The sequence below is a fragment of the Streptomyces sp. NPDC054849 genome (genome assembly GCF_053610945.1).
Map to the genome: position 1 here is coordinate 1 of NZ_JBSGZI010000001.1, position 228,367 is coordinate 228,367.

Sequence of the window (228,367 nt, forward strand, 5' to 3'; positions counted from 1 at the left end):
GCCCACCGCAGCCCGCTCCACATCCCACCGCAACACCTCCTGCCACGCCGCCGCCCCCAACCCCCCCCCCCCCCCCCCCCAACCCCCCCCCCCCCCCCCCCCCCCCCCCCCCCCCCCCCGCCCCCCCCCCCCCGGGGGGGGGCGGGGCCGGCGGGGGCGGCGGGGGCGCCGGGCCGCCCGCCGCGGCGGGGGCGCCGGGGCGGCCGCCGGGGTGACTCTCGGGAGCCTGCGTCGGGGGCGGTCGTCGGGCAATCCGCCCCGCCCCCCCCTCAGCCCGCGGCCCGCGAGGGCCGGATCAGGCGGCGGACGGATTCGACCACCGTCTCGCGGTGGCGGGCCAGGCGTGCCGGGGACCAGGCGGCGCCCGGGCCGCCCGCCGCCGCGGCGCCCACCGCGCCCGTCCACGCCTGCGCGAGGCCCAGTACGAGCGTGAGCAGGTCCTCGGGATCCAGCTCCGGGTCGATCCCTCCCGCCCGCTGCGCCTGCTCCACCGCCGCGATCTTGCCCCGGTAGGACTCCGCCTCGGCGTCCGTGGTGCCCGGCCGCTCCAACTGCTTCCACTGGACCAGCCGCATCAGATCCGGCCGCTCGACCAGGTGGTCGAAGATGGCGCCCGCGTAGCCGGGCAGGTCGCGGGCGTCGAAGGGGACGGACTCCGAACCCGTCTCCAGTGCCTGCTGGAGCACGGCGTCGAAGAGCTGTTCCTTGTTGCCGTAGTAGACGTAGATGAGCCGCTTGTTCGCCTGGGCGGCCTCTGCGATGCGATCGACCCGCGCCCCGGCGATGCCGTACGCGGCGAATTCGGAGAACGCCGCGTCGAGCAGCCGTGCCTTCGTTGCGCTGGAATCCCGTGCCATGGCAGGCATCCTAGCAAGTAACTATCTAGTTATTGACATCGGGCGCGACCGTCCTGCAGACTCGAACTATCCGGTTAGTTACTCACTGACCCGTCACCCCACGGAGGACACCATGGAGATTCGCGCACTGGGCGGCCAAGGACTGAAGGTCGGAGCCGAGGGCCTCGGCCTCATGGGCATGAGCGCCCATTACGGAGCCACCGACGAGACCGAGTCCCTCGCCACCATCGACCGCGCCCTCGAACTGGGCGTGACCCTGCTCGACACCGCCGAGGGCTACGGCCCCTTCCTCAACGAGCAGCTCCTCGGCAAGGCCCTCACCGGCCGCCGCGACGCCGCGGTCATCGCCACGAAGACCGGCGTCGAGTTCACCGACGAGGGAGCGTTGCGCGGCCACAACGCCACCCCCGAGTACATCCGCCACTCCGCAGACCGCTCCCTGCGCCACCTCGGCACCGACCACATCGACCTCTACTACCTCCACCGCGTCGACCCGAACGTGCCGGTCGAGGAGAGCATCGGTGCCATGGCCGAGCTGGTCGCCGCCGGCAAGGTCGGCCACATCGGCATCTGCGAGGCCGCCGCGACCACCATCGCCCGCGCCCACGCCGTCCACCCGCTGGCTGCCGTACAGACCGAGTACAGCCTCTTCGAGCGCGGCATCGAGCACGACGGCGTCCTCGACACGCTGCGCGAACTGGGCATCGGGCTCGTCGCCTACTCCCCGCTCGGCCGCGGCTTCCTCTCCGGCGCCATCACCACCCCGGACGACTTCGCCGCCGACGACTTCCGCCGCACCGACCCCCGTTTCCAGGGCGAGAACTTCGACCGCAACCTGGCCGTGGTCGACCGGGTCCGCCACCTCGCCTCCGAGAAGGGGGTCACCCCCTCGCAGCTCGCGCTCGCCTGGACCCTGAGCAGGGGCGCGGTGCCGATCCCCGGCACCAAGCGCCGCCGCTACCTGGAGGAGAACGTCGCCGCGACCGCGGTCACCCTCACCGCCGCCGACCTGGCCTCCATCGACGCCGTCGCACCGCACGGCGTGGTCTCGGGGGACCGGTACGCGCCCGAGCTCATGACGTCACTGAACGGCTGAGCCTGCCGCCGCACCGCGGCCCATGCGGACGCATTCGATCAGGTAGTCGCCGTTGTCGGGATCCACGGTCACCCCGTGGGCCTCGCTGTGGAAGCCCGGGAAGGCCCGGTCGAAGGCCTCCAGGGCGCGCAGATACCGCAGCAGCGGCCCGTCCGGAGCGCCGGTGGACTCCCCGGGCATCAATACGGGGATCCCCGGCGGCGTGACGGTCACCATCGCCGCGGCCACCCGACCGGCCGCCTCGGCCAGTCGTACGCGCTCCGTACCGCCCCGGATCAGCAGCTGGTAGCAGTGGCGCGGCGGTGACACCGGTTCCGGGAGCTCCTGGAACGCCGAGTCGAGGGCGCCGATCAGCTCGGCACGGGTCAGGTGCTCGTGCATCTCGCGGCACAGGGCGCCGAGGGTGGTGCTTCCGTAGCGCCGCGGGAACCGCCCGACCAGCTCCGGCAGGACCCGGTCCAGCGGCGCGTCCGCGTCGTACAGGGCCTTGAAGTCCATGAGGGCGTCCATCAAGGTGCCCCACTTGCCCTTGGTGATGCCCATAGAGAAGAGGATCAGCGTGGTGTAGCTGTCGGTCTTCTCCACGACGATCCCGCGGGCCGCCAGGTAGGCGGTGAGGATCCGCGCGGGAATGCCCCAGTCGCCGGTCTCACCGGTGGCCGTCACGCCGGGGCAGGTGAGGGTGACCTTGACCGGGTCCAGCAGGCAGTAGCCCTCGCTCAGCCCGGCGAAGCCGTGCCAGCCGGCGTCCGGCTCCAAGTGCCAGCAGGACGGCTCGCGGCTCAGCAGGGACGGCGGCGCGTCCGCGAAGGTGATGCGTGCCCCGGTCGCCGGGTCGATGACCGACTCGGGCTGCCACACGCCGAAGAACCAGCCCGGCCGGTCCCCGGCGGCGGCGATGCGGCGCCCGGTGCGGACCATGGCCTGACGGAAGCGGATCGCCTCGGTCACCGCTTCGTCGATCAGCCACCGACCCTGCGGGCCGTCCATCATGGCGGTGGCCACGTCCAGGGAGGCGATCGCCGGATACAGCGGCGAGGTGGTGCCGTGCATCATGAACGCCTCGTTGAACCGGTCGTGTTCGACCGGGGCCCGCGGCGCCGACCTGACGTGGACCATCGCGCACTGGGAGAGGGCGGCCAGCAGCTTGTGTGTGGATTGGGTCGCGAAGACGGTGGGCCGCCCCGGTCGCGCACCGGCGGTCCCGGCCGGGACGGCCGTGTCGGTGTGGGCGCCGGTGTGGGCGGCGGCGGGGGTGTCGTCGTCGGCGGCGTCCGGGAAGGTGTCCGGGCCGACGGCCATGCCGTAGCGGCCCGCGTACAGCGGATGGAAACGGGCGTACGCGAACCAGGCCTCGTCGAAGTGCAGGCGCGGCGTGCTCGGCGCGAAGGCCCGGGCCGCCGCGAACGTGTCGTAACACAGGCCGTCGTAGGTGGAGTTGGTCACCACCGCGTACTGGGCTGCAGGGGAGAGCGCCCCGGCCGTGAGCGGGTTCGCGGCGATCCGCTCGGCCACCGCCGCCGGGTCGGTCACGGCGGGCGGCAGGGGGCCGGCGAGCCCGTAGCCGTTGCGCGTCGGTACCAGGTACACGGGGCGCGCCCCGGAGATCACGAGCCCGTGCAGCACCGACTTGTGGCAGTTGCGGTCCACGAGCGCGATCTCGTCGGTCGTCACGCTGTAGTGGCCGACCATCCGGTCCGCGGTGGAGTCGCCGTGCAGCACGAAATATGTGCGGTCGGAGCCGAAGACCCGGGCGGCGTTGCGCTCGGCTTCGCCGATCGGGCCGTTGTGCTCGAAGAGCGATCCGAGCTCCCCGACCGACACCGACAGGTCGGTGCGGAACAGCCGCTCCCCGTAGTAGTCGAAGAACGCCCGCCCGACGGGTGACTTGAGGAACGCGACCCCGCCGGAGTGGGCGGGCGTGTGCCAGGAGTACTCGTGGGAGTCGTCGAAGCGGCGCAATGCCCGGAAGAACGGGGGGAGCAGGTCCCGGTGGTAGCCGCGAGCCGCCGTCGCGACCCGGCCCGCGATGAAGGACGGCGTGTCCTCCAGCGGCCAGATGTAGCCGACCACCGTCTCCGAGACCCACAGCGGCAGGCGATCCAGGTCCTGGTCCGCGTCGTCCGCCATCACCAGGAAGACGGGCAGGTCCTTGAAGCGGCGCCCGATGTGCCGCAGGACCTCCGCGCCGCGGCCCTCCTCGACCGCGCCTCCTGACGAACGCGGCAGGTCCCAGGCGACCACGGCCGCCGCGAGGCCGGCCTCGGTCTGCAGGCCGGCCTGCGCGTCGCGCGCACTCGGCGCCCAGCGCAGCTCCAGGCCCTGATTCTCCAACTCCTTCCCGATGCGCCGAAGTTGCTCGGCGCTGACGCCGCCGCCCATCGGGTTCTCCCGCAGTGCCAGCAGGACCGTGCCGTTCGCCATGTCTTCCGCTCCCCGGGCCCAGGGGTACGGCTGCCCGTACCGGGGCCCCAGTGTCCCGGCCCTTCCGGTGGCCCCGCCGATCTTCGGCGGGGCTTCACCCGCAGGTGGGCGTGGCGGCGGGCGGGCGTGACGCGGCGCCCGCGGCTCGGGCGGCAGGACGGGACCGTACGTCCACCCGTCTCGGAGCTCCGGCTGCTGCTCTCGCCGTTTCTCGCTCCTCTCACCGCTCTCGCCGCGCGGTGCGGTACCCGGTATGCGGTCCCCCTGCGGGCGGCCGGCGTCCGGCCGCCCGCAGGGGCTCAGCTGTCGGCCGGGGCCAGCACCACGAAGTCCGCGTTCGCCGGGTCGAGGCAGACGGCCAGCCGGCCGATGCCTTCGGCGTCCTGCGGCCCCATTTGGACGCTGCCGCCGTTCTCGGTGACCTTGGCGACCGCGGCGTCGCAGTCGGTCACGGTGAAGACCGGGTGCCAGTAAGGCCGTCCGTTCGCCAGGGCGAGGTCGTCGGCGGACATCTCCATGACGCCGCCGTGCATGCGCTCCTCGGGCAGTCCGGCGGGGGTGATGAGGGCGTAGGCGCCCCCGCCGCCGGGCAGCTCCATGTCGCTGAACCGCCAGCCGAAGACGTCACCGTAGAAGTCCTTGGCGGCCGCCGCGTCGGTCGTGTACAGCTCCGTCCACGACAGGGAGCCCGGCTCGTCCACCAGCTCCGCGCCCTTGTTCGTACCCGGCTGCCACACGGCGAACTGGCCCCCCAGCGGGTCGCTGTACTGCGCCATCCGGCCCCATTCGTCGAGGTCCCGAGGTGCTATCCGTACGGCGCCGCCGGCGCGCTCGACGGCCTGGGTCGCGGCGTCGGCATCGGTGACGCCGAAGTAGATCATCCACGCCGAGCGTGCGCCCTCCTCGGTGAGCTTCCCGAGGCCGGCGACGATCTTGCCGTCCTTCCGGAACATCCCGCCTTCCATGTCCTCGCCCTCACCCATGGACTCGTACTCCCAGCCGAGTACGGCACTGTAGAACGCTGCGGCGGTGGGGACGTCGGGAGAACCGAGGTCGATCCAACAGGGGGAGCCGGGGTCGAAGTCAGTGGTGATCATGGTCGTTCCCTTCGCGCATCCTGTACGGCGACGGCCTCAGCCTTGCACCGCACTCGGGCGCGCGCCCCTCGGCGACGAGCCGTCGCCGGAGTCGGTCGGCGGTCTCCCCGAACGGCGTACGCGCTACTGCAGCTGGGACAGGTCGACCGAGTCGTCGGCCGCGGGGGGCTTCGCCACGACCGGCTCGCCGAAGTCGGAGAAGGTGGCTTCCACCCGCTCGCCGGACGCCTCGGCGCCCTGGATCCGCAGGAGGTACGGCTCGTCTTCGGTGGAGACCTGGTAGGTGCCCGTCTCGCCGTCCTGCCGGCCGTTCACGGTGATGGCCGGACGGCCGTCGACGGTGGTCCGCGAGCCCTTGCTCAGCTGCTCGTTCGGCGGTTTGGACGACAACTCCTTCTTGTAGAAGCCGAGGTCGCAGAATTCGGCGAAGTCACGCAAGAGGAAGCTGCTCGTAGTGCCGTGCACATAGCGGCCGTTGATGAGTTCGATCGCGTCATCGGCGGCACCGCCCGGGACCTGGGACCGCAGGAGGTCGTCGTCGAGCTTCATCCACACGTCGGTGCCGCGCTTGATGATGTCGGCCCTGCCCGAATCGCCGGGGGGCGTGACGGTGCCGATGCAGTTGCCCTGGTCGTCGAATCGGAGATCCAGAGCGGTGGTGCCCGACTTCTCGGTCGCCTTGGCCACCATGCGCATGGACGTGACCTCGGACATGGCCTCGCGGGTGGCGTCCGCGATGGCCTGGGCGCTCTTGTCGGCGATGCCGTTGTCATCGGCGACGGCGGTGCCCACGCCCGTGCCGGCGATCACGAGAAGACAGACGGTTCCGGCGGCCGCGCAGCGGGCCGCGCCTGCCCGGGGTGCAGACATCGGGCTCACCTCCCTCTGGCTGCCCCTCGACGCCGTCGAGCGTCTCTGTCGCCTCCGGCGCAGCCGGTCACCCGATCAGCGTAGGCCCGCGCAGCGCCGGGCGCAGTGCGGGTACCGATCGGCGCGGGGCCTGGTCCGCCTGCCCCGTGCGGCTCGGGAACAGCCGGCCGAGCGGCTGATCGGTGCGAGGAGGGGAGCGGGCCGGTCCCTCACGCCGCCTCCACCCAGGCCCGGGCCCTGGCCGCGCGGCGCAGTTCCACCAGGTCGGCGTACGAGTGGCCGGGCTCCGCCCAGTACGGGTGGGCGTAGAGCCGGCGCAGGTCCTCGATCAGCTGGTGCCGGAGGTCCGTCGTGTGGTCGCCGAGGGGCCGGGCGAGAGTGGCGTAGGTCCGGATCACCCGGGCCTGGGTCAGTAGAAGATCGTCGGGAAAGTCGGTGCGCGCCATGACTAGATTAGGCCACTTGTTCGATTTCCCGTGCAAGTCGTCCCCGCCCCGTCGTCGCCGCCTCGTGGCCTTCTCGTGTCCCTCGCCCCGTCCGCGCGTCCACCCTGCCGGGTCGGGTGTGGGTGCCTCAGACCGCAGCCGATTCCCCGGCCGGCGTGGGCCGCCCGCTCCGGGTGGCCCGCTCGTGCTGCGCCGGCGGCGCCGCCTGAGGGTGTCGGGCGGCCTCGGCGGCGGTGTACGAGGAGGTGAAGGTGAACGCGCGCGGTGACGGCCCGTGTGTACGCAGGTCCGCCAGCCGCTCCAAGGCCTCGCCGACGGTCGGGATGTGGCCGACGGGGATCCACCAGAGTGCCAGGTGTGCCTCGATGTGCCGTTCGAACCATTCGCGGCGCCGCCGCATCGCCTCGAGGTGACCGCTGCGGTAGGCGAAGTCCCAGAGGGCCTCCTGGGTCTCCCACACCGACAGGTTGACGATGACGTCCTCACCCGCCGGTCGCAGGCCGGTGGCATCGGCCGCCCCTTCCTCGACGAGCCGCCACACGAAGCCGGGTGCGCCGTCGGCGGCGGCGTTGACCGGATCGAGCATCTCGACGAAGGGCGCCACGCGCGGGTCGTCGAAGGGATGGCGGAGCGTGGCGACGTTGAGCTGGGCCAGGTGGGCGGCGTGTGCGGATGCGGTCATGGCCTCATCCCAGCATGGCCCCCTTTTCTATGTCAATCACTTTTGTTTTTAGAAGCCTCGATCACTACACAGCATTCCCCCGGCCGTGCGTCCATCCGAGCGCGGACCGGACCGTCCGCACCGAGCAGCCCTTCCAGCAGTGCGAGATTCATGCCGCAGACGAGCGGCGGGAAGCGTTCGGCGACGGCATGGAAGGGGCAGTTGCGCATGCGGACGACCTGCGCGGCCTCCCCGGCCGTTCCCGCCTGCCCTTCGGCGCCTGCGGGGGCGCGGACGCCCTCCGTACCCTCGACCCCCTCGGTACCCCCGGCCTGCTCGGTACCCCCGGCCTGCTCGGTACCCCCGACCCCCTCCAGGTGTGGTTCGTAGCCCCGGGCGGCCACCACTTCCATGGCCTCTTCGAGGCTGCCGCACGGCGCCGCCGAGCCGCGCAGGGCCTCGCCCCGGCGGCGTGCGGCCTCGAACAGCCCGGCGTCCAGCCCCGCCTGCTCGGCGGCCTCGGCGAGGAGCTCGGCGGCGGTGCGGTAGTCGCGTGCGGGCAGCGATACCGACCGCTCGGCGCGTGCCCGCGTGTACACCTTGGCGGGACGGCCGGCCCCCGGCCCCGAGCGCCCCGTCAGGCGACGGCTGCCGCTCTCCAGCAGCCCGGCCTCGGTCAGCCTGTCCAGGTGGTGCGCAGCGAGCGTGCGCGCCACCCCTGCCGCCTCGGCGGCCTCGTTGCGGCCGACCTCACGGCCCTGGGCCGCCACGTACTCGTACAGACGGCGTCGTACCGGATCCTGCAACGCCGCGATCGCATCGATGTCCTTCACCCGGCCATTCTAGGAACAACGCAGGTTGCACATAGAAAGGACGGGCGGGCAGAAGGACCGGATCATCCGGGCATCGGGGGCCGGCCATTCGCTCCGGCCCCGCGGGCCTCCTGCTCCGCCTCCTCGGCGTCGAGGGAGGCGAGGAGAGCCTGTACGGGAATCCGGCCGCTGGCCACCATTTGCGCACCGCTGCGCCTCAGGGCCCGGGCGAAGGGAGCGGCCCACAGGTTCTCGTACACCAGGATCGCGGCCGAGTTCCCCGGTTCCAGGGCGTGGCCCGCCTCGTCGAGGTCGTCCTGGCCGAGCAGGCCGGACGAGGCTCCTTCGAAGACGGAGAGAGCGAGTCCGTCCCCGTCGTCCAGTTGTGTGATCTCCAAGGCGGCGACGTTCCCGTCGCCGTCCTTCTGAACGAAGCGCAGGTCGAGGATGCGGACGATGCCCTTTTCGACCAAGTCGACCAGCAGGGGGAACGCCTCGCCCGTCATCCGGTTGCCCGGAAACTCGAGGACGAGGTAGTCGACGGGCCCCATGTCTTCGATGTCGTCGCTCATGAGCACTCCTCGCGCGGATGCGGATGCGGATGCGGATGCCTATGCCTATGCGGTGGCTGACCGTGTTCCCGGCCGGTGTCCTGCGCGGCCTCGGGCCGCCCGTGGGGACGACCTCGGCGTGGCCCGGGACCGTAGTCATTGCAGCATCCGCCGTGCGGCCCCGCACCTTCACACGCGCCTGCCTCCGCAGCCGTCCGCAGCCGTCCGAAGCCCTGCGGTGTTCATGCGGTGAGCTGGTAGAGGCTTCTGGCGACGAGCCACAGTCCCAGGGCGAGGCAGGTGACCACGATCGCCGGTTCCTTGTGGCGCTCGAGCCGTGCGCGCATGTTCCTCAAGGCGAGCTGGGCCTTCTCCGGCGAGAACACCACATACAGCTCCATGGTGAGCAGGGTGGAGGTGGCGAGGAGACAGAAAGCCATGAGTGCCACAAAGGACGCGGCGTGGGAGAGGTCGGCTTGCACGACGGTGGCGGCAGCGGCGCCGACCATCCCCCAGGGCTGAAGGAGCACGGCGAGCGCGGCCGCCGACCATCCGGTGGAGTCCTCCATCCGCGACGACAGCGACACGCCGGAATCCGTGGACGGCTCGGGCGCGGAGGGAACCGGAGCGGCAACCGTAGGTCGTCGGCGGCGGCGCCTGTGTTCGCTGTAGACGATCAGGCCCACACCGATGAACAGCGTGGCGGCAAGGGCCGCGACCGTGGGCGGCGAGCGGGGCGGTGGCGGCTGCCCGCCGGTCAGGAACAGCACTATGGCGATCACGGCCACGAGGCAGCCCAGCCAGGCGAGGATGAAGGCCAGCCCCTTCCGCGTGCCGCGGGGGGCGGACACCACCAGCACGAAGGCCATGATCGGCAAGGGGAAGAGCGTGATGACCAGGCCGATGACGAGCAGGTCAAGCACCATGGCTGCGCACCCCGCGCCCGTACGTCACCCCGGTCGGCAGGAGGGGCCGGGCCGTCAGCGGAGTCGCTCTCACGGACGTGAGGCTCATCTGTCCATCGTGGCCCGGCCGCGGACGGGAATGCAAAAGATGCGGCGCACCGGCTCGCCGCCCGACAGCGCGCGGCCGGCAATCCCCCGCCGGCTCGCGGGGGACATACGAGGCTGTGAAGGTGGTGGGAGAGCCGTGTTCCACGCCTGCTCAGGCGCAGTCGGACCGGCTGGAGGACGAAGCCTGGAGAGAGCAGGCATAGGGCTGGCCTTGGCCTGGTGGGGAGTCCCATCGGACGTGCACCCGACAGCCGGTCCTGCACCCAGCACGTCCCCGCACGTGTCTCGTCCTGACCCGTGTCCGGTCCTGACGCCTTCGGGAGGTCTCGTGTCGCACCCCTCCTCGTACGTCCTGCGCCGACTGCCCGCCGCAGCTGCAGCCCTCGCGTGTGGGGCATGTCTGGTCGTACTGGCGCCAGGTCCGGCCGGGGCGTTCAGCGGCGCCCAGCACGAGAAGATCACGCGGGCCGCCCTGAGCTGGCAGCCCAGATCGTTGTCGGCGATGGCCGATTCCCGCCAGGGGGCGATCGTGGCCAACGACCAGGGCGGCTACTTCGACCTCGGCGTCCTGCACTGTGACAACGCCGATTACCTCGCCGCGCGGTACGGGGCCGCGTACCCGCGAACCCGCGACGAGGCGACCACCGAACTGCTCGCCTGCATCCGTGGATCCGTCGCCCGCCTGCGGGCCGCCGTCCGGGCCGCCGACGGCCTGGTCGACGCCCAGGGAAGGATCATCCCGGGCCAGAGCAGCCTGGACTCGCCCTGTACGTGGAACGAGAGGCCGGAGCGCGCCAAGTGCACCGTCCTGGAACAGCTCGGCCGGGGCTGGCACGCCATCGAGGACTTCTACTCCCACAGCAACTGGTCCGACAGGGCCGATGAGGCCGGCCCGATCGACACCACCAATCCCCCCGGCCTCAACCGCACCACCGTCGCGCCGTTCCTCGACATACGTCGCTACAGCTCCATGAACGACGCCGACTGGACCGGGGAGGCCGCCGCCCTGATCCCCGAAGACCTGGCCACCGGTTGCTATCCGGACTTCGATTCAACCGGTTCCAAGCCCGCCGACTGCGCCGGACGCATCAAGCACAACGGCACCCTCAACAAGGACACCGAAGCCTCCGAACGTTCCGGCAACGGCAACTTCCAGCGGGCTTCCGACCTCGCCGCCCAGGACATCGCACGTCAGTGGAAGGACTTCAGGGCGGAGCTCGTCGAGACCTACCCCGACCACCGGCGCGGTGAGCAGATGATCTGCGCGCTCACCCACGACACCCCCGCGTCCAGCTGCCCCTGAACGGGACCCCCGGAAGATCCGGGCCAGGCCGAGCGAGGCACCATCGGAATGACGCCCGGGCGCCGGTCGTGGGGTGCCCCCGCACGCCTCCGGCTGCCCGGCGGGAATCGGCCTTACCGTGCGAGCAGTCCGTCCGGATACCGGACGACGTCCCACCACGTCGGCGTTCCCCCTGGAGGTCATGATGCCCAGTCCCCACCCGCCGTTCGGCACCGTCGTCAGCAACGTCGGCGTCAACCTGCGGAGGTATCCGAGTACGGACTCCTCCATCGTCGGCAACCTGAGCCACGGCAGTGAGGTCGGTCTGCGGAGCAAGGTGCACGCCCAGACCATCGACGGCAACAGCATCTGGTACCTGCTGCGCGACAAGGCCGTGTGGGTCGCCGCCCGGCACGTCGACAACACCGGAGAGGTGCCGCTGTCCAAGGACGTCGAACCGGCCGCCCCGCAGGGCTGACGGCCGCCCGGCCCTTCGGGGCCGTCCCAGTGGTCCTGGGGGCAGCCCCCGTGACTGTCCCCAGGACTGCGCCGGTTCCTCACGGACGTCGAAGCCGTCGCGCGCCGTCCAGGTGTGGTGCTCGATGGGGTCCACCCCTCCCGCCACGGCGCCGCGGTGCCCGCGGCGCCGTGGGCGTGCGCGGTGCCGTGGGCGTGCGCGGCGACAGGTAGGCCGAAGCGCCGCACCTCCGGCCCTCAGCCGCCGACGGCCTCGGCCCAGCCCCGGTTGACGGTCTCCCTCGCCTTCTCCGTCTGGGCCTTCGTCGGGAACGTCGGCGTGCCCTCGACCGTCGGCAGCTTCGCCGCCGCGGCCTTGTCGAGGGTGCCGTCCTCCTTCATGGCGTCCATGAGGACGGGGCGTGCGTAGGCGCCGAGCCGGATGTTCTGGCCTTCCGGGCTGAAGACGTACTCCTGCCACAGACGCGCCGCCGCGGGGTGCGGAGCGTCCTTGTTCACCCCGTTCGCGTAGTACTCGGCGAAGCTGCCGTCGAAGGGGATGGCGGTCCGCCAGTCGACGTCCGCGCCCCTCTTGCGGAAGTCGTCGGCGTATCCGAGGTTGAGGAAGTCCCAGTCGATGCTGATCGGGGTCCGGCCCGTCGCGATCGTGGCCGGTGAGGATTCGACCGGGATGAAGTTGCCGTTCTTCCTGAGCTCGGCGAAGAAGTCGATACCGGGCTGGATGTCGTCGAAGGAACCGCCGTTCGCGAGGGCGGCCGCATACACCCCGGCGAAGGCGGAGCCGGATCTGGTGGGGTCGCCGTTGAGGGCGACCTGGCCCCGGTACTCGGGCTTGCGCAGATCGGCGAAGGTCGAGGGGCAGGTCTCGACGCGCTTGGCGTCACAGCCGATCGAGACGTAGCCGCCGTAGTTGTTGTACCAGCGGGCCTTCGGATCCTTCTGTTCCTCGGGGATCTGGTCGAACGCGGCGACCTCGTACGGAGCGAGCAGGCCCTGCCTGGCCGCGGACTGCGCGAACGAACCCCCCACGTCGATCACGTCCGGGGCGCGGCCGTCGCCCCTGTGCTCCTTCAGGGCGTTGATCTCGTCCTGACTGGTGCCTTCCGGGTTCTCCACCGTGACCTTGATCCCGTACTTCTTCTCGAAGCCGTCGATCAGTGCGCCGTAGTTCGCCCAGTCGCGCGGGAGCGCGATCGTGTTGAGCGAGCCCTCCTTCCTCGCCGCTGCGGTCAGTGCCGCCATGCCGCCGGCGTCCGGGGCGGAGGTGGCCACCGCGGGTGCTCTGGGCGCGGCGGGGGGCTTGTCTCCGCAGGCGCCGAGGGGCGCCGCCGCGAGGGTCAGGAAGGCGGCGACGGAGGCTGTCCGGAGACGGGGTACGGGCACAAAGGCTCCATCACGGGCGGTCGCGTACTGATCGAGGCCAGCGTACGTTCGGCGGCCTCGGCAGCGCAGTCCCAGGCTGTGGTGTCCGGCGTCTTCCCTTCGGCTGCCGTACGGGCGCGTTCTCAGAACCCCTCGTCGTCCCACCCGGCCAGGAGCGCCTCCCCGAGATCCATCGCGGGCGGTCCTGCTCCGTCGTGAAGGGCCTGCTCACTCCAGATGATCTTGCCGCGGGCGGTGTAACGGGTGCCCCAGCGCTCGGCGAACTGCGCGACGAGGAACAGGCCGCGTCCGCCCTCGTCGGTGTCCGCGGCCCGGCGCAGGTGCGGGGAGGTGCTGGACCCGTCGGAGACCTCGCAGATCAGGCTGCGGTCGTACAGCAGCCGTACCCGGATGGGCTCGCTGCCGTAGCGGATGGCGTTGGTCAGCAGCTCGCTGAGGATGAGTTCCGTCGTGAACGCGATGTCCTCCAGGCCCCAGTCCGCCAGGCGGCGGGCGCAGGCGTTGCGGACCGGGGACACCGCCGCGGGGTCGGGGGTCACGTCCCACTCGGCGATCCGCTCGGGGTCCAGCCGGCGAGTGCGGGCCACCAGCAGCGCGACGTCGTCGCTGGGCCTGCCGGGCAGCATCGCGTCGATCACCGCGCTGCACGTCTCCTCCGGGGTGCGGGCGGGCCCGGCCAGTGCGGCGCTCAGCGCTGCCAGGCCCACGTCCGGATCGCGGTCGCGGCTCTCGATCAGCCCGTCGGTGAAGAGCGCCATCAAGGAGCCTTCGGGCAGGGTGACCGTCAGGGTCTCCATGGGCATACCCGCGCCCAGACCCAGCGGCGGGGAGACCGGCACCTCGGGAAAGGTCACGGTTCCGTCGGGGTGGACCAGGGCGGGTCCCGGATGCCCGGCGGTGGCAGCGGTCACCTGCCCCGAGCCGGGATCGTAGATGACGCACAGGCAGGTGGCTCCGGTGATCCCCTGCCACTCCTGCCCGTCGGCGTCGATGTGGGCCACCAGCTCGTCCAGGTGGCTCAGCAGTTCGTCCGGGGGCAGGTCGAGGGTGGAGAAGTTGTACACGGCGGTGCGCAGGCGGCCCATGGTGGCGGCGGCGTGGAGACCGTGGCCGACGACGTCGCCGACCACCAGGGCCACCCGCGCGCCGGGCAGCGGGATGGCGTCGAACCAGTCACCGCCCACCCCGGAGCGGGCCGCCAGATAGCGGTGCGCGACCTCGACGGCGGACTGCTCCGGTACACCCCGGGGCAGCAGGCTGCGCTGCAGGGTGACGGCCATGTTGTGCTCGCGGGTGTAGCGGCGGGCATTGTCGACGGACACGGCCGCCCGGGCGGTCAGCTCCTCGGCGAAGGACACGTCCTCCTCGTCGAACGGCGGGGAGTCCAGCCCCCGCCAGTAGCCGGCCATCCCCAGCACCACGCCCCGGGCCCGCAGGGGCACGACGATCAGGGAGTGGAGGCCGCGGTCCAGGATCTGCACGGCGTTGGCCTGGGCCTGGGCCCGCCAGTGGTGCGTGGCGCGCAGGTCCGCCTCCAGGACGGCATGGCCGCCGGCCAGCCCCACGGCCATGGGGCCGGTGGGGGCGAACCGGATCAGCTCGCCGACGGGGGAGAGCGGGTGGTCGCCCTGCAGGCCGACGACGGCGGTGCGCCGCATCTCGGTGTTCGACGGGGGCGGCTCCTCGCCGCGCAGCACCGGTTCCAGCAGATCGACCGTGACCACGTCGGCGAAACGCGGGACCGCCACCTCCGCCAGCTCCTCCGCGGTGCGCTCCACGTTCAGCGTGGTTCCGACCTGCACCCCCGCGTCGTACAGCAATTTCAGCCGCTCGCGAGCCACCTCGGCCCTGCCGGAGAGCGACCGCAGCTCGGTGGTGTCCCGCAGCGTGACGACGGTCCCGGCCTGCCCGTAGGGGGCGGTCGGCCGGATGTTCACCGCCAGCAGCCGATCGGCTGCCATGTGCAGCTCGTCGGTCGCGGAACGGCCCGATGCGATCGGCTCGGCGATCCCCTCCTCCAGCCCCAGGTCCGCGACGGGAAGCCCTTCCGCGCCCGCCGGCAGATCCAGCAACCGCCGCGCCTCGTCATTGGCCAACAGCAGCCGTCCGCCGCCGCCGATGATCAGCACGCCCTCCCGGACCGCGTGCAGCACCGCGTCGTGGTGCTCGTACATCCTCGTCATCTCGGCCGGTCCCAGGCCATGGGTCCGGCGCAGCAGCCGACGGCTCACCAGAGCGGTTCCGCCCGCGGACAGGGCGAGCACCAGGGCTGCGCTGCCGAGGACGACCGGCAGCTGCCGGTTCACCATGCTCTGGACGTTCTGGACCGTGACCGGGGAGGAGACGATGGCGATGACCTTGCCTTCGGGGTCCTTGACGGGGACCACCGAGACCACGGACTGTCCCAGGGACCCTTCGAACGTCTCAGTGAAGGACGTGCCGGCCGCAGCCTTGGAGAACGGGCCGACGACGTGCTTGCCGATCTGTTCCGGGTCGCTGTGGGTGAGGGTGACCCCGTCGAGGGCGTACACGTTGATGCCGTCGACCCCGGCGATCTTCCGGGCCGCCTCAGCGCTCGGCTGGAGCACCGCGCTGGGATCGGGGCTGCGCAGGGCCTCGACGATCCCCGGCGATTCCGCGAACGTCCCGGCGGCGGCGAGCGTACGGTGCCGGGCGTCCACCATGGCGGCGCTCCGGGCCTGCACCACGAGCGCCCCCACCGCGGCGGCGACGAGAAGCACCACGACCGCCAGCTGCAGGAGGAACACCTCGCCGGCCACGCTGCGCACGCTCAGCAGGGAGGACAGACGCTGCGGCTGCCGCGCCGTGTCCTCGGGGGACCGGGGCTGCTCCCGATGCTCCTGGTGGTGTCCTGGGCGGGGGCGTCGAGAAGAAGGGGAAGAGCTCGTGGCCGAGCCGAGCAGCCGACGCCGGACATGTCCAAGGAGGTCGGTCATACTCCATTTTCTAACCTCTGCGGCCCGTCGGCAGCGGGGAGCGCCTGCAGCCGAGGATGCGGGGACGGCCGACCGGAGAGGCCGCATCGCCGCAGGCTCCGGAGAATGCCCCTGACCTGCGACAAGCCGGCAAGGAGCAGACGAACCGGGAGTGGTCTCCTGCTGCGCACCTGTGCAAGCCCTGCGCACCTGTGCAAGCCCTGCGGGCCTGACGGCGGAAACAGCCCCCAACGGTCGCCCGACCGTCCCCCGAGGCCGCTGGAACTCTGGGCTGTCCCGGGCTCCCCGGGTCAGGCGCCGTGCCCGCGCTCGATGTGGTCGGCGGAGCCGGACGGCGTGATCACCGACCCGCACCGATCGCGTGGGCGTCCGCGTCCCTGAGCTCGCGCTTGAGGATCTTGCCGGTGGCATTGGTGGGCAGAACCTCGTGGAACTCGACGAGGCGGGGGTATTTGTATCCCGCCATCTCCTTCTTGCACCAGGCGATCAGCTCCTCCTCGGTCAGCGTCGCTCCCGGGGCCAGGACCACGCATGCCTTGATCTCCTCGCCGTGACGGTCGTGAGGCACGCCGATGACGGCCGCCATGCTCACGGAAGGATGGGTGAGCAGTACTTCCTCGATCTCCCGCGGATACACGTTGAAGCCACCGCGGAGGATCATGTCCTTGGCCCGGTCCACGATGTAGAACCATCCGTCGCAGTCGCGGCGGGCCAGGTCACCGGTGCGGAACCAGCCGTTGCGCATCACCTCGGCGGTCGCCTCGGGCCGGTTGTGGTAACCCTTCATGACGTTGTGTCCGCGGACGACGATCTCGCCGATCGCGTCGGCGCCCCGGACCGGGGCCCAGTCCTGGTCGACCAGGTCCACCTCCACGCCCCAGACCGGGCGTCCGATGGAGCCCGGACGCACCTCCTCCCCGCGCGGCGCGAAGGTGGCCGCCGGACTGGTCTCCGAGAGCCCGTACCCCTCCATGATGGTGACCCCGAAGCGCTCCTTGAACCGGCGGTGGATCTCGACCGGCAGTGCGGAGCCTCCCGACCCGGCCATCCGCAGGCTTCCGGCGATCCGCGACAGATCCACTTCGGGCGCCTCTGCTTCGAGGAGGGCCCAGTACATCGTGGGAACACCCGCGAAGAAGGTGACCCCATGATGCTGCATCAGGGACAGGGCGGCCTGGGCGTCGAAGCGTGGCAGCAATACCAGCGTCGCCTGCGAGGCGATGCCGGTGTTCATCTGCACGACCTGGCCGAAGGAATGGAAGAGCGGCAGGGTGATCAGGTGAACATCGTGCTCGACCTCACCGAACAGCTTGTGACAGGTCAGCACGTTGAGCATCACGTTGGAGTGGGTGAGCTCGGCGCCCTTGGGCCGGCCCGTCGTACCGGACGTGTACAGGATGACCGCGGTGTCTCCGGACTCCGTGGCCACCGTCTCGAAGTCCGCACTCCGACCGGCCAGCGCCGCCGTCAGGGTCTCGGCGCCCGCGATCGGGGAGTCCTCGGCGGGGGCGGCGGTCATCAGGAAGAAGTCCCCGCAGCCGGGGGTCTCACCGAAGCCGGACCAGCCCTCCTGCCCCATCGGGAGGTCCGCGCTGCCTTCGAAGCAGAAGTACGCCTTCGCCTCGGAGTCGGCGAGGTGGTAGGCGATCTCGCGGCTCTTGAGGAGCACGTTGAGCGGGACCACCACCGCGCCGGCCTTGAGGATGCCGTAGTAGACGATCGGGAACCAGGGGAGGTTGGGGCAGGACAGTGCGACCTTGTCACCGGGCTGGATGCCGCGCGAGTGCAGCAGATCGGCCACGCGGCGGGCGGCGGCGTCCAGCTCGGCGTAGGTCAGTCGCTGGGCGCCCAGCACGACTGCCGTGCGGTCGGGCACGGTACGGGCACTGTTCTCCAGCAAGGCGGCGAGATTGAGCATGAGGTCTCCGGAGGCGATGTTTCGGCGCGCGGTGCGGGCCTTGCGGATGCGGTGATGCGGTGATGCGGTGGATGCGCGGGGTGCTGAGCGCCGCAGGTCAGCCCCGCAGCGCAGCGGCGAAGAGAGCGGGCAGTCGCGTCAGGCTCGGCGCCGCCGTGAAGCGGGTGAGGCGCTCCACCGTGGTCAGCGCCGTGCGGTGGGTGACGAAGTACGGGGGGCGCGGGGACAGCGACGGGTCACCCGTGACCAGACCACGTGGTGCCGGTGTGAACGGGGCGCGCAGCACGGTCTTCTCGACCTCTTCGAGCATGAACGCGTTGTGCACGAAGCCGATGCCGCTGCCGATGTCCTGACGGGTATGGCCGGGGAAGGCACCCCACGGGGTGAAGCCGAGCAGAAAGCCGACGCCCGACCAGCAGTTGACGCCCAACGTGCCGTAGCGCAGATCGGCGATGGCCGTGCGCACGGCGTCCCGGTGGGCCTTTTCGGTCTTCGGGTGGACGATCAGGGTCGCGCCGAGGGTGCCGGGCAGGGTGTCGTTGGCGAAGTCGACGGCGTGGTGCAGGAATTCGGCCGGGTTCGAGCCGGGCAGGCGTACGGCGCCCAGGGCGCTGCCGAAGACCTCGTCGGTGATGAGGACGTCGTCGTGGTGGTCGCCGATGTCGGGGACGAGCAGCCGGCAGTCGTCGCCGTGCTTCTCCACCTGCGGGTGGGCCTCGCGTACCGCGGCGAGGCGGCCTGCGGCGCCGGGGTAGTAGTCGGTGCGCGGGGGAAGCTCGCCCAGCACTCGGCGGATCTCGTCGAGCAGCCGCTCGGTACCGTCCCAGTCGCGCGGCAGGACCACGATCTGGCTGGCGATGCAGTTGTGGCCGGAGTTGTTCATCTTGCTGGTGACGATGTGCTCGGCCTGGAAGCGGAAGTCGGCTTCGCTCCACGGCCCCGGAGCCACGATGCACGGGCTGACGCCGCCGAGTTCGCTGCTGAAGGGCTTGGCGATCAGCGGGAGGTCGTCGCGGCGGCGCTGGACGGCGTCCTCGTCGGTGCCCCACACGATGGCGTCGTGGGTGCGGTCGCTGCCGGTGACATGGATGGTGTCGACGCCTTCGTGGCGGGCGAGATAGCCGCCCTCGGCCGCGCCGCCGTCGACGAAGCGCACCCAGCCCCGTTCGGCGAACTCGGCGAAGACGTATTCGAAGTGAGGGCGCAGGTAGGCGTTGACCGGGTTCATCTTGGCGATGACGACCTGACCCTCGGCGTACAGCTTGTGCAGAATGTCGAGCGCGGTGATGGCGGCGACGTTGCCTGCGCCGAGTACGAGGGCCAGGGAGGGGTCGCCCGGCCTGCCCCGGTACTCGCCCGCGGCGCGCGCCCGCACCCGCTCCGCCGTGACGCCGGGGCGCATCCACACCTGCGCCCGGAACCCGTTGAGCAGCAGGGCGTCCCAGCCGGTGGCGGGGAAGACGTCCACCCGCGTGCGGCCGTCCTCCTCGTGCACCGACGTCCCGTCCAGCGGGTCCCTGCCTGCGGCGAGCCGTCGAAGGACGTGCAGAAACGCCGCAGCATTCTGGGCCAGGGCCCAGGGTCCGCCGATCCAGTCCTCGGCCGCCCAGCGGGAGTCCGGCCCGTACCCCTTCGCCCGGGCGCCCGCGCCTGCCATCTCGGCCGCACGTGAGATGACGCGCGGCTGCAGCCGCTCCAGGAGGGCGATGCGTTCCGCGAGCGGGGTGGTGGACCAGGACTCGGCCGTGCCGCGTACGTGGGCCACGGTGCGGTCGAGGAAGGAGGTGTCGAGGGCGCTGGTGTTCAACGTCGTCCCTTGCGGAAGGAGGGGAGTGGGAAGGGCGGGAAGGGCGGGTCCCGCTTGGCGCGCTGCGCGAAGAGCGGGCAGGCGCGAGTGGTCACGCGCGAGTGGTCACGCGGACAGCCGCCGGGCGTCGCGGTCCGGGTTGATCAACGTGAGGGCGGCGGCTCCGCTCAGCAGGAGCACAGCGCCCGTGATCAGGACCGCGTGCTGGTAACCCTCCGCACCGCGGGTGTCCACCAAATGCCCGATCAGGGTCGGGGCGATGAGACCGGCGGTGGTCACCACGGCGTTCATGATGCCCAGGGCCCCGCCGCGGCGATCGGGCGGAGCCAGCTCCGTGACCGTGGTCACGGCCACGCTGCTCATCGCTCCGGCGAGCCCGAACCCCGCGACCAGGAGCATGGCGGTCACGACACCGGCCGGGGCCGACGGCAGGGCGAGGCAGGCCGAGCCGCCGATGAGCAGGAGAACGCCGCCGACCCCGCCACGGGCCCACCGGCTCGCGGTCCCGCGGCGCAGCAGCCAACCCGTCAGGCCCGCCTGCCCGAGCACCACGACCCCGCCCAGGCCCCAGACCAGCATCAGCACCTGCGTGGCCCCGGCCGAGGTGTAGCCCAGCGCGTCGTGGAGGTAGGAGGGAAGCCAGACCAGGGCGAAGGCGATGACCCAGTACGTGCCGAAGTAGGCGGCCGTGGCACCGATCCAGGTACGGGTCGCGAGGATTCGCCGGTACGGCGTCTTGGCCGGGACCGAAGCGGGCCTGGCTTCCGCCACCGCCGCCTCATCGTCCAGGTCGCAGAAGCCGGCCGTCGTCGTGGTCCCGGACGCGGCCGCGTAGGGTCCCTCCCCGCCGAAGGGGATCCACAGCAACGCCCACACGACACCGACGAGCGCCACCGCGGCGACGGCCGAGCGCCAGCCGTGGTGCTGGATCACCCATGTCAGGACGGGAGCGGCGACCAGGACGCCCAGGGTGATTCCAAGGACGATCAAGGCTCCGGGCAGGTTCCGCCGGTGATTGGGAAACCAGGACAGGGTGGCCTGCTGGGCGACGGGGAAGGCGGGCCCCTCGGCAGCCCCGAGGAGAACGCGTGAGGTGATGAGCACCGCGAGCCCTCCGCCCACCGCCAGCGGGGCCTGGGAAACGGACCACAGGACGGCCATCGCGAGAAGCAGCCACTTCGGCCGTACGCGGTCGGCGAGCAGCCCGACCGCGGCACCGGAGATCGAGAACAGCAGGAAGAACGCGCTGCTGGCGAGCCCGAAGGCCGATGCCGACAGGCCGAGGTCCTGTCGGATCTCCTCCGCGGCCAGACCGAGCACGGACTTGTCGGCGAAATTGATCATCATGAAGACGACGAGCAGCGCCGTGACGATCCACGCGCGGCGTCTCGTTCTGCTCGGCGCCTTCGGGGGGCCGGCGGGCACAGCGGGTGCGACGTCGGTGTCGGTCACAAGGGCTCCGCGGAGACTGGATGGGGAGGGAGGAGGGGCCGGGAGCTGAGTCAGGAGAGCGGGATGCCGGCGATCGCGATGCGCTCCATGACGCGGCGCTGCGGGAAGTAGTCGCTGATCGCGTAGTGCTGGGTGGCGATGTTGTCCCAGACCGCGACCGAGCCCGGCTGCCAGCGGAAGCGCACCTGGTACTCGGGGATACGGGCCTGCAGGACGAGCTCGTCGAGCAGTTCACGGCTCTCCGGGTCCGGCAGACCGACGATCCGGGTGGTGAAGGGCTCGTTGACGTAGAGCAGCTTGCGGCCGGTCCGCGGGTGGTGGACGACCACCGGGTGCTCGACGGCCGGCAGGTTCTCTCGGTGGGCCGTGACCTGACTCTCCGTCATCAGCGAGCCCCAGCTCGGAACCCAGTCGTGCACGGCGGTGAGCCCCTCGATCCGGGCCTTCATGGACTCGGTGAGGTTGTCGTAGGCCGCCGCCATGTCCGCCCACACGGTGTCGCCGCCGGCGGAAGGGACTTCGACGGCGCGCAGGACGGAGCCGAGCGCCGGCGCGGCCATGAACGAGTGATCGCTGTGCCAGATGTTCTCGGTGCCGATGGCCATGGCGTCCTTGGCCAGGCGGGAGACGCCGACGGTGCTGCCCTTGGGGAAGAAGGGGTTCGGCTCCGGCTCGCCCCACAGTCCGGAGAAGGCGAGCTGGGACTGCGGGTCGAAGGCGTGCTGGTCGCGGAAGAAGAGCACCTTCCACTCCAGCAGGGCCTGCCTGATCTCCTCCGCGACGTCTTCGCCGATCGGGAGCGAGAGGTCGACGCCTTCGACCTCTGCGCCGATGTGCGGAGTGAGCGGGCAGACGTCCAGGAGCAGGTAGTCGGGCTGTTCCGCGCCGGGTGCGATGCGGTCGAGCGTGCGCTTCCCGTAGTGCATCAGCGGCTTGTCGAGCGCGGGAACGGGGGTGGCGACAGGGGTGGTGACGGCGCTGTTCATGAGACCTCCGTAACGAGGGCCAGAAAATCGTTACCGGAAGTATCGTTATTGAGGTGTGGGGAGACAAGGGGCCAGGCAGAACGAAAATGTGAAGCCGGAAGCCGGAAGCCGGAAGCCGGAAGCCGGAAGCCGTCAGTCGCCCGCGCTGACCGCCCGGGCGACGAGATCGACCAGCGCGTCCACGAAGCGGGCGTCGGGCATCTCCTGCTCACCGATGAGCCGGAAGAGCAGGGGTGCAGCCACCAGGGTGGCCGCCGCCCGGACATCGGTGCCCGGGTCCACGTCCCCGCGGGCGATGCCCCGCTCGAGGATGCGCCTCGTCTCGCTCGTGATCCGCTCGGTGTACTCCGCGTACTGGCCTCGGTGTGCGCCCCTCTCGGCTGCCGCGCCGATGAGGCCCGCGATCAGCCGGTCCGAACCCGGCAGGCGGTAGGCCTCCAGGCGGGCGTTGAGCACGAAGCGGATCTCCGCGCGGAAGTCACCCAGGTCGGGCACCGACAGGACGCCGATGCGCGTTTCCGCGGCGGCGATGATCAAATCCTGCTTGGTGGGCCACCGCCGGTAGATGGCGGGCTTGCTCACCCCGGCCCGTGCCACGACGGCGTCCATCGTGACCCCCTCGATGCCCTGCTCGGTGACCAGGTCCACGACCGCCTTGAGTACGGCGCCGGTGACCCGCTCCTCCCGCGGTCGTCCCGGCCCTCGCGTGGCCCCGTCCGGCTGTGTACCCACCATGCGCAGAGCCTACGGTCTCGCGCCGGCTCGGGCGGAACGCGGTGCCTCCGGCTCCGCTGCGCCGTGGAGCAAGGCCTTCGCCCTGTCCGCCAGTTCAAACGACTCGCCGTCCGAGATGCGAACGCAGGGCCGACGCGGAAGTGCTCCCCTCCCGCGCACTCCGATGTCGATCATTGGTTGATCATGGCTGGCTTCGGGATCGGGTTTGAGCCAAGTTGACCCAGAAGGATCGTTTCATTCCCCGCAAACCGGCTTTAATCGCGGGCCGAAGACGGCCACGCGGGGTTGCGGATTGGCCGGGGCGGGCGCACGTTTTGGAGCACCAACGGGGAACGGTTCGGCGTCGGTCCCCCGGCAGCAGCGGATCGTCAGCCCAAGTGCCGTCCCGGAGGGAGAAACCATGTCCCAGGAACTCACGTGCGCGATCCTCGTCCCGTCCCCGATCAAGGGGTGTGACCCGGACGCGCCGGAGACCCGCCGCGGGACCATCTCGCGCTCGTGACAGGGCGTCACCGGCTCGTATCACGCATCCCCACTGTGCAGCACGTTCACTTCCTCGCCCACTGCCCCGCCGGTTCTGCCGGCCCCTGTGACTGCACAGGGCACGCCGGAACCACACGCACCACCGATACGCGCCGAAAGGGAAGCAGGGATCTCATGACAGTGCAGGTCATCAAGCTGCCCATACTGCGGATGCCGTACCCGCTGCAGGTGAATCCGTACCTGCCGGCCCTGCGCGAGGAGAGCGAGACGTGGGCGCGGGAGATGGGCATGCTGGACAGCGGTGAAGCACCGTCGGGCCGCCGGGCGATCTGGACCCTCTCCCAGTTCCACGCCATGGCCGTCGACCAGCTGACCGCCTGGGCCCTTCCCGACGCCTCACTCCCCGACCTCAGGCTCAATCACCGGTTCAACCTCTGGGCTCTGGCCTGGGACGACTACTTCGCCTCCGCCTTCAAACGGACGGGCGACCTCACCGGCGCACAGGCCTTCACCGCGCGCCTCCATGCCTTCCTGCCGCCGGAGCCGGGCGCCCGTTTGCCGGAGCCGGCCAATGCCGTCGAAAGGGGCATGGCCGACCTCCAGCAACGGTTGTTCCCCCCGAGAAGGGCGCACTGGCAGCAGGGGCTCAACCGTGCCCTGGGACGGTACATCGACGCGGGAGTCCAGGAACTGGCCAACAGCCGCGCCGGCCGTGTCCCGGACCTCGTCGAGTATGCCCAGTTCCGCCGTGAAAGCTTTGCCGCCTATACCGCGCCCTACTCGGTCGAACTCTCCACCGGAGCAAGGGTCCCTGAGCGGATCCGTGACAGCCGACCCTTCTGCGCATTGCTGGACGCCTTCATGGACTACATGGGAATGGCGAACGACATCGCCTCCTACCAGCGGGAAGTCCATGACGAACACGACGTCAACAACCTCGTCGTAGTCCTCCAGACCTCCCTGCGCATGACCGTCCAGGAGGCGATGCATGCGGCCGCCGATCTCGTGAGCGCCCGACTGCGCCACTTCGAGCACCTCGTACGGACCGAGCTGCCCCCAGTCGTGCGGCGCGCCGGGTTGAACCACGGCGAACGGCTCGAGCTGGAGGCGTGGCTCCGGGGAGCCTGCAGTTTCCTGTCCGGCCTTCATGCGTGGTACACCGGTGCGCCCCGCTACGCTCCGGCAGATGAGGAGCACATGGTGGGTGCCCGCTGAGGACGGAGGAGACTGCCGAACCGCGCCGTCCGGCAGTCTCCTCGGCTGTGGTGCTCGGCTGTGGTGCTCGGCTCCGAGGCGAGCTGACGAGGCCTACGGCCTCCGCAGGAACCGCCTCACCCGTGCCCACCACGAGGTGCGGGTCTCGACCGGATGCGACGCTTCGCGTGGGGATGCCGGCCATGGGGGCGCCGCGGGAACGCCGCTGCTCGGCGGGGGCGCGGCCGGCAGAGGTGTCAGCACATCATGGGCTTCCGGACTGCGGGACGCGAACTTCACGGGCAGCGCCGTCAGATGCCGGGACCAGGTGGACGAGCGCCAGGTGAGCTCTTCCTCGGGCACCGCCAGACTGACGTCGGGAAGCCGGGTGAGCAGGATGTCGATGCCGGCATCGGCGATGACACGGCCGATGTCCTGGCCGGGGCACTCATGGGCGCCGGCGCTGAACGACAGGTGCGCGCGGTTGTGGTGCACACGGGTCGAGGGGTCCGGGCGGACCGTCTGGTCGACGTTCCCGGCGGCCAGGCCCAGCAGGAGCATGTCGCCGGCCTTGATCTCCTGCCCTCCCAGGGTGGTGTCACCGGTGGCCCAGCGGCCCGGACACACCATCAGCGGGGGCTCGTCCCAGAGCACTTGCTCCACCGCTTCCGGCAGGGTCATCTGTCCGCCGGCCAACGACCCGCGGAACCGCGGGTCGGTGACCACCATGCGCAGCACGTTGGACATGAGATTTGCGGTCGTCTCATAGCCCGCGAGCAGAATGAGGCGCAGGTGGTGCTGCACCTCCTCGTCCGTGAGGCCGGCCGGGTGGGCCATCAGCACGGATGCGATGTCCTGCCCGGGCAGGGCGCGCTTGTCGACGACGAGCTGCTCGAGGGTCTCCAGCACGTAGGCGTTGCTCGCGAGCGACGTTTCGGTGCCCTTGAAGAGGTCCCGGGCGGCGTGCACGAGCTTGGGACCGTACTCGTCCGGCATTCCGAGCAGGTGGGTGAGGACGAGCATGGGCAGGTGCTCGGTGAACTGACCGACCAGCTCCGCATGGCCCGTTTCGCAGAACTCGTCGACCAACTGGTGTGCGAAGCGGGTGATGTGGCGGCGGATTCCGCGTTGGTCGAACTGGTTCAGGCCGGCCGTGACCGCGCCGCGCAGGCGCTGGTGTTCCTCACCGTCCGCACACACGCAGTCGGGGCGCCAGCCGATCATCGGCACCAGCGGCGAGGTGGTGGCGTCGATCTCGCCACTCTTCCAGCCGTGCCAGGTGCGGGGGTCGCGGGAGAACTGGGTGGAGCGGCTGGCCACATCACGGTTCTCGAGGTACCCCAGGACGAGCCAGGCTCGTACGTCCCCGTCGAGCAGGACGGGCGCCACCGGACCGTGGGCGGCACGCAGCTTCTCGTACAGGCCCATGGGGTCGGTCTCGGCAGCGGCGCCCCAGAGCGGAGTCGCTGCGTCGAGTCCCGTGACGGTGTGGGCCGGGCAGCCAGGGGGCGGGGTGAGCCCCGTTTCCGTGGTGGTGTGGTCAGCGGGTGGGACGGTCATACGGACTCCTGAGCGGCGGCGAGGGTGCACAAGTAGCCCATCAGTGCGAGCAGCGCGTCGCGGCTGGACGACCGGTCGCGCGCGTCGCAGGTCACGATGGGCACCGAATCATTGAGTGCCAGAGCAGTGCGCAGGGCTGGTATCGGGTGCTGCGGTGCCTCGGGGAAGGTGTTGACGGCTACGACGAAGGGGACGCGGCGGTCTTCCAGACGCGTGATGATCTCGAAACAGACTTCGATCCTCCGGGTGTCGACGAGGACCACGGCACCGAGCGCGCCTTCGAAGATGCCGTTCCAGAGGAACCAGAAGCGCTCCTGTCCCGGCGTCCCGAAGAGATAGAGGATCAGCTCCTCGTTGATGCTGATGCGGCCGAAGTCCAGAGCGACGGTCGTGGTGTTCTTGCCTTCCGCACCGGGATTGTGATCGATCCCGACGCCGGCCTGCGTCATGGTTTCTTCGGTGGTCAGCGGCGGGATCTCGCTCACCGCCCCGACCATGGTCGTCTTGCCCACCCCGAAGCCGCCGACAATCACGACTTTGACACCTCTGGCGCTGTGCGGCAGCAGCACGGCCGAGCGGCGGGGGCCGCCGACGGCTGCGTCAGAGCCTGCGTAGTCCATGGATCACCGCCTCCAGAAGGCCAAGTTCGGGGACCGCCGCGACAGGAACGGGAGCAATGGCCTCAACTCGTTCGTGGTCCACGAGCTTGGAGAGCAGCACCGTGATGACGCTGAACGGCAGGCTTAAATACGCTGAAATCTCGGCCACCGACAGCGGGTATTGGCACATGGCGAGAATGGCCGCCTGCTCGGGCTGCATACCGGGTTCGGGTGTGGACCTGGATGCGATGAGGGTGACCAGGTTGAAGGCTTTGGCTGAGGAACCCGGCCCACCGGAGATGACGTAAAGCGGCACGGGACTGCCTTCGTCCCATGCACCCTGGTTGGGTGACGTCACATCGCCTGCCCGATGTCATCACGAGGCGGGCTGGTCATGTGCTGACCGATCCGGACCACCAGCGTACGCATGCGGTCGCCCAGCAACCCCGCGTCCACCTCCGCATCGGCCAGCACTGCGAGATAGGCCCCGGGTCCGGCCGCCATGAGGGAGAAGTATCCGCCGTCGACTTCGATCCCCACCATGTGGGTCGAGCCGTTTCCGTGCGGGAACTTCTGGGCGATGGCCTTCGCCAGGCTTTGGATGCCCGAGCAGGCGGCGGCGATCGCGTCAGCGGTGTCGGGCTCCGTGTTCGCTTGACCGATGCACAGGCCGTCTGATGACAACACGACCACGTGGCGCACGTACGGGACGCTGCCCGCGAGCTCCTTGAGCATCCAGTCCATGTTGGGCAGTGGCGGCACGGTTACTCACCCTCGTCTGATGGCTCGCTGGATTGGATGGAAGGGCCCGTAACCGGTCTGTTCTCGCCGCTGAACGCCTCCCACATCAGGCCCGGCTGCCGGGGGCCGCCGGCTGTCCCCGGGGTGGCGGGCGGAGCGGCGGGGGGAGCAGAGGTCGTGCGGACGACCGGGGTCGGGACGGGCGACTCGCGGCGCCGCTGCGGCAGTCCGTTGACGGTTTGTTTGACCTCGACGGAATCTGCTGCGGCATCGCGCGTCATCGTCGGCCTCGGCACGGTCGGTGCGCCCATGGGCCTCGGCGCGAACTGTTGGATTTTCGGGGCAGGCTGCTGAACCGTGGTGATCAGGCGCCGCGGAACGAGCACGACGGCCCGCACTCCTCCGTAGGCGGAGGTGCGCAGATCGACGTCCAGGCCGTTCTCGCGGGCCAGCCTGCTGACGACGGGCAGGCCGAGCTGCGTCGCCTCGCCCAGGTCCGCCAGACCGGTGCCGGACGACGCCTGAGCCATGACCCGGTCGATGCGCTGGCGGACCTCTTCGGTGAGCCCGACCCCGCGGTCCTCGATCTCGATCGCGATACCGGAGGGCACCTCGCTCGCGGTCACCTCGACCGGGGCGTGCGGCGGCGAGAAGGTCGTGGCGTTGTCGAGCAGCTCGGCGAGCAGGTGGATCAGCGGCTCGGCTCCCTGGCCGATCACAGCCACCTCGGTCACCGACTGCAACTTCACGCGGGGATAGTCCACGATGCGTGACATGGCCCCGCGCACGATGTCGTAGAGGGGGATCGCTTTCGACCACTGACGCCCAGGCCGAGCGTCACCCAGTACGGCGATGCTGGCCGCAAGGCGCCCGATCAGGGCATTGCGATGGTCGATGTCCTGCAGACCATGGGAGACCACTACATCCGTACCGTGCAGGATCTGCATGTCGCGCAGGTCCTTGGCGAGTTGATGGACGATGGCCTGGACCCGCCGGGCGATCGCCACCAGTGCCCGCTGGGACGAGTCCCGCGTGCGTTCCTCGGCGTCCACGGCTTCCAGGAGCGTCCGCAGAGCCGTCCGGAGCGCTTCGGCGAACTCGCTGTCGAGATGTTCCCCGAATGCGACGGACTGCAGGATCTCCGACGCGGGCTCACCCTGCTGCAGGCGGGCGACAGCCGCCGGGAGGAGCTCTTCGGCGAGCCATACGGTGGTGGCCCGCTGATCGGACAGGCGCGCGAACAGCGCGGTCTCGCGCTGTGCGTAGTACTGCTGTACCTCGGCGTTCGCCCGCGCGTAGCGGGCCACCTCCGCCGAGCGCACCCGGCGCGTCGTCGCAGCCGAGGTGACGGCCGTCAGGACGACCGCGACGAGGCCGCACCAGGCAACCGGCGTGCGTATCTGCGCGGATACATAGACAAGCGCCACAGCACAGGCCCCAGCCAGAACTCCAGGGGGGATGAGCCATGCCGGAGCCACTCCACGCGGCAGCGCTCCAGCGGTTGAACCTGCACGAAGCATCGAAGGGTTCCTCAACGGTCTGGAATGAGCGGACTGGGCGTGATGCGGTGCGCCGACAAGAACGGTCGCGACTTCGCTCGGCCGGGCAAAGAAGTTCCAATGAGTGCGTCCGACACGGCGGTTCGAGATCGCATCGGTGGTCACGCCTCTCTGCGGCCAGGCTTCGTCCGCGCGCAATACGGCGTTTGACGCGGTGAGTGCAGCGCAACACGCAAGGCGAGCATAGTCAGTTCGGGTTCCTCAGGTGGCCCTGACGGGAACGGAAAGCCACCTTGATCGATCTGAACCCATGGTTGATCGGTTATCGCCGTGACACGTACTGCAGATGCGTGAAATCGACCGCATCCCCCAGCTTGCTGCTCAGGGCTCCCCTCTCAGGCCTCGGTCGTCTCCAGGCCCGTGCGGGCACGGGGATCGCCGGAGCGGCGCCCGTGCGCCGCCCTGTCGGCATGAGTCCCGAAAAACCTGCGTAAAGCCGAACACGCGAATGGTTGCAATCTGCAGAGACCGCCCTTGACCTGCAGTGAGCAGGCAGGGAACAGATATGCGGGAGCTATTTCCTGCTTCGCACCGTGTTCAAGTCCTCCTTCTGACATATGGGCGTTTCTGCCGGCCAGTGGCATGCCGGGGGCTTTCGTCGGCAATCGGCCGGCATCGGCTCATCGGGTTCTTCACGGAGGCACACCAGTCGGCGGTCGCGCATGCTGCCGGCGCAGGGGGCTTGTCGGCGCGCCGTGACGGCCTCCGCCACGTGGAGCCCGATGTCCTTGGCTGCGACAGTCCTTCCGTATATCGCGACATCCTGTACGGAACAGGGGAGGCCTGGACGAGGGTGTGACGGCCCCGGTCAGTCGTCCTTTCCGCCGCTACCGGGCATGTAGGCGACGAGCGCGCCGACGAACACGGCCCAGGCCGCTGCGACGGGTCCGGCAGTTGCCCAGCCGATGATCCCGAGCAGGAGCGCGGTGAGGGCTCCGACAGCGAGGGCCCGTGGGTTGGTGAGGAACTTCCACTGGCTGCGTCCGCTGCCGGGTCGGCGGATTTCGGCGATCGCCGTCCGGATGACGAGGGCAGCCACCACCATGGCGATGGTGAGCAGGGTGATCGCCATGATGCCGTGCCTCCGATGTGGTCAGTTGTGCTGAGCGGCGGGCCGGTCTGCAGCGCCGCGCTGGTAGACGTCGGGGATACCGTCGGCATCCGCGTCGACGTTCTCTTCCTCGTACAGGCGCTTGTATACGGCGTTGCGGCGGCGCAGTAGTACGGCTGCCAGGACTGCGGCGGTGACGGAGGCGATCAGGACGGCTGCCTTGACGTGCTCGCCGACTGCTTGGCCGGGGAAGGCGAGTTCGCCGATGAGGAGGGCCACGGTGAAGCCGATGCCGGCGAGAACGGACAGGCCCAGGACATCGGCCCAGGCCAGATCGGGGTTGAGTTCGGCCTTGGTGCACCGGGCGGCCAGGTAGGTGCCGAGGAAGATCCCGATGACCTTGCCGACGACGAGGCCGACGACGACGCCGAGCGGTTCGGGGCTGGTGAACACCTGGGCCAGGGCGGGACCGGAGATGCCGACGCCGGCGGCGAAAAGGGCGAAGAGGGGGACCGCGACTCCGGCGGAGAAGGGGTGCAGCAGGTGCGAGACGCGAGCGGCGGGGGAGGCCTCCTCGGCCGTGTCGCGGGTGGTGCGCAAGATGAGGCCCATGGCGACGCCCGCGACGGTGGCGTGGACGCCGCCGTTGTACATGAGGGCCCAGATCGCGATGCCGAGGGGCGCGTACCACCACCAGCCGCGGACGCGGAGTCGCTGGAGGAGGGAGAAGAGGGCGAGCCCGGCGAAGGCTCCGCCGAGGGCCCAGGGGTTCAGGTCGCTGGTGAAGAAGAGCGCGATGATGAGGATGGCGCCGAGGTCGTCGACCACGGCGAGGGTGAGGAGGAAGGCGCGCAGCGCGGCGGGCAGGTGTGTGGAGATGACGGCGAGGACGCCCAGCGCGAAGGCGATGTCGGTGGCCATGGGGACGGCCCAGCCGTCGAGACTGCCGCCGCCGAGGCCTGCGGTGAGCGCGTACAGGGCGGCCGGTACCGCCATGCCGCACACTGCCGCGATGACCGGCAGGGCGGCGGTGGCGGGAGTGCGCAGCTCGCCGACGACGAGTTCCCGCTTCAGCTCGATGCCGGCGACGAGGAAGAAGACGGCAAGGAGGCCGTCGGCGGTCCAGTGCCCGACCGAGAGGTCCAGTCCGAGGGCGGGTATGCCGAAGTGGAAGTCGCGTACCGCCTCGTAGGCGCCGCTGAACGGAGTGTTGGCCCAGATCAGAGCGATCACGGCGGCGGCGAGGAGAACCAGCCCACCGACGGTTTCGGTCCGCAGCGCGGAGGCGATGGCCTGCCGCTCGGGCCACGGCATGAGGCCGAAGACGATGCGCGGGCGCTGGTTGCTCATGTCGGTGGCTTTCCGGGGCGTCGACTGAAAATGGGCATACGGCCCCTCGAACGCCGACCAGACTTCCCGGCACACCGCGCGTCCCAAGCGGCTCGACCGCCTCGTTGACGCGTTCCTTACACCCTATGGGAGATGTCCGGATCTCGCTAGAGGGCTCCTCACCTGCAAGAACGCATGCGAGCAGGCTCGTACACACCAAGGCGCGAGGTGTGTACGAGCCCGCTCAGGAGCCGCGCCGCGGGGCGGTCAGACGGTCGTCTTCACCAGGTTCGGTAACCCCATCGTCATCCGGGCCTGAGCTTCTGCTCAGCGTGTGCGGAGGGTGTCCACGTGACCGTCCGTGCACTGGCACCGGCCCGTGCCGGCGGTCAGCGAGTTCCGCCGATAGCCTGTGGACGGCCCTGGCAAGGCGTAGGTGCGGCGGCGGCCTCGCCGTCCGGGAGGACTCCATGAAGGTCGACGTACTGGCCGAAGCCGTGATCGCCGCCCCGTGCGGCCGCATCGCCGCCTACGCGGCCGACCCCACGAACGCATCCGAGTGGTACGCCGACATCACATCCGTCGACTGGCTGCCCCAGCCCCCGGTAGCGGTCGGTTCCAAGGTCGCGTTCGTCGCCCGCTTCCTCGGCAGGCGGCTGGCCTACACGTACGAGATCACCGCGTACGAGCCCGGGCCCCGGATGGTGATGCGTGCGGCGCAAGGTCCGTTCCCCATGGAGACGACCTACACCTGGGAGCCGTACGGGGAGGACGCGGACCGCACGCGCATGACCCTCCGCAACCGGGGAGAGCCCAGCGGGTTCGCCTCGATCGGCGCCGCCGTGATGGCGGCGGCCATGCGGCGTGCACAGCGGAAGGACTTGGCGGCCCTCAAGGCGCTCTTGGAGGCGCGCTGAGGACGGGCCTCATTCAGGGGGAAGCGTGGCGGCGAAGGCTGTGGCCGTCGTGATCCAGTGGTCCAGCACGGCATCCTCCGCAAGGGCGGGGCCGCTCACCGTCACCCAGCCCCGCATCGGGCGGCCTGTGAAGTCCATGGGACGCGCCTCGGCGCGGGCGAGGGCCTGCTCGGTTCCCTCCGGGCCCACGCGGGCGATCAGCTCGTCGCCGGTCACGCCCACCGTCATATTGCCGTGCAGCAGGAAGGTGAGGCCGCCGAACATCCGCTTCTCGGTGAGGCCGGGCCGCTCACCGAGCCGCTCGCGGATCCGCTGGGCCAGCCCTTCGTCGTACGTCACGGATTCACTGTCCTGCGCCGAGCGGTCGCCCGCACGCCGGGCCCGTCGCCGAAGTCAGTGCTGTCCGGAGAAGGGTGCTGTCCGGAGGTCGACACCGGCCCGCCGGAAGAGGGCCGGGGCATGGCGCGTCTCTTGTGACCCATGTCACATGCGATTCCTGTCAGCAATCGGGGCGCTGTTCCGCTCAAGTCACCGAGAGCCAAGCGAACCGACAGGAGCATCACATGAAGCACCGCATCGTCGTCCTCGGCGCCGGCTATGCCGGGGCCTACGTGGCCGGGACGCTGGCCCGCCGGCTTTCCCCGGTGGACACCGAGATCACCGTGGTCAACGCCGAGCCGGACTTCGTCCAGCGGCTGCGGCTGCACCAGCTCGCGGCCGGCCAGGAGATCGAGGCTCCGAAGCTCGCCGACGTCTTCGCAGGCACGGGGATACGGCTGCGCCTGGCCCGTGTCACCTCCGTCGACCCCGAGCGCCAGGTCGTCGAGATGATCGACGCCCCCCTGGGCGGCGGCGGTGAGCTCGGGTACGACACGCTTCTCTACGCGCTCGGCAGCCACGTCGCCGACCACGGCGTCCCCGGAGTCGCCGAGCACGCCTTCCACGTCACCAGCCGTCCGGCGGCGCTGCGCCTTCGCGAGCGCCTGGACGGTCTGAGCGGGCGGGACGAAGGTGGCAGTGTGCTGGTCGTCGGCGACGGGTTGACCGGCCTCGAGACCGCCACCGAGATCGCCGAATCCCGGCCCGGCCTGTCGGTGGCGCTGGTCGCCCGCGGAGAATTGGGCGCCCCACTCTCAGCCGGAGCCCGCGGTCACCTGCGCCGGGCCTGCGACCGGCTGGGCATCACCGTTCTGGAGCACACCGGCGTCGAAGCCGTCGAAGCGGCGCGGGTGCTGTGCGCCGACGGCACCGCCCTGGCGTCGGACGCGACCGTGTGGACGGCCGGGTTCGCGGTCGCCCCCATCGCCGCCGCAAGCGGGCTTGAGGTCACCGCGGACGGCCGGATCGTGGTCGATCGCACCATGCGGTCGCTCTCGCACCCGAACGTCTACGCCGTCGGCGACAGCGCCCACGCCATCGGTGACAACGGCCGACCGCTGCCGATGTCCTGCGCTTCGGCCGGTTTCACCGGCATGCAGGCCACGGCCGCGATCGTGGGACGCCTGACCGGCGGCAAGATCCCGAACACCAGGCTGGAGTACGTGGGCAACCACATCAGCCTCGGGCGGCGGGACGGCGTCCTGCAGATGGTCGACGGCGAAGGGCAGGCGAAGCGGAAGTACATGGGCGGCCGGAAGGCCGCGCGGATCAAGGCGGGCATCCTCAAGATGTCACTGTGGACCACCTCGCACCCGACCTTCGGCCTGCCCAAGCGCAAGCGCCACCTTGCCGCCGCGCAGGATGGGGCCGCCACAAAGGCGGCCGCGCAACCCGCCTAGGGTGATTCGCGTGGACAGCACCGCCATTGATCGCTTCGACACCAGTCGGTTCGAGGCCGGCCGCAACCGGCTGGCCTCGCTGGCGTACCGACTGCTGGGCTCCGCCGCCGACGCCGAAGACGTCGTGCAGGATGCGTTCTTGCACTGGCAGGCCGTCGACCGGAAGCGGATCAAGGTGCCGGAGGCATGGCTGACCAAGGTCGTCACCAACCTGTGCCTCGACCGGCTCCGCTCGGCACAAGCCCGCCACGAGCGCACCGTTGGCGCCTGGCTGCCCGAACTTCTCCTCGACGGAGACCCGATGCTCGGCCCGGCCGACACGTTCGAGCAGCGCGAATCAGTCTCCCTGGCCGTGCTGACTCTCATGGAACGTCTGTCACCCGTCGAGCGGGCCGTCTACATCCTGCGCGAGGCCTTCTCCTACAGCCATGCCGAAATCGCCGAGATCCTCGACATCACCGAGTCCGCAAGCCAGCAGCACCTCCACCGCGCCCGGCACCGCATCACCGCCGCACGCCGCAGCGGCGGCGAACTCGACCCGGCATCCGCGCGCAGGATCGTCGAGGAGTTCCTGACCGCTGCCACCTCGGGCCGCACCGAACGGCTGGTGGCGCTGCTCACCGACGACGTGATCGCGATCTCCGACGGTGCCGGCCTGGCCGCGAAGCTGCTGCGGTACGAGACTCCGCAGCGCGTCGCCGCCGTCATGCGGGGCGGCTTCAAGGCCACGCCGGCGAAACGGCGACGCGCCGGCGGCGCGCCCGCCATCCACTACGCGGTCGTCAACGGCGCCCCCGCCATCCTCTTCGTCGTCGGCGACCAGGTCCTGGGCGCTGTGGCGTTCGATGTCACCGAAGACAAGATCGCAACCCTGCGCGGCATCGCCGCCCCCACCCGCCTCGCCCGCCTCACCGAAGCCTGGCGTCAGCACGAACCGGATGCGCCGCTCATCGCCGAGTGGTGACCCGACGCCGGCCGGGGCGAGGCGCAGCACCCGGCGCTGTGATGATCCGTTCCCCGATTTCCCAAGCCGGGCGGCGTTCAAGCCGGGTGAGGATGCCGCGACGCCGTGGCCGGGGCCTCGGCCGCCCTCACCCTGGCTCGCCCCCGGACCGAGTCGGTGCTGGTCCGTGGGGGCCCAGCGGACCGGTCACCGTGACGGCGGATGGTTGTAGGGTGCCGGAGGTAGCCCTTGACCCGCGAAGAGTGGGCAGGGAGCAGACATATCGGGAGTTGTCTCATGCTTCGTACCATGTTCAAGTCCAAGATCCACCGGGCCACCGTGACCCAGGCCGACCTGCACTACGTCGGCTCCGTCACCGTCGACGCCGATCTGCTGGACGCGGCGGATCTGCTGCCCGGGGAGCTCGTCCACATCGTGGACATCACCAACGGGGCGCGGCTGGAGACCTACGTCATCGAGGGGGCGCGCGGGTCCGGGGTCATCGGGATCAACGGCGCCGCCGCGCATCTGGTGCACCCCGGGGACCTGGTCATCCTCATCAGCTACGCCCAGGTCGAGGACGCCGAGGCCCGGGTGCTGAAGCCCCGCGTCGTGCACGTCGACGGAGACAACCGGATCGTCGAACTGGGTGCGGATCCCTCCGCCCCGGTGCCGGGTACGGATCAGGAGCGCAGCCCCCACGCCGTGGCCGGCTGAGGGGGGACGGGAATCATGCCGCGGAGCCAGAGCGCGCCGGTCGAGTTCCAGGACGAGCGGAAGGCGGGGCGGCTGCTCGCCGTCGAGGACGGGGTGGCGGTCGGACACATCGCCTACTTCGTGCTCGTCGAGGCGCCCCACGCCTTGGTGGCGGTGCACACCGTCGTCGAGCAGGGGCACGAGGGCCGCGGGATCGCAGGGAGCCTGGTGGAGACCTTCTACGGGATCGCCGCCGCCGAGGGGGTGCCCGTGGTGCCGCTCTGCCCGTACGCGGCGAGCTGGGCGGCCCGGCACCCCGAGCGGGCGCCCGCGGCGCCGGCCGGGGCCGTGGCCGCGGCGAAGGCGCAGCTGGCCTCCGACTCCACCCTGCGGTGACCGCGCCGGGGCTGCTGCTGCTGCACACCTCGCCCGTGCACGTGCCGGTCTTCGACGCACTGCGCGACCGGCATCACCCGGGGGCGGTGCTGCGTCACCTGGTGGTGCCGGAACTCCTGGAGCGGGCCCGCGCCGAAGGGCCCGAGGCGGTGGCCCCGGACCTGTTGGGGCTGCTCGCCGAGGCCGGGCCGGCGCCCGCGCTGGTCACCTGCTCGACCATCGGGGCGACCGCGGAGTCCCTGGCTTCGGCGCTCGGCGCCCCCGTACTGCGGGTGGACCGGCCGATGGCCGCCGCGGCGGTGCGTACCGGCGCCGCGGCCGGCGGACGGATCGCCGTGCTGGCCGCCCTGGAGTCGACGCTCGCCCCGACCGCGGAGCTGCTGGCCGAGGAGGCGGGGGAGCGGCCCGTGTCGATCCGTACGCACCTGGTCGCCGGGGCCTGGGAGTGCTTCGAGGCGGGGGACGGCGCCGGCTGCCTCGCCCGTGTGGCCGCGGCCGCCGACGCCGTCGCCGACGCGGACGTCATCGTGCTGGCCCAGGTCTCCATGGCCGGCGCCGCGGAACTCGTCACGACCCGGATCCCCGTGCTGGCCAGCCCCGCCTCGGGCCTGGCCGCCGGTCTCGCGTCGGCGGCCGCGACCGGCTCATAGCGTGCCGCACCGGGCGTAGCCGGTGCAATCGCGGGAAAGTGCCCTACATGGTGCGAAAACTTGAAGACACGCAGCCGCCGGTCCCCGAGCCCGATCCGACTCCGGCGCCCGACCCGTTCCCCGACCCGGCGCCCATCCCGCGCCCGGTGCCGCCCGTGCCCGGCCCCGTCCCGGAACCGGACCCGGTACCGCCGCCGCCGGGGCCCGCGCCGATTCCGCAGCCCGGGCCCTGGAGCTGAGCCGCGTCAGTCGGTCCGGACCTCGGAGCGGTCGCCGCTCCAGAGGGTGTGGAACGAGCCCTCGCGGTCGGTCCGCCGGTAGGTGTGCGCCCCGAAGAAGTCCCGCTGCCCTTGGGTGAGGGCGGCGGGAAGCCGCTGCGTGCGCAGCGCGTCGTAGTACGCCAGAGAGGCCGCGAAGGCGGGTACGGGGATGCCCTGGCGCACCGCCGTCACGAGCACGGACCGCCAGTCCTCCTGCGCCGCCCCGATCTCCTCGGCGAAGTGCGCGTCCGCCAAGAGGCTCGGCAGGTCCGGCCGGGCGTCGTAAGCCGACCGGATCCGGTCGAGGAACGCGGCCCGGATGATGCAGCCGCCGCGCCAGAGCGCGGCCACCGCACCCAGGTCCACGTCCCAGCCGTACTCCTCGCTGCCGGCCCGGATCTGGTGGAAGCCCTGGGTGTACGAGACGATCTTCGACGCGTACAGCGCCTGCTCCACCTGGGCGGCGAAGGCCTCCGCCGCATCCGGCGAGAGCGCGGCGGCGGCCGGGCCCGCGAGCCCGCGAGCGGCCGTGCGAAGGTCCGCGTGGCCGGAGACCGCGCGGGCGAAGACGGCCTCGGCGATTCCCGACACCGGCACCCCCAGGTCCAGGGCGATCTGCACGGTCCAGCGGCCGGTGCCCTTCTGCTCGGCGGCGTCGGCCACGACGTCCACGTACGGGCGGCCGGTCGCGGCGTCCGTGTGCGCGAGCACCTCCGCCGTGATCTCGATCAGGTACGAGTCCAGGCGCCCCCGGTTCCAGCCCCGGAAGGTCTCCGCGATCTTCTCAGGGGAGTAGCCCGCCACCTCGCGCAGCAGGTGGTAGGCCTCGGCGATGAGCTGCATGTCGGCGTACTCGATGCCGTTGTGCACCATCTTGACGAAGTGCCCGGCGCCGTCGGGGCCCACGTGTGAGGTGCACGGCGTGCCGTCGGCGGCCTTCGCGGAGATCTTCTCCAGCAGCGGGCCGAGGGACTCGTACGACTCCGTCGAGCCGCCGGGCATGATGCTCGGGCCGAGCAGTGCGCCCTCCTCGCCGCCGGAGATGCCCACGCCCACGAAGTGGATTCCCCGCTCGCGCAGTTCCCGCTCGCGGCGCCGGGTGTCCTCGAAGTGCGCGTTGCCGCCGTCGATGATGACGTCGCCCTCCTCCAGGAGCGGGGCGAACTCGCGGATCACCGCGTCGGTCGGCTCCCCGGCCTTCACCATGATGACGAGGCGGCGGGGGCGCTCCAGCGCGTCGACGAACTCCTTCGCCGACCCGGCCGCCACGAAGGCGCCCTCGTGACCGAATTCCTCCACCAGTGCCGTGGTCTTCGCGGCGGTGCGGTTGTGGACGGCCACGGTGAATCCGTTGCGGGCGAAGTTGCGGGCGAGGTTGCTGCCCATGACTGCGAGTCCGGTGACGCCGATCTGGGCTGTGCTGGTGCTCATCGTTGCGCTCCTGCGTGCTTCGGTGTGCCTCGGTATGCCGGAAGCACCGACGCTACCCCGACGCGGGCCCGTACGGATCTCCGCTCCGCCGAGGCTCCGTCAAGTTCCCCTGGCATGCGCCCCGTTGCACCCCTTGTCATGCTCTGGTCGTGCCGTTAAGTTGTGCGGTTCCTGATGTCTTCGATGGGGGCTCCCATGGGTGTACGGGGCCGGCACCGCCGGTATCAGCCGAGCAGCATCAACCGGGCCTCGCTGGCCGTCACCGCCGGAGGCGCCGGGATCGCGCTCCCGTTCATCGGCGCCGGGGTCGCCGACGCCGCCTCCGTGGACACCTGGAACAAGGTCGCCGCCTGCGAGTCGACCAACAACTGGCGCATCAACACCGGCAACGGGTACTACGGCGGCCTGCAGTTCAGCCAGAGCACCTGGCGGGCCTTCGGCGGCACCGCCTACGCCCCGCGCGCCGACCTGGCCACCAGGGACCAGCAGATAGCGGTCGCGGAGAAGGTCCTCAAGGGCCAGGGGCCCGGAGCCTGGCCGCACTGCGGGAAGCAGGCCGGACTCACCCGCAGCGGTCCGGCGCCGGCCGTCACCCCGCAGAACACGGCGCAGCCCGCGGGACAGCCGTCCAAGGCGCAGACGCAGCCCCGGACGCAGACACAGCCCAGGGCGCAGGCACAGCCGCCGGCGCAGGTGGTGAAGACGGCTCCGGCGACGCAGGGCTCGGCGCCCCGCCCGACCGGGACCTCCGTCCTGCCGAACCCGTACGTCGTCGCGCCCGGCGACTCGCTCTCCGCGATCGCCACCGAGCAGCAGGTCGACGGCGGCTGGCAGGCGCTGTACGAGACCAACCGGGCGACCGTGGGAGGCAACCCGAACCTGATCTTCCCGGGCCAGCGGCTCACTCTGCGGGTCACCGCCGCCCCCGCGGCACCGCCGCCGCCCGCGCAGAATCCCGAGAAGCCGCCGCGCACCGCGGACCCGGTGAAGCCCGTGGAGCCCGCGGCCGAGAAGCCCGTGGAGAAGCCCGCCGGGAAGCCGGCGCCGAAACAGGAGAAGCCGCGGGAGAAGCCCGCCCAGAAGCCCGCCGAGCAGCCCGCGCCGCAGCCCGCCTCAGCGCAGCAGAAGCCGGGCGCGGGCGGATTCTCCGCTCCGGTCGACGCCGGCCTCGGCACCGCGTACCGCGTCTCGGGTTCCTCCTGGTCCAGCGGCTACCACACGGGCGTCGACTTCCCGGTGGCGACCGGCACCGCCGTCAAGTCCGTCGGACCCGGCCAGGTCGTCTCCGCCGGCTGGGCGGGGGCCTACGGCTACCAGATCGTCATCCGGCACACCGACGGCCGGTACTCCCAGTACGCCCACCTCTCGGCCCTGGGCGTCAAGGCCGGCCAGCAGGTCTCGGGAGGCCAGCGGATCGGCCGTTCCGGCTCGACCGGCAACAGCACCGGTCCGCACCTCCACTTCGAGATGCGCTCGGGCCCCGGTTACGGCTCCGACATCGATCCCCTCAAGTACCTCCGGAGTCACGGGGTGCGCATCTGACCCGCGCACGTGCGGCGGCACGGCGGTGAGCAGGATCAGGCCGGCCGCCGCCAGCATGGCGCTGGCCACCGCCGCCGTCGTGCCCGCCGCCCCGTACCGGAAGCCCTCGTCGAACAGCGAGATGCCGACCGTCGCCGCGACCACCGGATTGATCACCGTCACGGTGGCCAGCGGCGCGGTCAGCCCCGCGCCCCGGTAGGCCGCCTGCGACAGCAGCAGCCCGCCGGACGCCAGCACGGCGATCGCCGCCAGGTCGGGCCACAAGCCGTCCAGTGCGCCCGGACCGAAGTCCTCGGCCACCGACTTGGTGAACACCGAGGCCATGCCGAAGGCCGTACCGGCCGCAGCGGCCAGCAGCACGCTGTGCAGCACCGCCCGGTGCATCCGGTGCGCCGCCAGGAACAGCACCGCCACCGCCGCCGCGGTCACGGTCAGCAGCAGGCTCCGTTCGCCGCCGGCCAGCGACTGCTCCGCCCGCCCGTCACCGCCCGTCAGCGCCAGCAGTCCGGCGAGCCCGACCGTGGCCAGCACCGCGCCGCGCCAGGCCGCCGCGCCCGCCCGGCGCCGTACGAAGACGGCGGCCATCGGCAGGGCGAAGACGATGGTGAGCGCGCCGAGCGGCTGGACCAGGCTCAGCGGTCCGTACGCGAGTGCCACGACGTGCAGCAGCGCACCGAGGCCGTTCAGCCCCACCGCCACCCACCAGCCGCCCCGTCGCAGCGGTGCGTAGGGCCGGTCCGGCGTGCTCGCCGCGACCCGTTCCTGCACGATCGCGCCACCCGCGTACGCCAGGGCGGACACGAGGCACAGCAGGACCGACAGCGCCAGTGCACTCATAAGCTCCACAATGCCCGACCCCCCTGCGCTATTCCTCCGCCCACAGGTGGTGATCAGTCATACTCCGGACGTAGTACGGGAGTACGCAGCGTGCTCCCTCCGGCTGCGCAGAGCGACCGCAGCCGTACCGCAGCGTCACTGTTTCACCCCGTACGGCGACGGCGTGCTCGCAGTGTGTGAGGGGCGCGAAGCGGGTTTGGCTCCCGGTGCGTGCGATCCGTACAGTTCCCCTTTTGAGGACTTCCGCAGCAGGCGGATGCGGACGAGGGATCAAGGAACGCAGCGGCCATGACGGTGACCGAAGACAGCCAGGACCAGGGGCAGGCCTACGGGCCGGGCATCGACCCCGAGCGGCTGGCCCTCTGCCTCAGCGTGCTCGACGAGCTCGACAAGCTCGACGTCGACCACCCCGACGCGGTCACCGTACGCCGCGCCACCGCCGGCCTCTACCGCACGGTCAAGCAGCGCCGCCGCCAGGAGCGCCGCGCCGCCAAGACCGCCAACGACAAGGCCGTCACCGAGGCCACCGCGACCGGTTCCGCCGAGCGCATCGACGACGAGACCCAGGGCAACGCCCTGACCGCCGCCGCCAAGGGCCCGATCGCGGGGATACTCCAGCGCCCGCGCTCCTGCTACATCTGCAAGACCCGCTACGTCGAGGTCGACGCGTTCTACCACCAGCTCTGCCAGGACTGCGCCGCCTTCAACCACGCGCGCCGCGACGCCCGTACCGACCTGACCGGCCGCCGCGCCCTGCTCACCGGCGGCCGCGCCAAGATCGGCATGTACATCGCGCTGCGGCTGCTGCGCGACGGCGCGCACACCACGATCACCACTCGCTTCCCGAACGACGCGATCCGCCGCTTCAAGGCCATGCCCGACAGCTCCGAGTGGCTGCACCGCCTGAAGATCGTCGGCATCGACCTGCGCGACCCCGCCCAGGTCGTCGCGCTCGCCGACTCGGTGGCCGCCGAGGGCCCGCTCGACATCCTGATCAACAACGCCGCGCAGACCGTACGCCGCTCCCCGGGCGCGTACAGCGAGCTCGTCGCGGCCGAGAGCGCCCCGCTCCCGGCGGGTGAGCTGCCCTCCGCCGAGGTGATCGGCACCTTCGGCAGCGGCACCGTCGACCGTGTCGCCGCGCTGCCCTCCGGCAAGGGCGAGAAGCTCAGCGCCCAGGACGTCACCGAGCTGGCACTCGTCTCCGGCTCCGCCTCCCTGGAGCGGATCGCGGCCGGCACCGCCATCGACGCGGGTGGTCTCGTCCCGGACCTGCACGACACCAACAGCTGGATCCAGACGGTGTCCGAGGTGGACCCGATCGAGCTGCTCGAAGTGCAGCTGTGCAACTCCACCGCGCCGTTCATCCTGATCAGCAAGCTCCGCCCGGCGATGGCCGCGGCCGAGGCGGGCCGCAGGTACGTCGTCAACGTCTCCGCCATGGAGGGCGTGTTCAGCCGCGGCTACAAGGGCGCCGGCCACCCGCACACCAACATGGCCAAGGCCGCGCTGAACATGCTCACGCGCACCAGCGCCCAGGAGATGTTCCAGAAGGACCAGATCCTGATGACCGCCGTCGACACCGGCTGGATCACGGACGAGCGCCCGCACCCGGACAAGATCCGCCTGGCCGAGGAGGGCTTCCACGCCCCGCTCGACCTGGTCGACGGAGCGGCCCGGGTCTACGACCCGATCGTCCGCGGCGAGGCCGGCGAGGACCTGTTCGGCGTCTTCCTCAAGGACTACGCCCCGGCGAACTGGTAGTCCCCCAGGCCCGTCGTCTGCCGTGCTGCGGATCCCGCTCTACGGGAGGCCCGTGACCGCAGCCCGTGACCGCCCCCCTCGGTGAACCGAGGGGGGCGGTCACGTTTCGGTGTGCACCGGGGGGTGGGCCCGGGCCGCGACCAGTTCCAGCAGCGACCGCCAGTCCTCCGGCACGCCCGCGTCCAGACCGGACGCCCCGGCGGCGTCGCGGGCCTGTCGCAGGGCGGTCAACGCGTCGCCGTCGGCACGGCCGCCGTCGCGGACCTCGCCGGAACCGCCCGCAGGCGCCTGCAGGCGCACCAGCCGGGCCACCCGCTCGCCCAGCAGCGGACGCACCGCCTCGGCCGTCAGCAGGGCGTGTTCCGCCTCCTCACTCGGACGGAGCAGCCGGCCGAGGTCGTGCACCAGGCCCGCGAGCTGGAGTTCCTTGTCGGCGGGGTGGGAGCGGCGCAGCAGCGCCGCGGTCCGCAGACCATGATCGTCACGGGACCCGTGCAGCAGTTCCACCAACTCCAACACGCTTGTCACGTAAGGAACTTGAGCCTCCGGCTCCCAGGACCTCGCCACCGCCGCCCCCCTCCGTCACGCCGCGCACATCCCGGGTCGAGGAGACCACCCGCCACCGATCCGCCGACCTACGACTTGATGAACTCGGGACGAAACTAAGAGGGCGCAGCGGGTTTTGCCCTCCTATCGAGCGGAGGTCCGCTCATATGTGTACTCTGGGGCATCAAGACGGCCCCGATCCGGGCCGCGCTCCACCAAGGCGCCACCGCGTCCGGAAACCCTTTATCCCTTGGCCGGCACGCGGTCCGCGTGCCGGGTTACGCGAAGGAGTGCGCGGTGACAGAAAAGACGAAGCCCGAACCGACGTTTCTGGAGCGGACGGGATCGCGGGCGAAGCCGCGAACCGACGAGCTCGGAAGTCTCGAAGTCTGGGCACGATCCGCCCCGATCCGACTGGCGGGGTACGAGGACGACCTGGCGGAATCGCACATTCTGCCCGGCATCGACTGATCCCCGCCGCGGGTACCCGAGCGCCCCCGTGCCGATCGCATCGGGGGCGCTGCCCGGCCCGGCGGGTTCCCCATCCGCCTACGCCCTGAGCGTCATCGCTGTCGGCGATCACGACTTCCGCCGCCCCGCTCTCCCCGGCAGGCTGACGCACATGAAGCTGCTGATGCTGGGTGGTACCGAATTCGTCGGACGCGCGATCACCGAAGAGGCCCTCGGCCGGGGCTGGGAGGTGACCGTCTTCCACCGCGGACACCACGCGCCCCCGCCGGGCACCTCCGCCCTCCACGGGGACCGCACCGCACCCGGGGGCCTGGCCGCCCTCGCCGCGGGGGAGTGGGACCTCGTCGTCGACACCTGGAGCGGTGCCCCCACCGCCGTCCGCGACAGCGCCCGCCTGCTGCGCGAGCGGGCCGGACGGTACGCGTACGTCTCCAGTCGATCGGTCTACGCCTACCCCGCCCCCGCCGGGCTGGACGAGGACGGCCCCCTAGTCGAGGGCTCCCCGGACGCCGGGTCGACCGGCTACGCCGAGGACAAGCGGGGCGCCGAGATCGCCGCCCTCGACGCCTTCGGCGACCGCGCCCTCCTGGTGCGCGCCGGGCTGATCCTCGGTCCTTACGAGAACGTCGGCCGGCTGCCGTGGTGGTTGAACCGCACCGCCCGAGGCGGCCCCGTGCTCGCCCCCGGCCCGAGCGAACTCCCGATCCAGTACATCGACGTACGCGACCTCGCGCGCTGGACCCTGGACGCCGCCGAGGCCGGGCGCGACGGCGCCTACAACCTGGTCTCCCCGGTCGGCCACGCCACGATGGGCACCCTGCTCGACGCCTGCGTCGCCGCCACCGGCGGGGGCGCCGAACTGCGCTGGACCGACCCGGCCGTGCTCCAGGAGGCGGGAGTCGAACCCTGGACCGAACTCCCGATCTGGATCCCCGAGGGCGAGCCCTACGGTCACATGCACGGCGGGGACGTCTCCAAAGCACTGGCGGCAGGCCTGAAGTGCCGGCCGGTGGAGGAGACCGTGGCCGACACCTGGGCCTGGCTCCGCACACTCGGCGGAGTCGCCCCCCATCGGCCCGACCGGTCGGCCAAGGGCATCTCCGCGGAGCGGGAGGCCGCGCTACTCGGGCTCTGACGGCCACGCGTCCGCGAGGCGGGTCGGCGGGAGGTATTCGCGCACCAGTGTGCGGTGCCACCAGGCGCCCGTCTCGCGCAGCTCCCGCCAGGTGGTGAAGCGGTAGCGGTACAGCAGGGCCCGGACGTAGCGGGGCGGCGCGTCCGGGAACGGGTTGTGGCGCAGCAGTCGCAGCGTGTCGCGGTCGCCCGCGAGAAGCCGCTCCACGAACGGTCCGAACCAGTCCCGCGCATAGCCGGGGGAGATGGCCGCGAACCACATCAGCCAGTCCAGTCGCAGATGGTACGGGGCGAACTGGCGCGGGATCCGGCGCAGTTCGCCCGGCTTGCCCTTGAAGCCGTACTCCCGCCAGGCGCCGTCCGGATTCGGACTCCGGTCCGCGGTGCCCTCCACCGCCACCTCGAAACGGACCCGGCCGACCGAGCCGAAGGCCCCGTAGGTGTTGACCAGGTGCAGCGCGTCGAAGGAGCGGTTCATCACCTGTCGGCGCGAGATCATGTTGAGGGCCGGATGACGACTGAGGAACAGCACCAGGGCGGTCACCGCGCAGACCAGGACCACGAACCACACCGGAGCCGGCTGTGAGGCGGCGGCCGGGGGAGCGCCCGCGAGCCCGGTGAAGTCCACGGCCGACACGGCCAGCGTGATCGTCAGCCAGTTCAGCCAGGCGAAATTGCCCGACAGCACCAGCCACAGCTGCGTGGCGATGATCAGTCCGGCGGCGTACGAGGCCACCGGCTGCGGGGTGAAAAGCAGAACCGGGACCACCAGTTGGGTCACATGGTTCGCCGCGCACTCGACGCGGTGGAGCGGTTTCGGCAGGTGGTGGAAGAACCAGCTCAGCGGCCCCGCCATCGGCTGCGTCTCGTGGTGGAAGTACAGACACGTCAGTTTGCGCCAGCAGGAGTCCCCGCGCATCTTGATCAGCCCGGCCCCGAATTCCACGCGGAAGAGCACCCAGCGCAGCAGCCACAGCACCAGCACCGGCGGCCCGGCCCGCGCATTGCCGAGGAACACGGCGAGGAAGCCCACCTCCAGCAGCAGCGATTCCCAGCCGAAGGAGTACCAGGTCTGCCCCACATTCACGATGGAGAGGTAGAGCAGCCACAGAAGGGCCCACATCGCCATGGCCGCACCCAGCGGCACCTCGTCCCCGGCCCCGGCGGCGAGCGCGGCGGCCAGCGCCGCCCCGGTCCACGCACAGCCGGCGAAGAGCCGGTCGGAATAGCGCAGTTGGAACAGGCTCGGGGCGCGGCGGAAGGGCACGTACCGCACGTAGCGCGGCACGGGCAGCATGCCGTGCGCCCCGATCAGGGCGCGGAACTGCAGGGCCGCCCCGATGAAGGCGACGAGGTAGACACCGGCCAGGGCCCGCTGGAAGACCAGCCGGGCGAGCCAGTATCCGGGCGCGGTGAACCAGTCCATCTCCTCCAGTATCGGACCGGTCAGCGGGCGGTGGCCAGCGCGCGCAGACGGTGGCCCAGCCGGCGTGCGTAGCGCAGCTGGAGGAAGGGGACCACCGGGCCGGCGAGGCGGGTGTACCAGCTGTCCGGGAGGCTGAAGGCGGTCACCGTGAACCACACCGTGCCGTCGGGGTCGAGATCCACGATGAAGGACTCCTCCCCGCACTCGGGGTGGTTGGTCAGCGTTCCGTAGGCGAAACCGATGCGGGCGGGCTCGTACGCGGTCCAGATCACCTGGCACGGAGCGTCGATCCGCAGCGGCCCGAGGCCGATCCCCACGACCACGCGGCTCCCGGGCCGTACGGCGCAGGCGTCGGCCCGCACGCGCACGCCCGAGGCCCGGTGCGCGTGGAAGGTGGTCACTGCGGTGCCGGCCGCCTCGAAGACGGCCCGGCCGTGCCCGAGGCGGGTGCGGTGGTGGAGGTGGTTGTAGCCGGCGGGCAGCGGCCGGTGGGCCGTCGCACCCCGGTCGGGGTAGGTGAGGGTGTCCCGGCCGGCGCTGATCAGGCGGGTCATGGCGTGGTCTCCTGTCGGTCTGCGGTCGGTCTGTCGTCGGTCTGCGGTTGTCTGCGGTCGTCTGCGGTCTGTCGGCGCCAGGCCGGCACCGGGAACAGGGCGCATCCGAAAACGTGCGTGCCGGCACCCCGGGCTTCCTCCCCCGCTGCGGCCAAACGCCTTGAACGCGTTCAACTCACGGCGGTGAGCCTACGGCGTTCCTTGAACATGTTCAAGGAACGCTCCGGTTGCGGCTCTCGCGAGGATGCGGCAGACAAGAGGAAGCAACCGGGGCGAAAAGGGAGATTCACGTGCACGCACCGTCACTTCCGACACCTCGTCAGGCGTCGCGCCGTCACGGACCGGCCGGCGCGGCCCTCTTGGCGCTCCTCGGCCTGTTCGCCGCGGCGTGCGGTGGCTCGGACGAGCCGAAGGGCGCGGCCGGATCCGAGAGCCAGGAGGTCTACCTCCAGCCCGTGGCCGACGTCGGCCGCGACCCCTTCACCGCCTCCTCTGCCACCGCCGAGTCCGCCCCCGTACAGCCCCCGCTGCCCAACCCGACCGGACAGGGCATCCGCACCGTCAACGCGGCCACCCCCGGCCTGTACGGCGGCACCCAGCGGCTCGGCAGCTGCGATGTGGAACAGCAGGTCCGCTTCCTGACCGCCGACAACGCCAAGGCCCGCGCTTTCGCGCAGGCGACGGACATCGAACAGGCCACCATCCCCGGCTACCTGCGCGGCCTCACGCCCGTCGTCCTGCGCGCCGACACCAGGGTCACCAACCACGGCTTCCGCGACGGCCGCGCCGACAGCTTCCAATCCGTCCTCCAGGCCGGCACCGCGGTGCTCGTCGACGAGCACGGCATGCCGCGGGTCCGCTGCGGCTGCGGAAACCCGCTGGCCTCACCGCGCGCCGCCAAGGGTTCACCGGTGCACAAGGGCACCCCGTGGAACGGCTACCAGCCCAACCAGGTCGTCGTCATCGAACCCACCACCCACGTGATCAACAACCTGGTGATCGTCAACATCGCCGACAACACCTGGATCGAGCGCAAGCGGGGCGACGACGGCGCCCAGGACCGGGCCCCGCAGGTGGTGCCCCCGTACGACCCGGCCGACGGTATCCCGAACGGACCCGTCACCCCGCCCGGAGCCGGGTCGGGCGACCCGTGCCGGCGCCCGGACGAGAACGGCCGGCCCCCCGGCGTGCCGCCCACCGCGCCCACCGCGCCGTCCGCGCCGTCCGCGCCGTCAGCGGCGCCCGACGGCGGCCCGAGCGCGCCGGGCTCCAGGGCGACGGACTGCCCGACGAATCCGCCGGCCTCGCAGAGCGCCCCGGGCGAGAACAGGCTGCAGAGCCCGGGAGTCCCCTCGGATCCCGGGGCCACCCGGCCGCAGCAGCCGCCGTCCGAGCTCCCCTCGGAGGTGCCGGGCGAACCCTCCGACCTGCCCTCCGACGGCTTCTCCGACCTGCCCTCCGACGACCTCTCCGACATCCCTTCCGACGACTTCTCCGACATCCCGTCCGATGCCCCGTCCGACCTGACGACGCAGGATCCGGGCGACCCGGCCCTGCCCCTGGAACCGGACGGAACGACGTCGCAGCCGAGCGATCCGTACGACCCGTACGCCGACCCGGACCTGCAGCCGCAGCCCTCGGACGACGGCTACCCGCTGGAGAGCGCCTGACCGGCCCGTGTGTCATGGTGGATCGGTGCCGACCACCGTATCGCTGCCGGACGACTGGCCCGCACACCCGGACCGGTCGCTCTCGCTGAACCGCATGGGCAGTTTCGACTGGGACCTCGTCGCCGGTCTCATGCACATGGACGAAGCGGCCCTGGACGTCTTCGACACGGCCCCCGACGACTACGACGGCCGGCCCGGGTCACTCTCCTCGCGTGTCCCGCCCGTCGAGGCGGCCCGGCTCGACGCCCTCGTCTCCTCCGCGCTCAAGAGCGGCGTCGACAGCTACGGTGCCTACTTCCGCATCCGCTGCCACGACGGGCGCCTGCGCTGGACGCACACCCAGGGCCGTGTCATGCGCGGCCGGGACGGCCGGCCGTACCGGATCATCGGCATCGTCCGGGACGCGACCGAGGAGCTCAGCCATTCGGCGGAGCGGCTCGGCCTGGACGAGGAGCGGCGTCGCCAGACGTCGGTCGTCGAGAGCACCACCGCGGCGCTCGCGCACGCCCGCACCGTGCAGGACGTCATCGACGCGCTCGGCGACGCCCACGGCCTGGAGCGGCTCGGCTCGATGGGCATGGTGATGGGCCTCGTCGAAGCCGGCCGGATCCATCTGGTCGCCGAGGGCCCGGAGGGCAGCTTCGTCCCCGGCACCCGCTACACCCGCATCGACGAGCGGTACCCGATGAGCGAGGTCGTCCGCTCGCTCCAGCCGCGCTTCCTCGACTCGGCGCAGGAGTTCGCCGACGACTATCCCGCGCTCTGGGCGAAGATCTCGTCCATGCACATCTCGGCCGCCGCCTATCTGCCGCTCATCGCCCAGGCCCGCCCGATCGGCGCCATCGGCCTGCTCTACCAGGACAAGGACGGCTTCACCCAGGAGGAGCGCAACCTGCTCGTCGCGCTCGGCAGCAGCATCGCGCAGAGCCTCCAGCGCGCCATGCTGCTGGAGCAGGAGCACGACCTGGCCGAGGGACTGCAGCAGGCCATGCTGCCGCGGCGGATCCCGGAGGTGCCCGGCGGGGAGATCGCCGTACGCTACCGCTCCGCCCGGATGGGTCAGGACATCGGCGGCGACTGGTACGACGTCATCCCGCTGCCCGGCGGCCGGGTCGGCGCCGTCATCGGTGACGTCCAGGGCCACGACACGCACGCCGCGGCGGTCATGGGCCAGCTGCGGATCGTCCTGCGTGCGTACGCCGCCGAAGGGCACTCGCCCGGCACGGTCATGGCCCGCGCCTCCGTCTTCCTGCACGAGCTGGACACCGACCGCTTCGCCACGTGCACCTACGTGGAGGCAGACCTCTCGACGGGCGTGCTCCAGATGGTCCGGGCCGGCCACATCGACCCGCTCCTGCGCACCCGTGACGGGGACTGCCACCGGCTGCCGGTGGGGGGCGGGCTGCCGCTCGGCCTCTCGGCGGAGTTCGGGCGTCTGGAGTACCCGGTGACCACGGTGGAACTCGATCCTGGAGAAACGCTCCTGCTGTGCACCGACGGCCTGGTGGAACAACCCGGCGCCGACCTCGACGACGGGATCCACCTGCTGACCTCCCACATCCGCAGCGGACCGGCGGACCTGCAGCACCTGGCGGACCGGCTGTGCGAGATCGTCGACGAACGGGGCGGCGACGACGACATGGCGCTGCTCCTGCTGCGCCGCCGGGTGGTGCCCGCACCCCAGGGCGGCGGCCGCCTGCAGCAGCACGTGGCACCGGGCGACCCGGAGGCCCTGGTGGCGGCCCGCCACATGATCGGGACGGCGGTGCGCGCGTGGGGCGCGCGGGAACGGGCCGACGAGATCGAGCTGGTCGCGGACGAGCTGATCGTGAACGCCCTGATGCACACGGACGGCCCCGCCATCGTGACCCTGCGGGTCCTCGCGGGCCATCAGCGCAGACTGCGGGTGGAGGTCGAGGACCGGTCCAGTGCGCTGCCGCGGCGGCGCGAGGCGGGGGAGGCGGGGGTCTCCGGGCGGGGCCTGATGCTGGTCGACCGTTTGGCGGATGTGTGGGGCGTGGAGCCGCGGGGCGGCGGCAAATGCGTGTGGTGCGAGTTCGTCATGGGGTAGGGGTGGTGGTTCGGGCCGGAGCCCGGGGAACGGCGGAAGGGCGGAAGGGCGGAAGGGCGGAACGGCGGAACGGCGGAAGGGCGGAACGGCGGGGCGGGGAGCGGCTCCGCGCAGCGTCGACTCGCGCCCCGGCGGGGAAAGTCCGTTGCGGGGGGCCGCCCGGTCCGTGAGGATCAACGGCGATGACTATCGCCATTGATGACGTCCGCCGGCTGCTCAAGGCAGGGGATCTGCCCGGAGCCGTACGATCGCTCCGCCCCCGTGCGGAGACCCTCCCCGTCGCCGAACTCGCCCAAGCCACACGGGCCTTGGCCGAGACCGCCGGTTTCCAGGACCTCGCCGTCGCAGCGAAGACCGCCGCCAAGCGGTCCGGTGAACCGCAGGCCCTCTACGACTTCGGCTACGCCTGCGTCGAGCGCGGCGTCGCCTTCCTCGCCGTCGCCCCACTGCGCGAGGCACTCCGGCTGCTGCCCGACTCCCGGCCGCTCCTCGCCGAGCTGGTCTCCGCGCTGGAGGACGAGCACCGGCACGCCGAGGCCGCCGCCCTGCTCGCCGGCCGGGGAGACCGGCTGCCCGCCTGGCCCGAGACGTACCTCCTCGTCACCACACCCTGCTCGCCGGGGACCTGGACACCGCCGAGGGGCTGCTGCTCGGCCTCCCGGCCCCCGAGGACCCGCAGTGGTCGGACGCGCAGGCGCGCCAGGCCCGCCAAGTCCTGCGCAGTGGCCAGTCCCGCCGCTCCCAGCAGGCCGCCGGACACCTCGATCCGCTCGGCCGCGCCGATCTGCGCGGCTGGCACTACGGCCTCACCGGCGGCCTGCTCGGCACCCTCTCCCCGTACGGCTGGGACGCCGGGATGACCGGCCGGTACGCCTACCTCGGCGACAGCCACGAGCAGTGCCGCCACGGCCTGGCCCGCCTGGCGCTCGCCCTGGAGGCCGCCGGGCGCCGCCCCGCGACGGTCTCCCTGCTGCCCGGCCGGTCCGACCGGATCCTGGGGCTCGCCGCCGCCCGGGTGCTGGGGCTGCCCGCCGTACCGTACGAGCCCACCCGCACGGACACCCTCGTCGTCTCCTACGACCTGAACGCGGCCGACCAGGATCTCGTCCGCACGCTGCACGCGCGCGCCGAGGGCCAGATCCTGTCCGAGCACGCCACCTGCTGGACCGATCCGCCTGCCGTGAGCGCCGACTTCAGCGCGCTGCTGTGCCAGTACGTCTCCCCGCCGTGGAAGGACGACGACCGGCCCGAGGAGGAGATCGCCCGGGACATCGCCGCGGCGGACTCGCTCCCGGACGGCGGCGACGGCGCGACCCCGCCCGATCCGGACGAGGCCTTCCGCGCCTTCGCGGCCGGCGTCGGACCCGGCTGGCTCACGGCCCCGCGTGACCGGGTCGCGTCGCCCGGCCCCGTGCCCAGCTCGCGTTTCGCCTGAGGCGGCGGCAGGCTGGGAGCATGCCGGAACTGCCCGAGGTCGAGGCTCTGCGTGAATACCTCGACGAGCACCTCACCGGGCGGGTGGTCGAGCGCGTCCTCCCGCTCGCGGTGAGCGTGCTCAAGACGTACGACCCGCCGCTGACCGCCCTCGAAGGACGGCCGGCCGGGCCCACCGCCCGGTACGGCAAGTTCCTGGCCCTGCGGATCGGCGACCTCCACCTCGTCACCCACCTGGCCCGGGCCGGCTGGCTGCGCTGGCAGGACGCCCTGCCCTCGCAGCCGCCGCGCCCCGGCAGGGGTCCGCTCGCGCTGCGCGTCGTGCTCGAGGGCGGGGGCGGCTTCGACCTCACCGAGGCCGGGACCCAGAAGCGCCTCGCCGTGTACGTGGTGCACGACCCGCAGGAGGTGCCCGGCATCGCCCGCCTCGGCCCCGATCCGCTCGCCGAGGACTTCGGCCGGGACGCCTTCGCCGCGCTGCTCGCGGGGGAGAAGCGCCAGATCAAGGGCGTCCTGCGCGACCAGAGCGTCCTTGCGGGCATCGGCAACGCCTACAGTGACGAGATCCTGCACGTGGCGCGCGTCTCGCCGTTCAAACTCGCCGCGTCGTTCGACGAGGAGCAGCTCACCCGGCTCTACGAGGCCGTTCGGGACACCCTGCGCGAGGCTGTCGCCCGGGCCCACGGCTTGGCCGCGGGACAGCTCAAGGCCGAGAAGAAGAGCGGGCTGCGGGTGCACGGCCGGGCCGGGGAGCCGTGCCCGGTGTGCGGGGACACCGTTCGTTCGGTGTCCTTCGCCGACTCCTCGCTCGAATACTGCCCCACCTGTCAGACCGGCGGGAAGCCGCTCGCCGACCGGCGGCTCTCGCGCCTCCTCAAATAGCCGGACGCTGCGTAGACTCCGGCACCATGGCCGAGGAGCAGCAGCCGCCGGCGCCCCGGCGCGAGATCGTCACAGGGGTGCCCCGGGGCGCCCGCCGGAGGCCGCCCGCGCACACCCCCGCCCGCTCGGAGATCTCCGAGCAGACCAGCCTCGGCGCCACCTACGTACGGGCCCTCATGCGCAGCCAGCTGCGTGCCGGCCTCGGGGCGCTGGCCGCTCTGGTCCTGCTGGTCGGGACGCTGCCGCTGGTGTTCGCGCTGCCGCGTGCCGCTTCGGGGCCGCTGGTGTGGGTGGCGCTCGGCCTCCTGGTGTACCCGGTGATGTGGCTCATCGCCCGGTGGTACGTCACCCGGGCGGAGCGAAACGAGGCCGATTTCACCGGCCTGGTGATGGATCCGGCCGAGCGGTCCCCTTAGAACAGGTGCATCGCCAAGTGGCCGAGGGGCAGACCGAGCTGCCAGGCCGGGGTCCACACCCGCGCGTTCTCGTCCAGGCCCGTCGGGGCGCCGGCGTGGCCGTGCCGTCCGGGGTCGAGGTTCGTGGCGAGCAGTTCGGTGTGGTCCAGCCAGCGCCACGCCGCCCGGGCCAGTTCCAGGTCGGGTTCCTCGCCGCTGCCGCGCTCGCGGGCCTCCTCGCCCAGCGCGAGGAAGCGGGTGTGCACCCAGTCGCGCCAGGGGTGCCCGTAGGCCGTCAGTGACATCCATTCGTCGAGCTGCGAGACCACCCGGATCCCGGAGAGCTCGCCGGCGGCGTCCGAGAGGTAGATCGTCAGGGCGAGCGTGTCCCGTCCGGCCCGGAACTCCAGGGTGCTGACCGGGATCAGCCGGCCGGTGCGCAGCAGTTCGTCTGCGATGTACTCGGCGTAGAGCCAAGCCATGGGCACCGCGAGCCCGCCGTCACTGGTGCCGTTCATACCCTCGGGCTGCACCGTTCCACCTTCTCCCGCGCGTCGAGCGTCCCGTCGTCAGCCCCGAGCCTTCACCGAGCGGCTCACGGAGCGGGGGATGTTTACTCAACTTGGACGGTCTGATGTCGCATTCGATGCGTTTTATGTCCGATACGCATCCGTTCACGGCGTTCCCCGACCCTTCTCCCGTGCCGCGGGCTCAGGCGCCGAGGCCGTACCCGTACCCCTGGAGGCCCTTCTTGAGGGCGCGAAGGGCGTAGTACGTACGGGACTTGACCGTTCCGGCCGGGATACCGAGTTCGGCGGCGGCCTCGGCCACCGACCGGTCCCTGAAATAGACCTGCATCAGCACTTCGCGGTGCTCCGGGCCCAGGCACCCCACAGCCCGCCGGACGTCGATCGCCGTGACCGAGCCGTCCACCGCGTCCTCGGGCTCGGGCGCCTGCTCCAGCCCTTCGGGGTCCACCTCCAGGGGCCGTGACAGCCGGGCCCGCCGGGCGTCGATCGCGAGCCGCCGGGCCACCGTGAACAGCCAGGGCCGCATGGAGTCGTGCCCGCTCTCCAGGGCCTCGGGGTGCTGCCAGACCCGTACGAGGGTCTCCTGCACGAGGTCCTCCGCGCGCTGGGCGTCCCCGGCCGTGAGGCCGAGCAGGAATCCGAACAGGGCTCGCCCGTGGTCGCGCTGGAGTTCGGCCAGCGCCTCGGGGTCCGTGTGCGGGAGGGTGGGGGAGAGCGGCACGAGTGGCTCCTTCCGAGGTGTGTGGGGGGCCGTGGGGGAGGCGACGCGTCCACCCTGACCTGCGCGGAGCCACCCGGGAACCGTCCGGCCCCGCTGTTGCGCCCAAGCGCCCGGGGCCGTCCGCCGGGCGGCCGTGCCGGGCGGTGAACGGTCGAACGGCGCGGCGAACGGCAGGGGTGTCGTGGGGAGCGGCCGGAGGGTGGGCCGGGGGACGGGCGGAGGGGGCGGGCCGGGGGCGGGCCGGGGGCGGGCCCGGGGGAGCGGTCCGTGTCCGCCGTTGGGGTGGGTGTGGGTCCGGCAGGCGGATCCGACCCTCGACTTGCCGCGGCCAGGTGTATGTATGGATGGCAGGTGATCGGATATCAGGTAATCGCATTAATGAGGGAGCTGGGCAGATGACCAAGCGAACCCTGCCGCGGGCGGCCGCCCTCCTGTCGGCCCTCCTGGTGTCCGCCGCCGCCGGATGCTCGGCCGCCGGCGGCTCCGCACCGGCCCGCCTCGGGGACTCCGGTGGACCGGCCCCCTCCGGTGTCGCCGGATCCCCCGCCGCCCGGGGTTTCACCCTGGTGGCGAGCGGTGACGTACTGCCGCACACCTCCGTCATCCAGCGGGCGGCGAACGACGCGGAAGGCGACGGCTACGACTTCAGGCCGATGTTCTCGGGGGTCAAGCCCGTGGTCTCCGCGGCCGACCTGGCCCTCTGCCACATGGAGACCATCTACGGGGAGGAGGGCGGGCCGTTCTCCGGCTACCCCGCCTTCACGTCCCCGCCGGAGGTCGCCGACGGGCTGAAGGACGCCGGGTACGACGGCTGCTCCACGGCCTCGAACCACACCCTCGACGACGGGCGCGCAGGATTGCGCCGCACGCTGGACCGCTTCGACAAGGTCGGGCTCAAGCACGCCGGTTCGGCCCGTACGGCGGCCGAGGCGGCCACGGTGACCACGTACACGGCGGGCTCCGCCAAGGTGGCGCACCTCGCCTACACCTACGACACCAACGGCTACCCGCTGCCCGAGGGCCAGCCCTGGGCGGTCAACCTGATGAAGCAGGACAAGATCATCGCTGATGCGCGGGCCGCCCGGAAGGCAGGCGCGGACGTGGTGCTGGTCAGCGTGCACTGGGGAACGGAGTGGCAGACCGCGCCGGACGAGACCCAGCTCTCGCTGGGCAGGGCGCTGACCGCCTCGCAGACCGGCGGCCGGCCCGACATCGACCTGATCCTCGGCACGCACGCGCACATCCCGCAGCCCTACGAGAAGGTCAACGGGACCTGGATCGTCTACGGCATGGGCGACCAGGTCGCGGGCGAGATGTTCAACTACACGGGCGCACGCGACCTGCGCGGCAACTACGGTTCGATCGGCCGTTTCACCTTCGCCCCGCCGGCCGCCGACGGACAGCGCTGGCAGGTCGCCAAGGCCGAATTCGTGCCGCAGATGATGGACCTGTCCATCGGCAGGGTCGTCCACCTTCCCGACGCCCTCGCCAAGGACCCCGGCCGGGACGACTACGAGAGCGCCCGCGACGCCATCAGCGAGGCGGTCCTCAGCCGCGGCGCCGCCAAGGACGGCCTGACGACGGCCCGGTAGCGGACCGCCGCCAAGGACGGCCTGACGACGGCCCGGTAGCGGACCGTCGCCCGCACGTCTCCCGGAAGGCGCCCCGGCGACGGGGAAGGTGAGCCCCGGTACCGCCCACGGCGGCCCCGGCCGGCACCACCGGCTGGACGTACACCAGCGCCGGCAGCGCGTCCTGCCGACGGGCCGGCCGCGCCGCGTAGGCCGTAGCCCGTCCGGCTCGGCGCGCGCACCGGCGCCGCCCTCCCTACAGTGCGAACCATGAGTGCCACCGTGGAGCAGACGCGCGGTACCCGGAACCGCTTCCTGAACCGGGTGCCCGACGGGTTCGGCGCGTTCTTCGGAACGCTCGGCCTGCTGTGCGCGCTCCTTTCGCTCTCCCCGACGCTGCGGCGGATCCTGCGGCACGTCGTGCGGTTCCTCGACCTGATCGTCGTCCCGGTCAGCGCGAACCTCGCCTACGCCGTCTTCCTCTTCCTCCTCGCCGCGGCCCTCGGCACCCGCAAGAAGGTCGCCTGGTGGATCGTCATCACCTATCTGGCCCTGCTGATCGTCGACGACGTGCTGGACATCGCCGTCGGCGACTACTGGATCGGCGTCTCCTCCCTGATCCTCGCCGTCGCCGCCATGGCCCTGCTGATCGCGGCCCGCGACGAGTTCTACGCGGACTCCCGGCCCGGGGCCCTGTGGCACGCCCTGATCGTGCTCGGCCTCGGCCTGCTCGCCGCCGTCCTGGTGGGCTGGGGGCTCGTCGCCCTCTTCCCCGGCTCCCTGCCCAGGAGCCAGTGGCTGGACTGGGCGGCCAAGGAGGTCTTCGGCGGCCTCTTCTCCGCCCGGCAGTTCGACGGCCGCCCGCCCCGCCCGCTGTCCTTCCTGCTCGGCCTCTTCGGCGCCCTCGCCCTGCTGAACGCCGCCGTGACCCTCTTCCGCTCCCAGCGCCTGACCGCCGCCCTGCACGGGGACGAGGAGCCCCGCATCCGTGCCCTCCTCGGGGCCTACGGGCGCAACGACTCCCTCGGCTACTTCGCCACCCGCCGCGACAAGGCCGTCGTCTTCGCCCCCAACGGCAGGGGCGCCGTCACCTACCGCGTGGAGGCCGGCGTCTGCCTCGCCAGCGGCGACCCGGTGGGCGACCCCGCCGCCTGGACCCCCGCCATCGACGCCTGGCTGGCCGTGGCCCGCCGCTACGGCTGGGCACCCGCCGTCATGGGCGCCTCCGAGGACGGCGCCACCGCCTACGCCCGTTCCGGACTGAGCGCGCTCCAGCTCGGCGACGAGGCCATCCTGCACGTCGCCCACTTCGACCTCGACGGTCGCGACATGCGCGTCACCCGCCAGGCCGTCAACCGGGTCCGGCGGGCCGGTGCCACCACCCTCATCCGCCGCCACTCGGCCCTCTCCGAGGACGAGATGCAGACCATCGTCGACCGGGCCGACCGCTGGCGGGACACCGAGACCGAACGCGGCTTCTCCATGGCCCTGGACCGGCTCGGCGACCGCGCCGACGGGGACTGCCTGCTGGTCGAGGCCTTCGACGACAAGGGCGAGCTGATCGCCCTGCTCTCCTTCGTCCCCTGGGGCAAGGACGGCATCTCGCTCGACCTGATGCGCCGCGACCGCACGGCTCCCAACGGGGTCATGGAGTTCATGGTCGCCGAGCTGTGCGCCGCAGCCCCGGGCCTCGGCGTGCGCAGGATCTCCCTCAACTTCGCCGTCTTCCGCTCCGCCTTCGAGGAGGGCGGCCGGATCGGCGCCGGACCCGTCCTCAAGCTGTGGCGCAAGCTGCTGCTCTTCTTCTCCCGCTGGTGGCAGCTGGAGGCGCTGTACCGCTCGAACGTCAAGTACGGCCCCGAGTGGTATCCGCGATTCCTCTGCTACCAGGACGCCGGCTCGCTCGCCCGGGTCAGTCTCGCCTCCGGCATCGCCGAGGGCTTCGTCTCCGTACCCAGCCTGCGCACCCTGTGGGGCAACGGCCATCCCAAGGGCCTCACCGCCCCCGTCACCACCGAGGGGCTGCCCCCCATCGACGCGCTGGGCCTGGACGCCGTCGAAAGGGAGGGCGCGGGAGCCACGGCCGAACGGCTGCCCGAGCAGGTCCGCGTCCGCCACGCCAAGCTGGAGCGCATCCGGGCGGCCGGCACCGACCCCTACCCGGTGGGACTCCGCCCGCGCACCCACACGGTCGCCCAGCTGAAAGCCGCGCACCCCGGCCACCCGCCCGGCGCCCGGTCCGGCGAACATGCCACCCTCGCCGGACGGGTGATGATCGTGCGGGACCTCGGCGGCGTGGTCTTCGCCGTCCTGCGCGACTGGTCCGGGGACATACAGCTGATGCTCACCCGCGACGAGGCCGGGGCCGCCGTACTGGACTCCTTCACCTCCCAGGTCGACTTCGGCGACCACGTGCTCGTGACCGGCGAGGCCGGCGCCAGCAGGGCCGGCGAGCCGTCCCTCGTGGTCAGGTCCTGGCAGCTCACCGGCAAGTGCCTGCGCCCCCTCCCCGACAAGCGAAAGGGCCTCGCCGACCCGGAGGCCAGGGTCCGACGCCGCTACCTCGACCTCGTCGCGAGCCCCGGCGCACGCGACGTCGTACGGGCACGCTCCAGCGCCGTCCAGGCCCTGCGCCAGGGACTGCTCGACCGGGGCTACCTGGAGGTCGAGACCCCGATGCTCCAGCAGATCCACGGCGGCGCCAACGCCCGGCCCTTCCGCACCCACATCAACGCCTACGACCTCGACCTGTACCTGCGCATCGCACCCGAGCTGTACCTCAAGCGACTCTGCGTCGGCGGCATGGAGAAGGTCTTCGAGATGGGCCGCACCTTCCGCAACGAAGGCGTCTCCTACAAGCACAACCCCGAGTTCACGATGCTGGAGGCCTACCAGGCCTTCGCCGACTACGACGTGATGCTCGACCTCACGCGCGAACTGATCCAGGGCGCCGCCACCGCCGCCTTCGGATCGCCCGTCGCCCACAAGGCCGGACCGGACGGGAAGCTCGTGGTCCACGACATCTCCGGGCCCTGGCCGGTCAAGACCATGTACGGGGCGATCGGCGAGGCCCTCGGCGAGGAGGTCGACGCCGACACCGAGGAGCACGTGCTGCGCCGACTGTGCGACCGGGCGGGCGTCCCGCACGCCCCCGAGGACACCCGCGGCGACGTGGTCCTGGAGATGTACGAGCGGCTGGTGGAGGAGCGGACTCAGCTGCCCACCTTCTACAAGGACTTCCCCACCGACGTCTCCCCGCTCACCCGCCAGCACCGCGTGGACCCGAGGCTCGCCGAGCGCTGGGACCTGGTCGCCTTCGGCACCGAACTGGGCACCGCCTACTCGGAGCTGACCGACCCGGTCGAGCAGCGGCGCAGGCTCACCGCCCAGTCCCTGCTCGCGGCGGGCGGCGACCCTGAGGCCATGGAACTCGACAACGACTTCCTGGACGCCCTGGAGTACGCGATGCCGCCGACGGGCGGCCTGGGCATCGGCGTGGACCGCCTCGTCATGTTCCTCACGGGCCTGACGATCCGCGAGACCCTCCCGTTCCCCCTGGTACGGCGCGGCTGACCGGCCGGACGGCTGGTCCGAGCGGGTGACGGGCAGGGGGTGCGTCCGCGCCTCTCGACATCTGCGGCGATGTCGTTGATACGTAGTAATAATGAAAAATGACGAGCCGACAGTAGGGCGACGGGCGGTCCTGCGGACCGCCGTCCTCCTCGGAGTCGCAGCCGCCGGACTCATCACCTCGGGCCGTGAGGGCGGTATGCCCGCCGCGCCGGGGCCGGGTGGCCCCGCGGCCGGGCCGGGTCCGAACCCCGCCGCCGGAGCGCCGGGGGTGTCCGCCCAGAGGCTGTCCGAGAAGTCCTACCGGCTGCGCCCCATGACATCGGAGGTCCCCGCCCGGCCGGCCGCCGTCAAGCCGGCCGTTCGGACCCGGCCCATTCTGGGGCTCCCGGCCGACGAGTCCTCGGCGAGCGCCATGGTGCTCACCTTCGACGACGGGCCCGACCCCCGCTACACACCGGACATCCTCGACACCCTCGCCCGGTACGACGTACGCGCGATGTTCTTCGTCTGCGGGGAGATGGCCGCGGAGAACCTAGACCTGCTGCGCCGGATGACCGCCGAGGGGCACGTCATCGGCAACCACACCTGGACCCACCCGCTCATCCCCAAGCTCAGCCGTCCGGCCCTGGCCTCCGAGATCGGCCGGACGAGCGAGGTCGTACAACAGGCGGTGGGCGAGGCGCCGTTGTGGTTCAGGGCGCCGTACGGTGCGTGGAACCGGGCCGCCTTCGAGATCGGGGCCGAGCTGGGCATGGAGCCGCTCGCCTGGACCGTGGACACCCTGGACTGGAAGGAGCCCGGGACCGCCACGATCGTCTCCAGGGTCCTGGGCGGCGCCGGCCCCGGTGTGATCGTGCTGAACCACGACGCGGGCGGCAACCGCGCCCAGAGTGTCCGGGCGGTCTCCTCCTACCTGCCCCAACTCCTCGCGCGGGGCTACCGGATGACCCTGCCCGTCTTCCCGACGACGCCGCGCCGCTGACCTCGATCCCGGCGGCCGCGACCGCATCGGATGGCCGACCCTCGACGGCACGGACATCACCCCGTGGATCTGCTCCGCCGCCGGCCACGTGGACATGCCGTATCCCCCGGCCATGACGTGCACCGGACCGGAGCCGGGATCCCGGCCCCGGCCCCGGCCCAGCCCTCGATCTCGGCCTCGATCTCGGCCTCGCCGTCAGCGGGTCGCCACCATGCGGGCGAAGACGACCACGTTCCCGTCGTAGCCGCGGCCCTTGGAATACCCGCCTCCGCAGGTGATCACCCGGAGTTCCGCGTGCCCGGTGTCCCCGTACACCCGGGCCCCGGGGAACGCCTCCTTGGAGAACACCTCCACGCCGTACACCTCGAACACCGCCGTGCGCCCGTCGTACCGCTCGACCTCGACCTGGCTGCCCGGCTTGACCGAGCCCAGGCCGTAGAAGACCGTCGGGCCCTGCGCGTTGTCCACGTGACCCACGATCACCGCCGACCCCTGCTGGCCGGGGGAGATGCCGTTGAGGTACCAGCCGGCCAGATTGCGGTCCTGCGGAGGCGGGGCCTCGATCCAGCCCTCCTCGTCCAGGCCGACCGTCATCACCGGTGCGTCCACGCCGATCGTGGGAATCCGGATGCGCTGCACCGACGAGTGCTCCAGCACCGCCATGCCGGCCGGCGCCGTCGGCGGATTCGCCGGCAGCTGATCCGCCGTCACCGCCACGGCCGAGGCAGCGGTGGGCTGGGGCGGTCCGTCTTCGACTTCCACACCGTTGCGCACCATGGCGAGGCCGGTGAGCATGACCAGGGCGAGCACGCCCCACGGTGAGCGTTTGCGTGACTGCCCGGTCTCGTCCTCGCCCATCGTTCTCCCTTCCCGACGCGGGGGTCCCGACCCGCGTTCCCGTCCCGCCCCCGTACGCCCTACTTCACGCACGCTAAGGCCGAGTGGGCAGGACGGCGAGAGGGGGAGGGCGAACGGGTGGCCGCGGCCCCGGAAGGAGCCCGAGGGGGCCGGAAGGGATGCGCCCATTTAGGTAATCGTCACATAAATGCCTGACGGGTCGTGACCTGCGGATCCGTCAGCCTCGCCGTCCGTGCTTCGGCGTGTCGCTCAACCGGGCGGCCCAAAGCCGGAAATGCGGAGCTTGCGCGACGACCCGAGGGTTCGATGTGGGAGGCGTTCTCGTCGATCATCCGGGGCCGACGCTCCGGGGCGCTTCCCGCTGGAGGTTCCACCATGCGTGTCTTGCGCGCTCTTACCGTGACGGCGGCAGCCTGCGCCGCGATCGGCCTCAGTGCCCCGTTCGCCTCTGCGAACCCCCCGCAGGGTGGGAACGGCGGGCCCAGCAACATCTCGGTCAACCCGTACGCCGTGCACCAGGGATCAACGATGCAGGTGAGCGCGTCGGGCTGCGGACACGGCGGTACCGTCACCTCGCACGGTAACTTTCCGCCGGCCAACCTGTCCGCCGGGTCGATCGGCTTCGCCACCGTCCGCATCTTCAACCACGCCTCGCCGGGCACCCACACGCTGTCGGTCAAGTGCAACGACAGCAACCTGGTCGCCACGGCCCGCTTCAGGATCCTCGAGGGCAACCCCGCGCAGGGCGGCATCGGCGGATCCTTCGGCCCGTCCGCCGCCGAGACCGCCATCGGCGCGGGCCTCGTCGGCGCGGCGGCGCTCGGCGCGGGTGCACACGTGATGCGCCGTCGCCGCCCGCTCCGCGGCCGGACCTGACCGGCCGACCTCCCCGGTCAGGCAACCCCGCCACCGACGGTCGCCCCGAGTCCCCAGGCCAGGGCTCGGGGCGACCGGCGGTAGCGGGCGGTGACGGGCGGTGGCGTCCGGGAGTCGAGTCAGTGACCGCGGGCGGAACCACGGCGGCGCAGCGCGTACGCGGTACCGGCCGCGGCGGCCAGGAAGAGGCCGACGCCCGCGCCGAGTTCCAGCGGGTCCATGCCGGCCACGCTGCCGCCCAGACCGCCGCGGACACCGCGGGCGGAGGTCGGGGTCGTGAGCGGGGCGGTGCGGACGGGGCTGGCGGGGGCGGTGGCGACGGGGCTGGCGACAGGGCTGGCGACGGCTGGGGCGGTGGCCGTCGTCGTGGAGCTCGTGGTCGGTGTGGTCGTGCCGCCGGCGATCGTGAGGTCGGCGGAGCCCGTCTCCCCGTTGCAGGTGAACGAGACCGAGTAGAGGGCCCCGCGCCGGGCGTCCCGGTCCACCGTGACCCGTACGGTCTGGCCGCGCGCGATGCTCACGGTGTCGAAGACCCCTGAGGAGGCGGTGACGTAGGCGGCGTTGCAGCCGCTGACCGCGAGCACCACCTGGCCGCCGGGGGCGACGGTCGAGGGGGTGAGGGTGAAGCCGAACGAGGTGACCTGGGCATCGGCCGCGGTCGCGGCGGGCGCGCCGAGGGCGCCGAGCGCGAGTACGGCGCCCGTGGCGCCGGCGCTCAGCAGGGCGGTGGCGGAGGTACGTATCGCACCCATGGTTGATTCTCCGGATCCCCGAGGAGCAGCCGCGGAACGGTTTCCGCACGTGGGGGGTCGTGCGCCTCGATGTCCGCCACGCTAGGCGCGGGCACGGTGACCCGCGATCAGGAACGGGCGAATGGGGCATGACGTTGGGCCGAACCGGGGACAGGAGGCCCGTCCCCGGTTTACCGGGCGGCTGTCAGCCACCGAGGTCCAGGTGGGAGAACTGCGCGAGGAAGGGTTCGGCGGTGGCTGCGATGCCCCGCCCGAACGGCGCGTCGAAGTCCCAGATCAGGAACAGCAGGAATGCGATGAGCGCGCTGAACAGCCCGGCCAGCAGCAACTCCCGGAACGACCGCCTGATCTGCAGGGTGAAGATCAGGCCCACCGTCACCAGGGCTCCGGCGATCAGCCCGAACCACACCACGCCCGGCATGGTGGCCCCAGCGCTCTGGCCGCGCGCACTGCGGGCGTCGTCGGCCACGGCGACCTGGTCGACCAGCGGCTGGTACGCCTGTCCCTCGTGGTCGGTCTGCGGTTCGTAGTCCGTGACGTCCCGGCGGATACGTTCCAGCAGCTCCCCGCCGCGGTCCGTGAGCTCGCCGCGGTCGGCCATCACCCTCCATTCCGTGTCCACCACGTACGTCACGTACGCGTCGACGTCGGACCGGATCCTTTCGCGCACCTCGGCCGGGTAGACCTGGGAACGGACGCTGATCTCGTGCAGGGCCTGCGCCTCCTGGCGCACGTATTCCTGGGCGGCGCCGCGGCCCTCCCAGACGCCGGCGATCGCCAGGCCCAGCACGATCGCGTAGATCACTCCGATCATCATCGTCATGTACTCGATGACGTCCGGGGTTTCACTCGGATCGTCGTCCTCGCCGATCCTGCGGTGATTGAAGAAGGCGATGGACAGCACCACGGCACAGGCCGCGGCCATCGCGATGGACAGGACGAGCCATTCCGACAAGATGACTCCCGATCGATAACAGGTGGGGAACTAACGAGGGCGCAGGGCGACGATCGCGAGCACTGCGGGAGCCGCGGTCAGCAGGGTGAAGGTGACCGGCGAGATGTGGTGCTCGGCCGGTTTGCGGGCGGCTGCTCGGTATGCCGGGCGGGCCACCGGTTTCGGCGGCGGCGGGGTCACCACGGGGGCTGCCGCCGGCGGCGGCGGGGCGGGCGGTGGCGGTGGGGGCGCCTTGACCGCGCGCGGCGGTGCCGGCGCCGGCTTCGGTGGGGCCGGTTCGGGCCGGACGGGCTTCGGTACGGGTTTGGGTGCCGGTTTGGCCGCCGGCGGTGGCGGTGGCGGTGGCGGTGTCGGTGTCGGCTCCGGGGGAGGCGTGGGCTTGGGCGGTGGGGGCGTGGGGGGCGGCGGTGGCGGCGGCGTGGGTTTCGGTGTCGGTTCGGGCGGGCACGGCGGCGGAGGCGGGGGCGGTGGGCAGTGCGGGCGGCCGTGACGGCCTCCGCCATGGCTCCCGCCACGGCCTTTCCCGTGGTCGGAGCTGTGGTCGGAGCCGCGTTCGGACCCGCGGTCACCACCGTGATGTCCGCCACCCGGGCCGCCTCCGCGGCCGCCGGCGGCGGCCCCCGCGACCACGGCGGTGGCGGTCGTGCCGTCGCCGGATCCGGTCGTCGCGTAGGCGCGGCTATCAGCCACGGCCGGCGTGACGGACAAGGCCGCCCACAACAGGACCGGGACCGCCAGCAGGCGCCTGGTACAGGCTCTGTTCACCCGGGGAGCATGGGCCCGCGGCCGCCCGCGCACGCGGGCCTCGGCCCCGGTTCGCCTGAACGGGTGGAGCGGAGACCAGAGAGGTTTGAGCCACCTTCGATGAGAGCCTGTACCCGGTATGATCATCCACCGGTCAATTCTCAAAAGGGATGTGTCGGTAACGGTCAATCGCCCCGCCGGGTGCCGCGGGGGCCTTTGGTGTGTGACGAAGAACGGATCGCCAATTTCCGCTTTTGCTCGCCCTGTTGGGCAATGATCAGTACATTCGGCTCGGACAGGAGTCCGCCCCCGCACGGACCGCCGCAGGAACAACGCTTGGAGACCCCGATGGAGCGCCCCGCCTGGGCCCCGCCAGGCATCGACATATCGGTGCCGAGCGTGTCCCGCATCTACGATTACTACCTGGGCGGGTCCCACAATTTCGAGGTCGACCGCCAGGCGGCCCGCCGCGCCATGGAATTCATGCCGGGACTGCCCAAGATCATGCAGGCCAACCGGGCATTCATGCGCCGCGCCGTCCGGCACGCCGTCGCCGAGGGCGTCACGCAGTTCCTCGACATCGGCTCCGGCATCCCCACCTTCGGCAATGTCCACGAGATCGCCCGGGCCGCCAGCCCGGAGGCGCACGTGGTCTACGTCGACCACGACCCGGTGGCCGTCGCGCACAGCCACGCCGTCCTCGTCGGCGACGAGCGCACCGACATCGTCGCCGCCGACCTGCGCCGGCCGAAGGAGATCCTGGCCGCCCCCGAGGTCGGCCGGCTGATCGACTTCGACCGCCCGGTCGCTCTGTTGCTCGTCGCGGTCCTGCACTTCCTGGAGGACGCGGACGACCCGTACGCCGCCGTCGCCGAGCTGCGCGACGCGCTGGCCCCCGGCAGCCTGCTGATCCTCACGCACGCCTCGTTCGAGGGGATCCCGCTGACGCAGGAGGTCGCGGGCGAAGTCGTCGGCGTCTACCGGGACATCCGCAACCCCCTCGTCATGCGCACCAACGAGCAGATCCGCGGCTTCTTCGACGGGTTCGATCTGCTGGAGCCCGGCCTGGTCTCCATGCCCGACTGGCGGCCCGACCGGTCCGAGGACCCGGAGGACGGCGAGGCACCTGAGAACCCCTACGCCTTCTCGGGCTACGGCGGCGTGGGACGCAAGGCGTGAGACTTCCGGCACAGACGGCGGGCGCGCCGCACACCGCCGCGGCGCCCGCCGCCGCACCGGCCGCCGGCTCCGAGGCGGCTCTGAACGGCGGCATCGAGGACCGGATCGCCCGCTTCGCGACGATCTGGGGCCGGGCCATCTTCCCGGTCACGGCCACCTCGCTGACCCGGACCGAGTTCGAACGCCACCTCGTGCCGCTCACCCGGACGCTCACCGAGGCCCTGCGCGCCCGGCCGTTCGACGCGACCGTCGCCCAGCGGGTGGGGGCGGACCTCGTCGCCGTGCACTGCACCGACCCCGAGGCCCTGGCGGGCACCCTCGGCGTGGTCGAGTCGTACCTGGTGCTCTACTGCGGCCCGGACGGACCCGAGGGCTCCGGGGTGGAGGGCACCGAGGAGTACCGCTCCCGCTGCGCCCGGCTCCAGCACGGCATCGCGGCGGGATACGCCCGGGCCCTGCGCGAGCGCACCCTCGGCGAGCAGGAGGCCATCGCCCGCTCCGCGCTGACCGCCCGCACCGATGCCCAGCAGGCCCTGCACGCGAGCGAGGAGCGCTTCCGCGCGGTCTTCGAGGGCGCGGCCGTCGGCATCGGCATCGCCGACCTCGACGGGAACGTCCTGGAGGTCAACGACACGCTCCTGCAGATGTTCGGCGGCCTGGAGGGACACGTCCGCAGCCGCAACGTCAGCGAGTGGGGCCACCCCGACGACACGCCGCACGTCTGGCGGATGTACGGCGAGCTGGTGCGGGGCGAGCGCGAGAGCTACCGGGTGGAGAAGCCGTACTACCGGCACGACGGGACCGTGCTGTGGACCAACCTGACGGTGTCGCTGCTGCGCGACGCCGAGGGGAAGCCGCAGTACCAGCTGGCGCTCATGGAGGACACCACCGAACGCCGTCTGCTGAACCTGCGCCTGCGCTACGAGGCCACCCACGACGCCCTCACCGGGCTGCCCAACCGGACGCTGTTCTTCGAACGGCTGGAGAAGGCCCTCAGCGGGGCCGGCGGCAGCCGCTACGGCCTGTGCTACCTGGACCTCGACGGCTTCAAGACGGTCAACGACAGCCTCGGGCACTCGGCGGGGGACCGGCTGCTGGTGGAGGTGGCCGACCGGCTGCAGAGCTGCGCCACCGGCCCCGGCGAGGTGGTCGCCCGGCTCGGCGGCGACGAGTTCGTCGCCCTGACCACCGGCTCCGACACCGAGGAGAAGGTGACCGACCTCGCGGTGCGCATCCTGACCGCCCTCTCCACGCCCATCCGGCTGGAGGGCCGGGAACTGACGGTCCGGGGGAGCATCGGCATCGTCGAGGGCCGGGCCAAGGAACGCACCCCGGCGGAGGTGCTGCGCAGCGCCGACATCACGATGTACCGGGCCAAGGCGGCCGGCGGCAACCGCTTCGAATTCGCCGACGCCGAGGCCGACGCCCGCGCGATCACCCGCCACGGCCTGACCAACGCCCTGCCGGCGGCGCTGGAACGCGGCGAGTTCTTCATCGAGTACCAGCCGCTGGTCCACATGCGCGACGGCAGCGTGCACGGGGCCGAGGCACTCGTGCGCTGGTCGCACCCGCAGTACGGGGTGCTCGGCCCGGACCGCTTCATCCCGCTCGCCGAGCGGACCGGGCTGATCGTGCCGCTCGGCCGCTGGGTCCTGGAGGAGGCCGTCCGCCAGGCCCGCATCTGGCAGCGCCAGCACGGGGGCGCGGCCCTGCGGATCAACGTCAACCTCTCGCCGACCCAGCTGCACCACCCCGGCCTGGTGGCCGACACCGTGGCGGTGCTGGAGAAGTCCGGCCTCGCACCGGGCGCGCTCTGCCTGGAGGTCACCGAGTCGGCCCTGATAGGCGCAGACGACGAACTCCTGGAGCCGCTGCGCCGGCTGGCCGCCCTCGGCGTGGACATCGCCCTGGACGACTTCGGCACCGGCTACTCGAACCTGGCCAACCTGCGGCGCCTGCCGGTCAGCGTCCTGAAGCTCGACCGCTCCTTCACCCAGGGGATGCAGCAGCAGCCGGCCAACCCGGTCGACGTCAAGATCGTGGAGGGAATCGTCGCCCTGGCCCACAGCCTCGAACTCGCCGTCACCGTCGAAGGCGTGGAGACCGGGGTCCAGGCCGCCCAGCTGCGCGCCCTCGGCTGCGACACCGCCCAGGGCTGGTACTATGCCCGGCCAGGTGCCCCCGACCGCATCCACACCCTGTCCCTCTCGGACGCGGTGCCCACCGCGTCCTGACCCGGCTCCGCCGCCGCCCCCCGGCCCGTCCGCGAAGGCATGACCGGGGTCCTCCGGGGCGGCGGCGGGGGGGGCCGCGGGGTCGGTCAGCCCAGGCCCGCCTCCGTCCCGACGCCAGGCTCACGGACCGCAGCCAGCACCTGCTCCATCCGCCGCGAGGTGTCCGCCAGCAGCTCCGCCGCCACCGGCAGGCGCTCCGCCTCGTAGGCAACGAGTATGTGCTCATCGGCCGGCCCGGCGAGCGCTGCGGCCAGGGTGCGGCCGAGGGCGACCGCGTCCTGGATCCCGGTGTTCATGCCGAGCCCGCCGGCTATCGGGTGGACGTGCGCTGCGTCCCCGGCGAGGAACGCCCGGCCCTCCCGCAGCCGGGTGGCCATGCGGACGTTGACCCGCCAAGACGACAGCCACGTGGCCTGCGCCAGCCGGATCCCGGGCATCCTGGCGTGCCGGTCGAACAGCCTCTGGAAGCTTTCCAGCGAGGGCGGCAGCGGCTCGCCCCGCTCGTCCAGCTCCCGCGAGGCCTGCAGCTGGAAGCCGTCCGTCCCCGGTATCGGGCACAGCAGCACGCCACCGCCGTCCGAAGTGAACCACTGGTGCCAGAACTCCCGGCTCAGCCCCGGCGCCGTCACGTCCCCCAGCACCATGACCTCCTCTTGCGCCGTGCTCCCCTCGAAGGGGATCCCGAGGAGACCACGGACCGTGCTGCGGCCGCCGTCGCACCCGGCGAGATAGCGGCTGCGCACGGACCTGCCGTCCGCGAGCTGCGCGCTCACTCCCGCCGCGTCCTGGACGATCCCGGCCAGGCGGGCCCCGTACTCGACGTGCACGCCGAGCTCCGACAGCCGCTCGCGCAGCACCTGCTCGACCTGCCACTGGCCGACGACCAGGCCGCCGTCGACGGTGGTGTCGCCGATGTGTGCGCCGTCGAAGTACTTGCGGAGAGTCACCCCCGCCCGGCCGACGTCCGTCATGCGCTCCGCGACCCCCAGCGGCCCAAAGGCCTCGATGCTCTCGGGGGTGAGGCCCTTGCCGCGGGATTCGCGGTGCGGCTCCGCCCGCTGGTCGATGATGCGCACCGCGAGGCCACGATGGGCGAGGTCGCAGGCCAGGGTGAGGCCGGTGGGGCCGGAGCCCGCGATCAGTACGTCGGTCGGTCGGCCGGTCATCGGAGGTCCTCTCGTCGTCGTTGTTTCAAGAGAAGCGGCTTCCTCACGAAAAAGCAACCCGGTTAAAAAATTAACTCGGTCAATTATTCGTGCTACGCTGTGTGCATGGAGAACACGACGAACCTGCGCGAGAACAAGAAGCTCCGTACGCGTCGCCATCTGGCGGCCACGGCGCTGGAACTCTTCCTGGAACGAGGCTTCGACGCCGTGTCGGTGGCCGACGTCGCCGCCGCGGCGGAGGTTTCCAAACCCACCCTGTTCCGGTACTTCCCGAGCAAGGAGGACCTCGTGCTGGACCGCTTCGCCGACCACCAGGACGAAGCGGCCCGCATCGTGCGCGACCGGCCTGCCGGGCGGAGCCCCGTGCACGCGGTGCATGCGCACTTCCTGGCGGCCCTCGCCGAGCGCGACCCCATCACCGGCCTCTGCGACCACCCGAACGTCCTGGCGTTCCAGCGACTCCTCTACTCCACCGCGAGCCTGGAGTCCCGGCTCACCCACTACACGGCACGCGAAGTGGAACTGCTGGCCGCGGTGTTCGAGGCGGAGTCCGTACCGTCCCTCCCGGCGCGGCTGGCGGCCCTGCACCTGGTCACGGTGCGCCGGGAACTGGGTCGGGAGAACTGGCGCCGGATCGACGTCGGCCGGAGCGCGGACGAGGTGTATCCGGACGCCGTGGCCGACGCCGACCTTGCCTTCGGGATGCTCACGGGCGGCCTCGACCGGGAGTTGCCCATATCCCGCGCATGACGGCGCCGCGCCGGCGCAGGACCGGCCGGCCCGCGCCCGGCCGGGCGGAGTCTCAGCCCACCAGCATGCGCTTCAGCTCGCGGGCCGCGCGCGGGGGAGCCACGTCGGTGCGGTGGGCCAGGGCGATCGTGCGGCGCAGCGGGGAGCCGGCCAGCGAGGTCGCCCGCAGGCCGGGGCCGGCCCGGTCCACCACCATCGCCGGGACCACCGCGATGCCGAGCCCGGCCCTGACGAAGCCGAGGACCGCGTCCATCTCGCCGCCCTCCACCGTGAAGACCGGCTCGAAGCCCTCCGCGCGGCAGGCCGTCACGGTCAGCTCCCGCAGGTCGTAGCCGTGCCGGAACATCACCATCGGCTCGTCGCGCAGCCCCGGGATGGTCAGCTCACCGCCCCCGCCAGGCGGCGGGCGCTCCGTCGAGGAGACCACCACAAGGTCCTCCGTCAGCAGCTCCACCGTGGTCAGGGCCGGGGCCGACGGCGGCAGCGGCAGTGCGATCAGGGCGAGGTCCAGGGCCCCGCGCGCGAGCTCCCGTACGAGGTCGAGGGAACCGCTCTCCTCGATCATCAGCTCGATCCCCGGGTGCGCGGCGTGGTAGGTCCGCAATACGTCCGGCAGAAAACCCGTGCACACGCTGGGCGTGGCCCCCAGCCGGACCCGCCCCCGGCGCAGCTGCGCCAGTTCCTGCACCTCGAGCCGTGCGGTGTCCGCGTCCGCCAGGATCCGCCGGGCCAGCGGCAGCAGGGTCTCACCCGCGTCGGTGAGCGTGATGTTCCCGCGCGCCCGACTGAAGAGCTCGGCCCCCAACTCCCGTTCCAGCGCCTTGATCTGCTGAGAGAGCGAGGGCTGGGCCACGTGCACCCGTTCCGCTGCCCGGGTGAAGTGCCGGGTCTCGGCGACGGCCACGAAGTACTGGAGCTGCTGAAACTGCATAGGAGGTGTCTATCAAGATGACCGGCATCATGTCTTGGACCTTTCGGGTCCTTCGTCCCTACCGTCGGTTCCATGGCTTTGGCAACGCGTACTCGGGCAGGCGGCTCCGCCGCATCGGCCGTCTGGGACTCCACCATCGGCAAGAAGACCGTCATGGCGGTCTCCGGCCTGATCATGCTCGGCTACCTCGTCGTGCACATGCTCGGCAACCTCAAGATCTTTTTCGGGGCGGACGAGTTCAACGGCTACGCCCACTGGCTGCGCACCCTCGGCTCGCCCTTCCTCCACCACGAGTGGGCCCTGTGGATCGTCCGCGTGCTGCTGCTCGCCGCGGTCGTCGCCCACGCCGTGTCCGCGTACCAGCTCAGCCGCCGCGACATCAAGGCCCGCCCGGTGAAGTACGCCCACAGGCGCCGCCGCGCGAGCTACGCCACCCGCACCATGCGCTGGGGCGGCATCATCCTCGGCCTGTTCATCGTCTGGCACCTGCTCGACCTCACCACGCTCACGGTCAACGAGCGCGCCTGGGCCGGCCACCCCTACGAGAACGTCCTCGCCACCTTCTCCACCTGGTACGGGAACACGATCTACATCGTGGCGATGGCCGCCGTCGGCCTGCACGTCCGGCACGGCTTCTGGAGCGCGGCGCAGACCCTCGGCGCGGGCAACGCCCGACGCGACCGGACGCTGAAGTTCCTCGCCAACGGGCTGGCCCTCGTCCTCTTCGCCGGCTTCGTGTCCGTCCCCGTAGCCGTCATGACCGGAGTGGTGAACTGACCATGAGCGCACACCAGCAGCACGCCGACTACAGTCGCTACACCACCGGCGCGCCCCTTGCCGACACCAAGGCCCCCGAAGGACCGATCGCGGACCGCTGGGACCGCCGCCGCTTCGAGGCCCGGCTGGTCAACCCGGCCAACCGCCGCAAGCACACCGTCATCGTCGTCGGAACCGGCCTCGCGGGCGGAGCCGCAGGCGCGACCCTCGCCGAACAGGGCTACCACGTCGTCCAGTTCTGCTTCTCCGACTCCCCGCGCCGGGCCCACTCCATCGCCGCCCAGGGTGGCATCAACGCCGCCAAGAACTACCGCAACGACGGCGACTCCGTGCACCGCCTCTTCTACGACACCGTCAAGGGCGGCGACTTCCGCGCCCGCGAGTCCAACGTGCACCGTCTCGCCCAGATCTCCGTCGAGATCATCGACCAGTGCGTGGCCCAGGGCGTCCCCTTCGCCCGCGAGTACGGTGGCCTCCTCGACACCCGCTCCTTCGGCGGTGTGCAGGTCTCCCGCACCTTCTACGCCCGCGGCCAGACCGGTCAGCAGCTCCTCCTCGGCGCCTACCAGGCACTTTCCCGGCAGATAGCCGCGGGCAACGTCGAGATGCACGCCCGCACCGAGATGCTCGACCTGATCGTGGTCGACGGCGTGGCCCGCGGCATCGTGGCCCGCGACCTGATCACCGGCGGGATCTCCACGTACTACGCGGACGCGGTGGTGCTGGCGAGCGGCGGCTACGGCAACGTCTTCTACCTCTCCACCAACGCCATGAACTCCAACGCGACCGCCGTCTGGCGGGCGCACCGGCGCGGCGCGTACTTCGCCAACCCCTGCTTCACCCAGATCCACCCCACCTGCATCCCGCGCACCGGCGACCACCAGTCCAAGCTCACGCTGATGAGCGAGTCCCTGCGCAACGACGGCCGCATCTGGGTCCCCAAGGCCAAGGGCGACACCCGCCCCGCCGCCGAGATCCCGGAGGCGGAGCGCGACTACTACCTGGAGCGGATCTATCCCTCCTTCGGCAACCTCGTGCCCCGCGACATCGCCTCCCGCGCCGCCAAGAACGTCTGCGACGAGGGCCGCGGCGTCGGCCCCGGCGGCCAGGGCGTCTACCTCGACTTCGCCGACGCCATCCGCCGCATGGGCCGGGACCAGGTCGCCGAGAAGTACGGCAACCTCTTCGAGATGTACGAGCGGATCACCGCGGAGAACCCGTACGAGGTCCCCATGCGGATCTACCCCGCCGTGCACTACACGATGGGCGGCCTCTGGGTCGACTACGACCTGCAGACCACCGTCCCCGGCCTCTTCGCCGTCGGAGAGGCCAACTTCTCCGACCACGGCGCCAACCGCCTCGGCGCCTCCGCGCTGATGCAGGGCCTTGCCGACGGCTACTTCGTCCTGCCGTCCACGATCAACGACTACCTGGCGCGCCACCCGCACCGGGACACCGTGGACGACACCCACCCCGAGGCGGCGGCCGCCGTACACGAGACCCGCGGGCGGCTCGCGAAGCTGCTCGCCGTCGACGGCGACCGCACCCCCGACTCCTTCCACCGCGAAATCGGCGAACTCATGTGGGAGTACTGCGGTATGGCCCGTAGCGAGCAGGGACTGCGCAAGGCCCTCGACCGCCTGCCGGAGATCCGCGAGGAGTTCTGGCGCCGCATCAAGGTCCCCGGTCGGGGCGAGGAGTTCAACCAGTCGCTGGAGAAGGCCAACCGTATCGTCGACTACCTCGAACTCGCCGAGCTGATGTGCCTCGACGCGCTCCACCGTGCCGAATCCTGCGGCGGCCATTTCCGTGAGGAGTCCCAGACCCCCGACGGCGAGGCGGCCCGTCAGGACGACGCCTTCTCCTACGCCGCGGCCTGGGAGTTCACCGGTACGGGCGCCGCCCCCGTCCTGCACAAGGAAGACCTCGTCTTCGAGTACGTCCACCCCACCCAGCGGAGCTACGCATGAAGCTCACCCTGCGCGTCTGGCGCCAGCGCGGCGCCGACGCCCCCGGCCACATGGCCTCGTACGAGGTCGACGGGATCTCCGAGGACATGTCCTTCCTGGAGATGCTCGACACCCTCAACGAGGACCTCATCCTGCGCGGCGAGGACCCGGTCGCCTTCGACCACGACTGCCGCGAGGGCATCTGCGGCGCCTGCAGCCTCGTCATCAACGGCGACGCCCACGGCCCGGAGCGCACCACCACCTGCCAGCTCCACATGCGGTCCTTCACGGACGGCGACACCATCGACGTCGAGCCCTGGCGGGCCGCCGCCTTCCCGGTGGTCAAGGACCTCGTCGTCGACCGGGGCGCCTTCGACCGGATCATCCAGGCGGGCGGCTACATCACGGCCCCCACCGGGGCCGCCCCAGAGGCGCACGCCACCGCCGTGCCCAAGGCCGACGCCGACTTCGCCTTCGAGCACGCCGAGTGCATCGGCTGCGGGGCCTGCGTGGCGGCCTGCCCCAACGGCTCCGCGATGCTCTTCACCTCCGCCAAGGTCAACCACCTGAACGTGCTGCCACAGGGCTCCCCCGAGCGGGAGACCCGGGTGCTGGACATGGTGGCCCGGATGGACGAGGAGGGCTTCGGCGGCTGCACCCTCACCGGGGAGTGCGCGACGGCCTGCCCGAAGGGCATCCCGCTGCCGTCGATCGCCGCGATGAACAAGGAATGGCTGCGGGCGGTGCGCAAGGGTCCCCGCTGACTCGTCTCCCGCAGCGCCTCCCGCCCCGCTCAGCCTTGGGGGGCCGCGCTCCCGGGTCTCCGGGGCGCTGCGCCGGACTCCGTCCGACATCGTTCCGGCGCCCTGCTCGGGGGCCCGTCCCGGATGCCGGGCCCCCGCACCGGCTCCGCCGGCCGAGCCGGGTCCCCGCACCGGCTCCGCCGGCCGAGCCGGGTCCCCGCACCGGCTCCGCCGGCCGAGCCGGGTCCCCGCACCGGCTCCGCCGGCCGGCCCGTCGTCCCTGCCTGGGCTGATCGGCTGACCCGTTCGGCTGACCCGTTCCGCTGACCGGGCGCTCGTCGGAGCCGTACGCCGCGCCCTTCCCTGCGGGGCGCCGCGCATGGGCGACAGTGGGCGCCATGCCAGAAGCCCCCGCCGGGTCCGGCCCGCGCCGCCGAGCCGTACTGGCCGCCGCCCTCGCCCCGCTGGCCGTGGCCGGCTGCTCGGACGGGGAGCAGCCCCGTGCCCCGGCGCCCGGCCCGCAGGCCGGTCCCCAGGACGCCCTGATCATGGTGATCCGGCACGCGGAGAAGCCGTACGCCGGCGACTCCGGCTGGGACGAGGAGGGCGAGGACGACCCCGGCTCGCTGGCCGGCCGCGGCTGGCGCCGGGCCGAGGAGCTTCCGAAGCTCTTCCCGCCGGCCCGCGGCTCCACGCTGCCCCGCCCCGCCGCCGTCTTCGCGGCCGGCGGCAAGGCGGGCGCCGCCGCCCGCTGCAAACAGACCGTGACGGCGCTGGCCACCGCCCTGCACACCCCCGTCCGCACCGAATTCGGCCTCGGCGCCGAACCGGCCCTCGTGCGCGCCGCGCTGGCCGCCCCGATGCCCGTGCTCGTCTGCTGGGAGCACACCGGCGTCCCCCGCCTGGTCCGCGCACTCGGCGCCGACCGGGTGCTCGGGCTCCCCGCGACCTGGCCCGACCGCTACGACCTGGTCTGGATGTTCACCCGCCGCCGGGGGCAGTGGAGCTTCCGCGAACTGCCGCAGCAGCTGCTGCCGGGTGATGCCTGACCATCAGGGAACCCTGCTGCGGCTCATTGGGCCCTCACCGGGTCGATCGTCTCCGGCGCGGTCCCGCCCGCTTGCCCGCCGGCCGCTCGCTCACCGACTGCCCGCCCACCGTTGCCCGCCCACCGACTGCTCCGTGTTTTCCGCCCGTGCGAAGAGGTTCTTGTCCGCCGGCGGGGCAGGTCTCCCAGACGTTTCCAGAACGTCCGGGCACCCTAACCGTCCCCCGCCCGGCCGCCCGAGCCCAGGGTGCGCGCGAGATAGCCGGCCGTACGGCTGCCGGTGCTACGCGCCACCTCCGCCGGGGTGCCCGCCACCACGATGCGGCCGCCCGCCGCGCCGCCGCCCGGGCCCAGGTCGATAACCCAGTCCGCGCCCGCCACCACGTCCATGTCGTGCTCCACGACCACCACCGAGTGTCCGGTGTCCACCAGGCCGTGCAACTGCCGCAGCAGCACTCGCACATCGGCCGGATGCAATCCCGTCGTCGGTTCGTCCAGCAGGTACAGCGTGTGGTCCCGGCGCAGCCGCTGCAGCTCCGTGGCCAGCTTGATCCGCTGTGCCTCGCCGCCCGACAGCTCGGTGGCCGGCTGCCCCAGCCGCAGGTACCCCAGCCCGATGTCCTCCAGCGCGCGCAGGCTGCGCGCCGCCGCCGGCACCTGCGCGAAGAAGCCCGCCGCGGACTCCACCGTCAGCGCGAGCACCTCCGCGATGTCAAGGCCCGCGTACCGGACCTGCAGGGTCTCGGCGTTGTACCGCGCGCCGCCGCAGTCGGGGCACGGGGCGTACGTACTCGGCAGGAACAGCAGCTCCACCGAGACGAAGCCTTCGCCCTGGCAGGTCTCGCACCGGCCGCCCGCCACGTTGAAGGAGAACCGGCCCGCCTTCCAGCCGCGGGCCCGCGCCTCCTGGGTCGCGGTGAAGAGCCGGCGCACCACGTCGAACAGCCCGGTGTACGTGGCCAGGTTGGACCGCGGGGTCCGGCCGATCGGCTTCTGGTCCACCTCGACGAGCCGCCGTACGGGGAAGTCCGGATCCGTCAGCCGGCCGCCGACCTCCCGGGCCAGCGCCTGACCCACCAGCGTGGACTTCCCCGACCCCGACACCCCGGTCACGGCCGTGAACACCCCGAGCGGGAACCGCGCGTCCAGATCCCGCAGATTGTGCAGGTCCACGCCGCTCAGGCGCACCTCCCCGGTCGCCTCGCGCACCGGCCGGGGAGCCACGCCCTGCTCCCGCCCCGCGAACAGGTACCGGGCCGTCGCCGACTGCTCCACACCGGCCAGGGCCTCCGGCGGCCCGCTGTGGAGCACCTGCCCGCCGTGTTCCCCGGCCAGCGGCCCCACGTCCACCAGCCAGTCCGCGTGCCGCACCACGTCCAGCTGGTGTTCCACGACGAACACCGTGTTCCCGGCCTCCTTCAGCCGGTCCAGTACCCCGAGCAGCGCCTCGGTGTCGGCGGGGTGCAGCCCCGCCGAGGGTTCGTCCAGCACGTACACCACGCCGAACAGCCCCGACCGCAGCTGCGTCGCCAGCCGCAGCCGCTGCAGCTCGCCCGCGGACAGGGTCGGCGCGGTGCGGTCCAGGCTCAGATAGCCCAGCCCCAGCTCCGTGACGGGACCGATCCGCGAGCGCAGGTCCTCGGTGAGCACCCGCGCGGCCTCGCCGGCCGGAGGCGCTGCGGCCAGTACGCGGTCCAGGTCGGTCAGCGCCATCGCCGCCATCGCCGCGATCCCGTGACCGGCGAAGGTGACGGCCAGCGCGTCCGGTCGCAGCCTCCGTCCCTCGCACGCCGGACACGGAGCATCGGCGAGGAACTTCTCGGCGCGGGCCCGCAGCGTGGCGCTCTTGCTGTCGGCGAAGGTCCGCATCACGTAGCGGTGGGCGCTCATGTACGTGCCCTGGTACGGCCGCTGGATCCGTTCGGCGTCCCGCACCGGGTGCACGGTCACCACCGGCTGTTCCTCGGTGAACAGGATCCATTCGCGATCCTTCGCGGGCAGTTCCCGCCAGGGCCGGTCCACGTCGTGGCCGAGCGTCTCCAAAATGTCCCGCAGGTTCTTGCCCTGCCAGGCGCCCGGCCAGGCGGCGACAGCGCCTTGCCGGATCGACAGGCCCGGGTCCGGAACGAGGAGTTCCTCGCTGGTGTGGTGGATCCGGCCGATCCCGTGACACGAAGGGCAGGCGCCGGCTGCGGTGTTGGGGGAGAAGGCGTCGGAGTCGAGCCGTTCCGCGCCCGGCGGGTAGGTCCCGGCCCGGGAGAACAGCATCCGCAGGGAGTTGGACAGCAGGGTCACCGTGCCGACCGAGGAGCGCGAGCCGGGGGAGGAGCGGCGCTGCTCCAGCGAGACGGCCGGCGGCAGCCCGGTGACGGAGTCCACCTTCGGGGCGCCGATCTGGTGGATCAGACGGCGTGCGTACGGGGCCACCGACTCGAAGTACCGGCGCTGGGCCTCGGCGTAGAGCGTGCCGAAGGCGAGCGAGCTCTTCCCGGACCCTGAGACCCCGGTGAACACGGTCAGCGCGTCGCGCGGGATCTCGACGTCGACGCCGCGCAGGTTGTGCTCCCGGGCGCCCCGCACCCGTACGAACGGATCGAGAGGCGGGCGGGGAGGGGTGGGGGGATCGGCGGCCTGGTGCATTCGTCCTACTTTATAGACCCGCGATACGTGCCGGTCACGCACAGGAGGCCGGCAGCGCCGCCCGGTCGTACGGGGAGGTGGTGACCAGCAGCTCATCCGCGCCGGGGTCAGCTCGGTCGGGGAATCGCGGAATCGGGGAATCGGGGCAGGGAGGCAGCCCGTGCGGTGGTCGGCCGGTGGCCGTGGCCGGTCGGCGGGTCAGGCTGCCGGGGCGGTGGCGGTGGCCGTCTGGGGGTGGAGTGCGTCCTGACCGTAGAAGTCTTGCACCCAGTCGGCCTGGTAGACGGTTTCGAGGTAACGCTCGCCGAGGTCGGGCGCGATGGCGACCGCGGTCGCCTGCTGGTCCTGCCGGGCCAGCCATTGGGTGGCGCCGTTGACGACGGTGCCGGTGGAGCCGCCGAAGATGAAGCCGTGGCGGGCCAGTTGGTGGCACGTACGGATCGTCTCGGCTTCGTTGACGTGTACCACGTCGTCGACGTAGGAGGTGTCGAGGAGCGGGGGGCGGATGCCGGCGCCGAGGCCGGGGATCATGCGGCGACTGGGCGTCTGTCCGAAGGTGGCGGAGCCTTCCGTATCGATCGCGACGATGCGTACCGGGCGGTGCCAGGTGCGGAAGTAGCGGGCGCACCCCATGAGGGTCCCGGTGGTGCCGGCCCCGACGAAGAGGACATCAAGATCGGGGAAGGCGCGGGCGATGGCTGGGGCGGTGGTGCGGTAGTGAGCAGTGTGGTTGTTGGGGTTGGTGTATTGGTTGAGCCATACGTAGCGGTCGTCGGAGGCGCACAGGGCGCGGACGTGGTCGATGCGGGCGCCGAGCAGGCCGCCGGTGGGGGAGGGGTCGGTGACGACGTGGATCTCGCTGCCGAGGGCTTCCAGGAGCAGCCGGGTCGCGAGGTTGCAGCGTGAGTCGGTCACGCACACGAACCGGTAGCCCTTGCTGGCCGCGATCATGCCCAGCGCCACGCCGAGGTTGCCGGAGGAGGATTCCACCAGGATGGAGCCGGGGGTGAGGAGGCCGTCGCGTTCGGCGGCCTCGACCATGGCGGTCGCGGCTTTGAGCTTGATGGACCCCGCGAAGTTGAAGCCCTCGCATTTGAGGAACAGCCCATGCCCGGTGATCGCCTCGAGATCGACGTAGAGGTCGTCTTGGTTGAATGCCTGGGGAGTGGATATGACCGGCACGGTCACCTCCTTGTCCGCGCTCACAGCGGCGTCGGTGTGCCGCCTGCCTGTGTGCGGGGGCGGCTCGGGGAAGACGTCGCCTGCCGGCACGCCTTCGGGACTCCTCCAGTACGCGGGCTGACCGTGGCGCTGTCATGCCACCGGATGTCGGGGCTTGACACCGGCCACACCCACGGAGGAGCGCGGGCCGCCGTTGTCCTGCTGCGTGGCCGCGCGGTCACTTACCGCTGCTGATGCGTGGTGTCAAGTTACGACATCCAGCGGCATGACGGGTATGTGCCCGGCCGGGCCTACTGGAGGGGCGGCATCACAGAATCCGCCCTTGAAGGCCTGAGGCCTTCGCGGACGGAGGACGCCGCCCTCGCCCCGAACCCGACACGACCGAACCACAGCGCCTGCGGTTCGCGGGAGCGGCGGTGAGAACCGTGGCGGCGCGACGTCACCCGGATGCTGCGCTTCCCCCCCAGACCATCGATGCCGAAAGGGCATCTTCCCGACAGCGGCATACACGCATTGAGGTGGATTGCACATGTTTTCGTTGCTTGGCGACCCCATGAGGGCTCACGGTCACACAGCCTGGGGAGCGCTGACTCCCGCCCCAGGTTCAGTGCGTGGCCGGCGCGTGCCGGCCCCCACGGCCTGCGGCGCCCGGAACGCCGTCGAGGAGCAGCCATGGTAGGGAAATTCACCGATGCCTGGACGGCCGGCCCGCCCGGCACCTCAACGCTTTCCAGCAGCAGGCCCGAAGGCAGTTCTCATGGCGCATCCGTCGGCCCGGCGGCCGAGATCGCGCGGCTCCTTGCGGAGGTCCTGGCCGATGTCGTGGGTGTGGAGCAGGTGCCGGGCGACAGCAACTTCTTCGAAGATCTGGGTGCCGATTCGATGGTGATGGCGCGGTTTTGCGCCCGGGTCAGGAAGCGGGCGGACCTGCTGCCCGTATCGATGAAGGACGTCTACCGGCATCCCACCGTCGACAGCCTGGCCACCGCGCTCACCGAAGCCGCGCCCGCGGCCCCGGCGCCCGTACCCGCCGGCCCCGTGGCGACGGCACCGGCAGCGGCCGCGCCCGTGCCCGCGCCCGTCCAGTCATTGGCCCACCCGGCCGGCGCGGCATCGACGTCGGCATCAACACCAGCGTCTGCGCCGGCAACCGCTCGGGCGGCTGCTCCGGCGGCGGATCCGGAGCGCAGGATGGCGACGCGGGCCGGCACAGGGCAGTACCTGCTGTGCGGAACGCTGCAGTTCCTGGCGTTTCTCGGCTATTCCTACCTCGCCGCCCTGGCCGCGGTCCGAGGCTTCCAGTGGGTCGGAGCCGGCAGCGGAATGCTCGACGTCTACCTGCGATCCGTACTGGTGGGCAGCGCGGGCTTCGCCGGCCTGTGCATCGTGCCGATCGTGGCGAAATGGACCCTCATCGGTCGTTTCACGCCCCGCGAGTTCCCCGTGTGGAGCCTCGGCTACGTGCGGTGGTGGCTGGTCAAAACCTTGATCCGCACCAGCCCTGTCCGTTTGTTCACCGGGTCGCCGCTGTACGTGGCGTACCTCAGGGCGCTGGGCGCGAAGATCGGGCGCAACGTCGCGATCTTTTCCACGCATATCCCGGTCTGTGCCGATCTGATCACCATCGGTGACGGAGCGGTGATCCGCAAGGATGTGCTCTTCTCCTGCTACCGGGCACACGCCGGGCTCATCCAGACCGGCCCCGTCACGCTCGGCAGCAACGCCCTCGTCAGCGAACAGACCGTCCTCGACATCGACACCTCGATGGGCGCCCAGGCCCAGCTCGGGCATGCCTCCAGCCTGCACGCCGGTCAGAGCGTCCCCGCCGGCGAGCGCTGGCACGGGTCACCGGCCGAGCCCACCGGCACGAACTTCCGCACGGTCGGCGCCGTCGACTGCTCCACCGCCAGGAAAGTCCGCTACACCGCCGGGCAGCTGCTCGCCCTGCTGCTGGTGTATCTGCCCCTGGCCGCCGGCGGCGTCACCGTGCTGCTGGCCCCGCTGTCGCAGCTGAACACACCACTGCCTCAGGCAGGGACTGCGGCGTTCACCAGCGGAACGTTCTATCTGGGGGCGCTGGCCGCATCCTTCGTGCTGTTCTTCGGTGCCGCCTTCGCCGGGCTGGTCATCCAGGGCGTGGTGCCGCGCCTGCTCCATCTGGCGGTCAAACCGGACACGGTCTATCCGCTCTACGGCTTCCACTACGGACTGCAGCGGGCTATCGCGCTTCTGTCCAACAGCAAGTTCTTCACGGCGGTGTTCGGGGACAGCTCCGCGATCGTCCACTACCTGCGCTATCTCGGTTACGACCTGTCCCGTGTCTCACAGACCGGTTCGAACTTCGGTATCGAGGTGAAGCACGACAGCCCGTTCCTGAGCTCGGTGGGCAGCAAGACGATGGTCGCCGACGGCCTGTCCGTCATCAACGCGGAATTCTCCAACACGTCGTTCAGGCTGTCCCGGGTCTCGATCGGAGCCCACAATTTCCTCGGCAACCGCATCGCCTACCCGTCGCAGGCCAGAACCGGCGACAACTGTCTGCTGGCGACGAAGGTGATGGTCCCGGTCGACGGAGAGATACGGGAAAACGTGGGCCTGCTGGGCTCGCCCCCCTTCGCGATACCCCGCACGGTGATGCGGGACACCAGGTTCCAGGACCTGGAGAGCGGCAGCGAGCTGCACCGGCGCCTGACCGCCAAGAACCGGCACAATGCCGTCACGGCGGGGCTGTACCTGATGGCGCGGTGGATCCACATCTTCGCAGTAACCCTTCTCGCCCTGGGTGCCACAGCCCTCCACCCCTCGCTCGGTGCGTCGGCGTTCGCGCTGGCCGGTGTCCTCACCCTGCTGTTCACCGTCGTCTACTTCACGCTGATCGAACGGGCCACCACCGGATTCAAGGCCCAGACACCGCTGTACTGCTCGATCTACGAACCATCGTTCTGGCGGCATGAGCGTTTCTGGAAGATGGCGTCGGTCCACTACACGCAGGTCTTTGACGGGACCCCCTTCAAGAACGTCGTCTGGCGGCTGCTCGGCGCGCGGATCGGCAAGCGGGTCTTCGACGACGGCTGCTCCTTCCCGGAGCGGACCCTCGTCACCATCGGGGACGACTGCACGCTGAACGCGGGCACGGTGATCCAGTGCCATTCGCAGGAGGACGGCGCCTTCAAGTCCGACCGCACCACGGTCGGTGACGACTGCACCCTCGGTGTCGGCGCGTTCGTCCACTACGGCGTGACGCTCGCAGACCGCGTCCAGCTCGCCTGCGACTCCTTCCTCATGAAGGGCGAGCAGGTCCCGCAACGGGCCCGGTGGGCAGGAAACCCGGCCCGGCAGATGCCCGACCCCACCCCGCCCCCCGTAACGCTGCCGGCCCACCTGTCCGGCGCAGCGCCCCTGCACCCCGGCCCCCGTCTCGGCGGCGTCTGACACCCCACCCCCCCTCAGTACCAGCACTGGAGAGAACCCTCATGGCACTCAACGCAACCCCCGGCAAAGACTTCTGGCATGGCGTGCTGACCGCCGGCAGCGGCTTCACGTCCCTTCCCCGCTGGACCCCGGTGCCGGTCGCGGGCGTGGCCGAGCACGAGACGGCGGTCCCGGCCGGCCAGGCGACAGCGCTGCGCCGACTGGCAGGGGACCTGGCCGTGCCCATGAACCGTGTACTGCTGACAGCCCACGCGAAGGTGCTGGCCGCGTTGAGCGGCGAACAGGAGGTCACCACCGGTTACGTCGCGGTCGGCGGCGGTCGGCCGCTGCCGTGCAGGCTGACGATCGGCCCCGGCTCCTGGCGGAGCCTGCTGCAGCACACCCACCGCACCATTGCGGACCTGCTGGCGCACCAGGACTTCCCCGTCGACGACCTCAGGCGCGAACTCGGTCTGGCCGAGCCACCCTTCGATACCGTGCTCGATCTCACCGGCAGCAGAGGCGAGCTCCTCGACGCCGACGGTGACCCGACCCCGGACAGCAGCACCCCAGGCGCAGACACGGCGCTGTGGATGGACATCGCCCACCACGACGACGGACGGCTGATACTGCGCCTGCGCTACCGCACCGACGTCCTCGACGCGGACAGCGCTGCCCGGGTCGCCGGATACCACCTGACCGCGCTCGCCCTGATCACCGCCGACCCGGACGCCGATCACGCAGGTCAGAGCCTGCTCTCGGCCGAAGAGCTCCGCTTCCAGCTCCATGACCTGGCGGGGCCGCACCGAGACCTGCCCGAGCACCGAGTGCACGAGCTGTTCGAGCAGCGGGCACGGCGGCACCCGAACGCCGTCGCCGCCCAGCACGGGAACCGGACGTGGACCTACCAGCAGCTCAACGCCCGCGCCAACCGTCTGGCCCGCACCCTGCAGGCCCGAGGACTGCACCGTGAAGGGGTCGTCGCGGTGGCCATGGAGAGGAACCTGGACTGGCTGGCCGCCGTCCTGGCCGTCTTCAAAGCCGGCGGCGCGTACCTGCCCATCGAGCCGCACCTGCCGGCTGAACGCATCAACGCCATGCTGGCCCGTGCCGGATGCAGGCTCGTGATGACACAACCGGCCACCACCGCCGCCCTCCAGCCGGCCCTCGCCTCCCAGCCCGCCGTCCAGACGCTGCCCGTCGACACCGCCTGCGGCCAGGAGCATCCCGGGACTGATCTCGGCATCGATGTCGCACCCGACCAGCTGGCCTACATCTACTTCACCTCCGGCTCGACGGGCGAGCCCAAGGGCGCTATGTGCGAACACCAGGGCATGCTCAACCACCTCTACGCCAAAATCGACGACCTCGAGATCGGTGAAGGGCAGGTGGTCGCCCAGACCGCGCCCCAGTGTTTCGACATCTCGCTGTGGCAGCTGCTGGCCCCCCTGGTGGTCGGTGCCCGGACCCTGTTGATCGAGCAGGAAGCGATCCTCGACGCCTCACGGTTCGTCGACACCGTTGCCCGCGGCCGGGTCACCGTGCTGCAGGTCGTCCCCTCCTACCTCGACGTCGTCGTGTCCCATCTCGAACACCACCCCCGGACGCTGCCGGACCTGCGGTACGTGTCGGTCACGGGTGAGGCGCTGAAGAAGGAACTCGCCCAGCGCTGGTTCACCGCCCAGCCCCACATCAAGCTCGTCAACGCCTATGGGCTGACCGAGACCAGCGACGACACCAACCACGAGATCATGGACCGCGTACCCGACAACGACCGGGTCCCGCTGGGCCGGCCCGTCAACAACGTGCACCTCTACGTCGTCGACGAGCACCTCAGCCCCGTGCCGCTCGGAGCTCCCGGAGTCATCGCCTTCTCCGGGGTCTGCGTCGGCCGCGGATACGTCAACGACGACGAGCGCACCCGCCCGGCCTACCTCGCCGATCCCCACCGCGAGGGCAGGCGCCTGTACCGCAGCGGCGACATCGGCCGCTGGCGGTTCGACGGCAAGCTGGAATTCCTCGGCCGCCGCGACAACCAGGTCAAGATCCGCGGTTTCCGTATCGAGACCGGCGAGATCGAAAGCACCCTGCTGCGCGTACCCGGAGTCCGCGACAGCGCCGTGGTGGTCACCGAACGGCCCGACCACAGCACCCACCTGGTGGCCTTCTACACCGCCCCGCACCCGCTCGAAACCCACATGCTGCTGGACCGGCTGGGCACGTCACTGCCCGGCTACATGGTCCCCTCGGCCATCCACTGGCAGGAAAGCCTCCCGCTGACCGCCAACAGCAAAATCGACCGCAAAACCTTGACGGCCCTGGCCACGCAGCTTCACGCCGCCGAGGACGACATCCAGACGCCGGATACGCCCACCGAACAACGGCTGGCGGCCGCGTGGGCGAGCGTGCTCGGCATTCCGCAGGGACGGATCGACCGGCGCGACAACTTCTTCGACCAAGGCGGCACCTCCCTGTCGGCCGTGAAACTCGCCATCACCCTGGACCGCGCCCTGTCCCCGGGAGACATCACCCGCCACCCCGTCCTCACCGATCTGGCCCGGTCCCTGGACTCCGCATCCCACCGTCGCCCCACCGCACACGCGGCCTCCCCCGGACGGCCGGCGTCCCCCTGACCGCCGGCCTCTCCCCCCGACACCACCGAAAGGACAAAGACCATGTCATTCACCAGCCCCGCCCCGATCAGCCCCAGCCCTGCGTCCCCCTCCGCATCCGCGCCCCGCGTAGACCTGCACCCCGGCAAACCCCCGATACTGCACGTCACCACCCCCGCCACGGCCGATCTGCCGGCCTGGGCCGCCGAACACCGCCACACCCTGCGCGGCCTCGTCGCCGAACACGGCGCCGTACTCGTCCGCGGGCTCGGCCTGTGCGACACCGACCAGGCGGGCGCCCTCTTCGGCCGGTTGACCCCCACCCTGATGACCGACACCGAAGCCTTCGCCCCCCGTCAGACCTACACCCCCGGCGTGTACTCCTCAACGGCCTGGCCGGCCAACCAGCCCATGTGCATGCACCACGAACTCAGCTACACCCACAGCCCTCCCGGTCTGCTGATGCTCGCCTGCCTGACGGCACCCGCCACGGGCGGAGCCACCGCCCTCGCGGATGCCGCCACGATCCTGGACGCACTGCCGCCGAAACTCGTCCAGCGGTTCGAACAGGACGGCTGGCTGCTCACCCGCACGTACAACGACGACATCGGCGCCTCCTGGACCGAGGCGTTCGGCACCGACGACCGGGCAGCCGTCGAGCGCTACTGCCGCGCCAACGCCATCGCGTTCGCCTGGCAAGGCGACGGCGGCCTGCGCACCCGCCAGCGCCGCCCCGCGGTGGTGCGTCATCCGGCCACCGGCAGGCGCTGCTGGTTCAACCAGATCGCGTTCCTCAACGAGTGGACGCTGGCGCCCGAGGTACGGGAGTACCTCATCGACGTCTACGGCCCCGAAGCCCTGCCGTTCAACACCTTCTTCGGAGACGGCGACCGGATCGACGAGGACATCGTCCATCTGATCAATACGGTCTACGCAGAGCACACCGTCCGCGAGCCGTGGCAGTCCGGCGACCTGATGCTCATCGACAACATCCGCACCGCCCACAGCAGGGAACCGTTCGAACCACCGCGCAAGGTCCTCGTCGCCATGGCCGCACCTCAGCCCCCGGCCTCCTTCCCGACCTCCTTCCCGCCCACCCGGACCACGTCCCCCGAGGGGAGCACCCGATGACCACGTCCCGTCCCACCGCCGCGCAGTCCCCGATGTCCCACCCGAACGCAGCGCCACCGCCGATGGCAGTGCCCCCGTTCGCCGTGATCCCCGGAGCCCAGGTCCAGCACACTCTCCAGGGCCAGGAACACCAGATCATGGAGCTGATCGAGGCCACCTACCATCTCCACGCCGTGGGGGAGTCGGTGAACCCGCCGTCGTACTTCCTGCGCTTCCCCGACCGCCCGACCGCCCGCATCATCGCGCTGCCCGCATCGGTCGGCGGACCGGCGCGGGTGGACGGCCTCAAGTGGATCTCCAGCTTCCCCGGCAACGTGCAGGCCGGCATCCCCAGGGCCTCGGCGGTGCTGATCCTCAACGACCACGACACCGGCTACCCGTTCGCCTGCCTGGAAAGCTCCATCATCAGCGCCACGCGAACGGCCGCGATGGCCGCATCAGCGGCCCGGACGCTCAGCGAGAGCCGCGGTACACGACCGGCCCGCATCGGGTTCTTCGGAACGGGCCTCATCGCCCGCTACATCCATACCTTCCTGACCGCAACCGGCTGGTCCTTCGACGAAATCGGCGTGCATGACATCAGTGCCGACAGCGCAGCCGGCTTCCACAGCTACCTGCAAGCCACGCACCCGACCACGGGGATCACCGTGCACGACAGCCCCGAGGAGCTGATCCGCTCCAGCGACCTGCTCGTCTTCGCCACCGTCGCAGACCGGCCACACGTCACCGACCCGGCATGGTTCGACCACAACCCCCTGGTACTGCACGTGTCACTGCGCGACCTGGCGCCCGAAATCCTGCTCGCCTCGACCAACATCGTCGACGACGTCGAGCACTGCCTCAAAGCCGACACCTCGCCCCACTTGGCCGAACAGCTCACCGGGAGCCGCGACTTCCTCACCGGCACCTTGCACGACGTCACGACCGGCCGCGTGTCACTGCCGCACGACCGGCCGGTGGTGTTCTCACCCTTCGGCCTGGGCGTGCTCGACCTCGCCGTCGGCAAACACGTCTACGACGAGGCCGCCCGCAGCGGGCAACTGCAGGTCATCGACGGCTTCTTCCATGAACTGCGCCGATACGGATAAGCGGCCCGGCGGAGGGGCGGGCGCGGATGCCGGCGGACATCCGGAGCTGCACGACCCACCCCGCCCCGCCCTCCGGGCACAGCACGCCCCTGCTCGTGCAAGGCGGTCTGCTCGCTGCCGTGTGCCGTGTGCTGTGTGTCGCTGCCTGGTTCCCGTGATGCAGCTGGGGCCATACTGGTGGAGTGACGGACACCGATCGGCAGATGGACCGGCGATTGGAACGAGCCATCCTCGAGCTGCTGGAGCGTCGGGGCCCGGCCGCGACGATCTGCCCTTCCGACGCCGCGCGGGCCGTGTACGAAGGAGACGACGACGGCTGGCGCGCGTTCATGGAAGCGGCCCGCCGCGCGGCCCGGAGGCTGGTCGCGGCCGGCGAAGTGGAAATCACCCAGGCCGGCCACCCCGTCGAGCCGGCGACCGCCCGCGGCCCGATTCGTATCCGCCGCGCCCGCTGAAAATCCGTCCCCTCTGCTCGGCGAGGAGGGGCAGACCCACATAACGGAAGCGAAAGCGCCGGCCCGTGCCGCCTGTGGCGGGCAGGACCGTTTCGCGCACTTGGCGATGAGGGATGTACAGACGTTCCGTGGTGTCGACCGTCACCATGGGGCGCAGCCGCAGGTGGGCGGCCAGATATTCGGCGTCGTCGAAGCCGTGTTTCTTCGCGTATTCGTGGGCCGCCCAGAACGAGGCCAGGGCGACACGCGCCAACACGAGCGCGAACGCCAGCCGTTCCCGTGCCACCGGGTAGTCGGCGCCGGCGAGTCCGAAGACAGCACCCGGCTGTACAGGAGCAGCACGAGGCCTCCGCCCAGCAGCAGGGGCGTGTCCATCCGGTCTGTGTCGTCATGGCCGCCGCGGAACGGGCGGGCTTAGGAGTGAGGCCCTCGACAGCCTTCGAGGAAGAATCTGCCGATGTCATCGTGGGCCAGAACCGCCGTACGGGTAGCTTTCCACCGTTCCGACCGCGTGACGGATGCGGCACTGCACGTTGGCCTCGGCTGTCGTGAGCGTGTTCGCGCGACCGTTGAGGCGATATTGCCCGGCCCAGCAGAGACCGGCGCCTCCTGGGCGCTGCCTCGTGCCCTCTGGAGCAAGGCCCCAGACCCGCCTGCGGGGCGCCCGTTTCTGCCGCCTGCTGTCGATCGCAAACCGCACAGCCGGTAAAGCCTTGGCCTCTATGGAGTGAATCGCGCCAGAATCCCGTGACCCCTGCCCGGAACCCTCCATACGTTGGCCCCTCTTCGCTCATCACCACAACTGGGGGGCCGGTGCGCAACCACCGACTCGTAATGACCGCTGCCCTCGTGGCAGCCGGTCTCGGCATCATCCCGGGCACCGCGCAGGCGGTGGAGCCCGTACCCGTCGCGGCCGGCATGGCCGAGGCGATAGCCGAGGCATCCACGTCCGAGGGCTTCCACAGCCCGGCCGACCGCACGATCCGTACCGCCCTGCCCGCCGCCGCGGCCGCGGCCGAGGGGAACGACAGGACGAACGCCAAGACCGCCGCACCACAGACCGCACAGACCCCACAGACCGCGCAGGCCGCACTGGACGCGGGCGCCAACCCGGCTCTCGCGGTGGACGTCAGCGGCACCAGCTACACGGCGCACGGGATCGAGCTGACCGCCCTGATCACGAGCGCCGACTTCGCGCTCGACGTCGTCATCGACTGGGGCGACGGCAAGACCGACACCGTCACCGCCCAGGGCAACGCCGAGCTGCACCACTCGCACACGTACGACAAGTCCGGCGAGTACCAGGTGAAGGTGACGGTGACCGACACCGCCAACGCCGTGCAGGCCGCCAACGGAGGTGCCTTCCTCACCCCCGGCTCCGACTTCACCCCGCACACTCCGACCCGGCTCCTCGACACCCGCAACGGCACCGGCGCGCCCGCGGGCCAGGTCGCCGGGCTGGGCTCCGCCCGGGTGAAGGTGGCCGGCAACGCCGCCGTCCCGGCGGGCGTCACCGCGGTCGCCCTCAACGTCACGGTCACGGAGACCGTCGACAGCGGCTACGTGACTGCGTGGCCCGGCGCGGGCTACGACCGCCCGGGGACCTCGAACCTGAACTACACGGCCGGCCGGTCCGCCCCGAACCTGGTGATCGTGCCGGTCGGTGAGGACGGGTACGTGGAGCTCTACAACGGCGGCCCCCAGGCGGTCGACCTGATCGCCGACGTCACCGGCTACTTCACGCGGGCCTCGGCCGGCGGATACACCGCGATGACGCCCGCCCGGTTCGTGGACACCCGTGAGGGTATCGGCGCATCCCGGGGCAAGCTCGCCGCGCGCAGTGCGTTCGGGACCCGGATCAGCGGCCTGCACGCGGTGCCCCAGGGCATCACGGCCGTGGCTCTGAACGTCACGGTGACCGAACCCGAGGGGCCGGGCCACCTGACCGCCTTCTCCGGCGACGGACCGGTTCCGACGGCGTCGAACCTGAACTTCGAGCCCGGTCAGACGGTGGCCAACGCGGTGATCGTGCCGGTGGCCGCGGACGGGACGATCAAGGTCTTCAACGGGTCCTGGCTGCCGGCTCACGTGGTGGTCGACGTCGTCGGCTACTACAGCAAGGACAGCAAGGCCGCCTTCCTGCCCTTCACCCCGTTCCGGACGCTTGACACCCGCGAGGAGGCCTACGGCTGGCCCGGCGGCAGGTTCCGGGCCCGGGAGTACATCACGCACGGGTTCACGCCGGAGCCCGCGACGGGTGTCGAGGCCTACGTGCTGAACGCCACCGTCACCGAGACCGGCGGCACCGGATTCCTCTCGGTGGCGCCGAGCCCCTACCCGCTGCCGACGGAGGGTGGGGCCGCCGCGCCCCCCGGGCCACGCCCCGGCTCCTCCACCCTGAACTGGACGGCCGGCGCGACCGTCCCGAACCTGGTGCAGGCGAGCGACGGCGACCATGGCGTCATCACCTTCTGGAACCAGGGCCATCAGGACGCCGACCTGGTACTCGACGTCTTCGGCGTCTACCAGTCGAAGTGATACCCGGGGGAGGGGCGTGCACGGGCGGCTCGCCCCTCCCGCACGGGCACCGGCGCCTGAACACCGTGCCCGGGCATGACTGATCTGTCGGGTGCGGCCGCACCCCTGCGCGTCGCCTTCGAGGTCGATTACCTCACCGTCGAACACGCGGAAATCTATTTCGGCCGGAGTAGACATTGGGCGGTGGCGTGGCTATGGTTTCTCTCGTAGCACAGAGAGACCGCAGGGCCTGGCAGAGACGAACTGCCGGGCAGCAGTACCCGCAGTACCCGCAGTTGCAGTACCCAGGACGGTGCGGTGGCGGAGTTTCGAAGCCAGAGCGTTTGCAGGACGGCGACGGGACTGGCGACCGGACCGGGTGGCCCGCAGTGATCAGGGGCCGCCGCAAGCAGTACCGCAGTACGCAGTAGAGCAGTACCAGCAGTACGCAGTACCCGTTTGGCAAGTAGTTGATCACCGAGGGAAGAACGGAGGAGCGAGCGCCATCAGGATCGCCCGGGCGGATGTCTGAGTCCGGGTACCGCAGGACATCGATAGCGAGGTGGTCTCCGGTCAAGCAACCGCGATCCCCGCACCCCCGACCGCGTATCAGTCGGGCATGCGGAAACAAAAGGCCGGCGCAGTACCAGGGTCGGCAGATGGTGTAGCAGTTCCTTCGGGGCCCTGGTGCCATACGGCACCAGGGCCCCTCCACGTGTTCCACAGAGAGGTGCAAATGACAGCAGACGACTCGTTCGACCGTCTTGACGACGACGATTACCCCGCCTACACGATGGGCCGGGCCGCCGAGATGCTCGGCACCACCCAGGGTTTCCTGCGGGCCATAGGCGAGGCCCGCCTGATCACGCCGCTCCGCTCCGCGGGCGGTCACCGCCGTTACTCCCGCTACCAGCTGCGCATCGCCGCCCGGGCCAGGGAGCTCGTCGACCAGGGCACCCCCATCGAGGCGGCCTGCCGGATCGTCATCCTCGAAGACCAGCTTGAGGAAGCCCAGCGCATCAACGCCGAATACCGCCGCGCCGCCGGATCGGCGAACCCGACGACCGCGCACTGAGACGCCTGAGACCTGCAACTCCGCCAGGAGCTTCGCGGGTGTCAGAGCAAGCCGAGGTATGCCTTGGTGGGCCGGGCCTCGGTCAGCACGATCGCTGCGGCCGAGAGCACGAAGGCCGTGATGAAGCCCGCAAGCTGGTTCTGCGCCCCGCTGGTGGAGAAGTCCGCTTGAGCGACCATGGACCCGATCGCGACACCGGACAGGCTCGCCGGCACCACCAGGAGCTGGCTCAGCCGAGGGCCTGCCTCGGGCTCACCCGACAGCAGCCTGGCCCCGTTGCGCATCAGGGCGACACCGAACGGTATGACGAACGCACTGAGGAAGACCAACCACCCCACCTCGCCGAATGAGCTCAGCCCCCAGACCATCCCGGCCACTCCGGCGCACCCCACCACCAGCCCGTACGCGATACCGAGTGCCCCCGCGGCTGTAGCGGTGCCGGGGCGTCGCCGCGCAGGAGGACGGGAAGGGCCGTTGCGTCGCGGGGTGACGGGCGGATGTGACATGAAACAACCTCCTGTAGACGACCGGTATGTGATGTTCTTGGACCCGACGCCCTGGCACCGTCAGGTCCGTCTCGCGGCCTCCAGTGCGGTCGGCGTGCACTCCGGGGAGAGCACCGGACCCCCGCCCCAGCCCCAGCCCCCGCCCCCGAGGTCGCCGTCGACGGCGCCCTTTGGCCAGGGCGCGCAGGCGTTCAACGGCGCCACGCGGCCACCACGGTGAGCAGAATGATGGCTCCGGCCGCCAGCAGGCATCCATGACGCATGCCCGGGCCGCGCCTTCGGGTCTCGACCTGGCCTGCCGGTGAGGTGCCGGGGTGCTTGCGGGCGTAGTGCTCGATCTGCCGGCGCAGTCCCTCGGACGCGTCGACCCAGGGCGTCTTGAAGTTGCACTCTCCGCACCAGAAGCGGTTGGCCACGTCGGCTCCTTGCTTTGACGTCCGTAGGGGGGACCCACTCCGACGGTGACCTTGGTCATGATGGCTGTACAGGTCAGACACCCGGCCATTCGTGACCGGCGGCCACGGGTAGGCTCACCGCCGTTCACACTGGTGGATCAGGGGAGATGCTGGATGACAGAGGACCTCGGCACGTTGTTACGCAAGCTGCGCGATGAAGCGAACCTGACGCAGGAGCAGGTGGCCGAACGGTCCGGGGTCAGCGTGCGCACCATTCGCCGACTGGAGAGCGGCAGATCCACCAACCACCGGATGGGGACGGTGAATCTGCTCGCGGACGCGCTCGGCCTGGAAGAAGAAGACCGTCTGCGTCTGGCGGCTGCGCTCACCGGCTCATCCACGGCAACCCACGACGCCGGTACTGACCGCCCCGGCCCCGGTCCCGGACTACCGCCGGCACCCGCACCCGCACCCGCACCCGCCCCCACCCCGTCCGCCCCCACGACGCCACTCGGCCCGGGCCCCCTCGCCCCGGGCCCACCCGCCCGGTCGCCCGTCCCCGACACGCTCGCCGACGCCGCGCAAGAGCTGGCGACGGAGGTCCGGCGCCGCTGGCGCCGCGAGGAGGCGCAACGCCGCGTCCACGACCCGTTCCCCCTGCCCGTCCGGTGGAAGCCGGCGCCCGCCGTTCTGACCGACCGAGCGGAGAACATCCAGCGCCTCGGGCCCGGTGAGACTCCGCGTGAGGTGGATCTGGGCGGCGACCTGCGGACCATGGCCGAGGTCTACCTCAGGATCCCTTCCGGACGACTGGTGATCCTCGGCCGGGCCGGCTCGGGCAAATCCATCCTCACGATCAGGCTCGTCCTGGACCTACTGGGCCTCCTGGACCCCCTGGACACCCCGGCCCCGCACCGCCGCGTGCCGGTCATCTTCAGCATCGGCTCCTGGGACCCGTCGACCACCGCCCTGCGGGACTGGCTGATCGGCCGACTGCTGCGCGACCACCCCCATCTGGCCCGCCGCAGCTCCGGCGGGGCGACTCTGGCCGCCGTCCTGGTCGACGCCGACCTCATCCTGCCGGTCCTCGACGGGTTCGACGAGATCGCCGAAGGCCTACGGCGCGACGCCTTGGACGCGCTCAACGCGACCTCCACTCCGCTCGTCCTCACCAGTCGGCGCGACGAGTACGCCGAAGCGGTCCGGGCGGCGCACGCGCCGCTCGTCTGGGCGGGAGGCATCGAGCTCACCGACCTCACCCTCGAGGACCTCGCCGACTACCTGCCCCGCACCACCCGCACCGTCCCGTCCGACCCGAGCGCTGCCTGCAACACAGGCGCGCCCGGCTCGACATGGGACGCGGTCCTCACCGAACTGCGCACACGCAAGGGCCCGGCTCACGCGAACCTCGCCGCAGTACTGACCACCCCGCTCATGGTCATCCTCGCCCGCACCCTGTACAGCGAGACGCCCGGCCGGGAACCCGCCGAGCTCCTGGACGCCACCCGGTTCCCCTCAGTGAAAAGCCTGGAGGAACACCTGCTGGCGGGTTTTGTGCCTGCGGTCTACCGACGCCGCGCCCCGGAACGGGATGCGGCCGGCCGGCAGCCCGGGGCCCCGTACGCGGACCCCGCGCGGGCCGAACGACGGCTCGGCTACCTCGCCCATCACCTGGTCCGCCTCGACCGCGAGCGCCATGACCTCGCGTGGTGGCAGCTCGGCGATTCGCTGTCACGCTCGACGCGAACCATGGCCTTCGTTCTGGCCACCGCCATGAGCATCACTCTGACCGGCTGGCTGATCGGCCTCCTGCTCACGCCGCTCTCCATCGGTGAACTCCTCCTGCAGGGCAGCCTCATGGGACCCGCCGCAGGCCTCGCCTTCGGAGCCGTCTACGCGATGGTGGACAGGTCCGGCGGCGGAGCGGCTTTTGAACCGGCCCGCATCCGGCTGACACTGCGCGCCGCGCACGGGAGTCTCAGCCGCCGGCCCCTGCGCACCTTCACCGTTCGGTTCGGACAAGGTCTGATCGGCGGCACCGTCATGGGCATCGGATGCGCCTGCGCTCTCACCCTCGGACGTGCGCTGGCCGCGGGGACCTCCCTCACCGACCCGCGCATCGTCGAAGGCACCCTGATCAACATGCTGGTCCTCGGGCTGATCTTCGGGTCGGCCGCCGGTCTCGTCTTCGGGTTCATGGCGGCACTCGAAGTGCCCGTGGACGTCACCGCGGCGGCCACCCCGATCAGTCTGCTGTCCTCGAACCGTACGACGGCCGGCCGGCAATTCCTCATTCTGGCTCCGGCGTTCACCCTGGCCATCGCCTTCGGCGGGTACCTGATCGTGCACCTGCTCCAGGGCACGATGGGACCGCTCAACTGGGGAGTCCAGGACAGCCTGTACATCGGCACGGTCGGCGGCCTGGGCGGCGGGGCCTGCTATGTGCTCGCCTTCACGGCTTGGGGGCAGTGGATCGTGCTGGCACGTGTCTGGCTGCCCCTGACCGGGCGACTCCCCTGGGACCCCGCCGCGTTTCTGGACGATGCCTACCGACGAGGCGTGCTGCGCCAGACCGGAGCCGTGTACCAGTTCCGCCACGTCCGGCTGCAGCACCATCTCGGACGCACGTTCCGCGGTCGGCACCGGGACTTCGCACCGGCCACGTTCCCACCCCCTTCGACCAGCACCCCGTGACCACGAGAACATGACGGCGGGTGACCTCGGCACCCCGGGACCGGCACGGATCGCGGCCCCCGCGGGCCGCCCGAACGCCGGTCACGAATGGCCGGTGGCATGGCCTGTTGGCTGGGCGGTTCGGGACACCAACATCGGGATGTCCGGCTTCGCGGCAGCTCACCACGCCGCGAGCCTCCTCGACGAAGGGTTCCCGATGACATCCCTGCGCCTCACCTCGCTCGGCGCGGCACTCGCGCTCACCGCCTTGACGGGCGGCGCCGGCGCCGCCCAGTCCGCACACGCCGCACCGCCGGCCGCCGCGCCGGCGCTTATGGCCCCCTCCTCGGTTTCCGCCGCCGTTCCCGCCTTCAGCGACGGCTACGGTCTGTCCCTGATCCCCGAAGAGACGCAGGTACACAGCCCCACCGACTTCACCCTCACCGTCACCACCCGGCAGCTCTCCGGCAAGCACAAGATCCGCATCCTCCTCCCCGCCTCCTATGACACCGCCCCCGGCCGCCACTGGCCGGTCACGTACTTCCTGCACGGCGGTGGCGGCAACGTGAACGATGTCGCGGCCGCGCCGGCGCTGCACTCGGACTCGATGATCACCGTGGTGCCGGACGGGGGAATGAAGGGCTGGTACGCCGACTGGCTGATGCAGAACACCGCCGAAGGGAAGGCGAACTGGGAGACCTTCCACCTCACCCAGGTCGTCCCGTTCATCGACGCCAACCTCCGTACACGCGCCGACCGCGCCCATCGCGCCGTCGTCGGACTGTCCATGGGCGGCTACGGCTCCCTGCACTACGCCCAGGCCCGGCCCGACCTGTTCGGCCACGTGGCCGCCCTGTCGGGGGGCATCGACTTCGGCATGTGGGAGGTCCGCGGAGCCGTCCTGGCCACCGAGCTCAACCTCGCGGGCGCCTGGTGCGCGGCGAGCAGCTCGTCAGGCTCAGGTTCCGGCTCCGGCAACTGCCCGGGTCACGGCCCCTATGTGGACAGCGACGCGATCTTCGGCTCTCCGTACCCGGTCTTCAACGCCGACCGCGTGTGGAAGGCGGTCGATCCGGCCGCGCCGGTCAACCTCGCCAAACTCTCCCGTACCGGCATCACGCTCTACACCGGCAACAACGACCTCATCGACGTCCACACCGCTGCGGCGTCCCACACCGTCAAGACCCGTCTGGACCAGTTGGGTATTCCCAGCCGTCTCGTCAACTACGGCAACGGCGGGTCGCTGGCCCCGAGCTGCAACGGCGGCCACAACTACGGGTGCTGGGCCCCCGCCTTCGCCGACTATGTCCCGCGCCTCGAAGCCGCCTTCGCCGCGGCGGGCTGACCGGCCGGCAGAGCACCGGATCCGTAGTCTCGAACGGGAGAATGCAGTGAATCGATACGCGGGACCTCTGGTCGCGGGCATCCTCGGCGCGCTCATCATATTCGGCGGGTATGCCATCGAGTGGAACATCGGCGCCGACAAGTGTGACGGCGCGATGATGCAGGAGGGGGACCGCTGCATCGATCTGAACTCCGACGCGTCCTACGACTACGACGACATCACCGAGCGGAAGGCCGAAGAGCAGCACATCGGAGGACTGGTGGGCCTGGGACTCGGCGGCATGCTCGTCATCGGCGCTCTCGTGTCCGCCACCTCCGCCGCCCGCGACTCCGTGCAACGCCGGGCCGACGCCGCCGCTGCGGCGAGCGCGTGGCCCGAGCCGGAGAATCCCGGGGTTCAGGAAATGCACACTTCGTTCGCTTCCGGTGCCAGTGTCACCCTGTTCACGCACGCTCTGCGGTACGTCGACGAGAACCGTGTCGAGCGCTGGGCGAGTTGGACAGAGATCGACTCCTTGCGTACCAACAACTTCAGTCCGTCGGCAGGGCGAGTCCATTGCATCGTTCACGTCTCTGCCCGGGGCGGTGAAGCGTTCTCCATCTCGGGCTATGCGGACAACCAGAATTTTGTGCAGTCAATAAGACAGTCCATTACGCAGGCGAAAATGCAGCCCCCAGCCGCCCTGGAAGTTGCAGGCCGAGTGTGGACCCGTACGCACAGGGGACAGCGCACATGAGCCACGACCCGCAGCCGACTCCGACGAGGAAGGCGGGCCTGATCGTCACCGGAGTGATCGTCGCTCTCGCGGTGATCGCGGGCGGCGCGTACTTGGTGCTCGGCGCCGACGGTGACAGCGTGAGAAACCGTGAAATCACCGACAGCACCAAGGGCTACCAGCTTGTCGCCCCGGTCTCGGTCGACGCCTACAGGAAGTCCAGCCCGGGCAGCACGCCCGGCGAGCTGAACGCCGAGCAGAAGAAGGCGGCCGAGGGCCTGGGCGTGACCAACGCCCGGGCGGCCTCCGGCATTTACAACGCAGCGAGCACCGACACCAGCGACCCGGCGAAGGTGGGCGGCAGACGACTGAGCTTCGACGGCCTGTACGGCGAAATCGCCGACCCCGCCACAGCGCTCGACAACTACCTCGCCCACGTCGGCAAGAAGGGCCTCAAGGGCGACGGGAAGGCACGCGGGCTCGAAATACAGCGCGTCGGAAGCGCCAGGATCGTGAAGCCCGCCGGTTTCGAGGGCGCGCTGATGAAATGCCAGGACATGAAAGTCACCAGCGACAAGGGTGCTGGGGCCCCGAAGAGCGGTGCCACGGACTTCCAGTTCCCGGTCTGCGCCTGGTCGGACTACGCCACCCTCGGTGGCGCCCACGTCATCGACTTGGCGCAGCCGATGACCGGCGGCAAGGGCGCCTCGCAGGAGGAGGTCGCCGCGCTCACCGTCAAGCTCTACCAGACGGCCCGCCGCAAGGGCTGAGATGCAGGGGGGAAAGGAGCCCGGCCGAAGCGATCGGCCGGGCTCCTTTCGGCTGTGGCCGGCTTCCTTCGCGGCGTCCGGCTCGAACGGGACGGAGCCGGCCTCGTCCACGACGATGCGGTGGGATCCGGGCGCAGCGGGTGAGTTCGTCGGCGAGTGTGCGGCCCCGACGGGTCCGACCAGATCACCCGAGTGAAAGCCCTGCGGGTCACAGCACCAGGTCCGATCGCGGTGCTCGGAAACGCGTGGCGGCTGCTGCCGAGCCTCCGTGTACGCTGATCATTCTTTATTCCGATCGCGTTCAAAAACAGAAAAACGGGGGGGCCGGTGCGCAATCACCGAGTCGCAATCTCCGCTGCCTTCGTCGCAGCAGGTCTCACTTTCGTCCCGGGCACGGCTTCGGCGACCGCGGGGCCCGGGGCCAGGCCCGTCGCACCGAACCCGGCCGCGGATCAGACGCCGTCGGCCGGTACGCACGACGGTCCTGCCGGCCACACTGTTCCGGTCCGTGCCGACCTGCCCGTTGGCAAGGACGAGGACAAGGCCGACTCGGTGCAGGGCAGCTCCGCCGCGGGTAACCCGAATCTCGCGCTCCAGATCAGCGGTTCCACCCGCACCGCGCTCGGATACGAGATCAAGTCCGAGATCACGAGCGCGGACGTCGCTCTCGACGTCGTCGTCGACTGGGGCGACGGCACGACGGACAAGCAGACCACCAAGGGCTCCGGGGACGTGCGGAACAAGCACATCTACTCCGAGGTCGGCGAGTATCGGATCAAGGTGACGGTGACCGACGCCGCCAACGGCGTCCAGGCCGTCAAGGAGCTCACACACACCACCCTGGGCGCCGAGTTCACTCCGCACGCCCCGACCCGGCTGCTGGACACCCGTGACGGTACGGGCACGAAGGCGGGCAAGGTCGCGGGTCGCGGCACCACCCGAGTGAAGGTGGCCGGCGTCGCCGGTATTCCCGCTGACGTCGCGATGGTCGCCCTCAATGTGACCGTCACCAACACCACTGCCGGCGGTCACGTCACGGTGTGGGACGGCGACGACACCGGGGTCCCCCAGACGTCGAACCTCAACTACGACGCCGGTCAGTCCGTCCCCAACATGGTCATCGTGCCGGTGGGATCCGACGGCGCGGTGGACCTGTTCAACGGCGGCTGGAGCTCCGTCGACCTGATCGCCGACGTCACCGGCTACTTCACCCATTCGCCTGCGAGCGGCTACACCACGATGGACCCGACCCGTTTCGTCGACACCAGGGACGGCCTCGGTACCACCCGGGGCCGGCTCACCGGGCGCAAGACGTTCTCCACCGGGATCAGCGGTCTCAAGGGCATCCCCCAGGGCATCACCGCCGTGGCGCTGAATGTGACCGTCACCAACCCCGGGGAAGCGGGCCACCTGTCCGTCTTTCCCGGCGGCGGCCCGATCCCGACCGCGTCCAGCTTGAACTTCACCGCTGGCCAGACGGTTGCCAACTCGGTGATCGTGCCCGTCGGCGCCGACGGCACGATCAGCTTCTTCAACGGATCCTGGGCCCCAGCCGACGTAGTCGTCGACGTCGTCGGCTACTACAGCAAGGACAGCAAGGCCGCCTACTGCCTGCTCGGTTGGGACCGGATCATCGACACCCGTCAGAGCTGGTGGCGCGACGGCAAGCTGCCGGCCCGCGGCTACTTCTCGAAGTCGTTCGAGCGCGCGGGCGTCGAGGCGTACGTCATGAACGCCACCGTGACCAACACACCGGAGGCCGGGTTCTTGTCCGTGGCCCCGAGCCCGTTCCCGCGACAGAACGACGACCCCGGCGCCCCGGTACCGCCGCGCCCCGGTTCCTCCACCCTGAACTGGGCGGCGGGCCAGAGCACCTCGAACCTCGTACAGGCCAGCGACGGTGACCACGCCGTCATCAACTTTTGGAACCAGGGTTGGAAGGACGTCGACCTGATCGTCGATGTCTTCGGCGTCTACGAGACGAACTGATACACCGGGTCCGGGCGGGCAGGTGTGCGGTCCGAAGCCTGCCCGCCCCGCACCCGGGTGGCCCACGCCGGTGGGGCGGTAGCCGTAGTGCCACGTGCGGCAGACACCCCCTCGTCGCTGCTGCCTGAACAACCCGTCGAACCTCCGCGGTCACCGCATCTAAAACGGGCTCTGTCCTATACGGAAGCCATGATTCCGATAGGACTTCTCGGGACAGGCCTGCGCTCGTGAGAAGTGCCACCCCCCGTGCCCTCACAAGGAGTGATCCTCATGAAGCCTCCCGCCATCGCCCCGTGCCTGGGTGTGTCCGACACCCAGGCGACCGTCGACTTCTACGAGAAGCTCGGCTTCACCGCCCTGCCCGCCGGCAACGACCCGGACGACGACCTGCGCCTCCTGCTCTTCGACGGCGAGTTCGCCCTGATGGTCTACCGCGACGAGCACCTGCGCAGCTGGCTGCCCGTTCTCAAGAACACCCCGGTCGGCGCGTTCGGCATGTTCTACCTGGCCGTCGACGACTTCGACTCCTACGTCGAGCGCATCCGGCCCTTGGTCACCATCCAGAAGGACGTGATGGAGCACCACGGCGACAAGCTTTTCTACTTCACCGACCCCGACGGCTACGTCATCGGAGTCAACCAGAAGCAGACCCGTTGATCACCATGACGAAGAACATCGACCGTCTGCGGCGGGCATGATCGTCTCCTCGCTCTCTGCCGTGGGGCCCGCCCACCAGCCGGGCGGCAAGCACGGGACGGCGTTGCTCGACCCCTCCGGCCGGCCCATCTGCATCAGCGCCGCCGACCCCGAGCACTGACGTCATTCCTCATGCCTACCGGACATGCGAGAACGTCTGCTCAGCAGTGGGCACGCCCCGTTCGCAACTGGACGCGTCACTCCTCCCTCCACTCCTCTCTCCCTCCACCAAGGGCCGAAAGCTCCATGAGCGGAGCCACGAAAAGGGCAACGGGGCAGCGGCGGCGTGGTCTCCGTGCGCGCGGTATCCGCACAGGGCGCGTGTCCGGCAGGCCTGGCGGGTGTTCTCCTGCGAGGATCGTTCGGCTGGAGTCGGGCGGATCCGCTGCGAAGCGACTGCCCTGGCGGCTCCGCCCCGCATGCCCTCGGTCGGCGCCCCCGCCGGCCGGGGCCCGCCCCGGCCAGCCCACCCCCCCCGGCTGGCCGGGGCTCTTTCGTCGGACATTTCGCATGCTGCGAATGCGGTGGGGTAAAGCCGCGGAGCGGGGCGCGGGCCAGCGTGGCGGGACAGCGCGGGTCGGCCGGCTGTGTGCCACCCGCGTCGCGGCGCGGCCACCGGGAACGCCAAAGCGGTTGTGCCCGACCGGGTACGGATCGGGAGAACGCAGTGGGAGACGTGATCGGGCCGATGCTGCCTTCCGCTGTAGGCATTGCGATCAGTCCGATGCCGCTGATCGCCGTCATCCTGACCGGCGACCCCGCGTGGCCGTGCCAACGGTCTCGCGTTCTGGGCTCCAAGTACATCGGGGACGCACTGTCCGGCCTGTCCGGCTGACCTCCCGAGCTCCTGTTGTTCAAGCGCTCGGCGCCGGCCAGGTCGTAGGTGTCGCGCGTCGCCGACGCGCTGCCCTCGTACGTCCGCTCCACGCGGTACCACACGCCATCCCGACCCCCTCCCACGTGCTCCACCCGCCGGAGCGCTGTCCGACCCGGACCGTACCCTGACCGTCGTACGCCCCCTTCAGGAGGTACGCCCCATGGATTCCATGACCGCCCGCTTCATCGCGTCCGCCACGGCGCCGCCGCCCGACGCGCTCGCGGTGCTGTACGAGGCCTTCCCGGAGCGGTGGCCCCAAGGCGAGCGCGAAAGCCCGCGCCATGGCGGCACCCGGTGATCCGGGCTTCGCGAGGGCCCCTCAACGCGGACGATCCGATGAGCTTGCACACCTCGAACAGGTCCGTGAAGCGGAGGAGCACGCCATGAGCGGAGCGTCCGAAGAAGCGCGCAGCTACCGGCTGCTGCGCGGCGAGCGTGTCGCGCTGGAGATCCGCGGAGAGCCGGGGCTCCTGGTGAGCACCTCCGCCCCGCCGCCCCTGCCGGGACATCCCCCGGTGACGCATCCGTTCGCGACCGCCGGCTTCCGGCTGGCCGAAGCCGAAGGGGAGCTCGGTGCGCTGCTGCGCGAGTCGTGCGACCTCGACGCCTTCCTCGAGGCCGCCGAACGTGCGGGCTACCGCATCGAAGCGATCGAACCGGCAAGCACCCGGGTGCGCCGCCCGCCGCCGGAGGCAGCGGCCGCCGAGGGCGCGGCCGCTGTCACCGGTGGTACCGATCGGCTCGTCGCGGTGGGGCGCAGCCTGTTCGCCACGTTCACCACCGATCCGGTCCTGAACGTCGTGGAACTGCCGGACGGACTCGGCGTCTGCCTCGTCCACGCCGTGCGCGGCGGCGGCAAGATCTACGTGGCACCCGACGAGTCGGCGTTGTTCGTCGGCTCTGCCGTCGATTTCGACACCGGGCTCGACGCGTTCCGCGACGGCGTGCGCAACCCCGCTACATCGTCCACTCCCTAGCCCCCCTGCTGTTCAGGGGCGGCGGTCACGGATCGTGCCGATCGCCTCCAGGGTGCGTAAGGCTGCGCCCTTGAGCTGGGGCCGCTCTCTGACGAAGCGGCGGACAGCACGTGACGGCTCGCGGCTGAGCCAGTGGACGGCCGCCCCGGGCCTTGGCCGCAGGAGGGCGCCTTCGTGAACCATGAGCTCTCGTGTTTTGAGGGAATCCTTGTAGGCGGCGTCACCCCTGCCGAGGTCGAGCATTTCGATGCCCACGCCGGCGGCCGCCTCGATCATGCGGAGATGGAGAACGAGACCGGGGGAGAACTTGGCGAAGTTCCGGTCGTACGCGGGGAACCAGCACGACAGGACGGTGCGGGAACGCAGTCCGAAGTGCGCGGCGAGAGGCCTGTCACCCGCGTAGAGCACCGAGAGCACGCCGGAGCAGGCTGGTGTGGTGGTGTCGGCGAGAATGCGCACCAGGTGGTTGATCCAGGTCTGGGCGAACCGGTCGCGTCGGCCTGTTCGGCGGTACTGAGCGGATTTCCACGCCATCAGCGTCCGCAAGGCCTCCGGGTTTCGTTCGTCGAATACGAATTTCAGCGGTCCGACCTGCCGTGCCAGGCGACGATCCTGTGCCAGCGTCGACTTCAGGAACTTGCGGGAGCGAGTGCGGAGCAGGTTTTCGTAGGGGGCGTAGCCGCCGGGGACCTCGATGACGGGTGAGGTGAATCGCCCCGTTGCGAAGGGGAGGAACAGATCCTGTCCGCTTTCGAGATGGTTGAACTCCCAGACGCTCAGGGAACTGGCCCGCAGCAGCTCGTACGGATCCAGGTGCAGGTCAGGATGCAGGACAGCGCCTTGGCAGTCGGAGACCCCAAGGCCGATCGCGCGGCCACGGCCCCACCGGCCGCGCTCGAAGGGGAAGAAGCCGACCGGCTCGCCGTCTTGGCGCACCACCGCGACCCTGGCACCGGGCCGGACACGGCCGACCGCCTGGCAGAACTCGGGGCTCATGAAGGGATTGGCCACGGGTGCCGTCCTGGCGCGCAGTTCGCCCCACCGTTCTACGTCTGTCGGGCGCATGTCGACAGGATGGATCACGTCGATGCGTTGGGTGGTCACATGGGCTCCTGCTGCTCGGATCACTTACGGGGCCGTGACCGGTCTGCCACCACACGAGTGCTGGGTCACGGCCAGGCCGAGGACAACGGGCGCGCAGGCATGGCCCCGGCGTCGTCAGCGAGCCGGGAGGGGTTTCCCGTTTCCCCTCAGCCGCACCTGCTTGCCGGCGAAGCGGGGTCGGGATGCGTGGGCGCCTATGGCCTCACGACTGCCGACGCGTCCGGCAGCCACGGGCGACGACACCGAGGCGGGCCCCGGCGCACCACCGCGTCGGCCAGAAGGGCTTCATGAGGGGATGCGCCCTTCCGGCTGCTTCGAGGACCGGCGGACGGCCGTCGGTCCTGCGTATCGGCGGGAGCGATCCAGGGGACGAACAGAGCGCGAAGGCCTACGGCCAAGGAGCCCAGCTCCTCCTGCACCGCGCTCACAATCCACGAGCAGGCGGTGTCGGCGGCGTGAAGAGCCCAGCCGACAACGAGAGTCAGGGTCAGGTAGGACATGCCCCACGGACCGTCGTGGGAAGAGGCCGACGCGGACTCAGGGGCATCACCGAGGTGGGTGAACCACCAGCAGGTGACGGCCTGGGCGACGGCCATGGCACTCAGGTCGATGCTCAGCGATCCCGGCTTTCCGGCTCGAGGCAAGCCTGCGGCGAACAGTCCCAGTGCGGCCATCAGACATGAGTTCGGCGACGGAGTGCCGGCGAAGACCAGTTGGTGTCCTGCGGCCGCCAGCACCGTCGCCATGACGGCGAAGGCGGCAGCTCGCGTCACTCCTCTTACAGACGCCGTGGCGAAAGGAGGAAGGAGAGGTGAGGGGAAGAGGAAGGAGCAGGCGGTCATGACAGTACCCATCCTCGGCGAGAGAGTACGTGCGGCGCCGTGGAATGCGACGGCTGGTGTATTCGAACCTTCGGCCTATGCAGCCTCCTCACGAGTCCCCCGCGTGCAGGCGGCGGAACAGAACCGGGGAGGAACGAATGTCGGATCCGGCTGCGGCTGCGGCGGTGGTGGTTCTCCCGATACGCCGATGGCCGGCACTCCCGATCGGGGGTGCCGGCCGTCGCAGCTCGGGCTGGGCTCAGACTTCGGGAGAGTGGGTCGTGCCGACGAGTTCCTCGAGCAGGTCTTCCATGGTGACGAAGCCGATGACGGTGGAATCGGCGTGCGTCACGGCGGCGAGGTGGGTGCCGGCTGCGCGCATGGCGGTCATGGTGTCATCCAGCGGGGTGTCGTGGGTGACCTGGATGACGGGGCGCATCGCGGCGCGCGGGAACGGCCTCGTGCGGTCCGAGGCGGCCAGAGCGTCCTTGATGTGGAGGTAGCCGAGGATCTCCTGGCTGGATCCGGTTCCGCTTCCGGTTCCGGGTCCGGTGACGGGCAGGCGGGAGAAGCCGCGGTCCGCGGCTACGCGCTCCAGGGTTCGGGGGGTGATGTCGTGTCCGACGGTCGCCACCTGGCCGAGGGGGACCATCACCTCCCCGACGGGGCGCGTGCCGAGCTGGAGCGCGTCTCTGAGTCGTTCACCGCCCTCGGGCGCAAGGAAGCCTGCGGCGCTTGAGTCCTTCACGAGCCGGGCGAGTTCGTCGTCGGTGAAGACGGAGCCGACCTCGTCCTTCGGTTCCACCTTGAGCAGACGCAGCAGGGTGTTGGCGAGGGCGTTGATGCCGAACACGACGGGGCGCAGCGCCCGGGTGACGGCGACCAGCGGCGGCGCGAGCAGCAGCGCGGTCGGGGCGGGGGCGGCGAGCGCGATGTTCTTGGGCACCATCTCGCCGATGAGCATGTGCAGGTACGTCGCCAGGGTCAGGGCGATGAGGAACGCGATCGGGTGGATCAGCGCCTCGGGCACGCCGACCGCGTGGAACGCGGGTTCCAGCATGTGCGCGACGGCGGGTTCCGCGACCGCGCCGAGGACGAGCGAGGAGACGGTGATGCCGAGCTGGGCGGTGGCCATCATGGCGGAGAGGTGTTCCAGGGCCCACAGGGTGGTCTTCGCCCGCCGGTCGCCCTTGTCGGCGGCGGGTTCGATCTGGCTGCGGCGTACGGAGATCAGGGCGAACTCGGCGGCGACGAAGAAGGCGTTGGTGATCAGGGTGAAGGCGCCGATCAGCAGCTGGATGGCGGTCATAGGGTCCGCTCCCTGGAGACGGTGTTCTCGACGGCGGCGGGCGCGGTGATGGTCACACGGTCGGCGCGGTGGTGCTCTATGTCGAGCACGGCGAGCTCCCAGCCGTCCACGAGGACGGTGTCCCCTTCGACGGGAATGCGCTCCAGGCGGGTGGCGATCAGGCCGGCGAGCGTCTCGTACGGGCCTTCGGGCACGTCGAATCCGATCTCCTCCAGCTGGTCGACGCGGACGCTTCCATCAGCCTCCCAGACGGTGCGGCCGTCCAGCCCGGGGCCTTCGACGAGGTCGGGGACCTCGATCGGGTCGTGCTCGTCGCGGACCTCGCCGACGACCTCTTCGACGATGTCCTCGACGGTGGCCACGCCGGCGGTGCCGCCGTACTCATCGATGACCACGGCCATGGTGCGGGCCGCGCGCAGGCGGACCAGCAGGATGTCGACGGGCAGGGAGTGCGGCACCAGCAGGGCGGAGGTCATCAGATCGGCCACCGAGACCAGCAGGCGCCTCTCCTCGTCCAAGGCCAGGACGTCGCGGATGTGGACGGTGCCGACGACCTCGTCGAGGGTGTCGCGGAAGACGGGGAAGCGGGACAGGCCGGTCGCCAGGGTCATGTTCGCGGCGTCTGCCGCAGTGGCGCGGAGCTCCAGCGCCTGGACGTCGACCCGCGGCGTCATGACGTTCTCCGCGGTCAGCTCCGCCAGGTGCAGGGTCCGCACGAACAGTTCCGCGGAATCGGCCTCGATCGCGCCCTCGCGGGCGGAGTGCCGGGCCAGCGCGACCAGTTCCTCGGGGGTGCGGGCGGAGGCCAGCTCCTCGGCGGGTTCCAGGCCGAAGCGGCGCACGAGGCGGTTCGCGGTGTTGTTCAGGTGCCGGATCAGAGGTCCGAAGGCGGCGGTGAACGCACGCTGGGGGCCGGCGACGACCTTCGCGACGGCCAGCGGGCGGGAGATCGCCCAGTTCTTCGGCACCAGCTCGCCGACGACCATCAGCACCACGGTCGAGATCGCGACGCCGAGCAAGGTGGCGATGCTGGATACCGCGCCGGAGGGCAAACCTGCAGCCTCCAGGGGTCCTCGCAGCAGCGCGGAGACGGACGGCTCGGCGAGCATGCCGATCACGAGCGACGTCACGGTGATGCCGAGCTGGGCACCGGACAGCTGGAAGGTGAGCCGCTTGGCGGCCTTCAGGGCGCCTTCGGCGCCACGCTCACCTGCGGCAGTGGCACGCTCGAGCTCACTGCGCTCGACGGTGGTGAGCGAGAACTCGGCCGCGACGAACACCGCACACGCCAAGGTCAACGCCAGGGCGAGGAGCAGCAGCAGGACTTCGGTCACCGTGCCACCCCCGCTCCCGGCTCGAAGATCTGCGGGCAAGGCGTGGCACGGCATGGACTGGGAGGTTCACCCATTGCGGGTCTGCTGCTCCATTCCCTCTCGGCGGGCCTCGCGGCCCGGACTGCTGCTTGTAACGGACAGTATCGGTGCTCTGATGGTAAAGGATAAGTAAATTACCCGGTTGTCCGTGCCTTCGAAGGGGGCCTGCCGGAATTTCCGGTGGGCCCCCTTCGCTGTGGATTGACCCCGGCCAGGCAGCGCCGGCGTATCGGGCCCCGGACGGTGCCGCCGTGCAGCCGTCAAGCTCGAGTCGGCCTCACCGAAGGGCACCGGCCGGGTCGGCCACTTCTCCCTCTGCCCGGGACGCGGCGCGCGAGCCGGGCCCGAAGCCCCTGACGATCAGCCACCCGGCCAGCCCGAGCTCCCAGGCGAACACCGGGAGCGCGGCGGCCGCCCCCGCCGCGGAGAGCTGCGCGTAGGCCCCGAACATCACGGCGACGGCAGAGGCGCAGATCAGCGGCCCGCCGACCAGTCCGAGGACGGCGATGAAGCGCGGCACGAGCCGTGCGCGGTACGCCACGTAGGCAAGCAGGACGGTGTTCAGGCCGAGGGCGATGTTGGGTCCGAGCAGGAACGCCCACTCGTGCACGGCCGCCAGCGCGACGTCGGCGCCATCCGCCGCCCCCGCGTCCCGCCGCAGGGTGATGAGCGCCAGGACGGCGACCATCCCGATGGCGATGACGGCTGCTTCCAGCAGCCGGCCGAAGGCGTACCCGAGCGCGATCCCCTCTCCGTGGCGCCGCAGGACGGGGAACAGTGCCGCACCGGTACCGGTCACCGCCACCACCAGCACCACTTCGCAGAGCACCCCGAGCAGCGCCCGGGTGTCGGCGCCCTGCGCGAGCCGGCCGTCCGCCGCGCCGAGCAGGGGGCGGTACAGAACTGCTCCGGCTATCGCGGCAACCTCGGTCAGCAGGAACAGCGACCCGGCGGCCACCGCGGTTCTTCGGTCCGGACTCATCTTCTGGGTACCCCTCGCTTGATGGTGGTGTACGCCGTACACCTGACAGCGATCATAGGTGTACGTCGTACACTCGTCAAGGAGAGGGCAAGCTGTTCGAGGAGGGAAGGGGCCGACCGGAATGACCCGGCAGGAAGCCAAGGAAGCCAAGGAAGCCAAGGAAGCCAAGGAAGCCAAGGAAGCCAAGGAAGCCACGCACACGCACCGGATCCCTCTGAACAGGGAGCGCGTCCTGCGTGCCGCCGTCGCGCTCGCCGACGCCACCGGCATCGACGCGCTCAGCATGCGCAGGCTCGCGCAGGAGCTGGACGTCGTGCCGATGGCCCTCTACAAGCACGTGGCCAACAAGGAAGAGCTGCTCGACGGCATGGCCGACGCCGTCGTGGGCGAGATCGACCCGCCGGCCGCGGGCTCCGCCTGGCAGCGCGTGGTCCGCGGGCGGATCCTCTCGGCCCGGCGGGTCCTGCTGCGCCACCCCTGGGCGGCCCGGGTCATCGAGTCGCGGACCGGCCCCACCCCGGCCGTGCTGGCGTACCTGGACTCGATGGCCGGCAGCTTCCGGGAGGGCGGCCTCTCCGCCGACCTCACGCATCACGTCATGCACGCGATGGGCAGCCGCCTGCTCGGATTCAGCCAGGAACTGTTCGACACCTCGGGCCCCTCCGGCCCGCCGGACCCCGGGCTGGCGGCGCGCTACCCGCACATCGCGGAACTGGCCGCGACGGCCGCACATGACGGGGGTTCCACGGTCGGTGGCGGCTGCGACGACCAGTTCGAGTTCGAATTCGCCCTGGACCTCCTCCTGGACGGCTTCGAAGGCCTCCGCCGCCGGGGCTGGACGTCGGCGCGGAAGGTGTAGCGGGGGCCGGGGGCGGGGGGCCGGGGGCTGACGAGCGTCAGGTCCAGGACGGCTGCATGCGGGCAGCGAGCACGCTGCCCGTCACGCCTGCCCGGCGTCCGCTCCGGTTGCCTGGACGGCCGCTGCGGCGTCCTGTGTCAGGGCGCCGGCGCGGGCGGCGGCGAGCGTGATCCGCACGGCCTGGTCGGCGGTGCCCTCCTCGACCGGATCGGCACTGACCAGCAAGCGGAAGTAGACCGGCGCGGCCAGCGTTTTGAACAGCTCGACCGGATCCGTCCCCGCCGGGAGTTCGCCCCGCTCGATGGCGCGGGCGACGACGGGTTCGGCCCGCCGGAACCGGTCGGCGAAGACCCGCCGCCGCGCCTCGGCGATCTCCGGCAGCCGACCGGCATCGGAGAACATCGCGGTCTGAACCGCCCTGCCCACCGGGCCCGTCATGCTCTGCACGAGCGCCCGCGCGATCGCTTGCAGGTCGGTCTCGACGGCGCCGGTGTCCGGAATGGGGATGTCGGTGGCGAAGTGCTCGGCGAGCGCGTCGACGACCAGGCTCGCGCGATCCTTCCAACGCCGGTAGAGCGTCGTCTTGTGCACTCCGGCCCGCTGAGCCACGCCCTCGATGGTCAGCTCCGCATATCCGCGGTCCAGCAACTCGGCGAGGGTGGCGGCGCGTACCGCCTCCTGTGCCTTGCGGCCGCGCCCGACCGGGCGGGCGGGTCCGGAGGAACCCATCTCCATTGCAACTCCTAGTTGCGTTAGCGGCCTGTCGCGTGTCAGGCTCCAGCGTATCGCAACTAGAAGTTGCATTGAGAGGGTGCGTGCTCAGCTGTCGTGGACGCCCTCGACCTAGGAGAAGGAAGACCATGTCCAGCGCTTCCCGTCCGTGGACCCCCGCCTCCATCCCCGACCAATCCGGCCGCCTGGCGGTGGTCACCGGAGCCAACAGCGGCATCGGCCAGGTCACAGCCGAGGCGCTCGCCCGCCGGGGTGCGCATGTGGTGCTGGCCTGCCGCAGTGCTCAAAGGGGCCAGGCAGCGCTGGAGCGGCTGCTCGCCCAGGCACCCGGCGCCCATGCCGAGGTGCGCCTTCTCGACCTGGCCGATCTTGCCTCCGTACGCGCCTTCGCCGACGGCTGGGACCATGACCGCCTCGATCTGCTGGTCAACAACGCCGGGGTGGCTATGGTGCCGTTCGCCCGGACCGCCGATGGCTTCGAGTCGCAGTTCGGGATCAACCACCTGGGCACCTTCGCACTGACCGGGCTGATGCTGCCCCATCTGCTCGCCTCGCCCGATCCGCGGGTGGTCACCGTCAGCAGCGAAGGCCAGCGATTCGCCCGCTTCGACCTGGACAACCTCAACGCAGAACGCCGCTACCGCGCGATGTTCGCCTACCTGCAGTCCAAGCGCGCCAACCTCTACTTCGCCACCGAACTGCAACGCCGCGCCGACGCCTCCGGCCTGAGGCTGCGCAGCACGGCCGTCGCCCCCGGCCTCACCCGCACCAACGTTCTCACCGGCGGCGCCAACGGCAACCGCGGTCGACTCTACGGAGTGTCGACCCGCCTGCTCCTGCGCGTCGCCTTCCGCCCCACCCCCGAAGGCGCCAAGACCTCCCTGTACGCGGCGACCGTCCCGGACCTGCCGGGCGGAGCGTATGTCGTGCCCGGCGGGCCGCTGCAGCTACGCGGCGAGCCGGTCCTCCGCGACCGGGAGCGTGCCATCCGTGACACCACCACCGCCCGCCGACTGTGGGAGCTGTCCGAGGAGCTCACCGGTGTCCCCTTCGGGCTGTCCGACGATGCGGAAGGCCAATTGGACGAGTGCCAGCCGTAGGGCTCTCGGGTGGGACCGCCGTAAGCAGCCTGGTCGACGCCCCTCACTCGGCTTCACCGCGGGAGGCGTGCCGAAGTCGCCGTCGTAAGCAGGAGCACCGCCACCGTGACCGGCCCCGCCGGGCCCCCGGACGCCCCGACTCCAGGCTGCTTCCGGCTGACTACGTCACGTTCACGATCCTCGCGCCGATCAGCTCGCCATCCTGGATGTCCAGGACGCCGAGGGTGCCGTGCGGCTGACGGCGCCGGTCGGTGGGCGAGCCGGGATTGAAGATCCGGACGCCGTCACCGGTCTGGTCCAGCGGGATGTGCGAGTGCCCGAAGACGACGAGATCGGCCTCGGGGAACCGGTTGTGCATCCGGGCGGTCCGCCCGGTCTTCTGGCCGCTGTCGTGGATCATGCCGATACTCAGCCGGTTCAGGGTCAGCTGCAAGGCTTCCGGCGCGCCCCAGGCAGCGACGTCAGGCCCGTCGTTGTTGCCCATGACGACATGGACGGGCGCGTACTGGGCCAGTTCGTCGAGAACGTCCGCCGTGCAGACGTCGCCCGCGTGCAGGATCACCTCCGCCTCGCGCAGGTGTTCGGCAACCTGTGGCGGGCAGGACTTCCAGCGCCGGGGCGAGTGCGTATCGGACAGCACCACGACTCTCATGAGTGCGATCCTCCCGCGAATGCTGTGATCACGCTCGCGCAGCCTTGGTGAATTGCGCTGCGGCCTGCGCATCGGTCCCTTTGGTCCGGCTCCGCGCCATTCCACGACCACCGGGTCCCGGCAGGTCGAGGTCATCGCCGTCCGGCATCGGCGACGAAGCCCTGGTCGGTCATGCCTAGGTTCCCGATGGCACCGAACCGCCGCATGTATCGAGGGCTCGGCGCGGTATGGGGCCGTCGCCCGACGTGGTGGCGGTCCCGCTTGCGTTACCCAGGAGTGAAGCGGTGCCTCGTTCACGGGGCCGGCGACTCTTCCGGCTCCTGGGGGCGTGGCGGACTCTGACAGGTCACGTCCCTCGCGGGGAGCCGGCCCGTGGTGAGGTACGTGTTGACGAGGTCGTTGGCGCAGGAGGTGGGGTCGGTGAGGTACACGCCGTGCCCCTCCCCACCCATCGCCAACACCATCCGCGAGCCCTTCAGGGCGCGGTGCAGGCCCTGACCGCTGCTGAGCGGGGTCGTCGGATCCCACTCGTTCTGCACGGTCAGTGCCTTTGTCCGGTGCGTCATGGGCGTCGCGGCCTCCAATGGCCGCTGCCAGAAGGCGCAGGGCTTGATGTTCGACGCGAAGTCCCCGTACAGCGGGTACTTCGCCTTGTCCTGGACAGCGTCCCGCGCGTACTGCTCGGGGTCGCGCGGCCAGTTCTCCGTGTCCCCGCACACCACGGACCAGTAGACGGCGGTGGCGTTGTCAGAGGGGGCGGCCTGGGCGGCGGGACCGTCGCCCGGCGTGGAGGCGGCCGTGTCGATCCCGGGCACGGTGGCCGCCCGGCCGGCGGCCAGGAGCCTCTTCACGTCCGGCACCACGGCGTCCGCCGGCAGGGGTGTCCGCTCGGCCGAGGCTTTGAGGGACCTCGTGATGATCGAGGCCTCAACCGGGTTGAAGAACACTCCCGGGGACTCCCGGATGTCGTCACCCGTGACCTTCTGCCCGAAGTGGTCGATCGGTTCCCGGTCGGCGCGCGCCACCAATCCCCAGAACGTGTCGGACACCGCCTTGGGGGTCGCGCCGATGCCGTACTCGGCCGAGCGCTCCGCCGCCCACTGCGTCCACCGCTCGAAGGCCGGCTCGGCGCCGGTCGCCCACACCTGGATCATGCCGCGCCAGATGCTGTGCGGGTCCACTCCGCTGTCCAGTACGAAGCGGTCGGTCCGCTGCGGGAACATCTGGGAGTACACCGCGCCGAGGTAGGTCCCGTACGAGTAGCTCAGGTACGAGATCTTGCGCTCGCCCAGCGCGGCACGGATCACGTCCATGTCCCGGGCCGTGTTGCGGGTGGTGATGTACGGGAGTACGTCCCCGGCCTTCTCACGGCACTTGTCCGCGACATTGCGCGCCCACGCCACGTCCGAGGCGAAGCGCTCGGGCCGGTACGCCCCGCCGGTGCCCTTCTCGGTGCGGTCCAGCCCGCAGGTGACCGGGCTGCTGTCCCCGACGCCGCGCGGGTCGAAGCCGATGAGGTCGTAGCGGTCCCGTACGTCCTTGGGCATCTCCGCGCTCATCCGCAGCGGCCGGGGGAGTCCGCGGACGCCGGGTCCGCCCGGGTTGAGGAGCATGACGCCGTGCCGCTTGGCCGCATTCCCGCTCTTCACCCGGGATATCGCGAGGTCGATCATGGGGCCTTGGGGGCGCTTGTAGTCGAGCGGGACCTTGAGGGTCGCGCACTCATAGGTCGCCGGGCTGTCGGCACTGCAGCGGTGCCAGGCGGGTTTCTGGCGCATGTAGTCGGGGATGGGCTCGGCAGCGTATGCCTGGGGAACGGCCAGCTGGGGCAAGGCGGTTGCGATGAGTCCGGCGGTGGCGAAGAGCGGTGCGAGGCGCTTCATACGTGCGGTGTCCCTCTCTCGGAGATCGCTTGCCCGTTCAGCTTGTTGCATCGTGGGGCAGGGCGAATCCCTCGTAAGGGCCGTTCCTCGTACAACTCACGTACCACGCGATATCCGGACAGTTGGCCGACACGCGGAAGGCGGCGTGGGCCTGACGGCGCGTCGGTCTCACCGCGCCAGTCCGACGACGAAGACGCGGTGATGGATTCCTGAAGCGGTGACGGTCACGCTTCCGTGCGTTCGGGACGCCCGGGGCGATGCGCACGCCCTTGCAATGCGGATCGGGTCGCAAGGGTGGCCGGCCCGTGCGGAGGGCGGGCCGGCGGTCAGCGCGCGAGCGCCGGCCAGGCGCTCAGCCCCAGCTTGCCGGTGTCGCCCGCATCCGCGGGCTCGCTCAGCCGCAGCGTCAGCCGGGGCGCCCGGCTCGGGGGACGAGCTCCTGCACCCGACCCTCCGCGGTGGGCATGGCTGAGCCTGTGCCCATGTTGCGCGCCACAGCAGCCCCGTCGTGGCGGTTTGGCCCGGCCGGAGCGTGCCCGCAGGACGCAACGCCGGGGCGCCGTAACGATTCCCCGGGCCCGGACGGTCGGCAGGGCACGCCCTAGGGTGGCGGGATGAGCGAGAACACGACGCGGCCGCTGGCCGTCTTCGACATCGACAACACCCTGGCGGACACCGGCCACCGCCAGCACTTCCTGGAGCGCCGTCCCCGGGACTGGTCCGGCTTCTTCGGCGCCGCCCCCGCCGATCCGCCGCTCAAGCGCGGGGTCGCGATGGCGGTGGAGAGCGCGGCCGACTGCGAGGTCGTGTACCTGACCGGGCGCCCCGAACGGTGCCGGGCGGACACGGTCGACTGGCTCACCCGGCACGGCCTGCCCGAGGGGCGGCTGTGGATGCGCGGCAACCAGGACCGGCGGCCGGCCCGGGCGACCAAGCTGGAGGTGCTCAAGCGGATCGCCCGAGGCCGGGAGGTGCGGATGCTCGTGGACGACGACGAACTCGTCTGCCAGGCCGCGCGCGCCGCCGGTTTCCGGGTGGTGCCGGCCGACTGGGCGGCGGACGCGCCCGAACTCCGGTCGGCCCAGGAGGTCGAGGGCCGGACGTGAACGACGTGAACGCGCCGCCGGGGGCCGGGTCGGCGGCCGGGTGAGGGCCGTGCGGGGGCTCAGTCCTCGCCTTCGAGGCGGAAGCCGACCTTGAGCCCCACCTGGAAGTGGGCGATCTCCCCGTTCTCGATGTGACCGCGCACCTGGACCACCTCGAACCAGTCCAGGTTCCGCAGGTGCTGGCCCGCCCGGGCGATCCCGTTGCGGATGGCCTGATCGATGCCCTCGTGGGAGGTGCCGACGATCTCGGTCACCCGGTACGTGTGATTGGACATGGGGGTCTCCCGACAGTGGGTGGCTTTTGCCTGGTTCTACGGTGCCCCAGTAAGTCCGGCTTCGCGAACTTTGCGTGAACAATCCCAGGGGTAGAACACTTGACCGGCCCATTGGTCTATGCCAATTTCGAGCCATCTGAGATCGAGCCCCCAGAAGGTGAACCCTCTTGAAGATGCGCCTCCTCGCCGTGTGCACCGCCCTCGCGGCCGCGACCGCCCTCACGGCCTGCAGCCAATCGGCCGACCGGGCCGGGGGGTCGCAGAAGGTGACGCTCTGGCTGATGAAGGGCAGCGCCTCGGAGGACTTCATCGGCAAGTTCACCGCGGCGTTCGAGCAGGACCACCCCGGCGTCGACCTCGACGTCAAGATCCAGGAGTGGGCGGGCATCGGCGACAAGGTCAACGCCGTCCTCGACGGCACGAGCCAGGAGACCGCCGACGTCATCGAGGTCGGCAACACCCAGGTCGCCCAGTACATCGAGAACGGCGGCATCGAAGAACTCACCCTCGAAGGCCTGCGCGAGTGGGGCAGCAAGGACTGGCTCAAGGGTCTCGCCGACCCCGGAAGCATCAACGGCGCCCAGTACGGCGTCCCCTGGTACGCCGCCAACCGTGTGGTCATCTACCACAAGGACCTCTTCGCGAACGCCGGGATCAAGGCCCCGCCCAAGAACCGGCAGGAGTGGATCCAGGCCACCCAGAAGCTCGACAAGGGCGACCAGCAGGGCATCTACCTCGCGGGCCAGAACTGGTACGTCCTCGCCGGCTTCATATGGGACGAGGGCGGCGAACTCGCCGTCGAGACCAACGGCAAATGGGTCGGAACCCTCGACGACGACAAGGCCCTGGCCGGCATGGACTTCTACAAGCAGCTCCAGGCCCTCGGCGACGCCCCCCAGGACGCCGACGAGGAAACGCCCCCGCAGTCACAGGTCTTCGCCCGCGGCCAGGTCGCCCAGATCATCGCCCCGCCCGGCCAGGCCGCCGAGATCGAGGCGGCCAACCCCGCCCTGAAGGGCAAACTCGGCTTCTTCCCGATCCCCGGCAAGACCTCCGACAAGGCGGGCGCCGTCTTCACCGGCGGCTCCGACCTGATCATCCCGGAGAAGACAAGGCAGCGCAGGGGCGCCGTGGACGTCATCACGGCCCTCGTCAGCGAGAGATGGCAGACCGAACTCGCCCGCACGATGAGCTACGTGCCGAACAAGACCACCCTCGCACACGTCGTCGAGGGCAACGAGGGCGCCGCCAACATGGCCCCCGGCGCCGCCCAGGGCCGGGCCACCCCCACCTCCGCCCGCTGGGCCGAGGTCGAGGCGAAGAACCCGATCAAGCCCTTCATGACGGCGGTGCTCACCGGTCGGGACCCCAAGCAGGCGGCGCGGGCGGCCTCCGAGGAGATCGGCAAGGTGCTCAGCTCCGACCGCTGAGCGGGGCCACCGCCGAGTTCAGCGTCCGCACATCCGAGGGCCGCTGAGCGGTCATGTCGAATCCAGCCGGTCACGGAAGAAGTAAAGGAGCCAGGCAGCGCACCCGTCGGCCTGGCCCTCCGTGCCCGGATCAGGAGCCGCCATGACCATCGCACCCCTGTCCCCGTCCCCCCTGCCCTCCCCGTCCCCCCTCGTCCCGTCCCCCCTTCCCCCCACCGCGTCTCCCCTCGCCCCGTCCGTCCCCCTGCCCTCGCCGTCCGTCCCGCCCGCCGCCTCCCCGCTGCGCACCTCCGCCCGGGCCGGTGCCGCCGCCCAGGCCCCCGGCCCTCGCTACGCCGTACGGCTCGCCCGCGACGAGGACGAAGTACGCGCCGCCCAGCGCCTGCGCCACCAGGTCTTCGCCGGCGAGCTCGGCGCGCGCCTGGACGGGCCCGAGCCCGGCCTGGACACCGACGCCTTCGACGCGTACTGCGACCACCTCCTGGTCGTCGACGAGGAGACCGAGCAGGTCGTCGGCACCTACCGGCTGCTGCCCCCGGAGCGCGCCGCCGTCGCGGGCCGCCTCTACTCCGAGGGTGAGTTCGACCTCTGCGCCCTCGCCCCCATCCGCCCCGACCTGGTCGAGGTCGGACGCTCCTGCGTCCACCCCGACCACCGCAACGGCGCCGTCATCGCCCTCATCTGGGCGGGACTCGCCCACTACATGGACCGCTCGGGGCACAACTGGCTCGCCGGCTGCTGCTCGATACCGCTCGCCGACGGCGGCATCCTGGCCGCCGCCACCCGCGCGACCTCCCTGAGTCGCAGCCTCGCCCCCGAGGAGTACCGGGTCACCCCCCACCACCCCTGGAACCCCGAGGGCATCACCTTCCCCGACCGCATGGAGCTGCCCCCGCTGCTGCGCGGCTACCTGCGCCTCGGCGCCTGGGTATGCGGCGAACCCGCCCTCGACGCCGAGTTCGGCTGCGCCGACCTGTACGTGCTGCTCTCCCTGCGCCGGACCAACCCGCGCTACCTGAAGCACTTCCGCTCGCTCGTCCCGGGCGCATGAGCGTCTGGCTCCCCACCTCGCCCTGCACCCCCGAGGCCTGTGCCGGCCATGAGGGCAGCACGGCGAGCGTCCCGCGCGCGGTGCTCCGGCTGACCGCCGCCGTCGTCCTGATCCTCGGGGGGATCCTGGGCGCCCCGCCCGTCCGGCTGCTGCCGGACGGCCCCCGGCACGCGGTGGTACGAGTCTGGTCGGCCGCACTGGTACGGGCCTTCGGCATACGGATCACCGTGCACGGCAGCTCGGGCCCGGCCGGCGGCCGCCTCCTGGTCGCCAACCACATCTCCTGGCTGGACATCCCGCTCGTCGCCGCCGTCCTGCCCTGCCGGATGCTCGCCAAGAGCGACATCCGCGCCTGGCCGGTCCTCGGCCGCCTCGCCGGGCGGGCCGGAACCCTGTTCATCGAGCGCGACCGGATCCGCGTCCTGCCCGCCACCGTCGAGACCATGTCCCGCGCGCTGCTGGCCGGCGACCGGGTCACCGTCTTCCCCGAGGGCTCCACCTGGTGCGGCCGCGCCCGGGGGACCTTCCGCAGGGCCGCCTTCCAGTCGGCTCTGGACGCGCGGGCCCCCGTACAGCCCGTGCGGCTCGCGTACCTGCGAGGGGACGGGAACCCGGCCGGGGCTCCCGCCTTCGTCGGGGACGACCCGCTGACCGCCTCCCTGTGGCGGATCGCCCGGGCCCGCGGGGTGCGGGCGGAGGTCACGCTGCTGCCGCGGATCCCGCCGGGCCGGTACGCGGACCGGCGGGACCTCGCGGCGGCCGCTCAGGCGGCGATCGCCGCCTCGGGACCGGCCCCGCTACCCGGCATCCCGGCTCAGCCGACCGCGCCGTCGGCGACCGACAGGGACAGCGCGAACCGGCCCGACGCGTCCGTCCACCACTGGGTCAACTCCAGTCCCGCCGCCGCCAGCTCCTTGCGCACGCCCTCCTGACGGAACTTCGCGGAGACCTCCGTCAGGATCTCCTCACCCGCCGCGAACGGCACCACCAGGTCCAGCGCCCGGATCTTCACCACCACCTCCGACCGGGCCCGCAGTCGCATCTCGATCCACTCCTGCTCCCTGTCCCACACCGCCACATGGTCGAAGTCGGCGGTGTGGAAGTCCGCGTCCAGCTCGCGATTGACGACCGCCAGCACGTTCTTGTTGAACTCGGCCGTCACCCCGCGCGCGTCGTCGTACGCCGCCACCAGCACGGCCTCGTCCTTCACCAGGTCCGTTCCCATCAGCAGCGCGTCCCCGGGCGACAGCATCGCCCGTACGGACGCCAGGAACACCGCCCGCTCCGGCGGCAACAGGTTCCCGATCGTGCCGCCCAGGAACACCACCAGACGCGGCCCGGGGGAGTCCGGCAGCTGCAGAGCCCGGGTGAAATCGGCCAGCAGGGCGTGCACCCGCAGCCCCGGATGCTCCGCAAGCAGCGTCTCGGCCGCCCCCTTCAGCGCGCTCTCGCTCACGTCCACCGGGACGTAGGTGTCCAGCGCGGGCATCGCCTCGATCAGATGCCGGGTCTTCTCCGAGGACCCGGAGCCCAGCTCCACCAGGGTGCGGGCGCCGCTCACCGAGGCGATCTCCCGCGCCCGTTCCAGCAGGATCTCCCGCTCCGCGCGCGTGGGGTAGTACTCGGGCAACCGGGTGATCTCCTCGAAGAGCTCACTGCCCCGCGCGTCGTAGAACCACTTGGGCGGCAGCACCTTCGGGGAACGGGTCAGCCCGTGCAGCACGTCCGTACGCAGCGCGCTCTCCGCGGCGTGCTCGTCGAGGGTCCGGGTCAACTGAAAGCTGGTCACGGGGAGTTCTCCTTGAGCGGGGTCAGGTCGACCTGCGTACGGGTGGCGGTCAGCAGGGTCCGGTCGGGTACTTCGCACCACCGGGGGTCGTCGTCGTACGGCTCGGAGGCCACCACGGTGCGCCGCGCCCCCGGGTCGGCCAGATACCAGAGGGAATCGCCCCAGGCCGTCGCGGCGATGGCGGCGCCGTCCGTCAGCAGCAGGTTCAGCCGGGAGCCGGGCGCGGCCGAGGCCACTTCCCGGACCGGTTCGGCGAGCGCCGTGCCCAGGTCGTCCCCGGCCCGCAGGCGGTTCAGGACCAGCGCCCAGATCAGCGCCGAGTCCGTGCGCGCGGCCAGCTGGAGCAGCTCCACGGGCGGCAGCGCGGCCGCGAGCGGGGCCACCGCGTCCGGCCAGTCCCGGACCGCGCCGTTGTGGCTGAACAGCCACGGCCCTTCCGCGAACGGCGCAGCCGCCGCCTCGCCGTCGGCCCCGGGGCGCGTGGCGTCCCGTACGGCGGCCAGCGCGGCCCCGCTGCGCACGACCCGGGCCAGATCCGCGAAGGTCAGATCGCTCCAGACCGGCCCGGCCCCGCGGTAGCGGGCGGGCACCGGGTCGCCCTCCGCGTACCAGCCGATGCCGAAGCCGTCGGCGTTGACCGTGCCGGACACCTGCCGACGCGGCTCCCAGGACTGGCGTACCAGTGAGTACTCCGGCTCGATCAGCAGCCGCTCCAGCGCCACCGACTGGCCCAGATAAGCGAGATGACGGCACATCAGACATCCCTCGCGGTCCGGAAGCCGGAGAAGATCTGCCGCCGCACCGGAAGGTCCCAGTTGCGGAAGGTGCCGCGGCAGGCCACCGGGTCCACAGCGAAAGAGCCGCCGCGCAGCACCTTGTGCTCCGGGCCGAAGAACACCTCCGAGTACTCCCGGTAGGGAAACGCCCGGAATCCCGGGTACGGCAGAAAGTCGGAGGCGGTCCACTCCCACACGTCGCCGATCAGCTGGCGCACTCCGAGCGGGGAGGCCCCGGCCGGGTAGCTGCCCGCCCGGGCCGGCCGCAGATGGCGCTGCCCGAGATTCGCGTGTGCGGGCGTCGGGTCCGCGTCGCCCCACGGATAGCGGGCCGAGAGACCGGTCTCCGGATCGAACCGGGCCGCCTTCTCCCATTCCGCCTCCGTCGGCAGCCGCCGCCCCGCCCAGCGGGCGTACGCGTCCGCCTCGTACCAGCTGACGTGCAGCACCGGCTCGTCGTCCGGCACCGGTTCGGTCACCCCGAACCGGCGGCGCAGCCACTGGCTGGCCTCCTGGCGCCAGAAGAGCGGGGCCTCGATCTCGTGCGCGCGGATCTGGTCCCAGCCGGCCGCCGCCCACCAGCGTGGTTCGCGGTAGCCGCCATCGGCGATGAACGCGCGGTACGCGGCGTTGGTCACCGGGACCGTGTCGATCCAGAACGGCGCGGTGTCCCGGACATGGGCTGGCCGCTCGTTGTCCAGCGACCACGGCTCGGCGGAAGTGCCCATCGTGAACGGGCCTGCCGGGACGAGGAATTCGGCGGCGGCCGGCGGCTCGTACGGGGGATCCGGATCGGGGGCGGTCAGCACGGGCGCGCCGCGGCGGAGCTGATGGGTGATCAGCATCGTCTCGTCATGCTGCTGCTCGTGCTGGGCGATCATCCCGAAGACGTACCCGGAGTCCAGCAGCGCCGTTCCCTCCAGCGGGGTGCGTTCCAGCAGGTCGAAGACCCGGCCGCGCACCTCGGCCGCGTAGGTGCGGGCCTCCGCGGGTCCCAGCAGCGGCAGTTTCGGCCGCTCGGCGCGGGGATGCTCGAACGCGTCGTAGAGCGGGTCGATCTCGGGGCGCATGGCCTCGCGCCCCGCGACGTTGCGCAGGAGCCAGAGCTCCTCCATGTTCCCGATGTGCGCCAGGTCCCAGACCAGCGGGGACATCAGGGGCGAGTGCTGGGCCGTCAGGTCCGCATCGGTCACGGCGTCGGTGAGCGCGGCCGTACGCTCACGTGCGGCGGCCAGCGCGGCGGCGGCCCGCTCCCGCAGGGCTTCGGCGGAGGAAGCGGGTGTGGTCACCGTCGGGCCTCCTTCACCGCGAGCGGTCGAGGGAATCCGTCGTCGGCCGGACAGCGGCCGCGCAGGACGTAACGTTCCGTGAAGGTGCCCACCGTGTCCTGGACGTGCGTGCTCGCGCCCAGCCGGGGCAGGGCCTCGACGGCCGCCAGGAAACAGGCCGTCGCGGCCGTCCGCACGTCCGGATCGGCCAGGCCGTGCCGGGCGGCGGCCCACCAGAGCGGATTTCGGGGCGCGGGCTGCGGACCGTGCGCGTCGGCCAGCGCCTTGGTGACCCGGTACGCGGTCTCGGTGGCCTCCGGGTCGTCGAACAGCGCGTGCACGACGGCCACCGGGACCAGCCAGCCGTCGTCGCCGGGCTGCGCGTCGATCATCCGCAGCTCCAGGTGGCCGCGCGGCCGTACCGGTGGGAACAGCGTGGTCAGGTGATAGTCCAGGTCCTCGGCGGTGGGCGGCCGCAGCGCGGGGTGGCCGCCGCCCGTGCGCAGCCAGTCGCGGAAGGTCGTACCGCGCGGGATCTCCCACGGCTCCCCGTCGTACGCCCGTATGCACATCACCTCGGTGTCCAGCGCCCGCCGCGTCCAGCCGGCCCGCGGCGCGGCGTCCGGCGGCGGGGCGAGCGTGCGCCGGCTGTCCAGGTCACCCCAGATCCCCTGGCGGGCGCTGCGCCAGCCTGCGTACGGGCCCTCCTGCGCGGGGGAGTTGGCGAAGGCGGCCACCAGGACCGCGCCCAACAGGTGCGCGAGGCGCCAGCGCCGGCCGTGGCCGAGCGCGCCCGGCTCCTCGTACCCGGCGTCCACGCAGACCTGCACGGAGGCGGAGGCGCACATCATGGCGCGCCCGGCCGGGCCGGTGCGGTCGAAGTAGGTCTCCATGGCGTCGTAGCGCGGGCTGTGCAGGAGCCGGCGGTACGGGCGGCGGGGATCGCGGCCGAGGCCGGCTAGGACCACTCCCTGCGCCAGCAGGGCGGCGCGTACGGCGGTGAGGTCGGCCTGCAGGCCGTCCACGCATCCGGTGAGGGAGCCGGCGGGGTCGGAGCTGAGCTCCAGCTGCCCGCCCGGCTCGACGGTCAGCCGGGAGTGCAGGGGCAGGGCGCGGGCGGCGGCGTGCGCGGCCCTCAGCCGCTCGGGGGTCAACAACTGCCCGGGGCGCTCGGCGTCCAGGAGGATCCATTCGAGCTCGGCGCCTATGAGGCGGGGCGGGCCGGTCTTGAAACAGATCCCGTTGATCAGATGCTCCGCCTCGGTCTCGCTGATCGAGGGGGAGGGGTCGGGATCGGACGTGGGTGGGGGAGCGGGTGAGTCCTGGGGCATGACCGGGTCCTCGTCTCCTGTAGTCGGTCGTGACATCACCCGTGCCTACCCGTCCCTCGGTCGCAAAATCCTTTGCCGCCGGCTCATCGGGATGCGCAGGATGAAGGCGTGAGCAGCAGATTGCGCGAGATCGCGCGGGAGAACGCCGAGATCCTGGCGGCCGGCGGCTACCGGACGCGGTCGGGGCGGCAGGTCGCACTTGCCGCCGCCCTGGCGGAAGCCAAGGCGGGAACCAGGATATATGGACCAAACCGGGTCATTCCAGACGAAAATCCGGTCGGTGCGGGCAAGGGGACGGCCGTCGAGGTCACGGGGGAGAGCAGTACGGTCGCCGCCCGCAGGCTCGCGGCGGACCCCGCGGTCGGCCCCGACGGGGTCCGCGTGGCGGTGCTGAACTTCGCCTCGGCCCGGAACCCCGGGGGCGGTTACGTCCGCGGGGCCAAGGCCCAGGAGGAGGCGCTGTGCCGCGCGTCGGCGCTGTACGAGACCCTCCTGGAGGCCCCGGAGTACTACGAGATCCACCGCGCGGAGCGCAGCACCTTCTACACCGACCGGGTGATTCACTCGCCCGCGGTTCCCGTCTTCCGCGACGACCGCGGTGAACTGCTGGAGACCCCGTTTCGAGCCGGTTTCCTCACGTCGCCGGCGCCGAACGCGGGCACGATCCGCCGGCAGGAGCCGGAGCGGGTCGCCGAGATCCCGGGGGCGCTGGTCCGGCGCGCGGAGCTCGTCCTGGAGGTGGCGGCGCTGCACGGCTACCGGCGGCTGGTGCTGGGGGCGTGGGGCTGCGGGGTGTTCCAGAACGATCCGGCCGAGGTGGCGGAGGCCTTCCGGAGCCTGCTGGCGGGCCGGTTCGCCGGGGTGTTCGAGCGGGTGGTGTTCGGGGTGCTGGACCGCAAGCCCGAGACCCGCGAGGCCTTCGAGCGCGCCTTCGCGGGTTTCGGGACGTAGGAGCCTTCTACGGGTCTACGGGTCTACGGGTCCGCCGGGCCAAGGGTCCAGGGAGCCGCATCCCTGGACCCCTGGATCAGTTCTTGACGGCGTTGCGCCAGACCGTCACGTCCAGCGTCATGTACTTGCTGGGTGACCCCTCGGGGGAGAAGCCCTGCACCGTCACGAGCCCCATGTGCCCGGTACCCGTGGTGACGCAGATCTGGCGTCCCTTCGAGATCTTGTTCAGGTACAGGTTCTTCGTGAACCGCGTGTCGGCACGGCAGGCGGCGAGGGACCCCTGCTGGCCGGGGTCGAGCAGGACCAGGTTCCCGGTCGAGGTTTCCGCGTCGAGGTACCCACCGGTGTCGTAGGAGAGTTCGTACCCGCCGTCCTCGCCCTGCTGGGGCCGCAGGTCCTCGTCACCGAGGGTCAGGTGGTAGCCCGCCGTGAGGTTGATGGCCTTGTGGTCGGTGGGCGTCGGATCGGCCGTGGAGTTCTGCTTCGCGTCGCCCGACGCACCCCCGCCGGTCTTGTCCTGGCCCTGCGTCCCTCCGCTGCCCTGCGTCCGCTGCTCCTTGTCCTTGAGCACGCTGTACGCGGTGGCGCTGCCGACGAGGGCGAACACCACCGCGGCCACGATGGCGATCGCACTCTTCCGGCTCTGGTTCTTCGGGGGCTGGGCCACCGGATGCCCGGGCCATCCCGGGTACGGCTGGGGCCTCGGAGGCTGCATGACCTGCGGAGGCCGCATGGCCTGCGGCTGCGCCGGGAACTGGGTCGGGGCGTAGTGGTGCGCCTGTGCGGGCGACGGGGTGGGCGGGGGCGTCGAGTACGGCTGCTGGGGCTGTGTCCCGGGCTGGCCCGACGGCTGCGGCGGCCCGTACCCGGGGGGCGGGGTGGCCGGGGCCGCCGGGGTGGTGGGCGAGTACGCCGCCACGGCCGGGGCGGACGTGGGCGGCGGCGGGGTCTGGACCGGGGCGGGTGCGGCCGCACGTACGGTGATGTCCGCGGCGACCGGAGCCGGCAGCCAGTCCTCGGGGCGGCGCAGTACGGTCTCCGCGTTCGCCGCCTGGCACAGCGCGATGACCTCGGCGAGGGACGGCCGGGCCTCGGGATCCTTGGCGAGGCAACGGGTGACCAGTTCGGTCAGCCGCTCCGGGATCCCGCTGAGGTCGGGCTCCTCGTGGACGATCCGGTAGAGCACGCCGTGCGAGTGCCCTCGCCGAACGCCGGACTTCCGGTGCACGCGTACGCGGCGACCTGGCCGAGGGCGAAGATGTCGGTGGCCGGGGTCACCCTGCGTCCCGCGGCCTGTTCCGGGGCCATGAAGGAGGGCGTGCCGATGGTCACCCCGCTGCCGGTGAGCGAGGTCGCGTCGGCGGCGTAGGCGATGCCGAAGTCGATGACCCGGGGCCCGTCGGCGGCGAGCAGCACGTTCGACGGCTTGAGGTCGCGGTGCACGATGCCCGCGCCGTGGATGACGTGCAGGGCCTCGGCCATGCCCGCGATCAGCAACAGGACCGCGTCGACGGGCAGGGCCCCGTGGGCGACCACCGCGTCGGCCAGCGAGGGGCCCGGAACGTACGCGGTGGCCAGCCAGGGCTGCGCGCCGTCGGTGTCGGCGTCGATGACGGGAGCGGTGAACAGGCCCTGCACCCGCTGCGCGGACTGCACCTCCTGGGCGAACCGGCGGCGGAACTCGGCGTCCTCGCCGAATTCGGGGCGGATCACCTTGATGGCGACCGGTCGGCCGCCTGGGGTGTACGACAGGTACACCTTGCCCATGCCGCCCGCGCCGAGCTTGGCGGCCAGCCGGTACCCGGCGATGGTGGTCGGGTCGTCTCCCGCCAGTGGCTGGAAGACATGGGGGGAAGCGTCCCGGCCCGGCTGCTGACCACTCATCAACTCACGTCTCCCACGCAGATCTCCCCTGTCGACCGGCACCCTACCCAACGACGGGTCAGCGCCCCACAGGCGTCCCGCAGGGACCCGTCAGGCACGGCCGTCCTGGGGGCACCGTGCTACTGCCAGCCGTAGCGCTCGCGCAGCCGGTCGACCACCAGCCGGAAGCGCCCCCGGTCCAACGCGCAGGCCTCGCGCCGCATCCCCGACTCGTGGACCCGCAGCACCCGGTCGACGTCCACCCAGGACTCCCGGCCCGCGCTGTCCCAGGGGCCCGTCCCGATCGGCACCCACTCCCGGTCGTGGTCGTGCCGCTTGCTGGACAACTGTACGGCGAGCAGGGTCCGCCCACCCGCCTCTCGCGCCACGACCAGCACCGGACGGTCCTTGCCACGGCCGTCGTTCTCCTCGAAGGGGACCCAGGTCCACACGATCTCGCCGGGGTCGGGGTCCCCGTCGGGGTCGGGCGCGTACTCGGTCCGCACCGGCCCGATGTTGCGGGGCTCGGCCTCGGTGGTCGCGGTGGCGCCGTCGCGGCCGGGCTGGTCGGCGCGACTGTTGCTGTGGTGTGAAAGTGCCGTCATCCCGGCGAGATTAGTGGGTCGCACGCCGTGCTCGGGTGACCCTGTGCGCAAGAGCGTCCAGGGTGCGCAGTGTCGGGCGGGAAGTGCCTCCGGTCCCGGGGGAAGGACTTCCTGCGGTCGCCGAAGGAGCCGGCGGGGATTTCGTGCCCTGGGCGTGAACCCTCGTGGCGCCGTCAGTCCGTCGACGTCCCTCATCAACGGTGCGTTGCGTCTCTCTCATCGTCCCGGGCGTACGAACTCCCATCCCTCCGCCGCCTCCAGCTGCGCGGCGAGCCCCAGCAGCAGCGGCTCCGAGTCGGCCGGACCCAGCAGCTGGGCACCCATCGGCAGCCCGTCGTCCGTGAGGCCCGCCGGGACGTTCACCCCCGGCCAGCCGAGGACGTTCCACGTCCAGGCGTACGGGCAGGCGGCGATCATCGCCCGGTCCGTGGCCATCGCCCCCAGCCCGGCCAGCGCTCCGATCCGCAGCGGCGGTGTGGCCGTCGTCGGGGTCAGGACCACGTCGAAGCGGTCGAAGATCTCGCCGACCCGCCGGCGCAGGCCCGCCTCGGCCCGGCGTGAGACCCGCAGCGCCAGCCCGCCCAGGATGCGGCCCGTCCGCACGGCCTCGTGCGTGCGCGGATCCAGCAGTGCGGGATCCGGCACCCGCGCCGCCCAGTCCCGTACGCCGCTGGTCGCGCGGGGGACGAAGGTCAGGCCGATCGGGCCGTACCGCGGGTCCTCCGGGATCACCTCGTGGCCCAGCGACTCCAGCCGCCCGGCCAGTCGCTCCACCGCCGAACGGACCTCCGGATCGAGGGACTTGGGCGTTGCGGTGAAGGGCATCCCGAACGAGAGGGCGATCCGCAGCCGGCGGGGGGTGCGCCGGGCCGCCTCGACCGCCGAGATGTGTGCCGGGCGGTGCAGGTCCTCGGGGTGCGGGCCGCTCGCGGCGTCCAGCAGCAGCGCGGCGTCGGCGACGGTGCGGGCGAGGACGCCGTTGACCGTGAGCCCGTTGAAGGACTCGGGCTCCGGCCAGGTGGAGATGCGCCCGCGCTGCGGTTTCACGCCGACCAGGTGCGTCCAGGCGGCCGGGATCCGCACGGAGCCGGCGCCGTCCGAGCCCAGCGCCGCGGGAACCAGGCCCGCCGCCACGGCGGCGGCCGAACCGCCCGAGGAGCCGCCCGGCGTGTAGGACGGGTTCCACGGGTTGCGGGTCTCGCCGAAGGCCCCGCCCTCGGTGAACGGCCACTGTCCCAGTTCCGGCGTCTGGGTCTTGCCGACGATCACCGCACCGGCCGCGCGCAGCCTGCGTACCGCCTCACTGTCGGCGGTCTTCGGGGGGAAGTCCCCGGCGCAGCCGAAGGCGGTCGGCTCGCCGGTCACGTCCATGTCGTCCTTGACCGCGAGCGGCACGCCCAGCAGGGGCAGTCGCTCGCCCGCGGCCAGCCGCCGGTCCGCCGCGTCCGCCTCCGCGAGCGCGGCGTCGGCGCGCACGGTCCGGAAGGCGTTGAGTTCGGACTGCGCCGCCGCGATCCGGCGTAGCGCCGCCTCGGTCAACTGCCGTGCCGACACGCTGCCTTCGGCGAGTGCGGCGGCCATCTCCACCAGGCCGGGGGCCGCCGGGGCGGCCTCCGGGGCCGTTGTCGCCGAAGAAGCTGAAGAATCCGACATCGCGAACCACTCCCCATTACCGATCGGTAGGAAGACGGTAACGGGGAGCGGACGCGAGCGACCAGATCCAGTCCCCCAGACAGGTCGTGAACTCGTCGCAGTCGTCGCGGTGATGGTGTGTCCGGCCCCGCGACCGAACGCCTTTCGAAGCCGCGGCTCTTGAGCATCGGCGCCCGCCCGATCCTGGCTGATCAGAGTGCTCGGGTCGGCGAGCTGCACGAGCGAGGTGATCATCGGCGCGGCCGGCATCAGGTCGGCGCCGAGCAGCGGGGCGAGGTCCACCGCACGGGGTCCGGCAGGGGACCCGATGGTGATCCGACGGCGATCCGACGGCGATCGGACGGGGTTCGGCGGCTTGGGGCGAGAGGTGCACGCCGCCCCGTCGCGGCGGCGGGGGTGCGACGGAGCGCGACGGGGCGGCGGGCACGGCCGGACACGTGCGGTGTCACATCCGCCAAGGAGGATGTGACACCTTGATTACACGTGTCAATAACTCGTGTAGCACTGTGTAGCACGCGTTTCCGGCCATCCGCCAGCCCTCGGAGGCAATCGGTCTGGAAAGATGCCACGGCAATGTCTCAGTCATCGAAAGCGCCGAAGCCGCCGGCCCCGGCCCCGGCCCCGGCCCCGGCTCCGGCCTCCGGATCCTCCACGCCGCCGCCCCCCGTCCCGACCAGTGCGGACGTGGCCCGCCGCGCGGGCGTGTCGCGCGCGACGGTCTCATACGTGCTGAACAACACGGAAGCCGTACGCATCAGCGAGCCGACCCGCCGCAAGGTCCGCGAGGCCGCCGAGGAACTCGGCTACGTCCCGCACGCGGCCGCCCGCAGCCTGCGCGCCGGACACACCAGGATCGTGCTGCTGCCCACCCCGCACGTCCCGATCGGCCCGCTCTACAGCACCTTCCTCAACGAGCTCCAGTGGGCGCTGCGCCGCCTCGACTACACCGTGGTCCAGTACGGGAGCCTCGGGCTCAGCGGCGACGAAGCCGCACGGGCGTGGGCCGAACTGCGTCCGGTGGCGGTGATATCCCTCGGCGAGATCACGCTGTCCGCGCAGAACGTCGCGACGCTCAAACGGTCCGGGGCCCGCGCGGTGATCACCATGGGCCCGGTAGGCGTCCCCGGAGCGCACGCGCTGGTCATGGATCAGCAGGAGGTCGGCACCCGGGCCGCCGCCCATCTGGTCGAGCGCGGCCGACGGCGGATCGGTGTGATCGTCCCGGAGGAGGAGGGGCTGGAGCTGTTCTCGGCGCCCCGGCTGGCGGGGGCCCGCTCGGTGCCGGGCGCGGAGGTCGAGGCCCTCCCGATGGCCTACTCCGAGGAGTCGGCCGCGGCCCTCGCGGCCCGCTGGCGCGGGCTGCGGCTGGACGCGGTGTTCGCGTACAACGACGAGTACGCGATGGTGCTGATGCGGGCCTTCCAGGACGAGGGCCTGCGCATTCCCGAGGACGTGGCCGTCATCGGCGCCGACGACCTGCTCATCGGACGGCTGCTGCGGCCCAGGCTGAGCACGGTGCGGATCGCGATGCCGACCGGCGACCACCTGGCGTCGCTGGTGGACCACGCGGTGCGCGAGCCGTCGGAGGTCACGGAACGGCACGACCTGATGGCGGCCACCGCGATCCACCGGGAGTCGACCTGACGGCGCCGGAGCCCGGGCAGAGCCGTCAGAGCCCGCCAAAGCCTGGCAGAGCCCGGCAGAGCCCGGCAGAGTCCGGCAGAGCCCGGCAGAGTCCGGCAGAGCCCGGGGGCGCCGGTCGGTCCGTCGGGGCCGGGCCGGGCCGGAACCGACCCGGGCACGGCAGGGGCCCGGTCCGGACCGGGGCGTCGTAAGCCGGCCCGATTCGGCGGGCCCGGCCTCCGGGGAGCCGTTGACAGGCGGTGACGTGCGGAAGGAGACTGCGGGCGCGCCCCACCGGGCGTGCCCGGCGGCGTGTCCCGGTGCCCACACCGGCACCGACGCGCCACCGCCCGTACGGATCCGCCCAGGAGAGCCCCCATGAGCATCCGCACCGTCCGCGACGTGTACGTCGTCGACGCCGTCCGCACCCCGATCGGCAAGTTCGGCGGCGCCCTGGCCGGGGTCCGGCCCGACGACCTGGCCGCGCACGTGGTGCGCGCGCTGGTGGACCGTACGCCCGACCTCGATCCGGCCCGGATCGACGACGTCGTCTTCGGCGACGCCAACGGCGCGGGCGAGGACAACCGGGACGTGGCCCGCATGGCGGTGCTGCTGGCGGGGCTGCCGGTGAGCGTGCCCGGCGTGACCGTCAACCGGCTCTGCGGGTCCGGCCTCGAAGCCGTGATCCAGGCCGCCCGCGCCATCGCGCTGGGCGACGCGTCCGTGGCCATCGCCGGCGGGGTCGAGTCGATGAGCCGCGCCCCGTGGGTGGTGCAGAAGCCCGAACGTGCCTTTCCCGCCGGACACCAGCAGATGTGGTCTACCACCCTCGGCTGGCGGATGACCAACCCGCGGATGCCCGAGGAGTGGACCTGCTCGCTCGGCGAGGGCGCAGAACTCGTCGCCGACAAGCACGGCATCACCCGCGAGGCACAGGACGCCTTCGCCCTGGAGAGCCACCGCAAGGCGGCCGCAGCCTGGGCCGCCGGGCTGTACGACGACGAGGTCGTCCCCTATGCAGGCGTGGACCTGGTACGCGACGAGTGCATCCGGGAGGGCTCCACGCCCGAGGCGCTGGCCCGGCTGAAGCCCGCTTTCCGGACCGACGGCACCGGAACGGTCACCGCCGCCAACGCCTCCCCGCTCAACGACGGCGCCGCCGCACTGTTGCTGACCGACGAGGCGGGGCTGGCGGCCACCGGCCGGGAGCCGCTCGCCCGGATCAGCGCCTCCGCCGTCACCGGAATCGAACCCCAGCTCTTCGGCCTGGGCCCGGTGGACGCCGTACAGCGGGCGCTGACCAAGGCCGGCCGCGGGCTCGCCGACCTCACTTCATTCGAACTCAACGAGGCTTTCGCCGCACAGGCGTTGGGATGTCTGGCGGCCTGGCCGGAGCTGGACCCGGCCGTCGTCAACCCGCGCGGCGGCGCCATCGCGATCGGTCACCCCCTCGGTGCCTCGGGCGCCCGGCTGGCCGGCTCGGTCGCGCACCAGCTGGCGGCGGCCGGCTCCGGTACCGGCATGGCGGCCCTGTGCATCGGCGTCGGGCAGGGCATCGCACTCGTCCTGGAGCGCTGACCCCCGCCCCCATCCGCCGCCCCGCCCCCCTGGCACAGGACGTCGATCATTTCCGGTCACCGTCTCCCGTCAACTGCCTGATAACTGAACAGATGTGGCGCCTCCGGTCTGGCACGATGGCGCGTGCTGCCGCCCCCCGCCCCGCCCATCCGCACCCGGAGGCCCCGCGCCATGCCGCTCCTCGATCCGACGCTCTGGCAGGACGGACCCACCCTCACCGGCGCCGCCGCCCCGGTCGTCGAACCCGCCACCGGCCGCACCCTCGCCACCCTCGACCTCGCCGCGCCCGCCGACGTCGCGGAGGCCGCCGTACGGGCCCGGGCGGCGCAGCACGACTGGGCGCGCACCACCCACCCCGAGCGGGCGGCCGTGCTGCGCCGCGCCGGGGACCTGTTCACCGCACACGCAGACGAGCTGCGGGAATGGCTGGTCCGCGAGTCCGGCTCGATCCCCGGCAAGGCCGACTTCGAGCTGCACGTCGCCGCGCAGGAGTGTTACGAGGCGGCCGCGCTGGCCTCGCGCCCGGTCGGGCAGGTGCTGCCGAGCGAGGCGCCCCGGCTGTCCTTCACCCGCCGGGTCCCGGCCGGGGTGGTCGGTGTCGTGACGCCCTTCAACGCCCCGCTGATCCTGGCCATCCGCTCGGTCGCGCCGGCGCTGGCGCTCGGCAACGCGGTGCTGCTCAAGCCGGACCGCCGTACCGCCGTCTGCGGCGGCCTCGCCCTGGCCGCGGTCCTGACCGCCGCCGGACTGCCGGGCGAGCTGCTGCAGGTACTGCCCGGCGGGGCCGCGACGGGCGCAGCGGTGGTCGCCGACCCGCGGGTCCGCGTGGTGTCCTTCACCGGGTCCACCGCATCGGGCCGCTCCGTCGGTGAGCTGGCGGGTCGTCACCTCAAGCGTGCGCACCTGGAGTTGGGCGGCAACTCCGCCCTCGTCGTGCTGCGCGACGCCGACGTCGAGGCCGCCGTCGCCCAGGCCTCCTGGGGCTCCTTCTTCCACCAGGGCCAGATCTGCATGACCGCCGGCCGCCACCTCGTCCACGCCTCGCTCTACGACGAGTACGTCGAGCGGCTCGCCGCGCGCGCCGAGGAACTGGCCGTGGGGGACCCCTACCGCGAGCAGGTCCACCTGGGTCCGCTGATCGACCGAGCCCAGCTGGAGCGCGTACACGCCCTGGTGGAGGCCAGCACCGGACAGGGGGCCAAGCTCGTCGCCGGCGGCACGCACCGGGACCTCTTCTACCGGCCGACGGTGCTGGCGGGCGTCGCCGACGACACCCCCGCCTACGCAGAGGAGGTCTTCGGCCCGGTCGCGCCCGTACGGTCCTTCGCGACGGAGGAGGAGGCCGTGGCACTGGCCTCGGCCGGCCCGTACGGTCTGTCCCTCGGCATCGTGACCCGGGACGCGGCGCGGGGACTCGATCTCGCCGAGCGGATCCCGACCGGGATCGCGCACGTCAACGACCAGACGGTCAACGACGAGGCCGTCGCTCCGTTCGGCGGGGTCGGCGCCTCCGGCACCGGCGCCCGCTTCGGCGGCGAGGCGAACCTGGACGCCTTCACGGAACTGCGCTGGACCACGGCCCGCGCCCTCCCCGCAGGGCACCCCTTCTAGGGAGCGTCGTCAAGGTGGCGTCGGCCGCCCGAAGGACGGGGCCGGCGGGCGGGGCCGGCGGGCATCCGGCTGTGTGGAATGCCCGGGCCAGGTCGTTCGTTCAAGGAGCAGACGGCTCAATCAGGAGGTCTGGAAACCGTGGCTACAGTCGAGCTCACCAAGGACAACTTCGACCAGACGGTCAGCGAGAACCCGTTCGTGCTGATCGACTTCTGGGCGGGCTGGTGCCGGCCGTGCCTGCAGTTCGCGCCGGTCTACGAGAAGGCGTCTGAGGCCCACCCCGACCTGCTCTTCGCCAAGGTGGACACCGAGGCGCAGCAGGAGCTGGCCGGCGCCTTCCAGATCACCTCGATCCCGACCCTGATGATCGTCCGGGACCAGGTGGCCATCTTCTCCCAGCCCGGCGCACTGCCGGAGGCGGCGCTGAGCGACTTGATCGGGCAGGCCCGGGCGCTCGACATGGACGAGGTACGCGCCAAGATCGCGGCCTCGCAGCAGGACGGTCAGGGCGGTCAGGGCGGCGGCACCCGGGAACCCGGCACGCCGGAGGCCTGATTGACCGCCGCGGGAGCGGACAGCGGTGACACTGGCCCGTATGACGGAACCGGTGGAGTACGACGTCGTAGTGCTCGGCGGGGGTCCGGTCGGCGAGAACGTCGTCGACCGGACCCGCGCCGCCGGGCTGAGCACGGCGGTGGTGGAGAGCGAACTGGTGGGCGGCGAGTGCTCGTACTGGGCCTGCATCCCGAGCAAGGCGCTGCTGCGCCCGGTGCTGGCCCGGGCCGACGCCCGCAGGGTGCCGGGCCTGGCGGGGGCCGTCGAGGGGTCCCTGGACACGGCGGCGGTGTTCGCGCACCGCAACCACTGGACCGGTGACTGGAACGACCGGGGCCAGATCGACTGGCTCGACTCGATCGGCGCCCACGTGTACCGGGGCCACGGCCGGCTCTACGGGGTCCGCAAGGTCGCCGTGACCAGCCCCGAGGGTGAGCACCACGTGCTGTCGGCCCGGCACGCGGTGGTGGTGGCCACCGGCACCCGGGCCATGCTCCCCGACCTGCCCGGACTCGCCGGGGCCCGCCCGTGGACCAGCCGTGAGGCGACCTCCGCGCAGGAGGCCCCCGGCCGGCTGCTGATCGTGGGCGGCTCGGTGGTGGCCGCCGAGATGGCCACCGCCTGGCAGGGCCTCGGATCGCACGTCACCGTCCTCGTACGCGGCTCGCGACTACTGCCGCGGATGGAGCCCTTCGCGGGAGAACTGGTCGCCGACGCGCTGCGCGAGGCGGGGGCGGTGGTCCGTACGGGTGTCACCGTCGAGGCGGTCGTACGGGACGGCTCGACCGGCCCCGTCCGGGTGGTGCTGGAGGGCGGCGAGACGCTGGAGGGCGACGAACTGCTGATGGCCACGGGCCGCACCCCGCGCACCGAGGACATCGGGCTGGACACCGTGGGTCTGCCGGCGGGGGAGTGGATCCGGGTCGACGACAGCTGCCGGGTGCCCGGGCACGACTGGCTCTACGCCGTCGGTGACGTCAACCACCGTGCGCTCCTCACCCACCAGGGCAAGTACCAGGCCCGGATCGCGGGCGCCGTGATCGCCGCCCGCGCGGCCGGCACCCCGCTGGACACCGCGCCCTGGGGAGCACATACGGCGACCGCCGACAGCCGGGCCCTCCCTCAGGCGGTCTTCACCGACCCGGAGGCCGCAGCGGTGGGCCTGACCCTGGCCGACGCCGAACGGGCCGGGCACCGGGTGCGCGCGGTCGACTACGACCTGTCCGGGGTCTCGGGCGCCGGGCTCTATGCCGACGGATACCGCGGCCGGGCCCGGATGGTCGTCGACCTCGACCGCGAGATCCTCCTCGGCGTCACCTTCGTCGGCCCCGGCGCCGCCGAACTGCTCCAGGCGGCCACCATCGCGGTGGCGGGGGAGGTCCCGATCGACCGGCTGTGGCATGCGGTGCCGGCCTTCCCGACCATCGGGGAGGTCTGGCTGCGCCTGCTGGAGGCCTACCGGGGATGAGGCGGGGGCGCTGAGAGCGCCCTCATTCGGCGATCTCCGTGCGTTCCCACCACTCGTAGACGGGAAGGCGGCCCTCCGGGCCGTCCTGGTGCCGCGACGTCGCCTTGAAGTGCTCGTAGCCGCCGCGGTGCGGAATCTTCAGGTCTTCTCCGGGGGCGGTGATGCCGACGACCCGCTCCGGCAGATCGTCCGGCCCGCCCTCGAGTGCTGCCTTGTTCGCCATGGCCCCAGTGTTCCCACCCGCCGGTCCACTCGCATCACGAGAGCCGGCGCAGGCGCCCTCGCGGCGGCTCGTTCGGCGGAGCGGAGCACCGTGGCGGGCAGCCGCCCCATCGCCGTCTCCGCGGACGGCTCCACGCGGTAGGTCATCCCGGGTGCCGCGGGCTCCTCTCACGACCGACTCTCGGCCATCCTCGAGACCTCCCGGCGCGTGGTTGAGGCGGCCGGCCCGGCGAGGGATGGCCCCGCGCGTGCTGTCCGGGGAGGTTCGCGGCGGGCCGCCGGGTTACACGTCCGGAGCGCTCAGCGGCGCGGACGTGATGTGTGCCATGGGGGCACAGCGGACCTGATAGCGGCCGTTGGGGACGTGTTCGGCCGAGGCGAGCCGCACGGTGAGCAGCCCGGCCCATTCGTAACCCCTCGCCTCGCCGTGGCGTTCCAACCGGTCGGTCAGCTCCTGCCCCAGGACGGTGAGGTGCGGGCCGATCTCGGCGTACACGGGCGGAGGCAGTTCGACGGTGTACACGTTCGGCACCACCGTGCGGTGGGAGCTGCACACGACGGCCTGCTCGTCGCACGTTCGGAGCAGCGCCTCGACCACCTCCGCCTCCACCGCGTCACTGCCGAACAGCTTCTCCACCAGTGCCTGCTCGGCCTGCTCGATCGCCCGCTCCCAGCCCTTCAGTGTGTCCATGAACCGCACCTGCCCGGGTTCCGCGACGCCACGCGCCCGCGAAGGCGGCGGACACCCGGTATCGCGCGGCGGGCGTGTACGGCGGGATGCCCATGCGGTCGGCCCCTCGTGCGCGACGTCCGCAGGTCGACGAACGTCCCCTCGCAGTACTGCATGCCGTGCGTCGATCCGGCGTCTACTTCCCGCTGACGGCCCGGGTTCCCCTGCTGCATCGCAGCCGGGCGGTCTCGGTATCGCGGTCATGGCCGTGATCGTCGGCGGCGGAAGCGGCTGCGCTCGCCAAGGCGGGCGTGGCTGCTTGACCGGCCGCGCCCCCACCTGCAGAGTCGGGACGCGGCACGGCAGCAGCGCCGCCCGACTCCGCCGACCGGCCCGCCCGTCCACAGGCGGGGAGCCGGCCTTATCACCCGGGAGCAGCCGATCCGATGGTCCTCGACCTGATCGTGATCGGTACGGCCATCACCCTGGGGGCCTTTGCACAACAGTGCCTTCATCCTGCTGCTCTCCTCGCGGCGCGGCGTACGCCAGGGCCTGGCATTCCTGTTGTCGTGGCTGGCCAACCTGATTGCGGTGATCGCCTGCGTGGTGCTGCTGACCGGCGGTGACCCCCCGGCCCGTCACAGCGCGCCCTCGACAGCCGCGGTCGCTGCGAAACTTGGTTTCGGCCTGATCCTGGTGCTGTACGGCGCACACCGGCACCGCCGACCGCCCCGCCCGCACGGCCCACCACGCTGGACCGCCCGGATCGACGACGCCTCCCCGGCCACCGCAGCCGGCCTGGCATGGCTGCTGCAGCCCTGGGCACTGGTAGGCGCCGGCGCCGCGACCGCCGTCGACGCGAACCTCTCCACTCTCACCGCCTGGCTCGCGCTGACCGGCTACTGTCTCCTGGCCACAATCAGTCTCATCGTCATGGAGATGTACGCGCTCTGGTCACCCGCGGCCGCCAACGCCCGGCTGGACGCCCTGCGGAGCTGGCTGGAGCACCACCAGGAGCAGCTGATCGTCACCCTCTCCCTGCTCGCCGGCCTGTGGCTGATGTCCCGGAGCATCTACGAGCTGGTCGCCTGACACGAACGCCGACGGCACCGGGTTACGCGCCACCGCACCCGGCGGCGGCCCACCTCCACAGGGCAGTCGGCGGGAATACGCCCCAACTGGAATGACGCTCCCCGCCGACTGGGCCTCGGCCTGGACGGCGAAGCGCCGCGAGGCCTACGCCCACCACCTCGCGACCCCCATCGCAGATCGCGGTCACCGCGAAGTCCGATCCGGCCCAAGGCCGAGAGCATGGGACGGCGATGGTCGCACTGACGATGGAGGTGCTGTGATGAGACGCATCGCGACGATCGGCGTCTACGGCTTCACGGCCGGAGCCTTCCTGGAGAAGCTTGCCGGCGGGGGCGTGGGGCTGCTGCTCGACGTCCGCCAGCGCCGCGGCGTTCGGGGTCCCGACTACTCCTGGGCGAACTCGGCGCGGCTCCAGCGCGCGCTCGCCGCGGCGAACATCGGCTACCGGCATGTGAAGGAGCTGGCGCCGACGACGGAACTGCGCCGGCTCCAGTACCGCGAAGACGACCGCCAGGGCGTGGGCAAACGCAACCGCATCGCCCTGGCGCCCGAGTACATCGAGCGCTACACCCGTGAAATCCTCGACCCGTTCGACCTCGGCGCGCTCGTGGCCGAGCTTCCGAGCGGCTCGGTGACCGCCCTCTTCTGCGTCGAGCGCGATCCGCAGGCATGCCACCGCTCGCTTGTGGCCGAGCGCCTGCGCGCCGAGCACGGCCTGCCCGTCACGCACATCCGCCCGGGCTGACCCCTGCCCCTCACCGACGTTCGCGGGCCTGCGGACAGCCGACGTCACTGACGTCAGCCCCTGGCTTGGGGACGGCGAGAGGCTCGCCTGGCGCCTTCTTCTTGGCCGCTGCCATCGGGTCCCTGCGCTCGATGAGGCGGTTACGTCCTACAGCGGCACCCGGTCCGCCGGCGGCGCCGCGATTCCGGCTGCCGGCGCTGCTGCGCACGTGGTACGCCGCGCGGTGACCGCCCGCAGAGTGCGACCGCGCCAGAGCACGTATCCCCTGTGGTCAACGGGTGCGGCGGGAGCGGGCCAGAGCCCGCCCGCCCAGGGCGGTGCCCGCCAGCCCCAGCAGCAGGGCCACGTAGGCGCCGCCCAGCCCGTTGCCGGTGCCGAGACCCCCGTCCGCGGTGACCGCGAACAGCCCGCCGAGAGCCATGGCGATCAGCCCCGCTACCACGGCCGCCGTGGCCCCGAGCGACCCGTTGGCGGTGCCGAGACGACCGGCGGGCCGGTTCAGCGCCAGCACGGCGATGACGACGGCGGCCAGCCCCAGCAGCCCGCCGCTGGTGGCCCCGAGCCTGCCGAGGCTGAAGTCGGTGACACCGGCGGCGACCGGCTGGACCGAGGCGTGCGCCGCCGCTGGTGTGGCAAGACCGAGCCCGCCGAGCAAGGCGGTCGCGGAGGCGGCGAACAGGCGACGAGCGGTCATGAGGTGCTCCTTCTCTTTCCACGACTGGATGTGGTTCGAGCATGTCGGCCGGGCCCCCGGCCGGTCGTCCAGCAGGCGCAGGCACTTCGCCCTACCGCGGTCGCGGCAGGCGCCGCGGAGCTACTGCGGGCGCGGTAGTCGGGCGCTCGTCCGCGAGCGGGATTCGCCGGAGGCGGCTTCCGGCTACGGTGCGCGCATGGGCAAAGTACGGTTGCGCGTTCCGGCCGGTGTCAGAGACTGGCTGATCGCCGTCGGTGTGGCTGCGGCTCTGCTGGTCACCGGGCTGGTCGGGCAGCAGCCCGCCACCGGCCTCGACCTGCTCGGCTACACGTCGCTCGTGGTCGGTGGCCTGGCGCTGGCGGCCGGCCGCCGGGCTCCGGTTGCCGTCCTGGCCGTCACCGGGCTGTGCGCGGTGGGGTATCAGGCGGCCGGTTTCGACGTGGCCGCCGTCGCGTTCCTCTTCGCCGTGTACGCGGCCGTGCGGGCGGGACACCGCCTCGTCACGGTGGTGGCAAGCGTGGCCGTACTGGCCGCTCTCCCCCTCGCGGCCCTGGCCTCCGGCCTGCACGACACGGGCCAGGCGTTCGCACAGGCCCGCGGCGCCCTCGAGATCGCCTGGCTGATCGCCGCCGGGGCGGCCGGCGAAGCCCTGCGGCAGGCCGAGCGGCGCGCGGACGAAGCCGAGCGCACCCGGGAGGAGACCGCACGGCACCGCGCCGACGAGGAGCGGCTGCGTATCGCGCGGGAGCTGCACGATTCCCTCACCCACCAGATCTCGGTCATCAAGGTGCAGTCCGAAGTCGCCGTCCACGTGGCCCGCAAGCGCGGCGAACGGGTACCGGAGGCCCTGCTGGCGATCCGCGAGGCCGGCCGCGAGGCGGCCCGGGAGCTCCGGGCCACCCTGGAGGCCCTGCGTGACGACGACACGACCCCACCGCACGGTCTCGACCACCTGCCGGAACTGGTGGAGCGGGCCGGCGGGACGGGTCTGCAGGCCACGCTGACGATCGAGGGGCAGCGGCACGATGTCCCGGCCGCGGTGGGCCGTACCGTCTACCGGATCGTCCAGGAGTCCCTCACCAACATCGCCCGCCACGCGGACGCGACCAAGGCATCGGTGCGCATCGACTACCGCCCGGACGCCGTCGCCCTCCAGGTCGATGACGACGGCAAGGCCACGCCGGACGCCGCCCCGGTCCCCGGCATGGGGCTGCTCGGGATGCGTGAACGCGTCACCGCCCTCGGAGGCCGCCTCCGGGCGGCACCGCGCAGCGAGGGCGGCGGTTTCACCGTCCAGGCCGAACTCCCCGTGGAGCGCGCCTCGTGATCCGGGTTCTGCTGGTCGACGATCAACCGCTCATCCGCAGCGGGTTCCGTGCGCTCCTCGACCTGGAGGGGGACATCGAGGTGGTGGCCGAGGCCGCCAACGGCAACGAAGGGCTGGAACTCGCCAAGGAGCACGTGCCCGACATCGCACTCATCGACATCCAGATGCCGGTCATGGACGGCATCGAGGCGACCCGGCGCATCGCCGCCGAACCGGCCCTGGCCGGGGTGCACGTCGTCATCCTCACCAACTACGGACTGGACGAATACGTCTTCGACGCCCTGCGCGCCGGGGCCGCCGGATTCCTCGTCAAGGACATCGTGCCGGAGGACTTCCTGCACGCCGTACACGTAGCCGCACGCGGCGACGCCCTGCTCGCACCCTCGATCACCCGCAAGCTCATCCACCGGTACGTCAGCCGGCCCCTCCCCAGCACCACGGGGCCGGCGCTGGAAGAACTGACCCACCGCGAACGTGAAGCCGTGGTATTGGTCGCGCAGGGCCTGTCCAACGACGAGATCGCGGACCGCATGGTGATCAGCCCGCTGACCGCGAAAACCCACATCAACCGGGCCATGACCAAACTCCACGCCCGCGACCGCGCCCAGCTCGTGGTCCTCGCCTACGAATCCGGCCTGGTAACCCCACGCAACTCCTGACACCCACTCGCCGACACCCTGGACCGCAGCCGCCGACTGCCGTGGCCACGTAGCCGCGGGAGCCCGGCGGTCACGGTTCGCCGGGCGATACCCCTACGGCTTGTCATCGAGCAGTGTGAAGTCGCTCGCCTGCTTGAGGGCGAGCCGGCGACGGCGGCGGCCGGGCCGAGGCGAGTGCCTCGGGCGAGGGAGCGCAGGAGGACGCGCCGGTCAGAGATCCGGAGCAGGGGAACGGGCAGGTCGCCATCGAATTTGCTTCCTCCGGCGACCCGTAGGACGCTCAGCAGCCGGACCGCCCGTAGCCTCGACCGTTCGACTGGCACGCCGCAAGCGCTGTGGCTTCATCGCAGGGCCGCGTCGAGAGCGGGGCGTGACCGGGGAGGCGTGCGTAAGGCCGGCACGGGCCGCCGGCGCCGGCCGTGGTGGTGACCTGTTGGAGGAACACGTGGAAAAGGCTGAACCCCTACGGCGATCGCACTCTGCTGGGGTGGCTCCGGGTGAGGGCATGGACGGTCTGCGTGAGCGCGGATTCGCCCGCTACGGCGCTGAGCAGCTCGGTATCCTCCCGGCCGGCTCCGCTGCGGGGGACTTGGCCAGGATCCGCGAGGTCTTCGCGGCTCTGCCGCCCGACCCGTACGCTCCGGGGACGAATCGGTTCCGCCGGTATTCCCATGCCGTGTACCTGCCGTGGAAGGACGAACTGTCCTGGATTCCCGGAACCCCCGACCCCGTACACGGTACGGTCACCGACTTCTCCCAGGGCGAGGACGACCCTGAGTACCCGCGGACGCGGCGTGTGCTCCCCGACATCCCCGAGGCGCTGCGCGGCAACGCTCTGCTGCTGCGACTCCTGCGCTGGGACATCGAGCAGGTCCTGTCCCTGAAGAATCTGGGGAGACGGCCGCTGTGGGCTGGTGTCCACCTGATCAGGCTCGGCGTCGACCGTCCCGGCCAGGACGCCGTCTCCTCCCCGAACTGCCTGCACCAGGACGGAGGTTCGGCCAGCACGTTCACCTTCGCCCACCTGATCAGCCGTACCAACGTCACCGGCGGGCAGAACGTCATCGCCACACCGGGCAGCGCGGGCCTCCAGCCCGAGGACCCGTGGGCGGACATCCACGCCGGCTTCACCCTCACCGAACCACTGGACGGCTACGCCGTCCACGACCACAGAGTCAGCCACTACGTCGGCCCGGTCCGCGCGGGCTCCGAGCCAGGGCCGGGCGAACGGTCCATCCTGATCGTCGGCCTCGCCCCGTACGTCCCCCAGCTGTGACACCGGCACCACTCGACCGCCGAACACGCCAGTGCGCGGTGCCGTCCTCGATCAGCCACGCGGACGGCTCCTGCGGCGGCCGTCTGGACGCGGCGAGTACTTCCTGCTCGTCCGCAGCCGAGGCCGGACACGACTTCAGGCACCCGGCCGGCCCAAGGGCGCTCCCCGGGAGCGGGCCAGCACATGCGGACGGTGCGGTCTCGTCAGGCACCGCCGACATCATGGTGACGAGACCCGCGCAGCACCTTCGTTCCCCGGCCCGCCAGGCTCGCCGCGGCGAAGAGGGTGAGAGCAGATCGCCCCAATACGACGTCCGTCTCCTTGGTAAGTTCTCGAATGACGCCACAAGGTTGCCCGCAGTCCTTGCGCGTCAACCGTGACGGACGAAGTGCGGCGGCGTCTGCGGATTTGTCCTTGGCGACGTGGGCCAGGCGGGGGTCACGTCACCGGCCGGCAGCTCCTGGCTGCTCGGGCGGTGCAGAACCTCGATGGTCTCGTTCGGCCGCATGCTTCAAGGTTCTTCGTCTCAGCGCAGTTGCTCGGCCAGGCCGACGATGATGCCCTCCGGGCCGCGGAGGTAGCAGAGCAGATAGCTGTCCTCGAACCGGGCGATCTCGCCGACGAGTTCGGCGCCGTGAGGGCGCAGGCGGGCAACGGTGTCCTCGATGTCGTCGACGGCGAACATGACGCGGTGCGTGCCCAGAATGTTGTGCGGCCGCCTTCGCGGCCCGGCGCTGATCGCCGCGGGGCTGCGGTACTTCGCCAGCTCGATCCGGCTGTGACCGTCCGGGGTCCGGACCATCGCGATGTCACAGCGGACGCCCTCGAGGCCGGTGCACTGGTCGGCGACGAGGCCCTCGACCTCCGCCTTGCCCTCCAGCTCCATACCGAGTTCCACGAAGAACGCGATGGCGGCATCCATGTCCTCGACGACGATGCCGACGTTGTCCATCCGCTGAATCGCCATGCTGGTTTCTCCTTCTTCCTCGTGCGGCCGGTGGTGGCCGCTGACGTCCCCGGGACGGAGCCGGTGGCACGTTCTCGACATCCTCAGACCGCCGAACACCGAAAAATTCGGATCGCGCCTCAGCATCGCTACAGCACACCCGCGAGCCGGCGGCGGGTGGAGTTCCGTGCCGCCAATGGCCGATCGCTCGGACGGCTGGTTCGTGCAGACTGGGTTGGCGTGCTTGCCGAGCAAGGTGCAGCTCGCCCTCAGGGCAGGCTGTACACCGTGAGGAAGACGCCGACCACCCCGAAGCCCACCAGGAACAGGAGGGTCAGCACCGTGCGTACGGTGCCCCGGCCCGCTTCGACGAGGACTGCTCGTTCCGGGCTCCACGGGAGATAGCGGAGTCGCATCTGCGCGCCCAGTGGCTGTCGCCGGCCGGTGCCGATGTCGAGCCGGTACTCGCGCCCGTCGGCTGCACGAAAGCCCACGATGGCGTGCTGGAGGCCCGCCCGTCCCTGGTCTCCCGGTAGCACGTAGGCGTCCAGCACCCTGCCATCGGCAGGTAGCCCTTCGTCGAACGTTTTACGGATGAACAGCCACCGACTGCAGGTCCGCACCGCGAGCGCGACGGAGGCCGATATGGCGAGGAGCCCCACAGTACCCAGCAGCAGCCTGTGCCCGCCCTCACGCAAGAATTCCATGCCGCCCTTCCACGTCGAACTGCCGCAGGGCCACCGTTCCTGGCCCTGCCGGACGAAATCTACCGGCTCTTGCCGCCGCAAGCACCGGGCGACGGCACCAGGCGACGGCACCGGGCGACGGCACCGGGCGACGGCACCGCAATGGCACCGGGCAGCGCCACCGGCGACCGCGCTGTCGCTGCCGTCCAGCCCGGCCCCGGCTGCATTCCCGAGCCGTCCGCCCCGCTTTTCCGTGTGCATGGAACGGCCTGAAGGGGAAGGCGTGCCGGGGACCCGTACACCCGAGAAGGGACGGACACCATGGCACGACCGAGGATCGTGGTCGTCGGCGCGGGCTTCGCCGGCGTCTCCTGCGTACGCCGCCTGGAGCGGACGCTGTCACCCGGGGAGGCGGAGATCCTGCTGGTCACTCCGTTCTCCTACCAGCTCTACCTGCCCCTGCTGCCGCAGGTGGCCTCCGGGGTGCTCACCCCCCAGTCCGTGGCGGTGTCGCTGCGCCGCAGCCGCCGCCACCGGACCCTGATCGTCCCCGGCGGGGCCGTGGGCGTCGACACCCGGGCCAAGGTCTGCGTCATCCGGAAGATCACCGGGGAGCTGGTGGACCAGCCGTACGACCACCTGGTGCTCGCGCCGGGGAGTGTGACCCGCACCTTCGACATCCCAGGTCTGGCGGAGCACGGCCGCGGTATGAAGACGCTGGCCGAGGCGGCCCACCTGCGCGACCACGTGATCGCCCAGCTCGACCTGGCCGACGCCGCCGCACCGGGCTCCGCGGAACGGGCCTCACGGCTCGGTTTCGTCGTGGTGGGCGGCGGTTACGCGGGCACCGAGACGGCCGCCGCCCTGGAGCGGCTCACCACGAACGCCGTCGGCCGCTATCCCCGGCTGCACCGGAGCGAGATCAGCTGGCACCTCGTGGACGTGGCCTCGAAGCTGATGCCCGAGCTCGGCGACCGGCTGGGCCGGGCAGCCCTCGACGTGCTGCGCCGCCGCGGCATCGAGGTCTCGCTCGGCGCCTCCGTCGCCAAGGCGGGCCCCGAGGACGTCACCCTCACCGACGGGCGCGTGCTGCCCTGCCGCACCTTCATCTGGACCGCCGGCGTCGCCGCGAGCCCACTCATCGCCACGCTGGGCGCCGAGACCGCGAAGAGCGGCCGGCTCGTCGTCGCTCCGGACCTGCGGGTGCCGGGGGCGGACGGCGCGTTCGCGCTGGGTGATGCGGCCGCCGTGCCCGACCTGGCCGGCGGCGGGGACGGCACGGTGTGCCCGCCCACCGCGCAGCACGCCGAACGCCAGGGCAGGGTCGCCGCCGACAACGTCGTCGCCACGCTGCGGGGCACGCCGCTGCGTCGTTACGTCCACAAGGACCTCGGACTGGTCGTGGACCTCGGCGGCCGCGACGGCGTTTCCCGGCCACTCGGCATCGACCTGCGCGGGATGCCCGCCCAGGCCGTGGCCCGCGGCTACCACTGGGCGGCGCTGCGCACCGGGGCCGCGAAGACCCGGGTGATGACGAACTGGCTTCTGAACGCCGTGGCCGGCGACGACTTCGTCCGGACCGGCTTCCAGACGTACAAGCCGGGGACGTTGCGCGACTTCGAGTACACGGACCACTACCTCACCCCGGAGGAGGTACGGGCCCGCACGGCGGCGGGCGGAGGCTGACACTTCCGGCGCGGCCGTAATCCGGGGGCGCCCCGGGCGGGCGGGGTGCGAGCATGCCCCATGAGCAGCTTCCTTCCCACCCTCACCGAACGCCGGTCGCCCTGGGTCACCTTCACCTCCTCTGCCGACCCCTGGGTGGCCGCGGCCGCGGCCGAGCTGCGGGCCCGGGGTGGGATCGTCCTGCGCCTGGACGGCGAGGAGCTGCATGAGAAGGGCTGTCTGTACCGGGCGTTCGCCCGAGAACTGGGGTTCCCCGGCTACTTCGGGCACAACTGGGACGCCATGGTGGACTGCCTCGGCGACTGGCACGGGCCCGGGCACGGCAAGCAGGACGTCGCGGTGCTGATCGACGGCGCGGACCCGCTGCTGAACGCGGATTTCCTGGGCGATCTCGTGGGGACCCTGTGCGCGGGCGCTTGGCGGGCCAACTTCATGGTCGACGCCGACGGTGAGCCCCATTCGTACGGCTCACCCTTCGCCCTCCACTTCGTCTTCCTGCTCGACCGCGTCGCACCCGCTGATTTCGCCGAGGCCGCCGTCGACGACGAGGACGTGGCCGCAGCCGTGGTGGACGGGCGGCTGGTACTCACCCTGACCGCTGAGGACACGTGGGGCGGCGACCCCGTCTGGCCGCCGGCCGGATAGCAGCGAGGCTTGACGGGGTGTCCGGCCTCCCAGGCCGGGAGTACCCGCTGCCGAGCCACGGCTACCCGCGTGCGTGAACCGGACGGCGGTCGGGGCGGCTTGTCCGTGGGCCCCGGCACAATGGGCAGGATGGACTATCTGGCGGCGTTGCTGGCCGAGGGCTGGTGGTATCCCGTGGGGGTTGCGGCGATGGCGCTGGGGGCGTCGGCCCGTATGTACCGGTTGATGAGGAAGGCCCTGTCCCTTCCCGGCGGCCGCAGCCAGCCGTTCGGCTTCACCGAGGTGTTTGCCGTAGTGGTGCCGCTGCCGGCCGCCGTCCTGCTGCTGTACGCGCCCGTGCTGTACGGCTGGATGCTCGGGACGCCGGTGACCTTGGGCAGCGTGGGTACGGCCGTGGCGTGGGCGCTGGGAATCGTCGCGGCGGCGGGCATGTTCGCCGCCGGCACCCGCTTCCGCGACTGACGCGGCCCCTTCAGGTGGCCGCCTGCTCCAGAATTCTGGAACAGCGTCAGCCGTGCGACCTCGCTACATCGCCCAGTGCATGCCCAGCTCGGCGAGGGCGGCGAGCTGTGCCTGGTCGAGCCGGCCGCGGCGCTGGTGTTGGTTGGCCTGCCACCCCCAACGCGGCTGTGCTCGGCGGCTGTTGTCGCTGAGGCTGTGACTTGTCGCCTCCATGCGACAAACGGCCTGGCGGACGCCGTGCCGCATCTGCCCGAAGCCGCACCCGAAGCCGAAGCCGAAGCCGAAGCCGAGGTTCGATTCGTGGCGGCATGAGGCCGGCGGCGCGGTTTGCACAGGTCAGGGGGTGCGGGTGCGGGCGACCGCGGTGTGAGAGCTGGTTCGGCCGTGTGTTCAGGCGCCGAGGTGTGCGCCGTCGCCGGTGCCGAGGAGGGGGACGGTGAGCCGGCGTTCGACGGAGCTGGGCAGCGACCACAGTTCGCTGCGCCGCTTCCGGTCCTGCGCGCCTTGGCGGCCGGCGCGACGGATCCCGGGTATGGCGAGGGCCAGGGCGGTCAGGGAAGCGGCCAGCCCGGCGCCGAGGAGTACACCGGCGAGTACGGCCCCGCCCGCCAGGGCGAAAGGAAACGCGAACCCCAGACAGAGTGTGCCGAGGCCGCCGAGGATGGCCAGCATCCACCACAGCGGAGTGAGCGGGTGCTCGTCGCGCAGGTGGTCGATCAGCTGCCGGTCGGTGGGACGCCGCCGGCGGTGCCCTCCGGCGGCCGCGAACAGCTCGGTACGTCCCCGCAATGCCCAGACGGCACGAGCTCCCACCCATGCGACGGGCAGCACGAACAGCGTCACCAGCACCAGGCCCGCCTGGACCGTCCTCGACACCGGCACCCGGCCGGAGGCGTCGGCGACCACGGACGCCACGGCGGCTCCCGCGACCACGGCACTCGCCGCGCTCGTGGCCACGAGCCATCGCCAGGCCCGGCGCACCCGAGCGCTGAGAGGGAACTCGACCGCGTCCAACATCTTCTCCGTTCGATGACCGCAGGTACTCTACGCGGCCGGCCGAGGCGGCTGAGCAGCCATCCAGGCTGAGGATGGTGCCTCCCCCACTGTGACGACCCCGAGGCACGGTTCCCGTCGTTCGTCGCTTCTCCTCGGAGATGAGCGAGATCAACTCGACGAGGGAAACACTCGTCGGGTTGTTGCACTGGATGACGACTGGGATGTCCTCCGAGGCCACCGCCGCGACTGCGGCTCCGTTATCGAGTGCTGCGGTGCCGAGTGCGAGCACGATGACCGAGACGGTGCGGACGATGGAGACTGAAGGTTGCGGCTCCAGCCGCGCCAGGCAGCCGCCCGCCACAAAGGCGAGACAGCCGCCTGGCCGTTCCGGCTAATGGTCAGCCACGGCCCTTCGTCCAAGTGCCGGAGGAGCAGGCCATGAAGCGCCCCTTGAACGGCTGAGGCAGATCGGTGAGCTTGAGACGCTTGTACTGCGGCAAGTTGATCGTGTCAGCGTTCGCCAAGCACAGTGCGGCAGTGGGCTCCCACTTACAGGAGCGCGTGTTGTACTGGCAGTCGCGCGCGGACGCCTGTGAGGCGCCCATCATGCCCACGCCGGACGCCATGACAAGAGCGGCCATAACCATGGCTGCCTTGCGCTTCATACTTCCCCCAAGTTTGCTGTCATCGCACACTTTCGGTGCACTGCGGTCGGGAGCACTCTAGAAGGACCTGGAGGACCATTCCTATGAAGTTGATCAAGGTTTGAGGTAGCGGGTTGGCTCGTCACGAGTGCATGAGTGCCCCCGAGCACGAGTGCACGGGGCACAGGGTCGCTGGGAGATGGGGCGGCCGCCCGGCCACAGCGAGCAGGAACGGGCGAAGGCGTCGTGTGCCTGGTCGGCGTTCATGCGGTCGACACCGAGGTAGCGGGTGAGTACAGGGTGGTGGGTAAGGATCCAGGCGAAGGCCTCGTGATCGCCCGCGTGCAGTGCCCGCAGCTTCAGGTGCTCGCCTCGCCCCGGAGTTCGGGGACCCGGTTCACGCCGCGGCTGAGGGCGTCGGTCAACGCGGGGCTCAGCCGCCGCGTCGACGACGACGTCGAGGAGAAACCGGATGGTCTGGTCGCGGTCGAGCCCTCGTACGTCGGCAGCGGTCGTGGTGCCGACGCGGCCGTGGAAGAGCGGGCGGTCGGGTTCGAGGTCGAAGCGCTCGATGTCGAGCAGGCCGCGGTCGTTGGTGTCCATGTCGATGGATCTCGATGTCCAGATAGGGGTCCAGCCCGTACATGCGCCGAGCGCACAGCACGCTCTTCTCCACACCGAGTTCGGCGAGTCGAGCCGGACGTTACCGCCGGCCGGGACCGTGCCTACCAGAGCTCTACGTCGTCGCGGTCGAGCCGGCCGTTGCCGTCGGTGTCATAGAACGCGAACGGGCGATCGCCCTCGTCGTGGATGCCGTTGCAGCGGTGATCCCTGTACGCGTCCACCGCGGTGCGCGCCGCGGGGGGAACAACAGGTCCTGGGTGCTGGACGTCCTCCAGCCCGGCCTCGGTCCAGCCGTATGTCACTGCGTTGGAGGCTGCGAACCCTCTGGCCAAGGCGAGCAGGTGGACGCCGGACGCCTCCGTCGGCCGGATCCCAGGAGGGACCGGCCGGCGCGGAACGCGAAGCGCTCATCCGCCCACTGCGATGCTCAGGAACCACCGGGTGCGACCGAGCGCTCTACCTGGCCCGTCCGGCCAGGTAGAGCGCTCAGCAGCATGCCCAAGCGGGGGACCGTCCAGCCGGCGCGGTGCGGCTCGCGGGTTCAGGCGAGGGCGGTGACCATCAGGGCGAAGGCGGCGATGATGACGGCGACGCGGACGTAGTGGAAGCGGTCCCAGCGGTTCTTCTGCTCCTTCCAGTCGTCGGGCAGGTTCTCGGGGGTCCACGTCTTGCTCCGGTTGTTGATCGGGACGAGCAGCAGGAGCGACATGACCACGCTGAGGATCAGCAGCGCGCCGGCGGTGACGACGAGTGCGGTGCCTGGGTGGTGCCATCCGGCGACGGCCCAGATTGCGACGAGGACGAGCGAGCCGATGTACCAGACCGGCATGACGGCGCCGAGCATCCGGCCCCCGTGGGCGCGGCCGAGCACGCCGCTGTCGTCGGGGAGGGCGTTGAGGATCGGGTTGATGACGAAGGCGACGGAGAACTCCATCCCCACCATCAGGCCGACGATCACGGTGGTGACGATCTCAAGTGCGTTGAGCATGACTACCCCTCCTGGGCCTAGCGTTGCTAGCTGACGAGGCAACGCTAGTACTACTGCCGCTCGTATGTCTAGCGATGCTAGGATCGAATCATGTCGGTACAGGAACGCAAGGAACGCGAACGGGCGGTCCGCGAGCGCCTCATCGTGGCGACGGCCCGCGAACTCGCCGAGCAGCAGGGCTGGGACGCGGTCACCACTCGCCGGCTCGCCGAGCGCATCGAGTACAGCCAGCCCGTCCTCTACAGCCACTTCCGCGGCAAACGCGAGATCATCGGCGCCGTCGCCCTGGAGGGCGCCGCCGAGATGGCCGCGGCGGTGCGGGCCGCGGCCTGCGCCGCGGACGGCCCGCGCGCCCGGGTCACCGCTCTCGCCCGCGCCTACCTCGACTTCGCCGAGCGCAATCCGGCGGTCTACGACGCCATGTTCCAGCTCGACGGCGGCCTGGCGTTCGCCGCCGAGGAGACACCGGAGCCTCTGAAGGACGCCTTCGCCGCCCTGCTGGAGACTCTCGGTGATGTCTCCGGGGAAGGCGTCCACCCGGCACTCTTCACGGAGGTGTTCTGGGCGGCCCTGCACGGAGTGGCGACCCTGACCCGGGCAGGACGGCTGCCGCCGGGGGACGCCGAGCGGAGGGTAGAGCTGCTCGTGGACCGGCTCGCCATGGTCTGACCACCTGCCCGCCCACCCGAGCATCAGCCATGAAGGCAGCGAAGGCATCTCCCCGCGATGAGATCGGTGAGATGTCGGGCTGGAGGAAAGCACTCCCAGGTCAGGGGACGTGGCCGCCCTTTGTGCCTGTCGAGAGGACCTTCGGCTGGCTCATGAACCATCGGCGCCTCGCCCGCGACTGCGAAACCCACCCCCACCGCTCCGAAGCGATGATCTTCCTCGTGATGGTGGTGACGGCACCGGCGGGTCCTCGCGGGCCGGGCGGGGCTGGGTCTCAGCGCCAGTCGTCGATCACGTAGGCGTCGGGGTGGCTGTAGCCGGGTTCGTTGGGCCTGTGCATGGCCACGCCCTGCAACCAGGTGCGGAAACCGCGGTCGACCATGCGCCGGTAGGCATCCTGGCGGGCCAGGCTCATTCCGGCGTCCAGTTGCCCCAGGCCGCGCTCGGCGGCGAGCCGCTCGCACGCGGTGAGCAGTCGTTCGAACCGGTCGGCCGCCTCCGGGCCAGGACGTACGGCGCCGAATTTGACGAAACACACGTCTTCTCCGGCCTCCGACCCGGCTCCGCAGTGGCAGACGGCCAGGCCATCGAGCTCTGAGCCGTCCCCCTGGAGCAGGACGGTGTCACCGAGTCCCTGCGCGTGCGTGGCCACGATCTCGCGTTCCACGCTCAGGCCCTCGAAAACGGCCCCGGTCAGTGCGCGACAGAGGCTCAGGGCGTCGAGCCGCTCGGCGGCGGGAAGTTCGCCGTACAGCACTCGGCCGGGGACCGCGGCACTGCCTGTGACCTGCTTCTTCATGATGGCTGTGAGGAATCGGGGCCAGAAACCGTACCGGCGGTAGAGCTCAATGTGCTTGGGACTGTGCGAGAAGGTGAACAGGCCCAGGTGTCGGTTCCCCCAGGTCTCGAAGCAGTCCATGACCGGCTCCATGAGGCGCCTGCCGACGCCCTGGTCCCACAGGTCCGGACGTACGGTCAGCGGGCCGAAGTATCCGACGCTGCCCCAATTGGCGGCGAAATTCGATGCAACGACTTCGCCCTCGACCGTCGCTGCGAAGGCAGCCTCCGGATCGGCCGCCCAGCGAGTGCGGACGTAGTCGGCGGTCCCGAAGAATGTCTTCGGCTCGGGAGCTCCGAAGAACGTCCCGAAGGCGACCCTGAAGATCTCGTCGGCCTGATCCAGGTCCGCCTCACCCAGCGGGCGGACCGACACAGGGCCCGTGCCACTCTTGCGCTCCCCTGCCGGTGGGATCATCGCTCTCTCCTTCCCGACCCCCTGTTTCATCGCACCACGGGCGTGCGCCGCAAGCGAGGCGAAAGGTCCACCGATATCCAGGGGCCGAGGACCGGGCCGGTCTGCCTTGCCTGTCCGCCGGGGGAACTGCAGCAGTCGCGGGTACCGAGGCCCAGGAAGGCCACCCCTGCACGTGAGGGGACGGCCACGGGCCGGCGCGGCTCCGGAGAGCCTGAGCCCGAGAGCCGGGGGGAGGTGGTGCGGGGGAGGCTCACTCTCCATGCGTGACCTGATATGAGTTGATCATGAATTCTGACACTCTGGACCCGATGGAGCGTCTGCTCGCCGAGCGGGCCTGTGAGCGGCTGATCGTCGAGTTCGTCCACCGGCTCGACCTTGGAGACCCCGGGTCGGTGGCGGACCTGTTCACTCGGGACGGGATCTGGGAATGGCCCGCCGGCGATCGCCGCATCGCGGGTCATGACGCTCTGCGCACCTATTTCGGCGATCGGCCCGCAGACCGGCTGTCACGCCGTATATGCACCAACATCCTGGTCACTGTGGCCTCCGCGGACACGGCCTCCGCCACCACCTACTTCACCACGTACCGTGTCGACGGCTACACCGAAGGCCTCGTGCCGCCCCGGCCCCCGGTTCAGGTGGGGCACTACGAGGACACGTTCCGCAAGGTGGGCGACACCTGGCTGCTCACCACACGGACCCTGTTCCTCTCCTTCGCCGGGCCCACGGAACGCCTCGACGGACCTGGCCGGTCATGACCCTGGGGTGATCGGGGCGGCCGCAGCCACCGCTCGCTCGCCGTCGCAGGTATCCATTCAGTCCGCGGGGTCGGTGGGACGTTTGAGTGCGCCGCGGATCAATGCCTGCGGCAAGCGCGTGACTGCCCGCGCTCGGGCAGCCTCCCTCCGACAGGTGGCGCGCGCTCTCGGCCGCGGAGGCGGCTGCCCTTCCTGGCACGACTCGGCGGTTTCGACGTAGCGGGCGGCAAGGCCGCGCCACTGCTTCAAGGCGGGCACATGTCCGACCCGGCTGTTTCCATGGGTGGAGACGGGGCCCGGTCGGGCCCATAGGTGCGAGGGAGCCAGGCCATGGGTAATCCGCAGGTGACGGTGGAACGGCGGATCAATGCGTCCACGGAACGGGTCTGGCAGGGGTTGACGGATCTGGCGAACATGCCGGCTGTTCTGAGCGGCGTGGACAGCGTGGAGGTGCTCAGCGACGGACCATTCGCGGTGGGGACACGGTGGCGTGAGACACGGCGGATGTTCGGCAAGCAGGCGACCGAGGAGATGTGGATCACGGCCTGCACGGTCCACAAGCGCTATGTCGTCGAGGCCGAGTCTCACAACACGCACTACATCTCGGAGTTCACGCTGCGCGCGGAAGGTCCCGAAGTGACCGTCGTGCGCATGACGTTCTCGGCCCGGCCGCCCGGCGGGCTCGGCGGACTCCTGGCCAAGGTGTTCGGCGCGTTGGGCGCCAGGACCGTGGCCAGGGCCATCGCCCAGGACCTGAAGGACGTCGCGGCCTCGGTGGAAAGCGCTCCTTCTTCCTAAGCTTCACAACGAGGCTGCATGCGTCCGCCGACATCCGGGGCGGATCAGGTACGCCTCGATCGGGGGGTGGGAGGGAGGGGGCGACGGTGTGGCCGAGCTGCTGGGGCGTAGGCGACGGTGTGCGTCCGGTACCGCCGCAGTGCACGTTGTCGGTACGAGCGGCTAGGGTCGCTGCCTGGCCGCCGGGCATTCGGCCCACCGGCGGGTGACAACAGGGGGTACGGACGATGCCGACGGGCACGCTGCGGTTCCACGGTCGTGCGGCAGAACTGGCCGGGCTGGACCTGGAGATGTCCAAGGAGGCCGAGGCGGTACTGGACCGCTTCGAGTCCGTGCACGGCCATGTTGTGCCGGCGTCGGTGCGCGAGTGGTTCGCACTGGCACAGGGCGCCGCCGTGCTGAGGAAGTTCAGCAACGACGACATGGTGTACGACGCCGAACGGCTGGGCCGGGCAGAGGTCTACTACTGGCCCGAGGACGATGGTGACTGGCCCGACGACGTGGAAGAACAGGAAGAACGGCCCTTCGACCCGGTCGGCTCCCTGGGTCTGCTGCCGTTCATGGTCGAGAACCAGGGCGTGTGGGTGATGGCCGTGCGCCTCGACGGCTCCGAGGACCCGCCGGTGGTGATCTCCTTCGACGACGTGACGCCGTCCGCCGTATGGCAGCCCCATGCCGACCGCTTTTCGGACCTCGTCCACGCCCGGATCTGGGACGCGCCGGTCCACCTTCACGGCAAACAGCTCGATCTGACGGGGGAACCGGAGCCGTCGGCCCTGCTGGAGGTGCTCCGGCAGGACTTCACCCCCGGGCCGTCGACGGTCGACGGCACCCAGCGCCACTCCCGGGACGGCGACCGTCAACGGGTGCTGCTGGAACAGTGGCGCGGCCGATGGCACGCCACCGTGTGGGCGGCCGACGAGGCCGGACTGGCCGCGCTGACGTCAGCCATGGATCCCACTCAGGCTGGTGCCACGGTCGGTCTCCCCAAGTCCGGCGCAAACTTGGCGCCTTGATAGGTCCGGCCATCCAAGACCGCCGCCGTCTGGTCGGCCACCAGGCAGCGGGACCTGAGGGTGCCGTAGGCGATGTACCGGCACGACACACCCGAAGACCCGGCTCGCTGTGGCCGACCAGTACACCCGCCGCGCCCGCGTGCGCGTCCCCGAATCCACCGTCTACCAGTCCCAGGCCACCAGAACACCGCCCACTCCTCGCGTCCCCCGACCACAGGCCGGCCGCACCCGTCTGCGACCCTGCCCCGTCCGCGCAGCCACTCACCCGGGCGGCCCCAACAACCAGTGCAGGGGTACCGGGCCGAGCAACACAGCACTCGGTTGGGGGGTCTCCGGCGGAATGAAGGATCCCGACCAGAGGGGGAGTGGCCGGGGCCTGCGCCGGCCACCGGGGGGCTGGGCGGGGCATGAGGGGCGGAGCCGCAAGGGCCCGTCACTTCCCAGCGGATCCCCGACTCCAGCCGAACGATCTTTATGGCAAACACCCACCAGACCTGCCGGACACGCATCCTGGCGGATCCATGCGAGCGGACCGCGCCCGAGACGGTGAAGAGCGGGTGCTGTTCCAAAATGCTGGAACAGCACCCCGCCCCCACTCCACCCTTGAACCGACGGGCTGACCAAAAGTGGTTGCACCGCCGGGAGCCGGCAACGTTTGCTGGTCACCGCTGCTAACGCTCCGTCAACAACAAGAAAGTGTCGCTCAGTTGCCGGGCGCGCCGGTACTCGCAGCCGACCGTCTCGTGTGCATCGGCTGGGAGCAAGTGATCACGGTGCAGGACTCCTGATCTCTGACTCCAGACCCAACTGACTGCCGGGATAGGTCCGGAGCGCAGCGGGCGTATCTCCGTCGGCGAAGGCGCTGCCGCCTGCCTCGCCGTCCGCGAACCTCACCGTCACCGACTATTCGAGAGGACCCGCCACTGATGTCCATATGGCCTTCGATCGTTGCCGTACTCGGTACCCTCGCCGGTGCCCTGACCGCCGGACTTCTCCAGCACCGTTCGGCGCGCACCGCACGCGCCGAGCAGCGCGCCGACAGCCACCGCCAGGACCAGCTCAGCGCCGTCACCGACTTCGCGGCCGCCCTGGACGCGCACCGCTCGGCGATGTTCCATCGGGAGCGTCTGGCCCTGACCGAGGCAGGCACCGAGCACCAGCTGGAGGCCCAGACGAGGTCTCACGACACCCGGGCGGCAATCACCGCGCCCCACATCCGCCTTCAGGTCCTGGTCCCCGAGCTGGCCGGCCCCGCCCAGCAGACCGCAGATGCCACGTACGCGCTGCGCAAGGCCACCGACCGAGCCGAGCTGGACGCCCGCCGGCATGCAGCCAAGGAAGCATCCGTCGCCTTCATCGCCGCGGCCGCCACGCTGCTGAGCCCCGACAACCGCTGCTAACACGCCTACGGGGACCTCCCGCTGGGGGGGTGGGACGACCAGACACACACCGTGATCACCCGCGACGGGGCATGCAGCCGAGCCGGGGACACGACTACTTCATGGAGCAAATCGATGGCGAGTAGGGCAGCCACGGAATCAGAGAACTACTGGAGTCGCCTGTCCCAGGAGACCCGTGAGGGAGTCGCGAGATTTGATCAAGCGCAGCTCGAAGCCGAGAGGCTGCGCCTGGGAGCAGAAATCCGAAGCCGTATCGTCACCCCGGCGCACTCGCTGAGGAATCAGTTCCAAGCATGGGAACGCCTCATCGGGTTCCTGGAGGGCATGCGGCCTCCGGTCGACCAGTACCTCTTCAGCGAGTATGAGTACGATCTCGAGCACCGGGGTGTCCTGGAGCTCGCGCTCGCCGGCATGCCCGATGGGCCACGGCGGGAACTGTCGACCGTGCTGGATTCACTGGACGCTCGTTTCGAGGCGTGCACGATCCAGGACGTCACCGGGGAACTGGACCCCTGGCTGCGGCGCAGGCGCAAGGATGCCGATTCCGCGCACTGGTGGTGGCACCGCAAGCCGAAGACCACGCCGTGGTGACGGGGAACGCTACCGTGGTGGGTCGAGTTGACCGGTCCGGGTGATCAAACTCGCGGGCTCCCGCCCAGATCACCCTCGCACTGCGCAACGCAGCCACCAGCTGACCTACATGCTGTCGATCCTCTGACCGGCCGGGGGGATCGCGTGAGGCAGACCGCGCACCTGCTGCACACCGGCGAGTCAGTGCTACGGGATCGACCTCATGCAGCTCCGTTGATCTTGTGCGCGCCTGACGGAGCGTCGGCTGCGGTGTGGTGTGCTCAGTCTGTGAGGAAGGCGCCTTCGCGGCAAGCGCGGCAGACGAAGACGTAGCCCAGCTGACCGCCGAGGTTCATCGCGGTCTGCGCGGAGATCCCTTCCTCCAGATGCGCCGCGAATTCCATCGTGATGGTGCAGGAGGGGCACACGGGCAGTCGGTCGTCCTCAAGGTAGGAGGGACTGCCGCCGAGTGACCCGAGCACTTCGCGTTGCTTCCCGAATCGCTCTTCAGGTTCCCGCTTCCATCCCGAGCGGGCAAGGTCGTATGCGTCAGGCGCGAGTTCATCCGGGTCGTCGTTCTCTTCGGGGTCGAGCGTCACGACGTGGGTACGGATGGCTGAGGTGGCGGGCAGGAGCGTCACTCCCGTCTCGGGCACGCCTATCGGCTGCAGTTCCTCCCGGGGGAACAGGTAGACCCGGTTCGCTCCGGAAGCCGCGTCCCAGAACTCACACGCGCCGGGGTCCTTCTGGCACACGAAGACCGACAGGACGCCGTACTCGACGGGGAGATGGGCGAAGAACTGCAGCGGCCCTCCACAGTAGGAGCCGCACATGGGCCAGGTGAATCCTGCAGGGGCCAGCGGCACACCCCCGGTACGCGGGACATCGGAAGCGGCCGGTGCGGTGCCGTCGTAGATCATCAGAGTTGTCTGCATGGCGACAGGCTACGCGCGGCCTATGACATGGGAGCCTGCATGCCGTCCACTCCAGCGGTAGCCCTGGATGCTCGAGTGGCCTTGTTCATCGATGCCGGTCCGTGGCAGGGGGGCGCGGGTCTTTGCGCACCACCCGCGCGTTGCCGACGTACAGGAGCAGCGCGCCGTCCTCCGGGCATTTAGACCGACCGCTATCCTCCGCACCGTCGTGCCGTCCTCGACGAGGGACAGCGTGACGGACTGCCCTGCAATCACCCACGTGATCAGCCTGGGTCCGTCGCTCAGGTGGCCGCGCCGGGGATGCGGTGGATGATGCCGGCGAGGTCCAGGCCGGTGGGGAGCGTGCCGAATGCCAGGCCGCGGTCACCGGCGAGCCGGGAAGCGCAGAAGGCGTCGGCCACCGCGGTGGGTGCGTACCGGACCAGCAAAGAGCCCTGGAGCACCAGGGCCATGCGCTCGACCAGGTGGCGGGCGCGCAGTTCGATGTCCGCGGTGGGCACCAGCTGGTGCACTCCACAGGTCAAAGGGTCGCCGGGGCGGGGCGGGCGCCCGCGCAGCGCAGGGACATGGCGGTCAGTTCGGCGACCAGATGGTCGGCCGCGTCTTCGGCGGGCACGGACAGCGGGTCGACCAGCACCTCGCCGATCGCGCCGGTCAGGGCTGCGGCAGTGATCTGCGGGTCCTGGCCGGGCAGCAGCCCGGCCTCGACGCCTTCGCGGATCACAGCGGCGAACAGCTCGCGGTAACGGCGCCGGAACTCCAACCGCTCCGCGCCGACCGCCGGCTCGGCCGGGGCTGCCACCAGGGCATAGGCCAGGCCGCGCGCCTCGAGGGCGCGCCGCGCGAAGACGCCCACGCCCAGGGCCAGCCGCTCCACCGGATTGCCGTCACCCTGTCGCAGCACCTCACCGAGTACGTCCACCTCCCGCGCCGAGGCGCGACGGAAGACCTCGACGGCCAGTGCCGCCTTGGAGGGGAAGTGCTGGTACACCGACCCGGCCGACATCCCGGCTGCGGCGGCGACCGCGGTGATCGAGGCACCGGCCCAGCCCACATCGGCCACCACGCAGGTGGCCTGTTCCACCAAGCGTTCCCTGGCCGTGGCCAGGCGGTCGTGCACAGCAGGTGTCTTGCGGTAAGCCATGCAAGAAGTGAACCACTGTTCAGAGCTTCATGCCAGGCCTCATGGCCCATGTCGTACGTGTTGAACGCATGCAACCGCCATCGCGGTGCTGGTCAAGATGCGCGACCCTGGTCCCCTCGGCCGTCCCCGCACCCGGCCCTGCAGCCTGGCGGCGGAGGGCCGTCGGCGCACGGTTTGCCGACGGCCCGGCGGTGATCAGTCCGACGTCGGCCGCAGGACCAGGCAGAGGAAGCCGAAGCTGTCCCGGTAGCCGCGCAGCCACTGCGAACGCTGGGCGGTAGCCGTCTCCAGTACCTGTGCGCCGGCCGGTTCGTCGCGGTGGTCCAGCGCCCATGCGGCCAGGGAGCCCCAGCAGGCCCACTCGTAGGCGTCCAGCTCACTGCGGGTGCTGACATGGCCGTGGACGGGGGTCCATCCGTCGGCGACGACGTGGTCCACTGTGGTCGCCAGGTCGGCGAGGTCGCCGAATGCCTCGATGGCCGCGGGTGACGGGTCGCGGTCCCAGAACGATTCACCGATCAGAACGCGGCCTCCGGGAGCCAGGAGCCTGCGGGCCGCCGCGAGGGTGGGCAGAAGACCGCCGAAGGCATGGGTGGCACCGACGCTGATCACCAGGTCGAACGGCTGTGGGGAGACGAAGTCGGCGGCCTCCTGTCGGTGGAGGATCAGGCGCTCGTCGACCAGGAGTTCGCGCGCTGCCCGGCGGGCCTGCGTCAGGGCGGCTTCGGAGACGTCGACGCCCTCGGCGTGCAGGTGCGGGCGCGTTGTCAGGGCACGCAGAAGCCATTCCGCTGTGCCGCATCCGAGGTCGAGCACTCGCTCATCGCCTCGCGGGAGGCTGTATTCCAGCAGGCGGCTGACCGAGTCGTCGTCGAGTGGAGACTTTATCGGGTGGTCGGCATGGGCGATCATGGAGATCTGTTCGCGGCTCACCGGCACGGGCACGCCTGCGCCGAGGAGCAGCTTCGCGGCCACCGTCGAACCGTCGGTGCGGATGGTGGGTGCCAGGGTGGCTGCTCGTGCGCGGGTCTCGGGGGTCAGGGCCGTCTTGAGCGCGGCCGACAGGGACTCGGCGGTCAGCGACGGGCCGTCGTGTGCCACGCCGATACCCAGTTCGGCCACCCGGCGGGCCCAATAGGGCTGGTCCGCCATCTGGGGTAGGACGACCTGGGGTGCGCCGGCCCGAGCTGCCGTCGTCGTGGTGCCCGCCCCGCCGTGGTGCACGACGGCGGCCACCCGGCGGAAGAGCTCCTGCTGGTTGACCTCGCCGACGGCGAAGCAGTCGTCCTTGTCGTCGGCCGGCTCCAGGTCGGCCCAGCCGCGGGAAAGGAGTACACGGCGGCCCTGAGCGCGGACGGCCTCGATGGCCGCCCGGGTGACGCCCTGCGCGTCCCGCACGGGAATGCTGCCGAAGCCCACGTACACCGGTGGTGCACCCGCGTCCAGGAACGCCTCCAGCTCGGCCGGGAGCGGGCGTTCGTCCGGCCGGATCCACGCGCCGGTCTGCACCACTTCGAGGTCGGCAGGCTCCAGCCACGGACTCAAGACCGGGTCGGCTGCCAGCAGCGGCCGGTCGGTGAGGACGTGGTCGCGGACGTCGTGCACCGGAGGCAGACCGATCGATGCACGGTGCGTGTTGATCGCCTCGCCGAACAACACATTCAGGTTCTCCCTGTTCAGCTCCCACAACACCCGGTTGTCGGTGACCTCGGATGGGACCGGGCGGCCCGGCCACGCGAGCGGCGGGTGGTGCGGCGAAGGCAGGAAGGCCGGGTAATAGGCCACGGATGTGTAAGGGATGCCGAGCTGCTCGGCGACCGACCGTGTGGCGGCCATGGCCGGGATCAGGCCGGTCGCCACCACGGCGTCACAGCCCTCGGCGGCCGCGGCGACCGCGTCGTACGCGGAGGCGAGCAATGCGGCCGTGCGCTGGGCCAGGCCCTCCGCCGCTGTCGGCGCCGTTCCGGTGACCACGGCCTTCACGACTGGCCGCAACGGCAGGCCGATCGGCGCCAGCGGGAGGCCTACGGTCTGGAGCAGGTCCGCGAAGTCCGGCGGCGCGCACACGCGCACCTCCGCGCCGAGCGCTCGCAGACTCACTGCGAGTCCCACCATCGGCTCGACGTCTCCACGCGACCCGTACGCCATCAACAACACACGCATTGAGCGACTCTCATTTCCATGGATGCCGGCCGAGGCCGGTGATTGCGGGGCAAGACCGGAGCCTTGCAGAAGGCCACCTGGGGGCCACCTGGTGTCCGGAGTTGCGGCGACTACCGGGCCCAGGGCAGTTCACGGCTGCCCTCGGTGCCGGGTACGGAGGCGACCCCGTCGGAGCGCATCGAGACGTGGGCCTCGGCCTGCTCGCGCGCGTGGATCCGGCGGGTCCGGTCCGCCGGCAGGATCAGGGTCTGGCCGGCCGAGACCTCCTGGGTACGACCGTCGCACGTCACCTCCAGGACGCCCGCGGTGACCGTCCAGACCTGTTCGCGACTGATGGAGTGTTCGGGGCCGGTCGCACCGGCCTCCATCGTGACCGTCCAGGTGCTGAGTTCCACGCTGCCGCGACTGGGGGACGCCAGGCCGGTCATGGTGGCGTTCGGGGAGACGATGACGTTCTCGGCCGAGGGCGTGACCACGTGTGCGGCGGGGTCCTGGTCCCGGTCCGCGGGGTGGTCGGGGGCGACCCATTCGACGAGCTGGACGACGACTCCGTTGGGGTCGGTCATCTGGAACAGGCGCTCGCCCCAGGGCTCTTCGCGTAGCGGCATGGTGATGGGGGCGCCCGCCGCGCGCAGACGGGTCTCCTCCGCATCGAGATCGGTGACGGTGAGCGCGAGGATGAGGCCACCCGCCTCCTGGTCCCGTTGCTCAGGGGGGAGGACTTCGGTGCCCTTGCGGAGCAGGACGATGCCGACGGCGCCACCCTCGCGGGTCAGGGAGGCGAAGCCGTCTTGGGCCATGGCCACTTCGTAGCCGAGGTAGGTGCAAAGGAAGTCACGGGAGGCGTCCACATCGGCGACGGTCAGGGAGAGGGTGGAGGCAGAGACGATCACGGGGAGGCTCCTCGGAAGGTACGCGGTGCGATGGGCGGGTCGGTGGTGCCGGCGGTCCGGTCGGTGGGTTCCGCCCTTCTTGTGGCGGCATCACCTTCGAGAAGGTGACGGTCGGGCCGGATTCAAAGCCATACGAGCGCGGGGGTGTCACGCGGGCTTAGCCGGGCGGCCGGGCGGCCGGGCGGCGCCTGCGCACGTCGGTCCGTCGGCGCCGTCCGCCAGCCAGGCAGCAGCGTTGCGTTGCGGTCGATGCGCTCGCGAAGGGGCCGGCCGCTGAAGTGGCCCCCCTGCTCGGTGTCAGTACCCGCTGGATCTGAGGCAGCGCCGTTTCCTCTCGTGCTCCATGTGGCCGGTCAGAGACGAAACCAGCGGTATCGATCACGCAGAGCAGGGGACCTGCCTGCTCTTCCCCACGGTGCCGTCACGTTGCTTCGACGCTTGATTAGACATCTGTGGCGGCGGGCGCACTATGCCTGTCGTGCGGAGGGTCTTCGCATTCTGTGCAGACTGCCTGACCACGACCACCCATGGATACGGCCGTCGGTTCGTCTTCGGTGCCTCCCCCGACCGGCAGAGCCCGTCGGCGCCGTGAGCGGTACCGCGGACGGCTCCTCCACCGGCGTGCCGACCGCACCGGGTCCCGCCATTACTCCGGTGTTCCCGGAAACCCTTCGGCGCACTGCAGTCATTGGCGCCCTCGACCCACCGGGCGGGAGCCGCCATCGGTGACGCGCGAGAGTTCCTCCCGAGTCTCGAAGCCCAGATTGGATCATGAGATGATCCGGCCATCTGTGTGCTCTGGCATGACGCATATGTGGTGGGGGTTTTGTGGGTGGAGCGAGGGCATCGGCTGCGGTCGTGCCGCCAACAGACAGGTTCGAATGGTTTCTCGAAACCGTCTCCAACGAGGTCATGCCCCTGTCGCTGAGCAGTGACCGAAGGGACGACTTCCACGCAGACATCCAGGACGTGCCACTTGGCCCCGTGGCGTTGTCGGCGTTCGAGTTCTCCCCGATGCGGGCGTGGCGATCCGCAAGACACATCCGACAGGGCGATCCCGAGGGCTACCAACTCGTACTCGTGACCCAGGGCAGCTTCAGGGTTTCCCAGGAGGGCCGGGAAACGCTGGTGGCGGGTGACTTCGTCTTGACCGACACTTCCAGCCCCATGCTGACCGAGTGCCTCTCCGCCGGCGACCCGATTCACGCCCTGACGCTGCAGATACCGCGGTCCACCCTGCCGCTGTCCCCCCGCATGCTTGAACCACTCCTGGTGCATCGCCTGCCTGCCCAAAAGGGAGCGACCGCGATTCTCGCGGGGTTCCTGCGCACCCTCTGCGCCCAAGCAGCGCACTGCGGAACCGAGGCACTGCTTTCCATGGGGTCCGCCACGGTCGATCTGGTCACGGCGTGCCTTGCACAACACCTCCAATCCCTGGACGAGGCGCCGGTCGAGGCACGATCGCAGCTGGTGCTGCAGCGGATCCTGCATTTCATCGAACACAACCTCGGCGACCCCGACCTCTCACCCCGCACGATCGCCGAACGGCACAACATCTCTCTGCGCACGCTCTACACACTCTTCGACGGCGAGCCCGCCAGCATCGCGGGAGTCATCCGATGCCGACGCCTGGAACGCTGCCACAACGACCTCGCCCGCCCCGAGATGGACCACCGAACCGTCCAGGCGATCGCAGCCCGCTGGGGCTTCACCAACCCCGCCACCTTCAGCCGCAGCTTCCGCGACACCTACGGAATCACCCCCACCGAACACCGCGCCCACGCACGACAGCACCGCACGACAGACACAACCAAGCAAGCGCAGCCCTGACCCCTCCAAGCAGTACTGCTGGGACCTGAACGAGGGGCCTCGTCTCCGCCCGCGAAGCGGGCTCAGGGCCGGGGAGCGAAGCGGACCGAATCCTGCGCTTTGGGGTTGAGGTGCACCTGGTCGTCGCCGACGATCCCGGCGCCGTACGGGCCCTGGCACGCGAGCCGGTTCCGGACGTCGAGACCGACGTGCGCCTCCAACCGGCCCTGAAACGGCCTGGTTGCGACGCGACGCGGCTCAACCCAGGGTCCGGCGCGGAAGCGGAAGCGGAAGCGGAAGCCTCAGAGGTCGAAGCCCGCGCTGCGGGCCCCGGTCGCCCGGCGCGAAGCGTCGGCTTGACGCTCCGTCACCCGGCGGCGCAGCGGATGGCCGTCCCCCCAAGCGCGCAGCGCTGGGGGTCCCTCGGTGGCGGGCTGCTGGGCCTGTCCGCCAGGCCGGCTCGCATGGCCGTCCGGTCGACACCCGATTCGGGGAGGGGGAGGATGGATGGAGCGGCGCCTTTCCGATCAGTTGTGGCGCCGCAGCGGCGCCACAGCCGGACATCCGTTGTCGCGCTGTGGCTGACCACTCCCGGAGCGCCGGCGTGGCGACCTGCCCCCGTGTTTCCGCGGCGCACACCATCGAGAGGGAGGACACCTGTCATGGCTCGGCGCATCCGACGCAATGCCGTCGTCTCGCTCGTCGCCTCATCGTTCCTTCTAGGGGCCACGGCCGTTCCCACGCCTGCCGCCAGCGCGACACCCGCTCCGGGAACGTGGACGGTCAAGACCGAGGCCAACGGGATGCGGGCCCTGCTCAACGACGGTGCACTGCCTGACGCCAGGATCAGGCCGCGGACGGGCGACGGTCCGCTCGAGGCCACCAAGGAGGGGCAGAGCATCGTCATGCGCGTACCACTCGAAGGCGGCGGTCGGCTCGTAGTCGAACTGACCCCGGAAGAGGCTGACGCCCTCGCCGACGCACTCAACAATCCAGCGGAAGCCGAGCAACCCGAGCAACCGTAACGAAGCGGTCCGGAGCGAAGCCCTGCCCCCCCGGCCCGAACGGCTGGGCGGTGGCGCCGTACCTTCTTGCGGTCCAGCTGCCGCCGAGGCCGAGGGCGCTGAGGGACAGCCCGGTGGCGGTGGGGCCTCATACCGTTCCAGGACAGGACCCGACCAGCAAGATCACAACAGCTCGAGGGCCGGGCGGCCCGTTCCGCAACCTAGTGTCGCTATTCGGATACTTTGGGCTGACGCGGGTCGACCTCGGGGAGTGAGCGATATGGCGAGCGTACTGGTGACGGGCGCGACAGGGAACGTCGGTTCGAAGGTCGTCACGGAGCTGCGTGAGCGTGGCATTTCGGTCCGCGCCTTCGTCCGTGACCTGGATCGTGCGGCCGCCGTTCTCGGCGGCGACACCGAGATGGCGCACGGCGACTTCGCAGAGCCGGCGTCTGTCCGGCGGGCACTCGACGGTGTCGAGCGGATGTTCCTTCTCTGCGCCAACGACCCCAGGCAGGTGGAGTACGGGACGAACGCGATCGACGCGGCAGCGGCCGAGGGCATCCGGCAGGTGGTCATGCTGTCCACGATCGGGGCAGGGGCCGGTTCCTCGACGGTCTTCTTCGACCAGCACGGCCGCATTGAGGAACACCTGCGCGGCTCGGGCATCCCGGCGGTGGTGCTGCGCTCAAGCCACATGATGTCGAACATCCTCGGTTCTGCCACGACCATCCGGCAGGCCGGCCGCTTCTTCCTCCCGGCCGGTGACGCGCACATCGCAATGGTCGATCCGCATGACGTCGCCACCGCCGCTGCCGCGGTGCTGGTCACGTCCCGGCATGACGGCCGGACTCACGTCCTCACCGGCCCGGAGGCGATCACCTACGCCGAGGTCGCGCGGCTGCTGTCGAGCGCCCTGGGCCGCCCGATCGAGTACGTGGACGTCCCGGACGCCGCGGCGGTCGCGGGGATGGCCCAGGCCGGCCTGCCGCAGTGGCTCGCGGAGCAGGTGGTGGCCGTCTTCGAGGCACTGCGCGGCGGTGTGAACGCGTCCACCACCAGCTCGGTGCGGGAACTGACGGGCGGTGAGCCGCGCGACTTCGAGGAGTTCAGCCGCTGGGCGGCCCCGTTGCTGGTCGGCGAATAGCACCGCCTCAGCGCCGACAGGACGCCACGAGCCCGCGCCGGGGCCCTGCGCCGTGGCGTTGGTGCGCAGCCCGGGCGACGCTCGATACGCATCGCCCTGGCCATGACGTCTACGCGTTCACGGCGGCGGCTCCGACAACCGCCGCCGGAACCGGGCAGAGTTCACCAAAGACGCCGGTGTCAGCCGTATCGCCCGGCCGCGATCACCGTCACGTCCGCCGACGCCCCGACCCGGTGCGCGTTCGTGCTCACGGCGGCCGGCTGGCTGCTGGTCCGCCGCGCAGGGCCCGGCGGCCCGCTGAGGACCCGCTACCCCAGCGGCCGTGGCCCGCCGATAGCCCGGCCCCTTGCGTCACCTGCCGTACAGGAAGGCGCGGGCCGGGACGAAGACCTCGTGGCCGGTCGGGAAGCGGACACGTACTCCGGACTCCGTCCACGTGGTGGATTCGATTCCCTTCGCTCCCAGCACGGTGTCGATGTCCATCCAGTGTCCGTAGGACAAGCTGGAATCCCTGCCGATCACCATCCGGTAGGAGTGCCGTCCGGACAGGGTGTGTTGGTGGACCAGCCCCAGGAAGTGTGGTGACTGGTCGTCGTAGGCGACTGCCGAGGGAGCGCTGCTGCGATACGTCACGTCGGCCCGCGGCCACCAGAGAACCGTCAGGAACACGGCGGTCAGCAGGACACCAGCCACACCGCCCAGCAGTACCCTGCCGATTCCGGCCGACCGGCGGGGCCGCGCGGTCTGGTCGGGTCCGTCAGTGGTGATGGTGCCGATGACGACCCCCCAGGGTTGGCGTTGCTCCCGCACCAGTTGGCCGGAGACGGCTCTGCGAGAAGGACGCGGAACTCGGCCGCTTGGTTGTGTGGGGGAGGAGGGCCGATGAGAGGGGATACCGCCGTGGCCCTCGCCTGCTCGTCGTACGGGTTGCGTCGGCCGGCGTAGGGACTGCCGCCGCTATGGGCCACCTCGACGCGGCAGGTACCGGAGCCACAGGTAGGGTCGCTCGCCTGGCTTTCCAGGGATGGGGGAGTACCGGATGTCGAGTCTTCTGCGCGCCGTGGCAGCAGCCGTCACACTGGCGGTCTGTGGAGCGGCCCTGACGTCCTGCGAGTCCGAGGGGCGGCACCCGCTGCCCCGCACGGAGCCGCTCACGGAGGCCGAACTGGAGTCCGTACTGCCGTCCGGGAGGGCACTGCCCGGCTACGTCGCCACGCCCCGCGTGTCGCCGACCGTGGCGCCCCACGCGGGCACGGGCGGGGGTAGCGTGCTCCACCCGGGGAGTCCGCAGGCGTGCCAGGCTCTGGTCGACTTCCGGCTGGACCCCGTGCTGCACCGGCCGACAGCGGAGGTCCGGGCTGACGTGTCGCCGCTGGACGACACATCGGGGAAGCGCGACGTGGCGAAGTTCGACGTCCTCGTGCTGTCCAGTTACACCGTCCAGGAGGCGTCGGCGGTGATGGACTCGCTCAAGAAGGCCGTGCCGCTGTGCGGCACGTTCGTCGCGTACACCCTGGTCTACGGCGACCAAGAGGCACGGATCCGCGTCGGGAAGCGGCAGGCGCCTACGGCCGGGGACGACACCGTCGCCTTTGACTGGACTGTGCCGGACATCGCAATGAACGACACCGTGCCCGTCACGGTCGTGCGCACCGGTGGCGTGCTCGCCACCTATTACGGGGAAGTCCCGGCCAGGATCCCGCAGTTCCAGCACGAGAAGCTGCGCGCTTTCCTCTCCGGGGCCCGGACCTGACGGGCTGCGAACCCCGAGGTGGCCGTACGGGGCGGCATGTCGTACACAACGCCGTCCGGCGCGCTGCAATGTGGCTCTGGACCCTCCGTGGGACGTAGTTCGTCAACCTGTACTACGTTGCGCGGTACTACTGCCCCCTACTCCTGCTCCTCCCCCTACCACCCCCTAGTGAGATTGGCTGGCGAAATGAGTGAGGTCGTTGCTCCGTGAACGCTACGGAGTCCGGAATGCGCGGCCCGAAGAAGGTGCTCGTCGGTGCGGCGTGCGCCGTGGTATTCGCCCTGGTCGCCGGTGTGTTGTACGGGGGCGCCACGCTATGGATCGGCGCCGAGGGGCAGTGTGACGAGCCCGCGGGCGTGGATCGCCTGGCGCAGGTGGCGGCCGTCGCCGTTCCGCCGGCGCCGGCCGGGGCGGCCCCCGTACCGGGCGCGAGCGGAGCGGAGTGCCTGGACGACAGCGGCACTGAGGTCTGGTTGACCGCCGGAACGCACTACACCTGGGAGGGCGATCCCGACGAAGTGGTCGACCACTACTGGGCCGCAGCTCCGGCCGCGGGCTGGAAGGCCACCGGGTCCCGCCCGAAGATCACTCCCGGCTTCCTGCTCAAGGACATGTGCTTCCGCAAGGAAGTGAACGGGAAGCCGACGCTGCTCATGGTCTCGTACTCCGCGCAGAAGGAGTACTCCGTGTCCGTGAACGCGGTCCTCGACGGATCCCCACCGGTCTGCTGAACCGGTGAGGATGACTGCTCGAAACGGATTCCGCCCTGGCAGAGAGGGCTTTGTCATGGCGTGGACCGCATACGTGTCAGCGGGGTGCGCGGGCTCCCAAGCGGGCGGCGGCGAGTACAAGTTCCTCCGGCATCGTCGGTTTCTGCAGCAGGAGCGCGACGATCGGCCCTTCCTGGCCGTGAACGGTCACCTGGTCGTCCCCGTCGGCGGTCAGGTGCAGCTCACTCCAGGCCCTGCTCCACACAAGTGTCGTGTCCTGCCACAGGAGAAGCCGGCGATTGGTCACTCTCAGCTCGCATTGGTCCCAGACATCGGGCAGCGCGGGGTCGATGGGCGAAGGGTGCACCGGACAGAAGCTCAGAATGACTTCGCCCGGTGCGAGGCTGTCGGCCACCGTTTCTTCCAGCATGACGTCCGACCGACCGTCCCGGGCACCTGCCCACACCGCGAGCACGGCGACCACGGCGGGCAGCGGCACGGTGATCCACGCCGAGAAGCCGAGCTCCCAGCCCTGAATGACGAACACGAACCCGAGGACCAGGACGCTCAGCGGCCTTACCACCGCACCCCACACCACAGCACGGCGGATGCGCCGCTGACGTGCCACCGCGGCGCTATCCGGCCTGGCGACTTCCCTGTTGGTCATGCGTCCCCCTGAGCGTTCCCCCGCGACACGCTACTGGCGGCGGCCATGCCCCACCAGCCCAGTGCGTCACGCGGAGAACGCGCACGGAACATGACTCAGTCCCGCTCTGTGGGCCGCGAAAATCCGATGATTTCCGTCCAGGAGCATCGGCGCACCTCCGGCGGGGTACTGGATCTTCACGGCGGGAATCGCCACCCCTTTCTCCATGCCGGCCATCAGCCTCAGAGTTCTCGGGTCATCATCGCTGGCGGCATCCGGTCGCAAAGTGAATGTGCTGAGAAGCGACTCGACGCTGACTTCGATGACGGTGTTATAAGGCATCTCATTGTCGTGGAAGCCGGAAAGCGTCTCGAGTTTCTGCCCTGAGTTATTTATTCCCCACCCCATGGAGTAGTGGTAGGTGGTGTCACTGAGCGGGGTGTAGCTCCCCCTCAAGTTCGCCTGCAGAGAATGCTCGCCTTTCACGAATCGTGTATAGGTGGCCAGCTCCGCATCGTAGTCCACATACACAAACTCCTCATTGTCGTAGACAAGCCGACGGTCGGTTCCCAAAATGCGGAAGATTTCGACAAATTCGTCGGCGTGAAGTTTTTGCAGATCCACCTCCTCGATCAGCTGAAGTCCCGGGTAGACCGGATCTATGTGTGTGTGCTCCCCCTCATCTGTGTCGTCCTTCATTTCGGGCATCCTCTGCACCTGTGCCCCTTCGGATCCCGGTGACTTGGACGCCTTGCCCTCCGTATCACTCATCGATTCCGTTTGCTGAGCAGTCGATGGACCGGCCAACGCCCGTGTCGCGTTCGCTTCCGCTTCGAGCTCGAATCGGTCCGACGGGTCGGAGACTTTCAGCCCGTCTCCCGTGTCCGTTCCGGATACCGGTCCGTGGCGTTGCTGAATGACATGGGTCAGTTCATGGGCGAGCGTATGACGGTCGTCGCCACCCTCCCCGATGACGACATGACTGCCGGAGGTGTAGGCGCGGGCTCCGATTTCGGCGGCGGAGGCTTTGGCGGCGGCATCGTCATGGATGCGGACATCAGCGAAATCCGCGCCAAGCCGCGCCTCCATGTCGCTTCGGGTCGCCTCGTCCAAGGGTCGGCCGCTGGTGCGCAAGACGTCGTGGACGGTGGAGCGCTGCACCGGAGGCTGCGCCGTGTTCTGATGACCGCAGCCGGCGTCGTGCTGGTGCTGCTTCTGGGCCCAGGGGTGGCCTGCCTGGCGGAGCATCTGGACAACGGCTGCATTGCCGGCGCCGGCCTGTAGGGCAAGAAGTCCCTGGAGCGGCGTTCCGACGGTGGGTTTACGGGCGGGGGGCTGCGTCTTCGCGGCGTCGGTCGATCTGGCGTGGTCGTGTTCGCTCACCTGTGCTCCTCGGTCGCAGAGGCATCAAGTCTTCGCGAAGGGCGGCCTGCCGAGCCAGGCGCAAAAGGGCAGCCGCACATGTCCAGACGAGCAGAACTGCCGTGGCCGGCATCGCCGATCGGGCGGTAAGCGTGGGAGCGGAGCCTGCGCACCGCCTCCGGCGACCGGTCGTGAGGGCTTGGCCCGCCGGCCGGATCAGTACTCGTGGAGACCGAACATGTCGACCACCATGTCGGTGGGCTGCCCGGCTTGAGGTTGAGGTACTGGCCGGGTGTTCGGTCTGCCCCGCGGGCGTACGACTCGCGCGGGTGGTCGCCGGTGGCCGAGGTAGGCGGGCTTGCGCGAAGCGACGCAGATGCCACATCGGCGAGGCCATAACCTCTGCCTGTGACCAAGAACCGCAGGCAGACGGGAAAGCCTGGCCCCGGCGGACTACCGCACCACCGACAGCTCTTGGACGGGACGGATTGGGCATCGCTTGCCACGGCGTGTGGGACGGGCGAGTCCCTGCCGTCGGCATTGTCGCGCCTGCTCGACCCCGACCCGCCCGTCAGGGCGGACGCCGCGAAGCACGCGCTCGGAGCCGTGACCCACCAGAACACGCTCTACGAGGCGACCGCGCCCGTAGCTCTCTACGCCGCGGCGATCCTCCACCTGCCCCATGTCACAGCGGGGGACTTCGACCCCGGCCCCGACTCCGCCACGCCATCACATCGCCCGACCCTCGTGAGACTGCTGGACTGGCTCAGGGACACCGCCCGCGACGCGGACGACGAGTGCGTCGCCCTGGGCGTACTCCACTACGGGGAGCGGTTCCTCCACGACTACACGGAGATGCGCGCGTTCCGGGACCTGCGGCCGGCGATCTTCTCCGCTGTCCAGCCTCTTCTCGACCACGAGAGCGCGAACGCACGCGACGCGGCTCTCGCGGCCGCCATTCCCCTCGCAGAGCATCCCCTTCTCGCCGAGCACCGGGGCGAGCTGGTCCATCACGCCCGCCGTCTGCTGATGACCAGCAGTGATCGCTCTGATCGCCACAACCGAGACCGCGTCCTGGATGCGCTCAGGGCATGGGGGCACGACACCAGCGAGCTGGAGAACGCAGCCGACCGCGCTGCTCGTGCACGTTACGCCCGTCTCATGGCCGAGCGCGCTGGGTGGGGAGGCGACCGGACAGGTGGATACAGCGAGGACCCGCCGTTCTGACTCAGGGACCCGCAGTGGCCCGGCCATTCGCTGCTGCCCGTACCATCCGTTCTTCGTCCGGGGTCACTGCGGGGATGTGGGGAGATCGGCGTCGAAGGCCTTGAGGGTGTCCTCGCCGTCGGTCCACCAGACGCCGAGCCGTTGGCGGACCAGGAGCCAGCCGTCGGGTGTGCAGAGCCTCCTTGTCCTCCAGGTGCCGCAGCCTTCGGACCAGGCTGTCGTACGCGGCGGCCGTGGGCGGCCCGTCGGCGCCCTTCCTCCCGGGGCCGGTCACTGCGCGCTCGCGGCCGGGCGGACGACGATTTCGTTCACGTCGACGTGCGGAGGCTGGGCGATGGCATAGGCGATCGCCTCCGCGATGGCCGCGGCGGGCAGGGCGACGGCGCGGTAGGCCTTCATCGCCTTCATGGCCTCCGGGTCGGAGATGCCGTCGGCGAGTTCGGAGTCGGTGACACCCGGGGAGACGAGGGTCACCCGGACGTCTCCGGCGGACTCCTGGCGCAGCCCTTCGGAGATCGCACGGACGGCGAACTTGGTGGCGCAGTAGACGGCGGCGGTGGGCGAGACCTCGTAGGCGCCGACGGAGGCGATGTTCACGAAGTGCCCGCCGCCCTGTGTACGCATCACGGGCAGGGCGGCGGCGATGCCGTGCAGGACTCCCCGCACGTTCACGTCGATCATGCGGTCCCACTCAGCGGTTTTGAGCGATTCCAGTGGGGACAGGGGCATCACGCCCGCGTTGTTCACGAGGGCGTCGATCCGCCCGTACTCGCGGATCGCCGCATCGACGAACGCGTGCATGTCCGCCGCGTCCGTGACGTCCAGCGTCCGGAAGGCGGCGGTGCCGCCCTCCCCGGTGATCTCCTCGACCAGTTTCTCCAGCCGGCCGGTGCGGCGCGCGCCGAGCAGAACCCGGTGCCCGTCCGCCGCCAGACGGCGTGCCGTGGCCTCTCCGATGCCGCTGCTCGCGCCGGTGACGGCCACGGCCCTGGCGGTGTGCTTCATGTGTCGATTCCTCCTTGTGACGGCATGCGGCCGCCTCGTCCTCCGCAGTCTGGGCGGCGGTGCAAGGAGGGACCAGGACAGGCTGTACCTGGGTACGGCGCACCCGGGTACGCGGCGGGGGACCGGTCTAGCCTGGCGTCATGACAGGCAACGCCCTCGGGGACTTCCTTCGCGCGCACCGTGCACGGCTGCGGCCCGACGACGTGGGGCTGGCCTCCTACGGCCGTCGCCGGGTGGCCGGGCTGCGGCGGGAGGAGGTCGCCGTCCTGGCCGGCATGAACACCGACTACTACGCGCGCCTGGAACAGGGCCGCGAGCAGAGCCCGTCCCCTCAGATCCTCGACGCGATCAGCGCCGCCCTGTGCATGGACGACGAGGCACGTGACCACCTGTTCCGGCTGGCGGGCACCCTCCCGGACGGCCGCCGGGCCCGGCCGAGGGAGTACGTCAGCCCGATGCTGCGCCAACTGCTGGACGGATACACGGACACTCCGGCCTTCGTCCTCAACCCGGCACTCGACGTGCTGGCGGCCAACGGTCTGGCCGACGCGCTCTTCTCGCCGTTCGAGGAGGCGGACAACCTCGCCCGCATGACCTTCCTCGATCCCGCGGGCCGAGACTTCTACGCACAGTGGCATCGAGCGGCCGAGGCGGTCGTCGCCGCCCTGCGTCAGGCCACCGGCCTCGTACCGCACTACCCGCGCCTGCGTGAACTCGTGAACCTCCTCACCGGAACAAGCGAGGAATTCGCCGCTCTCTGGTCCTCGCACACGGTCTACGGAAAGACCCTCGACGCCAAGGCACTTGTGCACCCGGCGGTGGGGACCCTGTCACTCACCTACCAGTCCTTCGACGTGCGGGGCGCCCCCGGCCAGCAGGTCGTGATCTACCACGCGGAACCGGGGAGCCCGAGCTCCCACGCGCTCTCCCTGCTCGGCAGTCTGAGCGCAGCCGGCCCGCCCGGCACCGGAGTTCACCAGAGCCGGACGGGCGGGCCGCGTCGCGAGCGGGAGGCGGACCGGGGTCAGGGGCCGACGGTGATCTGCTGAGCCGGGTCGGTGGTGTCGGCGACCTTGTAGACCGCGTTGAAGACGGACGTGGTCGCGCTCGTCGGACAGCCGAAGCCGCCGGTGACCTTGACCGGTACGGAGGCGTTGGTGAAAGTCAGGCTCGACGGCGCGCCGTTGGCCCAGGTGCCGCCGACGCTCGCCGCTGCCGTGGGGGCGGCGGTGACCGTACAGGAGGCGAGCCCGGTCGTCTTGAGCACGAGTCCTCCGACGGGCACGGTCAGGGTGGCGGTGACGGGGGAGCCGTCCTGCATCGACACCGCCCAGGCGCCACTGGTGGTGACGGTGGGGGTCACTCCCGGCATGCTGGAGGTGCAGGAGCTGTACGTCGGCGGGGAGATCGGCGACGACACGGGCCCGGCGGGGTTGCTGTTGCCGGGGGCGGCCGGCACCGTGCCGGTGGCGACGGAGACCGTGCACGTCACGGTCACCGAACCGGCCTTGAAGGTGGCCTTCCCGCTGAGGGTGGCCTGGAAATCGTGCCCGGCCGGGGTGACGGTGGTCGGTCCGGCCACGGGTAAGGGCGCGGCGGAGGCGGTGACCGAGGCGAGTGCGAGGGCTCCGGCGGCGGCCGTCCCGAGGGTGAGCGCGGTGCGCGTACGGCTCATGGCTGTGCTCCTTGGGGATCGGGGTGCGGGGTGGGGGAAGGCGGCACGGGCGCGGGCGCGGGGGACTCCGCGTCCTCGGTGTGCCGGGTGCGTGGAGGGGGCTGGGTGCGCGGGGTGTGCTCGGCTTGTGGGGGGCGCCGGGTGGCGTGCGGCTGCCAGGCGAACATCAGGCCGCCGCCGAGAATGCCGAGCAGGGTGCCGATCAGGAACCCGCCCAGATTCGACAAGACCAGGGCGGCAGTGGCGATCAGAGTGGTGAGGACGCCTGCGAGACTGCGCTGCGGGGGAGAGAACCAGGCGGTGAGACCGAGCACGATCATCACGATGCCCATCAGGAAGGACGGGATCCCCGCCACCCCCTGCTGGAGCATGATCTTCAGCGGTGCCAGCGGCAGGACGCAGATCCACGCCCCGGCCAGGATCGCGAAGAGCCCGCCCCAGAAGGGCCTGCTGCGACGCCACCGACGCCACTGCCGAAACCCAAGCCTCTGGCGAAACCCAAGCTGCTGCCGTAACCCAAGCCTCTCCCGCAACCCACGCCACCGCCCCCACCGCGGACGGCGGCTCAGAAGCATTCCTTCTTGCCCTTGCTGACGTTCATGCTGAGCCCGGAGAGCTTGAAGGTGCCGGCGTTGGTCGCCCACGCCGTCTGCTGGAGATCGGAGATCCTGACTGTGTCCGCCTGCTGGGCGAAGAGGTCCTGCATGCCCTGCGCGTCGGCCGGCCCCTTGTCGAGGGTGGAGGCGTCGCGCCCGATCTCGATGTTGCTGAAGACGGCGTCCCCGGAGAGCTGGGTCGCGTCGACGAACAGATTGCTCGCCTCCACCGGGGACTTGCGGCCGGCGGTGAGGTGGAGCGAGATGTCGCCGACCACCGGGAGCGAGGTGACCACGGACTGGCAGAGGTTGTGGAGCTTGGCCTCCCGGATGGCGGTGACCGCCACCGGGATGAGCTCCTCACGGGCGTTGACGTCGACGCTGCCGTACTGGACGAAGCCCTCGCCCTCCAGACTGCTGGCCGACACCTTGAACTGCTGACCCGACACGGCGAACGAGGCGGCCAGCACACCCTGGGCGAGGGCGATGCCGAGGCCGGCGGTCACGGCGACGGCGGGGAGGGTCAGGACGGCGAACCGCCGCCAGCGGACGCGGCCCGAGTCGTTGTGATCGTCGGATAAATGGGGGGAGTCCGTCATGAGATCGTCCCTTATTTCGGCTGTGCACCGTTGTTACCGACGAGTTGAATGTAAGAGTGCCAATGACGGTTGGCAAGGTTGTGCGAGCGCACCTTTTGAGCCGACTCCTACTGCTCCGTACGGAGCAGTTCGGCGACCTCCGCGTCCACTCGCCGGGCCATCGCCCGCGCGAACTCCGTGGCCACCACCTCACCGGCCACCGGCCGCAGGGCCGTCACCGCCGCGGTGATGTGCTGGAGCTGCGTGGCCGAAAGGTGTTCCAGCCCGGCCGCACCCTCCTTACCGATCACATGCTGCCGGAACAGCCCGACGAACCGGTCCGCGAGCGCGGCGGCCTGAACCTGGACGAACTCCCCGGCGTCCAGAATCTCCGCGAGCGGCACGCCCTGGCGCACCAGCGCCAGCGTCGCGTCCAGCAGCAGGCGGCTCGGGTAGGTGACCCGGTCCCCGTCGATCGTCACGTACCCCAGCTCCGCCGCCCGCCGGGTGTCCTCGGCGGTCGCCCCCGGACCGAACAGCTTCCGCAGCTCCGCCCGGGTCATCGTCACCGGATCCTCCTGCACCCAGTCGCGGGTCATCTCCCGCTCCAGGCCCAGCAGTCGGGACAGGCCGCCGCCCTCCTCCCACGCGTGCAGCAGCTCGGCGATGCCGTTGACCGTGTAGCCGCGGCCCAGTAGATCGCTGATCAGGCGCAGCCGCGTCAGGTGGTCGTCGGAGTACCAGGCGATCCGGCCCTCCCGGCGCGGCGGCGGCAGCAGCCCGCGCTCCTGGTAGTAGCGCAGGTTGCGCACCTTGACGCCGGCCGCCCGGGCCACGTCCTCCCGGCGGTAGCGTCCGCCACCGCTCACGTCGTCCTGGCGGTAGTGTCCGTCACCGCTCACGTCGTCCTGGCGGTAGTGTCCGTCACCGCTCACGTCGTCCTGGCGGTAGCGTCCGTCACCGCTCATGTCGTCCCCCACCTGGCTGCTCACGCGCCAGAGTGTAGGACGGCCCCGGTTGCCGCCGGAGCTGTACTCGCAGGTCACATAGGGCGCGGACGATCCTGCTTGACCGCCCTCAGGACCACGAACTTCGGCTCGCTCGCGACGACTTCGCTGTTGCCGAAGAGCCGGCGCAGATGGGTGTGGTAGCCCATGTGCCGGTTGGCGACGATCCACAGCTCGCCCCCGGGCCGCAGCACCTTGCGCGACTGCGCGAACATCCGCAGCGCCGTCGCGTCCGTGGTGGCCTGGTGGGAGTGGAAGGGCGGATTGCTCAGCACCAGGTCCACGGAGGCGGGGGGCAGCATGGCGACCCCGTCGCCGACGAGGAACTCGGCGGTCCGCCGGCCCTCGCGGACGTTCGCCCGGTACGTGGCCTGCGCCGAGGCGACCGCCTGGTAGGACTCGTCGGTGAAGACGACCTCGGCGTCCGGGTCGTGGACCTGCACCGCCGTGCCGACGACGCCGTTGCCGCAGCCCAGGTCGACGACCCGGGCGCCGTCGGTGTTGGTCGGCAGGTTCTGCAGGAAGAAGCGGGTGCCGACGTCGAGCCGGTCGGCGCAGAAGATCCCGGCGTGGTTGACGACGGTCAGCCCGGAGGCGGATCCCGCGTCCTCGTCCACGGTGTACGTCAGCGGCCACGGCCCGGGGGTCGAGGGCCGGGTCGCCCCGGGGGTGCCGGGCGTGCAGAAGATCAGCCGGGCCTTCTTCTCCGCGAGCGAGGTCTTCGTGGGGCCGAGGATCTTCTCGAAGAGCCGCAGCGTGGAGGTGTGGATCTCCTTGACCATGCCGGCGCCGACCACGACGGTACCCGCGTGCACGTGCGGGGCCAGCCGGTACAGCTGGTCCTCCAGCAGCGCCAGGCTCTTGGGTACGCGCACCAGCAGGACGTCGATCCGCTCGGGCGGCGGATCCTGCGTGGTCAGCAGGGTCACCGTCGACTTCGACGTCCCGATCCCGGCCCGGTCGAGGTTCGCGGCGGTCGCGGAACGGGTCAGGACGGAGTCGGTGATCTGCGTCGGGCGGTACGCGGCGAGCGCCGTCGTGAGCGTCCCCCAGCGGTCCCCGAGCACGGTGATCTGACCGGCGGCGGCCAGGTCCACCGGTCCGCGCTCCCCGGTACCGGAGTCCAGGTGGCGCAGCAGGTACTCGTCGGCGGCGTCCCAGGCGCGGAGCCGGTCGCGCGGGTCCTCGGGGAAGCGAGTGAGCTCGTAGGAGCCGAAGGGTGTGGTCAGGCGGTTCATATGGGACCCAGGCTATCCGAGCCGGGGGCCCGACCCCGCACGCGCGGGGCCGGGCGGCCGCTACTCGGGGAACTCGCCCGCCATCGCCGCAGCCATCCGCAGGTACGGGCGGGCCTCGGTGGCCCGGCCCAGCCGCTCCAGGGTGCGGCCCAGCATCAGCTGGGCGTAGTCCTCCACCGGCCAGCGCTCCAGGATGGCGCGCAGCTCCTGCTCGGCGCGGGAGAGCTGGGCGGAGTGGTAGTAGGCGCGCGCCAGCAGCAGGCGGGGTGCGAGCTGCTCGGGCGTCTCCCCGGCCAGCGGGTCCAGGATGCGGGCGGCCGTCGCGTACTCCTTCGCGTCGAAGGAGAGGCGGGCACGCGCCCAGCGATCGGCTGCCGTCCCGTGCTCGAAGTACGCCGTCGGCGCGTTCATCGCGTCCCTTCCGCCGTCCAGGTGGTGTGTCCGGCGTCTCCAACGCGCCGCGACAGTGGAACATTCCGCCCTCCGGAGTCACCGCGTCGGGGCTAGGTTGTCCATATGAGCAATCTCGATCGCCAGCCCGCTCTCTCCGCCTGCGGCGGCCGCGGATTCGTCGTGGCCGAACCGGTACGCGAGCTCCTCAGCCCGCGCACGGTCAAGCTCGGGGAGTCCACGGAGGTACGCCGACTCCTGCCGAACCTGGGTCGCCGCATGGTGGGCGCCTGGTGCTTCGTGGACCACTACGGCCCGGACGACATCGCCGACGAGCCCGGCATGCAGGTCGCTCCCCACCCCCACTCGGGCCTGCAGACCGTGAGCTGGCTCCATGACGGCGAGGTCCTGCACCGCGACAGCGAGGGCAGCCTCGCCACGATCCGCCCGCGCGAGCTGGGCCTGATGACCTCCGGTCGCGGAATCAGCCACTCCGAGGAAAGCCCGCGCCCGCACGCCCGTTTCCTGCACGGCGCCCAGCTGTGGGTGGCGCTGCCGGACGCGCACCGGGACGTGGCCCCCCATTTCCAGCACCACGCCGAACTTCCGCAGATCACGGCCCCGGGCCTGACGGCGACGGTGATCCTGGGCACCCTGGACACGGCGACCTCGCCCGGCACGGCGTACAGCCCGATCGTGGGGGCGGACCTGACCCTCGCGGCCGGCACCGAAACCCGCCTCCCGCTCGACCCGGACTTCGAGTACGCGGTCCTGTCGATGTCGGGCGAAGCCCACGTCGACGGCGTCCCGGTCCTCCCGGGCTCGATGCTCTACCTCGGCTGCGGCCGCACGGACCTCCCGCTCCGGGCAACCTCGGACGCGAGCCTGATGCTGCTGGGCGGCGAGCCGTTCGAGGAGGAGATCGTGATGTTCTGGAACTGGATCGGACGGTCCCAAGAGGATATCGCACAGGCCCGCGAGGACTGGATGAACGGCACCCGCTACGGCGAGGTCAAGGGCTACGACGGCCCTCCGATTCCTTCCCCGGAACTTCCCCCAACTCGCTTGAAGCCTAGGGGAAGAGTGCGCTGAACTGCGCTGATATCGTCAGGGACGGGCCGGACGGAGGGGCTGTGATTTCGTTCCGCTTCCAGTGGTCTGGCGGCCGTCGGCGCGGTCTCTGGAGAGGCGTCTTGATCTTGGAGTCGGGTCTCACGTGGATCAGGCTGTGGTCAGGTCCAGTCGGACGAATGCTGACCCTTCGCTGACTCTATTGACGAGTAGTTGGATCCTGGGAGGGGGCATCGGACTTGTCGCCCGGCAGGCGAACGTCATGCCGAGGGGTCTGGTCCTGGAGTCTTCGGCTGCCGCGGGCGGCTCCAGGTGAGCTCTCCTCCGACGCTGCAGCCGGATGTCGGTCTGTCGCGGAGGTCGGCGCACGGCGTTGTGGACAGTCAACAAACGCGGTGTTGAAGCCACCGCTGTCGTTCGGTAGCGGGCCCATGCCTCACCGGGTGTCCAGTGGGTGCCCACCCCGTGGTCGTGTTGTCGTCGGTCCTGGAGGTAGGACCGGGCATGATGGGGCTGCCCAGGGTCGTGACCGTCCCTGACCGGCGCAACGCGTCCCACGGTGCCCCGCGGCGCGTAGCGCGCCACCGGAGTTGATGGCGCTTCCTGAACGCGGTCACCCGGTACTTGAGGGTGGCCCCGGACCTGCTCATTGGATCTTCCCAGCTACCCCTGCGGTCGGGCACCACAGCGGCGGGGCCGGCCTGTATGCCAGCCAGGTCCAGGGGGGTGGCGCCGTCCAGGCAGATCTGGCTACGGCACCGTCTGGATTCCTGCTGTCGACTGCCGACTAGTCATGATCAAGTAGTCACTCCGGGCCTCGCCCACTGCGAGGGCCGTACCTGGAACGGATGGCACCATCACGTCACCCTCGTCTCCGTCCCGCACGCCTTCTGCACCCTGCAACGACTGACCAGAGCCCCAAAGACACGGCGTCGGCCTGAGCCTCTACCGCATCGTCCGCGAGCTACAGACCCTCCTCGCGACATGGACCGGCGTCTGCCCCACCTGCCACCGCGGCATACCCACACCAGCCCCAACCCGACCAAGCCCTAATGGCAAGCGGTGGCGCCGAGCCGTACCCGCTGGGTGAAGTCCGCGGTGCCGCGGTCCCGGGACAGGCGGATCCAGGTGCCGCCGTCCGTGGAGGACCCCGGGGGCTCGGCAGCGGCAGCCGGTGCGGGTGCCGGTGCGGGTGCCGGTGCGGGTGTTGACATCGATGTCGGCACATCCGTGCGGGCGGTCTCCGGGCCGTCGGGTTCGAGCAGCCCGTGCCGGTGGGCGAGGTAGCCGAGCTGGAAGCGGCTCGTCGCGCCCAACTGGCGCATGATGGCGGAGACGTGACGCTGACAGGTGCGCACCGAGATGCCGAGGGCGCGGGCCGTGACGCGGTCGTCGTCGCCCCCCATCAGGTGCTGCAGTATGGAGCGTTTCGCCTGGTCGGCGACATCCTGGATGAAGGCCTTCTCGCGCGGTTTGCCGATGTGCTCGCCCGTCGCCCACAGCACGTTGAACATCTCGGCGACGAAGGCGACCAGTTCCGGGCTGCGAACGAGCAGCGCCCCGCCCGTCGGTTCCTGGAGGGGGAGTGCGAGCAGTGACCGGTCGAAGACCAGGCAGCCGGCCAGGCCGCCGGAGACCGTTCTGGCTTCGGCACCGAGAGCCGCCAGCTCCTCTTCGTACCGCACGGTCGGCGGGTCGAAGCGGGCCGAGTGCTGGTACAGCGTGCGCACGCGGACGCCCCGGGAGAGCAGGTCCCGGTCCCGGGCGCGGCGCAGCCCGGCCGTGGGCAGGGGGCCGCCCGGCTGCGCGCAGAGCACCTCCTGCGTGCATGCGGCGGACTGGCTGTCGAGCATGCGCTGGAGCTCCTCCGATGACTCGATGCGCTCCAGCGGCGGTCCCTCCAGGGTCCGTTGGCGTGAGGCGTGCACGATGGCCAGTTCCGCGAGCTGCCCCCGCATGCGCAGCAGGTCCAGCTGGGCTCCCTGTACGCGCTCCTCCCACCGTTTGAGCAATTGTGCCGATATGTCGGTGGGGTTGGTGGCCGCGAAGCAGTCGGGGCCGACCTGCTGGACGAGGCCGCTGGAGACGAGGACGTTGAGACTGCGGGACCGGGTGAGCACCTGGTCCGACTGGAGGGGGCCGTGTTCCGCGAACTCCCGGTAGAGGTCCATCTCTTCGGGCGTGAGCTCCCGGGGTCGGTCACGGTCCTGCGGGCGTGTCAACGCGGCTCGTGTCATGTGGCTGCCCTCTCGTTCGCGTCCGTCGCGATCGCGATGCTAGGAGACTCCGCCCCGGCCCGCCGCCCCGGGAACGTGTATCGGCCACGCTTCGGGTGTGCGGATACCGGCCGGAGAGTGGCTCAAGATCCTTGAACCACCGGGCATTTCGGTGAGCGGCATGCGGAGATCGGCCGGACTAGAGGACCGCTCGGGTATGGCCGGAACGTGCGCAGAGCTGCCTGAAACTTGCGGCAAGCTCTTGCTGTCGTCTTTCCGACAGTCGCCAAGACGACGGTCGTCCCCCATTGGCGGGGGGCTGCCCCGCCCCCGATGCTGAGCGGGACGCGCCGATCCCGGCTGCGCGCCGTGTAGCAGGAAGGGTGCGTTCAGATGATCCCCAGATGACCGGCCGGCCCCGCCCGTCGGAGCCGCCGGGGCGACTGCCGGGCTCAGTCCTCCGCCGGGTGGACCACCTCGACGCCCTGGTCACGCAGTACTTCGACCGCGGGGGAGTCCGCGGGGGCGTCCGTGACGACGAGGGCGATCTCCTCCATGGAACAGATGCGGCCCAGCGCCGCACGGCCGATCTTGTCGGCGGTCGCGACCAGGATCACGCGCTGCGCCGAGGCGACCGCCGCACGCTTCACCTGTACGTCGTCGAGGTTGTAGGCGGTCGCTCCCTGAACGGGGTCGACACCGCAGCAGCCCAGGATGAACGTGTCGAAGCACAGGTCCTTGAAGGTCTGCACGGGTGCGTGGCCGTAGAAGGACAGCTCCTCGGGGCGCACCTGCCCGCCGGGCATCACCAGTTGGATGCCCGGGAACGCGGACAGAGTGAAGGCCGCGTGCAGTGAGAGGGGTGCGACGGTGAACTGGCGGTCCGCCATTGCCTTTGCAATGGCGACGGCCGTCGTGCCCGTGTCCAGTGCGACGGTCTCGCCGTCGGTGAGCAGTTCGACCACGGCGCGCGCGAGGCGCTCCTTCGCCCGCGATCCGGACATGGCCCGGATCGCGTAGGGGGGCTCGACGCCGCCGGGCAGGCTGCTCACGGCGCCGCCGCGCACCCGGCGCAGGGCCCCCCGGGACTCGAGTACCTCCAGGTCCCGGCGGATGGTCATCTCGGACGCCCCGGTGGCCTGGGCCAGCTCGGCCACCGTCGCGCGGTTCTGCTGCATCAGCAGTCCCACGACGAACTTGTGCCTCTCCATCACGTTCATGTGTCTGCTTTTAGCACAGATGGCGCGGCGGGGCTTCTGGTGGGCGGTTCGCACACCCAAACTGTTGAAACGAACACTGTAGATGTGTAGCGTGATCGAAACGGTGTGAACTTCATGCTGTTGTGAACGTTGATCGCGTTCATTCGGCTATGACCGATGAGGAGAGCCATGACCGCCACCACTGAGGCCGCTCTGCCGGAAGGGGGGAAGCCCCTCCTCAGCACCGTCGCGATCGTCGCGTCGTGCATGGCATTCGTGGTGATCGGCGCCCTCCAGGCGCTCTACGGTCCGGCGATCCCCGCACTGCGGGACGAATTCGGCATCAGTCCGGCCGTGGCCGGGCTCAGCCTCAGCGCGCACTTCGTCGGCGCCCTCCTCGGAGTGCTGATCTATCACCTCCTCCGGGGCCGCCTGAACAACCGGGTGCTGCTCGGCGGCTCCTACGTACTCATGGCCGTAGGCGCGGCCGTCTTCGCCTTCTCCCCGAGCTGGACCCTCGCCCTCGCCGGCACGTTCGTCATCGGCCTGGGCTTCGGCGGCATCGACTACGGCCTCAACCAGCTCTTCGCCGTCGGGTTCGGCCACCGCAGCACCGCCATGCTCAACCTGCTGAACGGGCACTTCGGCATCGGCGCCATCGCCGGCCCCGCCCTGATCGGCTGGCTCGGGGCGGACAGCTACCCGGAGATTTTCGTCGGCACCGGCGTGGTCAGCCTGCTGATCCTCGTCACCCTCGGCGGGGTGGCCCTCCGGGAGCCCGCCCCCGCCCCGGCGGAAGGCGCCCCGGCGGGCGGCGCGCGGGTGCTTCCGATCATCGCGGTGTTCATCGGGATCTACGTCCTGCACGTCGCCATCGAGACCGGCGTCGGAGGCTGGGAGCCCACCCACCTCGAAGCCGTCGGATACGGCGCCGCCACCGCCGCGACCGCGACCTCCGCCTACTGGGCCGCCCTGACCATCGGCCGGTTCGTCGCCGCGCCGATCTGCCTGCGCTGGTCCGCGCCGTCGATCCTCACTGTCTGCTGCGCCGGCATGGCCGGCTTCCTGCTCCTGGCGACCGTCCCGGCCTTCGCCCCGTACGCCTACTTCGGCGTCGGCCTGATGATCGCGCCGATCTTCCCGACCTGCCTGCCCTGGCTGAACCGCGCCGTGCCCGGCGTGGCCGCCGCCGGCGCCTATGTGATCGCCGCCTCGATGATCGGCGGCGTGGCGTTCCCGCCCCTGCTGGGTGCCGTCATCGACACGATGGAGGTGAAGACGGTGCCGCTGCTGCTGTTCCTGCTTGCCGTCGTCTGCGGCGTGCTGAGCCTGTGGCTGCGCCGCAACGCCCCTGACCCCGGCGGCGTGTCCCGCCCACGGGACCCCGGGCGTGCGGAATCCGTCACCACACTCTGAAACCCGTACAACGCAACGTGAGGAACCGAAGGATGAAAGCCGTCCTCTTCGACATGTTCGGTGTCATCGCGCGTGTCCAGGCGCCCGAGTCCATGACCGTCCTGGAACGCACGGCCGGCGGCGACCCCGACCGCTTCTGGGCGGCGTACTGGTCACAGCGGCCCCCCTATGACCGCGGCGAGGTCACCGGGCCCGGCTACTGGCAGGCGGTCTTCGCGGACCTGGGCATCCCGCTCGACCGGCGGCTGACCGAGGAGCTGACCGCCGCTGACCTCGCCAGCTGGAGCGAGGTCGACCAGCGAGCCGTGGACCTCCTCGGCGTCCTCGACGACAGGGGGTTCGTGCTCGGCCTCCTCTCCAACATTCCCGAGGACCTGGCCGTCCGGTACGAGGCCACCCAGCCGTGGCTGGAGCGGTTCGCGGTCCGTGGACTGTCCTGCCGGATCGGCAGCGCCAAGCCCGAGCCCGCCGCCTACGAGTGGTGCGTCCGCGAGCTCGGACTGCCTCCCGAGGAGATCCTGTTCGTCGACGACCGGGCCGAGAACGTGCACGCCGCACGCAAACTGGGCCTCCAAGGCCATGTGTTCACCTCGCCCGAAGGGGTGCTGGACGCGCTGGAGGCGGCGTTGACGTGACGACGCCGGCGCAGTTCTACGCCCTGTGCGCCGCCGCGCACGGCAGCTTCCCGCCACCGCGCCGCGAGACCGAGACGGGCAGGGGCCTCGCCGGCGCGATGCTGCTCCAGGGCGCGCTGGCCGGCCGGCTGGACCTGTCCGGCGACCGGGTCCGGCCGACCGGGCGGGGCCGAAACGGCGACCCGGTGCTGGACGCGTTCCTGGCGCACATCGAGGCCTCCGGCCGGGACCGGGCGCCGTCCGACTGGGTGGAACGCCTGGGTCCCGCGGCGCTCGCCGCCCCCCGCCCGGGGAGGTATCCGGGCGGGGGGCAGTCGCCCGGCGGGCGGGCCGGCATTCGGCCCTCCGAAGCGCTGAGAAGGGTGCGGCGGTCGGTGGAGGAACCCGACCGCTCCGCACCGCACGCGGTGGCCGCGGGCGCCCTGATCGCGGCGTCCGGACTGCACAACCTGTGCTGGCCCGGCCTGACCCGGGACGAGGCGTCCCGGCGCACGCTGCGGGCCGTGGCCGCGCTGGGGCCCGCGGGGCTGCCCGCCGCCCGTGCGGCGACGGCGGTGTCCCATTCCCTGAGCGGCTCCGCCGGCGCTCTCGCATTTCCCGGATAGGGAATTGGAGAATCCGGATCGTAAAAGAGATTCACATCTCCAAAAGGTCGCTTGTCAGGGCGAGTTGGGATGTGATCTTATGAAAGAGAAGGCGCCGCCGTGAGATCCCCTGTCTGCATCGGGTGAAATATCCGGGCCGCCCCCCACCGGCAGCAAGCCGTATCCCAATTCTTTTCACTTGGACGCGAGTTGCATTCCGCCGTCCATGCCTCGACGTTCTCGAACGACCCGTGTGAGAGGGACCGATGGAAACCAAGGATGTCACCGAGCACATCTATTACCCCGTCAGCGACTACAAGATGGCGCGGGGTGAGGGTGTCTACCTCTACGACGAGGACGGGAAGAGCTACCTCGACTGCGCGTCGGCCACGTTCAACCTGAGCCTGGGATACTCCCACCCGGCCGTCGTCGCCGCGATGAAGGACCAGCTCGACAAGGTGGTCCACATCACCTCCTCCTACCAGAGTGAACCGGTCAACGGCCTGGTCCAGCGGCTGGTGGAGGTTTCCCCGGACAACCTGACGAAGGTGCACCCCAAGGTCTCGGGCGGCTCGGCCGCCAACGAGGGCGCCATCAAGATGGCCCAGATGGCCACCGGCAAGTCCGAGGTCATCACGCTGTTCCGCAGTCACGTGGGACAGACGATGATGATGACGTCGATGTCGGGCAACGCGTTCCGCCGCGAGCCGTTCCCCAACCTCTTTCCCGGTACCCTCCAGGTCCCCGACCCGTACTGCTTCCGCTGCTTCTACGGGCAGAAGGAGGGCTCTTGCGGGATGATGTGCGTGGACCGGCTCGACGACTTCGTCGAATACGCCAGCTCCGGCCGGGTCGCCGCCGTCCTCATCGAGCCGATATCCGGAAACGGCGGCAACATCGTCCCGCCGGACGGCTACATGCAGAAACTGCGCGCCTTCTGCGACGAGCAGAACATCGCCCTCATATTCGACGAGATCCAGACGGGCATCGGTCGTACCGGCCACATGTTCGCGGCCCAGTACTTCGACGTCGAACCCGATGCCATCACCACGGCCAAGGGCCTCGGCGGATCGGGCGCGCAGGTCGCCGCCATCATCACCAACGAGCGGCTCGCCGGCCTCCCCGCGAACCACCACTCGTTCACCTACGGCGCCAACCTGCTGGCCGCCGCGGCGGCCAACGCCACCCTCGACATCGTGCGGCAGCCCGAATTCCTGGCGAACGTCACCCGCACCGGTGGTTACATCATGGAACGCCTCCACGACATGAAGCGCCGTTACCCGGAGATCGTGGACGTCCGCGGCGTCGGACTGATGATCGGCTTCGAGATCGCCGAAGCCGACGGCAAGCCCGCCGTGAAGCTCACCAACCACCTGGCCACCAAGGCGATGGACCACGGCCTGATCCTGCGCACCTCGCGGTACGGCTACGGCAACGTCCTCAAGATCCGCCCGCCTCTGATCCTCACCATGGACCAGGCTGAGGAGATCTGCGACAAGCTGGAGAACCTCTTCCTCGCGGAGCTGGCCCGATGACCGCCGACAACCCGATGAAGCGGCTGCTCATCTCCCTCGGGCAGCACGTCCGCGCCGAACTCCTCGCCTACGAGGCCACCGGCCGCGAACGCAGCGTGCACGGCGACTCGCCCGGCGGCGACGCCCAGTTCGACGTCGACGAGGTGGCGGAGAAGGCCGTACTGGACTACCTGCGCGAACACGCCCACGTACCTGCGGCGCTCTACACCGAGGACGGCTCCTACGTCGAGCTCGCCCCCGACCCGCAGGTCCTCCTGGTCGTCGACCCCATCGACGGCACCCGTCCCACCTCGGCCGGTCTCGAAATGGGCATGGTGTCCATCGCGGCCGCCCCCTACGGGGACGGCAAGCCCACCCTCGCCGACGTCGACGCCGCCTGCCTGGTCGAGATCAAGAGCGGTGCGTGGCTGTACGGCGACGACACCGACGGCCTCGACAGCGGCGGATTCACCACCCCGGTCCCGCGGCTGAGCCGGAACACCGACCCGACCCACATGTTCTGGTCGATCGAGTTCAACGGCCACCCGATGGACCTGATGACCCGGGCGTACGGCCACCTCGTGGACAGTTCGGCCAACACCGGCGGCATCTTCGTCTTCAACAGCAGCACCTTCTCCATCTCCCGCATCATCACCGGGCAGCTCGACGCCTACGTCGACATCGGCAACCGCATCCTGCGCGACCACCCGGACACCGAAGAGGCGTTCCTGCGCGTCGGCCGCGGCTCGATCCTGCACCTCTTCCCCTACGACATCGCCGCCGTCGTCTACCTCGCCCGGCAGGCCGGCGTCGTCATCACGGACGCCTACGGCGACGACCTCGGCGACACCTCGCTGGTGGACCTCGGCCCGATGAACCAGAAATCCTGCATCGCCGCCGCCACCCCCGAGCTCCACAAGCAACTGCTCGACACCATCCGCTGGGACCTGGGCCGCGCCGCCGCCGCGCCCGTGACGGAGGAATCATGAAGGCGCTGACGCTGACCGCAGACCGCACGCTCGCCCTCGTCGACCACCCCAAGCCGGAACCCCTGGCCGCGGACGACATCGTCATCCGCGTCACCCAGAGCGGCATCTGCGGTACCGACCGCAGCGTCCTCGTCGGCAAGTTCCCCGCCGAGACCGGTGTCGTCATGGGCCACGAGGCCGTCGGCGTCGTCGACTCCACCGGCCCGGGCGTCACCCGCTTCGCCGTCGGCGACCGGGTCATCGTCAACCCCACCCTGTACTGCGGCAACTGCCCCACCTGCGTCGAAGGCCACTGGAACTTCTGCGGCCGCAAGGCCGGCACCGAGGTCGGCCTGGACTACGACGGCTCCTTCGCCGAGTTCATCCGCCTCCCCGAGCTCTTCTTCCACGCCATCCCCGAGGACATGGACTTCGACCGCGCCGTCGTCGTCGAACCGCTCGCCTGCGCACTCAACAACATCGAGGCCGGCCGCCTGGCGGCGGGCGAGACCGCCGTCGTCGTCGGTGGCGGCCCCATGGGCGTCGTCACCGCCATGGCCGCCCAGCGGTACGGCGCCACCGTCCTCCTCGTGGAGCCCGACCCCGTACGCGGCCGGCTCGGCCAGGAGATCTTCGACACCCCCGAGTTCGGAGGCCGCGTCACCGTCCACACCCCGGACGACCCCGCCCTCACCGAGCGAGGCGACCTCGTCGTCGACTCCGTGGGCAACCTCCTGGAGCAGAGCATCGGCTACGCCGCCGTTCGCGGCCGCGTCGTCGTCATGGGCTTCAACAGCAACGCCTCCGCCACCGTCCGGCCGCTCACCCTGCTCCAGCGCGGCCTGCAGATCATCGGCGCCGGCGACTACAACAGCATGATCTTCCCCAAGGCCGTCGAGCTGGCCCGGCAGCTGCCGCTGGAGCGCGTGGTGACCCACCGCTTCGCCCTCGCCGACCACGAAGAGGCGTTCAAGGCCCTCGCCGCCGTCCCCGGCGCCGAGTACACCGCCCTGAAGGTCGTCCTCGTACCTCCGCACGAAGGGGCGGACGCATGAGCCCCACGCCGCGCACCGCACTCGCCGAGGCGCTCGTCCCCGGCACCCGCCGGCCCGTCGTCGTCGGCGAGTACCCCTACTACCGGGCCGACCCCGCCAACTGGGCCGCCAACCTGCGCGAACTGCGCGCCCTGGGCGTCGACGTCGTGTCCTGCTACCTCCCCTGGCGCTTCCACGAGACCGGCGGGCCCCTCGGCGAGGGGGGTTCCTCCTTCGACTTCACCGGGAAGACCGACCCTCAGCGCGACGTCGTCGGACTGCTGGAGCTCGCCGCGGCCGCCGGACTGGGCGTCCTCCTCAAGCCCGGCCCCTTCATCCACGCCGAGGTCCAGCTGGGCGGGCTGCCCGACCGGCTCTGCGGCCCCGGACACACCCCCTATCAGGGGCTCGACGGCACCGTCCTCACCTCCCAGGGCAAGCCGCTGCCCAGCCTCCTCGACCCGGCCGTCCAGGCCGAGACGGAGACCTGGCTGAAGGCCGTCGCCGACGAGGTCGTCGCCGGGGCCACCGCCCCCGACGGCCCCGTCGTCGCCCTCCAGCTCGGCAACGAGGGCACCTGCGGAGACGCCCACCTCCCCGTGGACGCCCAGGACGCCTCGCAGGCCGCCCGCCGCGCCTTCGCCCACTGGCTCACCGGCCGCGGCCTGACCGACGAGGCCGCCCTCGCCGCCGAGGACGTCACCCGGTGGACCAGCGCCACGCGGCAGCTGTGGTCCCGGTGGTCCGGGCACGGCATCGTCGGCCTGTGGGACCGGATCTCCGCGCTCTTCCCCGAAGGCCCGGCCCGGCTGGCCAACGTCCCCCTGACCGGGGTCACCGCACCGCGCGCCGCCTTCGACGCCTGGGCAGCCCGGCAGCGCGCCATCCAGGGCTCCGGGTACTTCGTCGGCCACACCGAATGGATCGGCAATCCGGCGCGGGAGACCGCCGCCTTCGGGTCCCACCTGGCCGGGATCCTCCTCGGCGGCACCGACGTGGTCGAGGCGAACTGGGGGTTCACCTGGACCGACGAGTCCTTCGCCCGGCCGGCGACTCCCGTCTTCAACGCCCTGCTGGCCCTCCTGCTGGGCTCCACCACCGTCGGCGTCTACACCGCCTGCGCCACGGAGAACTGGGGCCCCCTGGTCGACATGGACCCCGACGGACTGCGCGCCGAAGGTGTCGATCCCGGCCTGCACGCACCGCCGTACACCCCGGGTGCGCCGCTAGCCGAGGCCGGCTCCCACCAGGCCAACGCCGAGGGCCTGCGACTGCTGGCCGCGTTCCTCGAACGCCACGGTGACCTGCTGACCGGCAGCGTCCTGGACCGCGACGCGGTGGTCCTCGTCGACCGGGCCCTGCCCGAGACCGGGGCCTGGCAGCGCACCGGCGGCACGGTCCTCGCAGAGCTCGCCGACGCCGTGCACCGTCAACTGGCCGACTCCGGGCGGCTGATCGGTCTCGGCTGGCTCGACGAGCAGCCCGCGCCCGCCGCCGACGGCACCCCCGTCCCCGTCGCCGTGCTGCGGGCCGGGCACCCCGAGGGCGACCTCCCCGGCGAACTGAGGTTCCCGGCCGACCAGCCCGCTGGGGGCGCGGTCGCCGCGTTCGTCGCCGCGTTCGCCGCCGCGCTCCCGGCCCCGGCCGGGCCGCGCTGGACCACGGCGCACGGCCGGGCCCGCGTCCTGAGCCGCTCCGGCCCCGGCGGCGTCCGCGTCATCGGCGCGTTCAACCCCACCGACGCGGACGACCGGGTCACCGGCAGTGGTTGGACGCTGGAGCTGCCCGCTGGCTCCGCCGCGGTCCTCGTCACCCAGGACGGCGCACTCACGGGCTGGCTCGCCACCCCCGTGGAACCTTCCACCACCCCCGTCGCCCTCATCTGGGCCGGCGAAGAGGCCGACGCGAAGCGCGTCACGGCCTCCTGACACCCCGGGCGGCGGGGGAGCGTACCTGACAGCGCGCTCCCCGTCGCCCGGTCCTGGCCGGCGGCAGTTCTGCCGACGGTGTGGAGTCCGGCGCCGTGTGTGTCGCGGTCTCCTGGGGCCGGGGCGGCGGGCAAGTGCACCTGACAGCGCGCCCCCGCCGCCCGGCCCTGCCCGGTGCCGGCCCGCTGATCGGCCTTCGCCCGGCCTCGGTACCGCCGGCCGCGCGCCGCGGCCGACCCCGCAACCGGTTCTGCAAAGAACACCGGGTCCCGCGGACACCCGCCGCCGGGATCCCTCCCACGAGCGAGATGGCGTCATGAACCCGAACCCCCAGGCCCCACCCGGCCCCGTGTCGCACCTGCGCCCGGCCGGCCCGCAGACCCTCGGCATCCTGGCCGACCTCATCGCGCAGGAACAGCCCGTCTTCGCCATGCCGTCCTGGTTCGTGACCGCCGAATCCGCGCAGGCCGGCCACCTCCTCAGCGAGTTCGTCCGGGAACTGGGCGGCCGCCCGGCCGGCACCCGCTACCGCAGTTTCTTCGCCAACTCCCGCTACGAGGCCCTGCACGGCGCCGTCAAACTGCTGCGCCACCGCGCCGCCGCGACCGCCGCCGTCCACCGAGGCCGGGTCCTGGTCCTCGACCCCGAAGGCACCCTCGCCCGCCGCGCCGACCCCCTCGCCGAAGGCCCCGACCTCGCCCTCGCCCCCGGCCTCCTCACCCACACCACCGTGGACGGCCTGCGCTCCGCCCTGCAGGGCACCGGCACCTCGGTGTGCGGGCTCGTCGTACGCGCCCCCGAACTCCTCGACGACAGCGCCCGGGCCGCCGTCGCCGAACTGGCCCGCACCGCGCGCGCCACCGGAGCCCGCATCGTCGTCGACCTCAGCGACATCGCCCCGGACAGCCCGGCGGACCCCGCCGTCACCGCGCTCCGCCCCGACCTCGTCGTCCTCGGTGAATCCCTCACCGGGCACGAGGTCCCGTTCGGCGCCTTCACCGGCACCCACGACACGTTCGAGCCGTGGACCACCCCGCAGACCGGATTCCTGCATTCCAACACCTACGGCGGCAACACCGTCGCCATGCGCGCCGTCATCGCCCGGCTGCTGCCCCGCTGGGACGCCGCCGCCCCGGTGCACCGCGTCCTCGCGGCGGCCGCCGCCGACCGGCAGGCCACCCTCGACCTGTACGCCCGCCACGTCAACCCGATGGCGGCGCGCATGCAGCGCAAGCTGCACGGCGCGCTGAACGTCGTCCGCGCCAAGGGCTCCCGGCTCACCGTCCGCCTCGACTCGGGCCGCGAACTGGACCTGGTCGACGGGCTCTGCGGAGCCGGGCTCGGCGTGGCCGGCCACAACCCCGCCGATGCCCTGACCGACGTCGTACGGGGCCACGACCCGGCCCGGGACCACGTCCGCGAGCTCGAAGAGGTCCTGGCCCGGGAAACCGGCCTGCCCCACACCTTCCCCGCCGTCAGCGGCGCGTCCGCGGTGGAGAGCGCCATCACCCTGGCCCGCCTCGCCCGCCCCCGGCAGCGGCGCATCGTCGTCTTCAAGCACAACTACGGCGGCAAGACCCTCGTCTCCCTGCTGGCCACCGCCGCCGGCCGCACCCGCGCGCCCTTCGGCCCCCTCTACGACGACATCCGCTACATCGACCCCTTCACCCCGCACGCCGTCGACGAGTTCCGCGAGGAGGCGGCAGGGGGCGACATCGGACTCGTGTGGATCGAACTGGTCCACGGCAGTTCCGACGCCTACGCCGCGATCCCCGGTCCCCTCCTCGACGCCGTCACCGAGGGCCGGGCCGAGCACGGCTACCTCGTCGGCGTCGACGAGGTCCTGACGTCCTACTACCGCTGCGGCACCCGCTTCGCCCACCACGGCCGGCTCCCCGACATCGACCTCATGAGCCTGTCCAAGGCACTGAGTTACGGCTGTTTCCCCACCGGCGCCGCCCTCGTATCCGACGAGGTCCACGAGGCCGCGCGCCGGGCCAACCCGCTGCTGGTCGAGGAACTGCGCACCCACCACGCCCACGGCCTGGGCGCCCACTTCGCCCTCCAGGCCATCGGCCAGGTCGACGCCCTGGGCCTGCCCGAACGCGTCGGGGCCCTGTCGGACCTGGTGCGCGCCGGGCTCGCGGCCATGGACGACGGGCCGCGCGGAGTGGTCGGCCGCCGCTTCGCCGAGGGCATGCTCGGCCGGTTCGAACCACGCGTACCCGGAGTCCTCGGCCGCTTCGTCGACCCCGAAGGCGAGTGGATGACGTACGCCCTCATCCTCTGGTGGATCAACCGCGCCCGCGCCTTCGTCGTCTACGACGTGTTCCTGCTGCCACTGACCGCCACCGAGCGGGAGATCCGCCAGGTCATGCGCAGCGCCCGCCGGCTCTCCCGCACCGGCCCGGTCCGGCTCCTCGCCCACGCCGCCCTGTTCCGGCTGGGCCAGCGCCTGTCCGGCCGGCCGAAGCGACGTACGCCGCGCACCCGCACCCCCGCCGATTCGAGGAGCAACGCATGAGCACGCAGAACGTGGAAGTGATCCGCAGCTTCTTCCGGTTGTTCGACGAGGGCCGCCTCGCCGACATCGAGCAGCTGCTCGCCCCCGACTTCGAATGGGTCTACCACGGCCCCGCCTCGCTGCCGTGGGCCGGCGTCTACCGCGGCGTCGAGGGCTTCCGCGAGTTCTTCGCCATCGTCCGCGAGCTGATCCGGGTCCAGGAGTGCGAGGCCTACGACTACCTCGACGCCGGGGACCGGATCGTGGTGCTGGGCGTGAGCCGCACCCTCGTCCTGGCCAACGAGGCGCGCTACGAGGCCCAGTGGATGAACGTGTTCACCGTCCGCGATGGACTGATCTCCCGCTACCTCGACCTCTTCGACACCGCCAGCGTCGTCGAGGCCCTCGAACGCGGCCCGCAGGAGGTGACCCCGGCTCCGTGAACACCACCACTGACACCGCCACCACCCTCGGCGTGGCCTTCACCGCCGTGGCCCGGGCCCACCCCCACCGCACCGCGCTGGTCCGCGGCGACCTCCGGATCGGCTATGGCGAACTCGCCGCCAGGGCCGAGGCGGCCGCCCGGCTCCTCGCGGGCCGCACCGCCCCCGGCGAGCCCGTCGGGATCTGTGCCCACCGCTCGCCCGGTACGATCGCCGCCCTGCTGGGGTCGGTCCTGGCCGGGGGCGCCTACCTGCCCCTGGACCCCGACGCGCCGGACGACCGGATCCGCTCCCTCGTCCTCGACAACCACCTGCGCACCGTCTTCGCCGCCGACCGGGACGTCCCGAGGCTGCGTGCCTTCCTGCCCGCCGAAGTAATGATCCTGCCGGTCAACGAGAACGCATCGGACCCGGCCCTCGGCGCGGCGCACGCCGCCGTCCCGGAGGCCGCTGCGGGGCCGGACTCCCCGGCCTACGTCATCCACACCTCCGGCAGCACCGGCGCCCCCAAGGGCGTCCAGGTCGCGCACCGTTCCGTCCTCGCGCTGGCGCACGCCCCCGAGGCCGGACTGACCGCCGCCGACACCGTCCTCCAGCTCGCCCCGCTCCACGTGGACCCCTCCGTCTTCGAGATCTGGGGCGCCCTGCTGAACGGCGCCCGGCTCGTGCTGCCGCAGTCCGACCGGCCCGGCGTGCACGACATCGGCCGGGAGTGCGCCCGCCACGGGGTGACCGTCCTGCGGCTGGCCGCCCCGCTGTTCCGGCTGGCGATGGAGCACATCACGGCGGACCTGCGCGGGCTGCGCCTGTGCGTCTCGGGCGGTGACCGGGCCGACGCGGACGCGGTGCGGACCGCGCTGCGCGAGCTGCCCGGCTGCCGGATCGTCAACGGCTACGGGCCCACCGAGACCACGGTCTACGCCTGCTGGCAGACCTTCGACACCCCGGACGACTGGGACAGCGGCTGGCGGGACGTGCCGATCGGCCGCCCCATCGCCGGGGCCACCGCCCACGTACTGCGCCCCGACCGCACCCCCGCCGCGCCGGGCGAGGAGGGCGAACTCTGCATCGGCGGCCCGGGCGTCGCCCGGGGCTACCGCGGCAGGCCGGAGCAGACCGCCGAGCGGTTCGTCCCCGAGCCCGGCCGGCCCGAACGCACCGCCTACCTGACGGGCGACCGGGTCCGCCGGCTCCCCGGCGGCGAACTGGCCTTCCTGGGGCGCTTCGACGATCAGGTCAAGATCCGCGGCCACCGCGTCGAACCGGCCGAGGTGGAACGCGCGCTGCTGGCCCACCCCGCGGTCCGCGAGGCCGCCGTGGTCCCGTACGGCCCCACGGCCACCCGCCGACTGGCCGCCTACGTCACCCTGACACCGGGGGCAGCCCCTGCGCCGGAGGCCCCGGCGGCCCTCAGGGCCCCGGCCCCGGCCTCCCCGGCGGTCCCCGAGGCCCCGGCCGATCCGGACGCCCGGCCCGACCTGAGCGTCCCGGATTTGGATTCCCGGGCCACCTTCGGCGTCCTGGCCGACCAGGATTCCCCTGCCGCCCTCACCGTCCTGGGCGACCTGGATGCCCCGGCCGCCTTCGGTGTCCCGGCCGACCCGGACTCCTCGGCCGACCTGAGCATCCCGGCTGACCTGGGCTCCCGGGCCGCCCTTGGCGTCGAGGCCGACCCCGATGCCCGGCCCGGCCTCGGTGTCCAGGCCGCCGTGCTTACCGCCCACGTCGCCCGGATCCTGCCCGAACCGGCGGTTCCGGCCGTCGTCTCCGTGTTGCCGGAGTTGCCGACCACTGCCAACGGCAAGGCCGACCGCCGTCTGCTCGCCGCCCTCGCCCACCGCGCGGCCGCGGCGGTCCCCGGACAGGCCGGCCGGGCCCCGGCAGGCGCTGGTGCGGAGGCCGACGTCCTGCGCGCCGTTTCCGGGCACTGGGAGGCCGTCCTCGGCCGAGTCGTCGGCCCGGACACAGACTTCTTCGCCGCCGGCGGCGACTCCCTGTCCGCGATGGCGATCCTGGCCCGGCTGGAACGCGACCAGGGCGTGGCCCTGACGATCGCCGACCTGTTCACCACCTCGACCGTCCGGGCCCTGGCGGCCCGCGTGGCCTCCGCCACCGCCACCGCGGCCGTACCGCCGGAGCCCGCCCCCGACGCGGACCCCGGCCGGCTGCCGCTGTCGCCCGCCCAGGAGGGGATCTGGTTCGAGCAGGAGGCCACCGGATCCACCGACCGGTACGTCATCGGACGCGGCTACGCCGTCGACGGCCCGCTCGACCTGCCCCGGCTGCGGAACGCCCTGACTTTGCTGGGCCGGCGCCAGGCCGCCCTGCGGACCGTCGTACGGCGCGACGCAGACGGCTGGTGGCAGAGTCTGACCGCCGACCCGGGCGCCGCGCTGCGCCATACGGACCTCACCGGCCTTCCGGCCGGAGAGCGCCGGGACCGGGCCCGCACCCTGGCTGCCGAGCACCGCGCGGCCGGGCCGGACGCCGACGGCACCCGGCTGCTGCGCACCCTGGTGCTCACCCTCGACGCCCGGTGCACCCTGATTCACTTCGCCGTCCACCACGCCATCGCCGACGACTGGTCCCTGGACCTCTTCACCTCCGAACTGTCCGCCCTGTACGCGGACCCGGCCGCGGACCTGCCGCCCCTGAGCCCGGCCTACCCCGAGCACCTGCGCGACGCCCTCGAACCCCGGCCCGAACGCCTCACCGCCGCGACCCGGTTCTGGCGGGGCGCGCTCGACGGGGGAGCCGCCGGGCTCGACCTGGTCACCGACCGCCCCCGCCCCGCCGTCCTCAGCGGATCCGGCGACCGGGTACGGCTGCGGATCGGCTCCGGGCAGCGCGCCCGCCACGCCGAGGCCGCCCGCCGGCACGGCGTCAGCCCGTACATGTTCTGCCTGGCCGGCGTGTACACGGTCCTGGCCGCCCACAGCGAACGCGACACCCTCACCCTGGGCGCCCTCGCCGCCGGACGCAGCCGGGCCGGGGCACAGGACCTCGTCGGCTGCTTCGTCAACCTGCTGCCCGTCCGCGTCGAGGCGGACGCGGACGCCACGGCCGACGCCCTGCTCGCCCGTGTCCGCACCGCCTGCACCCAGGCCCTGCACCACCAGGACGTCCCCTTCCAGACCGTGGGCCGGGAACTCGCGCCGGCCACCACCGCACGGGCGGCCGTCCCCTTCCAGGCCGTCGTCAACTACCGCCAGTGCCGGCCGCGTGCGCTGGAACTGCCAGGTGCACGGACCGAGCCCTGGGACGCCGACGATCGCGACACCGCCACCTTCGAGCTGGCCTTCACCTTCGAGGAGGAGGGCGACGGCCTCGACGTCGAGGTCGAGTTCAGCACCGACCTCTACGACCGTGCCACCGCAGCGCGGCTGGCGGGCCAACTGGCCGCCGTGCTCGACCGCCTCGCGGACGGCGACCCGGCGCTGCGCGACGTCACCCTGTACGAACCGGGGGAGTACGAACGGCTGGGCCGCGCCCCGGAGCCGGGCCCACGGGCGGCGGAAACCACCCTGCCCGCCCTCGTCGCCCGGCAGGTCGCGGCCCGCCCGCACAAGACCGCGGTCGCCGACGCCGGCACCAGCCTCACCTACGCCGAACTCGACCGGCTCGCCGACTCCGTGGCCGCCCGCCTCGCCACCCGCGGGATCCGCCCCGGCGACCGCGTCGCCGTGTGCCTGGAGCGCTCCCCGTTCCTCGCCGCGACCCTCCTCGGCGTGCTCAAGACCGGAGCCGCCTACGTGCCGCTCGACCCGGCGTACCCGGCGCAGCGGCTGCGCCACTGCATCGCCGACGCCGATGCCGGCGCGCTGGTCTGCGCCAAGGACACCGCCGACACCCTGTTCGGGCCCGGCACGGAGGCATCCGGAGGACCGCCTGTCCTGGACATCGAGGCTCTCACCGCCCCCGGCGAGGCGGCCGAGCCCGCCGCGGACCCCGGCGATCCCGCCGCCCCGGCTTACGTCATCTACACCTCAGGCAGCACCGGGCGCCCCCGCGGCGTCGCCGTCTCCCACCGCGCCGTCGCCAACACCCTCCTCGCCTGCCTCGCCCGGCACCCCTTCACCGCGGACGACGTCTGGCTCCAACTCACCTCGCCCGGCTTCGACGTGGCCGCCTTCGAGCAGTTCATGCCGCTCGTCTCCGGCGCCACCCTGGTGTACGCGGACGACGCCACCCGCGCCGACGGCCCGGCCCTCACCCGAACCCTGCGCACCGCCGGAGTCACCGTGATGGTGACCGTGCCCTCCCTGCTGCGCGCCCTGGACCGTCCCGACCTGGCCGGTGTGCGCGTGCTGCTCGTCGCGGGCGAGCCCGCGGACGTCCACGACACGCGGCACTTCGCCCGGGATCGGGTCGTCATCAACGGATACGGCCCGACCGAGGCGGCGATCCTGGCCACCACGCACCGGGCCGACCCCGCGGAGGCCCGGGCCAGGGTGCCCGTGGGCACCGCCCTGTCCGGCACCGCGGCCCACGTCGTGGACCGCCACGGACGGCTCGCGGCCACCGGCGTCCCCGGCGAACTGTGGCTCTCCGGCGCCGGACTCGGCGACGGCTACCTGGGCGACCCGGAGCGGACGGGCGAGCTGTTCACCACCCATCCCGCACTCGCCGGCGCCGGACGCTGCTACCGCACCGGGGACCGCGTGCGCCGACTGCCCGACGGAGCCGTCGACTACCTCGGCCGGCTCGACCACCAGATCAAGCTGCGCGGCTTCCGCATCGAACTCGGCGAGATCGAGGCCGCGCTCGCGGAACACCCCGGCGTCAGGGAGGCCGTCGCCGTCCTCCTCGGCACCGACACCGACACCGGCACGGGCACCGGCACCGACGCCGAACTCGCCGTCGGCTACGTCGGCACCGCCGCGCCGCAGGACGCCCGCGCCCATCTGGCCCGGCTGCTCCCGGGCCACATGGTGCCCCGGCTGGCCGTACCCGTCCCCGCCATCCCGACGGGCAGCCACGGCAAGGCCGACCGGTCGGCGCTCGCCGCCCGGCTGGCCGCCCTCCGGCAGCAGCGGCTCCTCGCCGACAGCCCGGCGGACGGCCCCGCGAACGCGGCCGAGCGGCGGCTGCTCGCCCTGTGGGAGGACGTGCTGGGCGGGCCCGCGGGCTCATTGGACGAGGACTTCTTCGCGCACGGCGGCCACTCCCTGCGGGTCATCCGGCTCCTGGGCCGCATCGAGAGGGAGTTCGGCGTCCGGATCGCCGTCGCCGACTTCCTCGCCGAGCCGACCGTACGCGCGGTGGCCCGGCTGTTGCGGGGGCCCGATCCGGCGACCCTGCCGGTGGGGCCGGACGACGCGCGGCTCGACCCCGGCATCGTCTTCCCCGACCGTCCCGGCCCCTTCGACCCGAACGACGCCGTGCTGCTCACCGGGGCCACCGGGTACGTGGGAGCCCACGTCCTGGCCGAACTGCTGGACCGCACCACGGGCCCGGTCCTGTGCCTGGTCCGCGCCGCCGACACGGACGCCGCCCGCAGGCGTTTGGCCGCCGCCCTGCGCCGCCACGGGCTGCGCGGTGACGCCTCGGACCCGCGGATCGTGCCCGTACCCGGGGACCTGTCCCGGCCCGGCCTGGGTCTCGACGCCACCCACCAGGAGCAGGTCCTGCGGGCGAAGACCCTCCTCCACCTGGGCGCCGAGGTCCACCACGTGTCCGGCTTCCACCACCTGGCCGCCCCCAATGTCGGCGGCACCGCCGAACTCCTGCGGATCTGCGCACAGGGCCGCCCGGCCCGCCTGCACCACGTCTCCACCCTGGGCGTGTTCCGGGACGGACCCGGCGGCACCCGCCCGCGCACCATCACCGAGGCCACCTCGGCCGCCGGCGAACGGCATCCGCGCGGTCGCGGCTACGCCGCCGCCAAGTGGGCCGCGGAGCACCTCGTCGCACAGGCCCTCGAACGCGGCGCCGACGCCCGGATCTACCGGCTCGGCCGAGCCGGAGGCAGTACGACGGGCGCCATCAGCGAGGACGACTTCCTCAGCCGGCTCCTCGTCACCTCCACCACCCTCGGCTGCCACCCCGACGACCCCAGGCTCGCCACCGACGCACTGCCCGTGGACACCATGGCCCGGGCCCTGGTCGCGCTGGCCCTCGCCGACGGCGCCCCGGGCACCGTCCACCACCTGCACCACCCCCGGCGGACCCCGCTGGCCGAGCTGATCGCCGTTCTCGACCGCCGCACGGGCCGGACCACCCCGGCGGTTCCGCTGGACACCTGGCTCGGCCGCCTGGCCGACGCCGAGGCCCGCGGCACCGCGCTGCCCGCCCTCGCCTACCGCGAGTACTTCCGGGACTTGTGCGACCGCCCGGACGCCCGCCTCCCCGACCACCGCAACGACGCCACCCTCGCCGCCCTGCGGGCCCACGGCATCACCCCGCCCGCCCTGGACGACGCCCTCGTCGGCCGCTGGTGGCGGAAACTCGACCGGAGCACCCGCGATGACTGACCCGACGACCGACCCGACGACCGACCCGACGACCGACCCGATTGCCGACCCGATGACCGGCCCGGCTTCCGACCCGCACTACCCCATGGACCGGCAGTGCCCGTTCGCCCCGCCCCGGGAGGCCACCGACATCCGCGACGCGGGCACCGTGCCCCGCGTGACGCTGTGGAACGGGGTCCGCCCCTGGCTGTTCACCGGCTTCGACGACGCCCGTACCGTACTGTCCGACCCCCGGTTCAGCGCGGACAAGAGCCGCCACGGCTACCCGCTGTCCAGCGCCGTCGCCCTTGCCGAGACCGCCGTCGAACCGACCCTGCTCGTCATGGACAACCCGCGCCACGACGCCGTACGGCGCCTGGTGCTCGGCGAGTTCACCGTGAAACGGGCCGAGCGGTGGCGCCCCGCCGTGCGCGCCGTCATCGACGACTGCCTGGACCGGATGCTCCGCGGCACAGAGGCCGACCTCGTGGCCGACCTGGCCCTGCCCGTCGCGCTCACCGTCATCTGCGAATTCCTCGGGGTGCCCTTCGAGGACCGCGAACTCTTCCGCGGCCTGACCCACACCATGAACGTCGTCGCCGGCACCACCGAGAGCGCCGCCGCCGCCCGGCAGGCCCTCCAGGACTACCTGGAGGAGCTCGTCGCCGCCACCGAACGGGAACCGCGCGACGGCTTCATCGGCCGCATGGCAGCCCGGCACCTGCCCGACGGGACCATGACGCGGCCCCAACTCGCCGCGATGGCCCTGCTGCTGCTCACCGCCGGCCACGACACCACCGCCAACATGATCTCCCTCGGGGTGCTGACGCTGCTGCGCCACCCCGGCCACTTCGCCGCCCTCGGCACGGACGACGACCCCGAGCTGCTCTCCGACACCGTCGAGGAGATGCTGCGCCACCTCACCGTGGTCCAGCGCGGCATCCGCCGGATCGCCGTCGAGGACGTCGAGGTCGGCGACCGGCTCGTCCGGGCCGGGGAGGGCGTCATCGCCGCCATCAACGTCGCCAACCGGGACCCCGAACGCTTCCCCGCCGGCGAGGAGTTCGACCCCGCCTCCCGCGCGCACGGCCACCTCGCCTTCGGCTACGGGCCCCACCAGTGCATGGGCCAGTCGCTGGCCCGGGTGGAGCTCCAGGAGGTCTACGCCGCCGTGGCCCGCCGGATCCCGACGCTGCGCACGGCTGTGCCCGTCGAGGAGATCCGCTTCAAGTCCGACATGGCCGTGTACGGGGTGCACGCCCTTCCCGTGACCTGGTGACCCCGCTGCCGCCCGCCGCCCGTCCCCCCGCACCGAAGGAGCCGACCCTGTGAAGGTCACCCTCGATCCCGAGCGCTGTGTCGGCGCCGGCCACTGCGTCCTGTCCGCCGCCACGGTCTTCGACCAGGACGAGACCGACGGCATCGTCCTGCTGCTGGACCCGGAACCGGCCGAGCACCTCGCCGCCGCCGTCCACGAGGCCGCCGACCTGTGCCCCGCCCGGGCGATCCTCGTCACCGGGGCCGACGGGCGGCCGGCATGACCACCGCTCTGCTGGCCGCCCTGCGCGCCGCCCTCGACGGCGGCGGCGTCCTGGTCACCGACCCGGACGCCACCATCGGCTATGCCCACGACATGATGCCGCTCGCCCCGTACGGCCGGCCGCTCGCGGTGGTCCTGCCCGCCTCGGCCGAGCAGGTGCAAGCATGCGTGCGGGCCTGCGCGGCGGCCGGCGTCCCGATCGTTCCCCGGGGCGCCGGAACGGGCCTGACCGGCGCCGCCAACGCCGTCGACGGCTGCGTCGTCCTGGCCACCACGCGGATGAACCGGATCCTCGAACTCGACCCGGACAACCGGATCGCCGTAGTCGAACCCGGCGTCGTCAACCAAGACCTGAAGACGGCCGCAGCCGCCCACGGCCTGTACTACCCGCCCGACCCCTCCAGCCTCGACACGTGCACCCTCGGCGGGAACCTGGCCACCAACGCGGGCGGCCTGTGCTGCGGCAAGTACGGGGTCACCGGCGACTACGTCCTCGGCCTGGACGCGGTCCTCGCCGACGGCTCCCTCCTGCGCACCGGCCGCCGCACCGTCAAGGGCGTCGCGGGCTACGACCTCACCCGCCTCCTCGTCGGCAGCGAGGGCACCCTCGGGGTCATCACGCGGGCCACTCTCGCCCTGCGCCCGCTGCCCTCCGCGCCCGGCACCGTCATCGCGGCCTTCGACTCGGTGGCCCGGGCGGGAGCCAGCGTCAACCGGATCGTCCGGGCCGGCCTCGTGCCCTCCCTCATGGAAATCATGGACGCGACCTCCCTGCGGGCCTCGTCCGCCTACCTCGGCACCGAGCTCGCCGGCGAAGGCGACCAAGCCCTGCTGCTCTGCCAGTCCGACGCGCCGGAAGGCACCCGCGAAGCCGAACTCGACCAGATGGAACGCGTGTTCCGGCAAGCCGGCGCGGTGTACACGCACGCCACGCAGGACGCGGCGGAGGGCGCCCTGCTGCTGCGTGCCCGCCGGGTGAGCCTCGCCGCCCTCGAAGCCCGGGGCGCCTGCATGACCGAGGACGTGGCCGTGCCCCGCACCCTCATCGCCGATCTGATCGAGGGCTGTACGCGGATCGGCGCCGACGCGGGGCTGACCGTCGCGGTCGTCGGCCACGCGGGCGACGGCAACATGCACCCCACGGTCCTCTACGACGGCGACGACGCCGAGCAGTACGCCCGCGCCCGGACGGCGTTCGACGCGATTCTGGCCCTCGCCCTGTCCCTCGGCGGCACCATCACCGGCGAGCACGGAGTCGGCAAGCTCAAGCAGGACTGGCTGGAACGCGAACTGGGCCCGGTCGCCCTGCGCGTGCACCGCGACCTCAAGGACGCCCTCGACCCGGCAGGCCTGTTCAACCCCGGCGCCGTGTTCGCCCGGCGGCCGGCCGGGACCCGCCGTGCCGGCTGAGACCCTGCGGACGGTGGCCGGGCTCGCCCCGCCCCTGCGGACCCTGTTCCTCACCACCCTGCTCTTCCGCACCGGCACCATGGCCTACCCCTTCCTCACCCCGTACCTGCTGGGCCGCGGAGGTCTGGACGCGGCCGAGGCGGGCCTGGCCGTCACCACCTTCGGGGTCGGCGCCCTCGCCGCGGACCTGGCCGCCGGACGGCTCCTCGCGAGGCTGCACCCGTACGCCCTGATGAGGGGCGGCTTCCTGCTGGGCGCCGCCGCGGTCGCGGTGATGCCGCTGCTGAACGGCCTGCCCGCGCTCATCACGGTGGTGCTGATCTGGGGGTTCGCGTACGAGATCGTCACCCCGGCGGCCTACGCGGCCACGATCGCCGGGTCACCGCCCGAGCAGCGCAAGGTCGCCTTCTCCTGCTACCGGCTCGCCATCAACCTCGGACTGTCGGCCGGCCCGCTCCTCGGGGCCCTGCTCTACGCCCTCGACCCGTACGCCGTGTTCTGGGCCAACGCCCTGTGCGTCCTGGCGGCTGCGGCGTTCCTGCACCGCCGCGGCGAACGCCGGCCCGCCGCCGGACCGGACACCGCCGCCGGCGGCCCGGGCCACGAGACCCGCCCGCGCGGCCCGGTCCGGCAGACGACGGCCGAACGCACCCGGTTCTGGAGCGTGTTCGGCCTCTCGCTACCCATCCAGCTGGCCTACGCGCTGCCCTCGGTCTTCGTCGGCGCCTACGTCATCGTCGGCCTCGGCCTGCCCGGCTACTGGGCCGGCGTCGTCTTCACCGTCAACGCCGTCGGGATCGTCCTGTTCGAGGTCCCGCTCAACCTCCGCATGGCACGCGTCGGACACCTGGCGACGCTGCTGAGCGGCTACGCGCTCGCGGGCACCGGGTTCCTGCTCATGGCCCTGGCCGACACCGGGCCGGAGCTGGTGCTCGCCACCCTCGTGTGGACGGCCGGGGAGATCGTCGTCTTCCCCGGACTGCTCGACTACGTCAGCCGGCTCTCCGGCCCGGCCGCCGACCGCAACATGGGCCTGTACTCCGGCGGCGTCAACCTGGCCTTCATCGCGGCCCCGCAACTCGCCCTGCACCTCTCGGCCCCCGGCCACCCCGGCGCCCCGTGGGCGGCCGCCGGAGCGGCGGTCTGCGCCGCCTGCCTGCTGCTGCTCGCGGCCCGCACCAACCCGTACACCTGGCACAAGGAGGAACCGTGCTCAAGCGTGACCTGACCCCCTTCATCGGCGTCGAGTACAGCGGACTCACCCACGCCGAACTCACCCGCCCGGAGGTCTTCGCCGACGTCGTCGACTCCCTGCACCGGCGCGACCTCGTCGTCGTCCGCGGCATCGAACTCACCCCCCGGCAGCAGATCGGCCTCGCCGCCCGCATCGGCCGCCCCGTCCCCTTCCTCCTCGCCGACTGGCGCCACCCCGAGTTCGCCGAGATCCTCGTCTCCTCCAACGAGCGCAAGGACGGCCTGCCGGTCGGGATCGAGCGGGTCGGCCACTTCTGGCACCAGGACTCCTCCTTCGACGCCGACCCCTCCGCCTACACCGTGCTGCACGGCGTCCACGTGCCCGAGGACCACGGCCACACCGTCTTCGCGAGCGCCGCCGACGTCTACGACCGGCTGCCCGAGCAGTGGCGCACCTTCCTGGAGGACCGCGTCGGGCTGCACACCCTCACCAAACAGCAGCGCATCGCCCCCGAGCACGTGGGCCTGTCCATCGCCGAGGTACGGGCCCTCATCGCCCGCCAGTACCCGGCCGTCGAACACTCCGTCGTCCGCCGCGACCCGCACACCGGCCGCCGCTTCCTGTACGCCGCCCGCGCCTACATGGACCGGGTCGTGGGCCTCGACGCCAACGAGAACGAGGCGTTCTTCGACCTCGTCGACACCCTCCTGGCCGACCCCGACCGGACCTACACCCACCGCTGGACCCCGCACGACCTGCTGCTGTGGAAGACCGCCACCACCTACCACGTCGCCACCGACCTGCCGCCCGGCGTCTCCCGGACCGTCCACCGCGTCAGCGTCGCCGCCGCGTGAGCGGGCCCCGGCACCCGGCCGACGGCCCCCGCCCGCCCACGAAGAGAGGACCCGCGATGCCCACCGCCCCCGACCACCCCGGCCACCACGCACACCCGTACGCCGTTCCGCACGACCGGCGGGGCACAACGCCCGTCGGCGTGATCGTCGACGGCTACTCGGTCGGCAAGTACCTGCCCGCCGCCTTCCGCAAGCTCGGCGCGGACGTCGTACACCTCCAGAGCACCCCCGAGTTCCTGGACTGCGTACCCCCGCCGGACCTGCGCCCGTACCTGGCCAACGTGGTCCAGGACGAGGCCGACCCCGCCCGTACGGTGAAGGAGCTGGCCTCCTACCACCCCTGCGGGGTGCTCCCCGGCCAGGAGACCGGTGTCCCGCCGGCCGACCGGACGGCTGAACTGCTGGGCCTGCCCGGCAACCCCTCGGCCACCTCCGCGCTGCGCCGCGACAAGTACCGCATGATCGAGGCACTGCGCGCCGCCGGCATCCGCTGCGCCGACCAGCTGAAGACCGACGACGTGGCGGAAGTACTCGCTTGGGCGCGGACCACCGGATACCCGGTCGTCGTCAAACCGCTCAGCTCGGCCTCCACCGACAAGGTCTCCGTCTGCCGAGGCCCGGACGAGGTCCGCGCCGCCGCCGCCGAGATCCTCGGAAGCCAGGACATCTTCGGCCGGCACAACGACGAGCTGCTCGCCCAGTCCTTCCTGGACGGCACCGAATACATCGTGGACGTCGTCCGAGGTCCCGGCGGCGCACGGCATGTCTGCGGCGTCTGGCGCTACGACAAGACCCTCGTCGGCACCCGGCCGGTCTACGACCGGGACGTTCTGATCGACCCCGACGCGCCACAGGTCGAACCCCTCGTCACCTATCTGGACACCGTCCTCGACGCCCTGGACATCCGGTTCGGCGCCGCCCACGCGGAGATCATGATGACCGCCACCGGGCCGGTACTCGTCGAGGTGGGCGCGAGGCTCGACGGCATCATGGACCCGGGACACCACGACTCCTGCCTCGACGGGAACCAGGCCGACCTGCTCGCACTCGCCTGCGTACGCCCCGAGGAGTACCGGCGCGAACACCCCGGCGACACCCTGTACCGCAAGCACCGGGAGGGGATGGTCGTCCACGTGCGGACCACCCGCGGCGGGCTCGTCGAGGCCGTCGACGAGGACGCCCTGGCCCGCATCCGTGCCCTGGAAACGGTGCACCTGGCCGTGCCCCGGCTGGCCCCGGGCGACCGGATGCGCCCCACCGTCGACCTGCTGTCCAGCCCGCTGCGCGTCTTCCTGACCGGCGACAGCCAGGAGCGGCTCCTCGCCGACCACCGCCGCATCCGGCTGCTGGCCGACGACGTGTTCCGACTCGCCCCGAACTGACTGCGACCGCATACTCCGAGGAGCCCCATGGGTGTTGCCATCAGAGCCGACCTGGCCGCCGTGCCCGACTACAACATTCCCGGCACGGCGCCCGACGCCATCGTGCTCAACTCCAACGAGGGGCCGCTGCCGCCCCCGCCCGCCGTCATCGAGGCCATCACCCGCGCCGCCGTCGAAGGCCACCGCTACCCGCAGTGGTTCTCCGACACCCTGGTCGGCCGCCTGGCCGACGACCTGGCCGTCCCCGAGGAGGGGATCACCGTCGGCTGCGGGTCGGTGAGCCTCTGCCGCGACCTCATCCAGGCGTTCTGCGGCCCGGGCGACGAAGTCCTGTGCGCCTGGCGGTCCTTCGACGCCTATCCGGTCTTCGCCAGGGTCGCCGGAGTACGCGCCCGCACCGTCCCCCTGGACGCCGGACACAGGCACGACCTGGAGGCGATGCTCGCCGCCGTCACCCGCGACACCCGCGTCGTCTTCGTCTGCAACCCCAACAACCCCACCGGGACCGCGGTCCGGGGCCGCGAACTGCGCGACTTCCTCGACCGCCTCCCCGACCGGGTCCTGGTCGTACTCGACGAGGCGTACCGGGAGTTCGTCGACGATCCCGACGTGCCCGACGGCATCGCACTGGCCCGGCACCGCCCGAACGTGGCCGTGCTGCGCACCTTCTCGAAGGCGTACGGGCTTGCCGGCGTGCGCATCGGCTACTGCGTGGCCGCGCCGGCCGTGGTGTCCGCCGTCCACAAGGTGGCCGTCCCCTTCGCGGTCAGCAGGCTCGCCCAGGCCGCCGCCCTCGCCGCACTCGACCGCCCCGAGGAGGTGCGCTCGCGCTCCGCGGCGATCGTCCGCGAACGGCAGCGTCTGCAGTTCCTGTTGACCCGCGACGGCCACTCGGTGACCCCTTCGCAGGCCAACTTCGTATGGCTGCCGCTGGGGGAGGAGGCCGGCGATTTCGCCGACTTCTGCGCCCGCCGCGGCGTGCTCGTCCGGGCCTTCCCCGGCGACGGCGTCCGCGTCACCGTCGGTCTGCCGGAGGAGAACGACGCCTTCCTCTCCGCGGCCGCCCGTTACCGGGGCCGCCGGTCATCGGCAACCCGGGTCGACCGTCTCCGATAGCCGGGCCGGAGAGCTCCCTGCGCCGCCAGGTGAGTATTCCGCTGTGCAAGCAGCTGCCCGAGGCGTGCGCACGGACTACGCCATGGACCGGGTAAGGATGAAGGAGGGAGGTCAGGCCGACACCTTCGCTGCGACGCACAAAGCCACCGGAATCCAAGTCGCCTCAATGCCCACCCCACTACATTGAGTGGCGCCCAGGGCCACACCGCATCCACCTGAGGGAGCTCGGCGCGTGCCGGGCTCCCTCTGTGTTTCCCTCCCGGCAGCCGTTACGAGACAGCACCGCTGTCCGGGCCCGGCGTCAGTGTGACGGGTCGGACACTTCCTTGTTCTTCCACACGGTGGTCAGCACGACCTCGGTGAACTTCCAGGCGCCATTCTCGCTCCGCAGCTTGTTGTCGTACCACCCGAGAACGAGCAGTAGTCGGTCTTCGGGTTCTCCTTGGGCACGTGCGGAGCCTGGACGGGGCAATGGGTGACCGCCGTGTCCCCCGAGACCTCGATCTGTGGTTTGGAGCTCAGGTGCTGGGTGCGCTCGAAGCGCCCCAGGCCGCCGGAGGCTCCGGCCGGGGACGAGGTGGCCACGCACACGTCCGCGCTGCACTCGCTGCCCCAAGCCCGCTTCGCCGCCCCGGACGCGGAATCGGGCCGAGGCCTGCTCCTCGTCGACTCCCTCGCCAAATCCTGGGGCACAGTACCCACCGCGGAGGGCAAGGCGGTCTGGTTCTCCCTGCCACTTCCCTCCCCGCGTCGCTGACGGCGAGCGCCGGCCATCGGACGTGCGCTCAGTTCGGTCGCACCAGTTGGCGATCTCGGGCAGGCCGGTGCGGTGCCGGCGGACGCGTTGGTCGGCCATGGCACGGCGCAGCGCCTCGGCGCGGGGTGACGCGAGAGGGCGGCCGTGGCTTCGCGCGGCCGCCCCGCTCATGGACTCTCACCGGCTCCGCGACTCCTGACGGGCGCGGATCCGGAAGGCGTCAGTGGAACACCACGTCGCACACGGACAGGAAGAACTCGCCGGTCTTGCCGCCGTTGCCGCCGTCAGGGGTGTCCGGGCCGCCGTGACCGCCCCAGACATGCACGATCGCGGCCCGCCCGCTCAGGGTCGGGAGGGTGGCGAACTCCCATTGGGTGGAATCCTCCTCCCGCGGGGCCCCCTGGACCTCGACCAGGAACGGCACGGGCTCCAGGTTCTCCCACGAGAGTCCGCCGCGGGGATCCCACCCCTCGCGGGTGATGAACCAGCGGTGCGACCAGGTCTCGTCCGTGTGGTAGGCCATGTAGTCGTACGAGAACGTGTGGGTTTCGGCGGAGGTGTCCAGCCGGGTCGTGGGCCAGTCGCCGAGATCCGCGCTAGGAGCCAGGTCGAGACCTGCGAACGCCGGGTTCCCGGTCGACGCGACGGTGCCGCCCTCGAAGAACTTTCGGTACTCCAGGTAGCGCAGGGCGTGGTTCCAGGGGTAGTCGGCCAGCATCCGGTCGGCCCCCGGCAGCACCTCCTGCCAGGTGGTGCTGGTGTTCTCGGCCCGGGCCTTCGCACAGATCGGAGACTGGTCCTCGTCCCTGATCGCGGCAGCGGCCCGGCTGCGCGGGTGATTCATCGTGCCGTGACGAGGAGAAGGGGCGGCGCCGGACTGTGAGCCCCGGGACTTCTGAGGCGCGGACCAGGCCACCGCGGCACCCGCGGCCACGGTGACCTCGTTGGTGAACGCGGTGAACGAGCCGTCGACCTTGGCCCGGATCTTCACCCGGTATTCGGCGTCGGGCTCCTCCCCCAGGTCCACCCAGTGGGAGTTGGACGGGTGCCAGTCCCAGGCCGGCCAGTGGAGAAACACCGTCTGCCGTGCCTCACCGTTGATCCACACCTCGTAGACCCGCGGGTATGGAGCGTCACCTTCGTTCCAGTCCGCCGGCGGCGGCCAGGTTCCGTGGTCGGGCTGGTTGTCACCGATCTGCCACCGCAGGTGGATGCCGAACACCTGGTGGTCGCCGTCGGATCGGTGCCTGATGTCGGCCAGGAGCCCGGAGGGTGCTTGGATGTCGCCGCTGCTGCTCATGAGGTCCTTCTCATTCGGATTCAAAGGGAATCAGCAGCGGTCCGAGCCCGTCGTGCACCGATTACCCGCAAGGACTGCCCCACGGCCGTTCCGGCAAGACGGGAGCGCACAGCCATGCTGCTTCTCCTTCGAAGAAAGATGATCTCGGCCTCTTGATCCTTGTGTGCTCCGGCACGATTGTTCGGCCGCGCCGCACACCTGATCGTTTCTGCGCGTCGGTCTGTGACCCGGACGGCCCAACACGGCTCCCGGCCCGCGCCGCGCGTTGCGCCTCGCGGTGGGGGCTTGGAAGTCGGCGATGAGGGCATAGCCGAGCCGGTCGGCTGCCGGACACGTCCATGCGTCGCGCCAGGTCATCACGGGGACGGTGAGGGACTGAAGCGTCCGGTACGGGGCGGCCGGACCTTCCGCGGGCTGAGCGGGCTGCTGAGACGGGGCTCGGATGCGGACGGGTGCGCTGACCTGGAGGCGACAGCAGGTCGGCGTTGGTGCCGGGTGTTCATCGTTGCGCTTCGCGGGTGTTGCGCCGCGGGTCAGCCGTCTTCGAGCGCGCGGAGCAGTTCTTCCGCGCGCGGCCACCGGCCATGGCCCGAGGTGGGGTTGAGGTGGCCGACATCACCGAGTTCCACAAGACGGCTTCCCCAGTTCCGGGCCAGCTCGGCGACTCGCTCGACGGTGCCCAGTGGGTCGTTCGAGCTGGCCGCGACGATGCTGGGGAAGGGCAGCGGTGAGCGGGGCACCGGGATCCAGCCGTTCCCGTCGAGCACGTCGGGGGTGGGGTAGCCCTCCGGCAACGGCTGCTCGAGGTCCGGCGGCGTCACCAGCAGCGCCCCCTGCACCCGTACCTGCGCCGGGTGCCGCCGGGCCCAGTGGACGGTGGTGATCACACCGGCGCTGTGGGCAACCACTACGACGGGCCCCGCGATCTGCACCATCACCTTGTCCAGTGCGGCGACGCCTGCCTCGCAGCCCAGTCTGTCCTGCGTCAGCGTGGGAACGATGCGGACGCTGCGCCCCGCCTCGGTGAGCCGGTCCGCCAACAGGGTCTGCCAGTGCTCCTCGACGTGGTCGCGCAAGCCGGGGACGATCACGACCACCGTCTCGGTGGTACGGCTCATGAGGACACCTCCGTCTTCTGCGGCTCCGCCACCGGGGCGACCCCGGTCAGACGGCGTACGTCACGGTCGTAGAAGTGGCGGCCGATCAGGAACGCCGCGGTGGCCCCGATCGCCACGAGCGGGACGAGCTGGAACGCGCCCAGCAGACCGACCCGGTCTGCGAGCATCCCCGTGACCGCGGGGCCGGGGGCGAGTCCGAGCAGGCTCTGGGCCAGCGTGAGCGTGGCGAACGCCGTCGCGGCGATGGCCGCGGGGGTCAGGTTCGCCACCATGGCGGCCCCCGGCCCGGCCGTTCCGGCGCACAGCAGGGCTCCCAGCGCCAGCATCAACAGCTGTACGGGGCCGGCCGGCAGACGGAACGCGGTCATCAGCAGGAGGAGGGAGCCCACGCTGCAGCTGATGGCGACGGCCCACTTGCGGACCGGGGCGCGTCGGCTGATCCGGTCCGAGGCGATGCCGCCGGCGATCATGCCGATTCCGATCATCAGGGCGAAGAGCCCTGCGGTAGCCCCGGCCTTCGCGGTGGGCATGCTGTAGTAGCGGTTGAAGTAGCTGGGCAGCCAGGCGATCAGGGCGCCCGCGACGAACAGCTGCAGACCGCTGCCGATGTAGGCGCTGATCACCGAGACGGACGAGAACAGCCGCGGGAGGAGCACGCGGAGACGGTCGCGTTCATCCGCACCTGCCCCGCCCTCCGCCGGATCCTGCCGCGGGGCCAGCCGCTTCTCCGTGACCACCACGGCGTAGATGCCCGCGAGCACCAGGCCGAAGACGCCCATCACGCCGAACGCCCAGCGCCAGCCGTACGCCTGGGCCACGGCGCCGCCGATGGATATGCCCAGGACCGAGCCGAAGGCCCCGCCGGCGATGAAGGCCCCGGAGAGCGTCGCCCGCAGGGCGCGCGGGAAGACACTGAGGACCACGGCGATGCCGACACTGCCGTAAGCGGCCTCACCGATGCCGACGAAGAGCCGGCCGACGAACATCTGGTCGTAGCTCGCCGCCACCGCACAGCCCAGGGTCGCCAGGCTCCACATCGCGGCCGCGATGACCAAGGATCTCACCCTGCCCCATCGGTCGGCCAGCAGCGAGAGCGGGAGGGTGAGCAGACCGACCGCCAGCGCCACAATGCCGCTGAGGGAACCCAGTTGGGCGTCCGAGAGCAGCCAGTCGGCCTTCAGCATCGGGAAGACAGCGTTGAGGACCTGCCGGGACATGTAGTCCGAGAGCAGGAGTCCGAAACTCAGTGCAAAGACCACCCAGGCGTAGCGCCGGGACACGGGCCACTCCGAGGAACCGGAACCGGTTCTGCCCGGGGCGGGTACCGCAGTGGTGAGAAACCCCATTGTCATCACCTCAACTGCTCTTGGCGGAAAGGGAAAGGGTCAGAACGGTCTGTCGCCGACGATTCCGGCGCGCTCCATCTTGCGCACGGCGGGCCAGTAGTCCTGGACGGCGTAGTGCTGGGTGGAGCGGTTGTCCCAGATGGCGACGCTGTTCGGCGTCCAGCGCCAGCGCACCTGGTACTCGGGGACGGCGGCCTGGCTGATCAGGTAGTTCAGCAGGAGGGCCGCGCCAGGGGCGTAGTCGATCCCGAAGCGCACGTTCTCGGGCGTGTGGTAGTTGACGAAGTGCGTGGTGAAGGCGTTGACGAAGAGGATCTGTTCGCCCGTCTCAGGGTGGGTGCGCACCACCGGGTGCTCCGCGTCGGGGAACTGTGCCCCCAGCGCGTGACGTTTGGCCTGGGGCATCACGGCACCGAAGGTGGCCTCGATGCTGTGCCGGGCCCGCAGCCCCTGGATCTGTGTCTTGATGTGCTCCGGCAGCCGGCGGTGGGCCTCGGCCATGTTGACCCAGATCGTGTCACCGCCCACCGGGGGTGACTCGATGCAGCGCAGCACGGCGCCCATGGACGGGTTCTCACGCCAGGTGCCGTCGGTGTGCAGCGCGTTCTCGTAGTGCTCCGGCGGGCTGTCCAGATCCTTGTAGATCCGTACCAGGCCGGGGTTGTCGGGGTCGCTGCCGGCCACCGGGTGGTCCTCCAGCGGGCCGAGGCGCTCGGCGAAGGCGACGTGTTCGGCTCGCGTGATGTCCTGTTCACGCAGGAACAGCACCTTGTACTGCAGGAGCAGGGCCTTGATCTCGGCGAACAGGTCGTCGTCGCGCACCGCGTCGCCGAGGCTTACTCCGGAGAGTTCGGCGCCGATGGTACAGGTCAGCGGTTCGATCTTGATCGAGCCGGGGGAGTGGGCGCGCACCGACGCGGGTGCGCCTTCCAGCGAAGCGACAGTCTTTTCCATGGTGCTTCCTCCTGGAGAGGGTGGAGATGCGCTTGATGCGGCAGGGGCTCAGAGGACGAAGACGGACGATCCCGTGGTCCGTCCCGACTCCAGCTCGCGGTGCGCCCGTACGGCGTCGTCGAGCGCGTAGCGCTGGTTGATCTCGATGGCGATGCGGCCGGAGGCGACGTGGTCGAAGAGCTCACCCGCCAGCGCCGCTCGCTCCGCCGGGTCGGCGATGTAGTCGGCGAGAGCAGGGCGGGTGACGAACAGAGAACCGCTGAGCGCCAGTTGCATGGCGTCGATGGGCGGTACCGGCCCGGACGCCGTACCGAAACAGACCAGCAGACCGCGACGCCGGAGCGAGGCCAGCGAGGCGGCGTAGGTGGCCCTGCCGATGCTGTCGAAAGCGACCGGGACGCCGGCGCCGTCCGTCAGTTCGCGTACCCGCTCGGCCACGTTCTCGCGCTGGTAGTGGATGACGTGGTCGCAGCCGTGGGCACGGGCGAGGTCGGCCTTCTCCTCGGTGGAGACGGTGCCGATGACGGTCAGCCCGAGCAGCTTGGCCCACTGGCAGACGATCAGGCCGACACCACCCGCCGCTGCGGTCAGCAGGATCGTGTCCCCGGCCTCCAGCGGGTGGATCCTGCGCAACAGGTAGGCGGAGGTGAGGCCGCGCATGGTCATAGCGGCGGCGGTCTCGAAGGGGATGCCGTCCGGCAGCCGGATCAGGGACCCGGCGGGCATGACCCGTTCCGTGCTGTAGGCGCCGAGCGGGCTTCCGGTGTACGTGACCCGGTCGCCCTCGGCGACATGGGTGACGCCTTCGCCCACCGCCTGGATCACGCCGGCGGCCTCGACGCCCAGTCCGGCGGGCAGCGGTGCGGGATACAGGCCGCTGCGGAAATAGGTGTCGGCGAAGTTGAGTCCGACGGCTTCGTGCCGGATCCGTACCTCGCCCGGGCCGGGGTCGCCGACGACGACCTCTTCCCGGCGCAGGACGTCGGGACCGCCGGTCTCCTTGAAGCGAATGGCGTGAGCCATGGGCGTGCTCCGTTGTTCGTGGGAGGTGGGAAGAGAGGACGGGACCGCCCGTGCCCCGGGAGCCCCCGGAGCCCCGTGGGTTCGCGCGGACGCGCGGCGGGGCGGTGGTCCCGTGCCGCGATCAGACGACGCGCAGCATGGGGCCGCGCTGACCGGGACGGCGGTTCGGCACCATGCCGAGACGGGCCAGCGTCTCGTCGACCCCGGAGTAGTACTCGCCGAGCTTGTAGATCTTCTTGGCCTCGGCGCCGGTCGCGATGTCGCGACCGAGCGTCTCGGAGATCTGCACCATCTGCTCGATCTGCTCGACAGTGGTCATGCGCTCGCCCTTGCGCCGCCACAGGTTGTCCTCGTTGCCCACACGCACGTGCACACCGAGCGCGATGCCGATGGCGTTCATCGGCGCCACGGCGCGCATGGAACTCTCGATGGTGAGGACGGCCCCGTCCGGGGTCCGACGGACGAACTCGATCAGGTCTGCCGGGTGCCGGCCAGCGAAACCGCCGCCGATGGCCACGTAGTTGAGGATCAGCGGGCCGGTGTGGACACCGGCACGGACGAGCCGCTCCACGGTCTCGAGCTGAGCCAGCGTGGCGAGCTGGAAGTGCGGCTGGATGCCGCTCTCGCGCAGGCGCTCCAGGTGCTCCAGGTAGAAATCGGGGCCCGCCTCGACGACCATGTCGCGGTAGGCCTTGTAGTACTCGGGCTTCGCGATCGAGGTGCCTGCCAGGTCCTCGTCGGTCATGATCTCGACGATGTTCATCTGGCTGGTGTTGATCGCGATCGTCACCTGGTCCGGCGCTGGGTCGAGGTCGGCCAGCAGGTGGCGGGTGTCGTAGCTCAGCCACTTCGCCTCGCTGCCCTCGTCCTCCGGAGCGAACGAGATCGAGCCGCCGATCTGCAGGACCATGTCCGGCACGGCCTGACGCAGCCGGCCGAGCAGCTCGTTGAACATGGACATCCGCTTGGAGCCCTTGCCGTCGAGCTCTCGTACGTGGATGTGGAGAACGGTGGCGCCGGCGTTGTAGCACTCCACGGCTGCCTGTACGTGCTCGTCCATCGTCAGGGGGAGGTCGTCGGCGTCCCCGGGCAGCCACTCCGGCCCGTAGGGAGCGGCCTGGATCACCAGCTTCTCCTGGTTCTCCGGGAAAAGTGAATCGTCGTGGAAATGCACGGTCCGTCTCCTTCATGCGATCGGTGATCACTCGCCGGAAGCATCGCCGCGTGCGATGCGAGGGGCTGGGATGCCGGCGAGGATGAATGCGGGTCACCGGGGACAGCGGGCGCACGGCGGGCCCTCGTAAGATCGACCGGTCCGGAGGAAGCGCGCATAGGGGAGCCCGCTCCCGTCCGGTGGCCGACCGCGTCTCTGCGGTGGTGCCAAGGTAGGGGTGGGCAACTGTGGCCGCTTGCCCCTTGGGGACAGATAATTTGCCATTTGGGGACACCGCGCCGAGCGGGACGGGCACGCTGCGCCGAGGCCGTCCCGCCCGCGGGTCAGTCGTGGTCGGGGAGTTGCCGTCGGCTCCCGGCGCTGCGCCATGCCCTGGGGCTGCACCCGAACTGCTCGTGGAACCAGCGCGAGAAGCCGCTCAGAGACGAGAAGCCCAAAAGGTCGGAGATCTCCGTGAGCGAGCGCCGCGGGTTCGCGACGAACTGCTCCGCGAGGTGCCTGCGGGTGGCGCCCAGGAGCGAGGAGAACGTCTCGCCTGAGGAAGCCAGGTGCCGGTGGACGGTCCGCCGGTCGACGCCCAGGCTGCGGGCGACCTGCTCGACCGAGCAGCGCCCCGTCGGCAGCAATACCTCGATCAGGTCACGCACCCGGTTCGCGGTGGTGGTGTCCTTAGGCGCCGTGATCGCCTGGAAGTACTGGTGGGCGTACTCGCGCAGCAGCGTATCCGCCATCGCGTTGGGCGCGTCGAGATCGCCCGCGTAGAAGACGATGCCGTCGAACTCGCGGTCGAACTCCACGATGGGGCCGAACGTGCGCCGGTGCGTCGAGATGTCCGCCGGTGCAGGGTGCCTGAACCACACCGAGAGCGGCCGCCACCGGGTGTGCAGGAAGTCGCGCAGGATTCGGTGGTAGGCAGCGATGGTCAGTTCAATGGCCTGCCGGGTGTCCATTGCTTCACCGAGACGCAGGTCGACCTTCAACGTGGCCAGCCCGTCCCCCTCGGACAGCCGGGTGTCCAGAACCTCGTTGTACATGTGCTGGTGGCGGATCAACAGCCCCAGTGCGCTCCGCACATCGGGTTCCTCACGTACGACCAGGCTGATGGGGCCGAGGTTGGAGAAGCGCCGGAACTCCGCCATGCGCACTCCGAAGTCCTCGTGCCCTGAGGCGGCTGCCGACAGTTCCAGCACTTGGACCACGGCGGCGCCGGAGATCCACCGGTCCTGGACCGCGAGGGCGGCGGTGTCCAGACCCACGTGCTTCATCAGCGGCTGAGGGTCGAAACCGAGCGAGCGACACAGCTCGACGTAGCCGCTGAGGGCTGCGGTGCGGACCAGGGGCCTCATCTGCACGCTCCAAGACTGTCCCGAAAAGAAAAGTCTCATGTCACGCCAGGACAAGCGTGGCGATGGTGGGCAACCTAGCATGGCGCCGTTCACCCGCCCGGTCCGCTCGTGGCGACCGCCCTGGCCCGGTGAATGCAGGCCGGCACGGAGGCGGGCATGAACGGTGTGACGGACGCAGGCGAGCCGCTGTACGCGCCGTGCTCGGGCCCGTCGCTGCGGCGGGGCGGAACACCCGCACGGATCATGCAAGCGCGAGCTGACTTCGAGGGCCACGACCAGCCCGAACTCAAGCGCCGTCCCTGGGGCTCTGGTCGGCCCGGCTGCACAGCACCGGTATCGACCGCGCTCGAGACGGGGTCACCCCTCGTGCGGGTCACCCCTCGTGACGTGATCCGCCCTCGGGCTGCCTCGTCGCAGGCCGAGACGAACCCAAGGAGATTGCCGACATGACCAACCTTGCCACGTTCCTCGTGGACTCCGCCGCGGCCCAGGGCGATCGCACGGCCGTCCGCCACGACGACAGTAGGCTCACCTACGCCCAGTTGGACGACGCGAGCGCCAGGGTCGCCGCCCTCCTGTGCGACCGCGGCGTCCAGCCCGGCGACCGCATCGCGCTGACCATGCCCAACGTGCCGCTGTTCCCGGTCGTCTACTACGGCATCCTGCGGGCCGGCGGCGTGGTCGTGCCGATGAACCCGCTCCTCAAGGCCCGTGAGGTGGCCTTCACCCTGCGTGACTGCGGGGCGCGGATCACGCTGGTGTTCCCCCTGTTCGCGGACGAGGTCGCGAAGGCCGCCGCCGAGACCGGAACCGAATGCCTGGTGACCGAGCCCTTGGCCTTCGACGACATGCTGCGGGCCCACGAACCGATGCCCGGCATCGTCGACCGCACCGACGACGACACAGCCCTCATCCTCTACACCTCGGGCACGACCGGGACGCCGAAGGGGGCCGAACTGTCCCACCGGAACCTGGCCACCAACACCGCCACCGCGGCCGTGACGCTGCTCCAGGTGGGACCTGACGACGTGCTCTTCGGCGGCCTGCCCCTCTTCCACGCCTTCGGCCAGACGTGCGCGCTCAACACGGCCGTCGCAGCCGGCGCCACACTGACCCTGCTGCCGCGGTTCGAACCGCAGCGCGCCCTGGAGATCATGGCCCGCGACGGGGTCACCGTGTTCCTCGGCGTGCCGACGATGTACGCGGCGCTGCTCCACGCCGAGCTCCCCGAAGGCTTCGATGCCCACGCCCTGCGCCTGGCCGTCTCGGGCGGCGCCTCGCTTCCGGTCGAGGTGCTGCACGGCTTCGAGCAGCGCTTCGGTGTCACCGTCCTCGAGGGATACGGACTCTCCGAGACCTCACCGGTCGCCGCCTTCAACCACCCGGACCGCCCGCGCAAGGCGGGCTCGATCGGACAGCCCGTCCGCGGAGTCGAGATGAAGCTCGTCGCCGAGGGCGGCGGCGCGGTGCCCTCGGGAGAGGTCGGCGAGATCGCGATCCGCGGCGAGAACCTCATGGCGGGCTACTGGAACCGCCCCGAGGCCACGGCGGAGGCGGTTCGCGACGGGTGGTTCCACAGCGGCGATCTGGCGCGCGTCGACGAGGACGGCTTCTACTTCATCGTCGACCGCAAGAAGGACTTGATCATCCGCGGTGGCTACAACGTGTACCCGCGGGAAGTCGAGGAGGTGCTGTACGAGCACCCGGCCGTCGCCGAAGCCGCCGTCGTCGGCGTGCCGCACTCGTTCCACGGCGAGGAGATCGCAGCGGTGATCACGCTCCGGCCCGGTGCCGAGGCCACGGCCGAGGAGATCCGGGAGTACGTCAAGGACCGGGTGGCAGCGTACAAGTACCCCCGGATCGTCACCTTCACGGCCGAGCTCCCCAAGGGCCCCACAGGAAAGATCCTCAAGCGCGAGATCGTGGTCACCGCTCGGTGAAATCTCTGGATGCGCTCGCTGTTGCCCTGGGCGGATAAGCCGGCCCCCCCCGGTCCGCTTACCGGCCGCGCTGCGGTAACAAACCGTGTATTCGTGCGGGCACTTCGACCAGCGAGCGACTTCGTTGCCATGCGGTGCGGAATCCTCGGGCGCCAATGCTGACCTTTTGCTGACGCCGGAGGGTCCCGTACGTTCCTGACCTGCACGAAGGTGGATATCTCGTGTTGCGTTCCGGAACTGGATCGGCCGGAGCAATGCGGAGATCGTACAGGCCCGCCACGACTGGATGGAGGGCGCCCGCTACGGCGAAGTGAAGGGCTACGACGGCCCTCCGAGCTGTTGGGCCGACCCGCCCCTCATGGGGTTCCGAAGGGCTCCCTTGGCCCCGCTGCGGCGCGAGGGCTGCAGGAAAGACGCCGGGGGCGATTCTCGGGTCGGCCTCGCAGTCGTACGGCGGGCACGTTCACAGGCGGTCAATTGTGGACGGATCTCGGTCATTCCGGGGTGCGGTTTTCGGCCGCGTGGTCGGATGCTGCCTTCTGCGGGATCCGGCGAGTGCGAGGCTCAGCATGGCAGCGACGACAGAAGAGCCCTTCAGGGCTCTGCTGGAAGCGGCACCAGACGCGATGGTGATCGTGGACGACGCCGGGGTGATCCGCCTGGTCAATGCCCAGACCGAGGCCCTGTTCGGCTACCCCCGAGAGGAACTCCTGGGGCGCCCCATCGATGTGCTGGTGCCCGAGCGGTTCCGTGGTCAGCATCCTCGCCACCGGCTCGGTTACGCGGCCAGCCGCCAGGTTCGCCCGATGGGGGCGGGGCTGGAACTGTACGGATTGCGCCGCGACGGGCGTGAGTTCCCTGTGGAGATCAGCCTGAGCCCGCTGGAGACCCCCGAGGGCCTGCTCATCTCAGCTGCCGTGCGGGACGTCAGCGAGCGCCGGGCCGCCGAGGAACGATTCCGGGCCCTGCTGGAGGCGGCCCCCGACGCGATGGTGATCGTCGACGAGAGCGGCACCATCCAGCTGGTCAACGCGCAGACCGAGGCGCTCTTCGGTTACGCCCGCGAGGATTTGCTGGGGCGGCCCGTCGAGGTGCTCGTACCCCACCGGTTCCGCGACCACCACTCCGCGTTCCGCGACGGCTACTTCGTCAACCGGCAGGTCAGGCCCATGGGCGCGGGGCTTGAGCTGCACGGCCTGTGCCGGGACGGGCGCGAGTTCCCGGTCGAGATCAGCCTGAGCCCCCTGGAGACCCCCGACGGGACGCTCGTCTCCGCGGCCATCCGCGACGTAACGGAGCGCAAGGCGGCCGAGGAGATGCTCGCCCAGCTCTACGAGCAGCAACGCCACGTCGCTCTCACGCTCCAGCGCAGCCTCATGGGCTCACCGCCGGACGTGCCGGGCATTTCGACCGCGAGCCGCTACTTTCCCGCCCGGCAGGGGGCCGGAGTGGGAGGGGACTGGTTCGACCTGATCCCGCTGGGCGGCGGCCGGGTCGGCGTGATGATCGGTGACGTGATGGGACGCGGGCTGGAAGCGGCCGCTGTCATGGGGCAGCTACGGTCCGCCTCGCACGCCTTGGCGAAGACCGGGATGCCACCCTGGCAGCTGATGCGCGCTCTCGACGCGGTGGTGAGTGAACTTCCGGACCAGTTCGTCACCTGCTGCTACCTCGTCGTGGACGCGGACGCGGCTGAGATCACCGTCTCTTCGGCCGGGCATCTTCCTGTCCTGCTGGCCGCTCCCGGCGGCGAGGTGAACCGGTTGCCGGTCGAGGTGAGCGTGCCGCTCGGGGTCGGCGAGGTACCCCACCACGAGAGCCGCCACGCGGTCGGGGCGGGCTCCGTGCTGGCGCTCTACACGGACGGCCTGGTGGAGACACCCGGCAGCGACATCGAGGGGCAGGTCGACGGGCTCGCTGAAGCGCTGGAGAAGGGCCTCGCGACGGCCGGGTCGCTGGAGGCCGTGGCGGACCGGTTGCTGGCCGATCTGCTCCCGGACGCCGACGACAACCCGGACGATGTCACCCTGCTGCTCGTGCGCATCCCCGAGACCCCGGCCACCTCGCGGGCCGTCGTCCTGGACGCCGCACCGACCAGTGTGGCCGAAGGCCGCCGCTTCCTGCGTGCCACCCTGGCGGCCTGGGGCAAGGACGACGAACACCTGGCTGAGACGGCGTGTCTGCTGGCCTCCGAGTTGCTCTCCAACGCCGTCCGCCACGGCAGCGGGCCGCTGCGGCTCCGGCTGCGGCAGGCCGGTCGAGAGTTGGGCGTCGAGGTCTGCGACGGAAGCCCGGTGCTTCCCCAGGCCCGCTTCGCCGCCCCGGACGCGGAATCGGGCCGGGGCCTCCTTCTCGTCGACTCCCTCGCCAACTCTTGGGGCACGCTGCCGACAGCGGAGGGCAAGGCGGTCTGGTTCTCCCTGCAATTGCCCGCCCCGCGTCGCTGACGGCGGGCGTCAGCCGCCGGCCGGGCGGCTCAGTACGGCCAGGCCCAGTGGGCGATCTCCGGCAGGTCCGTTCCGTGCTCGCGAATCCAATCGTGGTGGCGGATGCGCTGGTCGGCCATGGCCTGGCGCAGCCCCTCGGCCCGGCCGGCGAGGCGGGGGACGCGGTCGACGACGTCCATGACGAGCCGGTAGCGGTCCATGTCGTTGCGCACGACCATGTCGAAGGGGGTGGTCGTCGTGCCGGACTCCTTGTACCCGCGCACATGCAGGTTCGGGTGGCCTGTGCGGCGGTAGGCCAGGCGGTGGATCAACCACGGATAGCCGTGGTACGCGAAGATCACCGGCCGGTCGGTGGTGAAGAGCGCGTCGTACTCGGTGCCCGTCATGCCGTGCGGGTGTTCCTCATTGGGCATCAGCCGGGCGATGTCGACGACGTTGACGACCCGGACGGCCAGCGTGGGGAGGTGCTCGCGCAGCAGGGCCGCGGCGGCGAGCACCTCCATGGTGGGTACGTCGCCGGCGCAGGCGAGTACGACGTCCGGTTCGCGGGTCCCGTCGTCGGTTCCCGCCCACCCCCACACACCGGCGCCGCGGGTCACGTGGGTGCGGGCATCGGCGATGGGCAGCCAGTCGAAGCAGGGCTGTTTGCCGGCGACGATCACGTTGACCTGATCGCGGCTGCGCAGGGCGTGATCGGCCACGGCGAGGAGGGTGTTGGCGTCCGGCGGCAGGTAGACCCGCACGACTTCGGGACTCTTGTTGAGCACGTGGTCGACGAAGCCGGGGTCCTGATGGGAGAAGCCGTTGTTGTCCTGGCGCCAGACGTGCGAGGTGAGCAGGTAGTTGAGGGAGGCGATCGGAGCCCGCCAGGACAGTTCGCGGGAGGTCTTCAGCCACTTGATGTGCTGGCCGACCATGGAGTCGACGATGTGGGCGAAGGCTTCGTAGGTGGAGAAGACACCGTGGCGGCCGGTCAGGAGGTACCCCTCCAGCCAGCCCTGGCAGACGTGTTCGGAAAGGATCTCCATGACCCGGCCGTCCCGGGACAGGTTCCGGTCGGTGGCCTCCGTGAGGCCCTGCCAGGCCTTGCCGGTGGCCTCGTACAGGTCGTCGAGACGGTTCGATGCGGTCTCGTCCGGTCCGACGACCCTGAAGTCCCGCCGCTCGGCGGTGTCGTGCATGATGCGGGTGAGGAAGCGCCCCAGGACGCGGGTCGGTTCGTGGAGGGTGCTGCCCGGCTTGTCGACGGGAACGGCGTAGGTGTCGAGCGGCGGCATCGGCAGCGGCCGCACCAGCCGGCCGCCGTTCGCGTACGGGACGGCGCCCAGGCGGCGATCACCCTCGGGGACACGGGCGAGGACCTGCGGAGCGGGGCGGCCGTCGGCGTCGAAGAGTTCCTCCGGCCGGTACGAGCGCAGCCAGTCCTCCAGTTGCCTCAGGTGCGCGGGATTCTCGCGCACGCCGGCGAGCGGCACCTGATGGGCCCGCCAGGTGCCCTCCACGGGGTCGCCGTCGACGGTCGCCGGGCCGGTCCACCCCTTGGGGGTGCGCAGGACGATCATCGGCCAGCGCGGGTATTCCCGGCCGGGATCGGTGCCGCCGGTCCGGGCCTCCCGCTGGATGAGGGCGATGCGGTCCAGGGCGTGCTCCATCGTGCGGGCCATGGCCCGGTGCACGAGGGCGGGGTCGCTGCCCGTGACATAAAGGGGCTCGTGGCCGTAGCCGCGCAGCAGGGCGTCGAGCTCTGCCTCGGGGATCCGGGACAGCACCGTCGGGTTCGCGATCTTGTAGCCGTTCAGGTGGAGGATCGGCAGGACGGCGCCGTCGTGGACCGGGTCGAGGAACTTGTTCGAGTGCCAGGACGCGGCCAGCGGGCCCGTCTCCGCCTCGCCGTCGCCGATCACGCAGGCGACCAGCAGCCGGGGGTGGTCGAAGGCGGCTCCGTAGGCGTGGGACAGGGCGTACCCGAGCTCGCCGCCCTCGTGGATGGAGCCCGGCGTTTCCGGTGCGACATGGCTCGGCACGCCGCCCGGGAAGGAGAACTGCCGGAACAACGTGCCCATGCCCGCAGCGTCCCGCGTGATGCCGGGGTAGGTCTCCGTGTAGGTGCCCTCGAGCCAGGAGTTGGCGAGGACGGCGGGTCCGCCGTGGCCCGGCCCCCAGACGCACAGGGCGTCGAGGGATCGCTCCTTGATCACGTGGTTCAGGTGGGTGTGGACGAGGTTGAGCCCGGGGGAGGTGCCCCAGTGGCCGAGGAGCCGGGGCTTGATGTGCTCCGGGCGTAGTGGTTCGACCAGCAGCGGGTTGTCCATGAGGTAGATCTGGCCGACTGCCAGGTAGTTGGCTGCGCGCCAGTGGGCGTCGAGCTCCGAAATGGGGTACGCGGTCATGTCCGCTCCTCCGTGCGGCGGTCCGGAACGTTCGTCGACTGAGCCGATGCCGACACTCTGCCCTCGCCCCGTTCCCGTCGCGAGGGGAGGACCGGCCCTCGGGGAGGGACTGTCGGCCCCTGTGCGGCTCGGACCGTCGCGGCCAAGGTGGTTTCAGCGGCGCCGGCTCCCCCGGTCGGTGCCGCTCCCCTGCCGGCAGACCCCGATGCCCTGGCATCAGTACGGAGGACAGACCTGTGAAGCGCACCCTCGTCGTCGGAGTGGACGGATCCCCGGAAAGCCGGGCCGCGGCCGACTGGGCCGCTCGCGAAGCCATACGGCGCGACCTCCCCCTCCAGGTGGTCCACGCCTGGTTGTGGCAGCCGCTCACCATCCCGCTCGTCCAGGACCGCGATAACGAAGCCCGGCGCGCCGAGGCCATCCTGAGGGAAGCCGAGGGCGAGCTCACCCACCGCTACCCGGGCCTCACCGTTACCGCGGAAGTCCTCTCCGACGCGGCGGTGCCGGCTCTGCTCCATGCCGCCAAGGGAGCGGAGCTGCTCGTTCTGGGCACCCGCGGGCACGGCGCACTGGTCGGCTTTCTGCTCGGCTCCTACGGCCGGCAGGTGATCGCCGCCGCGGAGTGCCCGGTGGTCTCGGTGCGCTCCGCGCACGGCAGGCCGGTGGCCCTGCCGGAGCTGGGCGAGGTCGTCGTGGGCCAGCAGGGCGGCGTGGAGGAGTCCGCCGAGGTACTGCGCATCGCCTTCGAAGCGGCCGTCGCACGCAAGGTCCCGCTCCGCGCCGTCCGTGCCTGGAGCCTGCCCCCCGTCTACGGTTACAGCCCCGGATCGATGTGGATCGCCGACCAGTTCGGCGGACTGGAACCGTACGAGAAGGCCGCGCTGGAGCAGGCGCTGGAGCCGTGGCGGCTCAGGTACCCCGACGTGGACGTCGTCGAGCACGTGGAGCGGGGCAGCGCCGGCCACGTACTGCTGACCGCATCGTCGGACGCGCAGCTTCTCGTCGTCGGCCGCAGGGTCCGCGAGTCGTCGGTGGGGATGCGCATCGGATCCGTGACCCATGCGGTCCTGCACCATTCGGCCTGCCCGGTCGCGGTGGTCCCGCACTCCTGATCGGGCCGGGGGAGCGGGAGGGGGGTGCGGGAGGGGGTGCGCGCATGTGCTGTGCACCCCGCCCTGCTCACCCGCCTCGGCGTCCTCTACTCGGCGGCCGGGGCCGGGTGCCGGCTCGGCGGGGTCAGCGCGTGGCTGGCGATGACGGCGGCCTGGACGCGGCGCTCCACACCCAGCTTGATGAACAGCCGCGAGATGATGTTCTTCACCGTCTTCTCCGCAAGGAACATCCGCTTGCCGATCTCCCGGTTGGTGAGCCCCTCGCTGACCATGACGAGGATCTCCTTCTCCCGGTCGGTGAACCCCGGCAGGCCCGGGACCTGCTCCTCCTTGGGTACGTCTCCGCGCATCCGGGCCATGAGCCGGGTCGTGGCTCCGGGATCGAGCATGGACTGGCCGGACGCCACGGTACGGACGGCAGTGACCAGGTCGGTGCCCGAGATCTGTTTCAGCACGTATCCGGAGGCCCCCGCCATCACGGCGTCCAGCAGTGCCTCCTCGTCGTCGAACGACGTGAGCATCAGGCAGGCCAGCTCGGGCATCCGCGAGCGCAGCTCACGGCACACGCTCACCCCGTCGCCGTCCTGGAGCCGCACGTCCAGCACCGCCACCTGGGGGCGCAGCGCGGGAATGCGGATCAGCGCCTGTTCCGCCGTGCCCGCCTCACCGACGACGGTGAAGTCGGGCTCGGCGTCCAGCAGGTCGTGCACCCCGCGGCGCACGACTTCGTGATCGTCGAGCAGGAAGACCGTGATCGGCGTCTTCGTTGGGGTGAGGGCACCGCTGTCCGTCATGACGCAACTCCTTCGCCGGGTTCGTCCTGGGCGCACGAACTTCAGCATCCTGCCTCCCGGGCGGGCCGAACGGACAGGGCCGATCGGCCCTCATCCGCCTGTACTCGGCTTGGCGGGGGCCCGGTCGGCCCTCAGAGGAGGGACCTTCGGCCCTGTCCGGAGGGCCTGCCGGACCTTCCCGGGTGCACCAGGCACCGGATGAACTGATGAGGCACAGGGAAGCGGCGCGACTCGACGTAGCCGCAGGCGACGGGGATCCCATGATCGGAGCCCTGATGTGGACCGTTCGGCCCTGGATCCCTCATCGGGTCGGGAGGGAGGCTGGTGAAGAGAAGGCCGCCGTAAGGGCCGATTCGATACTCGACGAAGGTGCGCATCATGGACCAGGACGGCACGCAGTGCGCCGACGAGCAGGTCCGTGATACGACGCCTGCCCGTCGCATGCGGGAGCTGGACAGGGCCGAGGCGCTCCGGCTGGTGGCGACGGTGTCCCTGGGACGCATCGTCTTCACGCAGCACGCGTTGCCCGCCGTCCGCCCGGTCAACCACCTCGTCGAGGACGGGAACATCATCGTACGGATCCACGACGACGGTGCGCTCGCCTCCCTCGTGGCACCCGCCGACGTTCCCGGTGTGGTGGTCGCCTACGAAGCGGATGTCATAGACCCCGACACGCACCTCGGGTGGAGCGTGGTCGTCACCGGGTACGCGAGCCTGGTGGCCGATGTCGGCGAGGTGGACCGCTATGCGGAACTTCTGCGCCCCTGGGTGGCACAGCCCATGGCCGGCGCTCTGCGCATCCGCCCCGATCTCGTCACCGGATTCAGGCTGGAGGCAGAGGCGCCGCGGCCCGCGTCGGCCGCCCGGGACGCGTCGTGACCGTGGTGTCAGCTTCCGGTGGGCAGCGGCGCCCGCCAGACGAGCCTGCTGCCTCCCTCGTCGGGCGCATCGACGGTGAAAGTTCCGCCCAGGCCCTTGGCCCGTTCGGCGAGGTTGCGCAGGCCGCTCCTGCGTCCCTGCACGGGAATGCCCCTGCCGTTGTCCGAGACGGTCAGCGTGATCTCCCCCGGTGCGGCTTTGAGGATCACGCCGACCCGGGTCGACTGCGCGTGGCGGGCCGCGTTGCTCAGGAGCTCGCCGAGCACCGCCATGACATGGTCGGCGATCTGCGGCGGCACGTCCGTATCGAGCAGGCCCTCCATGCTCAGGCGCGGCGGATGTCCGAGGGCGGTAGCCGCGTCGCCGATGGCGCGGGCGGCGCGAGCCCGCAGGCCGGGGCCGCTCTCGCGGTCCTTCGTCCGGAGCCCGAAGATCGTCGACCGGATGATCTTGATTGTCTCGTCCAAGTCGTCGACCGCACGGCCGACCCGCTCCGCAGCCCCCTCGTGTTCGATGAGGCGAGCGGCACTCTGCAGGGTCATGCCGGTGGCGAAGAGCCGCTGGATGGCGAGATCGTGCAGGTCGCGGGCGATCCGGTCGCGCTCCTCCAGCAGGGCGATCTGCTCGGCGTCCCGTCGCCGCTCGGCCAGCTCCAGGGCCAGCGCCGCCTGACCGGCGAAGGCGACGAGCGGCTCCAGTTCCCCTTCGCCGAACGCCGGTCCGCCCGTCGGGCGCGCGAGCAGCAGGACACCCCTGCTTGCTCCGGCAGTGGTACCCAGCGGGACCGCCACGGCAGGTCCCAGCCCGTCCTGTACCTGGACATCGGCGGGATACCGGTCGTCGTCGGAGGCGTGCGGGGACGCGACGGACCGGCCGGTCCGGTGTGCGGCTCCCGAGAGCGTTCCCGCGATGGGGACGACGAGGCCCTGCCGGGCTTCGCTGTCCGCGCCGACCGCGAACTCGACGACCAGGCCCTCGGCTCCGGCCACGGGCATGGCGATGTCCGCGAGCCGCGCCGCAGTGATCTCCTGCGCACGGCGGGCGATGAGCTCCAGCACCGCCGGGCGCGAACTGCCGGACAGCAGACTCTCGGTGATCTCCGCGTTCGCCCTGAGCCATCGCTGCTGGCGCTGCGAGCTCTCGTAGAGTCGCGCGTTGTCGATCGCCACGCCCGCCGCCACGGAGAGGGTGGAGATGACCGTCTCGTCCTCGGTGTCGAAATCGATCCCGCCGCGCTTGTCGGTGAGGTACAGGTTGCCGAAGACTTCGTCGCGGACCCGGATCGGGACGCCGAGGAACGTGCGCATGGGCGGATGGTGAGCCGGGAAGCCGTAGGAGGAGGCGTGCGCGCCGAGGTCCGTGAGGCGCAGGGGCTCCGGGTGGTGGATGACCTCACCGAGCAGTCCGTGGCCGGCCGGGAGGGGGCCGATCTCGGCGATCTCCTTCTCCGTGAGTCCGACCGTGAGGAACTGCGAGAGCGTGCGGCCGTCGGGGCCGATGACGCCCAGCGCGCCGTAGTCGGCGTCGACGAGCAGGGCTGCCGCCTCCACGATCCGGCGGAGCACCTGGGCGAGATCCAGCTCCCGCCCGACCGACACGACGGCCTCCAGCAGACTGTGGACCCGGTCGCGGGTGCCGCGCACCGCGTCGATGCGTACCTGGAGTTCGTCGAGCAGCTCGTCGAGCCGCATCCGCGGCACCTGAGGCAGCGAATCCCCCACACTCACGCGCTTCTCCTCCGTCTGCCTGCCCCGTCCGGGGGCCAGCGTATCGACACGCCCCGGCCCGGAGGGACATCGTTGCGCGCGGATGCCTGCCGTGACTGACTTGATCGCAGCACCGGACGACGACGAGGAGGGGACGGCCATGGGTCTGAAGAAGGCGGTCTACGAGAGCGAGCTGCTGCGGCTCCAGACGGAGTTGGTCAAGCTTCAGGAATGGGCGCGGGCGGAGGGTGCCAGGATCGTCGTCGTCTTCGAGGGCCGTGACGCGGCGGGCAAGGGAGGCACGATCAAGCGCGTCGCCGAACACCTCAACCCCCGCGTCGCGCGCATCGCGGCTCTGCCCACTCCGACGGAGCGGGAGCGCACACAGTGGTACTTCCAGCGGTACGTCGGGCACCTGCCCGCCGCCGGGGAGATCGTGCTGTTCGACCGCAGTTGGTACAACCGCGCGGGCGTGGAACACGTCATGGGTTTCTGCACGCCGGCTGAGCACCAGCGCTTCCTGCGCCAGTGCCCGGTCTTCGAGCGCATGCTGGTCGAGGACGGGATCCTGCTCCGCAAGTACTGGTTCTCCGTGAGCGACTCGGTCCAGGAGGAACGCTTCCGCCGCCGTGCGGAGGACCCGTTGCGGCGCTGGAAGCTCTCTCCGATGGATCTGGAGTCTCTGACGCGCTGGGAGGCGTACTCCCGCGCCAAGGACGAGATGTTCGTCCACACGGACACGACGGACGCCCCGTGGTACGTGGTCGAGAGCGACGACAAGCGCCGCGCCAGACTCAACATGATCGCCCACCTGCTGTCCTCGGTTCCCTACACGGACGTGGCCCTGCCGTCGCTGACCCTGCCCCCGCGTCCCGGTTCCACGGGCTACGAGCGGCCGTCCAAGGAGCTTCAGACCGCCGTACCCGACCATGCGGCCACTCTCGGGAAGGACTGAGGCCCGGGCGCGTGCTGTACGGCACGGGATCAATGCGCTTGAGTACGCCGGACATCTGGACGAACGCGCCGCAGTCCTGGGTGGCTTCGACCAGGCCACGGGCGCGGTCTCATCGTGTCAGGGTGAAGCCGCCCCGGACCGAAAGGGCGCCGCGGGGACCGGTCGCGTCGATGCGGTAGCCGTCGTCTTCGACGTTCCGGTCGCCGGCAGCGTGGTTGTACTGGCCGGCGAAGACATGCTGTCCGGCCGGGACCTTACGGCCGGGCTTGAGGATCCAGCGGTAGACCACCGCTCCGCCCTCGTGCTGCACGGTGACGGTGAAGTCGTCGGCGGGCAGCGTCCTCCAGTTGCCGGTGCTCTGCACTCCGCCGGTCTGCGTGATGCGCAGTTCCAGGGTGAGTGCGGTGAGCGGCTCGGTGGTCTTGAGGGTGATGTCGCTCTGCGCCCAGTAGGCGTTGCTGCCCGCGTTCAAGGAGCCGGCCGACGACAGAGGCCCGTCCTGGATGTGCGCGCTGCCGGGCCGGGCCGGGCCCGCGCCGCCTGACGCCGCAGGGCTGGGGCTCGTCGAGGACGAGCGGTCCGGCGCGGTCGGGCCGCCGGTGGTGGGAGCCGACGGCGTCGAGTCGGGAGTCCCGGGCACGGACGGCGCGGAGGGCGCAGGCGGCGCGGACGGCGCGGCGGGGGTGGCCGGGACGTCCGGCCGGGCCGGCGGGGACTGGACGATGGTGGCGACGGCGAAACCACCGACCGCCAGAATGCCCGCCGTGGCGAGGGAGACGAGCGCGACCCTGGGCCAGGGCCTCGCGCCTGACGACTCGCGGTGGCCGGCGGGGGCGCCGGACATGCCGCGTTCCACGCGTGCCAGGATCCGGGCGCGGTCGGGCTGGTGAGCCTCGGCGGCTGCGCGCAGCCGCCCGGTGAGCTCCTCGTTCAACGGCTCCTCCTCCCCGCCAACAGTTCCCCGGCTGCTCCTGTGCTGCCCAGCATCCGTTCCAGCTCGGCCATCCCCTTCGAGGTCTGGCTCTTCACCGTACCGACCGATATTCCGAGCGCCAGAGCGGTGTCCTTCTCCGACAGGTCGAAGGCGTGCCGCAGGACCACGCATGCCCGCTTGCGGAACGGCAACCGGGCGAGAGCGGTACGCACGTCCACCACGGCGGCCACGTCCGGACCGTCCAACGGCTCCGCACCGCGGGACCAGAACAGGGCGATCCGGCGGCGCTCGCGGACCGCGCTGCGGATCCGTGACCGTGCCAGGTTGGCGACCACGCCACGGGC

General features: G+C 71.2%; 200 protein-coding genes and 6 pseudogenes (1 of these 206 cut by a window edge). 107 read left to right on the forward strand and 99 right to left on the reverse strand.

Annotation, left to right across the window (positions count from 1 at the left end):
* Positions 1 to 269 precede the first annotated feature (269 nt).
* On the reverse strand, positions 270 to 857 hold the full coding sequence (locus ACWGIF_RS00005) for a TetR family transcriptional regulator (RefSeq protein WP_453488487.1): 588 nt from the start codon (positions 855 to 857) through the stop codon (positions 270 to 272).
* Positions 858 to 969: 112 nt separating this feature from the next.
* Between ACWGIF_RS00005 and ACWGIF_RS00010 the strand changes: the two genes are divergently transcribed.
* Positions 970 to 1,953, forward strand: coding sequence for an aldo/keto reductase (locus ACWGIF_RS00010; RefSeq protein ID WP_453488489.1), 984 nt, complete (start codon positions 970 to 972; stop codon positions 1,951 to 1,953).
* Here the strand turns inward: ACWGIF_RS00010 and ACWGIF_RS00015 are convergent.
* The 8 genes from ACWGIF_RS00015 to ACWGIF_RS00050 form a co-directional block, all read right to left on the reverse strand.
* A complete protein-coding gene (locus tag ACWGIF_RS00015; RefSeq protein WP_453488492.1) occupies positions 1,939 to 4,377 on the reverse strand; it encodes an Orn/Lys/Arg family decarboxylase in 2,439 nt (812 codons plus the stop codon). The two genes, ACWGIF_RS00010 and ACWGIF_RS00015, sit on opposite strands and share 15 nt — an antisense overlap.
* A gap of 299 nt (positions 4,378 to 4,676) precedes the next feature.
* Positions 4,677 to 5,474 (reverse strand): VOC family protein, encoded by a 798-nt coding sequence (locus tag ACWGIF_RS00020; RefSeq protein ID WP_453488495.1) that lies wholly within the window; start codon positions 5,472 to 5,474, stop codon positions 4,677 to 4,679.
* A 123-nt stretch (positions 5,475 to 5,597) separates the two neighbouring features.
* A complete protein-coding gene (locus ACWGIF_RS00025) occupies positions 5,598 to 6,344 on the reverse strand; it encodes a hypothetical protein (RefSeq protein ID WP_453488498.1) in 747 nt (248 codons plus the stop codon).
* 209 nt (positions 6,345 to 6,553) lie between these two features.
* Positions 6,554 to 6,790, reverse strand: coding sequence for a hypothetical protein (locus tag ACWGIF_RS00030; protein WP_453488501.1), 237 nt, complete (start codon positions 6,788 to 6,790; stop codon positions 6,554 to 6,556).
* A 127-nt stretch (positions 6,791 to 6,917) separates the two neighbouring features.
* On the reverse strand, positions 6,918 to 7,472 hold the full coding sequence (locus ACWGIF_RS00035) for a DUF3291 domain-containing protein (protein ID WP_453488504.1): 555 nt from the start codon (positions 7,470 to 7,472) through the stop codon (positions 6,918 to 6,920).
* 32 nt (positions 7,473 to 7,504) lie between these two features.
* On the reverse strand, positions 7,505 to 8,284 hold the full coding sequence (locus tag ACWGIF_RS00040; protein ID WP_453488507.1) for a helix-turn-helix transcriptional regulator: 780 nt from the start codon (positions 8,282 to 8,284) through the stop codon (positions 7,505 to 7,507).
* A gap of 62 nt (positions 8,285 to 8,346) precedes the next feature.
* Entirely contained in the window at positions 8,347 to 8,835 is a 489-nt protein-coding gene (locus ACWGIF_RS00045) for a DUF6325 family protein (RefSeq protein WP_453488509.1), read from the reverse strand.
* A 221-nt stretch (positions 8,836 to 9,056) separates the two neighbouring features.
* Complete coding sequence (locus ACWGIF_RS00050) at positions 9,057 to 9,740, reverse strand: GAP family protein (protein WP_453488512.1); 684 nt, start codon at positions 9,738 to 9,740, stop codon at positions 9,057 to 9,059.
* A gap of 415 nt (positions 9,741 to 10,155) precedes the next feature.
* Here ACWGIF_RS00050 and ACWGIF_RS00055 point away from each other — a divergent pair, with 415 nt between their 5' ends.
* A complete protein-coding gene (locus ACWGIF_RS00055) occupies positions 10,156 to 11,130 on the forward strand; it encodes a hypothetical protein (protein ID WP_453488515.1) in 975 nt (324 codons plus the stop codon).
* A 181-nt stretch (positions 11,131 to 11,311) separates the two neighbouring features.
* Positions 11,312 to 11,587, forward strand: a complete 276-nt coding sequence (locus tag ACWGIF_RS00060; RefSeq protein ID WP_453488517.1) for an SH3 domain-containing protein — start codon at positions 11,312 to 11,314, stop codon at positions 11,585 to 11,587.
* 236 nt (positions 11,588 to 11,823) lie between these two features.
* On the opposite strand, the gene ACWGIF_RS00065 is transcribed toward ACWGIF_RS00060, so the two are convergent.
* The 7 genes from ACWGIF_RS00065 to ACWGIF_RS00095 all read right to left on the reverse strand — a co-directional run bounded on the left by ACWGIF_RS00065 (position 11,824) and on the right by ACWGIF_RS00095 (position 22,824).
* On the reverse strand, positions 11,824 to 12,969 hold the full coding sequence (locus ACWGIF_RS00065) for an ABC transporter substrate-binding protein (protein ID WP_453488520.1): 1,146 nt from the start codon (positions 12,967 to 12,969) through the stop codon (positions 11,824 to 11,826).
* Between the two features lie 122 nt (positions 12,970 to 13,091).
* The gene (locus tag ACWGIF_RS00070; RefSeq protein WP_453488522.1) at positions 13,092 to 15,926 is read right to left on the reverse strand and encodes a SpoIIE family protein phosphatase; all 2,835 of its coding nucleotides are present in this window, start codon (positions 15,924 to 15,926) and stop codon (positions 13,092 to 13,094) included.
* Between the two features lie 340 nt (positions 15,927 to 16,266).
* Positions 16,267 to 17,844 (reverse strand): long-chain-fatty-acid--CoA ligase, encoded by a 1,578-nt coding sequence (locus ACWGIF_RS00075; RefSeq protein WP_453488525.1) that lies wholly within the window; start codon positions 17,842 to 17,844, stop codon positions 16,267 to 16,269.
* 97 nt (positions 17,845 to 17,941) lie between these two features.
* Complete coding sequence (locus ACWGIF_RS00080) at positions 17,942 to 19,651, reverse strand: aldehyde dehydrogenase family protein (protein WP_453488527.1); 1,710 nt, start codon at positions 19,649 to 19,651, stop codon at positions 17,942 to 17,944.
* Between the two features lie 105 nt (positions 19,652 to 19,756).
* Positions 19,757 to 21,103, reverse strand: a complete 1,347-nt coding sequence (locus tag ACWGIF_RS00085; protein ID WP_453488530.1) for an MFS transporter — start codon at positions 21,101 to 21,103, stop codon at positions 19,757 to 19,759.
* 50 nt (positions 21,104 to 21,153) lie between these two features.
* Positions 21,154 to 22,089 (reverse strand): TauD/TfdA dioxygenase family protein, encoded by a 936-nt coding sequence (locus ACWGIF_RS00090; RefSeq protein ID WP_453488533.1) that lies wholly within the window; start codon positions 22,087 to 22,089, stop codon positions 21,154 to 21,156.
* A 132-nt stretch (positions 22,090 to 22,221) separates the two neighbouring features.
* Positions 22,222 to 22,824, reverse strand: a complete 603-nt coding sequence (locus ACWGIF_RS00095; RefSeq protein ID WP_453488535.1) for a TetR/AcrR family transcriptional regulator — start codon at positions 22,822 to 22,824, stop codon at positions 22,222 to 22,224.
* A 657-nt stretch (positions 22,825 to 23,481) separates the two neighbouring features.
* On the opposite strand from ACWGIF_RS00095, the gene ACWGIF_RS00100 reads away from it, so the two are divergent.
* Entirely contained in the window at positions 23,482 to 24,522 is a 1,041-nt protein-coding gene (locus tag ACWGIF_RS00100) for a terpene synthase family protein (protein ID WP_453488537.1), read from the forward strand.
* A 93-nt stretch (positions 24,523 to 24,615) separates the two neighbouring features.
* On the opposite strand, the gene ACWGIF_RS00105 is transcribed toward ACWGIF_RS00100, so the two are convergent.
* The 7 genes from ACWGIF_RS00105 to nhaA all read right to left on the reverse strand — a co-directional run bounded on the left by ACWGIF_RS00105 (position 24,616) and on the right by nhaA (position 31,361).
* Positions 24,616 to 26,061 (reverse strand): cytochrome P450, encoded by a 1,446-nt coding sequence (locus tag ACWGIF_RS00105; protein WP_453488540.1) that lies wholly within the window; start codon positions 26,059 to 26,061, stop codon positions 24,616 to 24,618.
* Positions 26,058 to 26,681: a GTP-binding protein gene (locus ACWGIF_RS00110; RefSeq protein WP_453488542.1), complete on the reverse strand. Its 624-nt coding sequence runs from the start codon at positions 26,679 to 26,681 to the stop codon at positions 26,058 to 26,060. Before ACWGIF_RS00110 ends, ACWGIF_RS00105 begins: the two co-directional genes overlap by 4 nt.
* Positions 26,662 to 27,018 carry a DUF742 domain-containing protein gene (locus ACWGIF_RS00115; protein ID WP_453488545.1) on the reverse strand — a complete coding sequence of 119 codons (357 nt, stop codon included), beginning with the start codon at positions 27,016 to 27,018 and terminating at the stop codon, positions 26,662 to 26,664. The genes ACWGIF_RS00110 and ACWGIF_RS00115 overlap by 20 nt, the downstream gene beginning before the upstream one ends.
* Positions 27,015 to 27,404, reverse strand: coding sequence for a roadblock/LC7 domain-containing protein (locus tag ACWGIF_RS00120; protein WP_453488548.1), 390 nt, complete (start codon positions 27,402 to 27,404; stop codon positions 27,015 to 27,017). The genes ACWGIF_RS00115 and ACWGIF_RS00120 overlap by 4 nt, the downstream gene beginning before the upstream one ends.
* Positions 27,405 to 27,424: 20 nt before the next feature.
* The gene (locus ACWGIF_RS00125) at positions 27,425 to 29,065 is read right to left on the reverse strand and encodes a sensor histidine kinase (RefSeq protein ID WP_453488551.1); all 1,641 of its coding nucleotides are present in this window, start codon (positions 29,063 to 29,065) and stop codon (positions 27,425 to 27,427) included.
* Between the two features lie 703 nt (positions 29,066 to 29,768).
* A complete protein-coding gene (locus ACWGIF_RS00130; protein WP_453488553.1) occupies positions 29,769 to 30,032 on the reverse strand; it encodes a hypothetical protein in 264 nt (87 codons plus the stop codon).
* Positions 30,033 to 30,053: 21 nt separating this feature from the next.
* Positions 30,054 to 31,361: a Na+/H+ antiporter NhaA gene (gene nhaA / locus ACWGIF_RS00135; protein WP_453488556.1), complete on the reverse strand. Its 1,308-nt coding sequence runs from the start codon at positions 31,359 to 31,361 to the stop codon at positions 30,054 to 30,056.
* Between the two features lie 449 nt (positions 31,362 to 31,810).
* On the opposite strand from nhaA, the gene ACWGIF_RS00140 reads away from it, so the two are divergent.
* Entirely contained in the window at positions 31,811 to 32,257 is a 447-nt protein-coding gene (locus ACWGIF_RS00140) for an SRPBCC family protein (RefSeq protein WP_453488559.1), read from the forward strand.
* A 9-nt stretch (positions 32,258 to 32,266) separates the two neighbouring features.
* On the opposite strand, the gene ACWGIF_RS00145 is transcribed toward ACWGIF_RS00140, so the two are convergent.
* Positions 32,267 to 32,596: a TfoX/Sxy family protein gene (locus tag ACWGIF_RS00145; RefSeq protein WP_453488562.1), complete on the reverse strand. Its 330-nt coding sequence runs from the start codon at positions 32,594 to 32,596 to the stop codon at positions 32,267 to 32,269.
* 224 nt (positions 32,597 to 32,820) lie between these two features.
* Between ACWGIF_RS00145 and ACWGIF_RS00150 the strand changes: the two genes are divergently transcribed.
* The 5 genes from ACWGIF_RS00150 to ACWGIF_RS00170 all read left to right on the forward strand — a co-directional run bounded on the left by ACWGIF_RS00150 (position 32,821) and on the right by ACWGIF_RS00170 (position 36,720).
* Entirely contained in the window at positions 32,821 to 34,035 is a 1,215-nt protein-coding gene (locus ACWGIF_RS00150) for an NAD(P)/FAD-dependent oxidoreductase (protein ID WP_453488565.1), read from the forward strand.
* A gap of 10 nt (positions 34,036 to 34,045) precedes the next feature.
* A complete protein-coding gene (locus tag ACWGIF_RS00155; protein WP_453488567.1) occupies positions 34,046 to 34,999 on the forward strand; it encodes a sigma-70 family RNA polymerase sigma factor in 954 nt (317 codons plus the stop codon).
* 276 nt (positions 35,000 to 35,275) lie between these two features.
* Entirely contained in the window at positions 35,276 to 35,695 is a 420-nt protein-coding gene (gene panD, locus ACWGIF_RS00160; RefSeq protein WP_453488570.1) for an aspartate 1-decarboxylase, read from the forward strand.
* Between the two features lie 15 nt (positions 35,696 to 35,710).
* The gene (locus ACWGIF_RS00165) at positions 35,711 to 36,070 is read left to right on the forward strand and encodes a GNAT family N-acetyltransferase (RefSeq protein ID WP_453488573.1); all 360 of its coding nucleotides are present in this window, start codon (positions 35,711 to 35,713) and stop codon (positions 36,068 to 36,070) included.
* On the forward strand, positions 36,067 to 36,720 hold the full coding sequence (locus ACWGIF_RS00170; RefSeq protein ID WP_453488576.1) for an arylsulfatase: 654 nt from the start codon (positions 36,067 to 36,069) through the stop codon (positions 36,718 to 36,720). Before ACWGIF_RS00165 ends, ACWGIF_RS00170 begins: the two co-directional genes overlap by 4 nt.
* 245 nt (positions 36,721 to 36,965) lie before the next feature.
* Here the strand turns inward: ACWGIF_RS00170 and gndA are convergent, their stop codons facing one another.
* Entirely contained in the window at positions 36,966 to 38,411 is a 1,446-nt protein-coding gene (gndA, locus tag ACWGIF_RS00175) for an NADP-dependent phosphogluconate dehydrogenase (protein ID WP_453488579.1), read from the reverse strand.
* Positions 38,412 to 38,606: 195 nt separating this feature from the next.
* Here gndA and ACWGIF_RS00180 point away from each other — a divergent pair, with 195 nt between their 5' ends.
* Positions 38,607 to 39,953, forward strand: a complete 1,347-nt coding sequence (locus ACWGIF_RS00180) for a transglycosylase family protein (RefSeq protein ID WP_453488582.1) — start codon at positions 38,607 to 38,609, stop codon at positions 39,951 to 39,953.
* A gap of 102 nt (positions 39,954 to 40,055) precedes the next feature.
* Here ACWGIF_RS00180 and ACWGIF_RS00185 read toward each other — a convergent pair.
* Positions 40,056 to 40,790: pseudogene (locus tag ACWGIF_RS00185) on the reverse strand (DMT family transporter); the annotation flags it as partial.
* A 288-nt stretch (positions 40,791 to 41,078) separates the two neighbouring features.
* Between ACWGIF_RS00185 and ACWGIF_RS00190 the strand changes: the two are divergent.
* A complete protein-coding gene (locus ACWGIF_RS00190) occupies positions 41,079 to 42,554 on the forward strand; it encodes an SDR family NAD(P)-dependent oxidoreductase (RefSeq protein ID WP_453488585.1) in 1,476 nt (491 codons plus the stop codon).
* A gap of 99 nt (positions 42,555 to 42,653) precedes the next feature.
* Here ACWGIF_RS00190 and ACWGIF_RS00195 read toward each other — a convergent pair whose 3' ends face one another.
* Positions 42,654 to 43,082, reverse strand: a complete 429-nt coding sequence (locus ACWGIF_RS00195; RefSeq protein WP_453488588.1) for an HD domain-containing protein — start codon at positions 43,080 to 43,082, stop codon at positions 42,654 to 42,656.
* Between the two features lie 315 nt (positions 43,083 to 43,397).
* On the opposite strand from ACWGIF_RS00195, the gene ACWGIF_RS00200 reads away from it, so the two are divergent.
* Entirely contained in the window at positions 43,398 to 43,571 is a 174-nt protein-coding gene (locus ACWGIF_RS00200; protein ID WP_326594039.1) for a hypothetical protein, read from the forward strand.
* A 151-nt stretch (positions 43,572 to 43,722) separates the two neighbouring features.
* Positions 43,723 to 44,706, forward strand: a complete 984-nt coding sequence (locus ACWGIF_RS00205; protein ID WP_453488592.1) for an NAD-dependent epimerase/dehydratase family protein — start codon at positions 43,723 to 43,725, stop codon at positions 44,704 to 44,706.
* Here ACWGIF_RS00205 and ACWGIF_RS00210 read toward each other — a convergent pair.
* Positions 44,692 to 46,131: a lipase maturation factor family protein gene (locus ACWGIF_RS00210; RefSeq protein ID WP_453488595.1), complete on the reverse strand. Its 1,440-nt coding sequence runs from the start codon at positions 46,129 to 46,131 to the stop codon at positions 44,692 to 44,694. The genes ACWGIF_RS00205 and ACWGIF_RS00210 overlap by 15 nt on opposite strands.
* Positions 46,132 to 46,151: 20 nt before the next feature.
* Positions 46,152 to 46,685 (reverse strand): DUF1990 family protein, encoded by a 534-nt coding sequence (locus ACWGIF_RS00215; RefSeq protein ID WP_453488598.1) that lies wholly within the window; start codon positions 46,683 to 46,685, stop codon positions 46,152 to 46,154.
* 290 nt (positions 46,686 to 46,975) lie between these two features.
* On the opposite strand from ACWGIF_RS00215, the gene ACWGIF_RS00220 reads away from it, so the two are divergent.
* From ACWGIF_RS00220 to ACWGIF_RS00245, 6 genes are all read left to right on the forward strand, one after another.
* Positions 46,976 to 48,355, forward strand: coding sequence for a DUF6777 domain-containing protein (locus ACWGIF_RS00220; protein WP_453488601.1), 1,380 nt, complete (start codon positions 46,976 to 46,978; stop codon positions 48,353 to 48,355).
* Between the two features lie 7 nt (positions 48,356 to 48,362).
* Positions 48,363 to 50,426: a SpoIIE family protein phosphatase gene (locus ACWGIF_RS00225; protein ID WP_453488604.1), complete on the forward strand. Its 2,064-nt coding sequence runs from the start codon at positions 48,363 to 48,365 to the stop codon at positions 50,424 to 50,426.
* Between the two features lie 182 nt (positions 50,427 to 50,608).
* Positions 50,609 to 51,286, forward strand: coding sequence for a hypothetical protein (locus ACWGIF_RS00230; RefSeq protein ID WP_453488607.1), 678 nt, complete (start codon positions 50,609 to 50,611; stop codon positions 51,284 to 51,286).
* On the forward strand, positions 51,283 to 51,861 hold the full coding sequence (locus tag ACWGIF_RS00235; protein WP_453488610.1) for a hypothetical protein: 579 nt from the start codon (positions 51,283 to 51,285) through the stop codon (positions 51,859 to 51,861). Before ACWGIF_RS00230 ends, ACWGIF_RS00235 begins: the two co-directional genes overlap by 4 nt.
* 20 nt (positions 51,862 to 51,881) lie before the next feature.
* Positions 51,882 to 52,742, forward strand: coding sequence for an Fpg/Nei family DNA glycosylase (locus ACWGIF_RS00240; RefSeq protein ID WP_453488613.1), 861 nt, complete (start codon positions 51,882 to 51,884; stop codon positions 52,740 to 52,742).
* Positions 52,743 to 52,768: 26 nt separating this feature from the next.
* Positions 52,769 to 53,158, forward strand: coding sequence for a hypothetical protein (locus ACWGIF_RS00245; protein ID WP_453488616.1), 390 nt, complete (start codon positions 52,769 to 52,771; stop codon positions 53,156 to 53,158).
* On the opposite strand, the gene ACWGIF_RS00250 is transcribed toward ACWGIF_RS00245, so the two are convergent.
* Positions 53,155 to 53,655 carry a hypothetical protein gene (locus ACWGIF_RS00250; RefSeq protein ID WP_453488619.1) on the reverse strand — a complete coding sequence of 167 codons (501 nt, stop codon included), beginning with the start codon at positions 53,653 to 53,655 and terminating at the stop codon, positions 53,155 to 53,157. The genes ACWGIF_RS00245 and ACWGIF_RS00250 overlap by 4 nt on opposite strands.
* A 193-nt stretch (positions 53,656 to 53,848) precedes the next feature.
* The gene (locus ACWGIF_RS00255; protein ID WP_453488622.1) at positions 53,849 to 54,388 is read right to left on the reverse strand and encodes a sigma-70 family RNA polymerase sigma factor; all 540 of its coding nucleotides are present in this window, start codon (positions 54,386 to 54,388) and stop codon (positions 53,849 to 53,851) included.
* A 395-nt stretch (positions 54,389 to 54,783) separates the two neighbouring features.
* Here ACWGIF_RS00255 and ACWGIF_RS00260 point away from each other — a divergent pair, with 395 nt between their 5' ends.
* Positions 54,784 to 55,980 carry a CapA family protein gene (locus ACWGIF_RS00260; RefSeq protein WP_453488625.1) on the forward strand — a complete coding sequence of 399 codons (1,197 nt, stop codon included), beginning with the start codon at positions 54,784 to 54,786 and terminating at the stop codon, positions 55,978 to 55,980.
* 103 nt (positions 55,981 to 56,083) lie between these two features.
* Here ACWGIF_RS00260 and ACWGIF_RS00265 read toward each other — a convergent pair.
* Positions 56,084 to 56,182 (reverse strand): annotated as a pseudogene (locus tag ACWGIF_RS00265) (universal stress protein); the annotation flags it as partial.
* Between the two features lie 47 nt (positions 56,183 to 56,229).
* Between ACWGIF_RS00265 and lysX the strand changes: the two are divergent.
* Positions 56,230 to 59,532, forward strand: coding sequence for a bifunctional lysylphosphatidylglycerol synthetase/lysine--tRNA ligase LysX (gene lysX / locus ACWGIF_RS00270; RefSeq protein ID WP_453488628.1), 3,303 nt, complete (start codon positions 56,230 to 56,232; stop codon positions 59,530 to 59,532).
* A gap of 91 nt (positions 59,533 to 59,623) precedes the next feature.
* Positions 59,624 to 60,514 carry a polysaccharide deacetylase family protein gene (locus ACWGIF_RS00275; protein ID WP_453488631.1) on the forward strand — a complete coding sequence of 297 codons (891 nt, stop codon included), beginning with the start codon at positions 59,624 to 59,626 and terminating at the stop codon, positions 60,512 to 60,514.
* A 195-nt stretch (positions 60,515 to 60,709) separates the two neighbouring features.
* Here ACWGIF_RS00275 and ACWGIF_RS00280 read toward each other — a convergent pair whose 3' ends face one another.
* On the reverse strand, positions 60,710 to 61,372 hold the full coding sequence (locus ACWGIF_RS00280; RefSeq protein WP_453488634.1) for a class F sortase: 663 nt from the start codon (positions 61,370 to 61,372) through the stop codon (positions 60,710 to 60,712).
* Between the two features lie 375 nt (positions 61,373 to 61,747).
* Here ACWGIF_RS00280 and ACWGIF_RS00285 point away from each other — a divergent pair, with 375 nt between their 5' ends.
* Positions 61,748 to 62,248: a hypothetical protein gene (locus ACWGIF_RS00285; protein WP_453488637.1), complete on the forward strand. Its 501-nt coding sequence runs from the start codon at positions 61,748 to 61,750 to the stop codon at positions 62,246 to 62,248.
* Between the two features lie 119 nt (positions 62,249 to 62,367).
* On the opposite strand, the gene ACWGIF_RS00290 is transcribed toward ACWGIF_RS00285, so the two are convergent.
* The 3 genes from ACWGIF_RS00290 to ACWGIF_RS00300 form a co-directional block, all read right to left on the reverse strand.
* Positions 62,368 to 63,000 (reverse strand): hypothetical protein, encoded by a 633-nt coding sequence (locus ACWGIF_RS00290; protein WP_453488640.1) that lies wholly within the window; start codon positions 62,998 to 63,000, stop codon positions 62,368 to 62,370.
* A gap of 184 nt (positions 63,001 to 63,184) precedes the next feature.
* Positions 63,185 to 63,955, reverse strand: coding sequence for a bestrophin-like domain (locus ACWGIF_RS00295; protein ID WP_453488643.1), 771 nt, complete (start codon positions 63,953 to 63,955; stop codon positions 63,185 to 63,187).
* 30 nt (positions 63,956 to 63,985) lie between these two features.
* A complete protein-coding gene (locus ACWGIF_RS00300) occupies positions 63,986 to 64,138 on the reverse strand; it encodes a hypothetical protein (protein ID WP_453488646.1) in 153 nt (50 codons plus the stop codon).
* A 909-nt stretch (positions 64,139 to 65,047) separates the two neighbouring features.
* Between ACWGIF_RS00300 and ACWGIF_RS00305 the strand changes: the two genes are divergently transcribed.
* The gene (locus ACWGIF_RS00305; protein ID WP_453489129.1) at positions 65,048 to 65,878 is read left to right on the forward strand and encodes an SAM-dependent methyltransferase; all 831 of its coding nucleotides are present in this window, start codon (positions 65,048 to 65,050) and stop codon (positions 65,876 to 65,878) included.
* An 80-nt stretch (positions 65,879 to 65,958) separates the two neighbouring features.
* Positions 65,959 to 68,112, forward strand: a complete 2,154-nt coding sequence (locus ACWGIF_RS00310) for a putative bifunctional diguanylate cyclase/phosphodiesterase (protein ID WP_453489132.1) — start codon at positions 65,959 to 65,961, stop codon at positions 68,110 to 68,112.
* 86 nt (positions 68,113 to 68,198) lie between these two features.
* Here the strand turns inward: ACWGIF_RS00310 and ACWGIF_RS00315 are convergent, their stop codons facing one another.
* Positions 68,199 to 69,278, reverse strand: a complete 1,080-nt coding sequence (locus ACWGIF_RS00315) for an FAD-dependent monooxygenase (protein WP_453488648.1) — start codon at positions 69,276 to 69,278, stop codon at positions 68,199 to 68,201.
* Between the two features lie 105 nt (positions 69,279 to 69,383).
* Here ACWGIF_RS00315 and ACWGIF_RS00320 point away from each other — a divergent pair, with 105 nt between their 5' ends.
* Positions 69,384 to 70,028, forward strand: a complete 645-nt coding sequence (locus ACWGIF_RS00320) for a TetR/AcrR family transcriptional regulator (protein ID WP_453488651.1) — start codon at positions 69,384 to 69,386, stop codon at positions 70,026 to 70,028.
* A gap of 52 nt (positions 70,029 to 70,080) precedes the next feature.
* Here the strand turns inward: ACWGIF_RS00320 and ACWGIF_RS00325 are convergent, their stop codons facing one another.
* Positions 70,081 to 70,959, reverse strand: a complete 879-nt coding sequence (locus ACWGIF_RS00325; protein ID WP_453488654.1) for a LysR family transcriptional regulator — start codon at positions 70,957 to 70,959, stop codon at positions 70,081 to 70,083.
* Positions 70,960 to 71,031: 72 nt separating this feature from the next.
* Between ACWGIF_RS00325 and ACWGIF_RS00330 the strand changes: the two genes are divergently transcribed.
* The 4 genes from ACWGIF_RS00330 to ACWGIF_RS00345 all read left to right on the forward strand — a co-directional run bounded on the left by ACWGIF_RS00330 (position 71,032) and on the right by ACWGIF_RS00345 (position 75,477).
* Positions 71,032 to 71,736, forward strand: a complete 705-nt coding sequence (locus ACWGIF_RS00330; protein WP_453488656.1) for a succinate dehydrogenase — start codon at positions 71,032 to 71,034, stop codon at positions 71,734 to 71,736.
* 2 nt (positions 71,737 to 71,738) lie between these two features.
* On the forward strand, positions 71,739 to 73,706 hold the full coding sequence (locus ACWGIF_RS00335; protein ID WP_453488658.1) for a fumarate reductase/succinate dehydrogenase flavoprotein subunit: 1,968 nt from the start codon (positions 71,739 to 71,741) through the stop codon (positions 73,704 to 73,706).
* Complete coding sequence (locus tag ACWGIF_RS00340) at positions 73,703 to 74,449, forward strand: succinate dehydrogenase/fumarate reductase iron-sulfur subunit (protein ID WP_136231111.1); 747 nt, start codon at positions 73,703 to 73,705, stop codon at positions 74,447 to 74,449. Before ACWGIF_RS00335 ends, ACWGIF_RS00340 begins: the two co-directional genes overlap by 4 nt.
* 377 nt (positions 74,450 to 74,826) lie before the next feature.
* Complete coding sequence (locus ACWGIF_RS00345; protein ID WP_453488661.1) at positions 74,827 to 75,477, forward strand: hypothetical protein; 651 nt, start codon at positions 74,827 to 74,829, stop codon at positions 75,475 to 75,477.
* Positions 75,478 to 75,689: 212 nt separating this feature from the next.
* Here the strand turns inward: ACWGIF_RS00345 and ACWGIF_RS00350 are convergent, their stop codons facing one another.
* Entirely contained in the window at positions 75,690 to 78,116 is a 2,427-nt protein-coding gene (locus ACWGIF_RS00350) for an ABC transporter (RefSeq protein ID WP_453488664.1), read from the reverse strand.
* Between the two features lie 198 nt (positions 78,117 to 78,314).
* Positions 78,315 to 79,298, reverse strand: a complete 984-nt coding sequence (gene sbnA / locus ACWGIF_RS00355; protein ID WP_453489135.1) for a 2,3-diaminopropionate biosynthesis protein SbnA — start codon at positions 79,296 to 79,298, stop codon at positions 78,315 to 78,317.
* 672 nt (positions 79,299 to 79,970) lie between these two features.
* Between sbnA and ACWGIF_RS00360 the strand changes: the two genes are divergently transcribed.
* From ACWGIF_RS00360 to ACWGIF_RS00395, 8 genes are all read left to right on the forward strand, one after another.
* Entirely contained in the window at positions 79,971 to 82,730 is a 2,760-nt protein-coding gene (locus ACWGIF_RS00360; RefSeq protein ID WP_453488667.1) for a Pls/PosA family non-ribosomal peptide synthetase, read from the forward strand.
* Positions 82,731 to 82,771: 41 nt separating this feature from the next.
* Positions 82,772 to 85,342, forward strand: coding sequence for a non-ribosomal peptide synthetase (locus tag ACWGIF_RS00365; RefSeq protein WP_453488670.1), 2,571 nt, complete (start codon positions 82,772 to 82,774; stop codon positions 85,340 to 85,342).
* 42 nt (positions 85,343 to 85,384) lie between these two features.
* Positions 85,385 to 86,452, forward strand: coding sequence for a TauD/TfdA family dioxygenase (locus ACWGIF_RS00370; protein ID WP_453488673.1), 1,068 nt, complete (start codon positions 85,385 to 85,387; stop codon positions 86,450 to 86,452).
* Positions 86,449 to 87,540 (forward strand): 2,3-diaminopropionate biosynthesis protein SbnB, encoded by a 1,092-nt coding sequence (sbnB, locus tag ACWGIF_RS00375; RefSeq protein WP_453488676.1) that lies wholly within the window; start codon positions 86,449 to 86,451, stop codon positions 87,538 to 87,540. Before ACWGIF_RS00370 ends, sbnB begins: the two co-directional genes overlap by 4 nt.
* Before the next feature lie 182 nt (positions 87,541 to 87,722).
* Entirely contained in the window at positions 87,723 to 87,995 is a 273-nt protein-coding gene (locus ACWGIF_RS00380; RefSeq protein WP_453488678.1) for a DUF3253 domain-containing protein, read from the forward strand.
* A gap of 834 nt (positions 87,996 to 88,829) precedes the next feature.
* Positions 88,830 to 90,533 carry a PKD domain-containing protein gene (locus tag ACWGIF_RS00385; RefSeq protein ID WP_453488681.1) on the forward strand — a complete coding sequence of 568 codons (1,704 nt, stop codon included), beginning with the start codon at positions 88,830 to 88,832 and terminating at the stop codon, positions 90,531 to 90,533.
* Between the two features lie 75 nt (positions 90,534 to 90,608).
* On the forward strand, positions 90,609 to 90,743 hold the full coding sequence (locus ACWGIF_RS00390; RefSeq protein ID WP_453488684.1) for a hypothetical protein: 135 nt from the start codon (positions 90,609 to 90,611) through the stop codon (positions 90,741 to 90,743).
* A 505-nt stretch (positions 90,744 to 91,248) separates the two neighbouring features.
* Entirely contained in the window at positions 91,249 to 91,587 is a 339-nt protein-coding gene (locus ACWGIF_RS00395) for a MerR family transcriptional regulator (protein ID WP_453488687.1), read from the forward strand.
* A gap of 41 nt (positions 91,588 to 91,628) precedes the next feature.
* Here ACWGIF_RS00395 and ACWGIF_RS00400 read toward each other — a convergent pair whose 3' ends face one another.
* Positions 91,629 to 92,093, reverse strand: a complete 465-nt coding sequence (locus ACWGIF_RS00400) for a hypothetical protein (protein WP_453488690.1) — start codon at positions 92,091 to 92,093, stop codon at positions 91,629 to 91,631.
* Positions 92,094 to 92,284: 191 nt separating this feature from the next.
* On the reverse strand, positions 92,285 to 92,509 hold the full coding sequence (locus ACWGIF_RS00405; RefSeq protein ID WP_453488692.1) for a hypothetical protein: 225 nt from the start codon (positions 92,507 to 92,509) through the stop codon (positions 92,285 to 92,287).
* A gap of 153 nt (positions 92,510 to 92,662) precedes the next feature.
* Here ACWGIF_RS00405 and ACWGIF_RS00410 point away from each other — a divergent pair, with 153 nt between their 5' ends.
* The 10 genes from ACWGIF_RS00410 (at position 92,663) to ACWGIF_RS00455 (ending at position 102,530) form a co-directional block, all read left to right on the forward strand.
* A complete protein-coding gene (locus tag ACWGIF_RS00410) occupies positions 92,663 to 95,182 on the forward strand; it encodes a helix-turn-helix domain-containing protein (RefSeq protein ID WP_453488695.1) in 2,520 nt (839 codons plus the stop codon).
* 196 nt (positions 95,183 to 95,378) lie between these two features.
* Positions 95,379 to 96,506, forward strand: a complete 1,128-nt coding sequence (locus tag ACWGIF_RS00415; RefSeq protein ID WP_453488697.1) for an alpha/beta hydrolase — start codon at positions 95,379 to 95,381, stop codon at positions 96,504 to 96,506.
* A gap of 46 nt (positions 96,507 to 96,552) precedes the next feature.
* Positions 96,553 to 97,242 (forward strand): hypothetical protein, encoded by a 690-nt coding sequence (locus tag ACWGIF_RS00420; RefSeq protein WP_453488700.1) that lies wholly within the window; start codon positions 96,553 to 96,555, stop codon positions 97,240 to 97,242.
* Positions 97,239 to 97,991, forward strand: a complete 753-nt coding sequence (locus ACWGIF_RS00425) for a hypothetical protein (protein WP_453488703.1) — start codon at positions 97,239 to 97,241, stop codon at positions 97,989 to 97,991. The genes ACWGIF_RS00420 and ACWGIF_RS00425 overlap by 4 nt, the downstream gene beginning before the upstream one ends.
* 327 nt (positions 97,992 to 98,318) lie before the next feature.
* On the forward strand, positions 98,319 to 99,980 hold the full coding sequence (locus ACWGIF_RS00430) for a PKD domain-containing protein (RefSeq protein ID WP_453488706.1): 1,662 nt from the start codon (positions 98,319 to 98,321) through the stop codon (positions 99,978 to 99,980).
* Between the two features lie 270 nt (positions 99,981 to 100,250).
* Entirely contained in the window at positions 100,251 to 100,637 is a 387-nt protein-coding gene (locus tag ACWGIF_RS00435; protein WP_453488709.1) for a VOC family protein, read from the forward strand.
* Positions 100,638 to 100,674: 37 nt separating this feature from the next.
* Complete coding sequence (locus ACWGIF_RS00440; RefSeq protein ID WP_453488712.1) at positions 100,675 to 100,797, forward strand: hypothetical protein; 123 nt, start codon at positions 100,675 to 100,677, stop codon at positions 100,795 to 100,797.
* 546 nt (positions 100,798 to 101,343) lie between these two features.
* Positions 101,344 to 101,511, forward strand: coding sequence for a hypothetical protein (locus tag ACWGIF_RS00445; protein ID WP_453488714.1), 168 nt, complete (start codon positions 101,344 to 101,346; stop codon positions 101,509 to 101,511).
* Between the two features lie 202 nt (positions 101,512 to 101,713).
* A complete protein-coding gene (locus ACWGIF_RS00450; protein WP_453488717.1) occupies positions 101,714 to 101,851 on the forward strand; it encodes a hypothetical protein in 138 nt (45 codons plus the stop codon).
* Between the two features lie 85 nt (positions 101,852 to 101,936).
* Positions 101,937 to 102,530, forward strand: a complete 594-nt coding sequence (locus ACWGIF_RS00455) for a hypothetical protein (protein WP_453488720.1) — start codon at positions 101,937 to 101,939, stop codon at positions 102,528 to 102,530.
* Positions 102,531 to 102,542: 12 nt separating this feature from the next.
* Here ACWGIF_RS00455 and ACWGIF_RS00460 read toward each other — a convergent pair whose 3' ends face one another.
* The 4 genes from ACWGIF_RS00460 to ACWGIF_RS00475 form a co-directional block, all read right to left on the reverse strand.
* Positions 102,543 to 103,634, reverse strand: coding sequence for a GNAT family N-acetyltransferase (locus ACWGIF_RS00460; protein WP_453488723.1), 1,092 nt, complete (start codon positions 103,632 to 103,634; stop codon positions 102,543 to 102,545).
* A gap of 1,080 nt (positions 103,635 to 104,714) precedes the next feature.
* Complete coding sequence (locus tag ACWGIF_RS00465; protein WP_453488725.1) at positions 104,715 to 105,764, reverse strand: hemolysin family protein; 1,050 nt, start codon at positions 105,762 to 105,764, stop codon at positions 104,715 to 104,717.
* Entirely contained in the window at positions 105,761 to 107,098 is a 1,338-nt protein-coding gene (locus tag ACWGIF_RS00470) for a hemolysin family protein (protein ID WP_453488728.1), read from the reverse strand. The genes ACWGIF_RS00465 and ACWGIF_RS00470 overlap by 4 nt, the downstream gene beginning before the upstream one ends.
* 316 nt (positions 107,099 to 107,414) lie before the next feature.
* Positions 107,415 to 108,119 (reverse strand): DUF4386 domain-containing protein, encoded by a 705-nt coding sequence (locus ACWGIF_RS00475; protein ID WP_453488731.1) that lies wholly within the window; start codon positions 108,117 to 108,119, stop codon positions 107,415 to 107,417.
* A gap of 121 nt (positions 108,120 to 108,240) precedes the next feature.
* Between ACWGIF_RS00475 and ACWGIF_RS00480 the strand changes: the two genes are divergently transcribed.
* Positions 108,241 to 108,978: a TetR/AcrR family transcriptional regulator C-terminal domain-containing protein gene (locus tag ACWGIF_RS00480; protein ID WP_453488734.1), complete on the forward strand. Its 738-nt coding sequence runs from the start codon at positions 108,241 to 108,243 to the stop codon at positions 108,976 to 108,978.
* 81 nt (positions 108,979 to 109,059) lie between these two features.
* On the opposite strand, the gene ACWGIF_RS00485 is transcribed toward ACWGIF_RS00480, so the two are convergent.
* Positions 109,060 to 109,713, reverse strand: coding sequence for a TetR/AcrR family transcriptional regulator (locus ACWGIF_RS00485; RefSeq protein WP_453488737.1), 654 nt, complete (start codon positions 109,711 to 109,713; stop codon positions 109,060 to 109,062).
* Between the two features lie 125 nt (positions 109,714 to 109,838).
* Here ACWGIF_RS00485 and ACWGIF_RS00490 point away from each other — a divergent pair, with 125 nt between their 5' ends.
* Positions 109,839 to 110,810 carry an oxidoreductase gene (locus tag ACWGIF_RS00490; protein WP_453488740.1) on the forward strand — a complete coding sequence of 324 codons (972 nt, stop codon included), beginning with the start codon at positions 109,839 to 109,841 and terminating at the stop codon, positions 110,808 to 110,810.
* Between the two features lie 160 nt (positions 110,811 to 110,970).
* On the opposite strand, the gene ACWGIF_RS00495 is transcribed toward ACWGIF_RS00490, so the two are convergent.
* Together ACWGIF_RS00495 and ACWGIF_RS00500 are read right to left on the reverse strand one after the other, a co-directional pair.
* Positions 110,971 to 111,462, reverse strand: coding sequence for a metallophosphoesterase family protein (locus tag ACWGIF_RS00495; RefSeq protein ID WP_453488743.1), 492 nt, complete (start codon positions 111,460 to 111,462; stop codon positions 110,971 to 110,973).
* Positions 111,463 to 111,755: 293 nt separating this feature from the next.
* A complete protein-coding gene (locus ACWGIF_RS00500; protein ID WP_453488746.1) occupies positions 111,756 to 113,345 on the reverse strand; it encodes an alpha/beta hydrolase in 1,590 nt (529 codons plus the stop codon).
* A gap of 614 nt (positions 113,346 to 113,959) precedes the next feature.
* Here ACWGIF_RS00500 and ACWGIF_RS00505 point away from each other — a divergent pair.
* Positions 113,960 to 114,451 carry a phosphatase domain-containing protein gene (locus ACWGIF_RS00505; RefSeq protein WP_453488749.1) on the forward strand — a complete coding sequence of 164 codons (492 nt, stop codon included), beginning with the start codon at positions 113,960 to 113,962 and terminating at the stop codon, positions 114,449 to 114,451.
* 59 nt (positions 114,452 to 114,510) lie between these two features.
* Here the strand turns inward: ACWGIF_RS00505 and ACWGIF_RS00510 are convergent, their stop codons facing one another.
* On the reverse strand, positions 114,511 to 114,726 hold the full coding sequence (locus ACWGIF_RS00510) for a dodecin (protein ID WP_453488752.1): 216 nt from the start codon (positions 114,724 to 114,726) through the stop codon (positions 114,511 to 114,513).
* Between the two features lie 167 nt (positions 114,727 to 114,893).
* Between ACWGIF_RS00510 and ACWGIF_RS00515 the strand changes: the two genes are divergently transcribed.
* The 3 genes from ACWGIF_RS00515 (at position 114,894) to ACWGIF_RS00525 (ending at position 118,139) form a co-directional block, all read left to right on the forward strand.
* Positions 114,894 to 116,156, forward strand: a complete 1,263-nt coding sequence (locus tag ACWGIF_RS00515) for an extracellular solute-binding protein (protein WP_453488755.1) — start codon at positions 114,894 to 114,896, stop codon at positions 116,154 to 116,156.
* Between the two features lie 142 nt (positions 116,157 to 116,298).
* Entirely contained in the window at positions 116,299 to 117,207 is a 909-nt protein-coding gene (locus ACWGIF_RS00520) for a GNAT family N-acetyltransferase (protein WP_453488758.1), read from the forward strand.
* On the forward strand, positions 117,204 to 118,139 hold the full coding sequence (locus tag ACWGIF_RS00525) for a lysophospholipid acyltransferase family protein (RefSeq protein ID WP_453488760.1): 936 nt from the start codon (positions 117,204 to 117,206) through the stop codon (positions 118,137 to 118,139). The genes ACWGIF_RS00520 and ACWGIF_RS00525 overlap by 4 nt, the downstream gene beginning before the upstream one ends.
* Here ACWGIF_RS00525 and egtD read toward each other — a convergent pair.
* Genes egtD through egtA form a run of 4 tightly spaced genes read right to left on the reverse strand, consistent with a single transcriptional unit; the run spans position 118,022 to position 122,371 of the window.
* A complete protein-coding gene (gene egtD, locus ACWGIF_RS00530; protein ID WP_453488763.1) occupies positions 118,022 to 118,996 on the reverse strand; it encodes an L-histidine N(alpha)-methyltransferase in 975 nt (324 codons plus the stop codon). The genes ACWGIF_RS00525 and egtD overlap by 118 nt on opposite strands.
* The gene (gene egtC / locus ACWGIF_RS00535) at positions 118,993 to 119,751 is read right to left on the reverse strand and encodes an ergothioneine biosynthesis protein EgtC (RefSeq protein WP_453488765.1); all 759 of its coding nucleotides are present in this window, start codon (positions 119,749 to 119,751) and stop codon (positions 118,993 to 118,995) included. Before egtC ends, egtD begins: the two co-directional genes overlap by 4 nt.
* Positions 119,751 to 121,061: an ergothioneine biosynthesis protein EgtB gene (gene egtB, locus ACWGIF_RS00540; protein ID WP_453488768.1), complete on the reverse strand. Its 1,311-nt coding sequence runs from the start codon at positions 121,059 to 121,061 to the stop codon at positions 119,751 to 119,753. The genes egtC and egtB overlap by 1 nt, the downstream gene beginning before the upstream one ends.
* The gene (egtA, locus tag ACWGIF_RS00545) at positions 121,058 to 122,371 is read right to left on the reverse strand and encodes an ergothioneine biosynthesis glutamate--cysteine ligase EgtA (protein WP_453488771.1); all 1,314 of its coding nucleotides are present in this window, start codon (positions 122,369 to 122,371) and stop codon (positions 121,058 to 121,060) included. The genes egtB and egtA overlap by 4 nt, the downstream gene beginning before the upstream one ends.
* 108 nt (positions 122,372 to 122,479) lie before the next feature.
* On the opposite strand from egtA, the gene ACWGIF_RS00550 reads away from it, so the two are divergent.
* Positions 122,480 to 123,322: a TIGR02452 family protein gene (locus ACWGIF_RS00550; protein ID WP_453488774.1), complete on the forward strand. Its 843-nt coding sequence runs from the start codon at positions 122,480 to 122,482 to the stop codon at positions 123,320 to 123,322.
* A gap of 76 nt (positions 123,323 to 123,398) precedes the next feature.
* On the opposite strand, the pseudogene ACWGIF_RS00555 reads toward ACWGIF_RS00550, so the two are convergent.
* From ACWGIF_RS00555 to ACWGIF_RS00565, 3 genes and pseudogenes are all read right to left on the reverse strand, one after another.
* Positions 123,399 to 125,206 (reverse strand): annotated as a pseudogene (locus ACWGIF_RS00555) (protein kinase domain-containing protein).
* A 119-nt stretch (positions 125,207 to 125,325) separates the two neighbouring features.
* A complete protein-coding gene (locus ACWGIF_RS00560; protein WP_453488777.1) occupies positions 125,326 to 125,790 on the reverse strand; it encodes a type II toxin-antitoxin system PemK/MazF family toxin in 465 nt (154 codons plus the stop codon).
* A gap of 216 nt (positions 125,791 to 126,006) precedes the next feature.
* Entirely contained in the window at positions 126,007 to 127,443 is a 1,437-nt protein-coding gene (locus ACWGIF_RS00565) for an amidase (protein ID WP_453488779.1), read from the reverse strand.
* 573 nt (positions 127,444 to 128,016) lie between these two features.
* On the opposite strand from ACWGIF_RS00565, the gene ACWGIF_RS00570 reads away from it, so the two are divergent.
* From ACWGIF_RS00570 to ACWGIF_RS00590, 5 genes are all read left to right on the forward strand, one after another.
* On the forward strand, positions 128,017 to 129,087 hold the full coding sequence (locus tag ACWGIF_RS00570; protein ID WP_453488782.1) for a LacI family DNA-binding transcriptional regulator: 1,071 nt from the start codon (positions 128,017 to 128,019) through the stop codon (positions 129,085 to 129,087).
* 357 nt (positions 129,088 to 129,444) lie between these two features.
* On the forward strand, positions 129,445 to 130,644 hold the full coding sequence (locus ACWGIF_RS00575; RefSeq protein WP_453488785.1) for a thiolase family protein: 1,200 nt from the start codon (positions 129,445 to 129,447) through the stop codon (positions 130,642 to 130,644).
* 171 nt (positions 130,645 to 130,815) lie between these two features.
* On the forward strand, positions 130,816 to 132,255 hold the full coding sequence (locus tag ACWGIF_RS00580; protein WP_453488788.1) for an aldehyde dehydrogenase family protein: 1,440 nt from the start codon (positions 130,816 to 130,818) through the stop codon (positions 132,253 to 132,255).
* A 138-nt stretch (positions 132,256 to 132,393) separates the two neighbouring features.
* Positions 132,394 to 132,810, forward strand: coding sequence for a thioredoxin family protein (locus ACWGIF_RS00585; RefSeq protein WP_453488791.1), 417 nt, complete (start codon positions 132,394 to 132,396; stop codon positions 132,808 to 132,810).
* Positions 132,811 to 132,850: 40 nt separating this feature from the next.
* Positions 132,851 to 134,278: a dihydrolipoyl dehydrogenase family protein gene (locus ACWGIF_RS00590; RefSeq protein ID WP_453488794.1), complete on the forward strand. Its 1,428-nt coding sequence runs from the start codon at positions 132,851 to 132,853 to the stop codon at positions 134,276 to 134,278.
* Between the two features lie 22 nt (positions 134,279 to 134,300).
* Here the strand turns inward: ACWGIF_RS00590 and ACWGIF_RS00595 are convergent, their stop codons facing one another.
* Both ACWGIF_RS00595 and ACWGIF_RS00600 read right to left on the reverse strand, forming a co-directional pair.
* On the reverse strand, positions 134,301 to 134,501 hold the full coding sequence (locus ACWGIF_RS00595) for a DUF5988 family protein (RefSeq protein WP_453488797.1): 201 nt from the start codon (positions 134,499 to 134,501) through the stop codon (positions 134,301 to 134,303).
* Between the two features lie 282 nt (positions 134,502 to 134,783).
* On the reverse strand, positions 134,784 to 135,191 hold the full coding sequence (locus ACWGIF_RS00600; protein WP_453488800.1) for a DUF3662 domain-containing protein: 408 nt from the start codon (positions 135,189 to 135,191) through the stop codon (positions 134,784 to 134,786).
* Positions 135,192 to 135,665: 474 nt separating this feature from the next.
* Here ACWGIF_RS00600 and ACWGIF_RS00605 point away from each other — a divergent pair, with 474 nt between their 5' ends.
* Positions 135,666 to 136,262 (forward strand): GAP family protein, encoded by a 597-nt coding sequence (locus ACWGIF_RS00605; RefSeq protein WP_453488802.1) that lies wholly within the window; start codon positions 135,666 to 135,668, stop codon positions 136,260 to 136,262.
* A 259-nt stretch (positions 136,263 to 136,521) separates the two neighbouring features.
* Positions 136,522 to 137,007, forward strand: a complete 486-nt coding sequence (locus ACWGIF_RS00610) for a DUF488 family protein, N3 subclade (RefSeq protein WP_453488805.1) — start codon at positions 136,522 to 136,524, stop codon at positions 137,005 to 137,007.
* 271 nt (positions 137,008 to 137,278) lie between these two features.
* Here the strand turns inward: ACWGIF_RS00610 and ACWGIF_RS00615 are convergent, their stop codons facing one another.
* Positions 137,279 to 137,701, reverse strand: a complete 423-nt coding sequence (locus tag ACWGIF_RS00615) for a DUF6223 family protein (protein ID WP_453488808.1) — start codon at positions 137,699 to 137,701, stop codon at positions 137,279 to 137,281.
* Positions 137,702 to 137,897: 196 nt separating this feature from the next.
* Here ACWGIF_RS00615 and ACWGIF_RS00620 point away from each other — a divergent pair, with 196 nt between their 5' ends.
* From ACWGIF_RS00620 to ACWGIF_RS00630, 3 genes are all read left to right on the forward strand, one after another.
* Complete coding sequence (locus ACWGIF_RS00620) at positions 137,898 to 139,028, forward strand: sensor histidine kinase (protein ID WP_453488811.1); 1,131 nt, start codon at positions 137,898 to 137,900, stop codon at positions 139,026 to 139,028.
* A complete protein-coding gene (locus ACWGIF_RS00625; protein WP_453488814.1) occupies positions 139,025 to 139,687 on the forward strand; it encodes a response regulator in 663 nt (220 codons plus the stop codon). Before ACWGIF_RS00620 ends, ACWGIF_RS00625 begins: the two co-directional genes overlap by 4 nt.
* Before the next feature lie 487 nt (positions 139,688 to 140,174).
* Positions 140,175 to 140,963, forward strand: a complete 789-nt coding sequence (locus ACWGIF_RS00630) for a 2OG-Fe dioxygenase family protein (RefSeq protein ID WP_453488817.1) — start codon at positions 140,175 to 140,177, stop codon at positions 140,961 to 140,963.
* A 526-nt stretch (positions 140,964 to 141,489) separates the two neighbouring features.
* Here the strand turns inward: ACWGIF_RS00630 and ACWGIF_RS00635 are convergent.
* Together ACWGIF_RS00635 and ACWGIF_RS00640 are read right to left on the reverse strand one after the other, a co-directional pair.
* Positions 141,490 to 141,930, reverse strand: coding sequence for a VOC family protein (locus ACWGIF_RS00635; RefSeq protein ID WP_453488819.1), 441 nt, complete (start codon positions 141,928 to 141,930; stop codon positions 141,490 to 141,492).
* Between the two features lie 248 nt (positions 141,931 to 142,178).
* On the reverse strand, positions 142,179 to 142,616 hold the full coding sequence (locus ACWGIF_RS00640) for a DUF3592 domain-containing protein (protein WP_453488822.1): 438 nt from the start codon (positions 142,614 to 142,616) through the stop codon (positions 142,179 to 142,181).
* Positions 142,617 to 142,916: 300 nt separating this feature from the next.
* Between ACWGIF_RS00640 and ACWGIF_RS00645 the strand changes: the two genes are divergently transcribed.
* From ACWGIF_RS00645 to ACWGIF_RS00655, 3 genes are all read left to right on the forward strand, one after another.
* Positions 142,917 to 144,281, forward strand: a complete 1,365-nt coding sequence (locus ACWGIF_RS00645; protein ID WP_453488824.1) for an NAD(P)/FAD-dependent oxidoreductase — start codon at positions 142,917 to 142,919, stop codon at positions 144,279 to 144,281.
* A 60-nt stretch (positions 144,282 to 144,341) separates the two neighbouring features.
* Entirely contained in the window at positions 144,342 to 144,926 is a 585-nt protein-coding gene (locus ACWGIF_RS00650; RefSeq protein WP_453488826.1) for a barstar family protein, read from the forward strand.
* Positions 144,927 to 145,055: 129 nt separating this feature from the next.
* Positions 145,056 to 145,388, forward strand: a complete 333-nt coding sequence (locus ACWGIF_RS00655; protein ID WP_453488829.1) for a hypothetical protein — start codon at positions 145,056 to 145,058, stop codon at positions 145,386 to 145,388.
* Between the two features lie 63 nt (positions 145,389 to 145,451).
* On the opposite strand, the gene ACWGIF_RS00660 is transcribed toward ACWGIF_RS00655, so the two are convergent.
* The 6 genes from ACWGIF_RS00660 to ACWGIF_RS00685 form a co-directional block, all read right to left on the reverse strand.
* Positions 145,452 to 145,601 (reverse strand): hypothetical protein, encoded by a 150-nt coding sequence (locus ACWGIF_RS00660; protein ID WP_453488832.1) that lies wholly within the window; start codon positions 145,599 to 145,601, stop codon positions 145,452 to 145,454.
* A 177-nt stretch (positions 145,602 to 145,778) separates the two neighbouring features.
* A complete protein-coding gene (locus ACWGIF_RS00665) occupies positions 145,779 to 146,405 on the reverse strand; it encodes a hypothetical protein (protein ID WP_453488835.1) in 627 nt (208 codons plus the stop codon).
* 377 nt (positions 146,406 to 146,782) lie between these two features.
* On the reverse strand, positions 146,783 to 147,049 hold the full coding sequence (locus tag ACWGIF_RS00670; RefSeq protein ID WP_453488838.1) for a hypothetical protein: 267 nt from the start codon (positions 147,047 to 147,049) through the stop codon (positions 146,783 to 146,785).
* Between the two features lie 93 nt (positions 147,050 to 147,142).
* On the reverse strand, positions 147,143 to 147,631 hold the full coding sequence (locus tag ACWGIF_RS00675; protein ID WP_453488840.1) for a hypothetical protein: 489 nt from the start codon (positions 147,629 to 147,631) through the stop codon (positions 147,143 to 147,145).
* A gap of 122 nt (positions 147,632 to 147,753) precedes the next feature.
* Complete coding sequence (locus ACWGIF_RS00680) at positions 147,754 to 147,954, reverse strand: hypothetical protein (RefSeq protein ID WP_453488842.1); 201 nt, start codon at positions 147,952 to 147,954, stop codon at positions 147,754 to 147,756.
* A gap of 239 nt (positions 147,955 to 148,193) precedes the next feature.
* A complete protein-coding gene (locus ACWGIF_RS00685; protein WP_453488844.1) occupies positions 148,194 to 148,640 on the reverse strand; it encodes an anthrone oxygenase family protein in 447 nt (148 codons plus the stop codon).
* 90 nt (positions 148,641 to 148,730) lie between these two features.
* Between ACWGIF_RS00685 and ACWGIF_RS00690 the strand changes: the two genes are divergently transcribed.
* Complete coding sequence (locus tag ACWGIF_RS00690) at positions 148,731 to 149,309, forward strand: TetR/AcrR family transcriptional regulator (RefSeq protein ID WP_453488847.1); 579 nt, start codon at positions 148,731 to 148,733, stop codon at positions 149,307 to 149,309.
* A 274-nt stretch (positions 149,310 to 149,583) separates the two neighbouring features.
* On the opposite strand, the gene ACWGIF_RS00695 is transcribed toward ACWGIF_RS00690, so the two are convergent.
* On the reverse strand, positions 149,584 to 150,564 hold the full coding sequence (locus ACWGIF_RS00695; protein WP_453488850.1) for a GNAT family N-acetyltransferase: 981 nt from the start codon (positions 150,562 to 150,564) through the stop codon (positions 149,584 to 149,586).
* A 284-nt stretch (positions 150,565 to 150,848) separates the two neighbouring features.
* Here ACWGIF_RS00695 and ACWGIF_RS00700 point away from each other — a divergent pair, with 284 nt between their 5' ends.
* The 5 genes from ACWGIF_RS00700 (at position 150,849) to ACWGIF_RS00720 (ending at position 155,127) form a co-directional block, all read left to right on the forward strand.
* Entirely contained in the window at positions 150,849 to 151,322 is a 474-nt protein-coding gene (locus ACWGIF_RS00700) for a nuclear transport factor 2 family protein (protein ID WP_453488853.1), read from the forward strand.
* 330 nt (positions 151,323 to 151,652) lie between these two features.
* Positions 151,653 to 152,120, forward strand: coding sequence for an SRPBCC family protein (locus tag ACWGIF_RS00705; protein WP_453488855.1), 468 nt, complete (start codon positions 151,653 to 151,655; stop codon positions 152,118 to 152,120).
* Positions 152,121 to 152,347: 227 nt separating this feature from the next.
* Positions 152,348 to 153,136 carry a hypothetical protein gene (locus tag ACWGIF_RS00710; protein ID WP_453488858.1) on the forward strand — a complete coding sequence of 263 codons (789 nt, stop codon included), beginning with the start codon at positions 152,348 to 152,350 and terminating at the stop codon, positions 153,134 to 153,136.
* Between the two features lie 926 nt (positions 153,137 to 154,062).
* On the forward strand, positions 154,063 to 154,536 hold the full coding sequence (locus ACWGIF_RS00715; protein WP_453488860.1) for a hypothetical protein: 474 nt from the start codon (positions 154,063 to 154,065) through the stop codon (positions 154,534 to 154,536).
* A gap of 114 nt (positions 154,537 to 154,650) precedes the next feature.
* Complete coding sequence (locus tag ACWGIF_RS00720; protein WP_453488863.1) at positions 154,651 to 155,127, forward strand: hypothetical protein; 477 nt, start codon at positions 154,651 to 154,653, stop codon at positions 155,125 to 155,127.
* A gap of 260 nt (positions 155,128 to 155,387) precedes the next feature.
* On the opposite strand, the gene ACWGIF_RS00725 is transcribed toward ACWGIF_RS00720, so the two are convergent.
* The 6 genes and pseudogenes from ACWGIF_RS00725 to ACWGIF_RS00750 form a co-directional block, all read right to left on the reverse strand.
* Complete coding sequence (locus tag ACWGIF_RS00725; protein WP_453488866.1) at positions 155,388 to 156,041, reverse strand: hypothetical protein; 654 nt, start codon at positions 156,039 to 156,041, stop codon at positions 155,388 to 155,390.
* Positions 156,042 to 156,322: 281 nt separating this feature from the next.
* Positions 156,323 to 156,526, reverse strand: a pseudogene (locus ACWGIF_RS00730) (DNA alkylation response protein); the annotation flags it as partial.
* Positions 156,527 to 156,561: 35 nt separating this feature from the next.
* Complete coding sequence (locus ACWGIF_RS00735; RefSeq protein WP_453488869.1) at positions 156,562 to 157,185, reverse strand: TetR/AcrR family transcriptional regulator; 624 nt, start codon at positions 157,183 to 157,185, stop codon at positions 156,562 to 156,564.
* Positions 157,186 to 157,380: 195 nt separating this feature from the next.
* On the reverse strand, positions 157,381 to 158,118 hold the full coding sequence (locus ACWGIF_RS00740; protein ID WP_453489138.1) for an SAM-dependent methyltransferase: 738 nt from the start codon (positions 158,116 to 158,118) through the stop codon (positions 157,381 to 157,383).
* 21 nt (positions 158,119 to 158,139) lie between these two features.
* Positions 158,140 to 159,348 (reverse strand): annotated as a pseudogene (locus ACWGIF_RS00745) (glycosyltransferase); the annotation flags it as partial.
* 110 nt (positions 159,349 to 159,458) lie between these two features.
* On the reverse strand, positions 159,459 to 160,241 hold the full coding sequence (locus tag ACWGIF_RS00750) for a VOC family protein (RefSeq protein WP_453488872.1): 783 nt from the start codon (positions 160,239 to 160,241) through the stop codon (positions 159,459 to 159,461).
* A gap of 858 nt (positions 160,242 to 161,099) precedes the next feature.
* Here ACWGIF_RS00750 and ACWGIF_RS00755 point away from each other — a divergent pair.
* The 3 genes from ACWGIF_RS00755 to ACWGIF_RS00765 all read left to right on the forward strand — a co-directional run bounded on the left by ACWGIF_RS00755 (position 161,100) and on the right by ACWGIF_RS00765 (position 164,201).
* The gene (locus tag ACWGIF_RS00755) at positions 161,100 to 162,071 is read left to right on the forward strand and encodes an AraC-like ligand-binding domain-containing protein (RefSeq protein ID WP_453488874.1); all 972 of its coding nucleotides are present in this window, start codon (positions 161,100 to 161,102) and stop codon (positions 162,069 to 162,071) included.
* A gap of 782 nt (positions 162,072 to 162,853) precedes the next feature.
* Positions 162,854 to 163,075, forward strand: coding sequence for a DUF3117 domain-containing protein (locus ACWGIF_RS00760; RefSeq protein WP_453489141.1), 222 nt, complete (start codon positions 162,854 to 162,856; stop codon positions 163,073 to 163,075).
* 259 nt (positions 163,076 to 163,334) lie between these two features.
* On the forward strand, positions 163,335 to 164,201 hold the full coding sequence (locus ACWGIF_RS00765) for an NmrA family NAD(P)-binding protein (RefSeq protein ID WP_453488877.1): 867 nt from the start codon (positions 163,335 to 163,337) through the stop codon (positions 164,199 to 164,201).
* A 351-nt stretch (positions 164,202 to 164,552) separates the two neighbouring features.
* On the opposite strand, the gene ACWGIF_RS00770 is transcribed toward ACWGIF_RS00765, so the two are convergent.
* Positions 164,553 to 165,011 (reverse strand): hypothetical protein, encoded by a 459-nt coding sequence (locus tag ACWGIF_RS00770; RefSeq protein WP_453488880.1) that lies wholly within the window; start codon positions 165,009 to 165,011, stop codon positions 164,553 to 164,555.
* 229 nt (positions 165,012 to 165,240) lie between these two features.
* On the opposite strand from ACWGIF_RS00770, the gene ACWGIF_RS00775 reads away from it, so the two are divergent.
* Together ACWGIF_RS00775 and ACWGIF_RS00780 are read left to right on the forward strand one after the other, a co-directional pair.
* Entirely contained in the window at positions 165,241 to 165,954 is a 714-nt protein-coding gene (locus ACWGIF_RS00775; protein ID WP_453488883.1) for a hypothetical protein, read from the forward strand.
* Between the two features lie 227 nt (positions 165,955 to 166,181).
* Complete coding sequence (locus tag ACWGIF_RS00780) at positions 166,182 to 166,685, forward strand: hypothetical protein (RefSeq protein WP_453488885.1); 504 nt, start codon at positions 166,182 to 166,184, stop codon at positions 166,683 to 166,685.
* A 76-nt stretch (positions 166,686 to 166,761) separates the two neighbouring features.
* On the opposite strand, the gene ACWGIF_RS00785 is transcribed toward ACWGIF_RS00780, so the two are convergent.
* Both ACWGIF_RS00785 and ACWGIF_RS00790 read right to left on the reverse strand, forming a co-directional pair.
* Positions 166,762 to 167,331, reverse strand: a complete 570-nt coding sequence (locus ACWGIF_RS00785) for a hypothetical protein (protein WP_453488888.1) — start codon at positions 167,329 to 167,331, stop codon at positions 166,762 to 166,764.
* A 66-nt stretch (positions 167,332 to 167,397) separates the two neighbouring features.
* Positions 167,398 to 168,693 (reverse strand): eCIS core domain-containing protein, encoded by a 1,296-nt coding sequence (locus ACWGIF_RS00790; protein WP_453488891.1) that lies wholly within the window; start codon positions 168,691 to 168,693, stop codon positions 167,398 to 167,400.
* Between the two features lie 387 nt (positions 168,694 to 169,080).
* On the opposite strand from ACWGIF_RS00790, the gene ACWGIF_RS00795 reads away from it, so the two are divergent.
* A complete protein-coding gene (locus tag ACWGIF_RS00795) occupies positions 169,081 to 169,899 on the forward strand; it encodes a hypothetical protein (RefSeq protein ID WP_453488894.1) in 819 nt (272 codons plus the stop codon).
* A 270-nt stretch (positions 169,900 to 170,169) separates the two neighbouring features.
* Here the strand turns inward: ACWGIF_RS00795 and ACWGIF_RS00800 are convergent, their stop codons facing one another.
* Positions 170,170 to 170,904 (reverse strand): SDR family oxidoreductase, encoded by a 735-nt coding sequence (locus tag ACWGIF_RS00800; protein ID WP_453488897.1) that lies wholly within the window; start codon positions 170,902 to 170,904, stop codon positions 170,170 to 170,172.
* Between the two features lie 140 nt (positions 170,905 to 171,044).
* On the opposite strand from ACWGIF_RS00800, the gene ACWGIF_RS00805 reads away from it, so the two are divergent.
* Positions 171,045 to 171,953 carry a helix-turn-helix transcriptional regulator gene (locus ACWGIF_RS00805; protein WP_453488900.1) on the forward strand — a complete coding sequence of 303 codons (909 nt, stop codon included), beginning with the start codon at positions 171,045 to 171,047 and terminating at the stop codon, positions 171,951 to 171,953.
* On the opposite strand, the gene ACWGIF_RS00810 is transcribed toward ACWGIF_RS00805, so the two are convergent.
* The 6 genes from ACWGIF_RS00810 to ACWGIF_RS00835 all read right to left on the reverse strand — a co-directional run bounded on the left by ACWGIF_RS00810 (position 171,929) and on the right by ACWGIF_RS00835 (position 176,409).
* A complete protein-coding gene (locus tag ACWGIF_RS00810) occupies positions 171,929 to 172,579 on the reverse strand; it encodes a hypothetical protein (protein WP_453488903.1) in 651 nt (216 codons plus the stop codon). The genes ACWGIF_RS00805 and ACWGIF_RS00810 overlap by 25 nt on opposite strands.
* Complete coding sequence (locus ACWGIF_RS00815) at positions 172,576 to 173,154, reverse strand: DUF6114 domain-containing protein (RefSeq protein ID WP_453488906.1); 579 nt, start codon at positions 173,152 to 173,154, stop codon at positions 172,576 to 172,578. Before ACWGIF_RS00815 ends, ACWGIF_RS00810 begins: the two co-directional genes overlap by 4 nt.
* Entirely contained in the window at positions 173,145 to 173,774 is a 630-nt protein-coding gene (locus ACWGIF_RS00820; RefSeq protein ID WP_453488909.1) for a DUF6230 family protein, read from the reverse strand. Before ACWGIF_RS00820 ends, ACWGIF_RS00815 begins: the two co-directional genes overlap by 10 nt.
* 107 nt (positions 173,775 to 173,881) lie before the next feature.
* Complete coding sequence (locus ACWGIF_RS00825) at positions 173,882 to 174,745, reverse strand: MerR family transcriptional regulator (RefSeq protein WP_453488912.1); 864 nt, start codon at positions 174,743 to 174,745, stop codon at positions 173,882 to 173,884.
* 50 nt (positions 174,746 to 174,795) lie between these two features.
* Positions 174,796 to 175,989, reverse strand: a complete 1,194-nt coding sequence (locus ACWGIF_RS00830) for a methyltransferase (RefSeq protein ID WP_453489144.1) — start codon at positions 175,987 to 175,989, stop codon at positions 174,796 to 174,798.
* A 69-nt stretch (positions 175,990 to 176,058) separates the two neighbouring features.
* Positions 176,059 to 176,409, reverse strand: coding sequence for a tetratricopeptide repeat protein (locus ACWGIF_RS00835; RefSeq protein ID WP_453488915.1), 351 nt, complete (start codon positions 176,407 to 176,409; stop codon positions 176,059 to 176,061).
* A gap of 105 nt (positions 176,410 to 176,514) precedes the next feature.
* Here ACWGIF_RS00835 and ACWGIF_RS00840 point away from each other — a divergent pair, with 105 nt between their 5' ends.
* The gene (locus ACWGIF_RS00840) at positions 176,515 to 177,480 is read left to right on the forward strand and encodes a pirin family protein (protein ID WP_453488918.1); all 966 of its coding nucleotides are present in this window, start codon (positions 176,515 to 176,517) and stop codon (positions 177,478 to 177,480) included.
* A gap of 1,028 nt (positions 177,481 to 178,508) precedes the next feature.
* Here the strand turns inward: ACWGIF_RS00840 and ACWGIF_RS00845 are convergent.
* Positions 178,509 to 179,630 (reverse strand): helix-turn-helix transcriptional regulator, encoded by a 1,122-nt coding sequence (locus ACWGIF_RS00845; RefSeq protein ID WP_453488921.1) that lies wholly within the window; start codon positions 179,628 to 179,630, stop codon positions 178,509 to 178,511.
* Between the two features lie 497 nt (positions 179,631 to 180,127).
* Positions 180,128 to 180,895 carry a DeoR/GlpR family DNA-binding transcription regulator gene (locus tag ACWGIF_RS00850; protein ID WP_453488924.1) on the reverse strand — a complete coding sequence of 256 codons (768 nt, stop codon included), beginning with the start codon at positions 180,893 to 180,895 and terminating at the stop codon, positions 180,128 to 180,130.
* Between the two features lie 168 nt (positions 180,896 to 181,063).
* On the opposite strand from ACWGIF_RS00850, the gene ACWGIF_RS00855 reads away from it, so the two are divergent.
* The 18 genes from ACWGIF_RS00855 to ACWGIF_RS00940 all read left to right on the forward strand — a co-directional run bounded on the left by ACWGIF_RS00855 (position 181,064) and on the right by ACWGIF_RS00940 (position 206,605).
* The gene (locus ACWGIF_RS00855) at positions 181,064 to 182,290 is read left to right on the forward strand and encodes an MFS transporter (RefSeq protein WP_453488927.1); all 1,227 of its coding nucleotides are present in this window, start codon (positions 181,064 to 181,066) and stop codon (positions 182,288 to 182,290) included.
* A gap of 32 nt (positions 182,291 to 182,322) precedes the next feature.
* Positions 182,323 to 182,925 carry an HAD family hydrolase gene (locus tag ACWGIF_RS00860; protein WP_453488930.1) on the forward strand — a complete coding sequence of 201 codons (603 nt, stop codon included), beginning with the start codon at positions 182,323 to 182,325 and terminating at the stop codon, positions 182,923 to 182,925.
* Positions 182,922 to 183,530 (forward strand): GPP34 family phosphoprotein, encoded by a 609-nt coding sequence (locus tag ACWGIF_RS00865; RefSeq protein WP_453488933.1) that lies wholly within the window; start codon positions 182,922 to 182,924, stop codon positions 183,528 to 183,530. The genes ACWGIF_RS00860 and ACWGIF_RS00865 overlap by 4 nt, the downstream gene beginning before the upstream one ends.
* Before the next feature lie 245 nt (positions 183,531 to 183,775).
* On the forward strand, positions 183,776 to 185,044 hold the full coding sequence (locus ACWGIF_RS00870; protein ID WP_453488935.1) for an aspartate aminotransferase family protein: 1,269 nt from the start codon (positions 183,776 to 183,778) through the stop codon (positions 185,042 to 185,044).
* Entirely contained in the window at positions 185,041 to 186,012 is a 972-nt protein-coding gene (locus tag ACWGIF_RS00875) for an inositol monophosphatase family protein (RefSeq protein ID WP_453488938.1), read from the forward strand. The genes ACWGIF_RS00870 and ACWGIF_RS00875 overlap by 4 nt, the downstream gene beginning before the upstream one ends.
* Positions 186,009 to 187,046: a zinc-dependent alcohol dehydrogenase gene (locus ACWGIF_RS00880; protein WP_453488941.1), complete on the forward strand. Its 1,038-nt coding sequence runs from the start codon at positions 186,009 to 186,011 to the stop codon at positions 187,044 to 187,046. Before ACWGIF_RS00875 ends, ACWGIF_RS00880 begins: the two co-directional genes overlap by 4 nt.
* A complete protein-coding gene (locus tag ACWGIF_RS00885) occupies positions 187,043 to 188,953 on the forward strand; it encodes a beta-galactosidase (RefSeq protein ID WP_453488944.1) in 1,911 nt (636 codons plus the stop codon). Before ACWGIF_RS00880 ends, ACWGIF_RS00885 begins: the two co-directional genes overlap by 4 nt.
* Positions 188,954 to 189,269: 316 nt before the next feature.
* Positions 189,270 to 191,477 carry an aminotransferase class III-fold pyridoxal phosphate-dependent enzyme gene (locus tag ACWGIF_RS00890; RefSeq protein WP_453488946.1) on the forward strand — a complete coding sequence of 736 codons (2,208 nt, stop codon included), beginning with the start codon at positions 189,270 to 189,272 and terminating at the stop codon, positions 191,475 to 191,477.
* Positions 191,474 to 191,899, forward strand: a complete 426-nt coding sequence (locus ACWGIF_RS00895; RefSeq protein WP_453488949.1) for a nuclear transport factor 2 family protein — start codon at positions 191,474 to 191,476, stop codon at positions 191,897 to 191,899. Before ACWGIF_RS00890 ends, ACWGIF_RS00895 begins: the two co-directional genes overlap by 4 nt.
* Entirely contained in the window at positions 191,896 to 198,372 is a 6,477-nt protein-coding gene (locus tag ACWGIF_RS00900) for an amino acid adenylation domain-containing protein (RefSeq protein WP_453488952.1), read from the forward strand. Before ACWGIF_RS00895 ends, ACWGIF_RS00900 begins: the two co-directional genes overlap by 4 nt.
* On the forward strand, positions 198,365 to 199,630 hold the full coding sequence (locus tag ACWGIF_RS00905) for a cytochrome P450 (RefSeq protein ID WP_453488955.1): 1,266 nt from the start codon (positions 198,365 to 198,367) through the stop codon (positions 199,628 to 199,630). The genes ACWGIF_RS00900 and ACWGIF_RS00905 overlap by 8 nt, the downstream gene beginning before the upstream one ends.
* A gap of 49 nt (positions 199,631 to 199,679) precedes the next feature.
* Complete coding sequence (locus ACWGIF_RS00910) at positions 199,680 to 199,892, forward strand: ferredoxin (RefSeq protein ID WP_453488958.1); 213 nt, start codon at positions 199,680 to 199,682, stop codon at positions 199,890 to 199,892.
* Positions 199,889 to 201,301, forward strand: coding sequence for an FAD-binding oxidoreductase (locus ACWGIF_RS00915; protein ID WP_453488961.1), 1,413 nt, complete (start codon positions 199,889 to 199,891; stop codon positions 201,299 to 201,301). Before ACWGIF_RS00910 ends, ACWGIF_RS00915 begins: the two co-directional genes overlap by 4 nt.
* A complete protein-coding gene (locus ACWGIF_RS00920) occupies positions 201,291 to 202,529 on the forward strand; it encodes an MFS transporter (protein WP_453488964.1) in 1,239 nt (412 codons plus the stop codon). The genes ACWGIF_RS00915 and ACWGIF_RS00920 overlap by 11 nt, the downstream gene beginning before the upstream one ends.
* Positions 202,511 to 203,350 carry a TauD/TfdA dioxygenase family protein gene (locus ACWGIF_RS00925; protein WP_453488967.1) on the forward strand — a complete coding sequence of 280 codons (840 nt, stop codon included), beginning with the start codon at positions 202,511 to 202,513 and terminating at the stop codon, positions 203,348 to 203,350. Before ACWGIF_RS00920 ends, ACWGIF_RS00925 begins: the two co-directional genes overlap by 19 nt.
* 56 nt (positions 203,351 to 203,406) lie before the next feature.
* Complete coding sequence (locus tag ACWGIF_RS00930; protein WP_453488970.1) at positions 203,407 to 204,732, forward strand: ATP-grasp domain-containing protein; 1,326 nt, start codon at positions 203,407 to 203,409, stop codon at positions 204,730 to 204,732.
* 27 nt (positions 204,733 to 204,759) lie between these two features.
* On the forward strand, positions 204,760 to 205,848 hold the full coding sequence (gene hisC, locus ACWGIF_RS00935; protein ID WP_453488973.1) for a histidinol-phosphate transaminase: 1,089 nt from the start codon (positions 204,760 to 204,762) through the stop codon (positions 205,846 to 205,848).
* Between the two features lie 475 nt (positions 205,849 to 206,323).
* Complete coding sequence (locus ACWGIF_RS00940) at positions 206,324 to 206,605, forward strand: ATP-binding protein (protein WP_453488975.1); 282 nt, start codon at positions 206,324 to 206,326, stop codon at positions 206,603 to 206,605.
* 220 nt (positions 206,606 to 206,825) lie between these two features.
* Here the strand turns inward: ACWGIF_RS00940 and ACWGIF_RS00945 are convergent, their stop codons facing one another.
* The 7 genes from ACWGIF_RS00945 to ACWGIF_RS00975 form a co-directional block, all read right to left on the reverse strand.
* Complete coding sequence (locus ACWGIF_RS00945; RefSeq protein WP_453488978.1) at positions 206,826 to 207,905, reverse strand: lytic polysaccharide monooxygenase auxiliary activity family 9 protein; 1,080 nt, start codon at positions 207,903 to 207,905, stop codon at positions 206,826 to 206,828.
* A 533-nt stretch (positions 207,906 to 208,438) separates the two neighbouring features.
* On the reverse strand, positions 208,439 to 209,023 hold the full coding sequence (locus ACWGIF_RS00950) for an RBBP9/YdeN family alpha/beta hydrolase (protein ID WP_453488981.1): 585 nt from the start codon (positions 209,021 to 209,023) through the stop codon (positions 208,439 to 208,441).
* Positions 209,020 to 210,303 carry an MFS transporter gene (locus ACWGIF_RS00955; protein WP_453488984.1) on the reverse strand — a complete coding sequence of 428 codons (1,284 nt, stop codon included), beginning with the start codon at positions 210,301 to 210,303 and terminating at the stop codon, positions 209,020 to 209,022. Before ACWGIF_RS00955 ends, ACWGIF_RS00950 begins: the two co-directional genes overlap by 4 nt.
* 105 nt (positions 210,304 to 210,408) lie before the next feature.
* Positions 210,409 to 211,323, reverse strand: coding sequence for a TauD/TfdA dioxygenase family protein (locus ACWGIF_RS00960; protein ID WP_453488987.1), 915 nt, complete (start codon positions 211,321 to 211,323; stop codon positions 210,409 to 210,411).
* A 48-nt stretch (positions 211,324 to 211,371) separates the two neighbouring features.
* Entirely contained in the window at positions 211,372 to 212,346 is a 975-nt protein-coding gene (locus ACWGIF_RS00965) for a quinone oxidoreductase family protein (protein ID WP_453488990.1), read from the reverse strand.
* Between the two features lie 121 nt (positions 212,347 to 212,467).
* Complete coding sequence (locus ACWGIF_RS00970; protein ID WP_453488993.1) at positions 212,468 to 213,520, reverse strand: 3-keto-5-aminohexanoate cleavage protein; 1,053 nt, start codon at positions 213,518 to 213,520, stop codon at positions 212,468 to 212,470.
* Between the two features lie 323 nt (positions 213,521 to 213,843).
* Positions 213,844 to 214,866, reverse strand: coding sequence for an AraC family transcriptional regulator (locus ACWGIF_RS00975; protein WP_453489147.1), 1,023 nt, complete (start codon positions 214,864 to 214,866; stop codon positions 213,844 to 213,846).
* Positions 214,867 to 215,312: 446 nt separating this feature from the next.
* Between ACWGIF_RS00975 and ACWGIF_RS00980 the strand changes: the two genes are divergently transcribed.
* From ACWGIF_RS00980 to ACWGIF_RS00990, 3 genes and pseudogenes are all read left to right on the forward strand, one after another.
* Positions 215,313 to 216,806 (forward strand): long-chain-fatty-acid--CoA ligase, encoded by a 1,494-nt coding sequence (locus tag ACWGIF_RS00980; protein ID WP_453488996.1) that lies wholly within the window; start codon positions 215,313 to 215,315, stop codon positions 216,804 to 216,806.
* Positions 216,807 to 217,029: 223 nt separating this feature from the next.
* Positions 217,030 to 217,140 (forward strand): annotated as a pseudogene (locus tag ACWGIF_RS00985) (pirin family protein); the annotation flags it as partial.
* Positions 217,141 to 217,375: 235 nt separating this feature from the next.
* Positions 217,376 to 219,253, forward strand: coding sequence for a PAS domain S-box protein (locus ACWGIF_RS00990; protein WP_453488999.1), 1,878 nt, complete (start codon positions 217,376 to 217,378; stop codon positions 219,251 to 219,253).
* 29 nt (positions 219,254 to 219,282) lie between these two features.
* Here ACWGIF_RS00990 and ACWGIF_RS00995 read toward each other — a convergent pair whose 3' ends face one another.
* Complete coding sequence (locus ACWGIF_RS00995) at positions 219,283 to 221,643, reverse strand: phosphoketolase family protein (RefSeq protein WP_453489002.1); 2,361 nt, start codon at positions 221,641 to 221,643, stop codon at positions 219,283 to 219,285.
* Between the two features lie 236 nt (positions 221,644 to 221,879).
* Between ACWGIF_RS00995 and ACWGIF_RS01000 the strand changes: the two genes are divergently transcribed.
* Positions 221,880 to 222,755: a universal stress protein gene (locus tag ACWGIF_RS01000; RefSeq protein WP_453489005.1), complete on the forward strand. Its 876-nt coding sequence runs from the start codon at positions 221,880 to 221,882 to the stop codon at positions 222,753 to 222,755.
* Between the two features lie 86 nt (positions 222,756 to 222,841).
* On the opposite strand, the gene ACWGIF_RS01005 is transcribed toward ACWGIF_RS01000, so the two are convergent.
* Complete coding sequence (locus ACWGIF_RS01005) at positions 222,842 to 223,549, reverse strand: response regulator (RefSeq protein WP_453489008.1); 708 nt, start codon at positions 223,547 to 223,549, stop codon at positions 222,842 to 222,844.
* 378 nt (positions 223,550 to 223,927) lie between these two features.
* On the opposite strand from ACWGIF_RS01005, the gene ACWGIF_RS01010 reads away from it, so the two are divergent.
* Positions 223,928 to 224,428, forward strand: coding sequence for a pyridoxamine 5'-phosphate oxidase family protein (locus ACWGIF_RS01010; RefSeq protein ID WP_453489011.1), 501 nt, complete (start codon positions 223,928 to 223,930; stop codon positions 224,426 to 224,428).
* Positions 224,429 to 224,436: 8 nt separating this feature from the next.
* On the opposite strand, the gene ACWGIF_RS01015 is transcribed toward ACWGIF_RS01010, so the two are convergent.
* Positions 224,437 to 226,119, reverse strand: a complete 1,683-nt coding sequence (locus ACWGIF_RS01015; protein ID WP_453489150.1) for a GAF domain-containing protein — start codon at positions 226,117 to 226,119, stop codon at positions 224,437 to 224,439.
* 175 nt (positions 226,120 to 226,294) lie between these two features.
* Here ACWGIF_RS01015 and ppk2 point away from each other — a divergent pair, with 175 nt between their 5' ends.
* Positions 226,295 to 227,089, forward strand: coding sequence for a polyphosphate kinase 2 (gene ppk2 / locus ACWGIF_RS01020; RefSeq protein ID WP_453489153.1), 795 nt, complete (start codon positions 226,295 to 226,297; stop codon positions 227,087 to 227,089).
* Between the two features lie 109 nt (positions 227,090 to 227,198).
* Here the strand turns inward: ppk2 and ACWGIF_RS01025 are convergent, their stop codons facing one another.
* Both ACWGIF_RS01025 and ACWGIF_RS01030 read right to left on the reverse strand, forming a co-directional pair.
* A complete protein-coding gene (locus tag ACWGIF_RS01025; RefSeq protein WP_453489014.1) occupies positions 227,199 to 228,023 on the reverse strand; it encodes a hypothetical protein in 825 nt (274 codons plus the stop codon).
* On the reverse strand, positions 228,020 to 228,367 hold the 3' portion of the coding sequence (locus ACWGIF_RS01030; RefSeq protein WP_453489017.1) for a SigE family RNA polymerase sigma factor. The gene runs 186 nt beyond the window's last position; the window shows 348 of its 534 coding nt (coding positions 187-534); its start codon lies beyond the right edge, outside the window; its stop codon occupies positions 228,020 to 228,022. Before ACWGIF_RS01030 ends, ACWGIF_RS01025 begins: the two co-directional genes overlap by 4 nt.

Coding starts and splice junctions, on each gene's coding strand:
- gndA (WP_453488579.1), bottom strand. CDS start 38,411: ATGAGCACCAGCACAGCCCAGATCGGCGTCACCGGACTCGCAGTCATG.
- sbnB (WP_453488676.1), top strand. CDS start 86,449: ATGACCACGTCCCGTCCCACCGCCGCGCAGTCCCCGATGTCCCACCCG.
- ACWGIF_RS00285 (WP_453488637.1), top strand. CDS start 61,748: ATGCGTGTCTTGCGCGCTCTTACCGTGACGGCGGCAGCCTGCGCCGCG.
- ACWGIF_RS00560 (WP_453488777.1), bottom strand. CDS start 125,790: ATGACGGCACTTTCACACCACAGCAACAGTCGCGCCGACCAGCCCGGC.
- ACWGIF_RS00615 (WP_453488808.1), bottom strand. CDS start 137,701: ATGACCGCTCGTCGCCTGTTCGCCGCCTCCGCGACCGCCTTGCTCGGC.
- ACWGIF_RS00815 (WP_453488906.1), bottom strand. CDS start 173,154: ATGCTTCTGAGCCGCCGTCCGCGGTGGGGGCGGTGGCGTGGGTTGCGG.
- ACWGIF_RS00275 (WP_453488631.1), top strand. CDS start 59,624: ATGAAAAATGACGAGCCGACAGTAGGGCGACGGGCGGTCCTGCGGACC.
- ACWGIF_RS00765 (WP_453488877.1), top strand. CDS start 163,335: ATGGCGAGCGTACTGGTGACGGGCGCGACAGGGAACGTCGGTTCGAAG.
- ACWGIF_RS00600 (WP_453488800.1), bottom strand. CDS start 135,191: ATGGACACACTGAAGGGCTGGGAGCGGGCGATCGAGCAGGCCGAGCAG.
- ACWGIF_RS00290 (WP_453488640.1), bottom strand. CDS start 63,000: ATGGGTGCGATACGTACCTCCGCCACCGCCCTGCTGAGCGCCGGCGCC.
- ACWGIF_RS00580 (WP_453488788.1), top strand. CDS start 130,816: ATGCCGCTCCTCGATCCGACGCTCTGGCAGGACGGACCCACCCTCACC.
- ACWGIF_RS00665 (WP_453488835.1), bottom strand. CDS start 146,405: ATGTTGGACGCGGTCGAGTTCCCTCTCAGCGCTCGGGTGCGCCGGGCC.
- ACWGIF_RS00655 (WP_453488829.1), top strand. CDS start 145,056: ATGGACTATCTGGCGGCGTTGCTGGCCGAGGGCTGGTGGTATCCCGTG.
- ACWGIF_RS00590 (WP_453488794.1), top strand. CDS start 132,851: ATGACGGAACCGGTGGAGTACGACGTCGTAGTGCTCGGCGGGGGTCCG.
- ACWGIF_RS00010 (WP_453488489.1), top strand. CDS start 970: ATGGAGATTCGCGCACTGGGCGGCCAAGGACTGAAGGTCGGAGCCGAG.
- ACWGIF_RS00095 (WP_453488535.1), bottom strand. CDS start 22,824: ATGGTGGGTACACAGCCGGACGGGGCCACGCGAGGGCCGGGACGACCG.
- ACWGIF_RS00595 (WP_453488797.1), bottom strand. CDS start 134,501: ATGGCGAACAAGGCAGCACTCGAGGGCGGGCCGGACGATCTGCCGGAG.
- ACWGIF_RS00480 (WP_453488734.1), top strand. CDS start 108,241: ATGACCCGGCAGGAAGCCAAGGAAGCCAAGGAAGCCAAGGAAGCCAAG.
- ACWGIF_RS00120 (WP_453488548.1), bottom strand. CDS start 27,404: ATGGACTGGATGCTCAAGGAGCTCGCGGGCAGCGTCCCGTACGTGCGC.
- ACWGIF_RS00150 (WP_453488565.1), top strand. CDS start 32,821: ATGAAGCACCGCATCGTCGTCCTCGGCGCCGGCTATGCCGGGGCCTAC.
- ACWGIF_RS01010 (WP_453489011.1), top strand. CDS start 223,928: ATGGACCAGGACGGCACGCAGTGCGCCGACGAGCAGGTCCGTGATACG.
- ACWGIF_RS00315 (WP_453488648.1), bottom strand. CDS start 69,278: ATGACCGGCCGACCGACCGACGTACTGATCGCGGGCTCCGGCCCCACC.
- ACWGIF_RS00645 (WP_453488824.1), top strand. CDS start 142,917: ATGGCACGACCGAGGATCGTGGTCGTCGGCGCGGGCTTCGCCGGCGTC.
- ACWGIF_RS00240 (WP_453488613.1), top strand. CDS start 51,882: ATGCCGGAACTGCCCGAGGTCGAGGCTCTGCGTGAATACCTCGACGAG.
- ACWGIF_RS00670 (WP_453488838.1), bottom strand. CDS start 147,049: ATGAAGCGCAAGGCAGCCATGGTTATGGCCGCTCTTGTCATGGCGTCC.
- ACWGIF_RS00165 (WP_453488573.1), top strand. CDS start 35,711: ATGCCGCGGAGCCAGAGCGCGCCGGTCGAGTTCCAGGACGAGCGGAAG.
- ACWGIF_RS00045 (WP_453488509.1), bottom strand. CDS start 8,835: ATGAGCGACGACATCGAAGACATGGGGCCCGTCGACTACCTCGTCCTC.
- ACWGIF_RS00015 (WP_453488492.1), bottom strand. CDS start 4,377: ATGGCGAACGGCACGGTCCTGCTGGCACTGCGGGAGAACCCGATGGGC.
- ACWGIF_RS00130 (WP_453488553.1), bottom strand. CDS start 30,032: ATGGCGATCACCCTGCTCACCATCGCCATGGTGGTGGCTGCCCTCGTC.
- ACWGIF_RS00325 (WP_453488654.1), bottom strand. CDS start 70,959: ATGCAGTTTCAGCAGCTCCAGTACTTCGTGGCCGTCGCCGAGACCCGG.
- ACWGIF_RS00800 (WP_453488897.1), bottom strand. CDS start 170,904: ATGAAGCACACCGCCAGGGCCGTGGCCGTCACCGGCGCGAGCAGCGGC.
- ACWGIF_RS00675 (WP_453488840.1), bottom strand. CDS start 147,631: ATGGACACCAACGACCGCGGCCTGCTCGACATCGAGCGCTTCGACCTC.
- ACWGIF_RS00945 (WP_453488978.1), bottom strand. CDS start 207,905: ATGAGCAGCAGCGGCGACATCCAAGCACCCTCCGGGCTCCTGGCCGAC.
- ACWGIF_RS00820 (WP_453488909.1), bottom strand. CDS start 173,774: ATGACGGACTCCCCCCATTTATCCGACGATCACAACGACTCGGGCCGC.
- nhaA (WP_453488556.1), bottom strand. CDS start 31,361: ATGAGCAACCAGCGCCCGCGCATCGTCTTCGGCCTCATGCCGTGGCCC.
- ACWGIF_RS00725 (WP_453488866.1), bottom strand. CDS start 156,041: ATGCAGACAACTCTGATGATCTACGACGGCACCGCACCGGCCGCTTCC.
- ACWGIF_RS00340 (WP_136231111.1), top strand. CDS start 73,703: ATGAAGCTCACCCTGCGCGTCTGGCGCCAGCGCGGCGCCGACGCCCCC.
- ACWGIF_RS00760 (WP_453489141.1), top strand. CDS start 162,854: ATGCGGGCCCTGCTCAACGACGGTGCACTGCCTGACGCCAGGATCAGG.
- ACWGIF_RS00230 (WP_453488607.1), top strand. CDS start 50,609: ATGACTATCGCCATTGATGACGTCCGCCGGCTGCTCAAGGCAGGGGAT.
- ACWGIF_RS00370 (WP_453488673.1), top strand. CDS start 85,385: ATGTCATTCACCAGCCCCGCCCCGATCAGCCCCAGCCCTGCGTCCCCC.
- ACWGIF_RS00235 (WP_453488610.1), top strand. CDS start 51,283: ATGACCGGCCGGTACGCCTACCTCGGCGACAGCCACGAGCAGTGCCGC.
- ACWGIF_RS00705 (WP_453488855.1), top strand. CDS start 151,653: ATGGGTAATCCGCAGGTGACGGTGGAACGGCGGATCAATGCGTCCACG.
- ACWGIF_RS00455 (WP_453488720.1), top strand. CDS start 101,937: ATGAGCGGAGCGTCCGAAGAAGCGCGCAGCTACCGGCTGCTGCGCGGC.
- ACWGIF_RS00525 (WP_453488760.1), top strand. CDS start 117,204: ATGAGCGTCTGGCTCCCCACCTCGCCCTGCACCCCCGAGGCCTGTGCC.
- ACWGIF_RS00475 (WP_453488731.1), bottom strand. CDS start 108,119: ATGAGTCCGGACCGAAGAACCGCGGTGGCCGCCGGGTCGCTGTTCCTG.
- ACWGIF_RS00915 (WP_453488961.1), top strand. CDS start 199,889: ATGACCACCGCTCTGCTGGCCGCCCTGCGCGCCGCCCTCGACGGCGGC.
- ACWGIF_RS00110 (WP_453488542.1), bottom strand. CDS start 26,681: ATGGACTACGCAGGCTCTGACGCAGCCGTCGGCGGCCCCCGCCGCTCG.
- ACWGIF_RS00305 (WP_453489129.1), top strand. CDS start 65,048: ATGGAGCGCCCCGCCTGGGCCCCGCCAGGCATCGACATATCGGTGCCG.
- ACWGIF_RS00845 (WP_453488921.1), bottom strand. CDS start 179,630: ATGGACCTCTACCGGGAGTTCGCGGAACACGGCCCCCTCCAGTCGGAC.
- ACWGIF_RS00885 (WP_453488944.1), top strand. CDS start 187,043: ATGAGCCCCACGCCGCGCACCGCACTCGCCGAGGCGCTCGTCCCCGGC.
- ACWGIF_RS00510 (WP_453488752.1), bottom strand. CDS start 114,726: ATGTCCAATCACACGTACCGGGTGACCGAGATCGTCGGCACCTCCCAC.
- ACWGIF_RS00060 (WP_453488517.1), top strand. CDS start 11,312: ATGATGCCCAGTCCCCACCCGCCGTTCGGCACCGTCGTCAGCAACGTC.
- ACWGIF_RS00450 (WP_453488717.1), top strand. CDS start 101,714: ATGGATTCCATGACCGCCCGCTTCATCGCGTCCGCCACGGCGCCGCCG.
- ACWGIF_RS00735 (WP_453488869.1), bottom strand. CDS start 157,185: ATGGCTTACCGCAAGACACCTGCTGTGCACGACCGCCTGGCCACGGCC.
- ACWGIF_RS00905 (WP_453488955.1), top strand. CDS start 198,365: ATGACTGACCCGACGACCGACCCGACGACCGACCCGACGACCGACCCG.
- ACWGIF_RS00870 (WP_453488935.1), top strand. CDS start 183,776: ATGGAAACCAAGGATGTCACCGAGCACATCTATTACCCCGTCAGCGAC.
- ACWGIF_RS00685 (WP_453488844.1), bottom strand. CDS start 148,640: ATGCTCAACGCACTTGAGATCGTCACCACCGTGATCGTCGGCCTGATG.
- ACWGIF_RS00190 (WP_453488585.1), top strand. CDS start 41,079: ATGACGGTGACCGAAGACAGCCAGGACCAGGGGCAGGCCTACGGGCCG.
- ACWGIF_RS00485 (WP_453488737.1), bottom strand. CDS start 109,713: ATGGAGATGGGTTCCTCCGGACCCGCCCGCCCGGTCGGGCGCGGCCGC.
- ACWGIF_RS00360 (WP_453488667.1), top strand. CDS start 79,971: ATGGTAGGGAAATTCACCGATGCCTGGACGGCCGGCCCGCCCGGCACC.
- ACWGIF_RS00810 (WP_453488903.1), bottom strand. CDS start 172,579: ATGAGCCGTACGCGCACCGCGCTCACCCTCGGGACGGCCGCCGCCGGA.
- ACWGIF_RS00565 (WP_453488779.1), bottom strand. CDS start 127,443: ATGTCGGATTCTTCAGCTTCTTCGGCGACAACGGCCCCGGAGGCCGCC.
- ACWGIF_RS00890 (WP_453488946.1), top strand. CDS start 189,270: ATGAACCCGAACCCCCAGGCCCCACCCGGCCCCGTGTCGCACCTGCGC.
- ACWGIF_RS00980 (WP_453488996.1), top strand. CDS start 215,313: ATGACCAACCTTGCCACGTTCCTCGTGGACTCCGCCGCGGCCCAGGGC.
- ACWGIF_RS00835 (WP_453488915.1), bottom strand. CDS start 176,409: ATGAACGCGCCGACGGCGTACTTCGAGCACGGGACGGCAGCCGATCGC.
- ACWGIF_RS00570 (WP_453488782.1), top strand. CDS start 128,017: ATGTCTCAGTCATCGAAAGCGCCGAAGCCGCCGGCCCCGGCCCCGGCC.
- ACWGIF_RS00620 (WP_453488811.1), top strand. CDS start 137,898: ATGGGCAAAGTACGGTTGCGCGTTCCGGCCGGTGTCAGAGACTGGCTG.
- ACWGIF_RS00180 (WP_453488582.1), top strand. CDS start 38,607: ATGGGTGTACGGGGCCGGCACCGCCGGTATCAGCCGAGCAGCATCAAC.
- ACWGIF_RS00210 (WP_453488595.1), bottom strand. CDS start 46,131: ATGGACTGGTTCACCGCGCCCGGATACTGGCTCGCCCGGCTGGTCTTC.
- ACWGIF_RS00575 (WP_453488785.1), top strand. CDS start 129,445: ATGAGCATCCGCACCGTCCGCGACGTGTACGTCGTCGACGCCGTCCGC.
- ACWGIF_RS00090 (WP_453488533.1), bottom strand. CDS start 22,089: ATGAACAGCGCCGTCACCACCCCTGTCGCCACCCCCGTTCCCGCGCTC.
- ACWGIF_RS00505 (WP_453488749.1), top strand. CDS start 113,960: ATGAGCGAGAACACGACGCGGCCGCTGGCCGTCTTCGACATCGACAAC.
- ACWGIF_RS00875 (WP_453488938.1), top strand. CDS start 185,041: ATGACCGCCGACAACCCGATGAAGCGGCTGCTCATCTCCCTCGGGCAG.
- ACWGIF_RS00335 (WP_453488658.1), top strand. CDS start 71,739: ATGAGCGCACACCAGCAGCACGCCGACTACAGTCGCTACACCACCGGC.
- ACWGIF_RS00105 (WP_453488540.1), bottom strand. CDS start 26,061: ATGACCGTCCCACCCGCTGACCACACCACCACGGAAACGGGGCTCACC.
- ACWGIF_RS00385 (WP_453488681.1), top strand. CDS start 88,830: ATGACCGCTGCCCTCGTGGCAGCCGGTCTCGGCATCATCCCGGGCACC.
- ACWGIF_RS00140 (WP_453488559.1), top strand. CDS start 31,811: ATGAAGGTCGACGTACTGGCCGAAGCCGTGATCGCCGCCCCGTGCGGC.
- ACWGIF_RS00895 (WP_453488949.1), top strand. CDS start 191,474: ATGAGCACGCAGAACGTGGAAGTGATCCGCAGCTTCTTCCGGTTGTTC.
- ACWGIF_RS00960 (WP_453488987.1), bottom strand. CDS start 211,323: ATGGAAAAGACTGTCGCTTCGCTGGAAGGCGCACCCGCGTCGGTGCGC.
- ACWGIF_RS01015 (WP_453489150.1), bottom strand. CDS start 226,119: ATGCGGCTCGACGAGCTGCTCGACGAACTCCAGGTACGCATCGACGCG.
- ACWGIF_RS00805 (WP_453488900.1), top strand. CDS start 171,045: ATGACAGGCAACGCCCTCGGGGACTTCCTTCGCGCGCACCGTGCACGG.
- ACWGIF_RS00075 (WP_453488525.1), bottom strand. CDS start 17,844: ATGCTCAATCTCGCCGCCTTGCTGGAGAACAGTGCCCGTACCGTGCCC.
- ACWGIF_RS00070 (WP_453488522.1), bottom strand. CDS start 15,926: ATGACCGACCTCCTTGGACATGTCCGGCGTCGGCTGCTCGGCTCGGCC.
- ACWGIF_RS00005 (WP_453488487.1), bottom strand. CDS start 857: ATGGCACGGGATTCCAGCGCAACGAAGGCACGGCTGCTCGACGCGGCG.
- ACWGIF_RS00990 (WP_453488999.1), top strand. CDS start 217,376: ATGGCAGCGACGACAGAAGAGCCCTTCAGGGCTCTGCTGGAAGCGGCA.
- ACWGIF_RS00490 (WP_453488740.1), top strand. CDS start 109,839: ATGTCCAGCGCTTCCCGTCCGTGGACCCCCGCCTCCATCCCCGACCAA.
- ACWGIF_RS00700 (WP_453488853.1), top strand. CDS start 150,849: ATGAATTCTGACACTCTGGACCCGATGGAGCGTCTGCTCGCCGAGCGG.
- ACWGIF_RS00390 (WP_453488684.1), top strand. CDS start 90,609: ATGACTGATCTGTCGGGTGCGGCCGCACCCCTGCGCGTCGCCTTCGAG.
- ACWGIF_RS00975 (WP_453489147.1), bottom strand. CDS start 214,866: ATGAGGCCCCTGGTCCGCACCGCAGCCCTCAGCGGCTACGTCGAGCTG.
- ACWGIF_RS00250 (WP_453488619.1), bottom strand. CDS start 53,655: ATGAACGGCACCAGTGACGGCGGGCTCGCGGTGCCCATGGCTTGGCTC.
- ACWGIF_RS00785 (WP_453488888.1), bottom strand. CDS start 167,331: ATGACCAACAGGGAAGTCGCCAGGCCGGATAGCGCCGCGGTGGCACGT.
- ACWGIF_RS00610 (WP_453488805.1), top strand. CDS start 136,522: ATGAGACGCATCGCGACGATCGGCGTCTACGGCTTCACGGCCGGAGCC.
- ACWGIF_RS00425 (WP_453488703.1), top strand. CDS start 97,239: ATGAGCCACGACCCGCAGCCGACTCCGACGAGGAAGGCGGGCCTGATC.
- ACWGIF_RS00260 (WP_453488625.1), top strand. CDS start 54,784: ATGACCAAGCGAACCCTGCCGCGGGCGGCCGCCCTCCTGTCGGCCCTC.
- ACWGIF_RS00030 (WP_453488501.1), bottom strand. CDS start 6,790: ATGGCGCGCACCGACTTTCCCGACGATCTTCTACTGACCCAGGCCCGG.
- ACWGIF_RS00695 (WP_453488850.1), bottom strand. CDS start 150,564: ATGATCCCACCGGCAGGGGAGCGCAAGAGTGGCACGGGCCCTGTGTCG.
- egtA (WP_453488771.1), bottom strand. CDS start 122,371: ATGCCCCAGGACTCACCCGCTCCCCCACCCACGTCCGATCCCGACCCC.
- ACWGIF_RS00775 (WP_453488883.1), top strand. CDS start 165,241: ATGTCGAGTCTTCTGCGCGCCGTGGCAGCAGCCGTCACACTGGCGGTC.
- ACWGIF_RS00320 (WP_453488651.1), top strand. CDS start 69,384: ATGGAGAACACGACGAACCTGCGCGAGAACAAGAAGCTCCGTACGCGT.
- ACWGIF_RS00715 (WP_453488860.1), top strand. CDS start 154,063: ATGTCCATATGGCCTTCGATCGTTGCCGTACTCGGTACCCTCGCCGGT.
- ACWGIF_RS00350 (WP_453488664.1), bottom strand. CDS start 78,116: ATGCACCAGGCCGCCGATCCCCCCACCCCTCCCCGCCCGCCTCTCGAT.
- ACWGIF_RS00440 (WP_453488712.1), top strand. CDS start 100,675: ATGATCGTCTCCTCGCTCTCTGCCGTGGGGCCCGCCCACCAGCCGGGC.
- ACWGIF_RS00850 (WP_453488924.1), bottom strand. CDS start 180,895: ATGAACGTGATGGAGAGGCACAAGTTCGTCGTGGGACTGCTGATGCAG.
- ACWGIF_RS00330 (WP_453488656.1), top strand. CDS start 71,032: ATGGCTTTGGCAACGCGTACTCGGGCAGGCGGCTCCGCCGCATCGGCC.
- ACWGIF_RS00690 (WP_453488847.1), top strand. CDS start 148,731: ATGTCGGTACAGGAACGCAAGGAACGCGAACGGGCGGTCCGCGAGCGC.
- ACWGIF_RS00415 (WP_453488697.1), top strand. CDS start 95,379: ATGACATCCCTGCGCCTCACCTCGCTCGGCGCGGCACTCGCGCTCACC.
- ACWGIF_RS00650 (WP_453488826.1), top strand. CDS start 144,342: ATGAGCAGCTTCCTTCCCACCCTCACCGAACGCCGGTCGCCCTGGGTC.
- ACWGIF_RS00995 (WP_453489002.1), bottom strand. CDS start 221,643: ATGACCGCGTACCCCATTTCGGAGCTCGACGCCCACTGGCGCGCAGCC.
- panD (WP_453488570.1), top strand. CDS start 35,276: ATGCTTCGTACCATGTTCAAGTCCAAGATCCACCGGGCCACCGTGACC.
- ACWGIF_RS00950 (WP_453488981.1), bottom strand. CDS start 209,023: ATGAGCCGTACCACCGAGACGGTGGTCGTGATCGTCCCCGGCTTGCGC.
- ACWGIF_RS00035 (WP_453488504.1), bottom strand. CDS start 7,472: ATGACCGCATCCGCACACGCCGCCCACCTGGCCCAGCTCAACGTCGCC.
- ACWGIF_RS00245 (WP_453488616.1), top strand. CDS start 52,769: ATGGCCGAGGAGCAGCAGCCGCCGGCGCCCCGGCGCGAGATCGTCACA.
- egtC (WP_453488765.1), bottom strand. CDS start 119,751: ATGTGCCGTCATCTCGCTTATCTGGGCCAGTCGGTGGCGCTGGAGCGG.
- ACWGIF_RS00100 (WP_453488537.1), top strand. CDS start 23,482: ATGACAGTGCAGGTCATCAAGCTGCCCATACTGCGGATGCCGTACCCG.
- ACWGIF_RS00410 (WP_453488695.1), top strand. CDS start 92,663: ATGACAGAGGACCTCGGCACGTTGTTACGCAAGCTGCGCGATGAAGCG.
- ppk2 (WP_453489153.1), top strand. CDS start 226,295: ATGGGTCTGAAGAAGGCGGTCTACGAGAGCGAGCTGCTGCGGCTCCAG.
- ACWGIF_RS00840 (WP_453488918.1), top strand. CDS start 176,515: ATGAGCAATCTCGATCGCCAGCCCGCTCTCTCCGCCTGCGGCGGCCGC.
- ACWGIF_RS00205 (WP_453488592.1), top strand. CDS start 43,723: ATGAAGCTGCTGATGCTGGGTGGTACCGAATTCGTCGGACGCGCGATC.
- ACWGIF_RS00880 (WP_453488941.1), top strand. CDS start 186,009: ATGAAGGCGCTGACGCTGACCGCAGACCGCACGCTCGCCCTCGTCGAC.
- ACWGIF_RS00500 (WP_453488746.1), bottom strand. CDS start 113,345: ATGAAGCGCCTCGCACCGCTCTTCGCCACCGCCGGACTCATCGCAACC.
- hisC (WP_453488973.1), top strand. CDS start 204,760: ATGGGTGTTGCCATCAGAGCCGACCTGGCCGCCGTGCCCGACTACAAC.
- ACWGIF_RS00025 (WP_453488498.1), bottom strand. CDS start 6,344: ATGTCTGCACCCCGGGCAGGCGCGGCCCGCTGCGCGGCCGCCGGAACC.
- ACWGIF_RS00215 (WP_453488598.1), bottom strand. CDS start 46,685: ATGACCCGCCTGATCAGCGCCGGCCGGGACACCCTCACCTACCCCGAC.
- ACWGIF_RS00780 (WP_453488885.1), top strand. CDS start 166,182: ATGCGCGGCCCGAAGAAGGTGCTCGTCGGTGCGGCGTGCGCCGTGGTA.
- ACWGIF_RS00365 (WP_453488670.1), top strand. CDS start 82,772: ATGGCACTCAACGCAACCCCCGGCAAAGACTTCTGGCATGGCGTGCTG.
- ACWGIF_RS00720 (WP_453488863.1), top strand. CDS start 154,651: ATGGCGAGTAGGGCAGCCACGGAATCAGAGAACTACTGGAGTCGCCTG.
- ACWGIF_RS00400 (WP_453488690.1), bottom strand. CDS start 92,093: ATGTCACATCCGCCCGTCACCCCGCGACGCAACGGCCCTTCCCGTCCT.
- ACWGIF_RS00280 (WP_453488634.1), bottom strand. CDS start 61,372: ATGGGCGAGGACGAGACCGGGCAGTCACGCAAACGCTCACCGTGGGGC.
- ACWGIF_RS00855 (WP_453488927.1), top strand. CDS start 181,064: ATGACCGCCACCACTGAGGCCGCTCTGCCGGAAGGGGGGAAGCCCCTC.
- ACWGIF_RS00020 (WP_453488495.1), bottom strand. CDS start 5,474: ATGATCACCACTGACTTCGACCCCGGCTCCCCCTGTTGGATCGACCTC.
- ACWGIF_RS00465 (WP_453488725.1), bottom strand. CDS start 105,764: ATGACCGCCATCCAGCTGCTGATCGGCGCCTTCACCCTGATCACCAAC.
- ACWGIF_RS00660 (WP_453488832.1), bottom strand. CDS start 145,601: ATGGAGGCGACAAGTCACAGCCTCAGCGACAACAGCCGCCGAGCACAG.
- ACWGIF_RS00860 (WP_453488930.1), top strand. CDS start 182,323: ATGAAAGCCGTCCTCTTCGACATGTTCGGTGTCATCGCGCGTGTCCAG.
- lysX (WP_453488628.1), top strand. CDS start 56,230: ATGAGTGCCACCGTGGAGCAGACGCGCGGTACCCGGAACCGCTTCCTG.
- ACWGIF_RS00640 (WP_453488822.1), bottom strand. CDS start 142,616: ATGGAATTCTTGCGTGAGGGCGGGCACAGGCTGCTGCTGGGTACTGTG.
- ACWGIF_RS00395 (WP_453488687.1), top strand. CDS start 91,249: ATGACAGCAGACGACTCGTTCGACCGTCTTGACGACGACGATTACCCC.
- ACWGIF_RS00965 (WP_453488990.1), bottom strand. CDS start 212,346: ATGGCTCACGCCATTCGCTTCAAGGAGACCGGCGGTCCCGACGTCCTG.
- ACWGIF_RS00050 (WP_453488512.1), bottom strand. CDS start 9,740: ATGGTGCTTGACCTGCTCGTCATCGGCCTGGTCATCACGCTCTTCCCC.
- ACWGIF_RS00635 (WP_453488819.1), bottom strand. CDS start 141,930: ATGGCGATTCAGCGGATGGACAACGTCGGCATCGTCGTCGAGGACATG.
- ACWGIF_RS00520 (WP_453488758.1), top strand. CDS start 116,299: ATGACCATCGCACCCCTGTCCCCGTCCCCCCTGCCCTCCCCGTCCCCC.
- ACWGIF_RS00710 (WP_453488858.1), top strand. CDS start 152,348: ATGCCGACGGGCACGCTGCGGTTCCACGGTCGTGCGGCAGAACTGGCC.
- ACWGIF_RS00495 (WP_453488743.1), bottom strand. CDS start 111,462: ATGAGAGTCGTGGTGCTGTCCGATACGCACTCGCCCCGGCGCTGGAAG.
- ACWGIF_RS00435 (WP_453488709.1), top strand. CDS start 100,251: ATGAAGCCTCCCGCCATCGCCCCGTGCCTGGGTGTGTCCGACACCCAG.
- ACWGIF_RS01005 (WP_453489008.1), bottom strand. CDS start 223,549: ATGACGGACAGCGGTGCCCTCACCCCAACGAAGACGCCGATCACGGTC.
- ACWGIF_RS00345 (WP_453488661.1), top strand. CDS start 74,827: ATGCCAGAAGCCCCCGCCGGGTCCGGCCCGCGCCGCCGAGCCGTACTG.
- ACWGIF_RS00930 (WP_453488970.1), top strand. CDS start 203,407: ATGCCCACCGCCCCCGACCACCCCGGCCACCACGCACACCCGTACGCC.